Genomic DNA, 230,686 nt, shown 5'->3' on the forward strand with positions numbered 1-230,686 from the left:
TCGTAAAGATCAATGAGATCCAGGCGTTCCGGCAGTGGGTGGAGGCGCGTCTTGCGAACAAGGGCGCACTTCAATCGGAAGACTTCGCCAGAGTGCAGGAGATCGCTTCTGACTATGTGAGCCGGAATATAAGGTACTTCGTTTTCGATGTCGTGGAGGTCACGCCGGAGACGCGCTTCGTGGAACCTATAGTCTACAGATTCAAAAGCAAAGAGCTCTTCTACCCGCTCAAGACGACCAATACGTTCGGTGGCGAAGGCCAGATAGACCTCGTGGTCGTGGCGCCCGGCACGTTGTGCGACCCGCTCTTCCAAGAACCCCTCTACACAGAAGATAGATTCTCTCCGTGCTGCGGCATATGCGGCATATGGCCCGACGGAACGTGGTGCTCGCCGTTCGCAAGCACATCCGAGCAGGTCGCGAAGGGCGAGCTGAAGTCGGTGTACAGTGGCGCTGAGGAGTTCTTCAAGGCCCACGAGGCCGTGTTCATGCAGCTCGTCCGGTACAAGGGGCCGTTCAAGTTCAATGACGATGTCAGGATAGACATCTCGCGGGCACCGCGGCGGGCGTATCAGGTGTCGACCGACGAATGGTTTCCCGATGACATCTTGAGGGACTCAGATTAGCCTACCTTTCCGAGATAAAATAAATAATGGAACCCGGTGAGGGTAGGCGACGTGGTGACGCGGATGCCGTGGGCAACTTTCGCCGTGGAGGTCGCCAATGCCATGACCGCGCTTTCTTGATGGAGGCGTTTTTGCGAGGCGTGGGGTGCAACTGGTTCGTGGCGCTCCCTGTGTGGATGGCCTTCAGCGCCGAGGACGTTACGGGGAAAATGCTGGCCATCTGGTAGCCGATCATGGCCTTCGTGGCCATCGGTTTCGAGCACTCCGTGGCCAATATGTTTTTCGTGCCCCTCGGCATCTTCGCGGGCACCGACCCAGCATACATTGCGTTCGCTCGGACAGCCCAGGCCCTTGCGACGCGGGTTCCGGTCTTGCATGCAACCTGGAAACATTCTTCGTGCGTAACATCGTCCGTTCGTTTTCCTGATTCGCGATCTCCGTTCAGGAAGCATCTTGTTCATTGGCAGGTTGGCTAATCCCGCGCAGAATCCCGCAAAGTAGGTGCATTGTGAGAGGGTGTCAGTATGATAAATGTGCCGGGTAGTGAAACAACGCATAGCACGAACGTTTTGTCTAAACAGGCAAGAGAGGAAGAGGAATCGATATGTCTACACGACAAAGTCGTTTAGGGATTCGTGGGGGAGAATTCATGAGGATGTTCCTTGTTCTTGCCATGGTTTTAGGTGTTTCGTCTTTTGCCCCAATATCCTATGCCGGGTACTCCAGTGGCCCGAGCCAAACGGAAGAAGAGGTCTTACAAGAACTCCTGATGGGTCCGACAAAATTTATAATTAGAGTATCCAGTAACGGCTGTACGGATAAGAATTCCTTCAAAATCGACGTGAAAAAGGAAGTAGGGTTATCCCCGAAAGCACCGCATTATCTTCTGACAATCATCCGGATCCGACCTGATGAATGTAAGGCGATAGTAGATGGTGGAGTTTTACTTCTATTTGACTTAGAAACGGATCTGGGATTAACAGGCGATTTTACCTATTCCATCACAAACCGGGTATATTCATTGTCTCGAACTCAACCTTCAGAGAACTCTTTATTCTCTATTATCGAAAAATACTTCACTTTAGAATTTCCCAAGCTCAAAGAAGTAAGACCGGAACCGTTTACTAAATTCATAATGGACCATGATTATTTTACCTGCTACCTCCCGGACCGTTGGAAGTTGGAGCGGGACCGGGAAGGCGATGAAAAGGCCGGTATTTTCGAGGTCCACCTGACGATGCCGGAGAAGGCCAAACCGGAAGACGGCGAGCGTTATTTCTTTCCCGACCCCCTTATTTACGTGGGATATTACAGTAAGAACAACCGGCAAAATGAGACTTATGAAAGTTTTATCAAGGATTATGAGGAACTGCTCCTGAAAAGGGAGGGTAGCAACCAATCCCGATATGAGAAGCCGAAGGAAATCAAATTCAACGGAAGAGAAGCTAAAGAAATAACCTATGAAGTCTACCAGGAGATACAGCGCGGGCCACTGGTTACGATCAAGTATTGGCTAAAGGCCAGGTTCATTGTGGTCAAGGGCGAGGAAGGTTTTTATGTGCTCGCCTATAAAAGCCCAAAAAAGTTTTACGATAAATATTTACGTATTTTCGAAGAGGTGGTAGGGACATTTAAAATTGGCGAAACGAATCCATGATCGACCCATCCAGGCGTTTGGCCATTACTTCTAGCCTATCAGGGAAGACATCGACTAGCATATAATAGTCAGCTACCCCACGGCTAAAGCCGGGGGATCGTGATGAGCAAGCCCGGAGCCGACCAGCCTCAGCCACTAGACACAAGCCTGAGGGGGCTACGTTATCCAGGTCATGACACCCTGGGGTGCGTTGCCAGCCCCAGGCCCTGTCGTTCGGCATTAAACAGGCATACGGGGTCGAAGCCAGTATGCCGAACATCATTGGCGAGGCAAACATTACCCCGAAAAGGGGGCTCTATATGAGCAAAGTCTTTGGCCTCTGGTTCTTCGCTATTTTGTGTGGGTAACCACCTAAAAAGTGATATGATAGTCCCAAGGTGGTTATCATGCGAGACACTTCTTCTCCCGGGCGCGCCTTATTATTGCATGAAGGATTGACCGGAGGGATTGAGGGTTTATGATCCTTGATATAGCTTCGTAAGGCGAATTTAGGTTGGATACCCTGAAACATCAAAAGCGAAGCTCAAACCTTTCTTGCCACGCATAAGGTGTGGGATAAGAAAGTATCCAATGTCAGCTTCATCCGCTCCACACGATGTCTGCCATCAGCATTGTCTATCGGGAACAGTGCTGGCCATTAGCACTGTTCGTTGGGAATAGTGCTGACCATTAGCATCATCCGCCAGTAACAGTGTTAGCCATTAGCATTGTCCGCCGAGAACGATGCTAGCCATTAGCATCGTCCATCGAGAACAGTGTTAGCTATTAGCATCATCCGCCGGGGACAGTGCTTGCCATCAGCATCGTCATCGTCCGTCGGGAATGATGCCTGCCACCAGCATCGTTGCCCATCCCAAGGGTTATGCGTGCTAAGAAAAAGCCTCCCCGGGTATAACAATGTACCCCAAGAGGGCTCATGGTAGTCCTTTTAGAAACCAGGAAATCGTCGGACTATCGGTTCAAAAGATCTCTCGAGGGCGATTAGCCTCTCTAACTATGCTCTACTCGATCCTATTTCCAGGCCCGGGCCAATTCAGATGTAGTCATGAACCCGGCCCCTTCTTCTTTGAGATCCCGGATCAGATTTCCGAGTTCCATGAGGGCCTTATCCCCGCAATTTCTCGTTATGAATTCATCGGGCATGACGCTACCTTCTCCATAATGGATAAGCCCCCCCGGCATCTCGACAAACTCCCAGGGGTGCATATAAAAGCAGAGAACCACAGGGAGCGATCTCTCTTTCAAATAACTGATATAGTTTCTAACGTGAATCATAAGTTTATCTGCTCCATCTGTTCTAAAGAGGGGCCACTGATCCCGATCACGGCCGAACTCATCACGGCTTTCCATGGACATATCGGCGAAATTGGGTATTTCAAGCAGCCTCATATCGCCTTCCTTGGTCCAATCGTTCCTACTCGGGTGGTACGGGATCAGCCTCTCCCTGTAATAATAAAGAGGGTAAGAGGCGTCCGCAAGAAACCCGAGATCCTCCAGGGCATTTACCACGGCCGTGCTACCCCAGAGTCGAGGGCATCTGAAAGACAAAACCTCCTTGCCGACAGCAGCCTCCACTAGCTCGGTCGCCCTTTTGACTCGCAGGGGAACCTCCTCAGGGAGAAGCGGCTTAACCCCGGGGATCGGAAAAAGCTCATCACCTATGGTTTCGTGATAAAGACTGTGGCATCCCACTTCATGTCCTCTGGAATCTATCTCCCGCACCAAGGCCGGGAACTTTGAAGCTGCCTCCCCAGTAAAAAAGAATGTCGCCTTTACATCTGCATCCCCGAGCAACTCCAAGAGCTTCGGTGTCCCTTTCTCAACCCCATCATAAAATGGAGTCCAGCTGCCGAGATCGGTTTCAACGTCAAAGCCAAAGACAACGGTAATTCCCTTTTCCACAGTACAGCCCCCTCTCCCCAGGAATCCCTTTCCTTACAAAACGCGGTTCCCAGGAATCTCGCCCATCGTAACCACAAGAACAACCCCCATTATAACTAAATGATCAAAATGATCAGAAGGCACAGGCCTGTCGACCGAGCACCCCAGCTTCCTGTAAGCGTTAATTCGATGCTGACAGATGGCTATGTACTTTCAAAATGCATGGGGTAGACACCAAGCCTGTGCCTATAATTATACCTACTTTTTCAAACTCTGCGCATCCACGATATCAGCCACAGTCATAACCCATGGCACCCAGTTCTTCCCCTGACTAAAATAAACCCCTTGCACTTCCTGGCCTTCAAGCAGTTGGACAGCAACCCTCACGGCATCCCGCCCTGTCTTCCGGGGGGCGAAATCCACTGTCGCATACATCCTCCCCTTCTTGACCGCCTCAATAGCCTCATCTTCTGCATCGCAACCTATGACAATTATCCCTTTACGCCCTGCCGCCTCGATCGCATTAATAGCGCCCAGGGCCATCTCGTCATTGTAGGCATAGACAGCATCGATATCCCTATGTGCCTGGAGTAGATTCTCCATGACCTCCATTGCCTTTTGCCTCGAGAAATCAGCAGGCTGCTGTGCTATTATCTTTATACCTGGGTAATTGCTAATGACGCTTGTGAATCCCTTACTGCGATCCCTGCTGGCCGAGGAGCCAGGGATACCCTCGAGCACTATAACCCTTCCCTTTCCATTGAGGGCTTTAACAAGGGCCTTGCCGCCAAAATATCCTCCCATTTCAGCCGAAGCGCCGACATGTAAGATATAGCCTTTCTCGTCAACGAACCTATCCAGCGTTATCCATGGTATCCCCGATTTGTTAAGCGCTCGTGCAGCTGGGATGAGGGCTTTGGCATCAGCGGGGTTAAGTATAATGAGATCAAACTTTTGAGTAATCATGTCTTCAACCTGCGCGAGCTGGGTTCCGGGACTGTTGTTGGCATCTGCGATATAAAGTTGGACTCCCTGCTTTGCGGCTTCCTCCTCCAGGCCCTTCTTCATTTCCACAAAGAACGGTACGTTCAGGGTACATAGCGCCACGCTGATGCGGTACTTGCCCTTCGCAGCATAGCTAATAGGGCTAAATAAGCTCATAGTAAGCACGAACAGAAGGATCAGGCTGATCGCCACGAGCTTTTGGTTTTTTAACATACATATCTCCTCCTTTTCACAAATTTGTTAAGGCATATCTTACATGAGATGACTTGCCGCTTTCCCCTCCTTTCTAGCAATCACCCCACCTGTAACTTGCCTCTTCCGAGCGTAACTGTCCATGAGCACCGCCCCGACTATTATCACCCCCTTAAAAATCTGCTGGTAGTATGAAGAGACGTTTAGAAGGTTAAACCCGTTGTTCAAAACCCCTATAATCAAGGCGCCGATTAACGTACCCAAAATAGTTCCTTCGCCACCAAACAGGCTCGTTCCCCCGATAATAACAGCAGCAATGGCATCAAGCTCGAAGCCCATACCGGCCGTCGGATCGGCTGAATTTAACCTCGACGTCAGCACAATCCCGGTAATGGCACAAAGGATACCCATTATGGTATATACTGTCATGCGCCGCTTATCTATATCGATACCAGAATACCTTGCTGCCTCCTCGTTCCCGCCGATTGCATAAACCTCACGTCCAAAAACCGTAGATGAGAGAAGGAAGTGACATATGAGGAGCACCACTGCGAGGATTATAACTGGCACCGGGATTGGACCAGCGTAGCCCGCCCCGATGAATCGAAAATCTTCATTCAGGTCGTAGATTGGCCTCCCACCGGTATAGATGAGGGTGAGCCCACGCGCGGCAGTCAACATCCCAACGCTGACGATGAAGGGCGGGATGCCCCCCTTTGAAATGATAAAGCCATTTGTGAAGCCGAGGAAAGCTCCCAAGAGCAAGCCAGCGAACACCGCAACCCAGGTGCCGTGAGGTTGCAGGCCGGCTACTATTGCGCCGGTTAACGCAACCTGAGAACCCACAGAAAGGTCAATACCAGCCGTTATAATTACCATCGTCATTCCCGCAGCCAGTATCCCATTCATGGATATCTGCCTGACTACATTTGTCAGATTTGATACAGTAAGAAATACGGGCGACATGAATGACAGAACGACGCAGATTCCTACAAGCACAATCACTATGCCGTACTTCTGGAGAAAGCTCTTCTTCATTCCCCATTACCTCCTGGGCAACTCCAACTCTACTAACCTCAACCCCCCAGCGCGCAGCGGAGGATTCCCTCCTGGGTGGCCTCATGGCGCAGGAATTCCCCCGTAATCCGGCCCCTGGCCATAACGATTATCCTATCGCTCATGCCTAGGACTTCCGGCAACTCCGAGGAAATCATTATGACTGCGCCTCCCGCCTGCGCAAACTCTCCCATGAGGCGGTGAATCTCGCGTTTTGCACCGACATCGATCCCTCGAGTTGGTTCATCAAGGATAAGTACCCTGGGACGCGTCAACATTCCCTTGGCAAAGACTACTTTTTGCTGATTACCGCCGCTAAGATTCTCCACCAGCTGTTCAATAGAAGGTGTTTTGACGTTCAATCTATCTACAGCGTCTTCAACATTGGCCCGTTCCTTGTTTCGGTTGATGAAAAACCCATGCATGCTCAGGGACGAAAGTACCGAAAGCGAGGTATTCTCGCGCACTGTCATCTTCCGGACGAGGCCTTGATTCTTTCTATCCTCGGGTAGAAGATAGATGCCATGCTTTATGGCATCCGTTGGTCGCGATATCTTGAGCCTCCGACCGTCCATATAGATGCTGCCTGACGTCGGAGGCTTTATGCCATAAATCGACCGGGCGAGCTCTGTACGGCCGGCCCCCATGAGACCCGCTATCCCCAGAATCTCGCCGGATCTAACTTCAAATGATATATTTTCGAATTCTCCCACCCTTGACAACCCTTCGACTCTGAGCACGGGTTCGCCGATCTCGACCTCAACCTTGGGGAAGAGATCTGTCAATTCTCTGCCTACCATCATACCAACTATTTGGTTGTAAGTGACCTCATCCAATTTCTTTGTACCAATAACACGACCATCCCTGAGCACGGTAATACTATCTGCTATTTGAAAAAGTTCCTCCAATCTATGGGAGACAAAGATAAATGTTACACCCTTTGCTTTTAGGCCTTTGACTATGTCGAAAAGCTGCCTTACCTCGCCTTGGGAGAGTGCAGAGGTAGGCTCATCCATTATTACAAGCCGCGCACCACAGGATAATGCCTTGACTATCTCTACAAGCTGACGCTCAGCTACGCCCAGCTCTCGCACGGGGATTTTGGGGTCAAGCTCAACTCCCAGTTGTCCAAGGAGTTTCTCGGTATTGCGTTCTAATTCATCCCAGTCCACCACTCCTAAACTACCATGATGCGGCAAGCGTCCAAGAAAGACATTCTCCCTCACGGAGAGAGCAGGGATCAGGTTTAATTCCTGGTGAACTGTGGCGATCCCTAGCTGCTGTGCATGTCTTGGACCCTGGATATCAACCTCTGTATCTCGAAAGGTAATGCTCCCCGAATCCTTTCGATGTATGCCGCTCAAGATCTTGATAAGCGTCGACTTACCAGCCCCATTCTCCCCAACCAACGCGTGGATTTCTCCTGGCCTAACCTTGAAGTCAACGTTATCAAGCGCAACAATACCCTGGAAGCGCTTGGATATACCTCTCATATCAAGCAGGTACCCGTCGGACATCTTCCCTTCACTCCACGTTCATGATTCACGTTAGTCCACGAGCCAAGGCCCTATTTTAATACCTCCAGAAATCCCCGAAGGCGTCCTACGCAACGGGGAATGCCATTGTTCCATAATATGCAAGGTTAGGCTGGCGAACATCGAGGCGACCGAACTGGACCACCACGGGGACGTCGCTACGTATTCGAAGAGCATACTGCCCAAACGGTATCCTATAACTATCCGGCCCGATGGGTTTATCCAGCCGTATGCAGAGGACCCTTTGTCCATCAACAGTATAAGGGATTCCTAAAACAGGATCTCGATCCGTAAAGTAAATGTCGATCAAGATGTGAGCATTTTCTCTATTGGTATTTAAAATTATGAGGGATTCGTGACCTTCGAGCTCACCATCCCCTCTTGGAGGAAGGTCCCCATCCGGGACCACCCATACCCTATGGCCTTCCCCTTTCACTTCGCCGATATTATTGGTCCACCCGCAGGTATCGGTGCTAGCGGTGCCGGCATTTGAAGCGTTCATTTTCTGTATTCCCTCGCTTTGTCACAATAGTCTCTCTCTGGCATGCATCTCATATATTCCATGTATTACACGATTACAGGATTGCCCCGCTTCGCTTGGATAGCTACCTTGATGAATCCTGATACACGCAAGCGAAGCGGAAGGCAATCTAGATGCAATAGGCTACCTCAGGCTACGCTCAAAGCCTGCTTGGCGCATTCATGATCAAGTCTTCCATGTAAGGGGAAAGGGGTTCCGCACCCTTTTCGGTTATGACATAACCAGTCTCCACCCTAACCCCATAAAGGGTTGGATGGCCAAAGAGGCTCACGTCAATACAAACAGTCATACCCGGCTGCAATACATCGCGGCTATTGGGCCCAAAAAACGGGGCCTCCGCCTCGAGCAGACCGATGGTATGTACATATGGAACAAGCATATACGGCGCATATCCTCGCCCCTTTAGGAAGTTGCGCGGAACTGCATCGATTTCCACTGCCGACCTGCCAGGGACGAGCTGCTCCCGGGTCAATGAGAAGGCTTCGACAGCATCTGCGAGGTAGCGCTTTTGCTCGGCACTAGCCTTGTTGCCGACGAAGAGGGAAAGCCCGGCGGCTGAACTGTAACCATTGTAGCGGGGGCTCACCCCGGCGAGGAGGGTGTCGCCTTCCTCGAGGATACGGTCGGATGCTGTTGGGACCACCCCATTGCTCCGTTCGCCGGCACCCATGATAGTCTTAAAGCCGAACCAGTTTGCCCCGAGTGTACGCATCTTCCCTTCAGCGAGGCCGGCAAGGTAGTACTCGGGCACGCCGGGTGCTATATTCTCGAGGATAACCTTAAACCCTTCATCTGCAATCTGGAATGATTTCTTTATTGACTCGATCTCCCATTCACTCTTTATAACCCTAAACTCCTCAAATTCTTCAGTTATATCGATGAACTCTATCCCATGTAAATCAGCCTGTAGGTGAGAATAGACTCTATAGGGCATCTTATTGAGTCCCACTATGCCGAGGCGGCTTACCTTTCTCCCAACTATCTCGTGGAATACGACATCGAAGGTAACAACCCTCGCCATAGGATACTCTTCCTCAGGGACCATGAAGACCTGGACGTTCCTGGTCTCTTTGATGGCGGATGATTCCCTGGCAAAAGGCTCCGATTCAGGACCTCCAAGTATACAAGCATCACCTTGCGCCGGAACCAATATTGCCCCGCTCTCGAATTGAGGGCACCATCCCGAGAGATACCACCCATTTGCTATATTCAATTCATCGTAATAAATCAGGGCGGCATCGAGCCCTTTTTCGGCAAGGAGTGTTTGGGTGCGCTTGATTCTCGCTGTGGATTCTTCCTTGGGTATCCCCATTTTTCTCCCTCGCTTTCGATGTTTGATCTCATCCTGATTTCATCCTGACCTCATTCTGACTCTGGCCTTTGCCTCGCCAAACTCATGCTCTCCCATTCCCCGGTGCCATTATCGATATAGCCTGGGGATAACCTGCGGATGCAGGTTTGGCGACTCGTTTTGGTATCGATACCGGTATCGGTGCTTAATTATTCGCCCTAAGACTCCGGAATCCTCCTAAGCTACCAGAATGTTTTGGGACTATATTCTAGGTGAAATTCGAACTCTATTCTACCTTAACTCCGTTGGCTGTATCAAAAAAAGGGTAATCGGTCAGGTAGACTCCCATCTTTGGGAGCAAACTGCCGTTGACTCTCTCACTATAAGCTTTACCGGGAGGATGCTTGTAGAGAAGCAATGGCCGTCCCTACCCTCTTCGAACAACTCCATGAGCTTCTTGACCGCCAGGCGCCCCATCGATTTCCTTGGCACCTGGATAGTTGTCAGAGAAGGTTGAGTATGCATCAATAATTCTATACCATCGAACCCAGCAACGGATATATCTCCTGGCACCTTAAGCCCTCTCTCGTTTATAGCCCTAATGGCCCCAATAGCCATCTCGTCATTGGCGAATACTGCTGTAGGCCAGTCTGACTTCGGAAGTTGTAAGAGACTAGACATGGCTACATAACCGCTTTCAGGGTGGTAGTCGCCCTCTTTGATGAGTGACTCATCTATCTCGAGCCCGTATTCCGCAAGGCCCTCACGGTAGCCTTTACTTATATCCAGAGAGAAAAAATGCTCCCTGGGGCCTCTAATCAACGCTATCCTTTTATGCCCAAGCCCTACAAGGTGGGAAACCATCATCCTGGCTCCTCTTACATTATCACAGATTATACTATCGATCCCATCCACATTGGCCGGCGCATCAACCAGGACCACGGGGACCTCCTCTTTAACAAACATATCAAGGGTGACCCGGGGAGCCTGACCCACGATAACTGCGGCCTGGATTATCCTATCATGGACCATCTGCAGGGTTTTGCCTCCGTTACCAAGCGGACCGCTGCTAAGAGTTGAAAATATCACATGATACTGGCGATCTGCAAGCTCCCTTTCAATTGTTTCGAGAATATCTGAATAGTAGGTATGGGTTTGTGTAACATCCTCTCCAAGGACGACCCCTATACACCGGGACCTGGAAGCATCTAGCGTATCTCCTCTGCTCAGGGAGCGAGCCGCTAAATTCGGATAGTAGTCTAACTCCCGCATAGCCCGGAGAACCTTTTCCCGCGTCTCCTCACGTATATTCCTGGCATTGTTGATTACCCGTGAAACAGTCGTTGTACCAACACCAGCGAGTCTTGCAACATCTGCTATAGTCACTTTCATGAAATCCTACCCTCACCTTGCTCCTTCGTCTGTTGTAGAGTCTACCTCGAAAATAAATATTACCCCAGCTAAAGCCATTTTCATTCTCTGGTGGTGCCGCCTGGGCGGCATGCGGGTCTGTCTACTCCGAAATAATCCAATCACTTCCAGAGGTATTTCCATTCTCCATAGCGCTATGCCGACGCACAGAGATCTACTCAAAATAGCTCTATAAAGGTCATCTGCATCCTCTATCGGTGCCACCGCAGGCAGCATGAAAGCCTATTCTACCTTAAAGGTCTATTCTACTTTAATTGTATCGCTACTAGGTATCGATTCCATATGTTCATAATTAATTATTCTATAGCTTACCGAGAAATCCTTCCTTGGTACCGCAAAAACAAAAACATCTGACCATCTCACCCGATATCTCTGACTTCCTCATAATACTACTTTGTTAGGTATGGACAAAAGGCCAGCTAAATGGCATATAGGATAAAGATGGGGTACTTATGGGGGATAAACATTAAAACCACACCCTATCCTATATACGGGATATACAAGGCCATTGAACGGTACTTTGGCCTGTGCAGGCGAGAGGAAAGCATCTGGTCGCTTTGTCGATAGGTCGTCGGATTATTGGCTGATGTTGCGCCTAAAACCTGTCAAGGGATTGCTGATGCGGTTCCTCAACTTATGATATAGATTTCCATATTGCTGCCAGGATTTGAGTACACCCCATCCCCCATCTTTTATCCCTCATCCCTTACCATGCTGCAGCTTGCAGCATATTTTCTGAAAACATGCTGCAAAGAGTAGCACATCTTTTAAAAACATGCTGCAGTCTACAGCATGTTATCTTAAAGATATGCTGTAATGAGTAGCATCGCTATCCCCGATGCTGCAGATTGCAGCACATCCCGCCAGAACATGCTGCGTAGTGCAGCATGTTTTTCAAAGATATGCTGCATGGGGCGGCACGTCCAACCTCTGGTAACAATATGGAAGTTTGTATCATAAGTTAAGTATTACGTAATGAAGACGTTGGGTATCACCAAATCGCCTTTGTAAGACTTTAACAGCGTTTAAAAATGCTATCCGCCGATGCATCGAAAGATTTAGACCAATGAACTTTATGACCCTTAGGATTGGTTATGATATCCTACTTATGATCCACGTTTTTTGCCAATCCTGCTTATCGATTTCCACCTCTCGGAGATCTAAGTATTGAGATACCCCCGCCTTTGGGCTCTCGGTTCCCTGCATTTGGAAAGAACTAGTCGGCATGGAATCAATGTTTTCGGCGGTAACCATGATGAGCCGACAAGTTTAGCACCTGCCGCCAGAATGCATGCGTGCTGGACAGCAACTTCCCCGACAAGTTGCGGATTTTGCGCCTCGACGGCAATTAAACGTGTATTTGTTTCAAGCGCCCTTTCAATCCGGTCGGAAAGATCGAAGCCTGCTATGTAATAATGGTGATGCATCCCTCGAGAAGCTTCGAGCAAAAGTTCAAGAGCCACCCCATCGTAACCAAAGAGGCAGTCTGCATCAGGCACTTCTTCAATCAGTCTCCTCAACTCATCTGCTGATGCGATGTCGGAAAGTGATAGCCGGCAGAGACAACTGGCAGGGCCTACTTTCCGCAAGCCGTCAAGGAAGCCTTGTAGTCGCAATTCTGATTCCGGAGAGACGGGATTTACTAATGCTAAGACTCGAATCCCCTCTTTTCGAGGGTTGATTTTGACAGCCACATATTTCCCCAATTCCAGCCCACCCGAATACGAATCAGACCCCACAAACGGTATGTCCGGCAGGCCGAGAGGAAAGTCAACCAGTACCGTGGGGATCACCTTCACGGCAAAGGCGTGTTCCAGAACCCTTCGGTCACCTGTGACAACTATTAGCGCATCACAGTCGGATGCATCGGTAACCTGGGCAATCTGTGTTTCCCTTGAGCCGTCAGCATCTGATACGGTCAAACAGAGTCCCGCCCTGTCTGCCGCCGCCCGGGCACCAACAATGAGTTCCTGAAAGAATATGAAGTTGGTCGTTAGTAAACTGAAGTGCACTCTTAACACCGGTCGGTGGCCCCCCGGCTCTAAACAATAACCTTTCTCAACTGGTCAAGAATCAATTGCACCATCCGTTGACCCAATTCCTGAGAAGCATGGCGAGCCATCTGCACAAACCAGGGTTGCCCCTCCTTAAGTTGATTCATCGCCGCCCCTTCCGGGCATGTAGCTATCATGAGCGACGTCTCATATTGACCCGCGTGGTCGTAACCTGTGGCCTGTTGCACCTCCGGAGCCATTAGCGGGATTACCTTAATCCAGTTCCAGGGGTTATCCGCCTTGTCTAAAGTTTCATAAAACCTGGCGTTTTCCGGTCGGCCCCACCAGCCACGGCCGTGTTTCTCCTCCAAAAACCGGAAGATAAGCTGACGTGCCGACTTGATGAAGCAAAGGGCTTCCGGTAACTCGATCCCATTCTCATATTGATGGTGAATGACCACATAGATATTGCGGAAACCGGTCAGAAGCATCCCCCAGAGAACATCCCGAACATAATGTTCAAAATTATCGACGTCAACATGAATTGTTCCTTGCTCCGGCCCCGCCACGGCGTAGGAAGACGGCCCGTAATATATGGGCGGAGCAAGAATCATATCCTTTTCTTTCTCCAAGAGTTCGAGAATCCGTGTTACCACCAGCGTATCTGTTCCGAAGCCCAGATGTTCACCGTGGTATTCTATTGTTCCGGCCGGAATCACTAACGGCCACCGTTTTTCGATGGCCTCTCTAAGTTGGAACGGGAAAAGAGTCTCAAGTCTCATCTTATTCTAGCCCCCATTTCCTTAAAAACTCATCGAAACAATCATCCACCAGATTTCTGTTCCTCCGCTACTACTACGAGCATTTAGTTATGACTGCATCGCTTCTAATCACCTTAGCCGCCGATGTTCAGAAGTGTTCAGCCAAACAGCTCCCAGAACCACGATACCGCGAGCCACCATTTGAGCATAGGGAGAGACGTTCAGGAGAATCATTCCGTTCACCAACATTCCGATAAAAATCGCCCCCATTATGGTTCCAATAAGTGTTCCCTCTCCCCCGAATAGACTTGTTCCCCCCAGGATCACTGCGGCAATGACCTCTAATTCCAACCCTTCTCCGACAGCCGGCGAGCCAGTACCTAAGCGTGAGGCCATCAGGATACCACCAATTGCCGTGAGAACCCCACCGATGATGAATACCTTATAAAGTATCTTGTCGACTTCGATACCGGAGAGGCGGGCAACCTCACTATTCTCGCCCACCACTTGAATGTACTTGCCGAGCCGAGTCTGAGTGAAAACAAATTCGCAAATGCACCATAGGACTATCATGATAACTATAGGAGTGGGGATGCCCAAAAGGTCTCCGCGGGCAAGTTCACGGAATCCTTTGGACTCTATGTAAATTGGATAACCTTTGGTCATGAAAAAACCAATTCCGCGGATGATTCCCATTGTCCCAAGGGTCACAATGAAAGCGGGGATCTTTTGCTTGGCTACAAAGAACCCGTGCAAGAGGCCCATTCCAACTCCCACGCCGATTATCACCCACGGCCAGATGTAGGCTGGTAGAGCAGTTCGGCTTACAAGAACGGCGGTAAGCAAACCGGTAAGTGCAACCCCGGAACCGACACTGAGGTCGATCTGACCGGCGGTGATTATGAACGTCATCCCAAAAGCAATGATGGAGGTGACGGCGATCTGCCTGCCCACGTTGAAGAGATTGTTGACGGTCAAAAAGTACCGGCTCAAGACTGAGAAAAGGGTGAATAAGATACCAAGCCCTATGAAAAGGCCGTATCCCCTCAGGAATTTCGTAACGGATGATGTCTGTACCTGTCTGATCCTGACTTGGTCCATAAGAGCTAAAAGTCACCTCCAGTTATCATGAGTCTAGCCACTTCATCTCGGGTTGTTTCAGTCGTTTTGCGCTCACCAACTACACTCCCCCGGCGAAGGACCAGGATGCGGTCAGCGACACGAAAGACGTCCTCGAGGTTATGACTTATGAGAATAACGGCGATTCCTTGATTCTTAACCTGTTCTATTGTTTGACATACCTTTTCACTTTCTCTTACGCCAAGAGCAGCGGTAGGCTCATCCATAATAATCAACTTGGCGTCCCAATAAATCCCCCTGGCAATGGCAGTAGCCTGCCTCTGGCCACCGGACAGCTTACCTACCGGGCTCCTCACCGAACCAATATTCACTTTCAGCCTCTCAAATATGGGGGCAGACTCCTCGTCCATGCGCTTCTTGTCCAACACTTTTACGAAACCAAGGAAGTTACGAGTGAACTCCCTTCCCAGGAATATATTTTCTGCAATACTCCGTTTGTTTGCCAACGCCAGATCCTGATATATAGTCTCAATACCTAAGTCCCTGGCATGTTGAGGAGTGAAAATCGTCACCTCTTGGCCGTTGAACCACACCCGCCCGCTATCGGGTGCGTGGGCCCCCGAAATAACCTTAATCAGGGTCGACTTCCCCGCCCCATTGTCACCCACCAAAGCTAAGATCTCCCCTCGCCAGAGGGAGAAACTAACATTAATTAGGGCTTGAACAGCCCCAAATGCTTTCGAGACTCCTTCTACCTTCAATAAAGGCTCCTGTTCTATGTTCGGCATGGGTGCAGCCCCCCTCAACGAAGACAACTGAGAAACGCCTTCTGTGCCTTCTGTGCTAACTCATTAAGCCATGTTCTTACTCAACAAACAAGTCGGTATATTCTCTGGCCCAGAAACCCCCGCCCCGGGGTTGGTGAGGCGGGGGACCTATCCCTACAGGTCTAATATTTTTGGCCTAATATTTCTGGATTTCTAGCTGAGCCTCCGCCTGTTTAAGATTTTCCTTAGAAACCAAAAGCGTTGGGATTACAATCCTGTTGGGTACAAAGTCAGACCCGATGAGCTTCTTACCGGCGGCTTTGATTATGGCCGCTTGCATGGAAGCTTCCCCGAGGAGAAGCGGTTGCTGAGCCACAGTTGCGAGCAGTTTTCCTTCCTTAATAGCCCGCATAATTTCTGTATCAATGTCGACACCGACTACTTTGATGTCCCGCCTGTTGGCCATTTCCAAAGCCGCCACGGCAGCCATGCAGGTTACTTGGTTGGTACCCATAATCATGTTGATATCAGGATGAGCTGTGATGATATTCTCAGTGGAGGCCATGGCAATATCTCGCATTTTCCCTTGCTGGACAGTAACGATTCTCACCCCAGGAAGTTCGGTTACTTTTTCCTTAAACCCTTGCAGCCGCTGCTGCTGGGCTACCGATTCCAACCAGGAAACAACCCCAATTTTCGCCTTGCCGCCCATGTTCTTGGCAATATAATTTTTGGTATACTCCCCCAGTTTCCGCCCAATCTCCAGATTATCCGAACCGATGAAGGTAACGACTTTATCTGTATACAGTTGCATATCAGCTGTTATCACCGGGATCCCCCGTTTAGTCGCTTCCTCAACAACCGGTACGACACCGGAGGGATCCACCCCATAAACTATCAGGGCATCTACACGCCGTCCGATGTAAGTTTCAAGGGCCTGAACCTGATTAGCGAGTTCACCCTTGGGGTCATTGAGCAACATCTCCACTCCTGCCCTCTCAGCGACCCGTTTCATGCCCTTGACTACGTCAATATAGAATGGATGCTCGTAGGTGATAATAGAAGTACCAATCACCAGCTTTTCCCCTTCGGCAAATACCATTCCGGTCAAGCCCAGTAACAGGCCGAAGACCAGGAGATACGGTAGTAACCCTTTAAATCTTGCCATCGATTATGTGCCACAGGGATCTATTTATCCCTGTAGCTCGACCCTCCCTTCTTGAATGTTAGACAAATACAAAGGTAGTCGTTACTACATGATACATCTCACTTTGTGCGGCTAACTTGCGGCTAACTTGTATTTTCTGGATATTTCACCTCCCCTCATCCTTTTGCACCTACACTAACGACAGCTACACTTCGATGATCGGACCTTTAACTCTTGAAAACCACTCTACTCCATTAACAGTCACCCTCACTCCATCCTCTTGAGTCACATCCTAGACCTCTATGATTTCACGCCGGTAATTTGATAGCTCCTCCACCCCGTCCTTTGTGACCCTGACCCCGTCTTCGATTCTCAGCCCCATGGTATCGCTTCTCAAGAATATATCCACGCTAAAGACCATGTTCTCCTGGAGCGGCCAATCCGAGTTAGATTCTATCCACGGGTGCTCGCATTCCATCAGACCTGTCCCATGGCAGGGCCCGTAGAGAATCCAATCCCCATAGCCAAGCCCTCTCACCGTTTCCTTGAAAACCTTATCTACTTCCTTCGCTACCACTCCCGCCTTCATAGCTTTGATAGCAGCGAGCTCAGCTTCAAGACCGGCTTTAATGAACCGCTTGATATCATCCGAAGCCTTGCCCAGCACAAGCGGCCGGCCGATACTTGACGAGTAACCACCTACACGGGCCCCAACCTGGACCTGGACTAACTCCCCTTCCTGGATTTTGCGGTGTGTAGGCCTACTAATAGCTTGATTGGTATTGGAGCCTGCAATACACCACATAGGGAAACCCTCTGTTTCCGCACCAGCTTGAAGCATGGCATTCAAGGCAATACCTTTGACCTGAATCTCTGTCATGCCAGGCCTGATGTTTTCAAGCACGGCTTCAAAGCCGATCTTTGAGAGCCGGTAAGCCTCCCGGTGAAGGGCGAGTTCGTTCTCGCTCTTGATCATCCTCATCTTTATGAGGATATCATCCGCCCGTACAACCTCCCCGTCCCCCATTGCCTTCCGAATGCCATCATAGATAGGCACGGGCATGATGCTATATCCAACAATCCCAAGCCGTCTTATTCCGCGACCACCGGATGCCTCATCAAAGAGCTCCTCAAAGCTTGTAAGCTTCTCACCGGGGTACTCTGGTTCAGATGATTCCCTATAAACTAGAACCCTCCTAATCTTTTCTATTTTCGATCTAGATTTTGCATATGTATAGCTTTCAGGTCCTATTATGAGGATGGGCTCCCCTTCCACAGGCACGATGACCCCCGCAGTTTCAAAAGCCGGCCAGTAGTCTGCAAGATACCTTACATTCTGCGGCTCAGCCTCATCTGCATGAGTAATTAGGGCATCAAGCCCTCTCTGCGCCAACTCTTTCTGGATTCTCCGTATTCTCTCCTCAAACTCACTCTTTGGTATCTCCAACATCATATCTATGATTCCTCCTGCTCTAATGTTTTCAAAGTAGCTGTCACGTCGCTAATCGTGATACGCATTCGCGCCACACGATCCTCTTATCAACAATTCAGCCTCCATTATTACCTGCCTGGGTTTCATGGACCTTTTTGCATGGAGCCTCCTCAGCAGAAGATCGCACGCTGCATCTCCAAGTCGACCTGCCGGTTGCACCATCGCAGTCAAAGGTGGATCCAGCAAAGTCGTGAATTCCGACATGTCATCGAATGCCACAAGCGCCATGTCCCGAGGTATATGTAATCCCCTCTCCCTTATAGCTCTCATGGCTCCCAAGGCCATGAAGTTATTGGCAGCGAGAATGGCAGTAGGCTTATCGGCCTTATCTAGCAACTCTCCTGCCAACTCGTAGCCACTCTGCATTAGGAAATCCCCTTCTCTAATCCACCCCTTCACCTCCGGAATCCCATGATCGTGCAAAGCGCTGAGATATCCAGCAAGACGATCTTTACCTGTCGTTTGGTTAAGAGGCCCTGTGATCATGGCGATCTTTCGATGCCCCAAAGAGAGAAGATGCTCCACCAGCCTCCGGGTAGCTTGCACATTATCGATAATCACAGAGTCGACTTCTGCCCCTTCAACCAGGTTGTCAACTAGCACCACCGGTAGGATTCTTACGTCCGGAATCTCTAGCTTCAAGAGTTGATCGCTGATAGGGCTTAATATTACCCCATCCACTCGCCTCTCGGCGAGCATCTGAAGCCCCTTTAGCTCCCGGTCAGGATCGGAGTGAGTATCGTATATGATCAAATCGTAGCCATTACGCCGCGCCCGTTCTTCAATGCCCCTCGCAATTGTGGCAAAGAATGGGTTAGATATATCCGGCATCACGAATCCGATGATGTTAGACCTCTTGGTCTTAAAATTTCGGGCGAGGCTATTTGGATGATATCCTAATTCCTTGACTGCTCTATGCACCGCCTGTTGGGTTTCGGCACTCACATACCGCTCGCCACGCAATACACGAGATACGGTGGCAAAGGAGACTCCTGCTTTTTGGGCTACATCCTTTATAGTGACGCTCACTTGCTAACCCCCAATAAATCTATTGGTTATGACAACGTTGTATGCCAATGTTATCTGACAACGTTGTTATATATTCGATATATAAAGTGATTTTCCTGCTGGTTAGATAAAATTCTTTTTATTTCCGGACCGGTGTACTCAATTTTTTCATGTAACCCACATTCCCAAAGAGCCCGAGGCCTCCCCAGGGCAGGCCGAATATGATGCCAGCCATCCCTTTCACCTCAGTCCCCGGGTGCGCCCGGTGTCTCTGTTACTGGTAGGATGCTCGTATCGCATCCCTCCAGTAGCAGGCTGACTCCTTGAGATCGCTGACTACCTTGAGATCATCAGGGAACCGCTCCCTGTGGGCTATCTCAAAGGCCAGCATGACTTCGTCAACACCTGCAGCATGGATGAGCTCGAGGACCCTCTCCGCCCTTATAATGCCCTTCTCGTTGTATTCCTTTGTAAAGGGCCAATGCCGGCTGTGCCCGGACTCTGTCTGCTGGAGATGTACCACAGGTGAGACCCTGGCGAACCTCTCGAGCCACACATAGGGGTCTCTCTCATCGGGATGCGGGGCGTGGCCGATATCAAGGCACAGCTTCATCGGGATAGCAGATCCCCGGTTGACCCGGGCTAGAAGGTCATCAGTATCGGCCATGGTCCAGCCGAGCTCGCGCGGGACCGACATGGGCTCAAAGATAAGAAACTCCATGCCTAGCGTCTTGCAGTGTTCAGCTATCGCCTGCCAGCTCTGCACAGCCTCCTCCAGGAGCGCATTCCTGCGGGCCTCATTCTCATAGTCGCTCACTGAGAATATCCCAAAATGAGCTCCAGTGCCCTTCGCACCCAGCTCAGCTGATATATCAGCCCACTTCTTGAACCAACCCAGCCACACCTTCCTCGTCGCCGCATCGGGGTGAAGCAGGTGGTTTACCCTGGTGAACGTGCTCGTGAAGGTCGTGTCAATCGTAAGCTCATACCGTTTTATACATGCCTTCAGGCGGTCGAGCTGGTCGCGAACCACATCTTGCGGCAGGAAGGGGTTGAGGAGGTCGGCGGTAAACTGGACGTAGGATAGGTCGAGCTCCTCGCGCACGATTCTCGTCCATACCTCGGGCTCGGGGAACCTGTTGATTGCAAAGCCGGTATTTATTCCAAGCTTGATTCTGGTCAAGGGTAGAGCCTCCCTACTTTCTTTCCTAGCTTTCTTAGAACTTCCTGCGACTATAGAACTATAAAGTTCCTGTACAGAGCTCCTGCGACTACAAACGACGGGCCTGGACGGGACCCGATACAGACCACGTTTTTGGGATATACCCATACCTGGATCAATCACATTCCAGGATTAGGGCTCCACAATAACCTTCATGCCTTCCTTGCGCTCGGCCATTTGAAAGGCATCCGCTATCTTCTCCAGAGGGAACCGGTGGGTGATCAGCGAACCCACATCAACCCTGCCCGACCTGATGAGCTCGAGGGCGAGCCTGTGCTGCCTCGGCACGCTCCCGTGGCTCCCCGTAACGAAACACTCGCGATAATGAATCTGGTTGCTTGACACCTCGAGCGGCGGCGAGCTGGCGGGCAGCCCCCCGAAGAAATTCACCATGCCCCTCGGCCTGACGATATCCAGGGCCTGCCTCTGAGCCTCCAGGGATGCACATGCCACCATCACAAGATGCGCCCCGAGGCCGCCTGTCTCGGCCATGACCCGCTCGTGGAGGTCCTCCTCGGCCGTGGAGATATACACATCCGCATCAAAGCGCCGGGCCTGCTCCAGCCTTGCCTTTGAACGCTGGGCAAGGATGATCTTACTCGCCCCCTGGTGGCGCGCCAGCTGCACCAGCATGCACCCTACAGGGCCCGCCCCTATTATCACTACCGTATCCCCCAAGTGCACCGGCGTCAGCTCGAGGCCGTTTATGCAGCAGGCCAGCGGCTCCGCCAGGGCGGCGGCTTCGTATGGCACCCCATCCGGTATCTCATGGACAGGGCCATACTGCACCGTGATCTGGTTAAGGGGGATGTATTCCGCAAACCCGCCCGGGAACTGGTACCCGATAGCGTAATTGATCCTGCACTCGTTTCCGTACCCGTCGCGGCAGAAATCGCACTCCCCGCACGGGACGTCGGCCCCTATGGCAACGCGGTCCCCGGCTTTGAACCGGCCGACCCGCCTCCCGGCCTCAACAACCTCCCCCGCTATCTCATGCCCTATAACCTGCGGCTCCTTTACACGACTGTTACCGTGGTGAAGGATTCTTATATCGGACCCGCACACCGCGCATGCTTTTACCTTTACCAGCATGCCGTAATCCGGGTCGATCTCCGGGACCGGGATATCGCGGAGAGCCAGGCGATCTATCCCTTCAAACAGCGCAGCCTTCATAAATCAAACCTCGCAATCAATGATTTAGTTTTGCAACAATCCCTGTTTTGGAACAATCCCTCATTTGGTGATTTGATCCTATAGTCTAGGTCTAGACCCCTTAAGTCTGAGCCTAGACCCCTGCGGTCTAGACCCCTATACGCTGGCGCAGCGCCACAGGGAATGGAAATGTTCTTAGAAATGGCTGATTGGAAGTGACTGGTTCAGGCCACGATAACCTCGGGCCCTAGGCGCTCCACTCGCAGCCTGGCTTCATCGGGAACCTTGGTATCCGTTACAACCTTGTGCACATCTCGAATATCGGCAAAAGGGCACAAGGCAACCAGGCCAAATTTATGACTATCCGCAACCACAATGATCTCGTCGGCGACCCCCATCATCCGCTTCTTGACAGGCACCTCGTGCATATTGGGATTCGTCAGTATACCCCTGTCAGGGGAGATTCCACCCGTGGCCAGGAATAGCTTGTTTACGTGAACTGACTCAAAGAATTCTTCCGCGGGCGGGCCAACCAGGGACAGGGTCAGGCCTCGAACCATGCCGCCGGAGAGGATTACAACTATACCTGGGTTGTTGGAGAGCTCTGTTGCAACTGCAACCGAATTCGTCAGCACGGTTAGATCCTTCCGCGACCTGGACTTTATATGCCTCGCAACTGAAAGACACGTCGTCCCGGCGTCAATGATGATGGTATCACCGTTGCTGACAAGGGATGAGGCCATGGCGCCGATAGAATCCTTTTCGTCTTTATACTCCACCTGGCGCTCCTCGAACGGAAGATCGTAGCCTCCGGGGTCGTTCAGCACCGCCCCTCCATGGATGCGCTTGACTATCCCCGCCTTCTCCAGCTTCTCGAGATCGCGCCTTATAGTATTGGCCGATACCCCGAATTTCTCCGCGAGCCTCGAAACCGACACTCCGACGCTGCTCTTGATCTCGGTTACGATCGCAAGTTGCCTTTCAGTCTCTAACATCCCGGACGGTCTCCCCATACACGCAATATACACGGTATACATGAATACAGCATATCATGGCATGGCATAGCATGACATGACCCGCACATACGGCATTGTGTAACCCTAGTGGCTGTTCTTGTAACTATATTTCGCTATTGTCTCTCAGATTCCTGCTCATCTGGGAGTATCGTTAACAAAAACTACATCAACATCAACCTGGTATGAAGAACACCCTATTGAAAACCTGCCTCTTGTGATACATCATGTCGAACGCCTCGGCCACATCTTCGAGTGAAAAGCGGTGACTTATCAACGGAAGCACCTTTATGAGCCCCCTCGCCATGAAATTCAAGGTCAATTCCCATTCATTCACGGGATGAGGCCGGAACTCCGAATTCCAGGTCCCATAAAGGGCCAGCTGCTTCCGCAGAATGCCGCTTATCAGTTTAGCCGGCAGAACCACATCCTCCTGTGGATTGCCGAGCAACAAGACCCGGCCTCCCTTGCCCGCCATCTCCAGTGCGCCCTTTAACGTCGCAGGCACCCCGGCCGCCTCCACCACAAGGGAGACTCCCCTGCCGCCTGTCCTATCCTTGATGGCCTGGATTGGATCGGCCTTGCCCGCATCGATGCAGTTTTCAGGGGCGAAATCCAGCCGCATCGCCAGATCCAGCTTCTCCACGACGGTATCGACCAGGTATACCTCCTTCGCACCGAGCGCCCTGGCCCATTGTGCCACCAGAATGCCTATGGGGCCTGCGCCGAGCACCGCCACGCTATCCCCGGGCTTTATGCCGCGAGCCCGGCGCAGCCCGTGCAGGGCAACGGCCGCGGGCTCTGTCGCCGCAGCGGTTTCATAATCTACCCCGGCCGGTATATGGATGAGGTTTCGAATCGGGGCCTTTACGTATTCGGCGAACCCCCCATCGGTCCTCGAGCCTAGGTAGTTATAGTCATCGCACAGGGCATAATCTCCAACCTGGCAGAAGTCGCACCGGCCGCAGGGTATGAGGGGTATGACGACCACCCTGTCGCCCGGCCTCACCCCTACATCCCCAATCTCTCCGGCGACCTCGACCACCTCGCCCGCAAATTCATGCCCCGGTATGGTCGGGAAGTGATATGTGCCCGTTACCATGACCCGGCGGATGTCCGAGCCACAAACCCCCGCCGCCTTTACCTTCACCAGGGCCTCGCCATCGCTCAACCGGGGTATGGGAACCTCCTCGCATTTTATAAGGCCGGGGGCGTGCAAAACAGCCGCCTTCATTTTCCTCTCCCTGTTGGCCGCCACAGCGCCTTTCTCCTTCCTTCTCTTGCTTCCCTTTATTCTGGTTATTCCGATTCTCTACTTGCACCGCTATCTTTCGTCGCCCGCTCTCTCAGCTGCTGCCCGCATCTCCCGGACAGCCTGCGATAGCTCCACATCCTTCCGGTAGAGGCCGGAGGAGCCGCCCACGAAGACATTCGCCCCCGCCCTCGCAAGGAGTGGGATCGTCCTGGCGTTTATATTCCCATCCACCTCAATCGAAATATCGAGCCCGGACGCGGCTATCATCCTCGATACGTCCTCAACCTTTGATACCATTTCGGGCAGGAACTCGCCCCCGGCAAAACCGGGACTTACGGTCATGACAGTGACGATGTCCACATAAGGAAGGATATATCTAAGCGGCTCAGGGCTCGTAGGTGGCGACAGGGCCACCCCCGCCCGGGCTCCCGCCCTCCGGATTCCCTTCAGGACCGGGTAGATGTTCCGGCATGCTTCCAGGTGGATGACTATTATATCCGCCCCGGTATCTATGAAGGTCTTCACATGCCTCTCAGGGTCTTCGATCATGAGGTGAGCCTCGAACAGGATATTGATATCAGCCACACCCTTCAGGGCTTTGATCATCCAGGGCGAAAACCCGAAGTTCGGGACGAACCTCCCATCCATCACATCGAAATGCAATAGATCAACCCCTGCCGCCGCGGCCGCCCGAATACCTGCAGACAGGTTGCCGGCGTCGGCACACATCATTGACGCTGCTATTCGGCTTTGCACTCTACTATCCCCCCGATACACAAACACCGATACACCCTGGCTCTCGGTTTGCTGAAGTTTGCTATATAGGCGCATGGAACATTACATACCAATGCCTATAACATTTCCACCATATCACGTAAGTTAATGGTTATTGATATATCTATTCTCCCTGGAAGCTTGATTTCCTTCATAACGGCATGGGATTTTTCTACAGATATCAAGTTGCCGCAATAGATGGCGCAGCGCAGACTTTAGCGGGGTCTTTTCACCTGGGGATCCTGTGGACCTGTGAAGAATGGACGGCTGTTCACCTCATTAGTTGAGCGACGTTTATGAGTACTTCTCGCATTCTTTCTTACCCCCTGGAGTTCTCGCCCAATCTCATAGAGCTGGAAGGCGCGGAGCAGCTTCGCCTCAGCGGTCTCCTGCCGTAATTCCTCAATACGCTGGGCTGTCAGCGCTGCCGCAACCCTGGAAGGACGGCGGCGGTGGTTGTCAAATACCGAGTCGACCACGGTTCTTCTCTCCTCGATTCACAGAGACCTGGCGCAAAGGTTATGACCAAATTTATTGTACCCTATTCCATGTATTCTTGGCAACGGGTGGTGGCGAGATTCAAAGGCTCCAATGGCAATTGGGTACGGCAATGTTTTACCAGGCTCGCTTGTGAAAGGTAAGAGGTTACGCCGTGGAGATCCCGGAGCTCCCTGGCTGTATCTCTCAGGGGGATACGGTCGATGAGGCTCTAGCAATGATTAATGATGCCAAGAAAGGCTGGCTGGAGATAGCTCTCGAAGATGGGAGAGCAATCCCGCAGCCAGATGAAATTGGGGAATAAGGAAAGACGCCGGGGGTTAACCCCCCAGCGTCTTCTGGATTAAGATAAGCCTTTCTGTCATCTCGGAATTCTTGCGTGCAAGCTCTTCATTCTCACGCCGCAGAGCCTCGTTCTCTCGTTCCAGAGCTAGAGTCCTGGCGTTAGACTGTTCAAATTCGCCCCGCAGCTTGATTAGCTCGGCTAGCGACCGCCCAACCCTGGTGAAAAACTCCATGAGCGTTTCCTCGTTTAGCATCGCCTGCCCTGCCATTGTATCTTTCATCAGGATACCTTCATCCCCCGCCAGAACCCCTCTGCCTTCCAGACCCTCCAGGGGACCAGGACCGGCTCCGACTTCCAGGGACCGGACCAGTGCTAGAGCGGGACTGTCTACCTTCTCTCCCGGGCTTCGCCCCTTACCCTCAACAACCAAATCGCCTGCCTGGCTGTGTGCATCGCAGGGAGCGGTAGTGATTTCGACATCGACCTGGGCGCTATCGTTCTCGTCATTTTGCGACCTTTCTTTCCTGGCCTTATAGTAAAATGACAAGAGCGTGGAAGGCCTTCGATCTATGCCGAACCTGCTCCTGAGCCTGTCGCAAGCAGAAAGGCAGGCCTCGCGCACCGAACTACCCCTGGCTATCGACGTCTCCATCTCGTCCAGTGCTACCGCCTTCCAGTCAACTGCCTCCTCCATAGTAACACCTCCAATTCCACGGATTCTCTAAACCTACAATTCTCTTCCTTTAATATAATGTTTATTTTAATTATGAACCCGTTGATGAGTGTTTATTCCTATATGGGGAGCTTTTTCCACTGGAAGCATCTATTATTTTTGATCTAAATTGGCGTGCATACACATAGAATTCGTCCCGTTTCCCTTTGGGAGGTCATATATTAGCCTAATATTGGCTCACTGGATGTTGATCTTGTAACCCTTGCTCCTCGCATTCTCGGCCTTGGGCAGGACTATCTCGAGAACTCCATTCTTGAAGCTCGCCTTTGCCTCCTCGCGTTTCACAGGGCTCGTCAGCGGGAGCATTCTGCTAAACGCCCCGTACATCCTTTCACGGCGGTGGAAAGCCTTATCATCGATGGCTTTCTCCTGCTTCATCTCGCCCCTTATTGTTACGGCGTCATCGGTGAGGGTTATATCCACGTCCTTCTGATCCATGCCCGGTAGATTAGCTTTGATGATGATATCGTTTTCAGTCTCATACATATCCACGGAGGGTTGCCACGCCCGGCCGCCGAGGAAGCCCGGCACCCCTCTCCGCGCAAAGGTATCATCAAACATCCTGTTTATGGTCTCCCGCAGGGAAACCAGGTCATCAAATGGATCCCACCTGATCAGGCTCATAACTCCCAACCTCCATGCTCTTTGTTCTTTTGTAGTCCTTCTCTTATGGTTCTTTCATATAGATTCGCTCGAATATTAGCTAGGTATATTGCTATTGGTGTTAGCGGCCAATTCACCTTTAGTATCTCCAGGCATCCTAAGGCTAATTCGAGCCATTGAACCGGCAAAACCACTGTTATAAATTCAATCAGCAAATCAGTCAATAGAAATACAATAGGCGGCCGCATAAAGATCAGGACTTACGGTGTTGCGCGCCGTCCCCGGAGTGGAACACCGTAAGTCCTGGAAAAGTGGCGGTAATATTCAAACTTACACTCAGGTGGGTCGCTGGGAGGAATGGTTAGTACTCCTTCGGCATCTCCCCAAGCTGGGCATAGGTGAATACCGGCCCATCTTTGCACACATATTTCGAACCGATATTGCAGCGCCCGCACTTGCCTATGCCGCACTTCATCCTCATCTCGAGGGTCGTGACGATCTGCTCCGGTGCAAAACCGAGTTCGAGCAGGTTTTGGATTACAAACTTGATCATGATGGGCGGGCCGCACGTGACCGCCACAGCGCCCCCGGGCGCCGGCGCTACCTCCTTGAGGACGGCGGGCACAAAGCCGACCCTCCCCGTCCAGGCATCGTCGCCCCTGTCGACCGTGACCACGAGGTTCACGTCATCGCGCTGCCGCCATTTCTCGAGCTCCCATTTGAAGACCAGGTCGCCCGGGCTCCTGGCGCCGTAAATAATGTCGATCTTGCCGAAATCAGCCCTGTATTTCGCCGAGAGCATGTAGTTTATAAGAGACCTCAGTGGGGCGAGGCCTATCCCTCCACCGATGAATATTATGTCACGCCCCTTCATGTCCTCGATGGGGAATGTATTCCCGTAGGGACCGCGCACCCCGATAACCGCGCCCTCCTCCAGGTGGTGCAGGGCAGTCGTCACAGCGCCCATCCGCTTCACGCTGAACTCAAGGTAGCCCTCCTGGGTCGGGGATGAGGTGATCGAGATCGGGGCCTCGCCAACCCCAAATATCGAAACCTCCGCGAACTGGCCCGGGGCGTATTTAAAACCCTGCCAGGCGTCTTCGTTCAAGAATATGACCTCAAATGTCTTAACATCGCTCGAATCCGTCTCCTGTGTTATCCTCCTGATCCTCGAGACATGAGGCAGGTAAACATCCTGTACCACACCCGGAGTCACATCTGGAATCTCCCCGGCATACTGCAAAGCTCTCACCCCTCAACGACGCTTAAATGCGGTATCCAGACCAGAACGCGGCATTCAGATGACGCAGCATTCAAACGCAGCAGCTGGATGGACCTAGACGGCGCCCGCAGATACAGCGGGCGAAGCAGATGAATCAGGTGAAATGGATATAGCATCAAGAGATGCCAGAACGCTACGAATATCCATATTCACCGGACAGTTCTCTATGCAGCGCCCGCAGCCGACGCAAGCGATGTCGCCATTGTTCTCAACGAAATAGCTGAATTTGTGCATGACCCTCTGCCGGAAGCGCTCCTTCCGGCCCGGCCGCGGGTTATGGCCCGAGGCATGAAGCGTAAACATGGGAAACATGCACGCGTCCCAGCATCGCACCCTCCGGCCTTTGCTATCGATGGCCTCATCAGCTATATCAAAGCAGTGGCACGTCGGGCAGAGATAGGCGCACGCAGCGCACCCCAGGCATTTACGGTAAAGCTCGCCCCAGCACTCATGCTCAAATATCACCTTGAGCTTTTCGTGGATGCCTCGCGCGGGGACGAGCGCCGGGATCCTGGCCTCGGCCCGCTTCCTTGCGTCCCTCCCGGCTGCCAGGAGCTGCTCCAGCCGCTCATCATCCTCCGCCTCCAGTCGCCCACCGCCCTCTATCCCATCCTCCGCTGGCCTCGAGAGGCGCCAGAATCCCGGCACCGCGCCCTCGAGCCCCGCGATCAGCTCTGCCCCCCGATCGGTGACGGCCTTTACGAGGTAAACCTCCCCCAGGTCCTCGAGGATAACGTCGGATCCCGCTTCGTCAAACGGGCCTCCACCCGTGGAGGTACAAAAGCACGTCTCAGCGGGCTCGTTGCAGGCGACAGAGATTATCGCCGTTCCTCTCCGCCTGGCGACGTAATGGCCGTCCTTGTAATCGGCGGAATCAAAAACCTTATCGAGCAGCAAGAGGCTTCTCGCATCGCAGGGTCGCGTTCCGAAGATGACCCGGGGTCTATCGCTGTCATCATCGCTGGTGCCAACGCCGACGTCAATGCCAGTGCCAACGCCAACGCCGGGCCCGACCGGCTCGACCTTGACCGAGCTCACCATGCCTCCTGCGGTCCCGACCTCGAACTCTAGAAGCGTCTCGCTGGGGGGCAGGAATATCTCCTTGAGCGGCCGCGATGTGACGGTGGCGGGCATCGTCACCTCACCTGCGGACGACACCGGGGCGAATCTCGTCGTCTCCGCCTCCTGCACCGGGGCAAATACCCGGTACCTGGCAATAAGTCCGCCAAGGAAGCCGGCGAGTTCGCCCTTATCCAAAACGCCAACGCCCGTGCCTTGGACTCCAGGGCCACCCGTACGATCTAGACCGGCGCTACCACGCATCTAAAAAGCACCTCGCACAAGACAAATATAGCATGTAACGTAAACCACCCCAGGGACGGGAGCGGTTTCATAAATGGTTAATGGTTACAGGTCATAGAACGAAATCGTCAGGATCCTCCTTGCTGAACGCGGCAAAAACAGCCGGCGCGCCTGCGGCCGCGGCCTTGCCAGCCTCGTAGTCAAAAAGCACCCTGGCGTCCTTCTCCATCTTCCTCGTGAGCTTCCGCAGATCGATGCCCATGGGGCAAGCGCGCACGCACGCCCCGCAATCGATGCACCTCCCCGCCAGGTGAATGGCGCGCCCCAGGTGAAACACCATCTTGTCCGAGAGCGCCCGATCCTTGCCCATCCACTTGGGGGTCGCCCTGTCCGCGAAGCATTCCGGGCAATAACAGAGCGGGCATGCCTGCCGGCATGCATAGCACAGGATGCAACGATCGAATTCCTGAGAGAAATAATTCCAGCGCTCCTCGCTCGACCTGGCCTCAAATTCCCTTATCTCTCCAAATGGGTCGCGGCTTTCCTCGCTCTTATCATCCTTATCACATGCGCCGCCCGCGCCCATAGCCTCGGCTCCGGCGCTTTTGGCCTCCCCTGCCAGAAAATCGTAAACCGGGGCCGTGCGTTCCTCGCATACCTGGCACGATGGGTGCAACAGCTCGGCCCCATCGCCTTCGCCCCTCCCGGCCCTCCTCCGATCGATCACGCCCGTGCACGCGACGGCCACAATCTTAACACGGTCGCGCTCGACCTGCTTCTCAGCCAGGAGGCGAGCTAAAGCCCGCCCATCGCAGCCCTTTACAACCACGCCAGCCCGGCCCTCGATCCCCGGCAGGTAAACGGCCAGATCATTCTCGCAGCGCGCATCCCAGATGAGGGCGTCAGCGTCCTCGGGCCGGGTTACAAATACAGGCGTGACCCTCGAAGGCAGGGTCCCCTGCCCATAGCCGATGAAAACATCTACCGCCCCGTCGCTGAGGAGTTTGCGGGCTATGCGCCTGATATCCTCCTGTGCCGCCTTGTCCACGGCCTCATTCGCGGCAGCATTCGCGACAGCATCGCCTACGCCGCTATTTCCCCTTCTCTCTCTGCCATCCTCTGAACCGCTCATACATATTACATCACTCATAAAACTGCGCCCGCCCCTCCTTGCATTTCCCTCACCTTGACCAGCTTACGGGCCGGGCCCAGCTCCCTGACGCGCCTCGTCACGGTTTTGATGACGTCCGCGAACTTCTCGCCCTCAGCGGCGGAGACCCATGAAAACTGAACCCTTCCCTCCTCCACACCGAAATACTCAATAAGCCTCTTGAGCATGGCGAATTTGCGTCTAGCGAGGTAATTGCCGGCTATATAGTGACAGTCGCCAGGGTGGCACCCCGACACGAGCACGCCGTCGGCGCCGCGCTGCAGGCATTTTAGGATGAGGAGCGGGTCGACCCGTCCCGAGCACGGCACCCGGATGACCCGGATATTGGGCGGGTACTGTATTCGACTGGTCCCTGCGAGGTCCGCGCCGGCATATGAGCACCAGTTGCAGAGGAATGCGACGATCTTCGGCTCCCATTCGCTGTCCTGGTTCGTATTCGTATCCATATTCACATCCGTATCTGTATTCATATTCATACCCGCGTTCACACCGCATTCACCTCCGCCAGTATCTCCTCATCCGTGAACCCCTTCAGGGTTACCGCCCCGCACCGGCAGGTCGCAGCGCACGCGCCGCAGCCCTTGCACAGGGCCGCATTGATCCTGGCAACGCGCTCCTTCGAATCAAGCTCGATCGCCTTGTACTGGCAAACCTCGACGCACATCCCGCACCCGCTGCACCGCGCCTTGTTGATCTCGGACTTTATCCCCTCGCTCCTGATCTCCTCCAGGCTCAGGACGGTGCATGCCCGCGCGGCCGCCGCATGAGCCTGCGCCACCGTCTCATCTATCGACTTCGGCGCATGGGCGAGGCCCGCCAGGAATACCCCCTCCGTGGCGAAATCCACGGGTCGCAGCTTCATGTGGGCCTCCAGGAAGAAGCCGTTATCATCGAGGGGAACCTTCAGCATCTGCGCCAGCTGGTGATTTGAATCGTTGGGCACGATGGCGGCGGCAAGCACCACCATGTCAGCTGGTATCGCAATCCTGCTCCCGAGAAGCGTATCGCGCACCACCACGCGGAGCCTCGCGGAGGGTTCTCCACCCCCATCGCCCCCTTGCCCGGCCATGGGCTCAGCCGCCACAGGCCCCACCGCACTAGGCCCGGCCACTTCCTCGACTACCGGGGGCTCATCCTCGGGATAACGTATGAATACAACGCCAGCCTCGCGGGCCCGCTGGAAGTATGCCTCCCTCTCCCCATAGGTCCTGATATCCCGGTAGAGGACATATACGTCGGCCTCGGGGTCCTCAGCCTTCAACCTGAGGGCGTTCTTCACCGCTTCGCTGCAGCACATCCTACTGCAGTAATCCCGCCCGGCCTCGCGCGAGCCCACGCACTGTATCATCACGAAGGTGCGACCGGTGCCGGTGCTCGCGGCGCGACCATCGGGCGCGCCCGGCTCATCCTGCTCATCTCGTGCGCCAGGTCGAATCCTTCCCGCGGCAAGTAGCTCCTCGAACTCGGACTGGGTGACGACCCTGGGATTCTCCCCGTAGAGGTACCTATCAGGCTTGAACTCGCCGGCCCCGGTGGCCACTATAACGACACCATGCTCGACCTCGGCCTCGATGCCGCCGCCAACCGGCGCGATCCTGCTCTTGAAATTGCCCACGTATCCTGCTATCTCGCTTACAACGCACCCAAGGTAAACGTGGATGAGCGGCTCGCCGTCGACCCTGCGAATCAAATCCTCGAGATGCGCCTGCACATCCTTGCCCTCGAGCGTAAAATATATCCTGCGAAGGTGGCCGCCCAGCTCGAGCTCCCTCTCGACCAAGTGAACCTCAAAGCCCTGGCGCGCCAGGTCCAGCGCCGCCGTCATGCCTGCGAGGCCGCCACCTATGATGAGCGCCGAATGCTTCACTGAGATAGGTAGCCGCTCGAGGGGCTCCAGGAGCGCCGCCCTCGCGACGGCCATCCGCACAAGGTCCTTGGCCTTTTCCGTGGCGAGCCCCGGCTCGTGCATGTGTACCCATGAACACTGGTCGCGAATGTTCGCCATGGCAAAGAGGTAATGATTCAGCCCGGCCTCGCGGATGGTCTCCTGGAAGAGGGGCTCGTGCGTCCGCGGGGTGCACGATGCGACAACGACCCTGGTGAGGCCGTGCTCCTGTATCTTCTCCTGGATGCGCTTCTGCGTATCCTGGGAGCAGGTATAGAGATTTCGCTCGGCGTAAACCACATGAGGCAGCGTCTTAGCGTATTCGACAACGGCCGGGACATCCACCACGCCGCCGATGTTGATGCCGCAGTGACATACAAAGACCCCTATCCGGGGGCCCTTGCCCCTGAGATCCTTCTCCGGCGGGTAGGTCTTCTCACGGACCAGGCTCCCGCGAGCGCTCGCCAGGAGCGCCGCCGCCGCTCCGGCCGCCCCGCTCGCCTGCGTCACCGTCTCCGGTATGTCCTTGGGCCCCTGCATCGCGCCGCACACGAAAACCCCCGGGCGCGAGGTCTCCACAGGGTCGAAGGCCCCGGTCCTGGCAAAGCCGTACTCATCGAGCTCTATGCCCAGGGCCCGCGCCAGGTCGACTGCGCCCTTCGGGGGCTCCAGGCCCACGCTCAGCACGACCAGGTCGAATTCTTCCTTTACAACCCTTCCACCCTCGTCCTCATACGAAACGATGAGGTTATTCGTCTCGGGAGCCTCCGAGATATCGGCCACGCGCGTCCTTATATACCTGACGCCGTATTCAGACTTGGCCCTTTCGATGTAGCTGTCGAAGCCCTTCCCGTAGGATCGCATATCCATATAGAATATGGTGGGCTCGACACCGGGGGCATGCTCCTTTGCAATCACGGCCTCCTTGCTCGCATACATGCAGCATACGGATGAACAGTATTCATTGCCGCAGGACCTGTCCCTCGAGCCAACGCACTGGATGAACGCGATCTTCCGGGGTATGTCGCCGTCGGAGGGCCGGAGGACCCTGCCCTCGAACGGCCCCGAGGCGCTCAGAATGCGCTCGAACTCCACGCTGGTCACCACGTTTGGATAGCGCCCGTAGCCGTACTCGGCCATCCGCCCGGGGTCATACGGCTCAAAGCCTGGCGCCAGGATAACGGCGCCGACGTTGAGCTCCCGGGTGTTTGCGGCATCATCGTATTTCACGGCCCCGGCCATGCAGATATTCTCGCACAGCCCGCAGCCTATGCACGTTTCCCTGTCAATGGCATAGGCGAGAGGCACGGCCTGCGGGTAATCTATGTAGACTGACGGCCGGCGGGAGAGCCCCGCATTAAAGGCGTCCCGCGCCGCGCTGACAGGGCAGTGCTCGGCGCACAGCCCGCACCCCGTGCACTTCTCGACATCAATATACCTCGCCCTCGTCTTCACCATCGCCGTGAAGTTCCCCGGGCTGCCTTCGAGGCCCGTCACCTCGCTGTTGGGGATCACCTCTATATTCAGGTGCCTGCCGCACTCAACGAGCTTGGGCGACATTATGCACATGGAGCAATCATTCGTCGGGAAGGTCTTGTCGAGCTGCGCCATGACCCCGCCGATGGCCGGCTTTGCCTCCACGATATACACCTTGAAGCCGGAATTTGCGAGATCAAGGGCCGCCTGCATCCCCCCGATCCCGCCACCCACGACCAGAACAGCTCCAACATTCTTATCCAAGGTCATCTACCCCTATGCCCGTAGTTGTTGACTGGTATCTGGGCGATTGTTGCTGGACATCGTAAATATCGAGGACCCCGCGTTTCTTTAGGTACGCAACCTGCTTCAAGACATCCATGGCGGCCAGCCCGAGCATTGATGCTATATCCTTAACCGATAACGGTTCACGCGCCGCAAGGATTCGCACCCCCGCCCGCACGTATTCCTCGGCTATCACATCTTGCACCAGCCGCTCGAGCCTGGCCTCATCAATCCTCTCGCCATATACGCTACCCTCTTCCCTGAGCTCGCGCAGCCTCCCCACGAGCCACCTGAACCTCTCGCCTTCTACGATCTCCACAGCTATCGCCAGGGCCAGAGCAAGCCCATCGCAGGATGAAGAAGAAGATGCTGCTGATGCCGCTGCTGCTGGTGGTGATGATGATAATGATGACGGTGATGATCGAGGCAAAGGCGAAAATGAAGACGAAGCCTTCAGCGGCCCCATGTGCCTTATCCTATTGCAGAATTCCTCGACGATCTCGGCAAACCTGGCGCCCTCGGCCGCCGAAACCCAGTCAAGATGCAGCCTCCCAGGGTCTATGCCGACCTGGCGGAGCACCTCCCATACAATCCTCACGCGCTGGTCAGTCTGGTAGTTGCCCGTGAGGTAGTGGCAATCCCCGAAATGGCACCCAAGCACGAGGACCCCGTCGGCGCCGTTCATAAAGGGCCTGATCATCATCGCGGGGTCGATCCTTCCCGAGCACATCACCCGGATGGCGCGCACGTTGGCCGGATAGCCGAGCCTCGACGTGCCCGCGAGGTCGGCGCCGGCGTATGAGCACCAGTTGCACAGGAAGGCCACGATCTCCGGCTCAAACCCCGGCTCAACTCCTGACTCGAACCCTGACTCAACTTTCGTCTCAGCCACCACCGCCTAGCTCACCTCCAGCAGCGCCGCCGTCTGGGCGTAGATCTGGTCATCCGAGTAGTGGCGCATCTTGATGGCCCTCGCCGAACACGCGGCGCCGCACACGCCGCACCCCTTGCACGCCACCTCGATGACCCTCGCCTTGAATCCCTTATCGGTCTTCTCAACCTTGATGCCGCCATAGGGGCAAAGCTTCTCGCAGAGCCGGCACCCGATGCACAACTCCTCATCGACAACAGGATTCAGCGGGTCCATCTCTATCCTGTCGCTCGCCAGGACGCCCGCGGCCGCGGCCGCCGCGCACCCCGCCTGGGCGACGCTATCCGGGATATCCTTGGGGAATTGAGCACACCCGGCCAGGTAAATTCCTTCAATGGAGGTTTCGGCCGGCCGCAACTTCGGATGGCCCTCGAGCAGGAACCCGTCGGCGCTCCTTGAGACGTTCAGCTTCTGCGCCAGCTCCACGAGGCCCCCGGGCGGCCGCAGCCCTATAGCCAACACGGCCATATCAAACGTGAGATCCAGGATACACCCGCTATCTGCATCCTCCGCGACGATCCGGAGGCTGTGGTCCTCAGGGCTCTCCACTATCTCACCGGGCTTCCCCCTCACGAAGACAATGCCCTCGCTTCGCCCGCGTTGATAAAACTCCTCGAAGCCCTTGCCGGCCGTGCGCATATCGGTATAGTAGACGTAAACCTCGGCATCCGGGTATTTCTCCTTGATCATGAAAGCCTGCTTCGCCGTTATCATGCAGCACACACGCGAGCAATACTTCCCCGCCCCATCCATTTCATGCTCATCGCGCGACCCGACGCACTGGATAAAGGCTATGCGACGCGGAGCCTCCCAATCGGACGGCCTCTTCAGCTTCCCATGGGTGGGGCCATCGGCGCAGATGATCCGCTCGAAATCAAGGCTTGTGATGACATTCGGGAAACGCCCGTAGCCATACTGTGTCTTCCTGGAGGCGTCATAAGGCTCAAAGCCTGTGGCCATCACTATGGCCCCGACCTCCAGCGTCACGATCTCCTCCCTCTGGGAGAAATCCACCGCCCCGCGCTCGCAGATCTTCTCGCAGACCCGGCACTTCCCGCCGCGCGTGAAGTACCTGCAATAATCCGGATCGATTACGTAGCTTGCGGGGATCGCCTGGGGGAATGGAATATATATGGCCTTCCGCTCCGAATAGCCGCGATTGAATTCATCCGGGGCCTTTGATGGGCATTTCTCAGCGCAGAGGCCGCACGCCACGCATTTGGATTCATCTATATATCGCGGCTTCCGCAGGACCTCAACCCTGAAGCTCCCCACCTGACCCTCGACCTTTCGAACTTCTGTATAACTCAAGAGCTCGATGTTGCTGTTCTCCCGCACCTCTACCATCTTCGGGGACAGGATGCACAGGCTGCAATCGAGGGTTGGGAACGTCTTGTCGAGCATCGCCATGTGCCCGCCAATGCTCGGCTCCCGCTCCACGAGATAGGTCTTTACGCCCATATTTGCAAGATACAGGGCCGCCGAGATCCCCGCAACCCCTCCCCCGATCACCATGGCTGACTTCGTCACGGAGCCCACATTGCGCTCGAGGGGCTCCAAAAGCGCAGCCCGCGCGATGGCAGCTCTTGTGAGCGCCGCAGCCTTCCTGGTCGCAGCCTCGCGATCATGCCCGTGCACCCAGGAGCACTGCTCCCGGATGTTGGCCATCTCCAGGAGGAACGGGTTCAACCCCGACCTGGTCATGAGCTGGCGAAAGGTACGCTCATGAAGGCGGGGTGAGCATGATGCTATAACAACCCTGTCGAGGTTGAGGTCCTTGATGTCATCAGCGATGGTCTTTTGCCCGACCTCGCTACATGTATACTTGTTATCGCGCGCAACGACAACCCCCGGCAGGCCGGCCACAACATCGCGCACGCGCGCCACATCCACCGTTGCCGCTATATTCAGCCCGCAGTGACATACGTACACACCAATCCGGGGGGTGGGGCCAGCTTTGACCCCGCCGTGTGCCATACCCATAACTATCCGGTCACCACCTCTCAGCCGAGCTTCGCCAGAAGCGCCTTGGGCTTTATGGGGTTCATGTTGAGCGCGAGCTCCTCCGGCTCCATCCCCATCGCAAGCCCGAGAACCTGCGGATAATAGAGGACGGGCAGGTCGTATTTGACGCCATACTTGGACTGTATCTTCCTCTGGTTTGCCCCATACATGATATTACAGAACGGGCAGACGAGGTTTATGGCGTCGGCGCCGCGCTTCGAGATATCGTCCAGCTTCTGTTTGGTCATGCTGAGGGATATGTTTTCATCGACCCCGAGAATCGCACCGCCGCAGCACTCCTTCTTTGTAACATAGTCGACCGGCACCGCCCCCGCGGCCTCCACCAGCGCGTCGAGGCTGGCCGGCACCTCGGGGTCGTCGAAACGGTCGTAAATCTCGGACGGCTTCAGGTAATGGCATCCGTAATGCGAGGCGATCCGCAGGGAGCTGATATCGCGTTTCACGCTCTCCCTCACCCTATCAAGCCCGACATCCTCATAAAGAACGCGCGCGAAGTGCCTGACCCTGGTCCGGCCCGAATACTTCCTCCCCAGCCTCTTCAGCTGCTCATTGACCTTGCCGAGAAGCTCCCCGTCCTCGCCGAGCCTCCTGGCCGCCTCGGTCAGGACGGAGGTGCAGGCGCTGCAAAGGGTGGTGATATCGAGGCCGTGCTCCTCCGCAAGGCTCAGATTCCGCGCAGCCATGAGAAGCGTCGTATCCTGGTGAACCGACTTCACAGGATAGCCGCAGCAGCTGAATTCGGGTATATCAATAAGCTCAATACCGAAGCCGCCTGCAACCTTGCGGGCCGAGACCTCGTAGCTCATGGCCCTCACGGGCACCGTGCAACCCAAAAATATAGCATACTTCACTGCGATGGCCACCTCCCCACGTCTCTCACGTCAACATCAACGTCACGCGCTCGCCGTGCTGACCGGCTCCTGGGATTCCGCGCTCAGCAAGTCAGCGAGCCCCGTGACCTTGAAGATCTCGGCGACCTCGGCGATGTCCCCGGAGAGCCGGGCGAGCCCGAGCTCCTCCCGCTTTTCCTCTGTGAATTCATCGACCTCATACAGCCTGCCATGCGAGCCGATTAGTTCCGCCTGAGCCCTGAAGGCAGGGTGGATGTACCCCTCACGAACGGCCATGTTCTTCAAGGCGTTCATGACCTCGGTGATCCTGACATCCTGCGGGCAGCGCTCGTAGCAGGTGTAGCACGTGGAGCAGAGCCATATGAAATCGCTCCTCAGGACCTGTTCCCTCATCCCCAGTATGACCATGCGGATGATGCGCCTGGGGTTATACTTGCTATCTATCTCGCTGACGGGGCAACCCGATGTACAGGTGCCGCACTGGAAGCAATACTTTATATGCTCGCCGCCCTCCTCCTTCGCGACCTCATGCTTAAACCTGGGGTTGAGATCTGTGATCACAACATCCATAAGCCATCCTCCCCGCGTTCCTTCTCGACGCGCTCACAATCACACGATCACAATATCACGGTCACGATCACTTGCGCAATCGCCTTCAGCATCATTTCTTCACGTGCTTGGCTATTTCCTCCTCGAGCCACTCAGCGGCCTTCCCCGCCTGGAGCAGGTTCTCCAGCTCTGCAGGATTATCGAATTTGATTTTGGCGACCCAGCCGTACCCATAGGGGTCGCTATTCAATACAGTTGGATCGTCCTCGAGGGCCTCGTTGACCTCCACGATCTCGCCGCTCACAGGGGCATAGACCCGCCCAACCCACTTACCCGACTCGACAGAGGCGAGAGGCTTTCCCTGCTGCACCTTCTTGCCCTCCGGGGGCAGGTCAACCGAAACGAACTCCCCCGCCAGCTTCTGCGCGAAATCATTGATCCCGACGACCATGATATCGCCCTCGACCCGGCCCCAGCTATGGTTCGTGTCGTAATAGAGCTCATCCGGCAGCGAATATCCCTGAACATCCATAACCACACAACCTCCTGCGCTTTCTTTATGAATATGGCCCTACATATCGTCCTGGTCATACACCGGCCTCGGCAAGAGGCCCGCCCGCTCGACGATAACAGGCGCAATACTCTCCCACATTATCGGCATGAGATGGATGCCGCTCACGCCCTCGATCTCCCGCAGCTGCAGGATCGTCTCCACGCATATCCTGATGCCTTCCTCCTTGGGATCGGAGGCCTGCTCCATGCGCCTCACCAGCTCATCCGGCACGCTCATGCCAGGAACATCGTTCTTCATGTACCTCATGGCGCCCGCCGACTTTACAGGTATCACCCCCGCCAGGATATACACCCTCTCGTGGAGGCCGTGATCCCACACCATCTCCATCCACCTTCTGAACCTCGGGACATCGAAGACCGCCTGCGTCTGGATGAAGTCGGCGCCGGCAGCGACCTTCTTCGCAAGCCGCACAACCCGGTATTCGAACGGGTCGGCGAAGGGGTTCGCCGCCGCCCCTATAAACATCCGCGGCTCGGACTTCATCTCCTCGCCATTCAAGAATCTCTTGTCGTCCCGCATGCCCTTGACCATGCCGATCAGTTGAATCGAGTCGATATCGTAAACGTTCTTCGATGTTGGGTGATTCCCAAAGCTTTGATGGTCACCCGTCAGACACAATATATTCTTGATGCCGAGAGCAGATGCGCCGAGGATATCGCTTTGCATGGCGATCCTGTTCCTGTCGCGGCAGGTCATCTGCATCACAGGATCCAGGCCGAGCCCGGCGGCGATCGCGCACGCGGCGATGCTCGACATCCTCACGATGGCCGTCTGGTTGTCCGTTATGTTTACCGCATCGACATAGCCCTTGTAGGCCTTCGCCTTCTTGACCACGACCTCCCTGTCATTGCTCTGCGGGGGGCCGAGCTCGCCCGTGACGGCGAAATCACCGTGCGCCAGGACCTTTTCAAGGTTGCTCCCTGATCTCATAGCAACATATCCTCCCTGACAACCTTCCTCGGCCCGCCATCGCGGTTTTTGAACCAGTCCTTGGGTGGGAGCACCGTCCCGAGCGCCTCCAACCTCCCCAGTGACTTCATCCTGTCGAATATCAACTGCCAGGCGCAATCGATATCCTTGCTGACCTCACACTTGCCGTTCTGCGACCCCCCGCACGGGCCGTTCAAGAGGCTCTTGGAGCACCGGGCTATGGGGCAAATCCCTCCCGTCCGATCGAGCACGCAGTCGCCGCACCCCGCGCAAAGCTCTGTCCAGAGTCCCTGCCTCTCGGGCATCCCTATGAATTTGGTGTTGAGGGCGGGGAGCACCACCTTGCCCTCAAACATCCTGGCCATCGCCTGGACACCGGCGCCGCACCCCATGCTCAGCACGGCATCGGACGCCGCGACCTTCTCCGCGATGTCCCCGAGAAACTCCCACTCGCACTGGCGCTCAACCGTGGCCTCGCTGACATCAATCAGGGGGCTCAACCTGCCCTCACGGGCCCACGCCATCCTGATCAGGGATGCCAGGATACCGGCCTCCTTTTCGCCGCCGGCCATGCAGACCGTGACGCACGTTCCACAGCCCACCACAAGGATCCTGCGATAACCATCTATCATCCTGAGAATCTCGGCTACCGGCTTCTGCTCCGCAACTATCATATCCGCACCCTTCACCTCGCTCGCGCTGCCTGAGCCTGCTCCCCTGTCGCAAGCCCCTGCTCTCTCGCCCCTGTCCCTATCCCTGTAACTGTAATCCCCGTGGCGGGACCGGGACCCATGTTTTCGACCTGCCTCGAAAACTCCTCAATGATCCTGGAGAAACGCGCATCCATATCCGGGGCGAGGTGAAAGAATTGAATCCTATCCTCCTCGATCCCAATGTCCCGGATAAGCCTGCGAACATACCCCACGCGCTTCTTCGCCCGCACGTTCCCTGTGAGATAGTGGCACGCCTCCTCAAAGCAACCAAGCACGATGACGCCGTCCGCCCCACCCTCGAGGGCCTTGAGGATATCGATGACCTCCACCCTACCGGTGCAGGGGACTTTCACGATTTCAACCCCACCCACCCGACCCACCTGGAACCCTGGGTTTTCGCCGGGCACTGTTGCCTCCATAGGCATGGTTTCCCCTGTTTTCTGCCCGAGCGCTGCGGCTGCGGCCGCGGCCTCATATGCAGAATGCTCGCAAGCGAAAGCGACGATCTTAGGCATGAATAGCCCTCCCTCGGCTATGAGACTTCCAGGTCGTCCAGATCATCCAGACCATCCCGGCCATCGAAATACTCTTCACGTCCCCAATGACCTTCTAGATGATCTTCTGGATGAACCTCCAGATGCTTCAGGGTTATCGCCCTGGCCGGGCACTCGCTCACGCAAACACCGCACCCCTGGCAAGCTATGGGGGTCACCCTCGCAGCCCGGTTCTCGTGATCCACCTCGATGGCCGCGTGCGGACACGACCTCAAACACGTAAGGCAGAGCGCGCATTTTCCAGGGTCCACGCTGGCCGTCGCCCAGTCAACAGGACTGTGGCTCCTGGAGATCAGGCGATATGCCCGCAGCGCCGCCACCCTCGCATCTGAGACAACCTCATCCTCATCCTGGGGCCCGCGACACGTCCCGGCGAAATATATCCCGCGCCTGCTGGAATCGGCCGGCAGCAGGTGGACATTGTCCTCCTGGAAGAACCCCAGCGGTCCCGGGTGAACATTCAATATGGAGGCAAGCTCGGGGGCATCAATATCGGGCACCATCTCCTCGGCGATCACAAAGCAATCGCACTCGACCCTCAAATATCCAGCGACATCGCCGGGCCCGGCGAGCGAGCTATCACGGACGGTGATGATCAACTTTCCGCCCTCACCATCCACTCCATCCGCTCTCTGCACGCCAGGAATATGTGAGCCACATTTGATGAAAACCGCCCCCCTGTCGCGAGCCTCGCGGTATAGCACGCTCATGCCGCCCCCCGCCACCTTGACGTCCTCACACAGGACTATAACCTCTCCCCCACGATCCAGGGTCCTGACAGCCGTCCTCAGGGTCAGCCTGAATGCCGGACCATTGTTGCCAGCCATTACAGGGACCCAGAAAACGACCCTCCGGCCGGCCGGCTCCTTGAATATATTGCCCTTCCGGAACTCCGAGAGGGTAACGACGCCGCCACCATCCGGAAGTCCCGCTCCGGCCGCAGGCGCAGGGAGCTCGAGCCTGTGGCCGGTGGACACGATAATGGCGCCGGCGCGGATTATACCCGGAAGGTCGCCGCCAGGATGAGATGATGATAATATGACCTCAAAATTGCCCGCCTGACCGCGCAGGCGCCCAATGCGGGAGGACGTCTTGACGCTGATCAGCTCATCCTCCATTATCCTCTCGACGAGAGCCGATACGTCCGGCCTCTCCGAAAGGTGAACCCGGCCGCCAAGGCTCACGTCACGCTCCACGATCGTGACAGCCACGCCCAGGTCGGCCAGGGTCTTCGCCGCAACCATCCCCGCAAGGCCGCCGCCGACTACGACGACATGGTCGCCCTGGCTCCCGTCGCCCTGGCCACGATCGGGGCGGTCCTGGACCTTTGTAGGTGAACTCGAGAGCTCCCACATGTTTCCCCGCGCCAGGGCATTCAAAATCTCAGTTGCCACTCCCTCGCCGTCCCTCATCGCCTCCGCAATATCCATCGGCCCGCGGCACGAGCCTGCAACAAAGATGCCAGGCACCCCCGTCGGGGAATCAAAGAAACCATCGTGGCCGGCGCCCACCCCAAATACCTCGCCGAACCTGCCTGTATCGCTGCCAGGGGCGCTGCCCACCGCCAGCACGACGAGATCAAACCCCGCCCTGCGCACATCCCCTGTATCTGGATCCTCATACCTGACCTCGAGGCAGTGGGGGCGCTCACCCGCACCCTCCCCGCTCTCCAGCCCATCGAGCACCCTCACCTCTCCAGGCATGCTCCTGATCATGCGAACGTTCCCGGCCGTCTCACAATACTCCTTGAAAGCCTGAGGGGCTTTGCCACCTCCCTGGAAATCCATATAGAATACGGCTATCTCAATAGCCGGGAGTTGCTCACGTATCACCTTGGCGAGCCGGAGGGAGTACATGCAGCACACCCGGGAACAATAATCATGCTCGCCGCGGACGTCGCGCGACCCTACGCACTGGATAAAGGCTACCGAACGGGGCGCGACACCACCCAGGTATTCGGCCAGCATTCGCCCTCCCCGTAGCGCCCTCTCGAGCTCGAACGCCGAAACCACCCTCGCGTGGCGCCCGTAGCCGAGGTGCGGGCGCAGCCGTGCGTCAAACACATCAAAGCCCGTCGCGATGACGACAGCCCCGACCTCCAGAACCTCGCCGTTAGACAGGCGTAGCCTGTAATCTCCAAACTCCCCTGAGGACCTCTCGACGCTGCACCCGGTAAGCACCTTTATATTCCGGCAGGAAGCCACCTCGCGTATCTTATCCGCTACTGCGCATACATTGCACTTATTGCACCTATCCGTCGCCTTGCAACCGTAATATGCAGCCTTCCCGCCCAGCCTAGGCTCCTTCTCCACGAGATAAACATTCAACCCGCTATTCGCCAGAACCACAGCCGCCGACATCCCGGCCGGCCCGCCGCCTATAACGGCGATTCCCGCACCCTGCATCGGGGTTTCCCTCCTCGAAAGACGCCTCAATCTCTATCTATTCGCATTAGGTGCAAAAACTCCTGCTTTTTCGAAATGGTTTATCTCAAGTAAAGGGGCACACGCCACACAGGCGCTGTGGCCTGGACTGAAGCCGGGGCACACCGGTATAATCACCAGTATAATATAAAATACATTGGCATAAGAAAATACACCCCGGGGCATAAAAAATATGGCCCAGCGAGATCGAAGGAATCGATCCCGCCGGGCTATATCCGTCCCACCTTGCTCACACAAGGTCTCCTGCTTACTCACAGCCCCGGGGGCTCCCAGGGTGAGCCAGGAGAATCGAGATGCAGCAATCCCTCTCTACTTGAAGCCTCTACTTGAAGAGGGTTTTCACCTCGTTCCAGAGCTCTATGGGCACGGTCTTGGTCTTGCCAACGGCCACATCAAGGTCAACAGTGACGATCTTGTTCCCCACGACGGCCGGCATCTTTCCGAACTCGCCCTTCATGACCAGGTCAACAGCGGCCATGCCTAGCCTGGTCGGGTAGTACCGGTCCGAAACTGTCGGGGGTCCTCCCCTCTGGATGTGCCCTACGGCGGCGGCCCGCGTCTGGACTCCCGTTCTCTTCTCGATCTCGTCGGCGATCGCTTGGCCAACACCTCGCAGCCCGAGCCTGATATGGCCAAACGCGTCCACCTCGCCGCCAGCATCCTCACCGACGCTTGGCAGCTTCACTCCCTCGGACACGACCACTAGGCCGTAAGACCTGCCACGCGCGCGGACATCCTTGAGATGCTTGCACATCTCATCGAGATCGACCGGGACCTCGGGGATGAGGATCCAGTCTGCGCCGCCAGCCATGCCAGTCATAAGTGCCACCCAGCCCGCATCCCGCCCCATGACCTCCAACACCATTATGCGGTGATGGGAGCGCGCAGTATCCCGCAGGCGCTCCAGGGCGTCCACGGCAACGCTCACCGCTGTATCAAAACCGATGCAGTATTCCGTCCCTGAGACGTCGTTGTCCATGGTCTTGGGAACTCCCACCGCAGGCGCGCCGAGCTTGCTCAGCTTGTTGGCGACTCCGAGGGTATCATCACCGCCGATCCCGACGATGGCGTCGAGGTTGAATTTCTTTATATTATCGAAGACCTTCTGAACATCCTCCTCCTTTTTGAAGGGGTTGGTCCGGGAGCTCCCAAGCATCGTCCCGCCGACCGATATGATAGTGTCGACATCGGCGAGCCCGATCGGGGCCATATCGCCCTTCACAAGGCCGGCCCAGCCATCGCGTACCCCCATGACCTCCAGGTTGTAGTCGAGCGCCCGCATCACAACCCCCCTAATTGCAGGATTGAGACCCGGGCAATCCCCGCCTCCTGTAAGCACCCCTATTCGCTTGATCTCCGGCATGAATCCTCACTCCTTACACCCGTTATTTACCTTATTTTGCCTCATTTCTATTCCTTCTTGAGGTCGCTTGCCGAAAGCTCCTGGCGGCCGCCATAACCGGCTCCCTTTGCAGCAAAGTTGCTGGCCTTGCCTGACGCGCCAAACAAACGCATCTTGGCCTTGATGACCTTCTTGATCTCCTCGCGGCCTACCCCAGCAATCTTGCGCGGGTCGACCACGCTCGGATCCTTCGCCATGGCCTCCTTCATACCGCGGGTGAATGCCTTATTCAGCTCGGTCGCGATATTTATCTTGCAAATCCCGGCCTTGATCCCCTCACGGTAGCCCTCGTCGGTTACCCCCGAGGCGCCATGCAGGACGAGAGGAATACCTGTGATCTCCCGGATTTTGGCTATCCGCTCGATATCGAGCTTCGCCTCCTGAACCTTCATCTGGTGGACGCTGCCAACCGCAACGGCAAGGGAATCGCACTGGGTCTCCTCCACAAAACGCAGGGCCTCCTCGGGCTTGGTCATGAGAGCCCTAACCTCTTCGAGCGTGACCCCGATCTGCGGCACCTTGCCCAGCTCAGCCTCCACAGGGATCCCACATGCATGAGCTATCTCGGTGACCTTCTTCGTTATTGCCGCGTTCTCCTCGAACGGGAGCGAGGAACCGTCAAACATCAGCGATGTGAAGCCAGCCCTGAGGCACCTCACATTCTGCAGGAAATCCGTGCCGTGATCCAGGTGCAAAACCACGGGCACGCTAGCAGCCCCCGCCGCGACCTTCACCATGGCCACAACCTGGTCGAGTCCTGCGTATTTGATTGCCCCCTGGCTCGCCTGGAGGATGACAGGGGCCTGCTCTTCCTCGGCTGCCTCGACGATAGCCTGGACATACTCCAGGTTATTCGCATTAAAGGCTCCGACAGCGTACCCATTTTTCTGGGCATCGAGCAACATCTCTTTACTGGTTACTAGCGGCATAGTCTATACCCTCCTTAAGTTATATCTGGATCCAGACTTCACCCGGGCACTGGCACCCGGACTCTTGCCTGGACCATAGTTCAGCATCTGCTTGCAGCATTTATCTGCACCTAGCATTTGCCTCTTTCGCGGTTCTATTCTGCAGCAATCACTAGATTCCTGCTTTTTGATTCTCAAAACTTTGCGAGCGCATAAAATTAGTCAGGAAGGGAGACGCGAGTCATGGCCATGAATGTAATCCTCCCGACTATCGTCGGATTTGCGTCGGGCGCCATCGGGACTGGCCTCGGTGGCTCGGTCGCAGTCCTCCACAAGAACCCTTCTCAGAGAGCGCTTGCATTCCTGCTTGGCTTTGCAGGGGGAATAATGCTGGCTGTCGTGGCCTTTGATCTCATCCCCACATCATTCAAGGTAGGCGGGGTTCTGGCAGGCATCCTGGGGTTCGCGGCGGGCATGTGGAGCCTCGCACTGGTATCCAGCATCCTGCCTGGCACCACGGAGTATCAAGGCGCCAGGGCCCATTACCTGAAAACCGGCATCCTCGTGGCTCTGGGCATAGCCACCCATGACCTAGCAGAGGGCCTGGCCATAGGATCAGGGTACGTCGCCGCGGAAATGCTCGGTTTCCGCGTTGCCCTGATAATGATGATCCATAATATACCCGAGGGAATGGCTATCGCTGCTCCGTTTCATATTGCGAAAGTCAGGAGGCGAAAAATCCTGCTCGCCACCTTGATCGCCAGCGCCCCCACCGGCGCGGGGGCCCTGGCCGGCTCGCTCCTCGGGGAGATTTCCCCCCTCATGCTCTCGGCGTGCTTGAGCATGGCAGGCGGGGCCATGACAAGCGTGGTCGCGAGGCAGCTGATCCCGGATGCATGGGATCTAAAGGCGAAGCCCTTCGCCAGCGCCGGCGTTGCAGCAGGGGTCCTTGCCGGGTTATGTCTTATCCTCTCGCTCTAACCATTTCTCTTCGTTATGACCTTGTTCTGACATGACCTCGTTCTGACTTTCCCCTCCCTGATCTCTTCCCTTTCCCTTTCCCTTTCGGCCCCTTGCTCCCCCGCTAGGAAAGAATCCCTGCAATGCGGTGATATTCGAGATTGATGCTCTTCGTCTGCTCGAGGGCGTAGTCGATATCGAAATCCCTTATCTCGTCGCCGACGATGCCCACCATCCGTCCTGCCTTGCCTTCGAGAAGGAGCTCAACAGCCCTTGCACCAAACCGAGACCCGAGAATCCTGTCGAGCGCAGTAGGCGCTCCGCCCCTCTGTATGTACCCGAGCACCGTAACTCTGGTCTCGAGCCTGGTCTTCTCCCGGACAAGCTCGCCGATCCTGAATCCCACGCTCTCGCCCGCGGGACGCTCGGGACCCTGATATCCCCACACGCCCTCTGCCACTACGATGATGTTGTGCGTCTTGCCGCGCCTGTATCCCTCGATTATCTTCTCACAGATCTCGTCGAGATCAAATGGCACCTCGGGTATGAGTATGTGCTCGGCGCCGCCCGCAAACCCCGCAGCAAGGGCCAGGAAACCCGCCCTCCGCCCCATTACCTCGATAACGTTGACTCTGCCGTGAGAGCTCGCCGTATCACGTATCTTCGTGATGGCATCCAGGGCCGTGTTGACCGCGGTATCGAAGCCAATAGTAAAGTCGGTGCAGGGTATATCATTATCTATGCTCCCGGGTATCCCTATGTCTTTTACGCCCCACTTTGAAAGGCTTCGCGCCCCCCGGAAAGAGCCATCGCCACCGATTACAATGAGTCCCTCGATGCCCCTCGCCTCGAGCTGACCAACAGCCTTCTTCTGGCCCTCCTCCGTCTTGAACTCCTCAGAGCGGGCTGATCTCAGTATCGTCCCGGCCCTCTGGATGATATCGCCCACAGACCTCTGGTCCATAAGGACCATATCCCCGGCCATCAAGCCTGTGTAGCCGCGTGACACACCGAAAACCTCGAGCCCGTTATGTAGACCCGTCCTCACAACCGCACGTATGGCGGCATTCATCCCTGGAGCGTCCCCCCCGCTCGTCAAAACAGCGATCCTCTTCATCCGGCATCCTACCTCCTGCCAAGGTATGCGACTACAACTGCAATAACCACAATCAAGCATAATCAAGCAAGCAACCAGGCGTCTCACAAGTATCTCGCCACGTTCAGCTACTTACAGGAACATAGTATCTCCCATCTCCCTCGCTCGCACCAGCCTGCTGGTCCACGATGAACTCGCCTATCTTCCTGAACTTTCTGTACCTTTGCTCGATGAGGTGCTTCTTGGGCACGCCCGCCAGGTTATCGAGGTTCCTCAGGATTGCCTCCTTTATAACGCCGGCCATAGCCTCGCGATCCTTGTGGGCCGCGCCCCCGGGTTCCGCGAGGATCTCATCGATGACCCCTAGACGCATGAGGTCCCGGGCAGTCAGCTTGAGGGCTTCCGCCGCCTCCCTCGCCTTGGATGCATCCTTCCACAGGATTGCAGCGCAGGCCTCAGGCGAAATGACCGAGAAATACGCGTTTTCGAGCATGATTATCCTGTCCCCGACGCCGATGCCAAGAGCGCCGCCGCTCCCGCCCTCACCAGTTATAATCACTATTATGGGCACCTCGAGCCTCGCCATCTCGCATATATTATTCGCTATTATGGTGGCCTGGCCCCTCTCCTCGGCCTCGATTCCGGGGTAGGCACCCACCACATCGACAAAGCAAATCACGGGGCGCCTGAACTTCTCGGCCTGCTTCATGAGCCTGAGCGCCTTCCTGTAGCCCTCGGGGTGGGGCATCCCAAAGTTGCGCGCAAGGTTCTCTTTTGTATCCCGCCCCTTCTGCGTTCCCACGACGGTTACCGGGCGTCCATCCAGTGACGCGATCCCGCCCACGATAGCGGCATCATCCCTGAAACACCGGTCCCCGTGAAGCTCAATGAAATCATCGAATATGAGGCTGATATAGTCAAGGGTTGTAGGCCGGTGGGGGTGCCGCGCGATCATGATCCTCTGCCAGGACGTAAGATTCCCATATATCTCGCGCCGCAAGTCATCGGCTCTCCGCTCAAGGGTTGCAATCTCACCCGACAGGTCGATTCCCTTCTCGCTGCTGAAAACCTTCAACTCCTCGATCCTCTTCTCGAGCTCGGCAAGGGGCTTCTCGAACTCCAGGATGCCGTTACTCACACAGCGCCACCTCACTCACTCTGCTACCATGGAGCGAAAGCAGGAGACCGAGCGTCTTTCTCATATTCTTCCTCTCTACGATCTTATCGATCATGCCGTGAGCAAGCACAAACTCAGACGTCTGGAACCCCGGGGGGAGCTTCTGGCGCATGGTTTCCTCGATCACCCGCGGGCCTGCGAATCCGATCTGGGCCTCGGGCTCGGCAAGCACGATATCGGCAAGCGAGGCAAAACTGGCCAGCACCCCGCCTGTAGTCGGGTTTGTCAGGACTGAGATATATAACAAGCCGGCCTCATTGAACCTGGCCACGGCCGCGCTCGTTTTGACCATCTGCATCAGGGAGACGATGCCCTCCTGCATCCTGGCCCCACCTGATGTGCAGAACATCACCACCGGTAGCTTGTGCTTTACCGCAAACTCGAACGACCTTGTCACCCTCTCTCCGACAACCGACCCCATACTCGCCCCCATGAACCCGAAATCCATGGCCCCGATAACCACGGGGAAATCGCATATCTTCGCCTGCCCTGTGAGAATCGCCTCACTAAGACTGGTCGCATTCTTGCCATTTTTGATTTTCTCCTCATAGCCTGGAAAGCCCAGGGGGTTGATGCTCAAAAGCTCCGAGTCAAACTCGGTAAAGCTGTCGGCATCCACCGTCAGGGCTATGCGTTCGAGGGCGGATAGCTTAAAGTGGTAACCACACTTATGACACACCTTGAGGTTGCTTGCCAGCTCCTTGCTGTAGATTATCTGTCCGCACTTGTTACACTTCGACCACATGCCATCAGGGATCTCCCTCTTGACGCTCGCAGGCTTGACCGTCACGTATTTTTGTTTCGAACGAAACAGGTCCTTAAACATCCCCCATCGCCACCCCGCCCTTACCTCTACCTGTCATCTGCCATAGGTACTGGTCAGGATATCCTGAGCATCCTCGGCCTCGGACTCCGGCACGAGTATCTCAACGTTTCCAGACGCCCCTAGGTGAGGAACCCCCACAGGGCGCAGCATGACAAGATGTCCCTCCTTCTCGAGGAGTTCCTTCATCGATTCAGCAATAGCTCGGTTAGGAGCTATATACACCACGGTCCACATTACGAGCCTGACGCCTCCTCTGTGGCATTTCTAATTGCGTCTCCCACACCCCATCTCACACCCCATCTTACGATTCCACCGATGTCCTTTCCCTTGATCAACTCGGCCGTGCGCTTCTCGAGGTCTCCATCAGGATTGACCCAAAACTCCGGCGAGGTGGAGACCAGGACGCTACCATCCGGCAGGCCGACTTCGATAAAGACAGGGGCATTTCCCTTGCTGGACCCCAATAACCTCTTCAGTTTGCCAAGCGACCCGGAGTCGGATTTTGTCGCGTCAATAGTAATATGAACTTCGCCAGATGTCAAGGGAATAATCTCATTTGCGATTACTTTCGTGCCTTCCTCCTTGACATCGGCCCGGCCCTGAACGACAATGATCTCCTCCTCGCGAATAAAGCCGCCGTATTTTTCGTAAGTCTTCGGAAATACAATAACCTCGCAGGATCCTGTGAGGTCCTCCAGCGTCAAGAAACCCATCGGCTGGCCATTCTTAGTAACTGTCTTCTTGAACCCCGTTATGATCCCCGCCAGGCTAACACCCACCCCGTCGCGCAACTCGCCCAGGAGGACCGATGCCACAGTCGCCTTCTTTCTTAGCTCGGAGGCCACAGGGTCCAGGGGGTGGCCCGAAATGTATAGCCCGAGGAGTTCCTTCTCCATGGCGAGCCTCTCCTTCTCCAGGAACTCGGGGACGTCGGGCAGCTCGATATCATTAGCGCAAAACGCAGCCTTCTCCGCGAACAAATCCAGGAACGAAACCTGGCCGCGTTTCCTCTCCCTATTCCCCGCCTGCGCCGCCTCGTAGGCCTCATCAAGCACTGCGATCAGCTGTGACCGCCTCGCCCCGAGCGAGTCGAAAGCTCCACACCGGATGAGGCTCTCCGTGGTCTTCTTATTCACAACCCCAGTATCCACATGTTCACAGAAGTCCACCAGCGATTTAAATCTCTCGTGCTTCTTCCTCGCCCTGATTATCGCATCGACGGCGCCCCTCCCGACGTTCTTGACGGCCGCGAGCCCGAAGCGAATCGCTCTGCCCCCTTTGATCACAGTAAAGTCCGCGAGGCTCTCATTGATATCGGGTGGAAGTATTTCTATGCCCTTTTGCCGGCATTCATTCACATAAAATGCAACCTTATCGGTATTGCCGGTGACGCTCGTGAGCAGTGCAGCCATAAACTCGGCCGGATAATGGGCCTTCAGGTAGGCCGTCTGGTAGGATATGAACGCATAGGCCGCCGAATGTGACTTATTAAACCCATATCCCGAGAAATACTCCATGAGGTCGAATATCTCTCCGGCGGTCTCCCTATCCACGCCATTCTTCTCCGCCCCGCTCAAGAAGCGGTCACGGAGGCTGGCCAGGACCTCGGGCTTCTTCTTGCCCATTGCGCGCCGCATGAGGTCGGCCTCGCCCATGGTGAATCCGGCAAGATCGCTCGCCACCCGCATGACCTGCTCCTGGTAGAGCATGATGCCGTAAGTTTCCTTTAATATCGGCTCGAGCTTCGGATGGGCGTAGATTATCGGCGCCAGCCCGTGCTTCTGCCTGGCGAAGTCCTGGATTCTATTCATAGGGCCGGGCCGCCCAAGCGCAAGGATGGCAATGATATCCTCGAAGGTCGTCGGCTTGACCTCCTTGAGCAGGCTCTGAAAGAGGCTGCTCTCAAGCTGGAAGACGCCGAGCGAATCCCCGCTCCTCAGCATCTCGTAGACCCTGGCGTCGTCCAGCGGGATCGTCATTATGTCTATCTTCTCCCCCCGGGTGGCCGCAATGATATCCAGGGTCTTCCCGATCACCGTGAGCGTGCGGAGGCCGAGGAAATCCATCTTGAGGATGCCAAGGGGCTCCAGGTCCTCCATGGGGAACTGGGTGGTTATTGCACCATCTCCTGTCTTATATAACGGCACATAATCGGCCAGGGGATCCTTGGAGATCACAACGCCTGCCGCATGCACGGAGGCATGCCTAGGCATGCCCTCGACCGCCCTCGCCGTATCGATGAGCCTCTTGACCTGCTCATTACCATCATAAACCCCCTTGAGCTCGGGCGAGCTCTCTAGCGCGCGGTCGATGGTGGTATTTAATTCCGTTGGGACGAGCTTTGCGATCCTGTCGACCTCCGCATACGGGAAGTTGAGCGCCCTGCCCACATCGCGGATCGCCGCCTTTGCCGCCATCGTCCCGAAGGTTATGATTTGGGCGACACGATCCTCGCCATATTTGCGCGTCACGTAGTCAATGACCTCGCCCCTGCGCTCAAAGCAAAAATCCACGTCTATGTCGGGCATGCTCACCCTCTCAGGATTGAGGAATCGCTCGAAAATGAGATCATACTTCAGCGGGTCAATGCTCGTGATGCCCAGGGAATATGCGACTATGCTGCCGGGGCATGATCCCCTTCCCGGCCCCACATAGATGCCGGCCTGCCGCGCGAAGTGGATGAAGTCCCATACGATGAGGAAATAACCGCAGTAGCCCATCTTCCGGATGACATCAAGCTCGTAGTTCAGCCTGGCTTCCAGCTCCGGCGTGACCTTTTCGTACCTCTCCCTGAGGCCCTTCTCGCATAGCGCGCGCAGGAAGCTTTCCTCAGTGTGGCCTTCAGGCACCTCGTACGCAGGGACGAGCGAGCGCCCGAATTCAAATTCAAAGTTGCACCGCTCGGCGATCTCGAGGGTATTCGAAAGAGCCTCGGGTATCTCCCTGAAGGACCGCTCCATCTCCTCGTGGGACTTGAGAAAGAATTCATCAGTCGGGAACCTGAGGCGGGACTCGTCATCAACTGTCTTCCCAGTCTGAATGCAGAGGAGGACGTCATGGACCCCCGAGTCCTCTCGCTTCACATAGTGGACATCGTTGGTCGCGACCAGCGGGATGCCAAGCTCTCGCGAAAGCTCAAACAAGGCGCGGTTTACCTTGTCCTGCTCGGAGATGCCGTTCGACTGGACCTCCAGGAAGAAATTCTCCGGCCCGAATATATCGCGATAAAGGAGGGCCTTCTTCTTCGCCTCGGGGAGCTTGTCCCGCAGAATGAGCTGGGGTATCTCACCAGCAAGGCAGCTAGACAAGGCCACAAGCCCCTCTGAGTGCCTTGCAAGCACCTCGTCATCAACGCGGGGTTTGTAATAAAAACCCTCCACAAAGCCGATGCTGGTCAATTTGACCAGATTCCTGTACCCTGCCTCGTCCCGGGCAAGCAACACGAGGTGGTATGGATCCTTGTCAATTCTGGGCTCCTTGTCCAACCGGGACCTGCTTGCGACGTAGACTTCGCACCCTATTATCGGCTTGATACCATGTCTCTTCGCCGCCTTGAAAAACTCTATGGCTCCAAATAGCACCCCATGATCCGTTATGGCAAGGGCCCTATCGCCGTGGGACGCACTCGCCTGCATGAGCTCATCGAGTTTGCATGCCCCGTCAAGCTAAAGAAGGGAGTATTGTGTGTGCAAGTGCAGATGCACAAAGTCTCCCATCATGGACCACCCCCTCGAGGCACCAGGACGTAAATCTGCAACAGGTGACATATTCCACACCCGGATGCCAATTCCTGCTGACATCCGGGCCTTAACACTTTACGCTTTATTCACGCCTTATTCACGCCTTATGAAGCGCTCCCCGGCTACAGCTATTTCTCACTCCTCTAGCTCGCAGAAGAGAACTCTAAAAAAGAGATTTACGAGGTTCGACCGCCGCCTCGTCCTGACACCGCATGAGACAAGGATAATGGGGTGGGCATGGTTTTCGACCTCGCGCACCGTAACATCGACCATCGCCATGGTGCTGTTGGCATTCATGTGCTCTTTAACGATGACGGCCTCGCCCTTTATCTCCACAGCGATATCGCCCTCATCCAGGATTGAAATCGCCACCCACTGGTTGCTCCTGAGGTTGGCAAGGGTGCGCCCATCGCGCTCCAGGGCGAGGCGCAGCATCCTATCATCGCGGGCGACAATGAGATTTACGGGGGCAACATGAGGACGCCCATCGCTTGCCGTAGTTGCCACCACGCACGTCGTGAGCCTTTTCTGAAGGAGGTCGACAACGTTGCCCGGAAGCCGATCGCAAACATGCCCCGACATACCAAAGCCCCCTTTGGCGGCCGAGCGACTCGTATGTCTCCACCCGCATGTCCGGTCCTGTTTCTTTCTAATCTATTCATATTGGAGACAGCAGAAAACTATTACTCGTCCCTCCCAGTCTCATCGGCCTCCTCCTCGGGCCCGGCCCATAGCTTCGCAGCGGGTTCTCCGAGCACGTCTGCTGCTTCCTCCTCGTTAACCTCGGCCATGAGCATATCCAGAAAGTCCTTATCGTCCAGGTCAACCGTCCTCCGCAGGCTGCTTCCACTTGACCTCGCCGTTTTGGCCTTTTTAGCCGGAAACGATCGCTGTGCCACGGAAATCACCGCCTTTCAGATTTTTCCACCCAGGTTTATGTGATTCCCTCCAGCTAGATTGATGTCAAGATTGACGCGTAGAAGTCTTCGTCCATTTCAATGCCATGCCCGTCTCGGGCTGCGCCCGTGTACCTATCCTACGCATGTACGCCATTTTTTATTATCTCGACCCCATCGACGATGAGAGATGGCTTCAATATTATTCCGTCCAGGTGACTTGGCACCTTGACCCTGCCCCCAAATCCGCTATTATCGCCGATGGCGACGTGGACGGTGCCAAAGACCTTTTCATCCTCGAGGACATTACCTGTGATCACGGCACGCTCGTTCGTCCCTATGCCGAGCTCAGCTACATTTCGCGCCTCCCCCGGAAGCCCTTCGAGGAGGGCTTGCAGCCGCCTAGCCCCCTCACCTCCCTCGATTGATGAAACATACCCACTCTTTACGCGCATTATGATGGGCTCATCAACCATTCCAACGCCGGCCATCGCCCCGTCTATTACAATTATACCACTAGTTGCGCCTTCTTGCGGAGCAATATATGCCTCACCCGCGGGAAGGTTCCCGAAGTCCCCGGGCAGGTGATATATCCCCGTGTCGGGGCTGGCGACGCGCCCCTCGAGCGAGAATGTCACATCACAACCTGCAGGGCTTATAAGCCTAGCTGTCCTGCCCTCGCTCAGGATCCTGGTTATGCGGGTGCTCCTTTCCGCTATGGCATCATAGTCCGCCGCAAGGGTTCTCATCATGCAATCCACTGTTATCCCGGGCAGCGTGGCAATCCTCGCCCCCGCCTTGCTGGCCCGCCGGCGGGCCTCTGTGTGGGAAAGGGATTTGCTTGTCGGGATGAGAACCACGTTGAAATACCCCATAAGCTCCGCGATCGCCGGTGGAGGCTCCTCCCCATTCACCCGCCTCGGGATGATCTCGGTGATCACGGCCTCCGCTCCGGCAGCTCTGGCCTCCTCCCACAGTGCATACCCGATTTCCCTTTCGGGCTCGTCTGTCAGGATCAGCACCGCCTCCCGGGGTTTCACTGCCATGCACTGCGATATAACGACCCTCGCAGCATTCCTCAAATCACTCATAGCACTCATGGTTGCTCCGACCATGCCATATGACCCCCTCTCGTCTTTACAACCGCCAATTATACCAATTGCGCCAACATATTATACCAACATATTACCATGACCCCTGGCAAGATTGCAAAGGCAGTTGGAGAATAATTCCTACCGTGGTTAAGCTAGCCCTAGATACAACAATTTGGAGCTTCCGCCCGAATCAAAACCTGATAAATTCACACATAAAGTGCCCAAAACTCAAGATACTAATCACTGATATAGCTTGGAGCTCACATTTAATTACACAGCACACTACCAAAGGGAGGAGTATCTATGCCGAGAAGGATAATGGGAGATTATTTTATCGATGGTCGCGTCGCTATAGACCCCGTTCCGCTAGCCGAGGGCAAAAAGGCCACCATCATGTATAAGGGGCTTCTTGCAAAGTCCGGCGCTGACTCGGTCTTCCTGCACTGCGGGTATGGGTATGATAACTGGATGAATGTAAAGACGCTGCCCATGACCAAGCAAGCCGAGGATACCTGGGTTGCAGAGGTTCCGGTCGAAGGCGGCACGAAATTCAACTTCTGTTTCAAGGATGGCGCTGAACACTGGGATACCAATAGCGGTCTGAATTGGGGCTGCGAGATTGTCTGATAGCCAGTAGGCCCCGGTTAAGCCCTGGCTCTCCTTTACGCTCAGGAGCGTGCTCGAGGACCAAAGCCTAAAGGCTAAAAACCAGAGATGCTTCAAGAGAGGCTGCCCGTCCCGGTCAGCAATCCTGCGCCGGCCGTGATGATGATCGAGTGTTCCGCACCGGGACCGCATGAATTAGCCGCAGGGGTTGGACGCGCGGCCTCTCTTGATTTGTCTTTGTACCCCTCGCCCTGCTCTGCGGTTATGCCGCTCACCCTGCATTCCACGCCTTGCATCATCCCACCCCTATGCTTGCCTACCCATCCCCATAAGGTCCCCTGTAATTCCCCTATAGTTCTCTATAATTACCTCGTAATAATATTCCCTCTATATTCCCCATTGACTTCGCTCCCTCACCGTGCTAATATGAAGGCGATTTAATGGCGCCACCTTTTCTATAGCTCTACAGCAACCCTTACTGGCGTCTACTTATGAATTTAGCCGCTGAATTTAGCCGCCAGCCCGTGTCGTGTCAAGGGTTCACCTGGCAAATAGCGGATGGTTTCTATCTAGAGGCGGGCTCTAAATCTTAGAAAGGGGGGCTTGCAAGCCTGCAAAGAAAGTGGAGCAGGACCTTTGCAGGGAACAGGGAATAATGGAAAATATTAGATAGATCATAATACCCCCAATGGAATGTGGATAAGACTACTGGTTAGTAATTTCAAGAAATCTTCCGGACGAGGAGATGCGATCAAAACTTGATAGTAGGGTTAACTTATAACCTCAAGGGAGATTATGGGGGTAAAAACGGGCCCGAGGATTCGGACGCGGAGTTCGACTCGGAGGAAACCGTAGAAAACCTGATATTTGCCCTCAAGCGATGCGGTTACAACGTTATCCGCCTCCCTTACGGACCGGACCTTCTTGACAGGCTCAGGTGCGAGGAGCTAGATTTAATCTTCAACATCGCTGAAGGCCTGGAAGGGAGAAACCGCGAGTCGATAGTGCCAGCTATCCTTGAATTTCTCGGGATACCTTACATCGGTTCTGACCCGCTTACCCTTGGGCTGGCCCTGGATAAGGCAACGGCGAAGGCCGTCGTGGCGGCCCACGGGATTCCCACCCCGAGATTCCTCAAAGCAGAATCCCCCGGTGAACTATCTTTTGACGGGCAAAGCATCTACGATCATGCACAGAGCCCCCAGAGACTCAACTTCCCAGTCTTCGTGAAGCCCAACTGTGAGGGATCCAGCAAAGGCATCCGGAACTCCTCAAAGGTGGATGACTTCCCCAGCCTATTTAACATGGTGAAGCTAATAACCCGGGTCTACCGGCAACCTGCACTGGTCGAGGAATTCCTCGATGGCAGGGAGTTCTCGATCGGGATAATCGGGAATGAGGAATTAACAGTGTTCCCTATGCTGGAGGTTGAGCCGGATTACCAAGTCAATCCAGGGGAATTTGTGTATTCCTACGAGACGAAGAGCCAGAACCTCGAGAGATTCACATGCCCCGCTAATATACCACAGGAGTTGGAGGACAGAATTCGAGCTATAGCCTGTGAAGCACATCGCATCCTGAGTTGCAGGGACTTCAGCAGGATAGATGTCAGACTGGATTCCAGGGGAGACCCATACTTCCTGGAGATCAACCCCCTACCCGGGCTCTCGCAAGTAAGCCTCTTCCCGCTTGTTGCGTCTGCCGCGGGGGTGTCCTTTGTTGAGCTCATCGATAGAATCGTCTCAATAGCCATCGAGAGGTTGAAGACTGGGTTGAAGACTGAGCGGGAGGCGTTTGAAGGTGGACCGGAGGTCTACGGACTGGAAATGGCAGATGTCCCACAGGGTTACCGACATAAGCGGGCTTAAGCAATATGTGGATCTTGGAGATGATGAGATAGATGAGATCGAGAGGGCCTCAGGGGAATTCCGGTGGGCGATAACCCCATACTACGCGAGCCTCATGGATAGGAAGGACAGGAACTGCCCAATACGGAAGCAGGCCATACCCTCGGCGCGTGAGCTCGAGGATGTCCTCGGCGAGGAAGACCCCCTCCACGAGGAGAAGCATTCCCCGACGAAAGGCCTGATACACCTCTACCCTGACAGGGTCGCTTTCTGCGTTACCAATCGGTGCGCCATGTTTTGCAGGCATTGCGTCAGGAAGAGGATTGTGGGGAAGAGGGATTACAACCTGTCCCAGGGGGATATTGCAAAGGGTATAAAGTATATAAGGGAACATGAAGAGGTGCGGGACGTACTGATCACGGGCGGGGACCCGTTGGTGGCGCAGGATGCCTGGATCGAGAGCCTCCTGCGGGAGATCCGGGCTATCGAGCATGTAGAAATTATCAGGATCGGGACGCGCACGCTATGCACGATGCCACAGAGGATAACAGATGAGCTGTGCGATATCCTTTCCAGGTACCACCCCATCTGGATAAATGCGCAGTTCAACCACCCCAAAGAAGTAACGGAGGAAGCCGCCGCTGCCTGTGACAAGCTCCTGAGGGCGGGCGTGCCGCTGGGCAACCAGTCTGTGCTCCTTCGGGGTGTGAATGACGACCCTGATACCATGCGGGGGCTTGTCCACGCTTTGGTGAAGATAAGGGTGCGCCCCTATTACCTTTACCAGTGCGAGGTTGTCCGCGGAACAGCGCATTTCAGAACCCCTGTAGAGCGCGGCCTCGAGATAATCCAGAGCTTGCAAGGCTTCACAACAGGGTTCGCGGTGCCGCGTTTTGTGGTGGATACGCCCATAGGGAAGGTGCCGGTCGGGCCCCAAAATATTGTGGCGAGGGATGAAAACTCAGTTACGCTGCGAAACTACGAGGGGAAGACGTGGCAACTCCCGAATTCCGTAAGCTGGCGGTAGAGCGCCTTCAGGTTATCAGTATCAGGTTAGCGTATGGTTCTCTGCGCATTCGGGCGTTTCGGACGGTTAGGGCGGTGCGCTTCACTTCACCCGGCGCTTCTACTCCACCCGGCGGACGCGGCTGTAGGACTCGGAAGAATTAGGATGCGGAATAGAAGATAGGGGCGCACCGCCCCTATAAAAAACCCTTGGTAGGTACATAGCTAGCATAGCTAGGCACTTAAAGTACATAAAAATGGTAGCCCCGACGGAATTCGAATCCGTGTCGCCGCCTTGAGAGGGCGGTGTCCTAGGCCACTAGACGACGGGGCCACACATCTAATTACAGCAAATTCAATTTGAGGCAAAGACCCGGCCCCGCATTCCACGGAAGAGGCAGGTCCGTTCGCCCGCGTTCCTTTTATAATTATATACTCAATTGCCCTGTTGTCAAGGGGGGACCCGGATTCCCGCGGATTTTTCAGATGGCAACTGGATAGCCATGGTTTTCAGGCTAATACCGGGGCTACTTGGGGAAACATAATATCAGAAGGACTCTTTTCAACTGATGCCATTTATGATGTAATTTACAGGGGGGACCTTGGTGTCCGCTCATGGGTTTCAACCGGGCTCAACCAACTATTGCGAGGGAGTGGTGTGCATGCCAGAAAGACCGCCGAGCTTAAAGGAATGGCAAGAGCTTTACGATGCCGCGATAAAGTTTAAAGACCTTGCCCCCTGGGAGTGGATGTACGACTCCGATATATTTGGGGTCAAAAATCCCTATAGCGATGATGAAATTGGCTACTGTTGTGTATTGGGAAGGGCCGGCGAGGTACTTGGGCTTGTAGTATACCTGGGATCCGAGGGGCTTCAAACATATATCGAGACCCAGTTAGGTCGCGCCCAGAAGAACCCATTTGCGACCTTCATTGAAACGACAGGCCTGGTTTGCTTCTTCGGCTCAAGAGATGAGCTCCACAAGCGAGACCTCGAGGTCATTAAGGGCCTTGGACTCAGGTTCAGGGGGCACAATGCCTGGCCGATGTTCAGAAGCTACCGCCCAGGTTATTACCCCTGGTTCCTGACATCAGGCGAGTCAAGGTATCTTGCTATCGCGCTGGAACAGTCCCTCAATGTAGCTACCAGGTTTCGCGAGGATCCTGAGATGCTCAAGCCGCCCAAACCCGGGCAATACTTGGTGCGAGTCCCGCTGAAACAAGATGGGAAGATACTCTGGACTGACTCCTGGATCGAGCCTAAACCCGTCGCTAAAGTCGAAGTCCCTAGAGCGGTTTACCTGGACAGTATAAGGATAAGAAGGGCCCTTAAAGGTGCAAAAAAGGTAAGCCTCCACGTTGAGGCCGATCTATTTAACCTTCCAAACCCCATAATGGATGAAGGAGACGAGAGGCCCTACTTCCCGAGAATGGTCCTCTGGGTGGATAAAGGCTCCGGCCTGGTGCTGAAATTCGACCTTTTTGATTTAGAGGAGCAGGATCCGTTTGGCGAGAGTTTCCTGAGGTTTATTGAGACTACGGGGATGATACCTTCCGATGTACACCTGGCCGACAGGGATCGCGAAGCCGAACTTACACCGGTTGCAGACGCCATAGGAACAAGGCTTGTGAGAGAGAAACGGCTCAGGGCGCTTGAGCAGGCGCGGGAGGGCCTCCTGGCGACCATGGGCGCGGGCTGGTAGCGCTTTGCGTTTGGTCCCTCCAGGTTGCTAGGCACGCTATTTTTTATTTTCACCCCGCTAGGACATGCTCCGTACGCCTTATTATATCCTCCTGCGTAGCCGGATCCAGGGTAGTGAACAAGGCGCTGTAGCCTGCCACCCGTACAATAAGATCACGGTATCTTTCAGGATGTTTCTGTGCGTCCCGCAAAGTTTCCGTTGATACTACGTTGAACTGCACGTGCCAGCCCTTGAGATCACAGAATCCCCGCAGGAGATGCACAAGGGCCGAAAGTCCCTTTTCGCCTTCAAGGGTTGCGGGGGAAAACCGCAAGTTCAAAAGCTGGGCTATCATCTTTGCCGTTTGGAGCTTTGTAACAGAAGCCATGACGGCTGTAGGACCACGAAGATCAGTTCCCTGCACCGGTGATACGCCCTCGGCTATGGGCTCCCCCTTCCTGCGGCCGTCAGGCGTCGCCCCGACAACCGCGCCCATTGGGACGTTCGCCGATATATTGGATGTCGAACCACAATAGATACACCCGATGGGGCCCCTGCCGAATCGTGTTGTCCTGACATCCCGGATTAGATCGAGGTAATCCTGCATAACTCCGCGGGCCACAAGATCAACCTCGTCGATATCATTTCCATACTTGGGCGCGTCATTCAGGAGCAACTGGCGCACCCGCTCCCCATCCGCTCCGGCGAAATCAGTCTCCAGAGCATATTTTAACTCCTCTTGAGTGAGGGCGTGTTCTTCAAATATGAGCTTCTTCATGGCCACCAGCGCGTTAGCCACGTTCGCTACGCCGGATTGTAACCCGCTTATGATATCATAGACCGACCCGCCCTCTTTGATGTTCTTCCCCCGCTCTATACAGTCATGAACGAGGCTCGAGCAAAAGGCATCGGGCACGAGTTCTTCAAGGGCGAGATCCGCGGCGGCGTCAAAGGCCACGTGGCAGCGTATATAGAAATCAAGTTGCCTCTTGAAAGAGTCGTAAAGGTCATCGTAAGACTTAAAATTGGGAAGCCCCTGGGCCTGAGCCGCGGGGCAAAGCCGAACGCCGCTCTCGGGATCGGACCCGCCGTTTAGCGCCAGTTCCAGAACCTTGGTCAGGTTCAAAAAAGTCATCCCTGTGTTGCGGTACCCCCACTTCCCGGGCACCGCAGCCTCGACGCAGCCTACGATCGCATAATCATATGCGTCTTCGAGCTCGACCCCTTTCTCCAGCAATGCAGGTATTATTATCTCGTCGTTCTTCATCGCTGGCATGCCGAACCCCAGCCGGATTATCCTTGCACACTCCATTAAAAAACGCTCTGGCGTGCCCTTATGAAACCGGGCAGAGACGTTCGGCTGGGTTAGACGTATCCTGCCGATTGCTTCAAGAACGAGATAGGACAATTCATTTGTTGCATCGCGTCATTCTCGTGTCTGCCCGCCAACGGTGACATTCTGGTAAGTCGGGTAACCTATACCGAAGCGGGGGTGAGCCCAGGGCCTGATCTTATTGATCGCGAAGAGTTTGAGCCATAGACATTCCAATAGTTCCAGTGCCTTTTCCGGTTCCGGAGTGAGCCTCCCATGTTCAATATCCCTTTTATACGAGGGGGTATAGATACTGATCTAGCCTGCCGAGGGAAAACGAATGCCCGTTGCTCTCTATCTGGTTTATTACCTGTATGAACCAGATGGCCGGAATGTCCTCATAGAAGGTCTCGCTGGGATAGGCGGGCACCTTTCTGCATATCCTCGCTATCTCCAGGAGTTCCTCTTTCCTGGAAGGGTTATCCTCCATTCGCGCCAATCGTTCTGTTTCGTTGGCATAGCGCTCCGCAAAGGCGATAGCGGCCTCGAGCACAACCTTAACCGCGTCAAGGAATATGCGCTCTTTGATGGCAGTATGGCTGGAGAGGTCCAGATTTGCGATCCGCTCATTCACCCTATCGATTATGGATTTCAAACCCTTGTTGATCACCAGGGGGAAATCAACAATTATGTGCCCATCGCCGGAGGTGATGTTCCCTAAGCCAGAAATTACACTTATTTCTTGAACCTTTTTCGCCATTTCAGGCATTATCGCAAGTGCCCTATCATAAACCGTCTTCCCTTCCCAATACAGGAGTATCTCCTCAAGTAGCTCCTCTCTATCTTCATCATCAACCAGGAATACATCGGCCTTACGCCGGGGGAAATCATCTATTTCCTCTCTTATCCAATCAATTGAATACTCCGGGAAGATTGGGGCGCTGCGGGGTTTAGATGCCTGGTTTCCTACGATCAATTCCCCATCAAGCATATAAATAGACATATTCATAAGGACATTGCGTAAGGCGTTTGCGCGCCTTAAAATCGCGGGTTTATCCTCGTGCTTTCTGTAAGAGTCCGTTACCAAACGAGCACGTTCTATACAAATCTGAGGAGTGGTGGTAAGTAGAGTATCGCATATCCTCCCAATCTTGACCCCCGATCCTTCCACTCGTTAACGAAAGTTTTATAATTCTTCTATTGCATTTTTCCGTGTGTAGGTATATAAAAGGATAATAGGTCGAAGGACAAAATTTAGCCATAAGGGACATAATATGTCCCATTAGATTGCAGAACTTATTAAGCCCATAAAACGTTGCAGCGGTCTCTGAGGAGCGCTGCGACAGCAGAGGAGGTTTCGGCTTCCACAGAGGGAATGAACGCCTCTATCCAGGAGATGTCCGCTTCTGCCGAATCCCTTGCGGAGATGGCGCAGCATATCCAGAATCTCGTTGCGCGATTTAAGATTTAAAGCCGTTTAGAGTTGAAGAGGTCACCTACTACACATATATAGAAGCAGGAATCCATTTCAATATTAGGTAAGGTAAAAATACCGCGTATGTTAGAAATACTGATCTCAAGGTTAACTAATCTACAATCTAGGAAGGCACTAAAACTCTCCACATTCCTCATTTTAGGGGTCTTGGCCGTAATTAGTTACTGGACACGTGGACCCTACTTAAACATTGCGATAGACTTCCTCTTCTTTATACCGATCATGCTTGCAAGCGTTATCTCGCAGCTCTTTGGACTTGGAGTAGCGGGCATAATTACCTTATTAAGGTTTATAGCCAGCCCAATACTGGTCCACACCTTTGACATGCCATCGGATATGATAACTTTTAGGCATGTTATAGTTATATTGCTTGCATATGGCTCTTACTCCTTTGCGGTGCTTGTGATAAACCGACTTATACAACTGTACAGGATAGCGAGCCAACAAGAAGAGAAACTTGAGGATACTTTTTTGGCGGTGGTCATGGCCCTGAGCAAGGCCCTTGATGCCCGCGACCACTATACCGCAGAGCACTCGAGAAAGGTAGCTGAATATGCAAGGGCCATTGCGGAGACAATGAGGCTTTCCCCCTCTCAGCAAAAGGCCATCTACCTCGCAGGGCTCCTCCATGACGTGGGGAAGATCGGGATTCCTGGATCTTACCTCAACAAACCAGGCAAACTTTCAAGCCAGGAGTGGGTGGAAATACAAAGGCATCCTCTCTTGGGTTATGAGATCATCCAGGACATTCCGGGGCTTCAGAGTATTGCCCGCATGGTTCTGCACCATCACGAGCGGTTTGACGGCCAGGGTTATCCTCACAAAATCACTGATGGGGACATACCGCTTGGGGCGAGGATCCTGTGCGTAGCCGACAGCTTTGACGCCATGACCTCGGAACGGATATACAAGCCAACTATGCCGAAGGAGGTGGCCATTATGGAACTTGAAAAATGCGCGGGCACTCAATTTGATCCTGAGGTTGTGGAGGCATTCTGCCGTTGCCTGAAAGAGCAGGCCCCAAAGGTCACCCCTCGGTCAACCAAGGTCTCTGAACCTATAGCGATGGGTTCCCTTGGGAGATAGGCAGTAGTAAATGATTTACAAAGAAGTGGCTTTCGATGTTTATGCTTACGAAAATGGAAAACCAAGCTTCCGCCACTGGACATCTGGCGCGCCTTACACGCGCTATGATCTGGCTTGTATGCCTTTGCCTTTATGTCATTCCTGTATGGAAGGAGCTTGTAGAGGTCGGCAAAGAGAACTTTGAAAATGCGGTCTGGTATGCCTACTTCCTACCCGCGATTCTCCTAGCCTATTACTATGGGTTTAAGGGCAGCGTACTCAACGCCATTATCAGCGCGGCTGTTGCCTTCCTTGCAGAGAATGAAAAGAGAAGACTCTCGATAAGTCTTGGAAGGGTTGGGGTTGAAGATACCTTCTTGATGATCGGGTTTACGATTTTAGCCTCGCTTTGCGTTGGGTTTATGGCAGAGAAATTAAGAAGGCGGGAACGGGAGCTGCGGATAACCTATGAGGGCGCTATAAAGGACAGCTTAACCGGTCTTTACAACCATGGATACTTCAAAGAACGACTACAATTCGAACTTGAGAGGGCAAAAGCGGGCTCCCGATATCTCTCACTGCTTTTCATAGATGCGGATGACTTCAAGAATATAAATGACACCTATGGCCATTCAGAGGGGGATCGGGTATTGCTTCTCCTAGTAGAGGCCATGAGGGCTAACCTGAGGGAGGAAGATCTCTTGGCCCGATACGGTGGGGATGAATTCGTGGTGATACTTCCCGATATGGATAAGGAAAGGGCGTGTGCTGTTGGTGAGAGGCTGAGATCCGCCGTGGCATCGACTCCATTTCCGTACGAGAGGCTCAGCATATCGATTGGAGTGGCAACGTTTCCTGAAGATGCCGACAGCCCTTCCGGCCTGATACAAATGGCCGATGACGCGCTCAGGAGGGCAAAGCAGCAAGGTAAGGACAGGGTAGGGGTAGCCTCACGATAAAGGAGCTGCCCTTGCCAGGTTCGCTCTTCACCTCTATGTCTCTATGTGCCCGCCATGAAGTTCATTCAGATCGTACCATGCCTTCTTCCTCGAGCCTCCGCAAGTTGCGATAGACCATACCCGGGTCCTGATTCTCACCGTCGAAACCGAGTTCTTTCAGCCTCTCCATGAGATCATATCCATGAGCGGGTTTCTCCAGCAAAAGAAGTAGAAGACACGGCGCCATGAATCGTTCGATTCTTGAACCCGAGCAACTGCATTTGTGAGGTGGCCGGCCATGGCAGGAGCTGTCGTGTACCTGTCCGCACATTTGGCAATGACACTCCATTCATCTATATGTTTTAAGCATATATAAACCTTATGACTTTATAGTAATTGCTCCTGCACGAACTGTCAATACCTCTTTGCTTGAATTTCAAAAAACCTTCCCTCGGTTCGGGGCGCATCCAAGGCGGATATATTGAAAAATTGGGCTGTAGTGGCTAAAAAGTAAAGACTACTAGCACCTGGAATTCTTTGGTACATTTAAATAGTTAAGAAATAGTTAAGAAGAAGAGGCCCGCCAATGGGCGGGCACATAGTTTTAGTATGTTGGTCCGAAGAGAATCTCACCTCGTCAAATAGATTGGCTACCTCCACGTTTTTCCTTCGTAAGAATCCGCCTGATAGATCTCACTTTGGAGTATCTATGGTGTAGGCCCCATTAAAGCAATTATAAGCATCCTAAATGTCCACCATACGGGGACGGCCAACTGCTGTAATTATCACGTGGCCTTCGAGAAAAAGCGGGGTTCCCTTTCCATTGCCGACCGTCCCCGTCTTATCTGCCAGGTCAACCTTGTATTCTATATCGCAGGCGCCGGCGCGCTGCATTTCCTCATTAGCTATAGCTATGCCCGCGCTCCTGGCATAAGAGTACGCCTCCTCCAGATGCCTGAACGACCTCTTCTCCCTGGGCGTATGTAAGGTATAGCACTCTATACCTGACGTAGTATAAACCGGCGAGATGAGAATCTCTACTGTCTTGAGCATGCACCCTGTAACCGCCCCCACCGCGTTTGCCACCCCGGCGTGATTTGGGATCACAAGCTGCGTATTCAACCGCTTAGCCACATCAGGCATGAAATTAGATACGGGTGCCCCGATCGCGACTATCGGAATCTCAGCTTTAAGACTGCAGGAGAGCACCCCATCTCCTGTATCCCCGCCCCTCCCTTCACCATGGCGGCTACCAGAAAGAGCCTTGCTGATGAAAAACGAGCACACCCTATCATAGGAGGGTTCCTCAATGCCGGATTCATCGGAGACCAGCTTTGTAACGATCTCCTTAGATATATCGAAGGCAATACGATCGTGAACCATTCGAACAAGCTCCTCCACGGTCACCCCGAGCTCCCTTGCGAAAATCCGGGCGCCCAGGAGCGAGGCCCGGCGGTTCCATGCTGTGTATTCACCCGATACATGCAAGATATCCGTAGGCGTCAACCCTATACGGGTTATAACCCCCGCTGCCTCCAGGTTCTTTACCGGGACAAGGCAGGGATGCGATACGCCCAGCCTGCTGCTTAACTCAAATAGGGAGTGCGGCCGGGCTTTGAGGCAGCTAATCACCTCTTGTTCTCCCTGGCTCAAGGGCATATTAGAAGGCATCCTGGTGAATGTCAGAAAATCCGTGACGTTTACGAGATCAGATGTCTCGCCAGAACTCAGGATCCGCTCCAGTTCCCTTTCGACTTCAGGAAACTCGCTCGCAGCCACGCATAAAGGGATCACCCTCTGGGGACCGACCTTTACGGTGCCTTCCCTCGTCCTGCTTATATGGCTGTCACCGCCTATGCCCGACGTCCTTATGTCCGCCGCGGTTACGCTTGTAGACCACCCGCCGACCCGCGCCCCCGATGCGACAACCCTTGGGATTCCACCCTTGAGAACAGCTATATCCGTGGTGGTGCCGCCCATATCTACGACTATTGCATCGTCAATCTTCGAGAGGTTATGCGCGCCGACCGCACTTGCGGCAGGACCTGAAAGGATTGTCTCGATAGGCCGCTCAAATGCAAGGTCGCATGATATGAGGGAGCCATCGCCTTTGACTATCATAAGGGGCGCAGATATATTCCTCTTTTGTAGGACCCCCTTAAGTGATGCGATCAGCTCCCGGATTATTGGGATCAGCCTGGCATTTAACATCGCTGTTGCGGCGCGCTTTAAGGAATTTAGCTCCCCTGTAAGCTCATGACCGCACACAACCGGGAGATCGCTATGCTGTTTAATAATATCCCGAGCAAGAATCTCATACTCGGGATTGCGGACACCGAGGTACTCCGAGACAGCGAAGGCATCAACCCCATCAGCCTCCGCTTTTCGCACAACCTTTATAAGCTTCTTGGAATCAAGCTCTTCGACGATTTCCCCCTGTAAACCATGCCGGCCCCGTATGAGTTCGTAGCCCCTCGTGGGCAGGCCGACCTCCGGCCCATATTCAGCAAGGATGACAGGATCATAACCTATCAATATAAGACATACGCTTCCGCCCTTGCCCTCAACGAGGGCGTTTGTAGAAAGCGTTGTGGATACTGAGACCAGCTTGATCTGGGATGCATCCAAATATCCCGATATTAGTCTATCTATGGAATTCTCAATGCCTATAGCCAAATTCGAACGAGTGGTCAAAGCCTTGGCGCTTGCCACTATTTCGCTGGTTTCCAGATCAAGTATGACCGCATCTGTGTAAGTTCCGCCGGTATCTATTCCGAGTCCAAGCTGCATATGTGTACTTTGCCACCTTCCCTTACGCGGCGCTATCCGCCCTCCGCAATGGCCAGGCCTTACCCGCTAGAAGCCATGTTCGAGGATGACTCTTGACATACTCAAGCGACTTGGCAGCACACCTTGTTCACCGGTAGTCCTTTAATATGGATAGCGGTGGAAACATTATAGCCCCAGCAGGGCACTGGGGGGCGCACCCGCTACAACCCACAATACACTTAAACGGGTTTTTTACAACGGGCCTCTGGTTCTCCTCATCCCACCCGTACGTGCCGTGTGAACAGAATTCATAGCAGGTACGGCAACCCGTACACTTCTCAGGATCGATTGTGGGATACCAGGGTATCTGTTCTCGGGGCACTCTATAGCTCACTATTAACTCCTCCTCTCGCATGCCTTGCTGCAAAACGTCGTGAGGGACCCCTACCCCTTGCCCTTGCCCTTGGGGCAGGGGTCCTCTACTCACGGCTCAGAGGCCGTCTATTTCGAAAACCACTCTCGAATCTGCGCTTCTGTAGGTATCTTCCCCTCGGCCTTCTTTTCACCGTCCACAAACACGGCCGGAGTCATCATAACCCCTCTGTCGACAATCTCGCCTATATCTGTTACATGCACTATTTCCGCCTGAATCCCGAGCTTCTGTATAGTCGCCGCGATCATCTCCTCGGTTTTCCGGCATTTCGGGCAACCTACACCAAGTATCTCAACCTTCATCTCTTGAATCTATACCTCCTTCGTTTATCCTGCCTTTACCAGCGTGATAATCCCGTCCTGGAAGAGTCAACGATCCATCAACCCCGACTGGTCAGGCCCGGTCTGGTCTAGCCCGGCCTGACCTAGCCCACTATAGCTCCAAAGATCATGCCACTGATTGTTGCCATGATAACTACCAGTGAAATATAGACAAATGTCTTTTTAAACCCCAGCATGCTATTTATAACAAGCATGCTTGGAAGGCTAAGCGCAGGTCCCGCAAGAAGGAGCGCCAGCGCCGGGCCCTGGCCCATTCCCGAGCCTAGCAGGCCCTGGATGATAGGTATCTCAGTAAGGGTCGCGAAGTACATGAACGCGCCAACAATGGAGGCAATGAAATTCGCGAGAAGCGAGTTTCCCCCCACTATCGAAGCAACGTAGCGCGAGGGTATAAGTCCTCCATCGATCCCTGGGCGCCCCATCAACAGGCCCGCGACCATTACCCCTCCAAATAGAAGGGGTAGTATCTTCTTCGCAAAGTCCCACGTGGAATCCTTCCAGGCAACAAGCTCCCCTGGCTTAAACCAGGCCCTGAGCATGTAAGCAAGGTAGCCGAGAAGCACCGCTACAAGATACCATTTTATCCCGAAGACGAAATTCCAGAGACCCACGGGCTGGGATGGCTTACCCCACGCAGCGAACACCAGGATAAGTACCAGGGTCGCAAAATACATGGTCGTCTGCCCCAGGCTGCGGCCATCCTCCTCAATCGCCTGTGATGCGGCGGCGAACCCCTTCTGCCTCTCCGTCTCCTCCTCCCTGAAGATGAAGGCCATCAGAATTCCAATAACGACTGAGAATAGCACGGCCCCAACGGCCCTTGCAAGCCCGATCCGCCACCCCAGGACCCGTGCTGTCAATATGATCGCTAAGACGTTAATGGCTGGCCCTGAGTATAGAAACGCCGTTGCCGGGCCGAGGCCCGCCCCCCTCTTATATATGCCCATGAAGAGCGGCAACACCGTGCATGAGCAGACAGCAAGTATCGCGCCAGATACCGAAGCTACAGCGTATGCCAGCCATTGTTTTGCGCCCCGGCCCAGATACCTCATGACCGACTGCTGCGAGATGAAGTTCTGCATGGCCCCTGCTATAAAGAAGGCAGGAACAAGGCAGAACAGCACATGCTCCCTTGCGTACCCCTGCAACATGCGAAACGCCTCGAGTATCGCCGTCTGGACTCGCGGGTTGCTCAAGGGAGCAAAGTACGCGGCAAGAAAGACCCCCACTATCAGTATGAATGTTCTTAGTTCCTTCATAATCGCTCACTCCTACTATTCACTATGTTCAATCCCTTGTTCAATGGCCGGGCAGACGAGTACGCACTCTCTATCTTCATTAAGTTGATCTACACATCTCATGAACTGATAAACACAAGGCGTTCTGAGCCTATAAATCACATTAAGCCCTTCTTTTCTTGAAACGACCACACCTGCCGTCTTAAGTAGGCTTAGGTGTTTCGAAATCGTGGATTGATCGAATCCCACGCGGCTAACAAGGTCGCAGACACATTTTTCGCCCTCTTCAGCGAGGATTTCAACCAACCTGAGTCGAGTTTCATGAGCCAGGGCCTTGAAGACGGCTACCTGTCTTGAGATTGTATCCTCATGTTTCATTCGAATCACCACCATGGCTATATTACCATATAGCCAAATATGATGCAAGAGGTTTTTACACCATAAACACTTAAACCCCCATATAAAACAGGTAGATTCCCGCAATAGCCACCAAAACCCCTAAGGCGAGCCTTACCGTCTGGCCTATCCTTTCCGTCGTTTCAGATTTTGCAAGTCTATCTACAAAAGCTACTGAGGTCCCGGCAACAAGCGCTAACGCAGAATGTCCAACCGCATATGCACCTAACAATGACACCCCAAAGACCAAATTACCTTTCCCGGCAACAATGTTGATTATCCCCATTAACCACAGGCCAAGGAGGATTGTAAAGGAACCCAAAACCAGATACCATCCCTTCCCGATGCCACCCATGATCCTTCCGAGGATTGCTGCCAGTTGAAGGTTCCATGCCTATGACGGGTATTCTTTGAGTAATTCCTCAACTCGCTTTCTTATCTCATCCCTTACCCGGCGAAACTGAGCCATGATTTCTTCATCTGTGCCCTTTGCCTTGGCGGGGTCCGGTAGGGGCCAGTGGATGCGTCTCACCTTGGGAGGTGTCATAGGGCACCTCTCCTCTGCGTCACCACAAAGGGTCACAACCAGGTCCATCTTTTTGAGAAGCTCAGGTTCGATGGGGTCCGAGGTCTGCATTGAGATGTCAATCCCTACCTCACGCATAACCTCAATAGCCCTGCGATTGAGGCCGGCAGGCTCGATCCCTGCGCTATAAATCTCCCAGTTATCCCCGGACAGTGCCCTGGCAAACCCCTCAGCCATCTGGCTTCGACAAGAGTTACCTGTGCACAAAAACATCACCTTTTTCTTCTCCACATCTCATTCCCCCAAATGTACCGGTTTCTGCTTTCAGTTTGGACGCATAAACTAAGTGAGGGCAGTCCCTGCCGCATTGTTAGCCACCACTCGACAGGGACCCCTGGATGCACACGTTAAAGCAGCCCGCTGCCTCATGTACCCCAAAGGAGCACAGGAGAAAACAGGACATCGTGTTCAATGTTTATAAGACCTTCCTGAACATTTTCCCTCACTTCTTACCATCTTAGAATTGGTCTTCCATATCAGTGGGTCGGTGCAACGAAAACAGCAAGGACCTTTTGAGAACCCCGATGGTTACCTGACCTCTTCCGGGGTTGTGCGGGGTGCAGGGAACCAGTGCCGTGTCCTGTTTGCGATAGTAACAAGACTTAGCATTATCGGGACCTCTTCTAACACCCCAACTACAGTGGCCAGTGCTGCTCCCGAATTCAGGCCGAACAGGGATATGGCTACGGCTACAGCAAGCTCGAAGAAGTTGCTCGCCCCGATCATGGCCGCCGGAGCTGCAACGGTCCTGTCTACCCTCCACCATCGACACCACAGGTACCCTATGGCGAAGATCAGGTATGTTTGAATGGTAAGTGGAATCGCAATTAGAAGAATGTGGATGGGGTTACGTAATATTATCTCCCCCTGGAAGGAAAAGAGGATTATGAGTGTAAGCAGAAGACCTATGATCGTGAATGGTTTGATAACCCAATTGACCACCAACGTAACTATAAGCCCTTTGGGCTTTTTCCCCACCCTGACGATACTTCCGAAATCTATCTGGACCATCATTGGGTAGATCATGAACCAGATCAATATCGCGACTGGAACGGAGACGTGAGCGTATTCCCACTTGCTGAGGATGGTAGGTATACCTGGGAAGACCGATCCCACCAGGATCCCGAGCACGATACAGATAGCTACCCAGACAGTTAAGTACTTCTCAAAGACCCCTAGGAATATGCTCGAAAACCCTATCTAAGGGGCTACATCCCACAATATATTGGGACAATTCCTAAGGATGGCTACAACATATGAAGGCTGTGAGGGTTTTCGAGCAATCTCCTAGCCCCTGTTGCTTTTGGACTCCTTGCATAGTGATATTGGCCCCCTTAATTAGCTCGTTTACAGAGAGTCCGCGGGTTTCTTTCAACCTCTCTGACCTTCTCCACGATTTCGCTCATTCCCGGCAGATCTTGAATGGGCGCACTTAGGAATTGGTCTAGCATATGCCAGGATTCCTCGAGGCCCTCTTTATCTGCTTTATAGAATACCCATTGGCCTTCCCTGGAACTCTCCACCAGACCTGCGTCCTTTAGAATGCCCAGGTGATGAGATATAGCAGGCTGGCTGATTCCAAAAATTTCTTCGAGTTCGCATACGCAAAAACTGTTGATGGATAGCACCTTAAGTATCTTGAGCCTGGTATCCTGTCCCAGAGCCTGTAGAACCCTAATGACTTGTTCAAGCGGGTCTATAACTCTCACCCCTTTGATAAAGATATATACATCTTTTTATTTACCCTTATTCTATAAGACTATACAAGGATAGTAAAGGGTTTGTACCAAATTCTTTCTTGCGGTGTAAAGCAGTACCCAGTCTGAAGCATTAGAGGCCCACCTTTGGCCTGGAACGAACTGCCGAAAGTCTCTTGATCGAAGATGTCATGGAATCGTAATTCAACGGCCACTCGTTCGACGGCTTTCCGGTTCGCCTCAATACACTTCAATATCCACAGATAAAAGCTCCCCCCGGCTCAACAACCCATTATTATCGGGGAAAAGCACAAACCCGCTACCGTCTCTCACTAGACTTGTGGCATAACGGAACTTATACCTACCAAAGCATTCTGCAGCTACCACATGGCCAGCTTGGTGCTGGGATAAGCGTTCCAAAGCTTTGGGAGATGAGGTCAGTTTTCGCCTTGAATTTAAGGTCAACTTATGTAGCGCCCACCTGCAATGCGCTGCACTAATCTCCTTCCCGCCCGTCATAGCAGCCCGGATAGCTGCTTCATTCAACAGATTAGCAAGATCGGCCCCACTGAAACCCGCCGTCATCTCCGCGAGTTTCTTAAAATTTACATCACTAGCAAATGGCCTTCCCTGAGCATGGGCTTCCAAAATTGCCTCTCTTTCCGCCGGTCCAGGTAGTTCCAGGAATATCTTACGATCAAACCGTCCTGGACGGGTTAAGGCGGGATCTAATATATCCGGCCGGTTGATGGCGGCTACCACTATGATATTACCTCTCGCTTCCATACCATCAAGTTCGACCAATAGTTGATTTAGGGTCTGTTCGTATTCCTCATGGCCCGGGTCAGCCAGGCCACTACGTATTCTACCGACCGCATCAATCTCATCAATGAACACCATACAGGGTGCCAACACTTTCGCTCGGTGAAAGAGTTTACGTACCCTTGCCGCACCTAGGCCACCGTAAGTTTCCACAAATTCAGGTCCACTCGTAGCCAAAAATGGTAAACGGGTTTCACCAGCTAAAGCTCTGGCGATCAGGGTCTTGCCGACCCCGGGCGGCCCTATAAGCAGAATGCCCTTAGGAATTCTTGCCCCCACCTCGCGATAACGATAGGGGGATTTGAGAAAATCTACTATCTCCGCCAGTTCTTCTTTAGCTGAGCCTAAGCCTGCCACGTCGGCAAGGGTTATAAGAGGCACTCTATCGTTATGAGTGACTACCCGTACCTCGTCACTGTCTTCTATTTTCATGATTAGATCACGATTGCTTCGCCTCATGTGGGTCTGGACACCCCAAATAGTTAGTGCCAAGGCAAAATACAATAATTTTGACATTACGAGTCCGGGCCACGAGGTTACTAAATTGGCCGTTTCAATCTCTGGATTTGTCGTCCTAGCAAGTTGCGGATTATATTCAGTTTTCGCTTGCAGAGAAGCTGCATAATAGCTTCCCTCCAAAACGCGACTTTCGTGAGGAAAGCGATGCGAGCTCCCTTGTGAACGCATGAAAAGATAATCAGTGAATATCGATACTGCAAAAATAATAATCGCCCATAGGATTACTTTCCGTCTACCCCATTCTTTATGCCCCATTGCCCAGTCTCCCTCCCAACAGGAAAGACTTCAAGACAAGACGATCTTTTATCCCTTTTATCTATCTAGGGTTTATCTAGTTATCTAGGGTCTCGATCGAACTATCTTTGTAGGCTGTTGTTTTACTATTTCCACCACTTGCGTACCCTTGTAATCATTTTAAATAAAAGCCATCTGTTTAGGATTCGGCAGTAGTTAAATAAACAGTTAAGAATTTATTTATATCCTAATTCATATTATGTTCCTTCGTTATAGGTCTGTCAAGATATTGCCAATGGCTTCCTAGGGTTTCAATATAAGTTTATAAATATTGCCAACTGCCAACCCATAACGAGCCGCTTTATTGGGCTCTCCCCCCCCATAATGCTATCCACAAAAGTACTGCATAGAATGCATAACCGCAGTGCCGCAGTGACAGAACATTATTCTGGATAGCTATAGCGCACAGCTGAAGGTCAAGCCCCAATTTTGTGTGTAAATTCGCCACTGGACGTGTTGCGTGCTGCTATCCCCCCTCTACTTTGCCATTATGTTCATGGCGTCTTTTTCCCTCAGTGTGCGTATGGGAATAGGAGGAATAGGATACGGGCAGACGGCGAGCCTATCTTTTACGGCTAAAAGCGACAACTTCGAACTCGCTATTGCGGTGGCTGTCGGCGTGTTTGACATCAGCTCGGGTCAGACTTTTGCCGCGGTTATCGGGCCGCTGATCGAGGTTCCTGTTATGATCGGCCTGGTGAAGGTCGCCCTGGCGCTTGGGCGTAAGTATTACCCCGGTAGAGTGGGATAGGTAGTGGGATAGGTATTGACATAGATCCTGACGAGGAGTAATATTCTTGTAGAATATATAAATAAATTATTATATGTTTATGAATAGCTGGCAAGAAGGAGGTCTGGAGCTTGGCGAAAACATGGTACCCGGTAATAGACCGGGACAAGTGTACTGAATGCTTGGAATGCGTTAATTTCTGCCCACATGGAGTATACGCGGTTATCGATGGGAAGCCGGTAGTGGTAAATCCGGACAACTGCGTGGAATTCTGCAAGGGTTGCTCGAAAATATGCCCGTCGGAGGCGATTCATTATGAAGGCAGCTCCGCCGGTGCCAAAGAGCGGCCAGGATCCTCAGGCGCGGCTGGCAAGAGCGCTGCAAGCTGATGAGATGAATGAACGACACATGAGGATGGTTTGGGAGCCCATCTTAGCTGTCTAAGATGCGAAGGCTCCTGATATCACGAAAGGAGGATTTCCCATGGAAGAAAAGAAGGGACTCTTACTCTGTAATTGTCAGGGGACATGCCCGTCGTTTGGGAAGATGGACATATTTGAGATCATGAATAGGCTCAGGCGGGAGAAAGTCGTAGATTTCGTCGCCATACACCCCCAGCTTTGTTCAGATGACGGAGAGGTATTCCTGGAGACTCTCTTGAACGGGGAGGACGTCGGGAAGCTCTACGTAGCGGCCTGCGATCCCGCGATGCAGAAGAAGATGTTCAGAGACGCTTTTGATGATTCGGGCTTTCCGAGGGAGGCACACAAGGGCGTAGACATCAGGAATATGACAACGGACGATGCCGTCTCGACAATAAAGAAGATGGTCTCTGAGGACAAAGATTGAATTTGGGAGGGCTCTGGGTCTCAAACCCGTGCCGCAAGCCCGGATCCGGTCGGGCGAGAGACCCGTCCTATTCTGCAATTTGAGGCGATGATAAGAATGCCGCCATAATATAGTCCATCTGGTTCAACCGCAGCACATGCGCCCGATGGTATACTTGGTCTAAGGGTAATTACATTCACCACCTTCCATCAAAAACCAAAAACATACTAAAAAACAGATAAGATCTTGGTGGAAAAACTAGTTCACCAAGATCTTAAAAAGTCCAGTGACTTCTCCATATAGCACCTTATGGAACATGATGGAGAAAATATTCCACCAATCACCTAATTTCTAGGGGGTATACCTGTCCTATGAAGTCCTCAAACCCTTGAAAATACTTGGCTGGGGAGGAAGGATTCGAACCCTCGCACTCAGAAATCCAAAGTTATTTCCTGTAATTCCATAGACGTCCATCTTGTTGTGCCACAAGCATTTCAGCGTCCATCAATTCCATCCAATACACCTGTTTTTACCCCGATTGCTGTCAGTTTTGCTGTCAAAATCCGCATGAGACATAGCTTCTGATTGCCTGGAGGTTGACAGCGTGTCTCGTCTCTCGGACGGTCCCTGCCGGGCCAGGACGGCAAGGAAAGCTTCTACCACCTGTGGGTCCAGTTGACTCCCCCGACACCGGCGCAAGATTTCTACCGCTTCAAATGCCGAAAGCCCACGGCGATACGGCCTTTCGCTGACGAGGGCATCGTAGGTATCCGCCACAGCCAGAATGCGAGATTCCAAGGGTGTATCTTCCCCTATCAACCTGTCAGGGTAGCCGTTTCCGTCATAATGTTCGTGGTGGTGCCGGATGATAAGAGCATGTTCCATCAATGTATCCGTAACACCGATGATTTGAGCGCCGATGATTGGGTGCTTTTTAATCTGCTCTAATTCCTGGGGACTGAGCTTGTCTGGCTTATTGAGGATATGCTCGGGAATTCCGATCTTACCTATGTCGTGAAATAGAGCTGCTTCCTCCAGCAGTTTCAGCCTATCTTCTGATAGGCCTAGTTCCTCGCCTATCTGTAAGGCAAAATCGGCTACCCGGATAGAATGGTCCGCTGTATAGTTATCTTTAGCATTGAGGGCTGCTAAGAGCGCCTTTATCGTGCCCAGGTAGATGTCTTGTTTTTCATTGTAAATTGCATCCAGGCGTATTTGTAGAACTTTCATGGATGCACTCTGTTGCTCGATCACCTGTGAGGCCGACTTGAAAAATCGATATAGTGAAACGTATACGAGGATGAAGCCACCGAAGAGGGTAAGCCCTACCATGTAATAGGCCCCGGAGATAGAACGGTATACCAATGGGGCATCCAAATAGAGTTCATAAGCCCCTAAGACCAGGTCCTGAGAGTTTTTCATGGGAACATAGACCTTCACTGCTCTATCACCTCTGGGGCCCTTGGTGCCCGTTCCCCCTTTCTGCAGAGTGATCGCCTCGGTGATGAGCTGACCGTTCAATGCCTTTTTCAGCTTTTCGGTCAACGGAAACTGCCGTCCGATAATGCTTTCGTTATCGGAGAAGATAATCTTGCCAGAAGTATCCCAGACCCTGATTTCTAATATCTTCATTCCCATTATCTTTTCACCAAGGACCCCCTGTTTGAATAGCCAGGCCATTTCAGCATAGTGTTCTTCCGGGGTGGTCTCTACCCGTACCTGGCTATGCAGTAAGGCTTGCACGTGCTCGCCAGTAATCCGAGCCACGACGTCCAATATCCGGGCTTTTATGAAACCGGACATCACCAGCGAGAGGGCCATCGCAAGCAGAACGAACGTTATAAAACTGATGATCGAAAACCTATGAAGCAGTGAGCCTTTCATATTTCTTCACTTTCAGTGGCATCTTTTGCCAGACTTATCATAGGACTCATCATGGGCGTCCTTATCCTGCTCATAAGATTCTTGTGGCTTACGCCGGTAATGTTGGACGTGGCCGCCGCAACATCCGCCATGTCGGAACATCATGTAGAAGAGCAGGCCGATCGCCAACAGCCCGATGATTGTGGAAGCATCGATTTTCATCTGCCACACCCCTTTACCAGATTTATAGGTTATTTAAGTACTAACCGTGACCTTCCGGGAAAGGCCTCGAATCCCCTTATTCCTATCTTTAATCCTATATTTACCATCCAGCACGGTCGAAAGAACTCTTATGTTTCCTGATGCCAGAATATAGGCTGCCGCCCTAGCAAAGGCTGCCCAGGTGAACCCCCATGAGATATCTATAGCTACTCCACCCATCAATCCCATCATGAGAAGATGTCCCAAGGGACATATCAGAAGTAAAAGCCAACTAGCCAGGCCCCTATAACCTACTAATGTAAGGGCTGCCAAACCTAAGATCGGGATGAGACAGCACAGAATCATAATTGCCGAGTGGAGGAGGTGCCTTTGACCTCCTGGCTTATGCGCAGGAGGATTACCTTCACCCTCATTCTGAGGAGGTTGTTTTTCCTCTGTTACACTGTGAACTGTATGGTCTGGACACAGGATTCCAAGTTCCCTCATGTGTTATTCATCCCAACTTGTAATAGGTATATAAGTATACTAATCAATTTAGTCAGGTTATTGGTCAATGATCACCTGTAATTAATTATCCAGACTGCTCTCACTTATTCATAACTACTCCCCTAAACATACAAACGCGTTTATATCTTTAGAAGTTCCGGCTAAGATAGGAGCATCAGGTATACCCTTGCGTTGCCTCATAACCTTACTGAGGGTAAATAGAACCTCCCTTACTAAGCTAGACGATGAGCTTCGGTAAAAACGCGGGTGTCCTCTTCGCATACTCTATATATGAACTCCCAAACCTCTCCAGGGCTTCCCTCTCTTCCCGCCTTGCAAGGCGCAGGTAAGCGACGATTAAAACGGGCCACATTACTAGGGTCGGAAGGGTTGGCCACTGAACCAGCATGCCGAAGGTTAAGAGGAAAAGCCCAAAGTACTGCGGGTGTCGCATATAAGCATAGAGACCGTTCGTGACAAGCTTCCCCTTTGCCCTGTGAATCTGCCACCAACCTATCCCCATTAGTATAAAACCTGCGAGCATTAGGGCACTGCCAGTCTGACAGATAAGGCCTGTAAATCTCTGGCCGAAGACTGCAGATGCCCACAGATGACCGCTTTCATGGGAGAACGGATTCGCGACTGGTAGCCTTATCCCAAGGATTGAGGTAAGCACATAGATTGTCAACGGAAACCCGTACATTTCTGTAAAGAGGGCCACCACAAAGGCTGAGACCAGGCCGAGTGACCTCCATTCCCTCTTTTTGATCGGCGCGAAGAACGCAAAGATAAAACTCAGGATAAAGGCCACGTTGATGGCCACCAGGGGCCAGAATCCGTAGGCGTATGTTATCGAATTGAACCCCATAGTCTTCCCCCTCGTTCCCTTTCTAAGTAAAGGATGGAAAGCACTCGTAGCCAGGCATCATCTTACTTCACAAATTTCATAAGGATATCCACGAGCTCGTCTATAGCTTCATCGCCCCGTTCTTCTTTGATTGCATCGGTTACACATCCCCTCGTGTGGCTTTCCAGGAGTGACATCCCGACCTTGCCGAGGGCCGCCCGAGCGGCAGCTATCTGGTGTAGGATATCAACGCAGTACTTGTCCTCCTCTATCATCCGATATATGCCGCGGACCTGGCCTTCGATGCGCCTGAGCCTCTTCAAGAGGTCTTCCTTATCTCGCCTCACCTACTTCATACCTCCTTCATGGGATCACTTTCAGAGGGTGGATTGCTTGCTGTGCTATAGGGAGAATGAGCATAATCCCCAGGCCCGGTTGATAATAATGGGCGCTTCCCGGGTAGATTGCAGCAATCCAGCCCCTTCCCCTCGCCGAATTGCTCCTTATTTGCTTCCTCAAGCCTCCTTAAAAAATTCTTCCACCATGTCAGGAGTCCCATACCTTACACCCCCTATTACTTTATACATTACCATGGTATCCTATCACTCTTAATATATAGCTTGTTATTAAAAATGTCAATAGCCTTTTAAAATTAAATCGCTCATGCAAGGCATTTAGGGGGTCACCTGAGTCCATATTTTCTTCAAAGAGCCCCTTGACACGATGCTGATAAAGGGATATAGTTCTAGTAGATACTATAGGCTGGTAGGGTATATCCCGGACAGGGAGATATTGTCCCAACTTATGAAAGCAGTTGAAAGGGGGTGAGCAGAGTGGCGGGGACAGGGCGTGCGAGATGGAGGTTAGCGAAGGAATCTGTTCAGTCTACCGTGGTGAGATTTATTGTTTTTGCTCTTCTGCATGTAAGGCAGAATTCGCCAGGAACCCGGAGGCCTATGTCGCCGAGGATTCCAGGCAGGAAAGCTCCTCGGAATCAGGCGGTTCTGAGAAGGACCATGGACACTCCTGTTAATCTGTAGTAAACAGGAGATAGGGTACAAAGGTATCCTAAATGCTCCTGTGCCCAAGACTTTTTCAGGGAGGCCTCGACTTTAAGGAGGCCTCAAACCGGCAAGGAGGGATATTGAAATGTCTCGATACCAGTTAAAACCTAAAGCAAGATTCGTTTCTATACTGATTTTAGCCATAGCGTTATTCCTCGTCACAACAGTTGTAGTGATACTTATCACCAACCAACGTGTGCCTGCAAACCCCAACGAACGCGCTACCTTTTCACGTTCTGTCATTCAAGATGGAGTTACGATCCAGGTCATCTTCGAGAACCCAATAAGGGGCATTCCACTTAATAAGGGGGTTTCGTTCAATATTTCCGTAACGACACATAGCGGAGACCTTTCTGACTTGAATCCAGCGAATGGCGCCATCCTCCGGACGAGCAAAGGCCTTACTATCTCCGAGGGATTTCAATGGAAATGGTCGAGCCGGTCCCCTCACCATCCCGCGGGGACTTTAACTCTTCTTCCAGAAGGGGAGTCTAGCGGCAAGGGGGTCGATCTTGCTACGGTTGCAACAGCGGAGTGGATCGAGCTGGAGATTAAAAGCATAACGGGAAAAGAGCCTATGAGGTTTCGCTGGAGCCTCAAGAGTCTGGATTAAATTAAGGAGGAGGAAGAAAAATGCAAGGGGAAAAGGGTTCTGCCATGGTTAAAGATCCTGTTTGCGGGATGACTATCGCGAAGAAGGATGCGTCGGCTATCTCTATATACAAAGGAGAGACCTATTATTTCTGCAACCATTCCTGCAAGGAAAAGTTTGATGAGGATCCAGACCGGTATCTCACTGGAGGGACCAAACCCGTCAAGGCTACGCAAATGGCCAAGGATCCTGTTTGTGGGATGGTAGTGGACAAGGAAAGAGCATTAAAGCTGGAAGTGGGCGGAAGGACGTACTATTTCTGCAGTGCCAGTTGTCTTAAGGCCTTTGAAGACCCTGAGAAGGAACTGAGAGACATGAGAAGGCGCGTATCAATTGCCCTTACGGGTGTGGTAGCTTTGGCCGTCTTCCGGGTGGCTGTGCTTTTGGGCCTAGCCGCAGGTGCGACAATCCTTACCTGGGTTCCCATACCGTGGCTCCCATGGTTCACTTGGGGGGTATGGCTCTTCATAATCACCACTCCCGTGATGATATTCGGCGGCAAGGGCTTCTTTATCGGAGCTTGGAACGCCATAAAAAAGCGTGTCGCTAACATGGACCTCTTGATTGCCCTCGGTACGTCTACGGCATATATCTACAGTGCCTTTGTAGTCTTTTTCCCGAAGGTCTTGCCGGTTAAGGAGAAGAATGTGTACTTCGAGGTGGCAGCCATTATCATAGCCTTTGTCCTGCTGGGGAAGTACATGGAAGAGATAATCAAGAAACGAAGTTCTGCAGCAATCCGGAGACTTATGGATCTGAAACCTCAGATCGCAAGGGTGCTCAGAGGTGGTTCGGAAGTAGAGATCCCTGCCGAAGCCCTTATGGTCGGCGACGTTATTATAGTGAAACCAGGGGAAAAGATCCCTACGGACGGGGTCATCATAGAGGGCCATTCTTCGGTGGATGAGAAAATGATAACCGGGGAAAGTGTGCCTGTAGAGAAAAACCCAGGCGACGAAGTAATCGGTGGAACCATTAATAAAGTGGGGTCTTTTAAGTTCAGGGCTACCAAAGTAGGCGCGGATACCGCCCTGATGCAGATAATAAAAATGGTGGAGGAAGCCCAGGCATCTTCTGCGCCGATCCAGAGGATGGCAGACAAGGTGGCCTCCTATTTTGTCCCCATTGTGATCGCCGCGTCGTTGGTCGCCTTTGCCGGGTGGTGGATAAGTGGTGACTTCACCACAGGCCTCCTCAGCTTTATAGCCGTATTGATCATTGCCTGCCCCTGTGCCTTAGGTATTGCCACTCCCGCTGCACTAATGGTGGGAGTCGGGAAGGGGGCAGAGATGGGGATCCTCATCAGAGGGGCAGAATACCTGGAGAGAGCTGAAAGGCTCAAGGCAGTGATATTCGATAAAACCGGCACACTCACCAGGGGAGAGCCGGAGGTCAATGAGATAATCGCTTTTGAGGGTAGCGAAACCGATGTCCTACTTGCGGCTTCCATTGCCGAAAAGAGGTCAGAACACCCACTCGGGGAAGCCATACTGAGAAAGGCCCAGCAACTGGGCATTTCCATCCCAGATGCCGAGGCTTTTGAGGCCGTTCCCGGCCATGGGGTTAAGGTTGAGGTTGATGGAAGGAAAATACTCGTAGGGAACCGCAGATTAATGAGGGAAAACGACATCGATATTGAAGGGAAAGAAAGCGTTATCTCTAACCTAGAGGAGAAGGGGAATACAGGCATACTTGTGGCCAGCGAGGGCAAGCTCCTTGGCGTCATAGGAGTGGCAGATACCTTAAAAGAACATGTAAAGGATGTGATTCGGAGACTTCAGGATAACGGTATAGAAGTGGCTATGCTCACAGGCGATAATGAAAAGACGGCCAGGGCTATCGCAGCCGAAATTGGAATCACGAGAGTCCTCGCCAATGTTCTCCCAGGGGAAAAGGCATCAGCGGTAAGAAGGTTCCAGGAAGAGGGTAAGATCACGGCTATGGTAGGAGATGGCATCAATGATGCCCCTGCGCTTGCCCAGGCGGATATAGGGATAGCTATTGGAAGTGGCTCAGATGTGGCGAAGGAGACAGGAGGGATTATCCTCGTGCGGGATGACTTAAGAGACGTAATAAGATCAATACATCTCTCCCGAGCTACCATGCGGAAGATCAAGCAGAACCTCTTCTGGGCCTTTTTCTACAACAGCGTTGCCATCCCGGTCGCGGCCTTTGGGTTGCTCAACCCCATTATAGCAGCGGCAGCCATGGCTCTAAGCTCTCTTTCTGTGGTAATTAACTCGGCCATGTTGAAAAGGTTCAAATACGCTGGCCAAAAGGGGGTTGAATGTCTGTGAACCTATCATGCAGGGCCGGCCTCATCAGGGCCGATAGGACCAGGGTGGTCGCCCGTTCAACAGTTTGGGGTGTCGCCGGGGCCGCCCTGCTCCTTTCCTTCTATTTCGGAATCCTCATATGGGCTCAAGGAATCGGCCATACCCTGGAACAATTTAGCCAGGATCGATTGTATATCCTCCCAATTGTGGTTGGGTTTGGTTTACAGGTAGCACTCTATGCTTACTTGAGGGCTTTGCTTCGTCGTAATAGCCGTATGGGCGGCTCGGGCAGTTCGACTGCCCTTGTAGCAACGAGCACGGGGACCTCAACAGTCTCAATGATCGCCTGTTGTATACACCATCTTGGTGATATTTTGCCTCTGATGGGGCTCTCTGCCGCTGGCCTGTTTTTGGCCGAATACCGGATTCCCTCTTTGATTGTGGCGATGGCCAGTAATCTGATCGGTATCGTTGCCATGTCGAGGGCGATTGGCAAGGTTCGTATGAGCACGGGGCAAGCATGATGGGGCGAAAGATCGGCACTACCGGGGCGCCCCTCGCCCCGGTAACGATTCTTTGTTACATCTGCTCGAGTAATCGTAGCCTGTGCTCTGGCCGAGGCCCGGGTGCTGAAAGGTGGCCGATTGGTAAATTGGAACACTAATAGCCCCGGTATGGAGGTCACATCGGACGCCAGTTTGCACCAACCTAGGAGATTGCTCGAAAACCCTCACAGCCTTCATATGTTGTAGCCATCCTTAGGAATTATCCCAATATATTGTGGGATGTAGCCCCTTCGATAGGGTTTTCGAGCATATTCCTAGTAGCTATATGCATGTTTCACTACCCCAATCGTATTCGTTGAGAGTTTTCCAGACTATTTTCGTTAACCCGATACCCTGTTCCGGCCGTATAGTCGGCTGGAGAGGAGCTCGACCTCGGCGACCAGACTCATACGTTCGCCCCCTTTGGGAACACCATAATAGATCTCGGTCAATACCGTCACGATTCTCAAAAGGCTTAGGTCGAAAAGCAGTAGAGGCTAAATCCTTTTGAGAACAGCTTCTCTCAAATCTATCCGGTTTGGCGGAGCGGGCGTCTGGTCCGGAAAACCAACATCAATGTAGGTTACGATCTTTGTCTCTTCCGGGAGCTCAAACCGTTTGTAAAGCCTCTCCAGCATCTGATCAGAAAAAGTCAGCCAGACTCCACCAAGTCCTAGAGCATGAGCAGTTAGCACCATATTCTGAACCGCAGCGCCACAGTCAAGGAGGCGGTTCCGCACAGGATTATGCGGGTTGGCACGATAGACCCGCTCATCCTGAACCACTGCGATATGGACAGGGCCTCCCGGAATATCACTTCCCTGGAATAGGCCGGGTTCGTTTTTCTCCCTCACCACTATAAATCTGATTGATTGGAGATTGCACGAATGGGCCGCCCAAAGGCCAGATTCCATAATTCTGTCAAGCATCCAGTCGGGCACCTCTTCATCCGTCCAGTGCCTGACTGACCGCCGTTCAACCAGAATACGCTGGAATATCGCCAGATCTTCCCGGGTAATCTCATGAGGGGCAAACTCAGAAAGATCCACTTTTTGTCCTGATCGCAAGGTTTCGGCGAAACCCAGGATCCTTTGTCCCCAAAGGAAATCCGGCAAGTCAATGGGGAGGCCTTTTTCTACCCATATCTCCATCAGTCTCTTTACCGTTTCTGTCTGTTTCTCTGATAAACTTTTCCCCTCATGAATTGCCGTATATGTTTGTATCTCCAGGGTGTGGTGGACCCTCTCCCTGAACCGCGCCCGAAACTCTACCGGATCCATAGCCAAATAGTCTTCTCTGGTCAACATGGCCATCATCAAGACCTCCAATCCGTCTTTTTACAATATGTATTCCAAGTCCTCCTCACTCCGGACACCATAAATCAACCGGTAAATCTTGTCTTGAATCGCCAGAAGCTCCGGATCACCCCGGCTTCGTGGCCTTTTGACCGGCACGGCAAAGATTTTTTGGATCTGACCGGGCCGGGGTGTTAGAAGTACGACCCGATCCCCGAGAAAAACGGCCTCCGTGACATCGTGAGTTATAAATACTATTGTTTTCTTCTCTTTTCCCCATATCTCCAGCAGATCGTCCTGAAGTTGCAGACGAGTTAAATGGTCTACTGCCGCGAAGGGTTCATCCATCAACAGCACCCTCGGGTTGTTTGCGAGACTCCTCGCAAGTCCAACCCGCTGGCGCATCCCTCCGGAGAGCTGATGAGGATACCTCTTTTCGAAACCCTTGAGTTTCACCATGTCGATATATTTTTCAACGACTTCGCGCCGGGATCGCCGGGGTATTCCCCTTATTTCCGGACCTAGCTCGATGTTTTCAATTACGCTCCGCCATGGATAAAGCGAGGAATCCTGAAACACAACACCGATGTCTGGGCTAGGTTCGTCAACAGATTTCCCATCCACCAGGACCTCTCCGCTCGACGCGAGTTGAAGGCCGGCAATTATCTCCAACAACGTACTTTTCCCACACCCACTTGGGCCCAGAATACTCAAGAATTCCCCGTCCTTTACGGTCAGGTTTATATCCGCTAATGCCACAACCTCCTGCACTCCAGGGAAAACCTTGCTGATGTTGGAGAGTACTATCTCGGGCATATCCATCCCCCCATTTGAAAGCCGCCTTATTCAAAATAACGCTCATCGTGGAATGAATCTCAAGTCCAAGATCTTGCCGACGTCAAAGCGCCTATCCTGGAACCCGAGGTCGATCTGTATCTTCTGGGTATCCTCCAACGCGTTGAGATCCACATCAGGGTTGTTTTCCCAGATCACCCTTTCTCGATCCAGCGCGGCCTTCAAGACTCCACGGTCAACTCTCAAATACCTGGTCCCGAAGTCTAAGAGCTCGTCGGGATGGCTCTTGGCATAGATGTTCGACTTGAAATAGGTTGCGATCAGCTTCCGGACCAAGTCAGGATGCTTCTTGATAAACGCGTCGCTCGCCACCAAGACGCCAGTATGAAACGTCGGCAAATAATCCCATCCCCTGGCCAGAAGCCTCCCGGTTCCTTTCCTTTCAGCGAGTGACACGAAAGGCTCATGGATGATGGTAGCAGCGACCTGACCCGCCTCCAGACTGGCCATTGCCTGCTGATAAACCCCATTATTGATCAAAATCACGTCTCTTTCAGGGTCAAGTCCATGTTTTTTCAATATCACCCTAGTATAAACATCCATACCACTGCCGATCGCGCCAACGCCTACCTTCTTACCCCTGAGATCCTCCACGCGCTTGATTTCCGGTCGAGCCAGGAGGTAGAACGGCCCTTTGGTCCGGAACATTGAAGCAACGATTTTAAGGGGAGCCCCGCGCCCAGCACCTATAATCGCGTTGGTGGTGGCCAAATCGGCGAAATCGATCTCGCCCGCAGCAAAGGCTGAGACTTTGTCTCCGACCTCTACCATCTCAAGATTGAGCCCCGCTTCCTCAAAGAAGCCTTTCTCTTTGCCTAACCAAAACCCCAGTCCCGTCATGCCTATAAAGGCCGCATACCGAATCTTCACCGGTTTCTGCTCCGAGGCTTTTTTTGCTGCAGTCACCGGCACAGCTGCAACGGACAGCCAGATTATCAAGAGGCCTGTTATGAGGAGAGTGACGGCCCTACCTAAACCATTCATTATTTGGAATCCTTTCATCGCTTTCGCCTCCATATTTCTATCTTCGCCATCGATATCTAGAGATCGATTGACTCAGTAGTATTTCCAACGCAGAAATACGCTTTTTTCAAGCAAATCCAGGACTTGGATAATCAAAACAGATAGTACAGTTACAACCGAAATAACCGCGAATAACTGTCCTGTGTTGTAGAGTTGGGAGGCCTTTGTGAGGAGGTTACCCAACCCTTCTTTAGAAGCCAGCATTTCACCAAAGAGAGCCCCGACAAGCCCGGACGCCGCAGCAACCCTAAATCCTGCAAAAATCGTAGGCATAGCCGACGGCAGAATGACCTTCGTGATCACCTGAAGACGCGTGGCGCCGAAGACGCGGGCAACTTTGAGATAGTTATCAGGAGTCTGTTTGACTCCGGAAATCGTGTTGTAGAGTATGGGAAAGAAGCTGAACATGAATACAAGGATAGCCTTGCTGAAAAAGCCGATACCTAGCCAGATAGTCAAAAGGGGGATTATGGCGACCTTGGGTATCGCCATCAAACCGGACAGATACGGCTTAGTGAATTTCTCTACCACCGCGACCCGGGCGACGAGCAACCCGAGGCTTACCCCGAGAGCGGCCGAGCTTGCGAACCCCAGGAGAAATTCAAATAGCGTCACCTCCAAATGCCTGAAGAGATGAGATCTATTCAAAAGGCCGATGAATCCGGCAGCAACCTGGGACGGCGCTGCAAGATAGAGATCGCCGACGATGTTATTATCGACCACGTATTCTGTGACTATAAGGATAAGAGATAGGAGCATGAGCTGACCGATCAAGATGGGCCACGACTCGATAAGCCTAGTCCGTCTCATTTCGCGTTTCTCCTCACTACTGAATTCCTGTTTATCTTAGGGCTTCCCCTGAGAATGCGCTTGCTGGCCCGAGCATGAGCCAGGGGCGGGAAAGTATTCACGCTCACAAGTTTCGTCTCCACGAAGGACGTTTCGCGTAATGCGCTGGGAAGTGTTGCCCGTAAAAGTCTCTGTGACTTGGGGGTCGTTCACATTACAGTAGAGCTCAGCAATCTCTCTAAACCATGGGTTTTCCTCAAACCGGGGAAGCCAGGCAGTCGCGTATGGGCAACACATCCGGCCAAGGGACTTATCCCAACCTCGAAACGGGATATCCGTAATCTTAGCCCATGTTTCCAAAGTCAAGGGGAGGTTTTGCTCTATGGCTCGCTTGCGAAGCCTTTCACCCCTTTCGACTGCCCGGTTTCTGACTGCCTTTTCGATCAATGCTCTACCTTTTTCGTAACCCAGCTCATCAATCAGAACTCTGGAAAAATGGAAATATAAATCTGCAAAATGAAAGCACGCCTGTCTTATCTCTGAAACTACATCTTTTTTCGCAGAGACTACTTGTCTCTCATCATCAGACATATTTCATTCCTCCAACATAAGCCTGCGCTCACGACCCTATATATCCTACAAATATAGACGGCATCCAACCTGTCAAAGACAAAGCCCATGAGTTCTTACCACTTCTGAGGCCCACGCCGGGTGGTAACACGCCGGGTAGGTCGCCAGAAATCTATACCAATTTAGGAACCTAATAGCGAATTCATGTATCGAATGTATTCAGCCTTGGTGAGTTTCGGGTGAAAACTTTCCCTGATTTGCCTTGCCTGCGCTGCCCTATTCCGCAAAAGTGAATAAACCGTTAAAGCCATGATTTTAGCCGGGAGTATGTAGGCTACCTCGGGATCGGTAACCATGAAATCCGCAGCATGGGCCCTCCCTGAGATACCGCCAGTGGAAAAGGATAGCACCGGTAAGAGGTGGCTCACATCCCCAGTGTCGGTTGAAAAGGCCTGATGTTCATCTGGATCTGTTACGCGAACTTGATGCGAATCAACTAATTGGCGGGCCACATCCGCAACTGGCGAATGGGGAGCCTCAGGGATTCGTGGCAGATACCCCGGTAGATCTATGATTTCTACCTCAGCACCGATAGCGGAGGCCCCCGCCGCGAAAGCGCGTGTGGCCTTAGCGTTGGCATCCAGAATTGCCTCTAACGTGCGGGCCCTTACCAGTACCTCGATTTTGACCTCGCCTGGAACCACATTCACTAGGTCGCCTCCTTTCGTAATGATCGAGTTGATTCGAACCGTATCGCTGTCTTTGAAGGTTTCCCGTTGAGCATTGAGGGCAGAAAATCCGATTACTGCGGCATTCAACGCATTTATCCCTTCGTAAGGAGCCCCAGCAGCATGGGCCTCCTTTCCAGAGTAACGGATCAATTTAGAAATAAAGCCGTTTGTCGATCCTGAGCCGACAACCACCTTATGTTTTTCATCACTGAAATGGACATGATGACTCAGAACAAGGTCAATCTCATCGAATTCCCCTAGTCGGATGAGTTCGGGCTTCCCACCCAGAAACTGAATGATCCCCTTTTCGCGCAGCGAGTTTTTAAACTCTATCTCACCGTATTCTTCCGCGGGTACCGCAAAAAAGATCACGTTCCCCTCGAGAACACTTGATACTTCAGGATCACTGAGAGCCATAGCCGCCCCGAAAAGGGCCGCCAGTTGGGCATGATGACCGCAGGTGTGCGCAGCCTTTGTCGTAGGATCGGCCTTTGGGTGAAGAGGCGATCTGACCGCGTCAAGCTCACCGAGTATGGCTACCGTGGTCTCACCATCGTACTCAGGGCTACGAGTACCTCTCAGGTAGCCTTTCACACCCGTTACAGCTAAACCTCGCCTGACTAGTAGGCCGAGCCTTTCCAGGCTTTGTGCCAACCTTTCTGCCGTTCGTTCTTCCTTAAAGCCAAGTTCGGGGTGGGCAAAGATATCCTCGGCGAAAACTATAATCTCCTGGCGTCTCTCACTTATTATCCTTTGTATGCGGTTCTCCAGGCTATCCACTGCCATGAGTTCTTCCTCCTCATATAGAGCACCATTAAAGTACCGCAATTCCTATCGGAATGCTCGGGTATTTTGGTGCTATTTTACACCACATATTTAGCCATGTCAATACTACTCAATCCAAAATCTCCATTTTTATCACTGATAGTAACAGTCTGCCTTGAATTCTCTTCGATCTATAGAGTGCTCAATTCAAAAGATCGGACTCTGCTCCATCGATGAGGAGCCGCGTTCCATGGCTACACCTTTTCGCCTCGTCCAATCGATAGAATTATTGACTGAAGAAGATGTATATACGGAGTCTAACATATAAAAACTAGACCAATGAGCAAAATGATCAATAGCGCGCACGGCCATGAGGAATGTCTGTTATCCGTGTTGGACGCATCCAACAGGTGCTTCACACGGGCTACCCCCGGGTTGCCACCGGGCAAAAGTGAGGGAGCAAGAGATGCCAACGCGGTGCGATTTCCATGCCGCATGAACTTTACAATAGCTGAAGCGAGTTCGACGCCAAGCCTGGTTTGAGATGCTGCCAGGGCGTCGCAGATTTCCTCTTCATTATTACGGAGGGCAGCGTATGACCACAGGCTCGCGGGCGAAAAGAGAGTCAGGTCACGGCAAAGCATAAAAAACCAGTTGAGGATATGTCCCATACGCCGTATGTGAACCAGTTCGTGAGCTAGAGCAGCCCGTAGCTCGTCATCTTCCAGTAATTCCAGTGTTCCGGTAGAGAGCACAAGCGCTCGGCGCCCGATCCCACCGATGAACATTAGAGGCTGGGGATAGTCCAGTACCTTCAGCACAGGTGGCTTCATGCCTACCTGTCTGCAGAGTTCATCTAAGATGGCTTTTGGCCGCATGCTGCCCTCCGAAGTTGACGGCAAGCATTTGAGCAACCAGTGGGTGCGGTACAAAGCAATACCATATATAGCTACCGACACGGCCAGCCATGTCAATGATGCGGGTGCGATCCAAGGGATGATTCGGTAATTGATCCGGCAAAAGAAGTGATATGATGGAAAACCCCTTAGGGCACCGATATAGCTATGACTAAACCCGCACGTCTTGCCGATGATGATGTAGTTAATGACATACGAGAGCACCGGCACCACGAGGGGAACCATATACACCCACGTCCGATGCACACCTCTTGGGGACGCCAGCCGCAGCACTATTGCAGTAAGTACCGCCAGGGTTGATGACAGAACGAAGGTATATATGATAAAGGGATGCTGCAAGAGCGAATACATGCCGTCATCTACTCCGTTTCTTGTGTTCCGCGATAGCATTTTCCAGCTCTACGAGGATTTCAGGATCCACTCGACCGACCTCGTGTACCAACTGGGAAATAGCTTCTTTACCAAAGCCATCGAGGAGTCCGGTGATGACCTCAGATGCAATCCTCCGTCTGAACTCATCCTTTGAGACAGACGGGCGGTATACGAAGGCTGCCCCATCTCTGTCTTTGGTGAGCAATCCCTTGTTGGCAAGCCGTGACATGATGGTCATGACAGTAGTATAGGCGATCTGTTTCTTAAGGCGCAACCCTTCATAGACGTCGCGTACCGTACAGGTACCCCTACCCCAGATCTCTTCCATGACCTCGACCTCCAGGTCGCCCAGCACCTTGCCGAGCCCTTTTCTGCCCGGCTTAAAATCAAACCAACGAAACAAAGTCACCACTCCTGATGTTGCATGGTTTCCCCGAGTGGGGAATGCTAGTGAATTGCATTCCCGCCATTCCTATCTAATTATCTCCACCCCCTGCCCGACAAGGTATGGGGCGTTATTCTGAGTACGTACCTCACCCTGCACACGAACTCGGATACCCGGCTTAAGTTTGACGGTGAAATCATAGAACTGCACGAACAATTGATTTGCACCATCGGTTACCGTGATCCAGCAACCCGATGCCTGGCATACCTGTCCCGCCTGGCCGTCCACGATCACCTTCTTTCCGGTATAGGCCTGCGTATTGGCAAACAGGGAAGCTAGTTCGACGATTTGAGCTTTAGTGGTATCGATTGGCGCTCCATACTTTGATGAGCCTTCTATTCCATGAAAGGCAAAGGAAGTAACCAATCCAAGTATAACAATCGCAGCACCGCTAAGCAATAGAATTATCCTTCTTGACATCTGCAATCACCCTTCCGTCCCGAATGGAAACTATTCGCGGTAACGACGCCGCCAACTCCGAATTGTGGGTGACCACAACGATGGTGGTACCAGATCGGTTAATCTCGTGTAGCAGGTTAAATATATCTTCAGCAGCACGACTATCCAGATTGCCGGTCGGTTCATCAGCCAGGAGGATGGAGGGGCTTTTGGCGAGAGCTCTGGCCACTGCCACCCGCTGAATCTCGCCACCGCTCATCTGCGACGGCAGGTGTAGCAGGCGGTTGCCCAGCCCAACGCGAGATAATAGCTCGGTAGCCCTTTGACGTGCGGCAGAGACACCGGCAAAGTACATGGGCAGCATGACGTTTTGTAACGCCGTCATAGTAGGAATCAATAGAAATTGTTGAAAGATAAAACCAATGGTGTTCCGGCGGAGGGTCTCCATCTCCTTCGCGCCGAGCTTCCCGATAGGCCGGCCTGCAATGGAGATATGGCCGCTTGTCGGCTGATCCAATAACCCAACAATATTCATCAGAGTTGATTTCCCCGAGCCGGAAGGGCCGACCACTGCCAGAAACTCGCCTGCCTCGACCTGCAGTGAGACGTCAGCCAGTGCGTGGACTTCCTCTTGGCCTCGACGATATGTCTTATTGAGATTCTCGATATATATCATTAGTTAGATGCCTCCTCACTCGTTTCTCAAAGCTTCAATAGGGTTGAGTCGAGCCGCATGAAGGGCGGGATATAGGGTTGAGAGGATACCTACACCCACTGGGAACAGCACCGAAATAGCTGCAGCATACCAGGAGAACTGACCGACCGACTGGGTAGGCATTATAGAAACAAATTGTTTCAAAATAACATTCCCCATTAGAGTGGTTATGGAGCCAGCACCTGCCCCCAATAGTCCGCCCAAAAGGCACATAGATAGGCCTTCGAAGAGGAATAGCCTAAAAATCTGCCATCGCGAGGCACCGATGGCTTTCATGAGTCCGATCTCGCGAGTACGCTCGAATACCGCCATTAGCATGGTATTCATAGTGCCGAGGCCACCGATGACGAGCGCCACCAACATCACGAGAAACAGCATGTTTTGCCCAGCTCGGACGAGATTTTGGATGGTACCAAGCACTTGAGCGGCGGTAACGGCCTGGACATCAGGAACCTTTTCTATATTCTCGATAGCGGTCGGCACGCCGGAAATATCCTTAACACGGATGTTGATTGCCACGACACGGCCCTGTAAGTTCAACAGCTTCTGGGCAGTCTCAAGGGTAGTATATGTGGAGTAGTCGTCCTTGGAGCCGGTAGTCTCCAGAATACCAACAACCTTAAGGGGTACTGGCTTACCACTAACTGTCACGGTGATGGAATCACCAACCTTCTTATATTCGCCACTTTTGTCGGCGAATACTTTGGCCTCGACACTTCCGAGAACAACCTCGCCGTAATGCTGTGGGAATCGCCCCTGTATCTTCCACCAGGACTTGAGTTTGAGTTCCTCGGAGGTGATGCCGATCAACGGGTGCGAGAGCCCCAGATATTTATAGGCACCGTAGACGTTGGGAGATGCGCTCGCCACGTTAGGGAGATTGTGGATCTGCTCCACGACATTTTCCGGCAAAGTGGCTGGCACTTGACCGCCGATCATGATGACGGCGAGAGCTTCGTACGGGCACCCCTTGGCCACGGCTACGATTTGTGCGCCCATATTTTCAAGCTCTGCTCGCATGCCTCGCTCATAACCCTGCTTCAAGGAGATCAGGCTGAATAAGGCTGTAGCGGCGATGGTGATACCGAGGATGGAAAGCAGAGACCGAATCTTGCGTCGCCTGATGCCGTCCCAGACGATGGTAAACATATTCATTTCGACGTTTCCTCCCTTCAGGAATGGGTACTATTACGGGGCCGCTATCACTAACTCTACTCGTAGAACTGGCCTTGGCCGAAATAGGCAAATGACTTGATGACTTTTCCGCCTTTGATAATATACACTTCCATGTGACAGCCATAGCTTACGACTTCTGCGGTCAGCCCTGGATCGTTGTCCTTATACTTCGAACGGTAATGTGAGAGGACTTCCTGCTTAATGCTATCATATGGGGCTTTAGTGTTTTGTTGGGCTGAGACTCCGGGACTTGCGTTGACTTTAGAGCTTTCTCTCGCGGACCGGGTGGGACTTTGGAGGTCAAAGTACAGCGCTCCTCCGGCTACTACGACTATAAAGGCAAGTATGTAAACCCGTCTTGGGCGAAGCCATTGAAGCAGCCCGGAATCATTTCTGGTGCTCATTTTGCAGCCTCCGTTTCATTTACAAAGGTACCGACGGATTAGATAGTAGCTTGGCAAAATCAATTCTACTACCGACAATAATACTATGTCAAGTAGTATTAGGCAATATAGTACACTGAGTTTCACTACCTTACCCCAAAAAACTATTGGCCCAAATCAAGTAAAACCTTCTTGCCGCGCATAAGGTGCAGGATGGAGAGATGAATAGGGTAGATATACTCCAACATTTGTGGAGTAGACCCCCATGCCGCGCTGCGGCGCCACAGGTAATGAAAATGTCCCTGGGAATAACTGGGCAATTTTCAGGATAGGAACGGAGCGCTGCTCCGCCCCATGGCGGCCAGTTTCTCCGTTCCCCTCCCCAAACCGAACGTGCCAGTTGCTTGGCATTCGGCTCTCCATTGGGCCTCTCAGTCGGCTAACTGAGTCGTGAAGGTGATTCCCCTGTTATGTTCCAGTAATCCTGCCGAACACGAAACCCAACTGGCGGCCCTTCGCCATGTGGACGGCTTTCCCGTCCTCAGACTACTACGGCCCCTCCGCCCCCATCTCGCCACTTCAGACGCAGGTTGTCCCAGCCGCCCACGCGGCTGGCGCGATGGGTTCCCTGGTTCACTGCTGCCACGACAATGGATAAGGATGTCAACCTATCACCCTTCCGACCTCTTTGGCCGGCCGGCATAGAAGGGAGCAGTTGAATGGACGTACTCCCTTGGTATCGATTATTCATCAAGCGGTACCGGGAAGCCACACCATGAAGTATGTTTCTTACTATGCGAGACGCACCAGTACACCTGCGTCTCCGAAATGGTTATCGCTGGGTAGGTAATAGGAGGATGGGAATTGATATATAGAGGCCCGGTATGTGCCGGACCTCTTTTCATGTTTTGCTGTCATTTTGCTGTCAAACTGCGTTTTGTGATAGCCTCTTGAACCCTCAACCCCTTGAAAATACTTGGCTGGGGAGGAAGGATTCGAACCCTCGCACTCAGATCCAGAGTCTGATGTCCTACCACTAGACGACTCCCCAGCGTTGACTGACCAAGCAATATTTAATTTTATCATCTAATATGATACTTTGCGCACCTAGAAATGTCAATAGACATACCCAGAAAACTGACTGCCTTTATTTAACTGGTTAATCTATCCAAATTTCTTTCCAAAATCAGTAAACGTGCGGAATTTTTCCGCACGTGCCTTCCGCTATCTCTTTTGGCAATCAAATTCCGCATAAGACTGATTGTCAATAGGAAACCCCCATTACCTTTGCCTTTATTCTTCCGCAAGCTGTTTTCGATTGCTGGCCCTTCCCTAAGATTTAACATCTCTTCAAATGCATCTGCTGCTTCCCTGTTCATTTCAGTAAAAACATGGGAATAGACATCCCCGGTGACCATAATTGAAGAATGTCCCAATCTCGCGGAAACCGCCTTGATGGCGTAATCCGTATGGAGAAGCTTGAGGGTATCAGGAATAGACGCAAGAGAGACCGCAAGGACCGGGGGCGAAGTCTGCATTCTTGGAGCTTCCACAGGCTCCAGAAGTTCATAGCCTACAAGGCACAGCTGGCTGGGATAAAGGTAGAATGGGTTGTTCCCTCAAATACCAGCCGCACCTGTCCGGTCTGCGGTACTATTGACAAGGATTCCCGTAATGGCATCAGGTTTAAGTGTAAGTCCTGCGGTTATAAAGGCCATGCGGATGTCATTGGAGCGCTGAATATCAGCAGAGCAATTAGCGGTCTGGCCAGGGCGGCGTAAGCCGTCGTCCGAGGGCCGCCGCCCGGTGCAGCAACCGATAGGGAACGCAGCCGGGGTGGGCCACTGACTTGGCCCTTATGGTGCTGCGATGAGGCCGAAGCAGAAATGCATGGGGCTGAGTAAGCACTAACCAGCCTGAAGCTATACTTCAGGAATCCCCGGAATTTATTCCGGGGAGGATGTCAAGGAGAAGATCCAAAATCATTTCTAGAATGGCTTCCCGTTTCCCTTCTGCTTTGCCTTGCTGGATTCCCTTTTCTATGATCCTCTGATATCCAACTGATTTTGTGAGGTCAAGCATATTCTCTGCCTCCCCGATCTGCCAATATTTCGGCCTGGGGAAGCGCCCTCCTTTTGGGTATTCATGCCCGGGCCTCGTAGTGAAGAAATGGTAAGACCGGCACACTTATCTGCCTCACTGGCCTGATATTGGACTCCAGCAGGATGTCGATATCCTTAGAGGTCTCTGCAGAAATCAGTTCTTCCCCGCAATTCCTGCAGACTTGTGCAGGCACTCCTTCAATTACGACCAGGTGGCCTTTGTATCGGAAATCGAGCTGGATCGTTTTCTCTTCTAGGGTTCCTCCGCATACCGGACAGGTATTTGCATCATTCATCTTATTTTCCCCCTTCTTTTCTTCGCCTCGTGCGGTAGCTTATCCATCGCTTTTCATCAGGAAAGTAAAGGGTTATAATATGGCTTATCGGTGCCAGGCTGCAGACTATGTGAAGCGGCAGACCATCAGGTGTATGACCGAATATGAGACAGCTCGGGAAAGTCTTGTCGTCAGGATATTCCTCAATGATTTTGCCGTTAATAATGGCGGTTTCCATGTCTTTCGTGGTGATTCCTCGCTCCTTGCACCGGACTGTAGCGTGAGCGGTAAGGCGGTAACTGCCCCCTTTTATCCTTGCCCGGATTTCGTCAATGTCCAAGAGCCTCACTCCCTGATTTGATTTTACCCCATCTTCTAGATTCTTGCAACTTCCAGGCCGTTTGACTTAAATATCATTGATTGAGGCTTCAACGCCCTCTCCCTTCCTGAGCTTCCGATCAAGCTCCAGGCACATGGGCTCAAACACTGTGTAGAACATGCGCGGTTGAACTTCAGCATTGCTGAAGTGAGGCAGGTATAGTCCGTTCTGCCCCTCGAGCGGGAAACCAACGAGGGTGAACATGCCCTCCTCTACGTGCACCACCCGTCTTTCCGTTCTTTGTTACGTTAACCCTGAAGCTGGACATCTTGCGTTCCTCCTCCGCCCGGCCCGGCCTATAGCCCGGGACTTATGGGCAAATGAAATAGAGCCTTTTAACGTCGTGCTCAGGACGAGATACCACATCGTCAGCCACTTGGCAGGCTTACCGCCGTTACGGGTTATGTGGCCGGGCCTCCTATGCTGTCCTGGAAACGCGCCCTGCCATGAGCGCCATCCTGGCCTTCTCAAGCCGGCACTTCTGGCAGGAGCTTGCGCACAGCCCCTTAGCTGCGCGTCGCTCACATGCTTTAGCGATTTTGGCTGCTGCAGCGAGGGCTTGTCCCGCTTTTAAGTAACCTAATGCCTTGTCTACCCACATTGCCTCTTCCCTCCTTTCTACACATGTCGCAATGACGAAATGGCTGTCACCAGGCCCAGGAAAATCAAGAGCCCCGTCAGGTTCGACGGGGCTACATCGTTGATTGCCGAGATCTTGAGCGAGAATAGCGCTCCGATCCCGCATGTTAGACAGATTAAATTGTCAAGATATCGCATATCGAATCTCCTTCTCCTGTGCCTGCCAAATGGTCAGGGCTTATGAGGCGACCAACTTGTCCACACCCGGTGGGGGCATGGAACGAGATTGATCGGATCATTTAAGTTGGGATAGTCCCCTCGCAAAATCTCTCCTTTTCCTTTTTTACAACTTTCCATTATATCCCAAATTCTATTGATCTCCTACAGGAAACCGAGGGCGAAAGCCCCGGAATAAATTCCGGGGAGGATGTCAATAAAGTCAATTCTGCAAATATCAAGTCAGTAAAAAGGAGGAGGTTGGACGGAGTAGAATAATTAAAGATAGCTCCATTCGAAGGGAGGATGAAACGATTAAGTATGGAACCAAGAGAGTCCTTTCGGCGATCCATGGTAAGCGAGGTGCGTCTTGCGCGCATTTTGTTATGCATCGCCTTCACTCCTGCATATATAGTCCTGGCGCCTCCAATGCCTTATGCCCTTCTACCCCTGTTGTTTATTGCGGGGTTTATAGCTTCTCAATTTCTTGATCTGAAGCGCCTTTACCATCCATGGCTCAGCTATCTCTCACCGTTTTTCGGTTTCCTTCTGAATGCCTCCGTGATATTCACCACGGGATTTCAGAGGAGCCCCTTTCTTTTCTTCGTGCTGGTACCTATCGTAACGTATGGAATCGAGCGGCCCCCCGTTTGGGTCTTTCGCTCGGCAATGATGAACACATCAATCCTGGCATTTCTCAGCCTGCGCGCGCTGATTCAAACGGACTGGTTTGGTTTGGCCTATACGCTGGGAATAACGATGACAAGCCACACTGCGTGCCGTCTTATGAGAAGAACTCAAGGGTTATCGAGCTCCTATATTCTCACCATGGAAGATGCTGCCGGCAAGGATCCGCTTACTGGCCTTTACAACCGCAGGGCGTTTGCAGAATATGTTGCAGAGCTTTCATCCAGAGAAACCCCTTTTGCTCTCACGATGTGTGACCTTGATGGTTTTAAGCGTTACAATGATAGATTTGGCCACCCGGCAGGTGACGAGGTGCTGAAGAAGGTTGGGGCGCTTCTTAGTGAATCCCTAAGATCCACGGATGCCGTGTTCAGGTATGGAGGCGATGAATTCGTGATAATTATGCCAGACGTTAATGAATTCACTGTCAACGGTGTGTGTAATAGAATAAAGAAGCTGGTTTCGAAGGAGATAGGGGGAGTCGGGATATCATTCGGAAGCGCATTCTTCCCTGAGGATGGAGCCACCGTTCAAAAAGTGATAGAAATCGCCGATAAGAGATTGTATGAAGCAAAGCGAATGTCCCAGCCGGGACGTACTACATTTTAGGAGGAAGTTGAGTGCAAGAAAGAAAGTTAGATTGGTGGGAAAAGATTCCCGTAGGGATAATGCAGTTGGGGACAAATCTTAATATCGTATTGGTCAATGAGCAAGCAAGAAGGCTGTTATCGCTTTTTCAAGTTCCTCCGTTGGGGGAATCCCGGATGAACTCCATTCGCAATTGGAGATGGCCCTAAACGAAGGAGTAATCAGAGAAGGAAGTGTATACTCATTACGATGAATGGTATGTGCGTTTCCTTGTCCAAAAGCTGGAGGATGATGCCTTAATCTTAACCGCAGAAGATGTGACTTTGAATGGGCAAAATCCGAGGAACGTACTATGCGCGAGGAGATCGACAGGGCCTTTACCTTCTCCCTTTTAGAGCCCTCAGTTGCTAGGAAGCTATCCTGCACACCGGAATACCAGGATGAACCAGCAACCCCTGGGCTAATCAAGATAGTCGGCGGGGGCTTAGCAGGAAAACACGATAATATTTTCAAATTTGGTATACCCTAGAAGGAAGAATAGGGTTTACTATCGAATTACATTTTTTAGGTATAATGTGGGGAAGTTTACCCTCAGTAGTATAAGCCCGGGAACCTATGACCCTGCAATTCAGAAAAGCGGGTGGCCGTCTGTTAAAATTTATACATGGGGAGCCTTATATCCGCCTCTGAGGCGAGCACCTTTACTGTTCAATAATCAAAGAGCCAACCCCTTGCGTGATTCGTAGATCGATCAATGGGTATGAGGTTGTAGCGGGCAGCGGGTAAATATCGCCACGATGGAGAGCACTTCGTTCCTCTTATGTGCCAGGGTATATCACCTAGACGCACACATACATTGATAAATCGTCGCGTTGCTGTATTGACCTGCGGTCCCATGAAGGGTATTTCGCCGAAAAACCGCCACGGGGAACATCAAAAGCGAAGCTGGAAAGGAGGCTTCTTCATGAACCTCAAAGGTTCGAAGACGGAGAAGAATTTGTTGGTTGCTTTTGCCGGTGAGTCACAGGCACGTAATAAATATACCTATTTTGCTTCCATAGCCAAGAAAGAGGGATATGAGCAAATTGCTGGCATCTTCCTGGAGACGGCCGAGAATGAGAAGGAGCATGCCAAGGTGTGGGCTAAACTTCTGGACCTGATAGGCGACACGAAACAAAATTTGGAAGAGGCTGCTAAGGGTGAAAACTATGAGTGGACATCTATGTATAAAGAGTTTGCTGCGACTGCGCGGGCAGAGGGTTTTGACGAGATAGCTAAGACTATGGACAAGATAGCCGAAGTAGAAGCTGCCCATGAAGCTCGCTACCGTCAACTCCTGGCACGCTTAGAGGAAGGCACCGTTTTCAAGCGCAGTGAGCCGATCAAATGGCGCTGCCGCAACTGCGGTTACATTTACAAGGGAATGGAACCACCCGGGGTATGTCCGGCATGCTCCCATCCGAGGTCTTTCTATGAGCCGGCTGCGGATAACTACTAAAGTTAATGCACAAAAGTTTACCGAACTTTTTTATGCAGCAATTGGTAACTTGAAATTCACCCCGGACCCATGACTGAAGTATTCTTCAAGGCCAGTTAAGCTGTTTTTGGGCGTCCGGCTGGTAATCTATGGGCCGGGCGGTGTTTTTTATTGCGAGTCGGATGCCAGTTTGGAGGTTTTTTAAGATCGACTGATGCCCCATCTCCCACTCGTGCTTCAGCACTGCTATCGGGTCTATCGTTTGAGTCTATCGTTACTATCGTTCTATCGCTCCAGCTTATCTCGCGTGGCAGCAAGTCGCTTTAGGACTGTCTCCTTCCCGAGCACCTCCATTACCTCGAAGAGGCCAGGGCTCACAGCCCGGCCCGTAAGTGCAACCCTGGTCGGGTGAATCACATCCCCGGCCTTAAGGCCAAGCTCCGCCGCAAGCCCTCGCATGACAGCTTCAATGCCCTCTTGGGTAAAGGGCTCGAGACGTCCCAGCCTCTCAATCAGCTCACCGAAGATACCAGCAAGCCTTGGCCTGGCAAGAAACTTCTTCACCGCAGCCTCGTCGTAGCGTATGTTATCAGTAAAGAAGTAGTCCGCCAGCTCCACGATATCCTTTACAGTCTTCATCCTATCTTTAAAGAGCTGAATCACCCTGGAAACCCCGGAATCGACCTCTTCCTCATCCTTGGCGCCCCCGGCACTAGCTTTGCTGGCCTTCTCTGGCAACAACCCCCCAGACTGCAGAAAGGGAATGGCCAAGCGCATTATCCTGTCAGGATCGGCCATCCGGATATACTGCCCGTTCATCCACTCGAGCTTTTTAGGGTCGAATATAGCAGCATTTTTAGATACACCTTCCAGCGAGAACTTCTCTATGAGCTCCTCGGTGGAGAATATCTCATGCTCTGCATCGTATGCCCAGCCAAGTAGCGCCAGATAATTTACAAGCGCCTCCGGCAGGTAGCCCATGTCCCTGTACTGGGTCACCGAGGTCGCCCCGTGCCGCTTGCTCAATTTGCTGCGATCAGGCCCGAGGATCATGGGAACGTGGGCAAATTCCGGCAAGGGGTACCCGAGCGCCCGGTAGATCATCACCTGCTTGGGCGTGTTCGGGAGGTGCTCCTCAGCGCGAATAATATGCGTCATCCCCATCAGGCTGTCATCGACTACCGCCGCGAAGTTATAGGTAGGGAAACCATCTGATTTCATAATCACGAAGTCATCAACGCTCGAGTTTGAGAACTTGACCTCGCCCCTTATCAGGTCATGTATGAGAGTCTCTCCCTCCGGGACCATGAAACGTACGGAAACCCTGCGTCCCTCATCTTGAAACCTCCGGATCTGAGATGGGCTCAGGTCGCGGCAGCGCCCATCATAACGGGGGACTTCCCCCCTGGCGACAGCCTCCTTGCGCCGCTCCTCGAGCTCCTCAGGGGTGCAGTAGCAGTAATAGGCGTTCCCGTTCTCGATAAGCCTATCCATATGCTCTCTATAGACCTGCAGGCGCTCCGACTGGAAGTAGGGGCCATAGTCGCCGCCGACCACGGGGCCTTCATCCCAGTCGAGCCCGAGCCACCTCATGCTTTCAATGATCGCCCCTGTCGAGGCCTCGGTGGAACGAGCAACGTCAGTATCTTCTATCCGAAGAATAAACCTACCACCATGGTGGCGCGCAAAAAGCCAGTTGAATAGGGCCGTTCTCGCCCCACCCACGTGAAGGTAACCGGTCGGACTCGGAGCGAACCTCACTCTAACGGGTTTCACTCTAACGGGTTTCATCCAAATAAGCCTCCTACCTGTTAAAGGTGCCTGTTGAAAAATCCCATTAAAATGCCATCACGACTCTATGGTTGGAAGAATTAAGTTGGAAGAATCAATACCAAAACAAGTATATATCGCGGGAGCCCTTACTTCAAGTCCCTACTGGCCTTGCTGGGCTCTACCACCCCCTACTGGCCCTTACCCGGCCCTTATCCCTACTGGTGCTCTACTTGTGCTCTGGACTGGTCCTCTAGTCCTTGCTGGCGACTGGGGGCTCGAGGTATAAACAAAACAAAATAAGTGACATAAATAAAATACATGAGGATATGGGAGGATGTGGGAAAGGCGGGCTGCGAGGCTCAGGGAATCCTGTGGCCGCGCCCGCCGGGCGTAACAGGGGCGCGCTGCCCAGCCAGCCAGTCAGCAATCAGCAGTTCTGGTCAGCCGGCACGTAGGCGCAGACCGGCTTGTGGCGCTGCCTGGGGGAGCGGAGCCTCGCCTGCATCTTGCATATATTATAATGCCTATACGTTCTCCCCGTTATGGATTTCATAGCTCCAGTTTACTCCATTATTGTTATCCCAGTTATTAGCGCTGTCACGGAAGCAGAAATTTAGCCGTGATGATTCCTCAATTCCGATTGGAACAATGGCCGTCCACATATCATCTATCGTCCTGGTCATCGGGACATCTCTTACATTGGCCCAGCTATCCGCAGGGCCGAAACCAGCGTGAAGATAGACAGCATCCGCCCCCGACCGGGCAAGAAGGCCGTTATATTTGACCGTCACATCTGTTCCCGAGGTTATGGGCGTTGGGCTTACATAGACGCCATCATCCCCCCTGAACTCAGCGCGTTTCTCCATTACACGACGGCCATAGCCCATACCGCCGCGGCCAGCGTGCGCTCCCCGCATCGGGCCGCAGCAACCGGAACCGGGCGCGAATTCGGTTGCAGCCTCGACATTAACATCAACCTTTTTTGGGTCATCTTTACGCTCATCTCTACGCCTGCCGAACCCAAGAAACATAGGAATGACCTCCTTCACCTGGGTAGTCTGGGTTTATCATCATATCGTCAACTATCACCAACACTCATAGTCTCCCCAATTCATCATGGGGGATATGAGATCGAACTATTGCCGCGGTTGCCTGCTATCTTTCTGGTCTTCATTATCATGATCGCGGTGTTCTTTGGAGTCACTTTTGCCACGCATTCCTAACATATTCGCAAACTCAAAGTTTCTCAACCGCTCCAGCCGGTTCCTCAGACCCCTCAGGTTTCCCTCATTTACCAGTAAAAACACAAAACCCACAGCCACAACGGTCCCGATGATCCAGGCAATCGACGAAAAAGCACCCCTCGACTCCCGCCCAGCCCTCACCCGCTGCTCCCGCACGGTGCCAGGCGTCCGCCCCACGGGCGGCGCCGTGATGCCATACAGCAAGGCCGGCAGGGCATCGATGAATGTCGCCATCGAACGTTCCGCAGCATACCTGCTATTCTCCTGGCTTCCCACCTCGAAGAGAAGGGCCCGCGGGGAAAGATCCTGGTTATAGCCGCCTTTCCCGTAAAATATGCCCCGGACAAGCCCTGGAAAATTCCTGTCGGCATAATCCTTTATGGCGTACGCAAAGCCCTCGTTTGCGCGCATGTTGGGGTTCTCTCTGCCTACCACGATCATAACTCGAGCGCCCGGCCGCCCGTTGACGGTCGTGACATACTGCTCGAGGGGCGCTGCATCCCTATGAACATCGAAGATAGCGTCAGGTCCCTGGCGTATGAGGGCCATGGCGGTGCGCCGGGAGCGCTCATACGCCGCGCCATCGTGCGGGAGGTGGGATGCGTAGGAGTGGTTTACATCCACGCCAAAACGCTCAAGCGAGGTCGTCATCGTCGCCCCGACTTTGTATATCCCGCCTCTCGGGGCTATGGACGCGGCGCCGTCGGTCGGCACGTATGATTCATCACTGTGGGTATGGTAGGTGGCGATCAACCTCCGCCTCCCTGCCTCGCCTGCCTGTGCCTGTAGCTCCGCCTGCCTGGCAGCAATGAACCCCTGCGCCTTCGCCGCTAGATCAACCTTCTCTCTCGCCCTCACCCTCGCCTGGTTGCCCTTTATGCTCACCACCTCATAGAGCGTATTATCAGCATCCAGGAAGCGATCCCCAACGTAGACCACGTGGCCCGTTTGCATGATCACCTTCCCCGTTTTCACATCAATAAGGGAAAAGTAACCGTCTCTGACCTCTTCCTCAGCAAAAGCAACGGCGGATAGGCCCAAGACCGGCACCAGGAGCGGGACCAGGACCATAGCCAGGACCGGGAAGATAAGGAGCGAACCCATAAGGATTCCCCTGTGCGTCGTGCTTATAGCGCTTGTGACATTTGATTTTAGCACATTCCCCACCTCACATAACGTCGTCCTTTACATTGTCCCCGCGATTTTAGTATGCGGAGAAAAGCTTATAAATATATTGCATGTGGACCTCATGAGGCTTATAAAAAAAACCCGCCGCAACCAAGCCGGCGGGGATTTGCGGGGATTTCTCGCGGAATCTGGGGACCCTATTTCCCCAGGAGTCGCTCGACGCATTGCTGGACCATATAGGTTGTCTCCTCGGCATCAATGGTGGTGAACTTGCCGTTATCCATGAGGATCTTGCCGTCGACAATCACTGTGGCAACATCGCCTGCATGAGCGGCATATACCAGGTGAGAAATCACGTCGTGCTTTGGATAGAAATGCGGCTTGCCGAAGTCGACCAGGATAATATCCGCCCGCTTGCCAGCCTCAAGCGAACCTATCTCAGCAGAAAGCCCCAGCGCCTGTGCACCGCCCTTTGTGGCCATCTCGAGCGCCTGGCGAGCAGGCACAACAGTCGGATCCATGGTCTTGACCTTGTGAACCAGGGCTGCCAGCCTCATCTCCTCAAACATGTCAAGGTCGTTGTTACTTGCGGCGCCATCGGTGCCGATGGCAACGGTGATCCCCGCCTCGATCATTTCAGGGACAGGAGCTATCCCCGAGGCGAGTTTCATGTTGCTAGTGGGGTTATGCGCGACAGACACGCCCCTCTCCCGTAGGAGAGCGATATCCTCCCTGGTGATATGCACGCAGTGCGCCGCCAGCACAGGAACCTCAAAGAGGCCTACCTCCTCAAGAAGCTGGACGGGGGACTTGCCAAAATCCCTTATGCAGTCTTCGACCTCGCCCCTGGTCTCCGCAACGTGGATATGAATGCCGACCCCCAGCGCACTGGCGCTATTGGCGACCCTCCTGAGAAAAGATGGCGGGCATGTGTAAGGAGCGTGCGGGCCCAGCATGGTCAGTATCCTACCCTTCGCTGCGCCATTCCAGCGGGAACAGAATTGCTCACCCTCGGATAGGGCTTTCTCCCCGCCTGGCAACGTAGCCACCAGCCCCCTGGCCAGGACCCCGCGCAAGCCAGCCTCCTCTACAGCCTTGGCGACCTCATTCATGAAAAAATACATGTCCGCAAAGGTTGTAGTCCCCGACCTGAGCATTTCAAGGCAGCTCAGCATGGTGCCCCAGTAAACGTCCTCAGCTGAGAGCCTGGCCTCCACAGGCCATATTTTCTCCTCAAGCCATTGCTTCAACGGGAGGTCATCGGCGTAGCCCCGGAACAACGTCATGGCTGCATGACAGTGAGCATTCACAAACCCGGGCATTGCTATCTTGCCGGCCGCATCGACCACCCGGACGGCAGGATTTGAACTGGGGTCATCGGAGATGACTTCGCGTTCGATGTGAGGACCCACATAGATAATCCTACCGTCGGATACCTCTATATCCCCGTTGTGAATGATGCTGCCCTCATCATCCATGGTTACAATCGTCGCGCCCTTGATCACAAGATCGGGCATCTCACGTCCCCCCTAACACTTTGAACCGGCTACGCGGCTACGATCTTCAGGTTGACCCCGTAAGGCTCTCGCACCAGGCCCCGTTCCGTGATGATGGCCGTAACGAATTCATGGGGCGTGACATCAAAAGCGGGATTCAGCACATCCACACCCTCAGGGGCGATCCGCTGGCACCCTATGGTCGTAACCTCATCGGCGCTCCTGAATTCTATCGGGATCTGGCTCCCGTCGGGCAATGAGAGATCTATCGTCGATATCGGGGCCGCCACATAAAAGGGCACCTTGTTCTCCCTGGCCAGGACGGCAAGGGTATATGTCCCGATTTTATTCGCGACATCCCCGTTTGCAGCTACCCGGTCAGCGCCGACGATAACCAGGTCCACCAGGCCCTCTTTCATCACGTAACCTGCCATGTTATCAGTTATCAGGGTAACCGGTATGTTATCCCTCGTAAGCTCCCAGCTTGTGAGCCGCGCCCCCTGGAGAAGTGGCCGGGTCTCGCACGCATACACGCGGACGTTTCTCCCTGCAGCCTGGGCGCATCTGATGACACCGAGCGCGGTGCCGTAATCCACCGTGGCAAGGGCTCCAGCGTTGCAGTAGGTCATTATCCTGGCGCCAGGCGGGATCAGGTCACGGCCTACCTCCCCGATTGACCTGTTTACCGCGATATCCTCGGAGGAGATGCTGTTGGCTTCCTCCAGTAGTCTATGCTTTATATTCTCAATAATAGACCTGTCAACGCCCCCGCATCTACGCACGCCGCCATCTCCCTCGTGCGCACGCCGGATCTCATCGTCTGCACGCCTCATCATCCTGTCAACGGCCCAGCGCAAGTTCACAGCTGTGGGCCTCGCGACGCGTAGTGCACCGGCCGCCGCCTCGAGGTGCGCTCGAAAGCTTTCAAGGTTTTCTTGACCTTCCTTGTCGCCACCGAATTCCAGGGCCGCCAGGACCACCCCGTAGGCTGCAGCCGCGCCGATCGCAGGGGCGCCGCGCACTATCATGCCCTTTATCCCCTGGATAACATCAGAGTGGGTCCTGCACTCCACATAGCGTTCCTCGGCCGGCAGCCTGGTCTGGTCGAGCAGGACCAGGCATCCCTTCCCCACCTCCCAGCGGAGCGACCTTGTAGCTGAGTTCATCTTCAATCCTCCACCGCCCCAATTGCGCTCCTATTTCCCTCTTGCATTCCCACACGAGCAATCTCGCTCCCGGGGCATGATATCGATCGCCCGCATGATGTAATCCCTGAGCCTCCTGGAGCTCTCATTCATGGCATCCACAACCTCGGTATGGGTCAGGGGCGTCTTCGAGATGCCAGCCGCAAAATTCGTCACAATTCCTATAGCCCCGTAGCAGAGGCCCGCTTCCCGCGCCAGGACCACCTCGGGCACGCCGGTCATCCCCACGACGTCACCGCCCAGCATCTTGAACATGCGGATCTCAGCCGGTGTCTCAAACCTGGGCCCCTCAGTCGCGACGTAGCAGCCGCTCTCGTGGGGCGCGAAGCCTAGCTCGCATCCTGCCCTGATCAGGCACTCTCTCATCGAGGAGCAATAAGGCTGGGTGAAATCGGTGTGAACAACCCTCCCATCCTGGCCATCGAAGAATGTCGATTCCCTCCCCTTCGTGAAGTCCAGGAACTGGTCGAGGATGACGAAGTCTCCCGGCCTCATGGACGGATTCAGCGAACCCACGGCCGATGTTGCTATTACCTGATCAACTCCGATATCCTTGAGCGCGCGGATATGCGCCCGGTAGTTCACCTTATGAGGGGGGACGGAGTGGGTCCAACCGTGCCTCGCGATAAAGACTACGTCCGCGCCCCTGCAATGCCCGGCCCTGACCTCTACCTCGCCATAAGCTGTGGCCACCCTCACTGTCTGGATGTCCTCCAAAATGCCGGGATCATATACCCCGGTGCCGCCTATTATCCCTACCTTCATCACCTTCACAGTATGACCCGCCCCATACAACACGATATAACCTGCCGCATATAGCCCGTCTCCACCTTATCGCCCACCCCGCTCCTCCACTCATCCAGTTTATTTTATTTAGGGCTCAAACTTAGGGCTCAAAATCTCCTTTGCTTTTGCTTTATTTTATCTACGGCCTTCATCTAAGGCTCAAAATCTCCCTGCGGGCGTTCGGGGCCTTTAAAAACTCCACCGCCGCCGCAATGTACCAGCCCTTCTCTTTGTAAGCGAGGGCTAGCAGGAGATGTGTATATTCATTCCGGGGGTCCAGGTCGAGCGCCTTCTGCAGGGTTGAAATCGCATCATCAAGCCGGCCCACCCGGGCATAAGCCACAGCCAGATAATGTTTGACCCACACGTTCCTGCTATCAACATCCGCCAGGCTCTGGAAACATGAGAGCGCTTCCGCATACCTGTCAAAGGCATAGTAGGTGAAGGCCAGGTAGTTGAGGGCGAAAATATCCCTGGGATTGCGCCTGAGCGAATCCTCGCCTTCGAGGGTTATCTGCCTGCAAAAGGTCTCGTAATCCGCCCTGGCGAGCAACTTGAATTCATTGTTGGCGTCGACTATCCTTCCCGTATTCGCATAAGCGATGGCGAGATTGAGATGCGCCCTGAGGTCAGTGTCGCTTGCGCACCTGTTGGCATCTATGATGCTCTGCCAGTTTACGGCGCTCGCAAGGCACGCAGACCCGGGGCTGGTTGCCATCGCCGTGGAAATTAGAGTCAACAGGGCTATAACGAGCCCTGTCACGCGAACCAACGTCAGGAACCCGGCGTTCCACCTGGTGGACCGGGCCTCCAGCATGATCCACCCACCCCTTACAACTTACTCACTCAGCCATGACTCGCCCGAGAGCAGCCTCGATCCGGTCCAGCCCGGCTTCAATCCGCTCCCTTGACGTAGCGTATGAAAAACGGACAAAATCATTCGCCCCGAAGGCCGATCCCGGGACCACGGCCACCCTGGCTTCCGCAAGGAGCGCCTCGGCGAACGTCTCGGAATCCTTGACCACCGTCCCGCCCAGTTTCTTGCCATAGAGGCCGGATATGTCAGGGAAGGCGTAGAACGCGCCCCTCGGAAGGACACACCTCACCCCCGGGAGCTTATTCAGCCTCTCGACCATATAATCCCTTCGCTGTTTGAATTCCCTGACCATGTTGCGCCTCGGCTCACCGGGCCCGAGCAGGGCTGCGATCGCCGCTTTCTGGGATATGGAGGGAGGGTTTGATGTCTGGTGGCTCTGCAAGTTGCTCATGGCCTTGATTATAGCCTTGTCGCCGCACGCGTAGCCGATTCGCCAGCCCGTCATCGCATGGGCCTTTGACACGCCATTCACCACGATCGTGAGCGACTTGATATCCTCGCCGAAGGATGCGATGCTCACATGCCGGGCATCATCATACACGAAATCCTCATATATCTCATCCGAAAGCACATAGATGCCGTGCTTGATCGCGATCCGGGAGATCTCCTTCAACGTCCCGGAATCCAGGACCGATCCTGTAGGGTTGCACGGGCTGTTCAGGATTATAAGCTTTGTCCGCGAGGTTATTGCCCCTTCAAGAGCCCCAGCCTTTAGGACAAAACCGTCATCCGGGGAGGTCTCTATGAAAACAGGCACCGCCCCGACCATCCTGACCATCTCGGGATAGCTAACCCAGTAAGGGCTCGGTATAATAACCTCGTCGCCCTCGTCGCAGAGGGCCTGAATCACGTTATAGACAGAGTGTTTTGCACCGCAGGAGACTATCACCTGAGACGGCTCGTAAACCAAACCGTTCTCCTTCCGGAGCTTCTCGCAAATGGCCTCCTTCAGGTCAGCCGCCCCTGATGCCGGGGTATATTTAGTATAGCCGTGGTTTATTGCGGCTATAGCCGCCGCCTTTATGTGATCAGGTGTGTCGAAATCAGGCTCGCCGGCCCCAAAGCCTATGACATTCACACCGGCCTTTCGCAGCTCAGCGACGCGCGCGTCTACGCCGAGGGTCTTAGATGGGGCAATGCTCGATGCACGCTTTGCTAGCTTCATTGTCAACTGCTCATCCCTTCCTCAAGATACTTCCTTAAAGATACCTCAAGATACCCCCTAAAATACCTGGCCATAGAATCCCTGGCCATAGTTATGTTATCCCCAACCTTATCCCTAACCGCGCAGCTATTCTTAACCCTTTCGGGGTAGCCGCCCTATTTCCCCAGGACCTTGACCAGCACCTTTCGAAGCCTCGGCCCATCGAATTCGCAGAGGTATATCCCTTGCCAGGTTCCGAGGACGAGTCTCCCGTTCTCTATCAGGATCGTTTCCGATGCGCCCACGATGCTGGATTTTATATGGGCCGCCGAATTCCCCTCCATGTGGCTATACCCGGCATCGAATGGCACCACCCTCGCGAATTGAGCCAGGATATCCTTTTGAACGTCAGGGTCAGCCCTCTCGTTAATAGTTACCCCTGCGGTCGTATGCGGGACGAACACGACGCATATGCCATCCTTGATGCCGGACTTTACCACAATATCGCTTACGAGAGATGTTATATCTCGAAGCTCTGTGCGCGCTCTCGTTTCGATAGTAAGCTCGCGCATGGCCAGCCACCTGCCTTCGCCTCCGGGCCTCCGGATAGTCCCAAACCTGGTATTCTTGTATTATTCTACATACCCTGGCTAACTCCTTTATGATACATGATACATGTATCACAATCACCTCATAATCATCATAATCATCTGTCCCATAAACAATAATCCCCTAAAATAATAGTCCTGTCCTCCAAATAATAGTCCTTATGAATAACTGCAATGAATAATAACACCGGAAACCCACCGGCAGGTATATCGTGAAATCATGCAGGAGTATCTAGCCGCCCGTCGAATAGAATGTCGGATAGAGTTTGGAACGAGCCCTGTTGCACTACCCGCTCAGCCATAGTTGCATTATATAATATATAGTTGCATTATATTCAGCTACAACTGCATTATATAATGTCATAGTACTGATGTTATGCATAGATATGGCAAAAATATGGCGGATGGCCAGATTTGGAGGGATTTAGTGATGAAGATATTTCTCGACACAGCAAATGTAACCGAAATCCGCACAGCATACAGCTGGGGCGCGATCGACGGCGTGACCACAAACCCAACACTTGTGTCACGCGAGGGCCGGAAATTTGAAGACGCCATCAAGGAGATATGCAGCATCGTCCCAGGCCCTGTGAGCGCTGAGGCTACGAGCCTGGATGCCGAGGGAATGATCAAGGAGGGGGTCCAGCTCTCCGGCTGGGCGCCGAATGTTGTTGTAAAGATCCCCATAACTGCTGAGGGGCTCAAGGCCGTGAGAGAGCTCTCGGCGCGCGGCATCAAGACGAATGTAACCCTCGTCTTCTCGCCCACCCAGGCACTACTCGCCGCAAAGGCGGGGGCGACCTATGTGAGCCCATTCCTGGGCCGCATTGATGACATAGCCCAGACCGGCATGGATCTCGTCAGGGACATCGTTACTATATTCAAGAATTATGGCTTCACCACCCAGGTTATCGCCGCGAGCATCAGGTCGCCCCTCCACGTGGCCGATGCTGCAAAAGCCGGGGCGCATGTGGCCACGGTCCCATTTAAGGTGCTGGAACAGATGATAAAGCATCCTCTAACTGATATTGGTATCAAGCGCTTCCTTGATGATTGGAACAAGGTGCCGAAATGAGCTACCAAGTCGCGCCCTCACGCGTATCACGTAATAGGGCATCCCGTGGGGGAGGGTGAGCGAGCAGACTACTTGCTCACCCTCCCCATAGGACACTCTGCTACGTGATACGTGTGGGGCGGAAGCCGCGAAGCCGGAGGCTGTTTGTAACAACAGATACTGAGCTCAACGCCATCGCCGCAGCAGCGATCATTGGATTCAACAGCAGACCGGTGAACGGGTAGAAGACGCCTGCGGCGATGGGTATCCCCAGGGTATTATAGATAAACGCCCAGAAGAGGTTCTGCCTTATCGTTGCCATCGTCCTCCTGCTCAGCTGGATCGCCATGACCACCCCGCGCAAGTCGCCGCTCATCAGGGTAACATCCGCGGCCTCCATTGCAATATCGGTGCCGGTGCCTATAGCTATCCCAACATCCGCCTGCGCCAGGGCCGGCGCATCGTTTATGCCATCCCCCACCATGGCGACCACCCTGCCTTCACGCTGGAGACTTTTTACCTCCTCCGCCTTATCCTGCGGCAGCACCTCGGCCAGGACCCTCTCAATCCCGGCCTCCCTGGCGATGGCTTCAGCTGTGCGCCTGTTATCACCGGTTATCATCACAACCTCGATACCCATCCTGCGAAGGGCTGCAACGGCTTCCCTGGAGCCAGGCTTAAGCGTGTCGGCAATGGCTATGACGGCGGCCAATTTCCCGTCAACAGCCACGAGGGTTGGAGTCTTGCCCCTGGACGATAAGGCATCCGCGGCGGGGCTCAGGCCTGAAAGATCAAGCTCCCGGGCGTCTATGCCGTTTTCCTGCAGGAATTTGATATTTCCAATGAGAACATCATGGCCCTCCACCTTCGCGCGAATGCCGCGCCCGGGCACGGCTTCAAAGTCATGAGGTTCCGCAAGTTTCAGGCCCTGCGCCCCAGCCTTCGCCACGATGGCCTGGCCAAGCGGGTGCTCGGAGGCCTTCTCGGCAGATGCTGCGAGCCTGAGGACCTCCCTGGCGTCCGGCTCCGGTTGGCCGCTTGAACCATCTGGATGCTCCCCCGGTCCGCTCCCCGGGCCGCCCCCTCGAGTATTTTCCAGGTCTTTCCCCAGGTCGACCGCTGGCGCCATGGCCGGCGCACCCGCGACTACGATATCCGTGACCTCCGGCTCGCCCCTGGTCAGGGTCCCAGTCTTATCAAAAATTACCGTCTGGGCCCTGTGGACCCGCTCGAGGTGCTCGCCCCCTTTAAACAACACGCCGTTTTCGGCGCCCTTTCCCGTCCCGACCATTATGGCCGTCGGGGTCGCGAGCCCAAGCGCGCAGGGACAGGCGATGATGAGGACGGATACGAAATTCAACAGGGCAAGGGTCAGGGGCGGCTCGGGCCCAAACAGCAACCACGCGAGGAAGGTAATTACTGCTACCGCAATGACAGCGGGAACAAAGACGGCAGCCACCCTGTCAGCCAGTCGCTGTATGGGCGCCTTGGAGCCCTGGGCCTCCTCGACGAGCCTTATGATCTGCCCAAGAACAGTATCCCTTCCGACCTTCGTCGCCTTGAACTTGAAGGTCCCTGTCTTATTGATCGTGGCGCCTACGACCTCATCCCCTGCATCCTTCTCCACTGGCAGGCTCTCGCCGGTCAGCATGGATTCATCAACGCTGGAGCGGCCCTCTATGACGACACCATCGACGGGTATTTTCTCTCCGGGCCTCACGATGATGATATCCCCGACCCCAACCTCCTCAACGGGTATGTCCATTTCCTGGCCGTTTCGCAGGACGCGGGCGGTTTTCGCCGCGAGGCCCATGAGCCTCTTTATAGCCTCAGAGGTGTGGCTCCGCGCAACAGCCTCAAGGTAGCGCCCCAGGAGGATCAGGGTTATTATTACTGCAGAGGTGTCGAAATAGACGCTCGGAGCCAGGCCGTGGCGGGTGAAAAGGCCGGGCAGGAACGTAATGACAGCGCTATAGAAATAAGCTGCCGAGGTCCCGACGGCCACCAGGACATTCATATCGGCCGACCCGTGCGACAGGGCGGCGATGGCGCCGCGATAAAAACGCATCCCCGACCAGAACTGCACTGGCGTGGCTAGAGCCAGAAGGACGAACCGGTCGGCGAGGAGCTTGGGAATCCACGGTGCCCATTCACGCATGGCCCCGGCCATGATCAGGGCGGCAAGGACGCCGCTCACGAGGAGCTTCCCCTTTATATCCTCTAGCTCCCGCTCGCGTGCAAGCCGCTCGGCGTCCGCGCCGGCTCCCGGCTCAGCCAGTATATCGACCTCGAGCGGTTCGTAGCCTGCATCCCGGACAGCCTGGGATATCTCGGCCACCGAAACCTCCCGGGGGCGATACTCCACGGTGGCCCTCTGGGTGGCGAAGTTCACCTGGGCTTTCGCGACGCCGGGGAGGTCTGAGAGGGCTCTCTCGATTCGCGTTGCACAAGAGGCGCAGCTCATGCCGGAGATGGGCAGGTCGATACGCGCCCGCGCCTCACTGGCGGCGCTACCGGCGCCCGCGCCGGAATTTATCTTGCGATCACGCGGCATAGGTCAATCCCCCAATCCAGAAACTAAAGATGAGTGATAACCAAGGATAAGCGCAGTAAAGAAAAAATTCCAGTAAGAATGGTGATTTAAGGATGCTGATTTTTCAGAGAATCCAATTCTAGATTCAACCATAGCATATCCGAGTTATAAGATCAACTATATCTGGATATTAATGGAATATAGCCCGGCTTGATCTGGACATTCTTGATCTGGACATTAGTGAAATATGGCCTGGCTTGCGAAGGATAATCGCGCTGAAAGGCGAATACTAAAAGTCAAGCAGGGCTGGCAACCGTCCCGAGATCGCCAGGATCACCGGGATTACCAGGATTACGATGTTACATGTTAGCCCTGTATGCCTGTGAGGTGATAGCCTTGTTCCGGATTCAGATTAAAGCTCTAACGCGCGCCGCCACAATTGCAGGCCTGTATGTTGTGCTTTGTTACGCGCTGGCGCCGATAAGCTTCGGGCCGGTCCAGCTCAGGGTGGCTGAAGCCCTGACAGTCCTCCCCATACTCTATGTCGAGGCCGTGCCCGCGCTTTTCATCGGATGTCTGCTCGCCAATATCATCGGCGGGCTCGGGCCATGGGATATCTTTGGCGGGAGCCTTGTTACGCTCATCGCCGCGGCGGTCACATATAGATTCCGCCATAGCGTTATTGCTTACCTGTCGCCCATAGTCTTGAATGGCCTGCTCGTCAGCGCATATCTGAGCGCAATATTCAAGGTCCCCTACGTAATCACCGCACTCAGCATAAGCGCCAGCGAGGCCATTGTCGTGCTCCTGATAGGCGTTCCCCTTATCAGGTACCTTCGCCGCAGGGGGACTCCTTATAAACAAAACCCGTAAGCAAAATAGAGATCCCGGGAGCGAAATTAAGATACAAACAGAATTAGGAACAGAATTGGGAAAGACAGCAAGATATAAGGGTAAAGGAGGAATTCATAATGCCTATAGTTCAAATCGAATTGTTTGAGGGGAGAACCACCGATCAGAAGCGCAGACTGGTAGAGAGGGTCACAAACGCGATAGTAGAGTCCGTCAATTGCCCGCCAGAGGCCGTCACGATAATCTTACGTGAAATGAAGCCGGAGAACTATGCGAGCGCGGGGAGGCTCTGGACCGATCGCTCATGAGCGAGGCATAAAATATCCAATCACGCATGACGCCCAACCACGCATGCCTCGCCCGGGACCTCACGGCCCCGGTTTTTTCTACTACTACTTCTTCTCTCCCCCGATTCCCTTGCCACTCCTCCCCTCTTCCCGAAACTCCCCGAGTCCCTGTCCATCCATTCCTACACCCCATGCCTGCATTACCAATATCCATATTAATATCCATTGATGCTCAATATTCAATGAAAGCCGGCGTACTGATAGTTTACGCGCAGATAGGTTATTGTAACTGCCCGCAGGTAAAAATAATTACATGCCGTGGTTATAATCCAGCTTTGCTTTTGGTGTAATAGTATATAATAATAAATATCAAGAGATAATAATTATTATAAACTTCCTAGCAGTCATACGGGGGAGATGTTAGGTGGACACCTCAATGATTCTCCGGGAGCACGGCTTGCGGGTGACGCCGCAACGCATAGCCATATACGAAGCCCTGGCGGGGACCAAAGAACACCCCAGCGTTGAGGCCCTTTACGACAGGCTTCGCCCGCATCACCCGGGTCTAAGTCTAAATACGATATATAAGACCCTGCAGGCGCTCGTATCCGCCGGCCTCGTGCGCAAGCTCGCCACCCACGAGGATATGCACCGCTACGACGCGAATCCGAAGCCCCACACCCATATGGTATGTCTCCAGTGCGAGCGCATCGATGATCTGGATGGCGATGCTGATGAAAAGATTGCCGGCATCAAGGACCTGATCTCAGAGGATACCGACTACGCCATCGTCGACCAGGACCTGTATTTCTATGGCTACTGCCCATCTTGCCGGGGGAAGCATCGCAAATGAATATAATACGATCTTAGCGTTGACCCGAAACCCGGGCCATCAAAATACAGCCCGACTTGCACTTGAATCAAATGAAGCCGGGCAAATCACAAATCAAGGGGAGGAAAGAACCATGTTGGAGCTCGTGAATGAAAACAAGGTAGGAGTGTGCAAGGGAACGAGCCTGGAGGAAGCCGTAGAGATGAATTTCAGGGGAGAGACCGGCGAGGTCGGCATCTATCTTGCCATGGCCAGGCAAGCGGAGCGCGAGGGCTACCCCGAGGCGGCAGTCGTGCTCGAGAAGATCGCCTGGGAGGAGGCCCAGCACGCAGCCCACTTTGCCGAGCTGAACGGCAAGATATCCACGAGCACAAAGGAGAATATCGAGAGGATGCTCAAGGGCGAGCAGGGAGCAAACAAGGCAAAGAGGGAGAGCGCGGTAAAGGCCAAGGAGGATGGGATCGACCCGGCTCACGACTTCTTCGATGAGTCCTCTCGCGACGAGGGGCGCCACGCCCGCGCCCTGCAGGGCCTGCTTGACCGATACTTTAAATAGGCAGTAAAACAGAATGGTACTGATGGTACTTACAGACTGGCACTGGGATAGATGATATAGAATAATGGAGGGGCGGCCGGGTGCTCAGGGCGAGGGCTCACCTGCCACCCGCCCGGCTCACCGGCTCAGCCCCCGCTTCCCATCTCCATCCCCGTCTCCATTTCCATCCTCGAAACCCTCGGACCTATCCACGAATCTGCCCATTGCCATAGACTTTATATTTTATGGACGTAAGCTCCGGGAGCCCCATCGGTCCGCGCGCGTGCAGCTTCTGCGTGCTTATCCCTATCTCCGCACCAAAGCCGAATTCCCCGCCGTCCGTAAATCTGGTTGAGGCGTTGACGTATACCGCAGCGGCGTCAACCCTGTCAAGGAACTCCCTAGCATTTCCCTCGTCCCGGGTGACGATGGCCTCTGAGTGCCGCGTCCCATACCTTTGAATATGCTCGATGGCCTCGTCAAGAGACGACACCACCTTAACGGCGAGGACCAGGTCGAGGAACTCCGTGCCCCAGTCCTCCTCGGTTGCCGCCTTTGCGCCGGGCAGGTAGCTCATCGCCCGAGGACACGCCCGGAGCTCGACGCCTCGCGTGCTGAGGGCTTTGCCGGCCTCCGGCAGGAAGCTGGCGGCGATATCCTTGTGCACAAGCAGGGTCTCTGCGGCATTACACACCGCGGGCCTCTGCGTCTTCGCATTTACGATTATATCCCTCGCCATGTCTATATCAGCGCTTTCATCCACATACACGTGACAGTTCCCCGTGCCCGTCTCGATAACCGGGATGGTGGAATTCTCAACCACCATGTTTATGAGGCCCGCTCCGCCGCGCGGTATTACAACGTCGATATACTCACGCAGCTTAAGGAGCCTGTGGACCGAGTCCCTCTCCGTCGACTCAATGAAGTTTATCGCCCCCGCAGGTATGCCGCTCTCCCGGGCAGCCCTATCGAGGACCTCGACTATAGCTGCATTGGAGTTTATAGCGCTGCTGCCCCCCTTGAGGATGACGCTATTGCCGGACTTCAGGGTCAGCCCAACCGCATCCGATGTGACATTGGGCCTGGCCTCGTAGATGATGGCAACCACGCCCAGCGGCACCCTGACCTTTTCTATCCTCAGCCCATTGGGCCTTGTCCAGCTGGCTACCACCTCGCCCACGGGGTCCGGCAGCTTCACGACATCCCGCAAGCCCTCTGCCATGCCCCTGATGCGCTTTTCATTGAGGGAGAGGCGATCGATGAAGGCAGGGTTTGCCCCCCCCGAGCGAGCGGCCTCGACATCCCGCCGGTTCGCATTCAGGATTTCGCCGGATGCATCGAGAAGCGCCTCGGCCATCGATTCCAGGGCTCTGTTTTTCGTTCCGGTGTCAATAAGCCCTAATTCATATGATGCAGCCCTGGCGAGCCTCGCCTTCTCGACTAGTTCACTACATTCAGCCACATGACTCGATTCAGGCACGACAACCCCTCCTCTGACTTGCATTATCCAGCTGCCGGGGGAGGAACAGCGTCCCCACCTCCGCACCATCAACTATCCTCTCGAGGATTTCCTCCTGTTCACTGCTGGCAACCACGACGTAGACTCCCCGGCCTGTAGCGATCCTCGCAGCCTCGATCTTTGTGGCCATACCCCCGACCGCAAGGTTGGAGCCGGTCCCTCCAGCGCAATGGCATATATTATCATCAATGTCGGAAACCAGGGGTATAAGTCTGGCATCCCTATCCTTCCTCGGGTCACCCGAATAAAGCCCATCCACATCCGACAGCAGGATGAGGAGCTGGGCCCCGGTGATGGTCGCGACCAGTGCGGAGAGGGTATCATTATCGCCGAATTTTATCTCGTCGACTGCGACCGTATCGTTCTCATTCACGATCGGCACAACGCCATAACGCAGGAGGGCCTCAAACGTGTTATGAACATTATGGTACCGCGCGGGGGAAGCAATATCCTCACGCGTTAAGAGGACCTGAGCCACAGGATGGCTATATTCCGAGAATAGTTTTTCGTACATATGCATGAGGATGCCCTGGCCTATGGCCGCAAGCGCCTGGGTCTCGGCGAGGTCGCTGGGCCGCTTCGCGAGGCCCATCCTCCCGACCCCGGCGGCAATGGCGCCGGATGTAACCAGGATCGCCTCGAGGCCCCGGTTTCTCAGATCGGCAACCTGGCGGACTATCCTCTCCATACGCCGCACGTTCAAATTGCCGTTGGGGTAGGCCAAAGAACTTGTCCCGACCTTGACGACAAGCCGCTCTATGCCCTGCATGATCACCTGACGCTCATTAGCTGTCAATCCAATACACTCCTTAGAATCTAGAGAGCCCCGCCAGGCCGCGCGCCTGGCCGGGCTCTCGTTCCGATGCTGGGCTCCATTTCCGCTACTCGACTCTAACTCGACTCTACTTGACTTACTTGAATCTACTTGACTCCACAGGCAGCCTCTCGAAATAGAACCCTTCAATGAGACCTTTCGAATAGAACCCTGCCTTCAAACCTCCCGGATGGCCTCCGTCGGGCAGCTCTCAACCGCCTCTTTCACGGTGTCCTCAAGCTCCTCCGGCACCTCGCCGGCCTTGGCCTGGGCCTTTTCATCATCGTTCCAGTCAAAGACCTCCGGGCACAAGTCAATGCATGTCCCGCAGCTAATACAAGCATCCTGATCCACTTCAACCTTCACAAGCTTCACCCCTCTGAGAAGATATGTTTCAGCGATTAACAGGCACCCCGGCCCCATGGATGGATGTGATGCCGTCAACTATTGTATTGTATCATAACCTATTATATCCACCGTTATCTTAATATTCACCATCACCCGACGCCATCCATCGCCTATCGCTTACTATCATACTATCATCGGGCGATATAATCAACTTCATTTTCCAAATCTCCAAATTTCCTGCCCGGCGACCTCAACCTCCCGCCGGCTTCCGCCGGGGCCACCGGGCGTAGGGAAGGGTGCGTCAGCCCGGAGCCCGAGTAACAGAGCCCGAGTAACAGAGTTCAAACAACTAGCGTTTAAGCAACTAAAGTTCAAGCAATATCCGGTCGTCGGCCAGGCGCTCGCCGCGGACACGTGCAAATTGATCAAGGAGGTCCTCAACCGACATCCTGGCCCTGGCGGGGTTCGCCACATCCAGGATTATCTCGCCCTCATGCATCATAATGGTCCGCGTCCCCATAGTGAGCGAATACCTCAGGTTATGGGTGACCATCAAGGCCGTGAGGGTGTAATGGCGCACGATTCTGTCCGTGAGCGCCAATATCTGCTCGGCGGTCCTGGGGTCGAGCGATGCTGTGTGTTCATCGAGCAAGAGGAGCTTCGGCTTGGCCACTGTAGCCATCAACAGCGTGAGCGCCTGGCGCTCGCCGCCCGAGAGCAACCGTACAGGGTCTCCAAGCCTTGACTCGAGCCCCAGGCCCAGCACTTCGAGGTAGCTCTTGAAGGACTTCCTCTGAGCTGCTGTAACGCCGCGCCCGAGCCCACGGCTCATCCCCCTCTTGAACGCCATCGCAAGGTTCTCCTCTATCGTCATGCTGGCGGCCGTCCCCTGCAGGGGGTCCTGGAAGACCCGGCCCACCAGCGAGGCGCGCATGTATTCAGGCAGCCTCGTGACATCGCGCCCGTCGATCTCTATGCTCCCCATATCCACTGAAAACGTCCCGGCGATCGCATTCAAAAGCGTCGATTTGCCCGCGCCATTGCTCCCTATAATTGTAACAAACTCCCCCGGGCGCAGGCTCAGGTTTATATTATTCAGGGCCACCCTATCACTCTTGGTGCCCGGGTTGAACACCTTGTGCAATCCCTTAATCTCCAGCATTGACATTTCCTGATCCACCTCCATTCAGGAGCGACCGGATGGCGACACGTGTATTTGCGCGTGACCGTAACGCAGGCGCCGCCAGGGCCACCACCACGAGGGCGGAGGTCACGATCTTCAGATCAGTCGGGGCGAAACCGGCTCGCAGCGCGAAGAAGACCGCGAACCTGTATATGATCGACCCCAGGACCGCCCCCAGGGTAGCAGCGCCTATGTTCCGGGGCAAGAGAACAACCGTTCCTATTATAACGGAGGCAAGGCCCGTGACGATCATGCCCACGCCCATACCCACGTCGGCGAAGCCCTGATACTGTGCCACAAGCGCGCCGGATAGAGCCACAAGGCCGTTGGAGAGGGACAGGCCCAGCAACTTCATGGCGTCCGTATCCACGCCAAGGCTCCTTATCATGGCCTCATTGTCGCCCGTCGCCCTGAGGGCGAGCCCTATCTCCGTCATTAGAAACCAGTCGAGAAGAAGCTTTAGTATAATAGTCAATGCCAAAAATGTGATCAATGCTACAAACGCCTCCGGGAGACCGGCGTCTTTCAGCATTGTTATCAATGTCTCGCGGCGAAGGAGCGGGATATTGGAGCGCCCCATGATCCGGAGATTTACAGAGTATAAGGCCGTCATCGTCAGTATGCCGGCGAGAAGCCCGGATATCTTTAATTTAGTATTTAGAAGGCCGGTTACACCCCCCGCAATAAGGCCAGCGAGGAGCGCCACGAGCGTGGCCAGGATGGGGTTATAACCGCCAACGATCATGGTGGCTGCAATGGCCCCCCCGAGTGGGAAGCTCCCGTCGACAGTCAGGTCTGGAAAATCCAGAATTCGAAAAGTGAGATACACACCCAGTGCCATTATGCCGAATGCAAGTCCCTGCTCGAGCGAGCCGGCCAGCGCAAACAATGACATCAAGTCAACCCCTTTACACCCAAACAGGCCAGAGAGCACACACGTAGCGTGAACCGTGGTGCCCTCCAACCCCTTTCGAATTGGCTCTTCTTTATGTAGTCCAGTCCTCGATAATATGATACTTATAATGTAATCCTCATAAGTATCATAATACGTCCCCAGCGTCCGCCAGCCAGCAATCCTTAGCCAATAACCCCCCAGCCAGACTGCATACAACAGCAGGCTGACGCGCAACAGATACGCAGCAAACACGCAACAGCCTCGAGCCTTCGCTGCTACGAGTCCTTGCTCTTACTTGATAACCTCATCGGCCTCCTTGAGCAGGCTCTCCGGCACTTTCACGCCCATAGCCTTGGCGGCCTTGAGATTTATCATGAGCTCCGCCTTGCCGAGCAGGTATTCTATGGGCATGTCCGCGGGATTCGCGCCCTTTATCACCTTCAACGCGATCCTGCCCGTCTGCTTGCCAAGCTCATAATAGTTGATGCCTACCGTAGCGAGCCCGCCCCTCTTGACCGAGTCACCCTCTCCCACTATCAGGGGGAGCTTGGCGCTCTCCGCAACTTTGACAACGGATTCGAGGGCCGACACCACCGTATTGTCGGTGGGGACATAGATGGCATCAACCCGCCCCACAAGGGACTGGGCAGCCTCATATACGCCGCTTGAATTGCTACATGAGGCTTTAACCAGGCTAAGCTTGAGCGCCTTTGTCGCCTTCTCCGCAAGGTCCACCTGGACCAGGGAGTTAGTCTCGCCAGCATTATAGACTATCCCCACCCTCTTCGCCTTTGGGGCGAATTTGAGGACCAGCTCTATCTGCTGGGCTACAGGGTTCAAGTCTGACGTGCCGGTGACGTTTGTCCCGGACTTTTCGATGCTCTTTACAAGCCCAGCAGCCTTGGGATCCGTGACCGCCGTAATCAGAATCGGGATCTTATCCGTCGCCTGGGCCGCGGCCTGCGCCGTCGGTGTCGCTATCGCCAGGATCATGTCAACCCTATCGTTCACAAACTTTTGCGCAATCGACTGGGCTACAGACATATCCCCCTGGGCATTCTGGAAGTCGTAAATCACATTCTTGCCCTCAAGATACCCGGCCTCTGCCAGGCTGTCAACAAAGCCCTTTCTCGCGGCATCAAGCGCCGGATGCTCGACAATCTGCATTACGCCGATCTTAATCTTCTTAGCCGCCTCTTTGGCCTGCACAGCCAGGGCAAGCGCCGCCACCAGCATTACAAGGGCAAGGGCGAGGGCGCACATCTTAGCGGCCACCCGCACATCTCCTGGCTTCCCCATTCTCAAAGCTCTCATAAAGCAATCTCTCCTCCCCACTCATCATGGTGCCTGTCATAGTGCCTGTCATAAACACCCGCGGTGAATATCCCGACTCAAATACCCTGATCTCCCCATACCTACCCACGCTATGCTCAGAATCTATCCTCTACTCGCTCTACGCACTTTGCCCTATCCCCTCGCCCCCCTCTCATCCTCGCTCCTGGCGCACCTGTTCTGGCCCCCTCACCCATCTGTCACTCCTATTCTGGCGCCTTCACCCATCTGTCATTCTGTCACATCACTCGCCTCACTCGCCACGCCTGCGGCCTGCAACTCACCTTGCGGAGCGTGCCAGCCATCCCACGAGTAGCTGTGCTTGGGAACCTTCAATACGAGCGAGGTCTCAGAACCCGCTATCCCGGGTATCTTCCGGAGTTTCTCCGTCAAGAAGCCGAAGAGGTCCTCGTTTGTCCTGGCTACGACCTCGATAATCAGGTCGTAAGTGCCCGTACATACAGTTATCTCCCTGACCTCTGGCATTCCTGACAGCGTTTCGATAATCCGGCCCAGATCGCTGGTGCTGACATGGACACCGACTATTGCCATGAAATTCATCCCGAGCTTGGACGGGTCAGTCACCGCGACGATCTTCATTATGCCCTCTTCGACCAGGCGATTGACGCGTTTCCTGATCGTCCCCTCGGCAACACCGAGAACCCCGGCGATGGCGGTATACGTCTCGCGCCCATCCTTCTGGAGTATTTTCATGATAGCCCTGTCAAGCTCGTCTAGGATAAATGCAGCGCGTTCCGGAGGCATTTATCTTCCTCCTGTCCATCGACCTACATCCATCTATCTACATCCATCTATCCCTGGATCATAGGATCATAACCCGGCCGCTCGCGTTTTCATGACAGCTGATTATATTGTAGTTCACTTTCCGTCATATAGCAAGCCATAGAGAACGAATTCTGTATCTAATATGCGCAGTAAATGCGAACTTTCACCGAAAACGGACTATGCAAAACAGCTACCACCGATGAACTCTCTCAGGAGCGAGTTCGCAGGCACGTCCCCGGGGTCCACCTCGAGGAAGTAGTCCAGGAACTTGAGGAGCCGCTTGGCCTCGGAATACTCCGGCACCGACCTGTCGATCGCCTCGAGGAGCGGCTCCGCGTATTTCTTCAAGACCGCAAGCTCATAGGCAAGCGCCGAGTTAAACATGATGTCGGCCTCCTCCTGGAACGGGAAGATGTTCCTCTCCTCCCCCCTGCGGACGTTTGGCCAGAGCCGGATCGTTTCAAGGGCGCTATGCGACCTGAACTGGCTATCCCTGACTATACGCCTCAAGAGACGGACGTCCGTGGTTGGAATCCTATTATGATTGTCTATATTCAATTGCGTGAGGGCACTCACATATATCTTGAACTTACGGCTCTTGGGTATGGAGAGGGTGAGGCGGTCGTTCAGGCCGTGAATGCCCTCGATGATGACCGGCTGGTCTGGCCTTATCCTGAGCCTCCGCCCTGTAAATTCCCTCTTTCCTTTAAGGAAATTGAATGTTGGGAGCTCCACCTCCTCGCCCTGGATAAGCCTGGTCAGATGCTCGTTGAAAAGCTTGAGATCTATGGCTTCGAGGGCTTCGAAATCGTAACCCCCGGCACCATCCCGGGGGGTGTGCTCCCTGTCCACGAAATAATCGTCCAATGAGATCGACACAGGTCTGAGGCCGTTCACCCTCAACTGGACGGCCAGCCGCTGGGCAAATGTGGTCTTTCCCGAGGATGAAGGCCCGGCTATGAGAACAAGCCTCAGCCTGTCCCTGTTTTCTGTAATCAGGTCCGCTATCTTCGCTATCTTCTTCTCGTGAAACGCCTCGGCCACCCTGATGATATCCCCGATATTGCCCTGTGACACGATATCATTCAGGGAGGCAACATCCGAGACATTGAGGACCTGGCCCCACCTCTCAGCCTCGAAGAAGACGCTTGCAAGCTTCCCCTGTTCCGCATACTCCGGTATTCTGGTGGGGTCGCTTCTCGATGGAAACTCGAGGATGAATCCCGGCAGGTAGAACCTGAGGCGAAAGAGCTTCAGATAGCCCGTGCTCGGCACCATGTACCCGTAAGAATAGTCGCTAAACCAATCGCAGGTGTATATATTGATCGTCGGGGATTTGCGATACTCGAGAAGCCTCACCTTGTCGTGCTGGCCGTCCTTCTCGAAGAGGGCAATAGCCTCCTCCTTCGAGATGGTGTTCTTAGCAAAGGGCACATCCCTTCCGACTATCTCTCTCATCCTGGCCTCGATATTTTCGATATCCCTCTCGGTAATCGGTCTCTCCCAGTATATTTCGCCATAGAGGCCGCCTCCGAGCGAGTGCTCCACACTCACCCTGCAGCCTGCAAGGATCTCCCTGGCGGCCATAACCAGGAGGGACACGAGGCTGCGCTGGTATATCCTCATGCCATCCTCCGTCTGGAGGTCGAGGAACTCGATGGATGCATCCTCGTCAAGCGAATATGTCAACTCGCGAAGTTCATTATTGACCCTGGCGGCCACGATGGGCGATGGCCCCGGGGCCCCGTGGTCCCTGGCGATGTCTATGAGCGTTGCCCCTTTCGGGACCCTCTTCTTCTCTTCACCCTTCTCCCCCTCTATGCCCTGGATCTTCTCTCTCCGGGGGGAGATTATGCTCAGCGTTATGAAGGAATCACGAGACACTTCGAGTCCCCGCCTTTCTACCTCAAATAAATATCACCCCAGCTAAAGCCGTTTTCATCCTCTGTTGGTGCCGCCGAAGGCGGCATGGGCGTCTCCCCTGAAAATGTGTGTATTGTGTATTGTGCATTGTGTATATTGTGTATTATACCTAGCTTATTCTACCTGCTTTTGACTCCCCAGGCAAGATGGCCCCTGCCCTGGTCCCCGATTGGTGAACCCTGAGCGCTCTGAGCCGGCCGGCCCCGTCCTGCATCCCGAGCCAGCCGATGGAGTTTGATGTGGCGACGCGAGATGTTGACGCGGGCTATTTTATTTTATTTTAATAGCTGCCTTAAGTTTTGATAAAGGATAATTTTCATGGCAAACTTGAGGAAGAATTAAATAATAAGTAAAGGGTAGAGTCGGGAACAAAATTAGACCAACAGGTTGAGGGTATCAGGCGAAAAAAGCTAAGGACTAAGATAACAGACGAGGAAGATAACGGGCGAGGAAAACGCGAGGGAGAAAGCAGGGCGTTTATCATGAAACAGAGCCATGCGGACGTAACCTTGAATTTGAACTCGATTTCGAACCGTTTGAAAGGGCCTATAACTGGCCTGATCTCATTCTTCACAAGCCTGGCTACATTCTTCAGGGTCGTGACCGGGGTTTTCCCCGTCGTGTCCGCGGAATTATCAAGGTGGGAGCTCAAACTCGAAACGTGCCCGGACCTGGAGCTGAGAGCTCAGGCGCTCGCCAGCATCCGCCTCAAGCGTTTCCACGCCCAGGGTGGGAGCATATATGCCCTTCTCCACCCGGTGCCCCCGGGTATGCGGCGACAGGTTATAAACCTGATAGTGGCATTTCAAACGATAAGCGATTACCTGGACAATCTCTGCGATTGCGTGGGGTGCCTTGATGAACAGGCATTCAGGTCCCTCCATATGGCCATGATCGACGCACTCAACCCTGGTTCTGGCCATGGCTGGGGGCATGGCCCGCACCATGGCCCTGATGCCGCCCTGGGTGCATGCACATACTATGAAACTTTTCCGCACCGAGACGATGGGGGCTACCTTGAAGCCCTGGTGAGCGAGTGCTGGAAAAACGCGAGGGATTTGCCGGCCTTTGATACAATCCGGGCCGAGGCGAGCCGCCTCACAGGCCTTTATTGCGACCTCCAGGTCTATAAGCATCTTGACCCGGCAATCAGGGAGACCCGGCTCATAAGATGGTTCCAGGCCTACGAGTCCCAGTTCCCGGGGATTTACTGGTGGGAATTCGCGGCCGCTGCCGGCTCTACCCTGTGCGTTTTCGCCCTCTTCAGTTCCGCAGCCCGGGGACGGGAGCACGGCCGCCTCTCGGAGAGAGAGGTCCAGGCTATAGTCAAGGCATACTTCCCCTGGATTTGCGGCCTTCACATACTATTGGACTACATCATCGATCAGAAGGAGGACGAGGGCAACGGCGCCCTAAACTTCGTCAGATGTTACCCCAGCGATGAAATCAGGGATACGCGGCTCAAATTCTTTGTGGCCCAATCCCTCGCGAAGGCATCCTTCCTCCACAACCCCGGATTCCACAGGACCGTGGTTAAAGGCCTTTTGGCCCTCTACCTGTCAGATCCCAAAGTTGAGGCGCAGGGCATGCGCTGCCTCGCTGACGAGCTCCTTGCGATAGCCGGCCTGGACGCAAAGGTCGCCCGCTGGCTCTGCACCCAGCTTCGACGCATAAGAATAATCTAACTAACTAACTAACTAACTACTTACTTACCTACCTACCTACCTGCCTGCCTGCCTGCCTGCCTGCCTAGCTACCCGACTATCTACCTAATGCCTCTCTGCTTCCTGTCTACCTGTCGCGGATCAAGACCTGGTCCGCGACAGCCTCCAGATAGGTCTTTGAGAACCCGTCAGGCATCTCGGCCAGGCAGGCCTTGGCCTCCTCTACATGATGCCCGGCCCTCTGGTAGGCGTAATCAAGCGCGCCGCTCGCGCGCGCCCACTCACATACGGTTTTAATATCATCGCGGGAGGGCTGGCGCCCCGCCAGGATCCTCTTTACCTCCGGCGAAAACCTCACATCCCGCAGCATATAGAGAACGGGGAGAGTCAAAACACCAGATAGAAGATCGAGCCCGGCTGGCTTGCCCGTAGCCCCCTCCTCGCCAGTGAAGTCAAGCAGATCATCGGTTATCTGGAACGCACAGCCCAGCTCAAGCCCGTATCTCATCATCGCCCTTGCCTGTCTCTCGGGGGCCCGCCCGATGATGGCGCCGGCGTAACAAGAAACCCCCATGAGGTGAGCCGTCTTCTTGCGGATCTGGTCCATATAATCTGCCTCGGTGAGGTCGCAGTTGAATGTCTGGCACGTCTGCTCGATCTCGCCCTCGCACATAACCGCAATCGCCTCAGACATGAGCCTTACAAGGCCGAGCCGCCCGTCATGGTCCAGCCGGCCCAGGGTAGTCAATGCGCGGGCAAACAGAAAATCACCAGCCAGGACCGACACGTGATTCCCCCACAGGGCGTTTACTGTTTCCCTGCCCCTCCTGGTACGCGCCCCGTCTATAATATCGTCGTGGATGAGGGAGGCCATGTGGATTAACTCGGTGGTGGCGGCCACCTCTATAGCCCCCTCGGGGTCATGCGGGAAGAAACGGGCAGACAGGATTACAAGCAAAGGCCTGATCCGTTTGCCGCCCCCGGCAATAAGATACCTACACAAGTCGCCGATGAAACGAGATTGCGCCGATGCTAACTCCCGGAGCCGTTCCTCAACCTTCTCCATATCGGCGACGATCTCCGGCATGGTAAGGTTCCCGGCCTGCGGGGTCTTGAGTCTCTCAGCCACCTGGATGCCCACTGTCAGAAATCCTCCTAATGATCACAAGATTTGGCTGCAGGTTCTACGAATCTTGCAGTAACCCCTGGCAGTCCATACCGGCTCTGCCCTGGTAATCTGCGCTGGCAAGGGTTACAGGACCTGCAGTCTCTACATTAGTGTGACCACTTTTTGCCGCGGGCAACCAGGGAATAGGGAATATGGTCGCATGAATATGGTCGCATGCATAATACGGCTGGCGCCCCGCCTGAGTGGCGGGGCGCCATAAACCCGGAATTCTAAGGTTTAAAGCTCCTTTATCCGTTCGCATGCCTTTTTAAGGGCGGGGTGTAACTCCGTATCGACCTTTGGCATCAGGACCTCGAGGAGCTTGTCGCAGGCCTCAGCCTTATCCTTGAACACCTTGTCGGCTACAGAAGCGTCAACAGCCTGCTTGAATGCGTATTCGATGCTCTGGCCCATCTTTTTTGCGGTCAGGAAGATATCCTCGTACTTCTTTGTGCCCTTCTTGCCCCCGAAGAGCCCGGACAGAAATCCCGCCATGCTTCATAAACCCCCTCATCATGTTTGTATAGCACTTAGCCTATCCCTTCCATAGGCACCCCTCATGTACCCTACGCGCCCTGCTCAATTTGTTTCTATTTATTTCTATACATCATATCTTGCTTTGCCGCAATTCTTCTTCGACGTATGTGTAAATAATCCTTCCATGGAATCCGAGGAGGCCCGAGAAAAAGTGCTAAGATTTGCTTGATGCCGGGATGCATCGCGTCCTGTATAATATTTTAGGAGTAGCGGAGCGGCCGCAGGGGTTTACCCAGGTGGGCCCGGACTGGATAGCGGCGCACCGCTCCGTCACATGAGCGCGGACTTTTGGGAGAGGGGAGAATTGAACCATGCCTTACAGAATATTTAGGATAATAGCGGCGATCCTCCTGGGCGCCGTGATAATAGCCTTCTCGCTCCAGGCCCTCGGGCGGGGGACGACAGGCAACGGGCGAGGCGGGTGGCCCTTTGATTCAGGCTCGACACCACGGGAGGCGAGCCCACAGGCGAAGGAGGGTAACGATGAGACCATGAACACCGGAGACAATTCCTGGCCCGGATCCACGGATCATGGCGGGCGCGAGAGCCTATCCAGCTCGCCTGACTATGAGCCGCTGAGGGAACAGCTCACTGACTACATCGCAGCGACTGGGGCGACCTACGGGATCTATTTCAAGGACCTTAAATCCGGCACGACTATGGAGATCAATGCCAGCGAGCCCATAACGGCGGCAAGCACAGTTAAGATCCCTGTTGTATTGTACCTGAACGAGCTTATAGCCCAGGGCAAGCTGGACTGGGATGACAGGGTCACGTATTACAAGGAGAGCGACTACCAGGATGGGGCCGGCATACTGCAATTTACGGCGCGTGACGGCGACCGATACTCCCTGAGGGTGCTCGCAAACCTGGCGATCACCATAAGCGATAACGTCGCCAACAGGATGCTCATGCGGTATTTGGGGAAGGAGAATATAAAGCTGTATATGGAGGGGATCGGCGGGAAGACGGTATTCCCGGACGGGGCGAATATTACCACGGCTGCCGATATGGGCGCCTACATGCAGGCTGTCCTCGACTTCAACGAGCGGCACCCGGAGCTTGGGGCGCGCCTCCTGGATGACATGTCACACCCCATATATCATGTGGGTCTTCCGGGAAAGCTGCCGGAGAATTTGACAGTCGCCCATAAGGAGGGCGATGTGTGGGGTGTAGCCAACGACGCTGGCATAGTATTCGCACCACGGCCTTACATCCTCGTTGTGCTTTCAAGGGGGATTTACGATCTGGACCAGGGTTTCGGGAACATAGCCCAGATATCACGGATGGTATATGATTACCAGATGAACATTTCGAACTAAAGCCGTTCTGACCACGGAATCTGTGATCCCGAATCCCAGATTCTGTGATATAATATATTCATAGAGAATTATAGATAAGTTGGAGGAGCTAATGTCTTAACGACTGCCCGCCTCTGAGAGAAGCGGCTTGAGTAGGGGGTGGGCTTCCTGGTGGGGTATCTGCCATGATAAGCAAGGAAAAGAAAATCGAAGCACTCGGCAACTTCACAGCGATGGTAGCAAATAACCCGGCCCTGACATACCTGATGGGGTACCTGACGGGACAGGTGGATCGCGTTCATTTCGTCAGGGACCTTGGCTCAGCCAAGATCGCAGTCAGGATATCCCAGGGCAGGGTTACCGTCTGGCCCGCTGAACCGTTTCGCGCTACTGTATCCGGGTTGATCATCCTCAACCCGATCTCTTTTGCAGCTGCAGTGGCCAATATGGAGGACCCTATATGTGTGTCATTGAGTTTCGAAGACCTTGAGAACACGCCCTGGTACCAGGAGGTCCTGCTCCCCGATGTCTCATATGTAAAGAATGCGGAGGAAGCCGCGGAAGATAAGGTGAAAGAGCTCAGGTCCGAAATGGACATGACCCTGGACATGTACAGGGAGTGCAAGAGATTATTGGAAAAAGACACGGGTGACAGGCGCAAAGAGCTTGATTATTACCTGACCGTTGCCCAAAACCAGCTGAGGGAGCTGAATCGCCAGCTCGAGCAGGTCATTCTGCAGATAAACCGCTTCGCAAGGAGATGAAAAACCCGTACACCTGCTGTGCCCTATACTGCCCCCCGCTCGCGCAGCCTGTCAAGCGCCACGCCCTACCAAGTTCGACAGGACCCCCCGAATCCCTCCGGCAGCCGGAAACAATCCTGGGCCGTCCCCGGCCACCATACCAGGCCGTCGCCTAAATGATCATGAGCGCTGATTTAGCGAGTCATGCACCGCCCACATCGCTCGTATATATTCATAAGGCGCCTATTCATAAAGCGCCACGACTATACGGGAGCTACGGCGATCACGATCCGATCATACATACGTGAATGGAGCCAGGAGGGTAACCTGTGAAGCGCACGAAAGCCCCCGCCAGATTATTTACCAGACCACCTGCATCCATTCTGGCGATACTGGCTGCTCTGGTCGTGGCTGGTCTAGTCTTGAGTCTTGCGCCCCCTGCTGCGCGGCGTGTTGCAGCTAAGGGCTCTGCAACGTTCAAGGCCTGCCCCCTGCAGTGTGAGATCGACAGGGAGCTCTACCTCGAGGACCCGCCACTGAGGGGCCACGATGTGATTGAACTCCAGCTGCGCCTCAGACAGCTCGGCCTCTACAAGGGGAAGGTCGATGGGGTTTTCGGCAGGTCCACGGCCCAATCCGTCAGGAGGTTTCAGTTACGGGCTGGCCTCAGGCCGGACGGGGTCGTGCGGAGCGAGACATGGGATAAACTGGGGGAAGGCATCCGCGCCCCGGTGATTCAGGCCGCCACCCCCCGCCCGCCGGGCAAGGTCAAGCTCGTCGTGAACGTTGATGAACTTACCCTGACGGTTTATTCGGGTGAAAAGGTATACAAGACCTACCCCATCGCGATCGGAGAGTGGACAACGCCCACCCAGCTTGGCGAGTTTACGATAATAGACAAGGGCTACAATCCGGGCGGGCCGTTCGGCACGAGATGGCTCGGCCTCAACGTGCCCTGGGGGAGCTACGGTATCCACGGGACGAATCGACCCTGGAGCATCGGAACGGCCGCAAGCCAGGGGTGCATCAGAATGTTCAACGAGCACGTGGAGGAGGTATTCGACCTGGTATCAATAGGCACAAAAGTCATCATAACAGGGCAGTATCTCGAGGAGGACCTGGTCACCGGGGTTGAACGCGAGTTGAGGCCGGGCGATACAGGCAAGGACATCAGGTATGTGCAATACCGCCTGCGCCAGGCGGGTTTCGATCCCGGTCCCATTGACGGGTGGTTTGGCCCGGGAATGCAGAATGCAGTCAGGCGATTACAGGATTTTTATTGTTTGCCCGAAACCGGCGTGGTTGGCGTAAATGAGCTCTATGTCCTGGGCCTGCGCTGAGGGGAACCGCTCTGGGACTGGGAAACCGTCCCATTATTATAGTCCTATATTATACCCTATAACCCGGCCATGCCGCGACCCGGCCCAGATGGGTCCGGATGGGTGGCGCGCGGGGGGATGAGGGTGGAAATGTGGAAATGAGGATGGGGGTGGGCGTTGGGATGAGAATTACAAGAATAATGAGGATCATAAAATGGGTTGTGATAACCCTTTTGACGCTAGGGGCCTGCGCGGCCGTCGGGATCCCGCTCGCCCACCCCGAGGTCCTGCCACCGCACCGCTACCACCCCCGCGCCGTCTACTACAGGCTCCGGGGCATTACAGTACATCCCCTTGTGCCGGTAGATCCTGACAAGAAGCAGGATCTCGAGGTATGGGAGACCGATTGGCCCGTGGAGGCCACCGGCAAGGTCCCGTACCGGGAGTTCTTGAAGAGATTGATCGCCGAGTTCAGGGGGCGCTACCCCAATGTCTCAATCGAATGCACCTTCCTACCATTCGGCGACTCAGATGAGAGGCTCAGGTCCGCCCTGGACATGGCGAGCCCTCCCGATATATATATTGGACCTTTCAATCCCCTCGTCGCGACAAGCGGCCTCGGCGTGCCGCTGACGGTCTTCCTCCCGGAGGAGCAACGGGCAACCCTCGAGCCTGCGGCCCTGGACCTTGTAACCTGCCGGGGAAACATTTGGGCCTGGCCAAGGTGGATTGAGCTATGGGGATGGGCGGGCAATGCATCGCTCCTTCGAAGGGTGGGCGTTGACCCCGAGGCCATAATCTCAGACGGCTGGACCTGGGAGGAATTCCTCGAGATAGGGCGGAAGCTGGTCCAGGGAAACGTCTCTGCGGGCCCCGGGCAGAAGGTCTATGGCCTCGCGCTGGACACGACACGCACCGATGCGTTTGAACACCTCTTGTTAAATGACGGCGTCCCTCCGCTGGGATGGACCAGGACCCAGCTAGCGGAGACAGCTGTCTTCCTTGAAAACCTCCGCAGGGAGGGGATAACGCCGCCGGAGCCTGGCGAGGCCTCCAGGGAGCTGTTGAAGCTGTTCTGGGAGGGGCGCGCGGCAGTGATAGGGCCTGCCGGCCCTGCGCTTACGCGTCACCTGTGGGAGAGGCAGGCGCGCATGAGGCTGCGCCAGGCCAGCTCAGGTGCGGTCACGGGCGTGGGCGCGGCGAATCCCATAGACTCGAGTCTTGCGCGGGTTGAGCCCGTCCTCCTTCCCATTCCGTCAAGGACTCAGGAGCTCAGGGCAACGCCCGCCGCGACGGTGGCTCTCCATATCTTCCGGCGCCCCGGGCGCGGTGCGGCGGCCGACGAGAGGGCCCGCGTCGCTGTGGAGCTAGCCCGGCACCTGGCCTCAGGACGCGGGGCCTGGCTGGCGGCGAGATTGAAGGCCGTCCCGGCCTCCAGGGCGGACCAGGCCTGGTGGGCTGATGATTTCCAGTTCGGCCCCCTCGGCGGCCTCTTCATTCGAGAGGGTTTGAAGCACGCCCGGTCAGTAACGCCTGACCTGCCAGGTGATGTCGAGAAGCTCGACACGCTAAGGAAGCATGTGCTCGGGCCAGCCCTCGCGCAATTCTGGCACGGCAGGATCAATGCATCCCAGCTGGCAGAGGAGGTCGATGCGGGCGCTGCGCCAGGATCTCCAGGGCCTCCCGGTCGTCCGGGGCAACGATAACGGGCCTCTCGAGCAGTTGTTCGAGCTTCCTGGTGCCCTCTCCGCCGGTGTAATCGCGCCGCCCTGCCCAGCTGGCGTTTATGACGACCACGACCTTGCCGGCATCCGCGGCTTGTATGGCCACATCCAGGTTCCTGAGGTTGCCGTTGCCAAATGGGATATTCGCCAGCACAATCACGTCTGACTCCCGCACGACTTCGAGATTCCGCTGGTGCTCCTCCTCGCCGATATAGGAAAACGGAGGGGCCTCGACGACATCAACACCCAGGGCTCTCGCCGCCTCCCAGTCACTGTCGCCTATATTCAACACGCCCGCCGTCACCCGGAAGCCCATATTCACCAGCCCCTCGAGGAGAGCTGCGCCCATTCCTCCCCCTCCGATCACATGAACGCGGGTCGTTCCCCGCCCCGCAGGGTCCACCGGGCCCGCGCCAGGTTCCGCGCCCGGGCCTGAGAGCAGCACAACCTGGGGCCGCCCGGAGAGGATGTGGCGGGTGATGAAGACCTCACTCCCGTAAGTAGCCCGTATATTATCCCTGGTGATCACCTCGGCAGGAGACCCGAGGGCGAATATCTTACCTTCCTTAATAAGAATAAGCCTGTCAAAATAAAGCGCGGCGAGATTCAGGTCGTGGAGGGCCGCTATCACGGTAAGCCCCTTCCCTTTATTGAGCCCCTTCACCATATCAAGAATTTCTATCTGATGCCCGATGTCCAGGTGGGAGGTTGGCTCATCCAGGAGGAGCACCTCCGGTTCCTGGGCGATGGCCCTCGCGATCATCACTCGCTGCAGCTCCCCGCCGGAGAGCTCCGTGACCGGGCGGTGGGCCAGACTCGAGGTCCCCGTCATCTCCATGGCCTGCCTGACCTTTTCGAAGTCCCCGGCCCTCTCACGCTCGAACCGCGAGAGGTGTGGGTACCGACCCATCAACACCATATCCTCCACGGTGAAGTCGAAATCGACGGGGTTTTCCTGGGCGACGGCAGCCATGCGCCGGGCCACGTCCACCTGCTTAAACAGGGACAGGTTCTTCCCGTCCAGGAGTATCTCACCGAGACGCGGGCGGAGAACCCGGCTGATTGCCTTCAGGAGGGTTGACTTGCCCGAGCCATTTGGACCGATCAGGCCGACAAGATCACCGCGCTCCACCTGAAACGTTATGCCATCGAGGGCTATGCTGGAGCCATATGAGCAGGTAAGATCGCATATGACGAGGTGCACTGATGCCAAGGGTAGTACATGCCTCCTTGTCCTTGAGTCGCCGCCGCACACTATGTTACCGTGCGAACCATGTTGTTGCGCCCACCATGTTGTTGCGCGCACCATGCTGCCGCATGTATTATACCACATGAGGCCTCCGGGCGCCACCAGCCCGGGTCCTCGGGTCCTCGGGTTCTCATGCCCCATACCCCACTACCCCACCCGTGCCATTGACATCACCCCGGTGCGGTGGTATCATGAGACTTAATTCTTGAATCTTGAGGAGAGGAGCTATTCTTGAGATGCAATGGGTCTACATAAATGGCAGCTTCTATCCCAAACCCGAGGCTAAAGTCTCGGTTTTTGATCACGGTTATCTCTATGGCGACGGGGTTTTCGAGGGTATAAGGGCGTATAACGGGCGCGTGTTCAAGTGCAAGGAGCATATCGACAGGCTCTTTGACTCGGCCAGGGCGATAGCCCTCGAGATTCCCATGTCGAAGGAAGACCTTACCGAGGCCATGCTCGAGACCATTCGCAGGAACGGGCTCAGGGATTGCTATATAAGGCTTGTGGTCTCGCGCGGCACGGGCGACCTGGGGCTGAGCCCAACGAAGTGTCCCGAGCCGACCATCGTCATCATCGCGGACTCCATCTCCCTGTATCCTGACGAGATGTATGAGAACGGGATGTCCATAATAACATCGTCGGTGCGGCGAAATAGCCCCGCAAGCATCGACCCTCAGATAAAATCCCTGAACTACCTCAATAATATCCTGGCCAAGATACAGGCCAACAATGCCGGCGTGCCCGAAGCCCTGCTCCTGAACGAGAATGGCCTCGTCTGCGAGTGCACGGGGGACAATATATTCATAGTCAAGGATGGTGCGGTCATAACCCCGCCGATCTATGTGGGGGCGCTGGACGGCATCACGCGGCGGGCCGTTATGGACATTTGCACCAGGCTGGGCATACCGTTCCAGGAGAAGGAGATCACCCTGTTCAATGTGTACGGCGCTGATGAGTGCTTCCTGACCGGCACCGCGGCCGAGCTGATCGCGGTCACCAGGGTTGATGATCGCGTAATCGGGAGCGGCAAGTGTGGGCCCGTCACGGCAAGGCTGCTCGAGGAGTTCCGGAAGCTCACGCGGTCTGAAGGCCGGGAGATATACTGAGCCAGCGCACACCGGGCGTCTAGGCGTGGTCCTTGCAGCGTCAGCGGGACCCTACAGAAGGCAATGCAGAAGGCAATGCGAAGGGGGAAATAGGGGGACCCCGTCAGGGGGTGCCCCTGAGGGGGCACCCCGCTTCTGATTGCTGGGTTGCATCTTTCGAGTGATTGCTGCGGTGATTACATGGCTTACATTTTTAAACAGCAACTTTGGACCCTATATTCAATATATTTTAATGAGATTTTTCATCTATAGTGTCGACACAGCAGGTGCTGCCCCTTGTATTATCAGCAAGGTAAAAGCTATGGGGCTCAGCAGCCCTTACCTGTGGGGCGGTTGCCTTCGTAATTACAATCGCCTCGCCCTCGATGGCAAAGAGGATGTCATCCCATGCCTGGATGCCAAGTTTCTCCCTCATATGGAGGGGTATTTCGATCGACCCGTCAGTGAACATCTTTATCCGTTCCCTTGATACATCTCTTCCTGCGCTTTCTTCTTCCTGCTCCCCTGGTATGCATGGACTAGTATCCAACGGGGTCCTCTCCTTTCATATATTATTATGGTTGGTATTGGCGGGTCTTTACTTCTTCCATTATATAGAATATATGGGGTAAATCAAGGGGTTTCGGGAATATTCGAGACAAAAAATTACTTTTTTGTAAAATAATTATTATAGGATATACCGCCGCCTTACGAATGTATACTACAAGTGCAGTGGGTGGACGCATGAGCGCGTGGCGCCGGGTGGTATCCCTTATTTGGTGAGCCTCACCCGCCTGACAAAGGCTGCATACGCCCTATTCCCCTCTACGTAATTAACGTGGAAGAGCCTGTTGTCGGGCGTTACAAACTCGTCTCCGGGGTAGACGCGGAAATCGACCACCATGAGAAACTCCAGGGTATCCTGGTCATATATCTCATAATATGGGTATTCACGTTGCTGGTTATCAGAATGCCGGAGATCCTGGGGCAAATTGGGCAAATTGATCTCCGGTATTTCCCCCCCGAAATCCGCAATATCGAGCCCCGGCGAGGCTACAATAATTAATAGCATCATAACCAGGAACAACAGGCAGGCTGATGCGCGGGAAGAAAATTTAAATGGAAATCTATGACCATTCAAGCTGGTCACCACCGCTTAGTCTAGATAGTATTGATATTTAGCATGCCCATATTTCGCTTGAGGTTTTCGCCAACTGCTATGCCATATGCCACTAGAATCAAGGATTAGTAATGATTGACCTGCACGAGAATGCCAGAAGGAGAAGGTCACAGATCTAGCGAATTTGTCAGGTGTGCCAGGTAGGATGCCAGTAGGATGGGGATGGGTGGTGCCGGGTGGCATGATCAGGTGGCATCATGATGAGATGATCCGGGTAGATGCCACGCGAATTCGGACTCTGGATCTCAGCGCTGCAAGGGAAGCGGGGGAGGGCCTTGGTTTTGTATTCAGGTTTCGAAACGAGTATTGGGCGCATGCTGGTGGCCTCGTCACAGGAGGGGGTCGTCAGGCTCCTCCTGCCGACTGAGCCTGAGGCCGAGTTCTTTGCCTGGCTGCGCAGGGTATTTGCTGGGGAGGGCCTCGGCCAGGACGAGGAGGACGGTGAAGGGGCGGGCGGCATCAACGCTCTCGCGATCGCCGAGATCAATGCCTACCTTTCGGGCAGGCTCAGTACCTTTTCCGCGCCGGTCGATATGCGCGGCAGCGATTTCAGGCGGGCTGTGTGGCGCAAGATAGCCGGAATTCCTTACGGCAGGACGGCCACCTATGGTGAGATCGCAGCGGCCATCGGAAGGCCCGGGGGTGCAAGGGCGGTGGGCGCGGCAAGTGGGGCCAACCCTGTCCCGATTATCATACCATGTCACCGCGTAATCGGGGCCGGGGGAAGCCTCGTCGGCTATGGGGGCGGACTCGAGTTGAAGAGGCACCTTCTGGACCTGGAGGCTCGTTGCATGACTTCAAGGTAGTAGGGGTAGTGCCCAACCGGACCCCCATGCAGACTACTTTTGGGGGAGGCCAGGACTTGATGGATAATATGAGTAATAGTATGAGTAATCAGGGAGCAATTGAGCGGGAGACAGCACAGGGGGCCCAGGGGGCAATAAAGGTAACAGCAACAGAGGTAATAGAGGAGGTGATATCGCTCCCGGGCTCGGATGCAAGCCTGAGCTTCTTCATGGAGGATTGCCTGGAGGGGATGACAAAACGGCTCTCGCCCGGGTCGGTTGACGTTGTAGTGACATCCCCTCCATATAATCTCGGGGTGAAATACGGCAGGTATGATGACACGATAGACCGGGATAGGTACCTGTCATGGACGCGGAGCTGGGCCTCAGCCGTGAAACGTGTGCTCGCGGACGGGGGTTCGTTTTTCTTGAATATAGGCTCCAAGCCAACAGACCCCTGGGTGCCCTTCGAGGTGCTCGGCGCCCTGCGGGATATCTTCTGTCTCCAGAATGTAATCCACTGGATTAAGTCGATAGCTATAGCCCGGGAGGATATGGGGAATTACCCCGGCACCGGGTGCGACATATCCGTCGGGCATTATAAACCCATCAACAGCGACCGGTTTTTGAACGATTGTCATGAATATATCTTTCACCTGACAAAATCAGGCGACGTCGAGCTGGACAGGCTCTCGATAGGCGTCCCATACCAGGACAAGTCCAATGTCGCCCGCTGGAGCCGCGATGGCAGCGCGAGGGACCTCAGGTGCCGCGGCAATACATGGTTCATCCCATATGAGACCATACGGAGCCGCGATGATGAGCGGCCACACCCCGCTACATTCCCGCCCAGGCTTCCGGAGATGTGCATCAAGCTACACGGCCTCGATCGCTGTAACCTCGTGATGGACCCGTTCCTGGGGATCGGGAATACCGCCATCTCCTGCGCGCGGCTGGGGAAGTCGTTTATCGGTTTCGAGATAGACCCCGACTATTTTGCGGAGGCGATTGCCCGAACGCGGCGATTGCATTCTTGAACCCCTCCACAACCGCGCGGACGCTGGCCAGCGCGTCAGGTCCGGTGCCCATGCTCATGGTCGCCTCGTGGATGGCCTTGACTACCGCGCTCCCGATTATCACTGCATCGGCGTAGCGGGCCACCCGGCGGGCGTGCTCGGGCCTCGAGATTCCGAAGCCCACCGCGAGCGGCTTATCCGTCAGGCTTCTTACGCGGCCTATGAAGCCCTCCAGCTCTGCGGATAGAGAATCTCTCGTGCCCGTAACCCCCGTCAGGGATACGCAATATATAAAGCCCTGAGCGATGGCTGCCGCCGCCCGGATTCGCTCCTCGGTGCTGGTCGGCGCGACCAGGGGGATGAGATCCACAGAAGGGCGGAGTCCCGCCATGGCGTTGATGAGCGCGGTGCTTTCCTCTTCGCCCGCTGGGAGGTCGGGGACTATGAGGCCGTCAACGCCGGCGGCTGCGGCATCCCTGACGAATTCAGCGAGGCCGTAACGGTAGATCGGGTTAAGGTAGGTCATCAGGACCAGGGGAATCTCGGGAAGGTCCTCCTCATATCTCAAGGAATCCACAAGGGACAATATCTTCCCTACGTTTGTGCCGGAGGCCAGGGCGCGCGTGGAGGCCGCCTGGATCACAGGGCCGTCGGCGAGCGGGTCTGAGAAGGGTATGCCAAGCTCGATGACATCGGCTCCCGCCCTTGATATCTCCTTCACAAGGTTGAATGTTGTGTGGATGTCTGGGTCCCCGGCGCAGATGTATATGATCAGACCCTTTTTGTTCTGAGCACGTAGCTCCCTGAATCTCCTCTGAAGCCTCGAGTCCGTGGCGGTATTCTCACTCATAACGCCCTCACTCCTTGTCCTTGCATCATCGAATACATCCTTGCATGGCCTGCATGGCTTTTTCCACTGTCTCGACATCCTTGTCGCCGCGCCCGGAGAGGCAAACGACGACTATATCACCGGGCGTTGTCTGCGGCAGGAGTTTATCTAGGTACGCTATGGCGTGCGAGCTCTCGAGCGCAGGTATGATCCCCTCGATCTTTGAGAGCATCAGGAACGCATCCACGGCCTCCTCATCGGTGGCTGAAACGTAGGTCGCCCGCCCGGTTTTCTTGAAATATGCATGCTCGGGCCCAACCCCTGGGTAATCGAGGCCGGCTGATATGGAATATGCGGGCAAGACCTGACCATCGTCGTCCTGGAGGAGGAAGCTTTTGGCCCCGTGCAGCACCCCGGGGCTCCCGGCTGTGAGCGTTGCTGCGTGCTTGCCCGTCTCGATGCCCAGCCCTGCGGCCTCAACGCCTATAAACCTGACGTTTGAGTCATTCACGAATGGGTGAAAGAAACCCATGGCGTTGCTGCCCCCGCCCACGCAGGCGACCAAATAGGATGGCAACCTTCCCTCGATTGCGAGGACCTGTTCCCTGGTTTCCCTGCCGATAACTGACTGGAAGTCCCGGACCATTGTTGGGTAGGGGTGAGGCCCGACCACCGAGCCTATTACATAATGGGTCGTGGCCACGTTTGTCACCCAGTCGCGTATCGCTTCGTTGATCGCATCCTTCAGCGTGCGGCTTCCCTGGGATACAGGGATTACTTCCGCGCCCAGCAGCCGCATCCTGAAGACATTCAGCCTCTGGCGCTCGATATCCTCCTCGCCCATGTACACGGCGCAGGGGATGGAGAATTTCGCACAGGCTGTTGCCGTGGCCACGCCGTGTTGCCCGGCACCTGTCTCCGCTATGATCCTCGTCTTGCCCATGCGCCTTGCGAGCAGCACCTGGCCCAGGGCGTTGTTGATCTTATGGGCGCCGGTGTGGGCCAGGTCCTCCCGCTTGAGATAGATCCTGGCCCTCCCGTAGCGTCGCGTCAGGCCCTCGGCGAAGTAAAGGGGCGTCGGTCGTCCCGCATAGCACCGCAGGTAATATTCGAATTCCTGCTGGAATGGCCCATCGGACCTGGCCGCCAGGTAGGCCTCCTCGAGCTGGCTGAGCGCAGGCATGAGGGTCTCCGGCACATATTGCCCTCCAAACGGACCGAATCTGGCCGGGAGGGCGTTGCTATCTCTCATTGCTCTCATCACGCTGGCGATCATGTTGCTGGTTCTCCTTCCTGTGAATTCGCCTTGAGCTGCTCAAGGTCAACGCAAGCTTCAGGCGGTGCGCCTTCAGCCTCCTCGATGAACCGCCGTATCTTCTCATGGTCCTTCCTGCCGCAGGTCTCAACCCCGCTCGATACATCCACGCCAAATGGCCGGACAACCTTTATGGCGTGCGCAACATTCTCAGGGGCGAGGCCTCCTGCCAGGATGACCGGACGGCGCGCCTGGCCCACGACCGAGGCGGCAACTATCCAGTCAAAGATCCTCCCCGTCCCGCCCGGATTGCCAGGAACATAGGCATCGAGGAGGAAACGGGCCACATTAGGCAGGGCAGCATATTGATCCATGGCCCCGAGAAGCTCCCTCGCCGGCTCGAGCCCGGGCCTTGGCTCCCGCTCCGGCTCCGGCCCACCGCGGGCACTACTCTCAACCCTGAATGCCTTTATAATGGGGAGGCTGAGCGCCTTGCAGTATTCGGGGCTTTCCCCGCCGTGCAGCTGGACGAGGTCGAGCCCGCAAAACCTGGCGATTTCCGCAACCCGGGCGGGGGACTCGTCGACGAAGACGCCTACCTTCTCGATATTACGCGGAAGGCCGCATGAGATTTGCCGGGCGAGCCCGGGCGGGATGTACCTACGGCTCCTTCCCACGAATACGAAGCCGATAGCGCCAGCCCCGCATCCTGCCGCAATCCGGGCCGTTTCAATATCCGATACCCCGCATATCTTGATCCATACCCGGCCCCCGCGAGAGCCCAGTTCCGGCCTGCCTCCGCACGCGTTCATGTTCATGGGACTCCCCCGGCCCCCTTCAGCGGAGGCTGCTGCAGCCTCCTGCTGGCGGCGGGCAGGCCCTTCAGGCTTCTCAGCTTCTCGCCCACATCGGGCGCTCGCATCAGGGATTCGCCCACAAGGATGGCGCTTACGCCTGACCTCGCCACCATCTCGACGTGCTCGCTCGTCCAGATGCCGCTCTCGCTCACCACAACCCTATCCCCGGGCACAAGGGGCGCCAGCTCGAAGGTTACTGCCAGGTCCACCGAAAACGTCTCGAGGTCCCGGTTGTTTATGCCTATTACCCGGGCCGGCGTGTCGAGGGCGGCCAGGAGCTCATCCCTCGAGTGGACCTCCACCAGGCACTCGAGGCCGATCTCGTGCGCAAGCGTGACAAACGCCTCGAGGTCCCGCCCGACGAGCCTCGCGATTAGCAGGATCGCATCCGCCCCCAGCAGCTTTGATTCGAAGACCTGGTAGGGGTCGACTATGAAGTCCTTCCTAAGGACAGGCAGGCCAACGGCCTCCCTGACCCTCGCGATGTAACCCGGGTCACCCAGGAAGTACCGGGTCTCCGTCAGTACCGAGACGGCGGATGCCCCATGCGCCTGATACAACCTGGCTATCTCGACGGGGTCCAGGTCGGGACGTATCATCCCCTTTGACGGCGAGGCTCGCTTTATTTCAGCTATGATATGGACGCGCCCGTCATCCGGGGGCGCCGAGAGGGCCTTCGTGAAGCGCCTCGCCCCACGGAAAGGGCCATCGCCGACCCTGGAGAGGAGGGCATCAAGGGGAAGCCGCAACCTCGACAGGGCCACTTCCTCCCGCTTATACCTTGCGATTTCGTCCAGGAACATGATATGATCACCCCCCTGACCCCTATGCTCTCTGCGCCTGCAAGGCGCATCGTAGCCTCGTGAACCCCTTCACTTCCTCGACCTTCTCCATTGCGCGGCCGGAATCGATTGATTCCCTGGCAAGACCGATCCCATCCCTGATATCACCCGCCGCCCCGGCTGCGACAAACGCTGCGGCTGAATTCAAGAGCACGATGTCGCGGCGGGGACCCCTAGCTCCGCGAAGGATATCAATTATGATCGCGGCATTCTCGGAGGGCGTCCCGCCCCGCACATCATCCAGGGAGGCCCGGGGCAGGTCGAAGTCCTCTGGCCTTATATGATAGGTGCGGATGTCCCCGTCCGCCAGGTGCGCGACCTTGGTTTCAGCCGAGATGGATATCTCGTCGAGGCCATCGCGGCCGTGGACGACGAGAGCGCGACGGACCCCAAGGTTCGACAGGACCCGGGCTATGGTTTCGACGAGATCCCCGCTGAACACCCCGACCACCTGGCACTGCGCCGAGGCCGGGTTTGTGAGCGGGCCGAGGATATTGAATATAGTGGGGATCCCCAGCTCCCTTCTGGGGCCTATCGCATGCTTCATTGCGGTATGAAGGTGAGGGGCGAAGAGAAACCCGAAGCCGGTCTCGTCCATGCACAGCCCCACCTCCTCGGGGGAGAGATTGATATTGATGCCCAGGGCCTCCAGGACGTCAGCGCTACCGCTCATGCTCGAAACGGATCTGTTGCCATGTTTGGCGACGGGCACGCCACCGCCCGCCACGACAAAGGCAGCGGCCGTAGATATATTAAAGGTCCGCGCCCCATCCCCACCGGTGCCGCACGTATCTATGACCACCGGGTGCCTCGTCCTGACCCTCACGGCCTTCGACCTCATGGCCCGGGCTGAGCCCGTTATCTCGTCGCAGGTTTCGCCCTTCACCTTGAGGGCGGTGAGATATCCTGCTATCTGGGCAGGCGTGGCAAGCCCGCCCATTATCTCATTCATGGCGGCCTCCGCCTCATCAACTGAGAGGCCCTGCCTGGATACAGCCTTGGCGATGAATTCCTTGATCATGCCGATCCCTCCAAATTCCAAATTCTATACCAACTTTTATAAAGTCCGCCTATGAAGTCCGCCGACTCTTCCCGGCGGCGATGGCGGCGATATCAGTAGTCACTACACCCTGCGCCCGGCACAGCCGGTCTATATAGCAGCCGGGCTGCAGTCGTCGCACTGGGATATGAAGTTTCGGAGGATTGTCTTGCCGGCCGGCGTGAGGACCGATTCGGGGTGAAACTGCACCCCCTCGACAGGATATACCCTGTGACGCACCCCCATGATGGTCCCGTCCTCCGACCTGGCCGTCACCTTCAAGCAGGACGGAAGGGAATCTTCGTCGATCACCAGGGAGTGGTACCGCCCACCGACCAGGGGGTTGCTTATCCCCCTGTAAATGCCGAGCCCATCGTGGGTTATGACGGACGTCTTGCCGTGCATCAACGCCGGGGCCCTCTTGATCCTGGCCGAATAGGCCCTTCCGATAGCCTGGTGGCCGAGGCACACCCCGAGGATGGGCACGGAGCCGGCAAACTCGCGAACGAGTTCAACGGATATGCCCGCCTCATCGGGTGTGCCGGGGCCCGGGGAGATGATGATGGCCTCAGGCCCGAGCTCCTTCACCCCGGATAGTGAGATCGCATCGTTTCGGAATACCGTCACCTGCCTGCCCATCTCTGCAAGGTACTGGACGAGGTTATATGTAAATGAATCGTAGTTATCGATCACGAGGATCATGACGCTCCCTCCCTTCATGCAGATTCCTGCGCAGCCTGTGCAGACTCCTGTGCAGCCTGTATGGCAACAATCAACGCCCGCGCCTTATTCAGGCTTTCCTCGTATTCCCTGGCTGGATCGGAATCCGCCACGATGCCGGCCCCCGCCTGGACATAGGCCACCTCCCCATCAACAACGATCGTGCGTATCCCTATGCACAGGTCCATATTCCCAGAGAGGCCGATGTGACCGACTGCGCCGCCATACGGGCCGCGCCGCGTCGGCTCGAGGTCATCGATAATCTCCATCGCCCGGACCTTCGGGGCGCCTGTGAGGGTTCCAGCCGGAAAGCAGGCCTCAAAGGCGTCGAGAACGGTCTTGCCGGCGTCGAGGGCCCCCCGTACAGTCGAGACCAGGTGCATAACATGGGAATAACGCTCGACCCTCATGAAGTCCGCTACCTGAACTGTGCCAGGGCGGGCCACCTTCCCGATATCATTCCTGCCCAGGTCGACGAGCATCACGTGTTCAGCCCGCTCCTTTTCATCGGCCAGGAGCTCCCGTTCGAGCTGGGCATCCTCCCCGGGGGTGCGGCCACGCGGCCGCGTCCCGGCGATCGGGTTGGTTTCAACGATGCCGTCCTCCACCCTGACCAGGAGCTCAGGCGACGACCCCACGAGCTTGACCCGGCCGAAATCGAGGAAATAGAGGTAGGGCGAGGGATTCAGCCTCCGGAGTGTCCTGTAGATGTTGAACGGGTCCACGGCCAGCCTGGTCTTGAGCCTTTGAGATAGAACCACCTGGAAGATGTCACCGCACGCGATGTGCTCCTTCGCCTTCTTCACTGCCGAGATGAATTCGTCCCGGCCGATATTGGACTCGATCCCGTCGCCCGATGTACCGGCTGGGGACTTGCCGGTCGACGTACTGGCCGGAGGCTGGCCTGCCAGTTGCGCGGCCGCCACCCTGGCCCTGGCTTGTGCTTGCGACCTGTGGAATCCGCTATCTGCGCCGTCTCGGCCCTGGAGTATGCCGAGCACCTGGTGAATCCGGCTGCAGGCCAGTTCATAGGCAGCGCGGGCTTTAACCTCGCGCAGGACCGTTTCGCCAAGCGCCCGCCCTTCAGCAGGGCCTTCGAGGCGGTCGCCTGCGGCGGGCATAGCCAGCACGATTACCTTTGCCGTAGATGTAACGTGATCCAGCGCGATGACCATGTCGCTCAGCATCAGGAGCATGTCGGGGAGGTCTGCGTCACCCTCCGGCCCCCCCGGCAGGTTTTCGATGAACCTGACGATATCGTAGCCGAGGTAGCCAACCAGGCCCCCGTGGAAGCGGGGCAGGCCCTGGATCGGGGCCGCCGGGTAATTCGACAAGAGCCCGCGGAGGAACTGGAGGGGATGATTTATGTCACCCGGGGCGGTTGTGGACCCGATTGCTGCGGGTCCAGTTTCCGGTCCGGCTGCCTCAATGGTTATTGCATTCCCCCTGGATGCGATCACCGCCCTGGGTGCGACGCCGATAAAGGAATAGCGTGCGAGCCACTCGCCCCCTTCAACGCTTTCGAGCAGGAATGACGGCGACGGCCGCCCGCCTGCACCTTGGGAGAGCGGGGAGTTCCTGAGCTTGAGATATAGCGAGATGGGCGTCTCCATATCCGCCGGTATGTCGCACCAGACCGGGACAACACGGTAGGTCTGGGCGAGTTTGATGAATTCACCCTCATCCGGGTGGATGGTATTACAAGCATTGTTATAGTAAGGCATATTTGAAAACCCCCTCGGCAAAATGAAAAAGCCTTTCGCCCTGAATAAGGGCGAAAGGCTAAACTTCCGCGGTGCCACCTTAATTGAACGAATCCCGCATGCCACTACACCGCCACCATTCCACCATCCGCTGGCCGGCTGGAACGGCTAGCGCCACAGGATAACCTGCAGTGCACGCATGAATCGTCCATCTCTACAGGTACGGGACCCAATGGTCCGATACCGTCCCCCTTTTAACGGTGGGGGCTCCGTGAAGGCCTACTGCGCCTATCTAGCGTTTCGGTTTCAAGCTCACGGGGCCATTCAGTTGCCGCCGAGCGGGCCGGTATCTCACCCTACTCTACCGGCTCTCTGAACCGTGGACTGGCACTTACTCGTCCCGTTCATAGCATTTGCTATCTGAAATTACTCACACAAACCCTCAATTACCTGACCCTATATCCTGGATCAACAACAATCCGTATCGACCTATTTAACCGTAGTATAGCATGGGATTCCGCCGCGGTCAATATGCAATTTTATGCTGGTTACCGCCGAAAACCCTTGACCACCACGATTTTCGAAGACTCATCCTCTCTCGCGCCATTCGAACGAGCTCCCTGTCATGCCTTTCCACCGCCCGCCGGAGTTCCTGGATCTCCTGCCTGCGCTCCTGGTCCGAGGCCTCGGTCTCGGTCACGACCTGTTCAACCTTTTGCTCCAATCCAGCAAGCCTCACGCTCTGGTCGGCCACGTTTTCAAGGGCCACAGCCACCTGTCCCCAGGCCTCGGTAAGCTTAGCGACGAGCTCCATGCTCGAGGCGGCATTCGCGATTCGCTCGCGTTCGCGCTCGCTGTTATCTGCGATCTCAACGGTCATAGTGAATTCATTGTTCAGGGCATCTGCGATCTCTTGCGTTTGATACCCCTTTTCGCGATAGGTTGCGATGCGGCGAAATACCTCGAGAGCCAGGTTGCCATATTTTCGCGTCTTGCCGGAGCCACGCGCCGGTACGAATTCTGCAAACTGGTCCCTCCATGTCCGCAGCGTTGATTCCGGGACATGGAGCATGTCCGCGATCTCTCTGAGTGAATACACCCTCTCATCCACCATCCATGCACCCCTCTTTTCGCGTTCGTATCGTGTATGGCACATATGAAAATTTCTATTCTATACTGAACCTTCGGAATCCTTCCGGGATCATTCACGGACCCGAAAAAATCAGCCGCGAAAAACCGGGTGAAAAACTGAAAAGCTGAGAAGCAGAGGAGTCGCTCTTAACCCCAGCGGGGTGACTAAAACAGCTCTTGCGACTTACTTACGCCCGATGCCGCCTGCGAATGTGGCTCCACATCCCCGACCCACTGGGTCGGCGCACCGGGCCAAACCCTGGCACGGCGGCATGGGCGTCTCGGCGTGACTCGACATGGCCCTCTCGACATAGCTTTGACGTAACCCTGCGTGTATTATGTTATGGGCACTACAGAATTCAGGCGTGATACCGTGATATCATATGATGAACATTATATGATGAACAGTCGATAATCGGATAGAGGGAGGTAGACATTTGACGTTGGATGGAGGAATTCACTCGCATATGAAGAAAATATCGAAGATGTGCCGGGCGTGTACCGCTACAAGGGAGACATTGGGCATCAAGAATCTCGAAAGTAAGAGGTGGGTTGTAATTGGCGAGCAATGTATACTTTTCGGATATGCGCACTCGGAGCGGCAGGAACATCCTGGACAAGGTGAGCGCTTTATATGATCGCGCGGGGTTCGGGGAACTTATTGAAAAGGGGGACTTCGTCGCCATAAAGCTGCATGTCGGCGAGCCCGGCAATTTGGCCTATATCCAGCCTCCTGTCGTTCGCGTGATCGTTGAGAAGGTTAAGGCGGGGGGCGGGAAACCATTCCTCACGGATGCGAACACTCTTTACGTCGGGTGCCGTTCAAACGCCGTCGACCATGCTATATCCGCCATTCAGAACGGCTTCAGCTTCGCCACGGTGGGGGCGCCGTTTGTGGCGGCGGACGGGCTGCACGGGCACAGCACGGTCAAGGTCCCTATAAACGGGCCGAGGGTGAAGGAGGCGCGCATCGGGGCTGCGATCGCTGAGGCAGATGCCATGATAGCCCTGAGCCATTTCAAGGGCCATGAGGCGTCGGGATTCGGCGGGGCGATAAAGAATGTGGGGATGGGCTCTGCGTCCCGCGCCGGCAAGCAGGAGCAACATTCAAGCGTGAAGCCGGAGGTCGATGTGGCGAAGTGCCGGATGTGCGGGCGCTGCGTCAGGTGGTGCCCCGTAGGGGCGATCTCGTTTGAGCCCGGGCATCCTGCGAGGATCGACCACTCGAAGTGCATAGGATGCGCGGAGTGCACCATCAGCTGCCTCGATGAAGCGATAGCGGTGAACTGGACTGATGCCGAGATCAACGGGTTCCAGGAGCGCATGGCCGAATATGCCTACGCGGTGGTGAGCACGAAGAAGGGGAAATGCGGGTTCATGAATTTCGTCATGAACGTCTCGCCTGACTGCGATTGCGCCCCGTGGAACGACGCGCCCATAGTCCCCAACCAGGGCATCCTGGCATCGACCGACCCCGTCGCTATCGACCAGGCGAGCGTTGACCTGGTCAACGCGGCGCCGGGCATGCCAAACACCAGGCTGGGGGAGTCGCTCAACAGCGACGATAAGTTCGGCGCGATCCACCATGGTGTCGACTGGCACATTCAACTGGTTCACGGTGAGAAGCTAGGCCTTGGCACGAGGCAATACAAGCTCCTTGAGGTGAAATGAGACCTAGGGCTAAAGAATGAAGGAAAAGGAATTATCTGCCATAGCGGATGTAAAAAGAACCCCCGCGCCTGAGTCGAAATAATCGACGCAATCGACACCTACATTAACCATAACGAAAGGCGCGGGGAAACATGAATCGAATGAAGCAGTTAGTTAGGTGGCGCATGCCTCCAGAAGCTTCAGAAAACGCTCATAGGCATCGTCCCAGGCCCCTCGCTCCGCCGCCACCGGCTCGTAGGCGCGGAGAGGGAAGGACCTGCGCACCATCTCCCTCGCCTCGGCGATCGACCTTATATACCCGAGCGCCATTGCCTGCATGATCGAGTTGCCGATCGCCGTCGCCTCGACGGGCCCAGCTATCACCGGCCGGCCGGTGGCATTGGCGGCAAGCTGGCACAGGAGCGTATTCTTCGTCCCGCCCCCGACTATGTGAATAACCGGCAGCTTCCGCCCGAGGATGTCCTCGAGCCTCTCCACCACCCAGCGGTACTTCAAGGCAAGGCTGTCCAGCGCGCACCTTACGATCTCGCCCCTTGTCTGTGGCACGGGTTGCCCCGTTTCCTCGCAGCAGCGCTGGATCTCGGAGGGCATATCTTCGGGGCTGAGGAAACGCCCGCAATCCGGGTCTATTATCGATGCCAGCGGCCTGGCCCGGCGCGCCATCTCGGTGATCTGATCATAGGTCAGGGCCTCGCCGGCCCGCTCCCAGGCGCGGCGGCACTGCTGGACCAGCCATAATCCCGTGACATTCTTGAGGAGGCGGAACGTCCCGGCGACACCGCCCTCGTTGGTGAAATTCAAGGTCATGGTGAGCTCGTTGATTACGGGCCTGGTCACCTCCACCCCCACCAGGGACCATGTGCCCGAGCTGATGTATACGTAATCAGCCTGCCGCGCCGGCACCGCCGCCACAGCGCACGCCGTATCATGCCCGGCGGGGGCGATCACGGGGATTTCGCCGCCTGCCCCGATCTCCCGGGCCACCCACGGCCCCAGGGGCCCTATAACCGTGCCAGGCTGCACTATATGCGTAAATATGTGCCCTGGCAGCCCTAGTGCGTCAAGGATGGCCCGCGACCAGTCGCCCTCAGTCGGGTCATAAAGCTCCGATGTGGTCGCGATCGTGAATTCGCTGGCTTTCTTTCCCGTGAAGAGGAAATTGAAGAGATCGGGCAGCATCAGGAGGGTCTCGGCCATCTCCAGGATAGGCGAGCCTGATCTCTTCATGGCCCAGAGCTGGAAAATGGTATTTATCTGCATAAACTGGATCCCTGTCCTCCGGAATATCTCATCCTGAGGCAGGATCTTGAATACCTCACCCGCCGCCCCATCCGTCCGGTGGTCCCGGTAATGATGGGGATTGCCCAGCAGAACGTCGCCGCGGCCCAGCAGGCCGAAATCCACACCCCAGGTATCGACTCCTAGGCCTGCAAGGTCCTTTCCATGTTTCTGCATTGCAAGCCCGAGGCCCCGTTTCATCTCATGAAATAACCTCAGCACATCCCAGTGGAGCCCGTCGGGGATTCGAACGGGCTCATTGGGGAACCGGTGAACCTCCTCCAGGGAAAGGCCTTCCCCATCGAATTTCCCGAGAACGGCGCGGCCGCTTTCGGCTCCAAGGTCGAGGGCCAAAACCTTAAGAATCGATGACATAATACCGCAACACCCCTTCGTGAAATTCATCTTTAACCAGCGCTAATCTATCCTTACAAATCTTGCGACAGCCTCGGCTGCCACGGTGCCGTCAGGCAGAGTGAGGCGAGCCTCAGCACGGATCAGGCGCTCCTTTACTTCACGAACCAATCCCTCAACGGTGGTGCTACTGCCGATAGGCACCGGTGCCTTGAACCGGACCTCCATCGATGCAGTCACGGCGCCGATACCCTGCGATATGATGGCATGGGCCATTGCCTCGTCCAGCACGGTACTTATGATACCACCGTGGGTTATGCCCGCATAGCCCTGATAATCCGCCCGGGGCGTGAAACAACACGCGACCCTGCCTGATCCTGCCTTTTTGAACTCCAATCTCAAGCCGATGGGATTGTATGAGCCACACGCGAAGCATCTTCCATTATCCTGGAGCTGCATATTCTGAAGCTGCAAGAAATATTCCCCCTGGGAGGATGAAGGATAAGATGTTAGACAAATTATACCATATTTTGCATGGAAAAGCAACAGGAAACCCGCCTTATCTCAATGCCTCTTGTTTCATTCCTGGCAACGATGATATAATATGGCTATGCTCAGTGAGGATGAGCAATGAGCCGTGATCCTTTTAGGGAGTGATTTGACTCTTGAAACTCGGGACTTTCCTTTATAATGGATATAATGGACGCAACAATGGACGTAGTTTCATTGGAGCCCTGGCCGGCTCCGAGAGCGAGGCCGGCTCAAAGGTCATCCACCTGAATGCGGCCTATCGCGCGCGCCTTGCCGCCGAGGGCGAACCGTGTGCGGGGCGGCTGGCGGATGCCCTGCTGCCTGACGATATGGTAGCCTTCCTCGAGGGTGGCAGTCGAAGCTTGGAGGCTGCGGCGCAGGCAGTGGAGTTCGCGATGGCTGTGGCTGGCGCGGCCGGCGCGGTGACCGGCGCGGGGCTCGCTGGAGGGTTTGTCTATTCCACGGACGAGGTCAGGACCCTAGCGCCCATTGCGCGCCCGGGGAAGATAATATGCATTGGGCTCAATTACCGGGATCACGCAGCGGAGGTCGGGTCGGACCTGCCGGCCGAGCCGGTGCTGTTTTCCAAGTTCGCTAACGCCGTGGCAGGCCCGGGCGATCCCATAATCATCCCTCCTGTTACCTCGCAGGTGGATTACGAGGCTGAGCTCGCGGTGGTCATCGGGAGGCGGGGCCGGGACATTCCCTCCGACCGCGCCATGGAATATGTCGCAGGCTACACGGCCTTCAACGATGTGAGCGCGCGCGACCTCCAATTCAGGGACGGCCAGTGGATCAAGGGCAAGACGCTCGATGCCTTCGCCCCCATGGGGCCGCACCTCATAACGAGGGATGAGGTGCCCGACCCCGAAAACCTCACGATCAGGCTCCTCCTAAATGGCGGCGTCATGCAGGACTCCAACACCGCGCAGTTGATCTTCGGGGTCAGGGAGCTGATCGCCTACATTTCGAGCCTGATGACCCTCGAGCCCGGGGATATCATAGCCACGGGGACCCCCTCGGGCGTCGGGTTCAAGCGAAAGCCGCCGGTCTTCCTGAAGGATGGGGACGTCGTGACCGTCGAGATCGAAATGGTCGGGAGGCTCACCAATCCCGTCCGTCGTTTGAACGGCGCGGCCGGTTATTGACAGGGATACGACAGGGATAGCCGATACTCAGGATACCTCAAAATACCACCTCATCCTTACGTATGGCGGCGACGCCGATGCAGGTGTCGGCGGCGCCGTAGTATACGAAATAGGCATCATCAGCCTCGGCTGCGCCGCAGCTGAACACCACATTGGGGACGAGCCCGTTGATCTCCCAATCGAGCTCGGGCTCGAGGATTGGCTCGGGGTGCCGCGCCAGCACCCTTGTCGGGTCTTTCAGGTCCAGAAGGGCGGCGCCAAGGCGGTAGATGCGTTTCTCGTTGACGCCGTGGTATATGAGAAGCCATCCCCCGGGCGTCCTGATGGGGGGCCCGGCCGCCCCTATCTTGTATGAGTCCCAGCTGCCGGGAATCACGTCCATGATCTTTTGATGGTCGGCCCAGGTTTTGAGGTCATCCGAAAAGGCGATCCATATTCCCGGCGGCCGCCTGTGGAGCATGGCGTAGCGTCCCCGGATCCTCTCCGGGAAGAGCGCGGCGTCTTTATTTGGTTCGTCGAGGATGACCCCGTGCCTGGTCCACGCCCATGGGAAGGCGCCGGCGCCGGAGTTCTCGGGTCCGAGCCTCTTTGTGGATGCCATGGAGACGCGCACATCATCGAGGCTGCGGCCGCCGAAGGCCGTGTAGAGCATGTAATAGGTGCCCTCGAGCTTCGTGATCCTCGGGTCCTCGACGCCCCAGTCTTCCTGCGGCCCAAGGCCGGTGTAGATCGGCCTTTCAAACCTGGTGAAGTGAATTCCGTCCTCGCTTACAGCGTAACCGATGCTGGATATGAATCTCACGGTGAAGTCCCCGAAGGGACGATCGGTTGCACGATAGAAGAGGTGAAACAGGCCGCCTTCGTAAATGGCGGCGCAATTGAAGACCGCCGCCATCTCCCAGTCATGATCGGCGATGGGGGACAGGATGGGTTTAGCAGAAAGCCTCTCGAGCCTCACGGTTTATCTATGATTCTCCTCTCCTGTAATCCTTTCTGTAGTCCTTTCAATCACGTAGCCCTTTCAACCACAAGGATAGCAAAACCTCTCCCCGTGTCAATCGTTTATAAATAGCCAGAACCCGCAGCAACCTGGGCCGCGTGCCATATATTAGATCAGGCGGATAAATAAGTGCTGGCCTCAATTCAATAATAACCTTCAACTGTTGATATACCGTTTAAGTATCGATTAAATCCGCCTGCAATGGTGGCTGCCCCTAAAGGGATTGCCACCGCCAGATAGAAATCGAGGTGCATGCCGATGGTGATACGGGTTTGGGGTTATTACGGCGCGGAATCAATGCCATCTCTGCAGCGATTTTACCGTCATATGACGGGTATATCGGGCTGGTGGTTTCGCTTCACCACGGGGGGCGATGTCCTCGGCACCCCGGATATGGAGGCATATGAATTTGCGCGGTCCAGGGGGCTCAGGGTCATGGGGACCTTTCACAATTTCCTCGAGGGGAGGTTCATCCGGGAGATAGCACATGCCATACTCACGGACCCCGCAGCGAAGAGGAGGGCCATCGATAGTGCGATAGCAGCAGCCCGGCAGTTCAAATTAGACGGGATTCACATAGACCTCGAAAACGTCGATCCCAATGATCGCCAGGCGCTGACCAGTTTTATGCGGGAACTCTACATGACATCAGGTCCATACAGGATACTGGTCACCCAGGCCGTCCCTGGGAAGACTGAAGAGGATCCCAGGCACCCCTGGTCCGGCGGATTCGACTACGCGGTCCTCTCGCGTTATACGGACTGGCTTGTGATCCTGGCATATGAGGAGCACTCGTTCACAGGGCCTCCTGGCCCATTAGCATCCTACAACTGGTACAGGACGGTAATGAATTTCGCGCTTTCGCAGGTGCCGCTCAGGAAGCTGTTCATGGCTATAGGGGTCTATGGCTACGACTGGCCGCTTGCCCCCATCGAGCCAGCAGCGACTGTGACGTTCGAGGATGTCATGAGGATATCGGAAACCTACAACGCCCCGCTGGTAGTCGATCCCGTCTCGCGCGAGTGCACGCTGGTCTACCTCGCCCCCGGTGCCGACTCGGGGAGGTGGCACGTGGTCTGGTACCAATGCTTCGAATCCGTCGAGTGGAAGCTCGCGCTGGTGCGCGAGCATAGTATCCCGGGCGTCGCCATCTGGGAGCTCGGCCAGGAGGACCCGCGGATCTGGACGCTCATCCCACCCCGGGGGGCTTAACCTGGAGGGCCCAGCCCACCTGGAGGGCTTAGTCCGCGAAGAGGCTGAGCTGCGTCCCTGACGCGCCACCGTCCCTATTCCCCCTGTTCTTCCTGTTCCCCCTGGGCCCCACCAGGCGAACCTCCCGCTGGATGTAGTCCGGGGGGATCTCACTGAGGAAGCGGGAAGGGGGGGCCTGCCCGCTCGTCCCAGGCCGGGCCCGCTTTCGTGCCGACAGGAGGATGAGCTCGTCCACGGCGCGCGTCATCCCGACATAGAATAGCCGTCTTTCCTCCGAGACGTCTTCCAAGACGTCCAGGTCGCCTGGTGCATCATCGCCCGGTGCATCGCGCCGGCCCGTGCCAGGGCCGTTCTTTACATTGGTCTCGTCAGTATAGGAGGCCGAAGCCTCGGCGGAGCCCCTGAAGGGCAGTATCCCCTCCTCGACTCCGGCGATGAACACCACCGGGAATTCGAGCCCCTTGGCCGCGTGAAGAGTCATCAAGGTCACGGCCTCGGGCACGGTCATCATATTCACAATATTCACGTTGCCCCCGGGCCTTTCATGATCAGCCTCTCGGGCGAGGTTGATCCCGGATATGAAAGACTCCAGGCTCTCGAAGCGGGAAGCGACTCTCATGAGTCGTTTCAAGGCTTCGCTCACCCGGGCTCCGGCTCCATCTTGGACGCCTTCCTCTCGTCCTTCTTCCTCCGCAATCCACCGCTCCAGCACCTGACCAGGCGGCTCGGACATGCTGAGGCTTCTATACGCCTCGAGCCGCTCCTGAAGCCGGGCCCTGAGTTCCCCTGGGTCTCCCCCGCCTTTCATACCCGTCTTCCTACCTGAGGCGAGGGCTGCAAGACAGCGTGAGAGGTGGAATTCGTCCCCGGGGTTCACAATGCATTTCAGAAAGGCCAGGGCTGCGCGAACGCCTCTATCCTCGAGGAAGCTCTCGCGCCCCACGATGCGATATGGGATGCCCTCCTTCAGGAAGCATTCCTCCAGGACCTCGCCCTGGCGCCCCGTGCGGAAGAGGACGGCGATATCCGAGAAACTCCTGCTCACATCGCCCGCGCCCGCACCTGGTCCCGCATTGCCCGAATCTGGAAGCCCGGCAGCCAGCCTCTCTGGCCCGGCTTCGTCCCGGAATTCGCCCCGGGCTTCGCCCTGCCGGCCACCGCCCTGGCCGTGGGCCTGGAGCATGGTCGCGCCCCCGACCATACGCCCTATCTCCCTTACAATTGCAATCCCCTCGGCGATCTCCCCCGGGACTTCGATGTGGCGTATCCTGGGACCGTCGCCTCTGGCGGATTCGAGCTCGAACCCTGCGCAATCCCGGTTATGGGCTATGACCGCCGAGGCGGCCCGGAGGATCTGGGATGTCGAACGGTAGTTCACTCTGAGCCTGTAAACGCTGGAACCGGGGAAATCCTCCTTGAGCCTGTCGAAAAACCTGTGATCTGACCCTCGGAACCCGTAGATCGCCTGGTCCGGGTCTCCGATTACGAAGAGCCGGGTGCCGTCGCCCGCCCAGAGCTTCACGAGTTCATATTGAATGGGGTTTACATCCTGGAATTCGTCGACCAGGAGGTGTGTGAAGCGGTCGAGCCACCCCTCCGGCAGGCTGGCTCCCGCCAGGCCGGTCTCCCGCCCGCCTTGCCGCAGCAGGCGCACGGCCTCGAGGAGTATGTCGTCATAATCGAGGGCCATGTATCGGGCCAGCCTTTCCTGGTAAGCCTGATAGACTTGGGATATCTCCCCGCCCGGGGCGAGGGCCGCAGCATCGGATGGCCCGATGCCCCGGCCCTTCAGGAGCGAGATATATCTCTGAGCCTCCCTCGCGTTGATGCGCCTCCCGGTCCCGTACTCCCTCAGGGTCTCCTCGATGACTGCCCGGGAATCGAATTCATCGAGGATAACCAGGGGTCCGGTGCGGCCCGTTGAAGCCTTGAGCATGTCCAGGCAGATACTGTGAAATGTCCCTATGGTAATAGCTTCCAGACCGTCCATGCTATTGCCCGGGCCGACGCCATCAATTCTGTGGCCGTTATTAATATTAATACTGTTGACGATGTCCCTGACACGCGTCCGCATCTCGCCGGCGGCCTTATTGGTGAATGTGACGGCCGTGATCTGCCCGGGGTCCACGCCGCGTTCCTTGATCAGATAGACAATGCGGTGGGCAAGGGTGCGGGTCTTGCCGGTGCCTGGGCCGGCGATCACAATGATGGGGCCGGATCCTGCCGTGACTACCTCGCGCTGGTCACGGTTGAGCCCGGCAGCCGCACCCACCAAGGCTTCGTGGGAAGGGGCGGGTGCCGTGGTCGGGGCTGGTGCATGAGCCGCAATCCTGGCTGAAGCATCCAGGGTTGCGGCTGCATCGACTGCATCGGTTGCACCGGCCGTGGCGGGCGCATCGGCTATAGCACTTGCCCTGGTTGCAGCGATTGCAGGGGCCGCTGAAGCGGTAGTGGCGGCAGGCTCGGCAAGGAAGCCCGATTCAGCTAAAAACGAACCAGAAGGCGAGCTCGATGGCAGGAAACCGAACAGGCTGCCCTGCCCCTGCAGGCGCCGCCTATCCTCCTCGCGCATTATCACGATGCTGCCGTACTCGCCGTCGAACCCGGGCTTGATCTCGACCTCGCCCGCCCTGACCCTCCGGATCGCCTCGGCTACGGCCGGGCCGGCTATGGACCTTACATCCTCGATAGAGGACTCCCTCAGGACCGTAAGCTCGGGGCCGAGGGCTCGTATGAGCGCCAGGTATTGCTCGCGCACCTGCTTCGAGGACTCGCCGACGCCGATGGCCGAGGCGATAACCTGCCCGAGGGGCACCAGGCTCTCGAAGTGCCGCGCAGCCGGGGGGGGCGCCCCCTCGGGCCTGTCGGCGAGCTCCTCGACCCTGTGAAGGACCCCAACCGTGACCCCCCGGCCGCACGCGGGGCAGATCCCACCCGCCGCCCGGGTCTGGGATGGCTTCCACCGGACCCCGCACCCCCTGTGCCCATCATAGTGGTATTTCCCCTCCTCGGGGAAGAATTCCAGGGTCCCGATGAACCGCGCGGGATCGCGATCTCGGAGGGCCTCGCGTATGGCGTCGAAGGATAACCCGGTATCGAAGATATTCGCCTCGCGGGCGAGGTTGGCCGGGGAATGGGCATCAGAATTGGAAACCAGCGCGAAGCGGTCGAGCGCCGAGAAACGCCAGTTCATCGGCGGGTCCGATGAAAGGCCGGTCTCCACGGCATAGATGTGTCCGGTGAGGTCGTCGAAGCACTCCTCGATCGCGTCGAATCCCGAGTTCGCGCCGAAGAGCGAGAAATGGGGGGTCCAGATGTGAGCCGGTATGAATAGAGCCTCTGGGCACGCCTCCAGGGTCATCTCCAGGAGGATGCGGCTATCGAGCCCCAGGATCGGCCGCCCGTCTGAGTGTATATTGCCCACCTGTTCTAGGCGGCTGCTCAGCGCGTCTGCCGCCTCGAAACTTGGGAGGAGGATGAGGTGGTGAATCTTGCGGGTTCTCCCGGCCTTCTTATAGATGGTGCTGATCTCGCCGGCGAGGACGAATCTGACCTGGGCCCCGCCCAGCCAGGGGATGCCATCGGCGGCCCGGCGGCCGGCAGCATCCAAGAATTCATCCTTCAGCTTGTAAGTCCCGTAGCCATCCGGAGCGGGCTCCAATTTTTGACGCAGCTCCTCCCGCCACCCGGGGTGGGTGAAATCCCCCGTGCCTACTAGCGTGAGCCCTTTGTATGCCGCCCAGCGGTGGAGTTCCTCAGGGGTGCAGTCCCCGCTCGTAGCCCTTGAATAACGCGAGTGGATGTGTAAATCAGCAATAAACCTCATGAATTGCTTGATCCCTCCCTGGCCTCGCCCCTCCAGGCCGCAAGCCGCCTGAGCGCTTTCAACTTATCTGTCTGGCCCAGCCTGGCCCTGCGCAGGGCGTCCTCGAGGACCTGGATGGACCTGTCGTAGCTGGCCCGGTTAACGGGGAATGGGTGGCCGTCCTTGCCGCCATGTGCGAAGGAATACCTGACAGGGTCCCTGCGGCTCGCCCTGGCGCCATAGGTCACCTCGGCGACCATGGCCAGCGCCCTGATAGTGGCCGGGCCGACGCCGGGGGTGGAGAGGAGCGTCTCGAAGTCCTCGGGCTGGCGTTCATACGCCGCCCGTAAGGCCTTCGCGAGCCTGGCTGTCCCGGGGATGGCGTGTGCGGAGGGGAGGCTCAACACCTTTCCCGCCTCTTCGAGGATCACGCCCGTTTCCACCCTGGCCAAAAGGGTTGAAGCTTCGCGGGCCTTATCGCTCTCGGCGGCCACCATATTGAGGACCTCGCCGGCGTGGATGCGATCGGACGAGATGCCCGCGTGCGGCTCGCAGACGAAGCTGAAATCCCCCAAGGTCTGACCGATCCAGTGATAGCGCCTGGCCCAGCCCGTCCTATCGTTCATGCCCTGCTGGACCACGGCCCAGCTGCCGTCCGCCGTAAAAACAAACAGGTGATGGTATATATCATACCCATCCTGGAGCGCTGCGGAGTCCACCTTGGCGGCCATCCTGCTCGCATACTGCAGATTGACGAGCGCTGAGGGGAGGCCATGCCTCTCGCACGCATCTGCGATCTCCAGGGGCGTCTTCCGGGAGGTTGCGCCCTTGCCGCCTGCGAAAAAGATGCCGAGATCGCCCTCGCGGGCGCGCAATCCCTCCTTGAGCGCCCCGCAGACAGTGGTCGTGATGCCGGATGAGTGCCAGTCGAAGCCAAGGACGCACCCGAGCGCCTGGAACCACACAGGGTCGGAGAGGCGCTGCAAGACCTCCCGGGGACCGAATTCCTCCACGATAATCTCGATTATCGCGGCCCCCAGCAGCTTCATCCGGGAAAAGAGCCATGCAGGGCACTTGCCGGAGTGGAGGGGCAGGTTTGCCGTACCGCTTCTCATGTCGGGTCGCTCCCCCTTTCATCAACGAGCATACCACAAGATGGCATGATGGACAATGATCAGCCTACTCATACCGCAGGGCCTGGATAGGGTCCAGATTCGCGGCCTTGTAAGCGGGATAAACCCCGAATATGAGGCCAACAAGCGAGCTCGAGGCAAAGGCTATAGCCACTGCCAGGGGTGACACGCTGGCGGGGATCGGAGAGACGGCAGCAATCAGATGAGCCCCGAGGGCTCCAAGTATTATTCCGATAACGCCCCCTGTGAGGCACAACATTATCGCCTCAATGACAAACTGGCGCAGGACGTCCCCCTTCCTGGCCCCGACCGCCTTCCTTATCCCGATCTCCCGGGTGCGCTCGGTCACGGTGACCAACATGATATTCATCACGCCTATCCCGCCCACAAGCAGGGAGATGCCCCCTATCCCGCCGAGGATGGCCGTGAAGATCGCCAGGATCACCCCGGCGGATTCGAGAAAGGACTCGGAGCTCTGGGTGAGAAACTTGTTGTTCTCGCCATAGCGCCGTCGCAAAAAGGCGTTGACCTCGTCCACCGCCAGCCTCACCGACTCAACGCCGGTCGCCTGCGCCAGGACGAAAGATATCCTGTCCGACCCCGTGAGCCTCCGCGCGATGCTCGCCGGGAGGTAAACGTAGGAATCTTCCGTGTCCATGCCACCAAATAGGCCGCTCTGTCCCCTCCGCTTCATAACGCCGATTACGGTGCAGCTGAAGTCATTGATCCTGATAGTTTCGCCAATAGGGTCCCTGGACCCGAAGAGCTTATCAGCTATATCCCAGCCGAGGACCGCAACCGTGCGCCTCCCACGGACGTCGGACTCGGAGAAGAATCTCCCTGCATCCATGCTGAAGCCCTGCATCCAGGCGAATTCATCGTTTACGCAGACCATGGTCGTCGCTTCATCCTCACTCCCATATTTCACGGTCCCTCTTGCGTTGATATGAGGGCTCACGTAGCGAAGGTGGGGGCATGAGGTCTTCAAGAGATCGACGTCTTCAAATGATAGATACGGGATATCTCCCATCCTCACGTCTTCATTGTAGTAGTTCGGCTGGACGAACACCATATTGGAGCCCATCCCCTCGAGCTCCCCGGTTACCTCGAGGCGCGCGCCCTCGCCGATCGAGACCATGGTTATGACAGACGCGACGCCGATGACGATGCCGAGCAGGGTGAGCGCCGAACGGAGCTTATTTGCCATGATGCTGGCGAGAGCCAGGCTGACGTATTCCCTAAATCCCATATCAATCCGTTATCCTCCAAGCGTTCGTCGAAGATGGTCTCAGGAGCGTTTCTCCCCTCCACGCGTTCCAGCCACCGCGCCTGCTGTCTCTACCTTTACGGCATCCCCATCCTTCAGGGTCTTCAGGGCCTGATAGCTCCCGGTGACCACCTCATCACCGGGCTTGATGCCGCTCAGTATCTCCGTGTCCGTAGCGGTCTCCATCCCCGTCCCGACCTCGACCTCCCGGGCCTTCCCGTCTCTCACCACAAACACGACCTTGCGGGCCTTTTGAGCGCCTGCCGCCTGGCTCCGGCTCTCTGGTGACCCTGGCCCTGGTGACCGCCCACCCGACTCCCGGCCTGTCACCTCACGCTCGACAACGGCCTGGCTCGGGACGGATACCACCTTCTCCCTATCATACACGACTATCTGGGCATCAGCGGTCATACCCGGGCGCAGGGTCTCATCCCCATTATCCACGGATACCTCCACGGTAAACTTCGGGACGGACCCATCCAGCGTAGCCTGCGGGGCGATCCTCTCGACCCTCCCCGCGAACTCGCGCGACGGGGCTGCATCGCAGGTGACCCTGACGGTCTGACCCACCTTCACCTTGCCGATGTCCACCTCATCCACCTTCGCCTTCAAGATGATGCGGTCAAGGTCGAGGATGGTCATGAGTAGGGTGCCTTCCTGCATAGCCCCTCCCTCTTTCGCGGCGATTCCAGCCACGACCCCTGAAATGCCGGCCTTCACGTCCTTTGCTGCAAGCTGCCTCTCCGCCCTTGCACAGGCGGCCTCAGCCTGCTGTATCCTCAGCTCGAGAGCCCTCCTGCGCTGCGACTGCGACCTGGCAGCATTAATCGCGAGCTCCAGGCCGATCTCGGCATCCTTGACCTCCGAGCGGGCCACGACGAGTTGGGATTCGGTTGGGCCTTCGATAATATCATCATATTGCCTCCTGGCAGACTCATAGCGCGCCCGCGCGATCTTCTCCTGGGTGGCTGCCTCATTGAATGCGTTCCTGGAGACGGCGCCCGCCTCAAACAGGGATCGCATCTTTGAAAGATTCGCCTCGGCATCGCGCAGCGTTACGCCGGCCTCATCAAGGGCCGCCTTAGCCTGGGCGACCTTCGCATCCTCGGGCCCGGCCTCGAGCTCCGCCAGGCGCGCCCTCGCCGCCTCGAGCCTCGCCCGGGCCTGGGCAACCTTTGGGTCGCCGGCAGGATCGCCGTGACCGCCGCGCCCCGCGGCACCGCTCCCGGCGCCCCCAGCGCTTCCAGCTGAGGCATCGAGCTCGGCAAGGTCAGCCCTTGCCGCCGCCAGAGCCGCCCTGGCTTCATCAAACTGCAGTTTGAGGTCGGATGACTTAAACGCCAAAAGGACCTGGCCCTGTTCCACCCTGTCCCCGTCCTTGACGTAGAGCCGCTCGACCAGCCCTGAAATCGGGCTCCTGACCTCATATGAGCGGGAGGACTCTATAACGCCCGAGCCAGGCACCGTGGCCGTAAACCTTCCCTCCCGCGCAACGGCCGTCTCCACGGATTTCCCGGGCGGGCTGAATAACCCCTTTTTCTTCGCAACGACGCCGATCCCCAGGCTCACCGCGACAATAACCAGGATCGCAACAAGCCCGAACAGCGCTTTCCTCCAGGATACTCTGCGGGACAATCTACGTCACCTCGCCTTAGCTGGTGCCTTATATGGCCAAACCCGTAATAGGAATATGATTAGTTGCCTGCAGCGGAATTGTTGCTCCAAAAGCCTAAAATTCTTCTTCCTATCCTGTATATCCTTCCGGGGCCTATCATAATTTTACGATAGGAGCCAGGCAATTCATGAAGGAAAATAGCTGGTACGCCCGAAGTATTAAGGAAAGAGGCCTAAAAACTGGCTGCTCCCTGAATAGAGATTGACCTGAATCCGAGATTGGCAAAAGATCGACTTGTATATGGAAGGAGCATGATTTCTTATGGTTTCTGAAATAAATCCGGGGACGGGGGGAAATGGCGAGGGGGATAAGCGCCGACCCGGTCCTGTCGAGCGGTTTCTCACCATCATGATCGACCCTGCAGGGACATTCAAGGATATAGTCGAGCGCCCGGACTTCGCGATCCCTGTTGTCCTGGCGGTCCTCACGGCGCTTCTGGGAATTCCCGTCGCGATGCATTCGGTCAAGAACCTGCCCCCGCAGCCCGGCGTGCCGCCAGCTCTGATGAGCCCCGCCGTTGCCGGGGGCATCGCGGCCGTATCAGCCCTCGTGATGCTCCTCATCTGGTGGCCGGTGCGGGCGCTCATATTCATGGGCCTCGGCGCCGCGCTCGGTTCGCGCGTTGATTTCAAGAAGAGCCTCGCGGTGGCGGGCTATCTCAATTACTCCGCGTTTATCTCGTCGCTGATCTCGGCCATAACCATGCTCGCCCTGGGATCCCCCGTGATGCCCGGCCTCGGAATGGGGCTATCGCCGGAGCAGCTTGCGACGCCCAGGGGGGTATTGCTCTCCAATCTGAATATAGGCTCTCTTATCTACATCTATCTGAGCATATTCGGCCTCTCCGAGCTGTGGAGGACGTCCCGTGCACGGGCCCTGGCGGCCACCGTGATAATGTGGGCGCTTGTCCTCGCGGCGAGCGCCGGCCTGGCAAAGCTGGGGGAGAGCTTCCGCGGGTTGGTCCCGAGGCAATGAAAATGAAGGTGGAAAGGTAAAGGTGAAGCGTAAAGCGGTTATATAATCTCGATCTTACCATACTCACCATCGAAGCCGGGGGTGATATTGACCTCGCCCGCCCTCACCCGCCGGACGGCCTCGGCTATCTCCGGGCCGGCGACGCGCGCCAGGTCATCGATGGCGATGTCGCGCAGGATCGAAAGCTCTGGACCGAGCTCCCTGAGCATGGCGTAGTAGCGTGCCTGGACCTTTTTAGTCGATTCGCCGACCCCCAAGGCGGAGGCGATGACCTCAGATAGGGGTATGAGGCTCTCGAAGTGCCGCGCAGCCGGGGGCGTCGCCCCCTCGGGCCTGTCGGCGAGCTCCTCGACCCGGTGGAGGACCCCGACCGTGACCCTCCGGCCGCACACGGGGCATATCCCGCCCGCCGCCCGGGTCTGGGATGGCTTCCACCGGACCCCGCACCCCCTGTGCCCATCATAGTGGTATTTTCCCTCCTCGGGGAAGAATTCCAGGGTCCCGATGAACCCATCCGGATCGCGTCTCCGGAGCGCCTCCCTTATAGCGGTATAGGATAGCTCCGTATCAAAGATGTTGGCCTCGCGGGCCAACTTGCGCGGTGAGTGAGCATCGGAATTCGATGTGAGGGTAAACCGGTCGAGCGCTGAAAGCCGCCAGTTCATCGGCGGGTCCGATGAAAGGCCGGTCTCAACCGTGCAGATGTATTCGACCAGGTCCCCGTAACACTCGTCGATCCTGTCAAATCCAGAGTGGGCGCCAAACACCGAGAAATGGGGCGTCCAGATGTGAGCCGGTATGAATAAAGCCTCCGGGCATATATCAAGGGTCATTTGAAGGAGTTCGCGGCTATCGAGCCCCAGGATCGGCCGGCCGTCGGAGCGGAGGTTCCCGATCCCGTCCAGGCGCCGGCTCAATTCATCTGCGGCATCGAAGCTAGGCAGGAGTATGAGGTTGTGAATCTTGCGGGTCCTCCCGGCCTTCTTGTATATGGTGCTGATCTCGCCCGAGAGCATGAATCTGACCTGTACCCCACCCAGCCAGGGGATCCCCTCGGCAGAGGCTTCATCCACGACTGCCCTGCGAAATTCATCCTTGAGCAGGTAGGTTCCATCGCCGTCCTCGGCGGATTCCAGCTTCTGCCTGAGCTCTTCCCGCCACGCAGGATGGGTGAAATCCCCCGTACCAACGAGGGCGACCCCCTTGTAAGCCGCCCAGCGGTAGAGCCCCTCAGGCACGCAATCCTTGCTTGTAGCCCGTGAGTAGTGTGAATGAATGTGTAGATCGGCGATGAACCTCATGCGAACAGCGCGACCTCCATGACGGCGATTATAGTTACAGGTAGTAGTCTGCCCATATGCATCTATTTCATTACGCGACGCGTGACTCCTATGTGGCGTGGCGTGCAGGGATGGTAGGGTATCATGCAGGGGCGGCGCGCCCTATGGCCGCGTCCGCCGGGCGGAACAGAGGCGCGACGCCCGAGGCAAACCCCACAAGCGGCAAGTGTCTATAAGCACTTATCCAGCGCCGCCACAATCTCGTCCCTCACCCGCGCATCACCCTCTCTCCGATAACGCTCCTCGAGAGACCTCCTGCCCCTGGCCCCGCCAATGACCCCCAGCGACCAGGCAGCATGCCCCCGGATTACAGGCCTCGGATCATCCAGGCAGGCCTCCAAAACCGGGATCGCCAGGTCCACGGCGTGATCGTCCATCAAGTTCCCCAGGGCGATTACGGCGTTGCGCTGCAGGATCGTCCTCCCTCTCCAGCCTGCTGCCGTAAGGCCATATGCCTCCTTGAATCTGGAGTTAGACACGGCTAAAACATCCAGGAGATCAGGGGCCACATCATCCCAACTCCGGGGCCGGAAGGCTGCAAGCCCGGCGGGGGCAACCCTCTTATTCCTCGGACAGACCTCCTGGCACGTATCGCACCCGTAAAGGCGGAACCCCATCTTCGGACGCATATCACGCGGTACAAAACCCCGCATCTGCGTGATATATGAAAGACATATGTTTGCATTGGTAACATAGGGACTGCGCGGGTCCAGGGCGCCCGTGGGACATGCCCTGAGACATATGTCGCACTCGCCACACCCATAACCGCCGTGCTCGTCGCGCCCACCTGTCGCTGGCACGGGAGAGCCGGGCCCGGTCGAGGGGGTATCAGGCTCGAGCTCCAGGTCCGTCAGGATCTCGCCAAGGAAAACCCAGGAACCGTACCTTTGCGTGAATATGCTGCAGTTCTTTCCATACCAGCCCGTTCCCGCCCGCTGGGCTATAGCCCTATCTACCAGGGGGCCTGTATCAACAAAACTTGCGAGCCGCACGGCCCGTGGAGCATTCTGGGCGAGGAAATCGCCGAGCCGCCGGAGGATATCCCTCACAACAACGTGATAATCTTTGCCCCACGCAGACATAGATATCCGCCCCTTCAGCTTCCCGCGCAGCTCCTCCCCGCCGCGACCAGGCTCCTTCTTACCCGGATCAGGCTCCTGCTCCTGCTTAGATGGGATCGCACCCAGAGGCGTGGCATATGGCACGGCAACGGCGATAATCGATCGCGTCCCGGGCATGACCCTACCTGGATCGCACCTCAGCTCTATATCCTGTTCCTCGAATGGGGATCGATGGCCATCCCTCTCCCGTTCTCTCAATACCCTCTCCAGGTGCATGAAGGGCGAAGCGTCGGCAACCCCCACGATCTCAACGCCTATCGATCTCGCGAATTCCTTCAGCTTGTCCTTTAAAGGTATATAATTGAGGGCCAACTTCACGATTACCCTTCCCTCTCTTTCCCGTTCCCAGTTCCAATGCCGGCATCAAACCGCCGGACCGGGTCGAGCTTATTACTTCGCGATCATGCCATTTCAACGAGCGAGAGCGCCATCTCAAATGGTAACCCTCTTATCCAGGGGCGTCAACCCAGAAGGCGTCAACATGTAATAATTAGCCTTAGAAGGAATCGGGGGCCTGGATGTAGAAGAAATTTATGGCCGCATATTTAACAGGCTCTGCGAATTTCTATTATGTGCAGCTCTACATTGATAACCTTAAATTGTTTGAAGGTCCTCTGCGGAATTGGTCGTTCTAGTTGGCGCCCGGGTTACATATTTTTAGGACATGGCCAAGTTTTAGAAAGGGGGAGGAACCGTGCTGGAGTTGATTGGTCTCGTGGTCGTTGTATGGTTTATCATCCACCTGCTCGAGAAGAATATAAAATAAGGCGCAAACCGCAACCAGTCCGGACCGGAGAGGGACCGGACATTTGCTCACGAGGGAGGCATTAAGCCTCCCTTTTTCGCCTTGCCGTTGCTCCCTCGCAGCGTGACCGGGGACGGCGCCGCCCTGGCGCGGCGCAAAGTAAACTGCAGCTGGAGGGATTTTCGGGGACAATCAAGAGGATTTCCATAGATGGATAGCGAATGATTTAGCGTAACATAGCCTGCATAGGAAACACTCGGGAGTAGTCCGCAGAGTATCCATAGGGAGTAACCCGGGGAAGCGATAGAAGAGATAAAGGGAATCGTAGATAAAAAAAGAAACCATAGATTAGGTATAGAATAGGATAGATAGATCATGAATGGCCTGGGCGACCTGTCCTTGAATACACCTCAAAGGTCAGAGGATGAGGGGGAGCGATGAGTGAAACCGATTCGCATAGTGACCGATAGCACCGCCTATCTACCCAAGGGCTGGCTGGAAGACCATGGAGTGGCGGTTGTTCCCTTGCTGGTAAATATGAATTCCTCAACATACAGGGAGGGCTTCGATATCTCGAATAGCGAGTTTTACGCCAGGCTCAGGCAAGCCAAGGAGCCTCCCACGACATCCCAGCCGTCCGCCGGCGAATTCCTGGAGACATATAAGCATCTCATCGACGCCGGCGCGCAGACGATCATCTCGATCCACATATCCGGCGGTATCAGCGGCACCGTCAATTCAGCCCAGGGTGCCGCTGGGATGCTCAGGGATGCCGATATCACCGTGATCGACTCGAGATCCACCGGCCCCGCCCTCGGCTTCATTGTCCAGGAAGCCGTGGCGCTCGTCGAGGCTGGCGCAGGCAAGGATGCCATCATGAAGCGGCTGGATTACCTCATCGACCATATGCGCACGCTTTTCGTCGTAACGGACCTGATGTATCTCCACAAGGGCGGGCGCCTATCCGGCGCGCAGGCCATAATAGGGTCGATCCTGCAGATCAAACCCGTCCTCCACTTCACCGGCGGGCGCATCGAGGTCCTGGAAAAGGTCAGGACCGAACGCCGCGCGCTCGAAAGGATAACAGATTTGATGCAGGCCGAGGGCGCCGGGGGCAGGCTCCCGACGCGACTTACTATCGCATACGCAGATAACCGGGATAAGGCAGATGGGGTCAGAAGAAGCCTTTTGGAACGGTTCCCCGGCCTCCAGGTCGAGAACGTTGAAATCGGCCCGGTCATTGCAACCCATGTGGGCCCGGGGCTCATTGGATTCCAGTTTTACTACGGCTAAGCTAAGTGTAAACTCGAAGATTACCGCCACTTTTCCAGGAGTTACGGTGCTTGCGCGACGGGGCCTTTGAAATTTGGCAAGGCCCTCGCGCCAAATTTCAACGGAGGCGCGCCGCAAGCGCGCCGTCCCCGGAGCGCAACACCGTAAGTCCTGGGACGTGCTGGTAAAACTGGCATAAATTAAGGAACCTGCACTTAGAATAGGATCTTCTGCCTCCTCATATAGACATTCAAAACGATGCCGATTGCAATGAGATCGGCGAGCATGGCGCTACCCCCATAGCTCAAAAAGGGAAGCGGTATCCCCGTCACCGGCATGACGCTCATCGTCATGCCGATGTTTATCAACACGTGGAACAGCAACATCGAAGCCACCCCGGCGGCGAGCAGGGAGCCATACTTGTCCTTTGCTTGCCAGGAGGCCTGTAAGCAGCGCCAGATGATGAAGAGGTAAACCAGGAGAACGATGACTGCCCCGATGAATCCCAGTTCCTCGCCGACGACCGAAAAAATAAAGTCCGTATGGTGGGCGGGAAGAAAATTGAGCTTGGCCTGCGTGCCCCCGAAGAGCCCCTTGCCGAAGAGCCGGCCTGAGCCAATCGCGATGGTCGACTGGATGACATTATATCCATCCCCCATCGGGTCCCGGTATGGGTTGAGGAAGATCAATAGCCTGGCCCGCTGGTAGGGTTTTAAGAGGAAGAAGTATATAAAAGGTGAGAGAGCGCCTGTCCCTGCGGCTATCACAGCCAGGTCCCGCGTCCTGGCGCCGGCTATGTAGACCATGCCCAGGACGATGGCCGCAAACACCAGGACGGTCCCGAGATCGTTCTGCAATAGGATCAATGCCATGGGGATGCCCGCGTGGATGAAGGGGGGAATCAACCCTAGAAACGTATCGATATCATCCCTTTTCGCCAGGTGATCCGCCAGGGTTATTATCACGGCCACCTTGGCAAGCTCCGATGGTTGCAGAGCCAACGGCCCCAGCCTGAACCAGCTCTGGGCGCCCGAGACCCTTTGCCCTGCAATGAGGACGGCAGCCAGCAGCGCAATATTCCCGAGGTAGATTGGATTCCTTATGCGCTCGAGAAGCCGGTAATCGGTGCTGAGCATAAAGAGGACAGCCAGCACCCCCAGCACTGCCGCGAGCGCCTGCCTCTTCACAAAATAGAAGGGGTCTCCGAGGTTTTCGCCCCTGTTAGCACAGGTCGCGCTGTATATTATGATGATGCCGAAAACCACCAACGCGAGCGTGGCACATAATAGCCCATAATCGATGTTCTTTGCAAGACGCCTGTCAATTAGCATACCTTCGCGCCCCTGCAGCCTTTCGCCCGGGGGCGGCCTCCCGGATTAATAATTACCAGCCAGTCGCCTGGTAGCGTTCACCGCTCCCCGGCCGTCCTTTTCACGCAGATGACCGGGATGCTTGCAACCAAAGCCACCGAATCCCTGGACGAGTCCAGCTGGACGCTCGTTCCGGCCTCATCGATATCCATATATTTCGAGATCACCTCTATGAGGTCCGACTTTAGGCTCTCGAAAACCTGGGGCGAGACGTCAGCCCTATCGTGGATCAACACAAGCCGGAGCCTTTCCCTTGCAAGATCCTTACTGTGTATTTCCTCCTCTTTGGTGAAAAGACGACGCAGCAACTCAAACACCGAGAACACCGAGACTCCTCCTTCCGGGACTTGTAGCGCCCCCGTAACCACCTGTAGCCATCTCATCCCGGGGTTGCCTGATTACCTGGCCAGGCCTATAAGGCGTTTTATACGAGAAATGAAGCCGTTGCTGGGCTCGAGCGGCATGAAGGGAACCTCCTCGCCTTCCAGCCGCCTTGTTATATTGCGGAAAGCCTGGCCCGCCCTCGACGCGTCATCCAGGACGGCTGGCTCACCCCTATTGGTTGACACAACAATGCTTTCATCCTCCGGCACGATCCCCAAGAGCTCTATAGACAGGATATCCAGTACATCCCTGATGTCCAGCATATCACCCCGCCTGACCATATCTATCTTTACCTTATTCACAATGAGCCTGGGGTCAGGCAGGCCTGACGCTTCGAGCAGGCCCACTATCCTATCCGCATCGCGAACCGCTGATACATCCGGAGTCGTGACTATAATAGCCTTGTCAGCACCGGCGATCGCATTCTTGAAACCCCGTTCAATCCCTGCCGGGCAGTCGATCAATATATAATCAAAGTCCTTCTTCAACTCACTTAAGAGGGCCTTCATCTGGTCAGGGGTGACTGCATCCTTATCGCGGGATTGCGCCGCTGGCAGAAGAAAAAGATTATCAAATCGTTTATCGCGTATGAGCGCCTGCCTGGCCTTACATTTACCCTCCGTCACGTTGACTATATCATAGACAATCCTGTTTTCCAGCCCCATCACTATATCGAGGTTTCGCAGGCCTATATCCGCGTCGACCATGACCACCTGTTTGTCCAGCCTCGCCAGCCCCATCCCGAGATTCGCGACGGTCGTGGTCTTACCCACACCACCTTTACCTGAAGTGATGACAAGTGCTTGCCCTTCCATCCCATTACCTCCTCGCAACCTGCAGCTCCCGACCTGCAGCCCGGACTAGAATTCCACCCTGCCGCCCGGCGTGAGATATGACTCTATGACGATCATACCATCGCGAATTCGCGCAACCTCGGGTACATTGGGGCCCTTGGCCCTTTCATCGGGGGCCCGGGCAATTACATTCGCAACCCGGAGCTGGGTGGGGAGAAGCCTCAAAGCTACAACTATGGCGTCCTCGTTGCCCATCACCCCTGCATGAGCCACACCCCTCAGAGTCCCCATCACGATAATGTCACCGCCGGCGATAACCTCGGCGCCGGGGTTTACGTCCCCGAGCACTACAACATTACCGGAGTGGTTTATCCCCTGGCCCGAACGCAGGGTCCTCTTGACGAGCAAGGTGTTCCCCGTAGCGATGTCAGAAGGGTCCTCAGCCCCATATGGCTGAGACTGCGACGGGGGCTGCGGCGGCATAGTGACATCTGCACCGCCAACGAGCCTGACCCCAAATGGCCCCACGATCTTGAGCACAGTGAGCCCGCGCCCCTCAATAATATCTATGAGCTCGGAGATCATCTTCTCGCTTGCCCAGCGATCGCCCAGGTCAATAATGACGCGACCCCCAGCAAAAAAACGGCCTCTCCCGGCAAGCTTCTCGTTCAGGCGCCGCTTTATTTCTTCAAACTCGCGCTCTTTGGGAATGACGATAAGCATTCCATCCCTGGTTCCCCTGAAAACTACATCGCCAACCCTCATAGTATATACCTCAGCTTCACGTACCCCAGCTCTACATATGGTCAAATATGTATATTGAACTTCATGTTGAACTTCGTGAACTTCAAAAGTGGCCAAAAGCCATAGGAAGGCACTACGATAGAGATTAATTCACCACGCCCTGTCCGAATCCTTCATTCGTCCCAATTTTTTCGTCAATATTCGCCTTCTGGTTGCTTTTTTCTTCATCCCCGGCCCTGGACTTGAAATAGGCATCAAGCACCTTTCGTGCCACAGGGGCGGCTGCCAGAGACCCTGAAGTCCCGTGTTCGACAAAGACGAGAACCACGATCTCCGGCTTGTCAACCGGTGCGAAGGCGGCAAACCAACCATGGCTGTCATGGGGCGGGTTTTCAGCAGTGCCCGTCTTGCCTGCCACCGGGATCGGAAAACCTCGAAAGGAGCCGGCGGCGGTTCCCTTCTCCACCACCGCTGTCAGCCCTTCCTTCATCACCGCAAGGGTCGAGTCCGATATATTTACATGGCCGGTAACCTCCGGCCCGAATGACTTTAATACCCTCCCCTCGGGCGATAGAATTTCCCGTACAACAAAGGGCTTGTAGAAGGTCCCCCCATTCGCAATGGCCACGTACACCTCCCCAAGCTGCAAGGGTGTCACGCTCAGCGCCCCCTGCCCGATGGCGACGTCAAGCGTTTCAATTGGGTACCATTTCCGATTAGACCCCTTGAAGTTTCGCCTCTTCCATTCCCGGTCCGGCACAAGGCCCACCCTCTCCCCCGGGGGCAATTGGATGCCTGTAGGGGCCCCGAGGCCAAAGCGCCTGGCCCAGGTCGACAGCGAATCAATCCCCACACGCCTCCCGAGTTCATAGAATACTATGTTGCATGAGTTCTGAATCCCCCCGACAAGGTTCAACCGCCCGTGCCCGCGATGCCTGCTCGACCAGATCCAGCATGCCTTCTTTGATATGGGGTCGCGCCCTGTGCATAAAAATTCGTCGTCGGGGGTGACCTTCTTATCCTCAAGGGCGGCAATGGCCGTGATGACTTTGAAGGTCGAGCCAGGGGGGTAGGTGGCGCTGATCACCCTGTTAGTCAGGGGGTTAAGCGGGTTATTTAGTTCCTTCCAGCGTTCGGGGGTAATACCGCCAACAAAGTAGTTGGGGTCATAGCCTGGCTTGCTCACCATGGCCAGGATTTCGCCGTTTCGCGGGTCAATCGCGATTACAGCCCCTGCACGCGCGTTCTTCGTCTTCTGGGATTTCGAGAGCAGCTCCAATTCCTCGCTCAGGGCGCGCTCCGCGGCCGCCTGAACCGTCCCGTCGATTGTCAGGACTATATCATCGCCTGGCACCGGGTCCTTTGATCCCAGTACCCTTATGGGCCTTCCAAGGCTGTTGACCTCAACCTGTTCGCCACCATCCTCGCCATGCAGGAATTCTTCATACATCTTTTCAAGCCCGGTCTTGCCCACAATATCGCCAGGGCGGTACCCCCTGTCCTGGCGCCTCTTCAGCTCATCGAGGTCGATTTCGCCTATATACCCAAACAGGTGAGCGGCAAATTCCCCATTGATGTAGTTGCGGACGGGGATCTCCTCTATCATGACCCCGGGCAGGTCCAGGCGGTGCTCCTCGATCTCGATGACGGTGCGGGGGTCCACGTTGGTCTGTATCCTGACGGGCTCGAAAGGGCGGCGGCCTGGGGCCTTGATCTTATCGAGAATCACCTTCTCGTCGATGCCAAGTATTTTGGCCAGCTTCCCTGCAACACTCCCGATCTCCGGCGTTACCTGGGGGATGATTGACACACTAAAGGCCATCCGGCTCCCAACGAGCAGGACCCCATTCCGGTCCAGGAACCTGCCGCGTGGCGCCATGACCCGTATCAGGCGCACCCTGTTCCCCTCGGCCAGTGTAGCATATGAGTCCCCCTTGATGATCTGGAGCTGCCACAGCCTCACCGCAAGCAAGATAAATATAACTGCGATAACCACGCTAAAGGCCCTATATCTACTTTCAAGCTCCTTGGGGGCCAACGTTGAAGCCACCTCCGGGAAAGGCAATGGGAACGCCCTGGAAGCTACCCAAATGCTACGTCAAATGCTACGGTATTTGGGAAGCCTCTCCTGCCCCAAATACTGGTTCAGCCTGCACGCCAGTCTATACAGGACACCGGCAATTATCACGTCGACGACCGCCCGGGGAATGATTATATGTCTCAGGCTTGCCATGAAGTCACCCAACAGGCCGAATGAACTGCCAACTCCAAAATATATGACCCCATCCACCAGGGCTCCGACAAAGACGAAAACCAGGGGCACAATAGGATTCCCCTTAAACACCTTCTCCTCTATGGATCCAATTATATAGCCTACAATCATTTTTGAGAGGCCGGAAAGCCCCAGAGCGCGCCCCGTCACCGCATCCTCTAGGAGGCCACCCGCCAGACCAACGAGAGCCCCCCATGTACGGCCGCGAAAAAACCCAGCCAGGGCGGCGGCTATCAGGGTAAGGCTGGGAGCCGCGCCAGAAAAGGGCAGGTACGGAAAAAATGCGGCCTCTAGCACCACGCACGCCGCAAGGATCAGGAAGATAAGCAAGGCCTTCATTTGCCTGTAATCACCAGAACCTCCTCGAGCTTGGCGAAATCAACAACAGGCTCAGCTATAGCCCTCTTGGATACCCGGTACTTCCCCTCGGAGATCGACCTAATTCTGCCGATCATTATCCCCTTGGGGAAGATGCCTCCATACCCGGAGGAAATGATGCTGTCCCCTGCCTTCATATCAACTTCGGACGTGAGCGCCTTCACGGACAGAAATCCCGGATCTATCGCCTGGCCTTCGACGAGCACCAGATCCCTCGATCTCGCAAGCACTCCCCCCACAGCGCTCTTGGGGTCCGTTATCAAGAGAACCGTCGCCGTGCTGTTGGTCGCCGAGATTATCCGGCCCACAAGGCCCTCAAAGGTGACCACGGGCATATTCCGCCTTATGCCATGCTTCCTCCCCTTGTTGATTATGAGGACCGAGAGCCAGTTCGCCGGATCACGGCCTATCACCCGGGCGGCCATCATCTTGTAAGGAGTCTGGGCCTCAAAATCGAGAAGCTTCCGCAGCCTTTCGTTCTCCCTCTGGTACTCCTCGAGTTGGAGGATCTGAGCCTGCAGCTGAGCTACCTCCAGGCGGAGATGCTCGTTCTCGGCCCGGAGAGATCCAGAATGGAGCAACGCCCCTATAGCATCCCTGCACCCCCGGGTGGACTCCGCGACAAACGAGATCATGGGTGCCAGCGCATCCCTCAGGACATACTCCACACCCGTCAGCCTGGCGCGATCACGCGATGTTACAAAGATCAAGGAAATGAGAGCAAGGATAACAAAGATGCCCCCCAGGACCTTCCTATTCGTAAAGACCTCGCGCCTCACCGAACTCAGCTCTCTTTGGGTGTCATTAAGACTCTCCTGTAGGTATCCAGGCTTTCAAGCGCTACACCTGTTCCCAGCGCCACGCAGGTCAATGGATCCTCCGTCCGCTGCACCGGCATGCTCGTCTCCTCCGCGAGGAGCCGGTCAAGCCCCCTCAAGAGCGAGCCCCCGCCGGCCATAACGATGCCCTTATCCATTATATCCGCAGCGAGCTCGGGCGGGGTCTTCTCCAGGGTCAACCTCACAGCCTCGACGATCGCCGCCACGGGCTCGGCCAGGGCCTGCTGTATCTCATTGGCCGAGACCTTCACCGTCTTCGGGAGGCCCGTCACCATATCGCGCCCCTTGATCTCCATGCTCTCGTCGGCATTGTCCAGGGGGTAGGCCGACCCGATCCGCTTCTTGACCTCTTCAGCCGTCCTCTCGCCTATCATGAGGTTATAGCTTCGCTTCACATGCTGCGCCACAGCCTCATCCATTTCATCCCCGGCGATGCGGATCGACTTGCTGGCAACAATCCCGCCCAGGGAGATTACGGCGATCTCAGTGGTCCCCCCGCCGACATCAACAACCATATTGCCCGTCGGTTCATGCACCGGGAGCCCCGCGCCTATGGCTGCAGCCATGGGCTCCTCGATCAAATAGGCCTCCCTCGCACCTGCCTGGAGCGCCGCGTCGATCACAGCTCGTTTCTCGACCTCCGTTACACCAGACGGCACCCCAATAACAACGCGCGGCCTGAAGAAGCCCCTTCCCCTGTGGGCCCTTGAAATGAAATGGCGTATCATGGTCTCTGTAACATCAAAATCTGCGATAACTCCATCCTTCATCGGCCTGACGACCACAATATTACCGGGGGTCCTGCCCACCATCCGGTTGGCCTCGTTGCCCACAGCCAGGACCTCGTCCGTGTCGCGCCGGATCGCGACAACCGAGGGTTCCTGCAATACTATGCCTTTACCCCTGACGTAAACCAGGGTATTGGCTGTCCCCAAGTCAATTCCCATATCCTTCGAAAAAAGGCCCAATATAGGGTCGAGTATCATGAAGTTGCGCTCCCTTCCAGCAAACCCTTCTCTCTCATACTGAGGAACTTGTTATCGCCAAGTATGATATGATCCAGCACATCTATACCAAGGATCTTCCCGGCCTCCATCAGGCGCCCGGTTATTTTTACATCGTCCACGCTCGGCGTCGGGTCGCCGCTCGGGTGATTGTGAACCAGTATAATCCCGGCACTGCTTCGCCTGATAGCCTCCTTGAAAACCTCCCGGGGATGGCCGAGGGCCGTATCAAGGCTGCCGACTGAAACCGTAATTATATTAAGGATTTGATTCCGTGTGTTGAGAAGCACCACCTTGAAGTGCTCGCGGTCCAAGTGGCGAACCTCTGGCATCAGAAACCTGGCCACATCCGCCGCGCCTGATACGGTGAAGCGCTCCAGCGGGTTCATCACTGCGACCCGCCGCCCCAACTCGAGAGCGGCCTTCAGCTGGACAGCCTTTGCGAGCCCTATTCCCTTGACCCGGGCAAGCTCCTCCGGCGCGGACTCCGCTAGCCCCCTCAACCCGCCGCAGGTCTTCATAAGCTCGTGCGCCACATCCACGACATTCCCATCCCGCGAGCCTGTCCGCAGCACTATGGCAACAAGCTCGGCGGTCAAGAGAGCGACTGCGCCATGCTTGAGGAGTCTCTCCCTCGGGCGATCCTCCTGAGGGATCTCCTTGATGCGGATATGTGTCCTGCGTTTAGACCTTGCGATATCACATCCCCCCGCGCTCTTCCCGTACTGCCGTCACATGGGTTGGAAGAGCTCGACGCCAAAATTCATCAACATGTCGCTCAGCTTCCTTATGGGGAGGCCGACGACATTGAAATAACACCCATCTATCCCATCGATGATCAGCGCGCCCCGGCCCTGTATGGCATATGCACCCGCCTTGCCGAGGGGCTCCCCCGTCCGTATATACCTTTCGATGATGTCATGTGATATGTCGCGCACCCTAACCGTGGTGATATCATGGTCAACCTGGCATCGCCCGCTCCCAGCTTCCACAAGAGCGACCCCCGATACAACCTCGTGAGCCCTCCCTGCGAGCCTCATGAGCATCCTCCTGGCATCCTCCAGGTCCCTGGGCTTGCCGATGATCTCCCCGTCCTGCACGACAACAGTATCAGAACCTATCACAAGGGCGCCATCCTCCGGGCCATCCCCTGACCCGGTCCCAACCCTTGCGGCCACGTCTCGCGCCTTCTCGAGGGATAACCTCGAAACGAGCTCAACCGGGTCGGTGATATTGAATCCCTCCTCGTCCACGCAGCTCAGCATCACATCGAAGTCCAAGCCAAGTTGCTCCAGGACCCACTTCCTGCCTCGCGAGGCGGAAGCCAGTATCAACCTCCTCTTTTTTGCGCCCCGCATCCCTGGATCATCCTGCATAGGTTGTCCTCCATCCGCCCCATTCCACCCCGAAACCATTCCCTTCTATCCCGAAAACCACCCCGAAGGCTGCTACCCCCGGGTGCTTCCCTCGGGCCGTCTCCACCCCGGAGTGGGCATACTATCGCATCTGCTAATCAGAGTCCAACCCAAGCTCGTCCGGGCTGGGGATTGCAGGCAGCGACCTCTTATGCTCGCTGCGGCGCGCCAGCTCCTGGACGCGCGCCGCCACCTCGTCTGAGGCCTGGCCGTTGAGGATATAGCTGTCAAGGTCCTCATAGGACATCCCCATCTCGCCCTCATCCGTCTGACCCTCCCAGAGACCGGCTGTCGGGGGCTTGGTCCGTATACGTTCCGGTATCCCAAGGAACGTTGCCAGCTCCCTGACCTGGGTTTTTACGAGGCTCCCGATCGGCAGGAGGTCAACGCCGCCGTCACCGTGCTTGGTGAAATAGCCTATCGTAAGCTCGCTCCTGTTCCCAGTGCCCAGCACGAGGTAATTCAACTTCGAGGCAAAATAATATAGGGTGATCATGCGGAGCCGCGGCTTGATGTTGGCAGCCGCAAGGTCGGTGGGACCGCACTCTACGCTCCCCCCTGCCCCCCATGGCTCGCCCCGGCCCCCCGCCAGAATAGACAAGAGGGCTTCATATGCCGGGCTCAGGTCCACCGTCCGCGTTGGAATGCCTAAGACACCGGCAATCTCGGCAGCGTCTCTCATATCCTCAGGGTTGCTGTGGCATGGCATTATAAGACCCAGGACTCCGCCGGGAAACGCTCGCGCTGCGAGGGCTGCCACAACAGCCGAATCTATGCCGCCGCTCAAACCCACGACCGCGCCCCTTGCCCCCGCCCCCCTGACCTTCGCCTCGAGCCACTTGACGATCTTTGCTGAAACCTTCTCAGGATTCACCAACCTTCACCCCGGATAGACTCATTCTCACTTTACAACCTCACTTTGCAACACAGCACCCTCCCGGGCCCTCAGTCCCCGTCGAGAGGCCTTTCCCTGCGCCCACCCCACCCGTCACGACGGTATGCAAATCCCTTTGACTTGTCATGACTATGCACCTGGTCGGGCACTTCTCAACGCACTTCCCGCAGTTATCGCACTTATCAGGGATAATCCTGGCGAGATTATCCTCGAGCACGATAGCAGAATTCGGACAGGTCTTGACGCAAATCCCGCAGCCTATACACCCGACCTTGCACACCTTCCTGACCTCGGCCCCCCGCGCGTGCGACCTGCAGAGGACCTGGGTCCTCGCGGACACCGGCACAAGGGCTATGATGCCCCGCGGGCAGGCTTCGATGCACTTACCGCAACCCGTGCACTTCGCCTCGTCAATGACCGGGAGGCCGTCCGCCCCCATCTCCATGGCCCCAAATGGGCATGCCTTCACGCACGTCCCAAACCCGAGGCAGCCGAACGTGCACGCTTTCGGCCCCCCGCTCACAAGCCCGGCAGCCCCGCAATCCCTTATGCCTATATATGCAAATCTGCTCGTCGCCTTATCTTCGCCGCCCCCACACATGACCTTCGCCACCTGGCGTTCCCTGGCAGGGGCAGGCTGGACGCCCATGATCTCGGATACCCTATCAGCCACAACCTGGCCCCCGACCGGGCATGCATCAACAGGGGCCGAACCCGTTACAATGGCCGACGCCAGGCCGCTACACCCCGGATAACCACACCCGCCGCAATTCGCACCCGGCAGGACCCCGGTGATCTTCTCGACCCGGGGATCAGACTCCACCGCGAACTTCCTCGCCGCAAGGCCAAGCATGATCCCAAATACCGCCCCCAGGCCCGCAAGACTCAGAATAGCCTTGAGATACACCATTTCAGTTGCCACGCTCCTCTCCCCACGTCTCTGAGCCTACCCATCCTTCTGCGATTACCTATGCCCTGGAACTACCCATGATCTAATCTGGGAACTACCCATGACACCGCGCCCCGCCATCACAGGCCGAACAGCGCCGCCAGTTTGAAGCCTGTGAATCCCAGGAAGGCAATAGACATGAGGCCCGCCGTTATCAAAGCCAGCGGGAATCCCTTCAGGGCTTCAGGGATCGGCGCGAAATCAAGCCTTTCGCGTATTCCGGCGAACAACACTATGGCGAGCGTGAAGCCGGCCGCGCCTGCTATGCCGTTGACGGCAGTCTGGATGATATCATAGTTCTCGCGTATGTTTATGATAGCCACGCCGAGCACTGCGCAATTCGTGGTGATGAGCGGAAGGTAAATGCCGAGCGCCTGGTACAACGTCGGGCTTACCTTCAGGATCACCATCTCGACGAGCTGGACGAGGGCGGCTATCACCAGGATGAAGGCGATGGTCTGCAGGTAACCCAGGTGGAGCGGGACCAGGATATAATACTGGACCGCCCAGGTGATCACCGAGGCCACGGCCATCACGAAGATGACCGCCATCCCCATGCCCGTCGCAGTCTCTATCCGCTTCGATACCCCTATGAACGGGCAGATGCCCAGAAATCTCGACAGGATAAAATTATTAAGAAGAACCCCCGCAAAGAATATCACGAGGAGGTCCCGCATTGTCCTCACTCTCCTCTGATCATAGCTGAAACAGGCCCGAAATGCAACTACACCCAGGTATTACTTCTATCCAACCAAGCCACTATTTAACTAGATCTTTACTACTATGCCATCCGCCTATGTGGGCCATACTCCCCACTCGCCCGCCCGCCCGTTACACCATGCCAAGGACCATTGCGCCTTACCGAGTCACTATACTCCCGCTATACCATACCCTGCCCCCACCCCGGCCCCGGCCATTGCATCGTCCCCGGCTCCCCCGGATATTGCCATGGCTCTCTCGGCTCTTACGCCTTGCGCCTCGTCAGGGTGTTTATCAACCCGATGAGCAGGCCAAGGGTTATGAACGCGCCCGGCGGGAGCAGCATCATGACTGGAGCGAGGTCTTTATTAAAGATATGGATCCCTGCGAAGCCGAAATCGGGCGCCGCGAGGATCGTCCCCGTCCCTACCAGCTCCCTGATCGCGCTCAGGAGCGTGAGCGCCAGCGTGAACCCGAGCCCCATGCCGAGCCCGTCAGCCAGCGAGTTCACGACAGGGTTCTTGGAGGCAAAGGCCTCCGCCCTCGCCAGGATGATGCAGTTGACGACGATCAACGGGATGAATATTCCAAGCACCTTGTGGAGCCCCGGGGTGAACGCCGCCATCACGAGATCGACGATGGTTACGAACGAGGCTATGACAACCACGAAGCAAGGTATCCTGATCTTTGGGGGGATGAACGACCTGAGCAGCGAGACGATGACATTCGATCCCACCAGGACGAAGGTTGCCGCTATCCCCATACCTATCCCGTTCGTAATGGCCAGGCTCGTTGCGAGAACAGGACACATGCCAATCAAGAGGCGAAAGGTCGGGTTCTCATTGCCTATCCCATTCTTGAAATCAGAGAAAACGCTCATTTCCCCACAACCCCCTTGGAAAGCATCAACTGAAACGCACGAAGCGCCGCTTCAACTCCCTTTGTAACGGCCCGGGATGAAATCGTCGCCCCTGTAAGGGCCTGTATGTCTCCGCCATCCTTTGTCAGCTTAACGGGGGAGCCCGCGACCTTGCCCTTGAACCTCCCCTCGAAATCCTGGCTCGCGACGTTGGCCCCGAGCCCCGGGGTCTCCTGCTGGTTGATGACCGTCACACCCTGGACGACACCATCCAGCGATATCCCGACGATGCTCTCAATCGGCCCACCATACCCGGCGGGGGCAACGCGGACCGCCACCCCGACGGGCCTTCCATCGGCATAACCCACATAGAGGCCCTGGACGATCGACAGGTCGGCCCCCGTTAGGTCCGTCTTCACCTTTTCCGTCTCATCCCTGAATTCCCTCGCCGATGCGAGGACGCTCTCCAGCGCATGCTCCTCCTCGAGGGCCTTCTGGGCGGCTATGCGGTCCTCGGTCACATTATTTACATAAGCAAGAACAGCGGCGGCAACGCCGCATATTAACATCAATATGACACCAAGCCTTATAACATCACGCACCCCGCCGCACCTCCCCAAATTTTCTCGGCCTCGTGAATTTGTCGAGCACGGCCGTAGTTGCGTCCATTATGAGAATCGCGTAACATACCCCTTCCGGGTACCCGCCGAAGAGCCTGATCATCACGGTTAGGACGCCGCATCCAATGCCAAAGAGGGCCTGACCCCTTGGCGTCACAGGCGTGCTCACGTAGTCGGTGGCCATGAAGAAGGCGCCGATCATAAGCCCGCCGGCCAGGATATGAAACAGCGGGTCCTGCCCGAAGAGGGCCGACAGCACCGCAACCGTTCCGATGAAATAGCCTGGTATCCTGAAGGTTATGTGGCCGCGCCATATGAGGTAGAGCGCGCCCAGGAGTATGGCGGGGACCGATGTCTCACCGATGCTCCCTGCCACGTTCCCGAAGAAGAGGGCCGCGTACGGGGTCTTGATCCCCGATAGCTTCAGGAGCGCGAGCGGCGTTGCCGTCGTGAGGGCATCGAACCCCTGCATCCAAGGCGCCTGGCTCACGGGCCACACCCACCGGGTCATCAGCACCGGCCACGATGCAAGGAGCACGGCCCGCCCTATGAGAGCCGGGTTAAAGGGATTCTGCCCGAGCCCGCCGAAGACATGCTTTGCAACCCCGATCGCCACGATCGAACCGATGGCCGGGATCCAGAGCGGGACCGTCGGCGGCAAGACTAGGGCGAGCAAGAGGCCTGCAACGGCCGCACTGTAGTCATTTATAGTGACCGGTTTGTGCAGGGCCTTCTGTATCACAGCCTCTGTAATGATAGCAAAGGCGACGCCCACAAGGATTACAAGGAGGGCCTGCAATTTGAAGAATAGGATTCCCATTGCGCTCGCCGGGATCAGGGCGATGATGACGTCTCGCATGATCTGTGGCGTCGCGATGGGCGACCTCAGGTGCGGGGACGACGAGACAATCAACCTCTTCTCAGCCATGGTATCAATGTTATCAGCCATACGCTACCCCTCCCTCTACTGTTTCTTCCGCCGCCTGGCCATTATCTCGGATTTCGCGAGCCTTATAGCCTGCACAAGGGGCCGGCGCGAGGGACAGATATAGCCGCATGAGCCGCACTCTATGCAGTCCAGGGCATTATACTCCTCAGCCTCGTCGAAACGCCCGGCCTCGGCCCGCTGGCTTATGAAGAGGGGCAGGAGCCGCATGGGACAAGCCCCAACGCACTTGCCGCAACGGACGCAGGGCATGGATGTATCCTCGACCTCGACCTCGTCTTTCGAGAGGGCCAGCACCCCGGAGGTCCCCTTGGTGACCGGGACGTCGGTGGAGAACTGCGCAACCCCCATCATCGGCCCGCCGATGATCACCTTGGCAGGCTCCTTCACAAACCCGCCACACTCCTCTATCAGATCGCCTATTGCAGTTCCGATCTTGACTTTTAGATTCTGAGGCTCCCGTATGCATGAGCCTGCGACGGTTACAACGCGCTCAACCAGCGGCATGCCCTTCTCCAGCGCCTCAGCGACAGCGACCGCGGTGCCGACGTTATTGACGACAACGCCCACGTCCACAGGCAGGCCGCCAGAAGGGATCTCCCTGCCGAGAATCGCCTTCACCAGCTGCTTTTCTGCGCCCTGGGGATACTTCGTGGCAAGCACCACCACCTCGATCCCGGGCACGCCCGATGCAGCCCGCCTCATAGCTTCAATTGCGTCGGGCTTGTTATCCTCGATCCCGAGAAAGGCCCGATCCACCCCGGCCGCCTTCATAAGGGCCCTTATGCCGTATGTGACATCATTGGGCCGCTCGAGCATGATGCGGTGGTCTGCAGTCAAATATGGCTCGCACTCGCTCCCGTTCACTACCAGGGTATCAAACCTCTTCCCCGGAGGTGGCACGAGCTTGAAGTAGGTTGGAAAGGCAGCGCCCCCGAGCCCCACGATGCCCGCATCCCGGATGATGCCCACTATATCCCCGGGAGAAAGGTTCTCAATCGTCCCACGGGGCTTGACATCGGGCGAGAGCTGCTGTTCACCATCGGATTCGATGACGACGGAGTTCACAAGGCGCCCCCCGCTCTGCAGGTAATAGCCTATCGCAGCGACCTTGCCGGACACGCTGGCATGGACGGGCGCCGTCAACTTAGCCGGGCTATCCCCGATCTTCTGACCCACCAGGACGTGATCCCCGGCCTTGACAAGGGGTTCGCACGGAGCCCCCGTATGCTGGTGGAGAGGGATGGTAACCCTGGCGGGCAGCCTCGCCTGCCTGACTGGTTTCGATGCAGTGGATTCCTTAGAGTAAGGAACATGGGTGCCCCCCAGAAAACTACGCAAATTCATAAATGCATATCGCCACCCCACGAAAAGATTATTTAGGAAAATAAATCCGGCCCGGCCGCATCGTGGCCGGCAGGGGATTAACTGGAATTACGGCCAACAAGGAAATGAGGGGTGTTACCCCTCTCAGTAGCACTCCGACTCCGGTATCCCCTTAGCCTTATTATCGCGCCGGATTCCCAAAAAATTATTATTCTACAGCCGCACAAGAATTCCTCTTACAGTTATATGGCTTAGATATAGCCCAAATATAGTAACTCAGATATAGCCCGAACACCGCCAACTTAGATGGCGCGAACTTAGATAGTTAGATAGCGCGCCCCCCCTTTAGCTTTCTATAGTCCCCTTTTGACCTTCTACAGGCCTTGTCATCCTCCCGCTCAATCCCGGCCTCAGGTAGGCAAACCAATAGGCGACCCCGACGAACAGGGCCCCTCCGATCACATTCCCGATCGTTACGGGGAGGAGGTTCTTGAATATGAAAGCGGTCCATGTGAGCCCCATGGCACCCGTCCCGGCCCCGGCGATGCCAGGGGCAGCCTTTAAAAACAATCCCATAGGAATATAATACATATTTGCGATGCTATGTTCAAACCCGCTGGCCACGAAACTGGTAATAATGAAAAAAATGGCAGCAATCTTGCCTATCACATCGTCCGCGGCGTAGGCCGCCCACACCGCGAGGCAGACCAGCCAGTTACATAGAATCCCCCTGGTGAAGGCCTCCCCGAAAGTCAGATTGACCTTCGCCGTAGCGATATTCACAGCCGACGAGCCCAGCCCGAGGTTATTCAGCTTCCAGAGGCCCGACGCATAGACCAGGCCCGCGAGGATCAGTGATCCCGCAAAATTCGCTAGATATACCCAGAGCCAGTTCCTGAGAAGCCCCCCCGGCCTTATCTTACCGTCCAGGAGGCTCACGAGCATGAGGCTGTTCCCGGTGAAAAGCTCTGCCCCGCAAATGATGACCATCATCAGCCCAACAGAAAAGATGGCTCCGCTCAGAAACTTCGACACCCCAACGCCGGCAAAAGTGCTCAAATCTTGCGTCACCGTCATCGACACCTGAGCGCCGAACCCGATGAACACCCCGGCCATCAGGCCAAGCACTACGAGAACGCTGGTCGCCATCGAGGCCTTCTTCTCCCCGGCGTTCGAGACGACCTGGGCGATCTCGGCAGGAGAACGTACCGCCATGCTACCCACCTCACTCATATCATATAAGGTTGACCCCTGTCGCCTGAATTCCCACCCTCGTCTCCAGCTCTCCGAGCCCCCGTGGCCCCGTAACCCATAACCGGTGAATTGGTCTAGACCTATAAGAAGAAACACTAAACTGGTCTAGACCTGTAAGAGATCTCTGTCGCCGGGGAAGAAGAGTCCTGCTTCGCGAATATAGCTCTCGACCGAATCGGAACCGTGGATGACATTGCGAGGCAACTCCCCGCCGAAATCCCCGCGTATTGTCCCAGCGGCGGCATCAACCGGGTTTGTTGCGCCGATGAGGTTTCGCGCGATCTTGATGGCATTTTCCCTTTCCAGCACCGCCACGACCGCCGGCCCCTCTGTTATCGCCTCGAGGAGCCCATCAAAGAAGGGCTTCCCCGCCAGGTGCGCATAGTGTCGCTCTGCGAGGGCCCGCTCTATCTGCCTCATCTCGAGCCTCAGGATCTTAAAGCTCCTCCGCTCAAATCTCTCAAGGACCGTCCCTACGAGCCCCCGTGCAACCCCGTCGGGTTTGACTATGATAAGTGTACGTTCCATAATATCGACTCCTGTCTTGCGAGGTGATATCAATTCCCGGTGCCCAATTCCTGGCGCCGGGGTCTCCACAAAAACCAGGGGCCCCGGCGCCAGGCATCCATTTCTAAAAAAGCCCCTCTATCCTGCCGGATTCATCTATATCCACTACCTCGGCCGCCGGGTGCTTGGGCAGGCCAGGCATGGTCATCATCGTGCCGCACAGCGGGACGAGGAAGCCCGCACCAGCAGAGGCGCGCACCTCGCGCACAGTCAGCTTCCATCCCCTTGGCGCGCCCCTCAGGCCAGGGTCGTCCGAGAGTGAGAGCTGGGTCTTGGCCATGCAGACCGGCAGCGTCCCGAGCCCCTGCTCGGTGAGGACCTTGATCTGGCGCTCCGCATCCCCGGCATAGACAACCCCGTCAGCGCCGTATATCTGCGTCGCCAGGGCCTCGATCTTTTCCTTGATGGGTGCGTCGAGGTCGTAGAGGAAGCGGAAGGCCGGCCTCTCCTTCTCCAGCGCATCGAGGACAGCCTCAGCGAGCTCCCTCCCGCCATCTCCACCCTTCGCAACCACTTCGGAAATCGCCGCGCGCACGCCGAGCTCCTCGCAGTGGTGTTTCAGGAAATCAAGCTCTACGTCCTCATCCGTCGGGAACCTGTTTATGGCCACAACCACCGGGAGCCCGAATCTCCTGGTCAGGTTCTCGATATGCTTATCGAGGTTCGCGCACCCCTTCGCGAGGATGTCGAGGTTGGTCTCGGTCAGCTTATCCTTCGCGGCGCCACCGTGGTGATTGAGCGCCCTCACGGATGCCACCAGCACGACGACATCGGGGCGCACATCAGTTATCCGGCACACGATGTCAAAGAATTTCTCCGCGCCCAGGTCCGCGGCGAAGCCACCCTCCGTGACCACGTAATCCGCGAGCTTCAGCGCCAGCTCGGTTGCGATTATGGTGTTGTTGCCATAGGCGATATTGGCAAACGGGCCGCCGTGTACAAAAGCCGGCTGCCCCTCAAGCGTCTGGACGAGATTTGGCTTGAGGGCATCCTTGAGGATGACCGCCATCGCGCCCACGGCCTTGAGATCACGGGCGTATACCGGTTTCCCATCGCGCGTGTAGGCCACCAGGATGCGCCCAAGGCGTTCCTTGAGATCATCCATGCTCCTGGACAGGCCGAGGATCGCCATGACCTCCGAGGCCACCGTTATATCAAAACCTGTCTCGCGCGGGAAGCCATTCCCCTTGCCGCCGAGCCCGACGATGACGTTTCGTAGCTGCCTGTCGCTTATGTCCATCACGCGCCGCCACACGACCCTCAAGGGGTCTATCCCGAGCTCGTTGCCGTGAACTATATGATTGTCGACCATGGCCGCGAGGAGATTGTGCGCGGCGCCGACGGCGTGAATATCCCCAGTGAAGTGGAGATTTATATCCTCCATCGGCACAACCTGCGAGTAGCCACCACCGGCCGCCCCACCCTTGATGCCGAAGGTCGGGCCGAGCGATGGCTCGCGCAGCGCCACCATGACTTTCTTCCCCAACTTCCCCAGGGCCTGCGTGAGGCCTACAGCCGTGCAGGTCTTCCCCTCACCGGCGGGGGTAGCTGTGATCGCGGTAGTGTAGATCAGTTTGCCGTTTGGCCTGCCTTTGAGGCGCCTGTAGACATCCAGGCTGATCTTGGCCTTGTACTTGCCATACGGCTCGATATCATCATCCAAAAGGCCTATTGACCTCGCTATCTCCGAAATCGGTCGCAACTTAGCAGACTGGGCTATCTCAATATCAGGCAGCACCAATATTTCGCCCCTTTCGGTCTTTTAAGCTTTTTGGTTATTGTCGCGAGATCTCTACATTCTACATTCTACAGTCAACATGTTACAGTCACGCGAGATTCTACAATGATTATCCGGGCCTGCTCCGGCCGCCCCGGCCTTGCTCTGGCCTGTCCAATCTCCTCTTGCATACCCCTATTTACCCCTGCCTATCACCTCCCGGACTGGATATAGTCATGGATGCCCTTCGCAGCGAGCTTCCCTGCTCCCATTGCAGCGATAACGGTTGCAGACCCCGTCACAATATCGCCGCCTGCAAATACCCCTGGAATGCTCGTCTCGCCCGTCTTCTCATTTATGATGATATTCCCATGCCTCCCAAGCGCGAGGCCGGGGGTCCTCTTTGTGAGGAGGGGATTCGGCTCCGTCCCGATGGCTGAGATCATGGTATCGGCCTCGAGCGTAAACTCAGAGCCCTTAATGGGCACTGGCCGTCGCCTCCCGCTCTCGTCCGGCTCGCCGAGCTCCATCCTTACGCACTCCATGCCCGTGACCCACCCTTTCTCGTTTCCGATAACGCGCACGGGATTGGTCAGGAGCATGAGCTCCACGCCCTCCTCCTCTGCGTTTTCGATCTCTTCAGCCCGCGCAGGCATTTCCGCACGAGACCTGCGGTAGACTATCATAACCTTCTCCGCGCCCAGCCTCAGCGCGGTCCGGGCCGCATCCATCGCCACATTGCCGGCCCCGACCACAGCAACCCGCTTCCCCGTCTTGATGGGGGTATCATACTCGGGGAAGAGGTAGGCCTTCATCAGGTTCGACCGGGTCAGGTACTCGTTCGCCGAATACACGCCATTGAGGTTTTCCCCTGGGATCCCCAGGAAGTGCGGCAGGCCCGCGCCCGTCCCCACGAAAACGGCCTTGAACCCGTCATTGAAGAGGTCTTCGATGGTGAAGGTCTGGCCTATGAGCATATTGGTGCGGATCTCTACTCCAAGGCTCTTCACATACTGGATCTCTTCCTCGAGAATGGCCTTGGGCAACCTAAATTCGGGGATGCCATACCGCAATACCCCGCCCACCTCGTGAAGTGCTTCAAATAGCACGACCCTGTAGCCAAATCTGGCCAGCTCCGCTGCGCAGGTGAGGCCCGCCGGCCCTGACCCGACGACGGCAACCTTTACAATCCCGGTCCCATCGCCAGCCGTAGAAGCGTTGCCAGCCGCACTTGCGCTACCGGCCCCGGCTGCAAGCTCCTCTGCAAGCTCACGGCGCTCCCAGTCCGCCACGAACCGCTCCAGAGCGCCTATCGCCACCGGCTTCTGATTCTTGGCCTTGCCCAACGTGCACAGGACCTCGCACTGGGTCTCCTGCGGGCAAACCCTGCCGCAAATTGCAGGCAGGCTGTTCTTCTCCTTTATCTTTTTCGCCGCCTCCCCAAATCTTCCCTCCTTGACGAGCGCGATGAAGTCAGGTATGTCAACACCAACAGGACATCCGCTCACGCAGGGTCGTTTAGGGCACTGGATACACCTTTGCGCCTCGCTTACCGCGGCCTCAGGAGAGTATCCCAGCGCAACCTCATTGAAATTTCTTATCCTCTCCCGCGGATCCTGCTTTGGCATCTGGTGGCGCTGAGCTATCTCTCTTGGCATTTACATCCCTCTCCTTGTGCACGAAACCTCTCCATGGCAATCCTCTCCTCCTCGAGGAATCGATTTTGGCGGGCCATCAATTCCTCGAAATCGACCTTATGACCATCAAAAGCAGGGCCATCAACGCACGCAAACTTGACCTCTCCGCCCACCGTGACCCGGCATCCCCCGCACATGCCTGTGCCATCCACCATGATCGGATTCAGGCTCACGATCGTTTTAACGCCGAAATCCCGGGTTACTCTCACTGCCGCGCGCATCATAGGGAGGGGACCTATAGCAACCACCTCATCGACCTTCTCCCCGCTCTCGAGGAACTCCCTCAAGAGATCGGTTACAAAGCCGTGGTGCCCGAAGCTCCCATCATCAGTGCTGTACCCCACATGATGGCTCACCTTCTCCATTCTCTCTTTAAAAATTATCATCTCTTTCGTCTGGGCCCCGATAAAGGATATCACCCGGCTTCCAAGCTCGTAAAACCGCCGCGCCTTGGGGTACATCGGCGCAACTCCGAGCCCTCCCGAGACGCAAACCACGCAACCAACCTTCTCAATGTGCATCGGGGTACCAAGGGGCCCGACAACGTCCGCCAGAAAATCGCCAACGTCAAGGGTTGCAAGATGACAGGTCGTTTTCCCGACTTCCTGGGAAACCATAGTTATAGTGCCCTTTACAGCGTCGTAATCGGCTATCGTGAGCGGGATCCTCTCGCCCTTTTCGTGGACGCGGAGAACCACGAAGTGCCCGGGCTGCGCCTTGGCCGCTATCTCGGGGGCGTAAACCTCGAACTCCGTGATCCTGGGCGCCAAGACCTCTTTTCTGAGAATCTTGTTCATGAACCAACCATTCCCTCCTATTCTTTCCTGCAAGGGAACATATAAGATCATTTTCAGGGCCCATCTCAGGGACTGGATCACTGGATAAAGCATGGCAAGGTGGAACACGGCGAAGCTGGAGAGGTCCTTGAGAATAATCACCCTCTATAGTGGTACATTCGAGCTCCAATGTCAAGAGCCCGGAGAGCTATCCTCGCCTCCCTCGCCTCTCGCTAGGCCTCACCCAATGCCCGTCCCATGCCCGCCTCATCATGGCCCCACTACATGGCCACGCTCCTCCCCGGCCCCGATCCTATCCCGGCGCCACCTGCCCGGTGCCCGGCTCCACCCGCTATGGCTCGCGCGCGCCTTCCCAGGGGGCCCCGGGGGCTTTGCACAGGTAATAAGCCAGATGCATGAGCTCCAGGCTGAGATCCGAATTGTGAAGGCGGACGTGGGGCGGGACTGTGAGCTTCGCCGGAGCGAAATTAAGGATCCCATCTATCCCGGCACCCACGCATGCATCGACGACCTCCTGGGCGCTCGAGGCCGGCACGGCCACCACGGCCATTCGCACCCCGAGCTCCGAGACCTTCTCTTTCAATTGCCGCATGGGCGAGACCTCTATTCCGTCTATTCCCAGTCCAATCTTCGCCGGGTTCTTGTCAAATACCGCCACGATGTCGAGGTGGTAATCCGCCTCGGCCTGGCGACGCCCTATGAGATACCTGGCCAGGGCAATCCCGAGGCTGCCGGCCCCGATAATCGCCACCTTGATCACACAATCCAGGTTGAGCACCCTGCGCAGCTCCTGCCTCAAGACATCGATCTCGTATCCAACCCCCTGTTTGCCGAACTCCCCAAACAGGCTGAGGTCCTTCCGGACCTGGTCAGATGTGACACCAGCGGCGTCGCCGAGCTCATATGAGGAAATCGACGGCCCATGCTTATCTACATCAATAGTCTCCAGGACCCGCAAATAAAGGGGCAATCTCCTGATAACCACGTCAGGAGCTTTCCGGGCTCTCATTTAGATTCACCTCCGGAGTCCAGGGTAATAGCTAACGTCAGGTGGCTCCCCGCAGGCCCCACGGTTTTGAAAGTCACTTCGTTGACGCCGGATTGCAAATAAGCTGAAACGTCAAAGGACATACCCGCCACCGGCGGATTCTCAAAGGCATAGAACACCTTGCTGCCCCTATTGAAGGTCACGGCCACCCCCTGCGCGTCCGCATCCCATATGACAAGCCTGCCAACCCCGCGGGGCGCGATGAATCTCTGGCGCACCTCGCCCTGGCATTCCTGGCGAGCTCCACTGCTGCCTGTATCCCTATCCCCGTGATCGTCCCCATGACCATCTCCTGTTACAGAGAGCCTCACCGGGATCGTGCTGAGCGACGCGCCTGTGTAATAGTGCCGGATAATGTCGTAGAAGGAATACCCCTGGCGCGCCATGCCCTCAGCCCCCCACTGGGACATGCCTGCGCCATGCCCATACCCCGCTCCTGTGGCCTTCACGCTCACGATCCCCCCGGAGGCATCCCTCTCAAAGTCGAAGACCACGAGGGAGCTCTTCAACATGCCCCCCGAAACCGGCCTGAGCAGCGTCCTGATATTCAACTCTCCATTCACAACCCAGGTGCCGTTTGTCCCAACGACCCCTAACGCTACTATCCTGCCGGACGCCCCCCGGCGGATGGGTATCAGGTTCACCAGCCTCCCGATGCCCTTCGAAGGGCCCGGTCCTGACCCTTCCGACCCTGATCCCGACCCGAACCCCGATCCTGACCCAGGTCCGAACCCAGAGTCAAACCCGGGCCCCGACCCGGAGCTGGATGCCGGCCCTGGACCGGATTCGCCCCTGGAGGCAAGGGTCACGTAACTCCTCCGGGAAAACCTGGCTATGCCATCATTTATGGTCTTCTCGAGCTCCTGCCCTGGCCAGGTCACTTGCCACCGGAAGTTCGGCGATATAGCATCAAACCTCCCTATGCGGCCTGATAGAAACCTCCGCACCCCCTCCTCGGTGCGCAGGTCCGGCACTCCCGGTTCATCCGGAACGGCCTGCAGGTATGGTATGGCGGGATTGTCCAGCCAGACATTCTCGCTCGCCTCCGTATGGCCTCCGGCCGTCGAGCAGTAGACCGCATCTATAACCTCTTGCCCGAAGGTCGCTACAACACCGCGCGTATCCGCTATGGCAGCATCCGAGCGAGGATCCTCGCTCCCTATGCCGTAGTAAACCTGGCAATGGGGAGAGTCGCACAAATATACGTCCTGGCCGTCCTGGCCCGGGCCGTGCGAATGCGAGGCAGAAACATCCCCCCCCATCCCTGGGACAGCCCTTTGCAGGTTAAAGATGGCGTAGGAGCGGGCTGCTATAGCCTGGGCCCTTAGAGCCTCATCGCTGAACGATCTCGGCATCTCGTTGGGCACGACCCCGCGCAGGTAATCCCCAAGGCGCAGCTCGTTTATGATGCGCAGCTTCGCAGGCGCCGGAGACGGCGATATCTCGAGGCTTCCGCGATATAGCGGGTATGGGGAAACCTTTGGGCGCTGGAGATTTGTAACCCCCAGCGGCCGCGCCGGATCCCTGGGGCTCACACGGACGGGCCCCGTAAACACGCCCAGGGCCATCCTCGTCCCGATTGCGGCCGCGACCAGCTCAGCGCTGATCCCACCGGGGGCCCGCCGGAAAGTTAACGCGTCCCCGGGCGCGACAAGAAACTCGGGCCCCCCCGGCCCGGCCTTCACCGCCATCCCGCCCTTGGAAACCACGGTTACGGCGTCATGATCCAGGTCAGAGGAGGGCCCGAGCGTCCGATTCAGCGCGACGCGGATAATCGAGTCGTCATCCAACATGGGGGAGGGCGCCTGTGCCCCGGCATCGCGTCCGGGACCACCCACCGCCATCAACCCTATCCACGCTGCGGTGAAACATACAACAACATAGACTATGAACCGTTGACACCGGAGCAAAACCATAGACTATACAGCATCCTCATCAATACTTGCCCCGACCGATATAATGAGTGTGCAATAGATGATGCGACCGCTCGCCGAGAGGCTTCTCGAGAAACTCGGCGTAGATCTGCTTGATCGCCGGGTTCTCATGGGACTTCCGGTAAGGCATGTCCTTATCTGCTAGATAGAGAGCCTGGCCACGCTTCCCCTTTATCTCCATAGTGCTCGGTATGGGCTGCCCGCCGCCGCCAACACACCCTCCCGGGCAGCACATTATCTCGATGAAGTGGTAATTCGCCTCCCCGGCGCGGAGCATCTCGAGTATCTTCTTTGCATTGCCCAGACCGTGGGCCACGGCCACCCTCACCGTCAGGCCATTGAGGTTGACCTCGGCTTCCTTTATCCCATCGAGGCCGCGAACTCCTTCGAAGTCCAGGTTGCCGAGCTCTGTCCCGGTCGCGACCTCATATACCGTCCGGAGCGCTGCCTCCATTACCCCGCCGGTGGCCCCGAAGATCGCCGCGGCACCGGTGGAGATGCCCATCGGGTCATCGTGCTCCTCCTCGGGAAGGTCCTCGAACCTGATACCAGCCTCCCTCAACATCCTGCCGAGCTCACGGCTGGTGAGCACGGCATCGACATCCTGGTACCCGCTCGACCTCATCTCCGGCCTCTCCGCCTCAAATTTCTTAGCCGTGCACGGCATGAGCGAGACGCTGAAAATATTGGCCGGATCGATGCCAGCCTTCTGGGCGTAATAGGTCTTCACCAGCGCACCGAACATCTGCTGGGGAGACTTACATGTCGATATATGAGGCAAGAGGTCGGGATAGTAGTGCTCCCCGAATTTGATCCACCCCGGGCTGCAGGATGTGATCATCGGGAGAACCCCACCTTCTTTTATTCGCTTTAAAAGCTCATTTCCCTCCTCTATTATGGTGAGGTCGGCAGTGAAATCCGTATCCATTACCTTATCAAACCCGAGCCTCCTGAGAGCCGCCACGAGCTTCCCCGTGACGAGCGTCCCGGGCTCCATGCCCATCTCCTCACCGATAGTCGCCCTGATAGCGGGCGCGGTTTGCACAACAACGTGCTTCGCCGGGTCGGCGAGCGCCTCCCACACCCGCTCGGTATCGTCGCGTTCACTTATAGCCCCGACGGGGCACGCCAGGATGCATTGCCCGCACAGGGCGCACGCAACATCCCCCAGGTCATCCCCGAAGACGGGCGTTACCACTGTATCAGCACCCCTATTAGCAGGGAACAGCACACCGACGCCCTGAACATTCTGGCACGTTTCCACGCACCTCCGGCAGAGAATGCATTTATCAGGCTCCCTGACTATAGAGGGCGTCGAATGATCCTCAGGCAGGCCGCGCAGCCTCCTTTCAAAGCGGACCTCCCGTATACCGAGCCTCTCCGCGAGCGTCTGCAGCTCGCAGTTCTGATTTCTTATACACTGCAAGCAATCCTGGGGGTGCCTGGCGAGGAGAAGCTCCACCGCCATTCTCCGGGCCTGGCGGACTGCCTGCGTATTCGTCCGGACGACCATACCATCGCTCGCAGGATATGCGCATGCGGGCTGCAGCAGCTTTTGCCCCTCTATCTCAACCACGCAAACGCGGCATACAGCCCTCGCCTCAAGGTCAGGGTGGTAACAGAGCGTGGGAATATCTATGCCTATCCTCTTTGCAGCGTCGAGGATGGTGATTCCCTTCTCAACCTGCACTCTGCGGCCATCTATTGTCAACGTGACCATCGCGATATATTCCCTCCTCGTAAATCCACACTCGTGAATCCGCAGATACTAAGGCCTGCAGATACTAAAGCCTGCCAGCAAGACCTCCTGAAAGGCCTGCTAAGGTCCGCCGGGACCCGCTGAGGCCTGCATGCCTAGAGCCCGCATGTCCCCGTGGGGCAGGTCCTGTCAGCGATGTGGGCATCAAACTCATCACGGAAGTACTTCAGCATCGTGAGGACCGGCACAGGAGCCGCCTGGCCGAGGCCGCAAAGGCTCGCCCTCTGCATCACCTGGGCGAGCTCCGCCATGAGCTCTATATCCTGCGCACGCCCCTTGCCGGAGCTCGCCATGTCCATAATCTCATAAAGGCGATCGGTCCCCTCGCGACACGGGGTGCACTTCCCGCATGATTCATGCCGGAAAAACCTCATGAAGCACCTGGCAATATCCACGATGCAATGCGAGTCGTCCATAATGAGGAGAGCCCCTGAACCCAGGGCCGAGCCTGCCTCGGCCAGCGAGAAGTAGTCCATCGGGACATCGAGGAGCTCCCTTGGGAGGCAGCCTCCCGACGTGCCGCCCGTCTGGGCCATCTTGAACTCCCTGCCGCCGGGGATGCCGCCGCCGATTTCATATATTACCTGCCTCAGCGTGATCCCCATCGGGACCTCTATCAGTCCCTTGTTGTTGATATCGCCTGTAAGGGTGAATACCTTGGTCCCCGGGCATCTCTCGGTTCCGAACCCCCTGAACCACTCGGGCCCGTTCAGGATGATCGGCGAGATGTTGGCAAGGGTCTCGACGTTATTGACAACTGTGGGTTTGCCCCAGAGGCCATGGGTTCCGGGATATGGGGGCTTTATCCTTGGCTCGCCCCTGTTCCCCTCGATCGATTCGATCAGGGCGGTCTCCTCGCCGCACACATATGCGCCCGCTCCCTTGCGGATTTCAATATCGAAGCTGAAGCCCGATCCGAAGATATTCTCCCCGAGAAGGCCCAGACGCCTGGCCTGGTCTATGGCCTTCTGCATCCTCTCAATCGAGATAGCATACTCACCGCGTATATAAATAAAACCTTTATCCGCACCCACTGCGTAACCGGCAATAGCCATTCCCTCAATGATGCTGTGGGGGTCCCCCTCGAGGATCAGCCTGTCCTTGAACGTGCCGGGCTCCCCCTCATCGGCGTTACATAAAATGTATTTTTGGTCGGCGTCTGCCTTGGCCGTGAACTCCCACTTGAGGCCCGTGGGGAACGCAGCCCCTCCCCGCCCGACAAGCCCGGATCTCTTGATCTCGTCTATCACCTCGCCGGGCTTCATCTGGCTCACACACCTGCCCAGGGCGGCATAGCCATCCCGACCGATATACTCCTCCACAGACTCAGGGTCCATAACTCCGCAATTCCGGAGGACGATTCTCTTCTGGGGGCCGAGGTAAGTCGGAGCCTCGTACTTCACAACCTCCTTCTCTACCGGACGCTCCCTTGCGACAAGCCGGTCAACGATCCTGCCCTTCAAGAGGTGCTCCTCGACGATCAGGGGCACATCCTCGACCTTCACAGGACCGTAGAATGTCCCCTCCGGGTATACGACGATAACTGGTCCGAGGTCGCAGGGGCCCAGGCAACCAGTCTCGACAACCTTGATCTCCCGCGAGAGGCCCTGGCGATGGATTTCATTAATGAGCGCATCCCTGACAGCCTTGCAGCCGCCGAGGACGCAGGGGGTGCCCCCGCAAACCAGCACGTGCGAACGATAAAACTCCACACTTCAACCCTCCCTTGTTAGCATAGCGTTCAACAGTTCAGCGTCCGTCCAGCGATACTCGCACAGCGATGCTCGTGTTCTATGAGATTCATACCACGTACCCGGTTCAGCGATACTCGCTCAAGATGTGGGGTATCTTATCTGGCGTCAGGTTCCCATAGACGACGTCGTTGATCATGATCGCAGGTGCGACGCCGCAGACCCCTATGCAGCTCGTATACTCGAGGGTGAATTTCTCATCCCCGGTCGTCTCCCCCATTTTTATGCCGAGCTCCTTCTCGAGAGCGCTGATGATGGCAGGCGCCCCCAGGACATGGCATGGAGCACTCTCGCATATGCGAATGATATTCCGCCCCCTGGGCTTTACCGAAAACATGGAATAAAAAGTGGCCACGCCATAGACCTTGCTCGCAGGCAGATCCAGGGCATCAGCCACCTTGATTATTGAATCATTTGTTAGGAACCCTTGGGCATCCTGTACCTCATGCAGTATGTCGATGAGCGCGTCGGATCTGCGTCCGTATTTGGCCAGGATGTCATCAATGGTTATAATACCAGCCACCTCTGTCACCTCCAACCATTTTCTCCAGCCATTTTATCGCTCCTGGCTTGTCATCCCACAGCTTTGACACTCAGTTACCTTTGATCGAACCAGCGGGAATTATTTGAAAAAGCCGGCGCCACCTGGGCGGAGGCGGGACACGCCGCCCTTAACCTGTCGCTATAACCCACTCCCCGACCACCCGGTCGTTTACCACATGGCTTGCTATGATCTGCCTGGCCCTTTCGCCGGTTACGCGGCCATAGGTCACCTTCGGCTTGCCAGGCTTCATGATGTCCACGATCGGCTCCTGCTCACAGAGGCCAACGCAGCCCGTCTGGGTAATGATGACATCCTGAAGATTGCGCTTTGCCAGCTCGTCCATGATCGCGGCCAGCGTCTCACGCGCACCCGCAGCTATGCCGCATGTGCCCATGCCGACTACTATCTTAGTGCTCTCCCTGTCCTCCCTCAATTTCGTCATTGCCTGAGCCTCTTTTTTGATCCGCTCCAGCTCCTCCAGCGATTTCATCTACAACACCTCCTGGAATTTAAACCTTCTCCCGCCCCTCACTTCTACGATCGCTCACTCTTCAATCTGCCTAACCTGCCCTTTGCCACTCGGGTAAAGTTTGCTACTCGAGTAAGGCTCGTAGGGTTTGCTGCCACCACCCTCCCCTGACCTGAAATAGGGATAGTGCTCACTTTCACAAACAAAAACACCCCATACATGCGCCGGACATTTAGTTAATTATATCATTGATTCTCAAGCTGGATCAACCGTGATATTTGGGGTGTTCGAGCAATCTTGTAATCTTTGCCCTGAATTTACCTGGATTGGCCTTCTTGTCATAAAAATACACAACCGCATAAGAAAGAACCAGAAAGACTATACCCGTCGCTGCCGTAACGGCCTGGGAAGCCCACGCCAGACCCAGCCACCGTGAGACTACCGGGCCGAGCAGAAAGCCAACGAGCATGAACGCCAGGGGCACCATATACACTACAAAGGCGGCCGCCATTACGTTTCTCGTGTCTATCTCAACTGAGACCAGGTCCCCCACCTCCGCATCGACAAGGTTATCTGCGTCGATACGGGCCGTCCCAGAACCGAGATTACACATCTTACACTTGCTGCACATGGCGCTCCTTGCTATCTCGACAGTAGCCGCGTCACCCTTGACAACGACGACCTTCCCAACTTCCTCCATGCTCCAAGCCCTCCTGGTTGCCCTCGGCTACCACGAGCGTGCGGAGTACGCGGTGCCGCGGGCGATGAGACGCTACGTATACTCTATGTAGCCTAAGCTGCATAGCCTTTAGCCTTATTATAGCGCATAATCAACGTAGCGCATAATAACGCGCAAAATAGAATTCCCACTGTACGTCTAACCTCGCTAGGACTATGCCCGGGGAGTCATCCTCGAAGGCCCCATCTCATAGGGCGCCTCTACAGGCATATAGGCATGCACAAGCATACAGGCATCTTCATCGCACCTGAGATCTACCTGCCTCTGAGACCATCTTCACCTTTCGCCACATATTTTTTTACGAAGTCGGCGACCAGGGGGTTCGAGAGGGGTATATCTTCGAGCCTCCGCCTCGTATCGCGCGTATCAAAGCAAAACGAAGCCCCGTCGATGCAGTGCTCATATCTGATTTCAACCGAGGGATTACAGGCGACAAGCGCCGCTATTGTAGAGGCTATATCGCCGAGTGGTGCCCTGTCCCAGTGGCTACGGCGGAACCGGGCGGCCACCCTCGTGCCCTTCCCCTCCTCTGAATCAACCGTCACATCGCCGTCGCAGGCCCTGGCAGCCTGGCACAGGAGCGGCAGGCCGAGCCCGACCTTTCGCGTGGTCCTGGTCGTGAAAAAAGGATCGAGAACAGCACCAAGAAAGTCCTCCGGCATCCCTCTACCATTATCTTCAATTTCTATAGTGAAACTATCCTCTTCAGTATTCTCCCTTACAACGATGCGGATCTCCGTTGCACCCGCGGCAAGGGAGTTCTGAGCTATGTCGAGAATGTGCAAAGATAACTCCCGCATTTCCCTTCAGCACCTGCAAATAGCCCTTCTACTTCTATAAGATTAGTGGATTAATAAACAGATCAATCGCCAGATAACTGACTCGTGTAACAGACTTATGACATGTCCACCAGACCAAATACATCCACACCAGTAGGTCTACCCGGGCTGGGTATATCAACTCACTATGTCAACAAAACGCCCCCCGCGCCCCGCGAGGCAGAGGGCAACCTCATCAAAGAGGGCCGCCGGTGCTTCGCCTCTAGCCCCGGGATCACCTCCGCCACTGGCCGGCCCGGGAATTTCACCACCCAGGTCAGCCCGGATGTAGGCGACCGTTCGTCCCTGCATCTCGTGAAGCCTGTGGGCATCGGAGGATGCTATCAATGGGAAATCCCGGACCCATGGAAACCTCCTGCAGGCTTCCTCCCTGGAGATATGGGGCGAAAGCTCGAGCGCGGCTACAGGGAGACCCGGCGGGACGAATCCGAGGTTTCTGATGAGGCTGTATGAGGGCCTGTCGATGTGCGCAGGAATCGGCAAGCCACCCAGCTCCCGCACCTTCCTCACGACCTCGGCCAGGGATAAGTCCGTCGAGGTCAGGAGGAGCCTGGAACACTTCCCGGTGACCTCGCCCTCCTCGCCGAGAATCAGCTGCTCACCGAGAAACTCCTCCCTATTCAGCTCAGCTGGGAGGTGCGCGTAAACCTCCTCCTGCCAGGTAATGAGCCCTTCGATGCTGCCAAAAAAGGTCAATACATGAATCTCCTCCAGCGTCTGGACCTCCATCCCCGGCAGGACGCAAACACCATGCCTGGCCCCGGCCCGGAGGCAGGCGATGGCGTTTTCAGCTGAATTGTGATCTGCTATCCCAACCAGCTTGATGCCTTTCCTGCAGGCCTCCTCCATAATGGCTGCCGGCGTCATCTCAGATTCAGCACAGGGCGAGAGCGCGGTGTGGATATGCAGGTCCGCCCGCAGGCACTCCAGGCCCGAGTCCAAACCCCCTAGACCCCTTAGGTCCCCTGGCATGATCTGACCCCGCCGCGAAGCCCCATTGTATAAAGGCTCCCGACCACTTCAAACGCCGGGAGGTCGGACACAAAAATAGGAACGCCCTCGTCCTGTGCCTTTTTCAAGGTATCATCTCCGGGCTTGATCCCACCGGCAACGATGACGCCCGCCAGCCCTGTTAGCACTGATACGGCGACGATATTCTGATGGGCCTGCGTGGTGACCCAGATGGCGCCGTCACATGCATGAGCCATAACGTCGCTCAAGAGATCCGAGACATATCCCCCCGAAACCTCGCGATCGAGGCCGCCCTCTCCAGCATCAACCCCCGCAACGGCCCTGAGGCCCAGCTTCCCAGCAACATCTCGAAGCGTCATAAACCCTTCACTACCCTCCATTATTGCCCCTGTCCGGTTTTGTCCGGTTTGCTCATAGCCGATGGGTCCTTCTGGGCAAGATAGAACAGCTCCTCAGCTAGCTTTTTCACCTGTTCGCGCAGCTTGAATACACAGTCCGTCTCCACTGCCAGCCCTTGCACGATATCCTCGGCCAGCGCCCGGCAATGCGGCGACCCGCATGACCCGCAATCCAGGCCGGGGAGGTCCTCCAGCACCTTTTCGAGCTGTCCCATCTTGGCAATAGCCTTCGACATATCCTCATCTAATTTGAAAGCTGCAACAGGCTGGAGATCTTCTCTTGTCTCGAAGAATCCCGCCCGGTAGAGCCCCATGATATGGCTCTCCTCCTGCTCGTTAAAGGGGCTCGCCTCGCGCATCCCAACGGCGAGCCTCCGGATATTGACGCGCCCCACAAAGGGATTCTTGACCATAAGAGGCCCACCGACGCAGCCGCCCGTACAAGCCTGGGCCTCAATGAAATTAACCGATGCGAGCCGGCCCATCTCAATCTCCTCGAATACGGCAATTACATTGTGGATACCATCGACAACGAGGTAGTTCTCCAGGCCCACGGCACGGTTCTCCCCGCCTGATGCTCCCCATCCGACCCCTAGGCCCGAGGCCGTATCAGATAGAGAGGAGGGCCCGGACTCGCCCGCGCCCATGTTTTTCAGCAGGTCTCCATATATCCCCGCCACTGAGATAGCCCCGTCCACATACGTCTCGCCGCCGGGGTTTATGTGCTCCCTGACCCACCTCATCTTTGCTGCGCAGGGCGTTATAAAAAAAGCCCCTATATCGCGAGTGTCGATGCCGGATCTCGACGCGTAAATCCTCTTCGCAAGCTTCCCGGCGATCTGGATAGGCGGGTCGACAGGAAGGAGGTGACTGATGAGGGATGGGAATCTAACCTGCACAAGCCGCACCACCGCCGGGCATGCCGAAGAAATGCATGGTTTTTCGGTGGCCCCGCTCTCTATATGGGTACGGGTGATGAAGCTTGCGATGTCAGCGGCGTATGCCACATCATATACCGCGTCGAAGCCCAGGGCCAGCAGGGCACCCATGACATCCCTGTAAATGCGCCTCACATCGCCCGCGACCCGCTGGTCAAACTGGCCATAGAGCGAGGGGGCAGGCAAAGCTATAGTGGCCCTGAAATCCCTGAGCCGCTCAATGGAATCCGTCACTGCAACCTTGGCGTGGTTGTCGCACGTCCTGATGCACTCGCCGCAGTCTATGCAGCGTTCAGCATTTATTCGGGCCTTACCCTCCCTGACCCTGATAGCCTCGGTCGGACAGCGCTTTATGCAATTCGTGCAGCCGCGGCATTTATCCTCTAGGAGGGAGACGGAGTGAAAACGCTCCGGCGCCATATCTTGCCAGACCTCGCTTCCATAATACTGACATCCTCCCACGGCTAAAGCCATGGGCTTTCCCGCACGGGGTTTGTAAAGCTATTATTAGATTAGAGATATAGTGAATCGCTATCAGCCCTCTCTTCTCATCAGTCCACACTCCAACCTGCAGGCGGAATCGTGGGGGGAATAGCACTGGGCGATGATACGACCGCCCTTACCTTCGTACCCCTGCCGACCTCAGAGGTTATATGAAACTCATCGGAGAACCTCTTCATATTAGGGAGTCCCATACCAGCCCCGAAACCCATCTCGCGAATCCTCTCCGGTGCAGTCGAATATCCCTCCTGCATTGCCAGCTCAATATCGGGGATCCCGGGCCCCTCATCCTCGGCCAGGATCTCTATGCCCTCAGGCGACACCCGGGCCTGGAGGGTTCCCCGGTAGGCGTGAATGATGATATTCATCTCGGCCTCGTAGGCTATGATGGCCGCTCTCCGGGTGGTCTGCGTATCGACGCCGATCTGCTTCAAGGCCCTCTTGATTTTCGTGGCCGCCTCGCCCGCGGCTGCAAAGTCCCCGCCATTGATATCATAAGACATTTCCAGAGTCATCAGGAAACATGCCCTTTCAAGCCCGCCTGGTAGAGGCGCCCACAGGCCTCATAAAGCGGGTACCTTGTCCAAAAAAGGGGTATGCCGCGTTCCCGGGCCATCTCGATTATCTCCCCGCAGGGTCTCTTGCCCCTTACAAAGACAACGGCGCTGAGATCATTCATCTCCGCTGTGCGGATAACCTGGGCATTAGTCAACCCCGTAAGAAGAAGCGACCGTTCCATCGTGAAGGCGAGAACATCGCTCATAAGGTCGCAGCCGCAAGCACGCGGGATCTCCTCATCAAGCTTGTCCTCGCCCACGAGCACTTCTGCTTCTAGTATCTCTCTTACCTCACGCAATTTCACAGGATACACTCCTCCACCCTGGATGCACCAACCAATGCTACTCAGCAATGCTCGGCGAATAACCCTTGCTTCTCAATTCCTCGACGAGCCTGTCGGCGTTCTCTTTCTGCTGGAACGCTCCAACCTGCACCGTATACGGCGGGCTCGCGTTAACGTAAGTAGGGTAACCCTCTGCCCCGAGCCTTGCGGCCAGCTCCTCGGCATCAGCCTTATTATCAAAGGAACCCACCCTCACCCGGTAGAACACCGGTGTCTCCCCCGAGCTCCCGGTCGTGGCCGGAAGCGAGGTTTCACCAGAGGCGCCGGCTCCCCCGGCGGCACCGGTTCCCACGGTGGATGATAGGTCATGGGAACTGGTCCGGCTGGAATTGGAATTCACAGAAGAAACCGAATCGCCGCTCGATTGAGCTTGTGAAGGCTGTGAAGGCGATGATGCGACGTTCCCCGACGAGATCTGGGTCACACCCGGCTCCTTTTTATTGCCCGAGAGCATCTTGATCGCGTAGTTCCCCATCAGGTACCCCAGTGCGATCGCGATCAGCCCGATGACAACCAGGCTCGCAATCAATGATATACCTTCACCTGCTCGTCCCCTGTGTTCCGCCATTGAAACTCCCTCCCGGTCCCTGGTTTTTGGTTTCGATGCGGATGTGCGGCATGTAATACTCTAATACTCAATAATAAAATACGCCTCGCAGCACCATAATCCTCTTTTAAAAACCCGACGCGGGATAGGTTTTCTCTAGGGGGACATCCCCGGGCCACAGGGGTCTCACATCCCCGACCAGGTAGAGGGATCCACAGACTACTATGAGGTCGCCGGGGCCGGACACGGCGAGCGCACGGCGCACGGCTTTGATGGAATCTACCTCCACCCCGGCGGGCCTACCCAGGAGGCGTGCCGCCTGAGCGATCACCTCGGGCTCGGCGCCTCCAAGTCGGCTTGACATGGCCCTAGTTGGTATGAATTCGTCCGCCACAGTAGCGAGCTTCCCCACCATCTCGGACACGGGCTTGTCCCGAGATATGCCGATAACGACCCTAATCCGTCCCGGCGCAAGTCCCTTTGCCCTAAACTCTCGCAGGCTCTCGACGAGTCCTGTGATTCCATCGAGATTATGGGCGCCGTCGAGGATTACAATGGGGCTGCGCTGGACGACCTCCATGCGTCCCGGCCACCGCGTGGCTGCAACCCCCAATCTTATGGCCTTCTCCGATACAGAGATGCCGCGATCGACCAGGGCTTCAATTACACCGAGGGCCGTAGCGCAATTCACAACCTGGTGCCTGCCGAGTAGGGGGATAAACAGGTCTGGCAGGGTATATATTCCACCCTTTATATTGCAAAACTGCCCGTCAAGGGCTGATAATTCCGAAACAGGAAAGCGACCGGCGTGCGATTCCCCGCGGGGATCCCCGGGGGTGCCAGAGGAGAAGACCACATCCCGGCCCACAAACCTGGTGACAGAACCCTTCATCTTGCATGCTGCCTCTATAACCTCATAGGCCTCGGGGTGTTGAGGTGCAACAACCACGGGCACCCCCTCTTTGATGATCCCTGCCTTCTCTGAGGCAATGTCTCTCAAGGTGGTCCCGAGCCTATCAGTATGATCGTAGTCTATATGGGTTATGACCGAAACAAGAGGAGCTATGACATTTGTGGCATCAAAACGCCCCCCCAGGCCCACCTCGATAACCGCCATGTCAACCTTTCTTTCCTCAAAAAAGACGAAGGCGAGGGCCGTCCCAACCTCAAATTCCGTTGGATGGCCGAACTCCGGGTCGCTTGCGATGTCCTCTATAAGGGGCCTCATGCGCGTGACGATCCGTGCCACATCGGACTCTGGTATGGCTTCACCATCTACCCTTATGCGCTCAGTATACGATACCAGGTGGGGAGAGGTATAGAGGCCGACCCTATAGCCCGTGGCTCTCAGGATCGAGTCTATCATCGCCGCGGTAGAGCCCTTCCCATTGGTGCCAGCTATGTGGACCGCCCTCAACCCCTCGTGAGGGTTCCCGAGCATCTCAAGGAGCCGCTCGATGCGGCCGAGCCCGAGATTTACCCCGAATTTACCCAGCGCATGTATAAATCTCAATGATTCATCATAGTTCATAAGCCGACCTCATTTAACCGCCAACCGCTCCGTCCAACCATTATCCCTATCCCCCGCGGCTCCCCTGTAGTACCAGCATTCCCCGGCAAGCAGGCAGTCATCGCAGCGCGGGTTATGCGGCCTGCAACGGGTGCGCCCATGTGCTATCATGTTCACGTGCAATTCATAGACAATATCATCCGGGACCAGTTCGCCCAATACCTCGTGAGCCTCATCAGCCCCCACATCCTTCCCGATGAGCCCCAGGCGTCTCGCTATCCGGTGGATATGGGTATCCACCGGGAAGATGGGCCGCCCACACCCGAACAGCAGGACGCAGGCGGCGGTCTTGGGTCCGACGCCCTCAAATGAACGGAGATATCGAAGGGCATCCCCAGCATCCATGTCTTTCAAAAACTCCAGCCCCAGGCGCCCGTGCTCGCCCTGTATTCGTTCGAGGGCCTGCTTGATGCGCCCTGTCTTGACCTGGGCAAGGCCGCCGACCTTGATGGCGTCCCTTATCTCACCCACGTCTGCCCTGCGCGCATCGTCCCAGCTCGGGAAGCGTTCCTTCAAATTTGCAAACGCCCTGTGGGAGTTTATATCCGATGTATTCTGGGATAGGATCGTCATGATGAGTGCATCAAGGGGATCCTCATCCTCCCGACGCTTAGGACCATACATCGCTCTCAACAGCTCATTGATCCTGCGAAGGCGCTGGGCTATCCGAGCTATCTGACCGTATTGAGCCATTCTATCTAACTGAGCTCCTTCAATCGCTTCTCGAGCTTCTCTATACGCTCGCTATATTCGACCAGGCGCATCCTCTCGCGCTCAACCACTTCCGGGTGGGCCCTGGTCACAAAGTTATGATTTTGGAGCTTTCTCTCGGATGCGGTGCGCGCCTCACGCACCGCAGACAAGTCGCTCCTGAGCCTCTCGATTTCCCTGTCCACATCTATGAGGCCCTCGACAGGCACGAATACCTCCACGCCCTTTGCTATAGCCGAGACAGCCTTACCGTGCCAGCCGGACCGTTCCCCCGTGAGCCCAAGCTCGGAGAGCCCGGCCATATGCGCTACGTAACCGCTATTATCCCTCAAGACCTCGAGGGATTCTCCGTGGACGACCATTACAGCCTTGATCTTACGCTGGGGCACTATGTTCAGCTCGGCCCGCAGGTTCCGCGTAGCCCGTATAACCTCCATGACGAGCCCCATTCTCGCCTCGGCATCCTCGTCCCTCAGCCTTTCATCATAGCGTGGCCACGGCTTCACCATTATGCTGCCCTCCGTCCCGGGCAACGCCTGCCATATACCCTCCGTTATAAATGGCATGAAGGGATGTAGGAGCTTCAGGAGCTGCTGCAGCGTATACCACAGGACATACTGGGCAACCCTCCGCTGGCCCCGGCCCCAGCTTTCGCCAGTCCCGATCTCGTTGTCATACAGCCGTGGCTTCACCAGCTCGACGTACCAGTCGCAGAATTCGCTCCAGATGAAGTCGTAGAGGAGCCTGGCGGCCTCGCCGACCTCGTATTTCTCGAGGAACCTCGTAACCTCCCCGCTAACCTCGTTAACCCGGCTCAATATCCATCTATCCGGCAACGAAAGGTCGAGGCTCATCATGGCAGGACTCTCGACCTCACCAGAGTCAGCATCCCCCGCCCCCGCGGCCCCGGCATCCCCCCGGGCGCCCATCGCAGGGCTAAAATCGTGGAGGTTCATCATGACAAACCTCGAGGCATTCCATATCTTATTGGCGAAGTTGCGGCTTGCCTCAACCCTCTCATCCCGGAAACGCATATCGTTCCCCGGGGTGTTCCCTGTGACCAGGGTGAACCTCAGGGTATCCGCACCATACTGGTCTATGAAATCAAGGGGATCGACGCCGGTTCCCAGGGACTTGCTCATCTTCCGGCCCTCAGGGTTTCGCACGAGCCCATGAATGAACACCTCGCGGAACGGGACCTCCTTCATGAACTCGAGGCCCATGAATATCATTCGCGCGACCCAGAAGAAGATTATGTCGTAGGCCGTGACGAGCACGGATGTCGGGTAGAAGTGGCGGAGCTCAGGCGTATCGTCCGGCCACCCCAGGGTCGAGAACGGCCAGAGCGCGGAGCTGAACCATGTATCCAGCACATCGGGATCCTGCTCGGTGCTGCGGCTCCCGCACCTGTTGCAGCTATCGGGGTCATCCCTCGATACAATCACCTCGCCGCAATCCCGGCAATACCAAACAGGAATGCGGTGGCCCCACCACAGCTGGCGCGAAATGCACCAGTCGTGGACATTCTCCATCCAGTTGAGGTATATCTTCGTAAACCGCTCAGGGATGAACCTGATCCTTCCCTCCTCAACGGCGCGGATCGCGGGCTCAGCCAACGGCTTCATCCTCACGAACCACTGCCTGGACAGGAGGGGCTCCACGGCGGTGTGGCATCGCTGACAGTGCCCCACAGCGTGATCGTAGTCCTCGACCTTGACCAGCAACCCCTTCTCTTCGAGCTCGGCTACCACGGCCTCGCGGCACTTATACCGGTCGAGGCCTGCATACTTCCCCGCTGCAGCGGTCATGGCCCCATCCTCGCCTATAACCGTTATGCTCGGGAGCTTGTGCCGCATGCCCATCTCGAAGTCATTCGGGTCATGGGCAGGAGTAACCTTGACTGCGCCCGTGCCGAATTGCGGGTCTGCATATTCGTCGGCGATCACCGGGATCTCCCTCTCCATGATAGGGAGGATGACGGTCGTGCCGATATAGCCGGCGTAACGTTGGTCATGAGGGTTGACGGCGACCGCGACGTCGCCCAGCATGGTCTCCGGCCTGGTCGTGGCAACGGTGATAGCGCCCTCCCCGTCCTTGAACGGGTATTGAATGTAATACAGGGCGCCCCGCTCATCCTTGTGCTCCACCTCGAGATCGGAAAGCGACGTCTTGCAACGCGGGCACCAGTTTATGATATACTGACCCCGGTAAATCAAGCCCTTCTCGTAAAGGCGAACGAAGACCTCCCGGACGGCCCGGGAACACCCCTCGTCCATGGTAAACCTCTCGCGCTGCCAGTCGCATGAAGCTCCAAGCCTCTGGAGCTGGCCTATAATCCGGCCACCATACTTCCTCTTCCAGGCCCACACGCGCTCCAGGAATTTCTCCCTGCCCAGGTCATAACGGGTAAGGCCCTCCTTCACCAGGTCGGCCTCGACCTTCACCTGGGTTGCTATGCCGGCATGGTCGGTGCCCGGGACCCACAGGGTATTGTACCCCTGCATTCTCCGCCACCTTATGAGGATATCCTGGAGGGAGTTGTCCAGGGCATGTCCTATATGCAGCGAGCCCGTCACGTTCGGCGGCGGGATGACTATGCAGAAGGGGGTCTTATCCTTTTCGACCTCCGCGTGAAAGTAGTTACCCTGCAGCCAGAATTGATAAATATCCGCTTCCAGCTTGTGGGGATTGTATACACTCGGAATATCGGATTTGCCTATCGCTTCCAAAATAACTCACCAACCCTGTATTTACATGGAACAGAAACTCCCTTCGCCGCCGAAAAGGGCGAAGGGAGCAGGCCTCCCCGGCCTCCCTGCCTTGGGCCCGAGGCTACTTTTCCTTCTCTCTCTCTTTGGCCGCGGCCTCGATGATCTGCTGACTTATTTGGGCCGGGACCTCTTCATAATGGTCGAAATTCATGCTGTAATGTCCCCTGCCTCCTGTAATGGATCGCAGGTCAATGGCATACTTGAACATCTCGGCCATCGGGACTAGGGCCTTAATGACCTGGTTCTTGCCGCTCGGCTCCATCCCGAGGATCTTGCCGCGCCTCTTGTTCAGGTCGCCCATGATATCGCCCATATAGGCCTCAGGGATAACCACCTCGACATTCATTATGGGCTCGAGCAGCACAGGCTTGGCATCCATGGCCCCCTTCTTGAGAGCCATGGAGGCGGCTATCTTGAATGCCATCTCGGACGAGTCCACGGGGTGGTATGAACCATCATAGAGCGTGACCTTTATATCAACCAGCGGGTAGCCAGCCAGCACGCCCTCCACCAGGGCTTCCCGTACGCCCTTCTCGACGGCGGGGATATACTGGCGCGGAACAGCGCCGCCGAAGATCTTGTCAACGAACTCAAAACTGCCGCCCGGGGGCAGGGGCTCGAGCTCGAGCCACACATGACCGTACTGGCCGCGGCCCCCTGTCTGCTTCTTGTGCTTGCCCTCGACCTTGACAGTGCCCCGGATGGTCTCCCTGTAAGGCACCCTGGGGGTATCAAGAGTCACATCGACTCCGAACTTCCGCTTCAGCCTGTCGGCTATAACCTCCAGGTGCTGCTCGCCCATGCCTGATATGATCGTCTGCCCGGTCTCGACGTCCTTCTTGACTTTAAAGGTCGGGTCTTCCTCTGCTAACCTGGCAAGCCCCGCACCAATCTTGTCCTCATCCCCCTTGGATTTAGGCTCGACTGCCATCGAGAGCGCAGGTTCGGGGAAGGCGATGCCATTGAAGATAATTGGATGCTCTTTATCACAGAGCGTCTCCCCGGTTGATGTCTCCTGGAGCTTCGCCACGGCCGCTACATCGCCGGCTATGACCTCCTGCGTCGCCTCCTGCTGCTTCCCTCGCATGAAGAAAACCTGACCGACCCGTTCCTGTTTATCCTTATTGGCGTTATAAACCTGGGAATCTGAATGTAGCATACCCGAGTAAACCTTGAAGAATGTCAGCTTGCCCACGTATGGGTCGGCCATGGTCTTGAAAACAAAGGCCGAGAACGGTTGATCTGCCTTCAACTCCCGCGTCTCATTCTGCTTGGAAGCAGGGTTTACCCCTTCGGCGCCGCCCATTTCACCGGGGAACGGCAGATAGTTGACGAGCGCATCCATTAGAGGCTGAATCCCGATGTTCTTGAGGCTGGAGCCGCAGAAAATGGGAATGGCCTTGCCGGCCTTGACCCCTTCTGCTAGTCCGCGCCTGATCTCATCCTCAGTTAGCTCCTGGCCATCAAGGTATTTCTCGATTAGTTCATCATCATTTTCGGCCGCGACCTCCAGCATCATGTCCCGGTAGGTCTTCGCCCTCTCTTGTAGGTCCGCAGGGATGTCAGCCGTCCTGGTCTTCCGCCCTCCGGCATCCGGGAGGATGGCTTTCATGCTGACCAAGTCGACAACCCCTGCAAATGAATCCTGGGACCCGATGGGGACTTGAACAGGCACGACATGCTGGCCGAACTGGCCCCGGAGAGCGTCGACGACCTTGTAGAAATCCGCATTCTCCCGGTCCATCTTATTTATAAAGGCGATGCGCGGCAGGCCTCTCTCGTCCGCAAAGCCCCATACATTCTCCGAACCAACCTCGACGCCGGATACCGCGCAAAAAACCATGACAGCTGCGTCCGCCACCCTGAGTCCGCTCTTCACTTCCCCGACAAAATCCGCAAAACCGGGTGTATCAATTATATTGATCTTACTCCCGGCCCACTCGCACGGCGCAATTGCCGTATTAATCGATATCTTCCGTTTAATCTCTTCGGGGTCATAGTCCGTCGTAGCCGTGCCCTCATCAACCTTGCCCAGTCGATCGATGGCCCCTGCGTCATACAAAATCGCCTCAGCGAGGCTCGTCTTGCCCGCCCCGCCATGGGCAACCAAGGCTACGTTCCTCAGTTGCTCTGTCTTGTATTTCCCCAAGCAAATCTCCTCCTTGAACCGTTCTACAGGGATAATTCTCGCTTATATTATTTTACACTTGCCAATGCCTGAGTTCAAGGGCATTAGGGCATTTTGTCTGCCCTTGTTTGCCTTATACAATGCTAATGCCCGGGGAACGCGTTCAAGGATATCCCGGCCGGCTCAGTCGAACTCCTGCGTAAAAATTATTCCGAAGGTCGTAACCGTTTCGTCTTCGTCACCCGACGGGTCGTAAAGGTAGACCTTCCTCGAATGCCCGATCTCGACGGCGATCCTCCTGATATCGTCCAGGTCCTCCGAGAGCTTGATCTCAAGCATTCGCTTATCATAGTTCCCGTCCATTAAATCCTCATCCATATACCCCTTATACTGCGATCCAGCCTTAATGCTCAGGATGGGGACCCCGGTGCCCTGCCCCAATGGGAACTCCACCCTAGCAGAAAGAAGCCTGGTGCCCTTCCCGGACCCGGGCGAGGAAGGGAACACTACATGACCTATCTCGCCGATAACCTCAAATGCGACGTTATCCAGCCGTTTCCCGCTCACCTCAACCCTGGCGCTCCCAGAAAGGGAATCCTTATCTGCAGACAATACAAAGGCTTTATATGCCCTCTCGAGAACCCCTCTGATCGCGAGCCTGGCCGCGGGCCTGTATTCCCCTTCTATCGAAATCAGATTGCGAATATAGGTCTTATCAGGGGCATTGACATAGTTCTTGAATAGCCGTTCTATGGCTATCCCGCCACCAATGCGTCTCCTGTAGGGACTCCTAACGCTGAATGTGAGGAGCTCGGTGGCTGAATCATTCACCGGGTTTTCATGGAACCCCTTCTCCACCCGGGAGAAATCCCCCGCCAGCCTGAATATATTGGGGGGTCGGACATTCAAGCCGAAGGCTATCTCTCTCGTAGTATAATCCCTGTACGACTTGCTATCATACAGGCTGTCACCAGACTTGAGGGTCGTTTCGATGGAAAAACTCCTCGGGACCGGCTCCCATTTTATCTTAAGCCTCCGGGCGTTCTGGAGGTTTAGATAGCCGACCTCACCCTCATCTGCTTCAATGATGCTTTTCACCACATACCCGGCCTCCAGGGAGAATCGCTTTGCAGGCTTATACTTGAAATCAAGCTCCGCAGCCGTATCAGCCGAGAAACCATGCAGCTCCGGGGCTTTAACGCTCAAGGCGGCACCCGCATCCACTATCCTGTTCCCGCGGAGGTCCACCCCGACAGTGAACCCGGATTCGTCCTTTAGTTCCCCCGTATAGCCGCCGCACCCGCCCGTGAGTTTTCCGGACAGCCCCATGCTGAATCTCCCGTGCACGTCCAGCTGCAAGGCGTCCCCGCGGGGAGCCACAATCCTGCTGATATCGGCAGGTTCGCCGGCACCTTCCAGCGACATTGCGATTGCTGCCTGATGCCCGACGATCACGCTCGCTATTGTTAGAATCCACATCCATATAGGGATGAAGAAGCGAATCCGAAAAGTCCTTCGGTACCCCAGGATGAACCCCCCTCCCGGGCGCATTCATGGCCCGATAGTCCGCTGGCTCGATACGCCAGTGCTGCAATCCCAGGATACCATCATATTCCATAAATGTCAATAAAACTTTCGGGTGATTTCGATGAATCCCGATTTTGATCGCGATTGATTTCGACACGACTGTATGACGCTGCAAGTTAGCCTAAATCAGACAATGTTGTCACTTGACGAGCCCGAGCTCTCTGGCCTTTCTAAAGACCTCGCACTCCTCGCAGCGCCCGTCGCAATCCATGCAGTCCTCCTCCACCTCCCAGCAATTAAGCCCACGCGCGTGAATTTCGCAATTTAAATACAAGCTTGCGGGGCAGCCACGGATCGCGCGACAATCCTTGAAGCCCCCACCCGGGAGTTCCCGGCCCGACAAAGCCTCCTGCAACACAACCGCCTCCGCATCCTCGGGATTCTTATGACTTCGCATGACTTCTTGTGATTCTTCTTATGGCTCTATGCATCATTCTGTAGTTTTCTCGTTGCCGCGCTGCGCCTTCTTCGTCGACGTGGAGCCCAGGCTCCCGGCCCGCTCGGCCGCGGCGACCACAGCGTCCATCAAAGCCCCCCTCACCCCGCCCCTTTCCATGGCGTGGAGGCCTGCTATGGTGGTCCCTCCGGGCGAAGTCACCATGTCCCTCAGCTTCGCCGGATGCTCGCCTGTCTCGAGGACCATCTTCGCCGCGCCTAGGACCGTCTGGGCGGCAAGGATGAGGGCCTGGTCCTTGCGAAAGCCGATTCGCACCCCCCCATCGGCCAGGGCCTCGATAACCGTGTAGACGAATCCGGGCCCGCTGCCGCTCAAGGCCGTTACGCTGTTCATCAATGACTCATCAATCTCTACGACCACAGCCATCTTCCTGAGAAGCTCGAGGAGCCAGCCGGCATCCGCGGCATCTATGTGCTTCCCGAGGCAAAAGGCGATCGCCCCGGCGCCGAGCGAGCACGGCGTATTGGGCATGATGCGCATCACCTTTACCTCTTCGCCGAGCATGGTCTCCACATAATTCAACTCGATGCCCGCGGCCAACGTCACGATTATGCTCCCGGGCCTAATCATCCCGCGCAGCTCAAGGAGCACACCGGATATAACCTGCGGCTTGACCGCTAGGAATAAGGCATCAGCCTGCCGGGCAACCTCTATGTTGCTGGGGACGGCGGTTACGCCCAGGTCGTTACTGATGGATGCCAGCCTCTCGCAGCTCGCATCGCTCGCGACTATGTTGGACGGATCTACGTACGCGAAACCAATCAAGCCCTTCATCAAGGCCTCGGCTATCGTGCCTGCCCCAATAAAACCTATCGTATGTGACAATACTAGACTCACCTCTTCCCGGGTTTGCCTGAATCCTGCAGGCGAAATATGCTTTGCAATCTATATCTTCTATAGTTGGCAAGTATAGTTGGCAAGAATTAGTACGGCAGGGATTCCTGAATTTTATATTTCCTTCGCCACCCTGGTCAATAATCCTTCAGTTTCCTCTTAGCTCAGTATGAAAAATTCACCAATTTCCCCAGGTAGCAGTTAGGTAGCTGCCATACCCCATAGGCTTCATTTAGAGGCAATTCCGGCGGAGCCAACTCCAGTCCACGGGTATAACAAACGGGTATAACAAACAGATGGCAGGAAATCCACCCAGTGTCATTGAAATAAGCAATGGGGCCTCTCCTGTATAAATCACCGTCAAACCCCTAATATGTTAACCCTTGAACGATAGAGATGAACAGAAGCGCTAGAAAGGTGAGATGGCTTGAGAATCATTGTAGGCTTGAGCGGCGCGACCGGCGCAATTTACGGCATAACCCTCCTGAAGACCTTGAGGGATCTCGAGATCGAAACACACCTGGTGCTCACCCCGTGGGCCGAGGCCACCATAAAGGCGGAGACCGACTACTCCCCTGAGGAGGTAATGAGCCTTGGCACCCACACCCATGCCCATGACGACCTCGCCGCCCCGATTGCGAGCGGGACCTGCCCCACAGATGCCATGGTGATCGCCCCCTGCAGCATGAAGACCCTGGCGGCGATCGCAAGTGGCTATTCCGATAATCTCCTCACGCGGGCGGCCGACGTGATGATCAAGGAGCGCCGTCCCCTGGTGCTCGTAGCCCGGGAGACCCCCCTTTCCCCGATCCATCTCGAGAACATGCTCAAGCTCGCTCAGGCAGGCGCCGTCATCCTGCCCCCGGTCCCATCCTTCTACCAGCGGCCATCAACAGTAGAGGATATCGTCAAGGGGACGGTCGCGAAGATTCTCGACCAGCTCCGGATCAAGCATAACCTAGTGCCCCCATGGGGGCAGGAAACAAAAAAAGGAATTATGAGGAGATCGTAGGAGGAATATTCCTAAGGAGGGTATACTATATGGAATTTATGAAGAATTATTAAGTAAGGAATTATAATGGGCTCCCGGAGGAGCCCCAAAACTCGTCCCGCCCCACAAACGGAACATTATTCAAATCCAACGAGAGTATGGTGCATGGCACCTATGAAGGTATAGCGCCGATGAAAGGCCAGACACAAAGGCTGGACACCGCTAGACATCGGCGGCCTTCTTCGCCTCAGGCGCTGACCCTCTCCGGCACACCAGAGCCTGGAGGTAAGCCATTACGTAAGGCATTACATAGTAATCGAGCCCAAAAGCCCTGCCCGCCCCTCCCAGCATCGGTATCGAAGCTACAAGGAACCATATGTTTCCCGTGCCTGAAAGCATGAAATTGATATTCATGAATATGGAGCCGAGCCCCGCCAGAACCGTAAACAGGCCGAATATGAATGCGAGCCCGAGCACCAGCTCCCCAAGGGTGATCATCCTCTGGAAAAGCAATGCATGCGGAAATACCACATTCTCCATAAATGCCGCATACCAGGCTGGCGTGTTAGGTCCCATCGGCACCAGCGACGATCCTGAAACCAGCTTATCGCCGGATACCAGGAACCCGGCCTGCACCTTTTCAATCCCGGACGCCAGCCACTGGTAGCCAAGAAAGAGCCTGAGTATCACCAGCCAAAACATGCTAGCCTTCACGTTCAAATGCTTGTACAAACCCGATAAACCTCCCCTCTCATTGAGAAATTCCTCTTTCAGGTACCTTGATGTGAGCCACAGCTTCCCAACGCCAAAGAGATAATGCAGATTGACAAGATGCTTCATGGCCATGGCAGGAAAGCCCCAGAGCGGGACCCCGGCGATATCAGCCACAGCGTAATGGCTTCCGATCGATACCATGACCCCATGAAGCTTCGGTTTGAATTTCCCCTGCGGCTTGCCATGTATTGCAGATGCAATAGCCTCCGCTACGAAATCGGCACCCTGCAGCCCCGCCTCAACCAACGCAGGCAACTCGCCATCATCGTTGGCAAACAGGGCATTATCCCCTATCGCGTAGACATCCGGGCACCTCTCCGTCTGCATGCGCTCGTTTACCATGATGCGACCCCGGCGACCACATGGGAATCCCAAATCCCTCACATCCCCCCTGGTCTGGACACCGCCGGTCCATATCAGGGTGCGGGTTTTCAGGATTGTGCCGGATTTCAAGGCTATATGATCCTCACCAACTTCGGTTATAGGCGAATTCGTAAACACCATGATCCCCTTACGCTTCATGAACGCCATGGCTCTCTCCCTGAGGCTCGGCCTCAGGTTAGGAAGGATGGTTGGCAGCGCCTCGATCAAAATCACATGGACTTCGTGCGGGGATATCTCATGCTCGCGGCACAGATCGGGGACCCATTCAACCAGCTCACCGACCATCTCGACACCGGTAAACCCCCCGCCGCCCACCACGAAGGTGAGGATTTCCTGGCGCTTCACTGGATCAGACTCAGACCGGGCCTGCCTGAACATCTCACTCACCCGGCGCTTGATCCTGAGCGCGTCGTCAAGCGACCACAGCGTAAATGCATTTTCCTGCATACCGGGTATGCCGTAATACGCCGGCTCGCTCCCGCAGGCGAGGATCGCATAATCGTAGTGATATTCGGCGCTGGCGGACGAAAGAACGCGCTTCTCCGGGTCGATCTTGGTGATTTTGTCGTTCACTACCTTGACGCTCGTTCCTGAGAAAACGCGTTCAAGGGGTATCTCGACGGCTTCAGGCCTGATTCTATTGCCGGCTACCTCATGGAGGTCGGTCAAGAGTACGTGGTTCGGACCGTCATTTATAAGTATTATACTGGCATCCTTTCCTCCAACAAGCCTGTCAAGCTTCTGAGCAACGTGAACTCCCGCATAGCCACCTCCCACTATTACTATTTCCTTCTTAGGCTGCACATCCGGTTCCCTCCCCAATCAAAGAAACTGGTTCACAAAGAAATTGATCCACAAAAGACACTATACCACTTTGAATACATAATTGACAACACTATATTGCTCACCATTGCGTATTATGCAGGCCGTTAACCATCCCGGCGAGCTACAGGCGCGAAGCAAATAGGCAAATGAGCAGTACTAGATTCTGGCATAATCCCGGGATGCAATTTTGCCGGGACAAACCCCGGTCAAACCCTATTGCATTTATCGGGTTTATACTATAATATCTTTTTGGGTGGCCACCTAATTTCTACATAAACAACCCAAACTAAATCGCCAGGCTGCTAAATCAAGCAGGCAAGATTAAAAAAGGAGTTGACGTAGCAAGTGAAAACCAAAAGCCTTGCGCTGATTGCCTTGCTTTGCCTGACGGCGCTCATCGCCAGCGCCATACCTGCCCTGCCGGCGAGCCCTCGTTACCGCGATGGGTCGTTTGTTGGCGTCGTCAAGGATGCAAAACGCGGGGACACCGTCGTCGAAGTGGTCATTAAGGGCGGCAAGATAGCCGAGGTCGATGTCGTCATGCCCACTGAGGACGAGGTCAAGAAGGAAAACTATCCTCCAGCGCTTGAAGCGCTCAAGAGCATCCCAAAACAGATCGTTGCAAAGCAATCAACCGACGTCGATGTGGTAACAAAGGCGACAGGGAGCTCCAAAAAGTATATCGATGCGGTCAAGATGGCGCTCGCGAATGCAGAGCCCAGGACGGGCAAGCTCCCCGCGGGTGTAAAATGGCATGATGGCACCTACGCCGGCCTCGTCAGGGATCCCAAACATGGCGACTGCGTGGTCGAGGTTGTGATCAAGGGCGGGAAGATGACGGAAGTCAACGTGATCGCGCCAACGGCCGAATACATGAAGAATTATAACTATGAACCTGGCAAGGAGGCCTACAGGGAAATCCCGAAGAGGATCCTGACTGCCCAATCCCCCGATGTCGACGTCTATACCAAGGCGACGGGGAGCAGCAAGAAGTATATGGATGCCGTCCGGCATGCGCTCGAGCAGGCCGAATAGGATAGGGAGGAGTGACAGGGCCAAGTCCACACCACAGCAGTCCACAGCGTGGGACATATAGCGTGGGAAGGAGAGGAGATTTGCGGGAAGTCCCAGCCTCACACGAGGCGCCTGGGACTTCTCCGTGCTTATTCTAGTCCGCGTGGGTAATTCACGCGGCTGAATCCTGGACTGAATCCCGTTCTAATCCAAGTCGGATTTGATCGGATTTGGTCGTATTCTATTCTGGATTCGGAGGTCAGGCCGATTTGAAGGAAGGATTTGCCCGATTGAAGACGAAGGATAACGGGAGGAAGAGGCTTCATCTCAATACATCCGGCTTCTATGTAGTGGCCGCCTTATTCATCATCCTAGCTCTTGCAGTCTCCATCCGCCTGGGCCTTTGCCCGGGACTTGCCACGGGCTTTAGCCCGGCCCCGGCCGAGAACGGCGATGGAGATGGACCGGTAAGTGGGACCAGATTCATGATGGGAACTGTCGTTACGATGAAGGCCTACGGTCCCGGGGCAGCAGGGGCGGTGGAGCAGGGTTTCGCACGCGTCAGAGAAATCGAGAATAAGATAAGCGTCAATATACAGGCCAGCGAGGTATCAAAGGTGAACAGCGAGGCCGGCCTGCGCCCGGTGCGCGTTGGCAGGGACGCTTTCGATATAGCGCGGAGCGCTCTGGAATATGCTGCCCTGACATCAGGTAAATTCGACCCCGCTATCGGTCCCATTGTCAAACTCTGGGGGATCGGTACAGATCATGCCAGGGTCCCGGACCCAGATGTGCTTGCGGCGAAGCTCTCCCTTGTAGATTACAGAGATGTGATCCTGGATGGTAATCGACACTCAATCATGCTTAAACGAAAAGGGATGGCCCTCGATTTTGGGGGCATCGCCAAGGGGTATGCCGCCGACGAGGTCGTCCGCATCTTCAAGGAAAGGGGCGTAAAAAGCGCCTATGTGGACCTGGGCGGCAATGTATTCGTCGTCGGGTCGCGTCCCGATGGCAGGCCGTGGCGGATTGCCATCCAGGACCCCAGGAAGGAGCGGGGCTTCTATGTCGGAATCATCGAGGCCAAGGACAAGAGCATAGTCACATCCGGCGATTACGAGCGTTACTTCGAGGCGAATGGCAAGCGGTATCATCATATCTTCGACCCGGCCACGGGCCGGCCGGCGGATTCGGGCATCATGAGCGCCACCATCATATCAGACCGCTCAATCGACGGCGATGCGCTGTCTACGAGCGTATTCATCCTGGGGCCCGAAAAGGGCCTCGAGCTCGTCAACAGATTGCCGGGGATCGAGGCCGTTATAATCACGACGGACCGGAAGGTTCTTATCTCCAGGGGCCTCGCCGAAAGCGGTGCTTTCACTATAACGAGCAAGGAGTACAGGCTTACACGATGAAAAAGGGAGACGCGCTCCTCCTAATTGCCATATCGGTCACTGTGGCCCTGACCCTTGCCCTGGGTCACATCCTCACCCCCAGGATGGGGGGAAGTGCCGCGTCCAGGCTGGCCGTTACGATCAAGGTCGATGGCAGGATGTACCGGACCATGCCCCTGGAGCCCGTGGGACATAAGACCTTCAAAATCAGGACGAAGCGCGGTGGATACGCGCTCCTGGAGATGCGGGATGGAAAGATTCGCATAGCTGAGTCCAACTGCCCCGAACAGGTTTGCGTAAGGACAGGATGGATATCGAGGCCGGGGCAATCAATAATTTGCGTTCCCAACCGTGTTATGGTATATATAAATGATATGGATGAATCCGACCACGGCCAGGCGGGCCAGGGCAGCAGCGAGGATGGCGTGGACGTCATAGTCTACTAAATTGTAGATGATATTCATATAGGTCTGGAGGCTCTAAAATGTCCGGGACATCGAGGCTTGTGCGATGCGGCCTCCTGGTCGCATTCAGCCTGGTTCTATATGTTATCGAGGGACTCATACCCGTCCCCTTCATCGTCCCCGGCGCCAAGCTGGGGCTGGCCAATATCATCACCGTAGTGGCGATCGCTCTGCTGGGGCCAAGGGACGCCTTTATCATTGTTACGGTGCGTACCTTTCTCGCATCCCTTCTAACCGGCAACCTGACCAGCTTCTGGTTCAGCCTTTCAGGGGCTATCCTGAGCACCTCTGTCATGTCTCTGGCCTATACCCGTTTCGGGGAGGCATTCAGCATTGCCGGGATAAGCATCCTCGGAGGAATCTTCCATAATATCGGCCAGCTCTTCGTCGCAAGCCTTGTCGTTGGCACATATGGAATCTATTCCTATTTGCCGCTCCTGCTGGTTGCCGGCACCTGCACAGGCTACTTTGTCGGCCTCGCGGCCAGCTTCATCATCCGAACGATGCAGGTCAACCCGTTGTTCCGCCTTCATATGCAGGAGAGCTACCAGGCCGGCGGCCGGGGAGAAAACAGCGCCGCCCGCAACGCCGCCCACCAGGCCACGGCAGGGCAGGTCGCGAAGTGACTCAAACCAGGAAACCAGGGATGAAAAGGGATGAAATGATGCAAGGCAGGGAAAGGCTTGAAAGGTTCGCTCTCATCCAGGCTGAGATCGATAGGGTCGAGCGCATCCTGCAGGACCTCACCAGCGTCTCTCCCCGGCCGCTCTGGGCGGCCGTGCAGGATATGATCGAAGCCGGAGGCAAACGACTGAGGCCAGCCATGGTCATCACCTGCAGTTATTTTGGCCCCCGGAGGGACCAGCGACAGGATCAAGTCACGCAGGCGGCCGCAGCAATTGAGATAATTCACCTCGCCACGCTCATCCACGACGATATAATTGACAACTCCCCCTTGCGGCGCGGGGTTCCTGCGCTACATGAGCGCTTCGGTAAAGAGGTTGCCGTGTTTGCCGGGGACTACCTCCTGAGCCAGGCCCTCTCGATGCTCGTGACGGGCATGCCGCCGGGGCTTCTTGGCACGATCTCGGATTCCCTCAAAACGCTCTGCCTGGGCGAGATCAGACAATTCACGCACCGCTATGACCTCGAGGTCTCCCCTGACGAGCACCTGGATATAATCCAGCAAAAGACGGCATCCCTCTTCTCGCTGGCATGCTTCACCGGCGCCTCGATCTCCGAAGCGCCACCCACCATCGTCAGATCGCTCCAGACCTACGGGATGCACCTCGGGATGCTGTTCCAGATTGTAGATGATATCCTGGATCTCTATGGTTCTGAGGCTGAGACGGGCAAGCCACCGGGCAGGGACTTGGAGGATGGGATTTACACGCTCCCCATTATCTATACCCTGACCACCAGGGAATTCCGGGCGAGGCTGAAGCCTTATCTCCGGGGCGGAGCTGGGGCCCCGGTTTCAGATCGCGATATCGCCGGGATCGCCGCAATTGTCAGGGAGGCGGGGGGCCTCGACCACGCCAGGGCCGTCGCAGGGCACATGGCGGCGCTCGCTCGTGAAGCCCTTTCAAGCCTGCCGGATGTGCCACATAGATGCCTGCTGGCCGATTTTATAGATTTTGCTCAAAATAGGGGATACTGATTGATGGGGATTGATAGGGATTGATAGGGGATATATAAGGATGAACTACCGCGACCTTGGAGAATTTATCGCCTGTCTTGATTCAAAAGGTATGTTGAAACGGATAAAGGCCCCGGTCGACCCGGTGCTCGAGATAACGGAGATAACCGACAGGGTGTGCAAACAGGGCGGGCCCGCCCTCCTCTTCGAAAACGTCAAGGGGTCGAACTACCCGGTGCTGATAAATGCCTTCGGCTCTCACGAGCGGGTAAAGCTCGCCCTGGGCGTTGCAAGCTTGGACGCCATCGGCGAAGAAATCACCAGGCTTCTCGATATCCCGAGGATGGACGGTTTCCTGGGCAAGCTGAAGGCCCTCCCTGCGCTCAAGAGGATCGCCGACTTCTTCCCCAGGACGGTCAAATCTGCCCCGTGCCAGGAGGTCGTAGAGGACGAGCCTGACCTCGACAGCCTCCCGGTCCTGAAATGCTGGCCGGGGGATGGGGGCCGCTTCATTACCCTGCCGCTTGTTTTCACGAAAGACCCTGAAACCGGTCGCCAGAACGTCGGGATGTACAGGATGCAGGTCTACGATAAGCGCACTACCGGGATGCACTGGCATATTCACAAGGACGGGGCCCGGCACTTCGAGATATACAAATCCCAGGGCAGTAGGATGGAGGTTGCCGTGGCCATAGGGTGCGACCCGGCGACGATCTATGCCGCAACCGCCCCCCTCCCCTACGGCATCGATGAGATCCTGTTCAGCGGCTTTCTCAGGCAGGCGCCTGTGGAAATGGTCAGGTGTAAGACTGTAGATTTAGAGGTCCCGGCCCACTCGGAATTCATCCTGGAAGGATATGTCGACCCGTCTGAGATGCGGCTGGAAGGGCCGTTTGGCGACCATACAGGCTATTATTCCGAGCCCGGCCTCTACCCCGTTTTCCATGTCACCGCCATCACGAGGAAGCGCTCCCCGGTCTACAATGCCACTATAGTGGGAAGGCCTCCGATGGAGGACTGCTTCCTCGCAAAGGCGACCGAGAGGATATTCCTCCCGCTGATCAGGCTACAGCTCCCCGAGATAGTGGACATGAACCTCCCAATCGAAGGGGTTTTCCATAACTGCGCCATATTATCCATCAGGAAGAGCTATCCCGGCCAGGCCAAAAAGGTCATGCATGCCCTGTGGGGATTGGGCCAGATGATGTATACCAAGCTCATAATCGTCGTGGACCATGATGTAGATGTCCATGACCTGTCATGTGTGATGTGGAAGGTCTTCAATAACATCGATGCCAGGCGGGACGTTGTCATCGTCGACGGCCCCCTGGATATCCTGGATCACGCCTCCCCGCAGCCGAGGTATGGCTCGAAGATGGGGATAGATGCCACGAGGAAATGGCCGGAAGAGGGACATCCCAGGGAATGGCCGGGTGAGATACATATGGCGCCCGAGATCAAAAAGCTGGTTGATGAGAGATGGAGCGAATATGGAATCAATCAGGAGCAACACGAATAGCACGCCGGGCAACGAACCCAATAGGGGGGCCATGGGCGGGAGAATCAAGACTTATGCCGATCTTGTAATGTTCGGCCATTCCCTCTTTGGACTCCCCTTCGCCTACCTCGGGGCCCTCCTGGCTGCGCGGGGAATGCCGGCCTGGCGGGATATCCTGTGGATCACCCTGGCGATGCTTGGAGCGAGAAACGGGGCCAATGCCATTAATCGCCTGGTGGACCACGAGATCGACGCGCGAAATCCGCGGACCGCAAACAGGCACCTACCGCGCGGGGTCGTTTCGCGGCGCGAGGTGTTGGTGCTCTCGACCATGGCTTTCATCCTCTTCATAGTAAGCGCGTGGCAACTCAATGCCCTTTGCGTGAAGCTCCTCCCCGTTGCCCTCGCCGTCATAATCTCGTATTCATATACCAAGAGGTTCACGTGGGCCTCCCACTTCGTCCTCGGATTCGCTGTGGCCATGGCCCCTATGGGTGGTTGGATAGCGGTGCGCGGCGCCATCGAGCCTGCCACGATACTCCTGGGGCTGGCTGCGGGGGCGTGGGTGGCGGGCTTTGATATAATCTACGCGCTCCAGGATATCGACTTCGACAGGAAGGAGGGGCTGCACTCCGTGCCAGCGAGATTCGGCGCAAGTACGGCCCTGACGATATCGACCCTCCTCCACGTCCTTACCTTCATAACCCTCCTGGGGCTAGCCTTTGAACAACACCTGGGCCCGGTATACATCGCCGGGGTAGTCATCTCAGGGGCTCTCCTCTGGTATGAGCACCGCCTTGTCTCCGCGGCGGACCTGAATAGGATTGATGTTGCCTCCTACACCATAAACCAGATAATAGCCCCGGTGTTGTTCATGGCTGCTGTTATCGATCGCCTCATAAAGCTATAGAATATATCATGACAGATTAAGACGGGAGGCATCAGGATATGAGAATAAGACTGAGAGCGAGATTGGAAATGGGAATGAGGATAATATTGTATAGAGGTTTGCTGTTCCCTATTGCCCTGGCCCTGCTCGTATTGCTAATGGCAGCCGGGGCGCCGTTAGAAGCCTCCACCAAATCTCCCCAGTCTCCCGGTGCCAGCAACGCTTTGCGTATAGGAATACTTCCCGACGTGGATTCCTTCCCGTTTATCGTGGCGCAGGAGCTCGGGTTCTTCGAGGATACCGGCGTAAATGTAAAACTGATCCCATTTCAGAACCCGATAGAGAGGGATAGCGCCCTCCAGGCAAAGGCCATCGATGGCGAGGTCGCGGACACCCTCGCAGCGGTGTTTGCGCGCGTGAATGGCCTCGACGTCAAGATTACTTCTATAACAAACGGCCGCTATGCTATACTCACGTCACCCAAATCCGGCATCAAGTCCCTCCAGGACCTGAAGAACGTCCCGGTCGGCCTTTCCACAAATACCATCATAGAATATATAACCGACCAGCTCCTGACCGGCGCGGGGCTTCCGGCCAGCTCGATCGGGAAGATAGCCATACCCAAGATCCCGATCAGGCTTCAAATGCTGGAATCCGGCAAGATCAAGGCCGCGTGCCTGCCCGAGCCCCTGGCAACGGTGGCAAGGCTCAGGGGCGCCTCCCTCATCGCGGACAGCGATTCTATGGGCCTGGCCCCCGGCGTAATGATCTTTACGACCAGCGCGATAAGGGGAAAGGCTGAAGAGCTCCGCAAGCTCTACGAAGCCTATGATAAGGCAGTCATGAAAATAAACGAGGAACCGGGCTCGGTGAGGCATCTCCTTGTCGAGAAGGCTGGCTTTCCTGCGATTGTGAAGGATGCCCTCGTTTTCCCACATTACCACAGGCCGTCCGTCCCGGCACGGGGTGATGTGGAAAGGGTTGTCAACTGGATGGTCCAGAAGAATTTGATAGAGGAGAACCAGGCCCCCGCCTACCAGGATCTCGTGACAGACAGCCTTATCAGGAACATCGGGACCGGGGATTTTAAGTAGGCTGTATGATAACTGTAAGGGAATTAAGCTTCACATACCAGCAGGCGAATTCAAGATCAGGAATTGAGGCCCTCGCCGGCATATCAGTTGATATGCCCGGGAATTCCACAACCGCAATCCTCGGGCCGTCGGGCTGCGGCAAGACCACTCTGCTCTACATCCTAGCGGGCCTCCTCAAGCCGTCAAGCGGCGAGGTTCTCATCAAGGGCCAGCCTCCCCGGGCAGGACGGCCGGGGACCGCGCTTGTCCCGCAGGATTACGGTCTTCTCCCGTGGAAGACGGTGCGGGATAACGTGTCTCTCGGGCTCAAGCTGAGGAGGGTCCCCGCGCCCTTGGCGCTGCAAAGGGTGGAATACATCCTCGAACAGCTGGGCGTGGCGGAGACCATCAACCGCTACCCCGCCCAGCTGAGTGGCGGCCAAGCCCAGCGGGTGGCAGTAGCCCGCGCGCTGGTGCTCAACCCCGATGTCCTTCTCCTGGATGAACCATTCTCGTCGCTTGACGCGCTCACACGCGAGAAGCTCCAGGAGGTGCTCCTTGATGTATGGGCCAGGCTCAGGGTCTCCACCGTGCTCGTAACGCACTCCATAGAGGAGGCCGTCTTCCTCGGCCACAAGATCATAGTCCTATCGGGGCAACCAGGGCGGTTGGTGGCCGAGGTCGAAAACACGTGTTTCGGGCGACCGGACGCCCGCGACCTGCCAGAGTTCCACAATACATGCGCGGAGCTCAGGGGGCTTCTCGGCCGGCGTCACCGGCTCAACCCGGCTTAACCAGGCTCAGCCCGGCTCAACCAGGTCTGGTATGACCGGGGTCTTGCATGATCCGATCCGGCCCGAGTCGGATATATACGAGTCGGATATATATCAGGTAGGATAGGAACCGGAAGCAATGCCTATAAACTATGGTACAAACAGGTATAAAATAGGCAGGGAGCAATACAGGATGAACGTGCTGAAATGGCACAAAAAAGGCGCTGGAAATCTACCTGCGAAGAGCGCGGGATCAGCAATCGCGGTAATCCTGGGGACCATAGCTATATGGCAGGGTATATCCGCAGCCGCACGCATCCCGGCTCTCCCTGGACCATATGAGATCGCCCTGGCCTCCGGGCGCGTAGCCCCGGCCCTGGGCCTACACATGCTCGTAAGTATGTGGCGCGTCGTCGCCGGTTCGCTTATCGCCCTCTCGCTCGGCGTACCCCTCGGGTGCTTCGTCGGCCGGAACCGGACCATCGATACAGTCATCGCGCCCGTTATATACCTCGCCTACCCCGTGCCCAAGATAGCCTTTCTCCCTGTAATCCTGTTATTCCTCGGCCTGGGCGACACATCCAAGATATTCATAATAGTCCTCCTCGTATTTTTTCAGATTTTCGTCTCAACCAGGGACGCCGCCCGAAACCTCCCCCCGAGCCTCGTCTATTCCGTGAAAGCCCTCGGGGCAACGCCGCGGGATATATACAGGCATGCCATAATACCTGCGATCCTCCCCGAAATCTTCACTGCCACACGTATCGGCCTCGGCACGGGCCTGGCAACCCTTTTCTTTACCGAAACCTTTGCCACCTTCCATGGCCTCGGGTATTTCATTATGGATGCCTGGTCCAGGGCCGCATATGATGAAATGTTCGCCGGCATCATGGCGCTGAGCATCCTTGGATTCGTGCTGTTTGCCGCGCTCGATATCATCGAAAGGAGGACCTGCCGCTGGAAACACCTGAATTAATCGCCACAGGCATGGACGACCGGGGTGGGAGGAAGGGGCGCTCTCCCGGGAGGTTCCTCCCGCGGTCATACGCAAGAAAATTATGGCGCGCCATATGCGAGTTTGAGTTGATCGCGCCGAGCGACCGGATACTGGTAGGCTTCTCTGGCGGGAAGGATAGCTCATTCTTGGTGTATGCGCTCGCCGCAATACGAGAATACTCGCCAGCCCCATTTGAGGTCGGGGCGCTCATGGTGGACCTCGGTTTTACCGGCTTTACCGGGCTCAGGCCCGGGCAGCCCGGGCCTGCCAGATCTGACGGACCTAACGGGCCTGATGGACCTGTAACTGAGCGCCTGCGGGATTTCTGCGAGGCCCTCGGCGTGCCGTTTTACCTCAAGCAAACGGAGATAGCTGCAATGGTCCTGGCGCCCGCCGCCGGGCAAAACCCATGCGCAGTCTGCTCTCATCACAGGCGTGGCGCCATGAACAACTTCGCCCTCGAACACGGATATAACAAGATCGCGCTTGCTCACCACCACGATGACGCGATCGAGACCCTGCTGATGAGCATCCTTTATTCCGGCCAGATCAAAACCTTTCTACCCAGGACATACCTGGACCGCACAGGGCTCACTGTCATACGCCCCCTCGTCTACTTCAGAGAGCACGAGATCAGGTCCGCAACCCGCTTTACAGGTTTCGAGCCAGTCCCAAGCCCCTGTCCCATGAACGGCAGGAGCAAGCGCGCCGAGGTCAAGGAGCTCATACGCGATCTCACCAGGAAGGACCGCACCATCTACAGCAAACTCTCGGCGGCCCTACGAAGTGATGCCGTCATCGAGTTGTGGCCCCCGGTCCCATCCAAGGAGGAGCTCGACCGGAAACACCGTGAATTCTTCAGGAATAAAAAGGAATAAAAGAGCCAGGGCAGCGCGGCAGGATGATTGATCCGCTAACCGGATGTCCCCGGCCCGGAGGGATTCTTCCTGGTGGAATTCCTCCTTGCTCAGGCGATGTAGGGGATCTGATCCCCTCCAACGTGACCCTCGCCCGGTATCAAGGGGATGCCATCCATGTTCCCCTCTCCCGGCGCCTCCTCGGAGGCATCATCGGGCGGCCCTGCGGCGGAGGCCACCTCCTCCGGCAGCAGGGCCACATTAAGCACCTGGTCCATATGATCGACAAGGATGAATTCAAGCTTATCCTTGACATTTTGAGGAACCTCTTCAAGTTCCTTCTTGTTCTCCGACGGCAGGATGACTGTCCGGATGCCTGCCCTGTGCGCTGCGAGCACCTTTTCCCTTATACCGCCTACCGGGAGCACCCGCCCGCGCAGCGTGATCTCGCCAGTCATTGCCACATCGCCCTTGACAGCACGCCCTGTTAACGCCGACGCCAGAGCAGTGGCCATTGAGATGCCCGCAGAGGGCCCATCCTTTGGAATAGCCCCTTCCGGCACGTGGATGTGCACGTCCGAGTCCTGGTAGAAGGTTTCACTTATCCTGAGGTCGCTCGCACGGGAGCGGATATAGGTGAAGCCCGCCTGTGCCGATTCCCTCATGACCTCTCCCAGTTTCCCCGTGAGGGTGAGCTTCCCTGTGCCCTTCATAACGGAAACCTCGATGGCGAGGATATCCCCGCCGGCCTCTGTCACGGCCAGGCCCGTTGCGACCCCGACCCTATCCTCCATCTCGGCTACCCCATACCTGTACTGGGGAATCCCGAGGTATTTCTCAACCTGGTCCTCATCAATCGATATGGGGCCATCGCAGCCGCCGACAACCTCCCGCGCGACCTTCCGGCAGATGGCGGATAGCTCCCGCTCCAGGTTCCGGACCCCAGCCTCGCGCGTGTACTCCCGGATGATCTTGCGGATCGCGCCCTCGCTGATGGTCACGCCCCGGTCTTCAAGCCCATGCTCCTTCAGCTGCTTTGGGAAGAGGAACTTATCCGCGATCTGGACCTTCTCCTCCTCCGTATAGCCCGGGATAGATATGACCTCCATCCGGTCGAGAAGCGCACGCGGTATAGCATGCATGATATTCGCCGTGGTTATGAACATGACATCCGACAGGTCGAACGACGCTTCTATATAATGATCGCCAAAGGCGCAGTTTTGCTCGGGGTCCAAGACCTCGAGCAACGCCGCTGCGGGGTCCCCCCTGAAATCCGAGCTCATTTTATCGATCTCATCCAGCAGCAGCACAGGGTTTTTGGATCCCGCCTGTCGCATAGCCTGTATAACCTTGCCAGGCAGGGCGCCCACATACGTCCTCCTGTGCCCCCTTATCTCCGCCTCATCCCTCACGCCGCCCAGGGAAAACCGGACAAACTTCCTCCCGAGGGCGCGAGCTATGGATTTCCCGAGCGAGGTTTTGCCCACTCCCGGTGGCCCGACGAGGCACAAGATCGGCCCCTTCATCTTGTTGGACAGCTGGCGAACCGCCAGGAACTCGAGAATCCTCTCCTTCACCTTTTCGAGGCCGTAATGGTCCTCGTCGAGTATCCTGGCCGCGGCATCAACATCCAGCCTGTCCTTGGTCTTTTGAGTCCAGGGCAGCGCCAGGAGCCAGTCGAGGTATGTGCGAACCACAACAGCCTCCGCCGCCATCGGGGGCATCTTCTCGAGCCTCTCAACCTCACGCGTGGCGCGCTCGACAACATCCTTGGGCAACTTCGCCGCCGCTATCTTCTCCCTGTATTCATCAACCTCGGCCATGCGCTCGTCCTTTTCGCCGAGCTCCCTCTGGATGGCCTTTATCTGCTCCCTGAGATAATACTCCTTCTGGGTCTTCTCCATCTGCTTCCTGACCCGGACGTGTATCTTCCTCTCGATCTCAAGGATCTCCATTTCCCTGCTCAATATCTGGCAGAGCGCCTCCAGCCTGACCTTCGGTGACCCGGCCTCCAGTATCCCCTGCTTATCCTCCACCCGCAGGGGCAGGTGAGACACGATGTCATCAGCCAGGCGACCCGCATCGTCGATGTTTGCAACAGAGATCAAGATCTCCGGGGGTATCTTCTTGCTCAGCTTTACATACTGTTCAAACTCGCTGACGGTGCTCCTCATTAAAGCCTCGATTTCAGGCGTCTTCTCCTCGTGCTCTTCGAGCCTGGTAACCCGAACCTTGTAACAGGGTTCAGATTGGACATACTCTTCGATCCTGGCCCTTACAATCCCTTCCACTAAAATCCGTATAGTCCCGTCCGGGAGCTTAGCAAGTTGTTTGATCTCTGAGATTGTGCCGACCCTGTAAATCTCGTTTGGCGTGGGCTCGTTTATCCTGGCCTGCTTCTGCGCAGTCAACAGGATGAGCCGGTCATTCATCATTGCCTCCTCAAGCGCGCTAACGGACTTATCCCTCCCGACCTCAAGGGGTATTGTCATGTATGGAAAAACCAGAACACCGCGCAAGGGAAGCAACGGTAAGGTATCCTGGGCCTGAGCCTTAAACCCTGCCTCTCCCACATTCTCCGTAGCCATCCCTCTCCCACACCTCCTGACTAATGGGCCCACAGAGCTGATTATCAAGTAGCATAAAACATCTGGTAGTTCAGGTGACCCCTCGAGGGCGGATAGAGGATCCTGTTGTGTACCCCAGATAACCTATGCGACTAGTTCTCTACAATGAAATTATAGCCTTTTTGGTGGAAGCAGGCAAGATTGATATAAAAAAACCCCGTTTAGCTGCCTAAATAAACTTCAGGCAAAAACGGGATAATCTTGCAATAACGCGGTTATGAATGGAAGAGCCCCCGCCGCTTATGTGCTCGTCCGCCTATGTGTCTATGTGCTTAGGGTCGTAAGAGCTCCCACCGCGGTCATACGCCGGGCTGCCCCTCCGCTGTTCATCAGGGCCGCCCTCACTGCCTCCTCTATGCGCT

Annotated in this window: 215 protein-coding genes, 2 tRNA genes, 4 pseudogenes and 1 other annotated feature (1 of these 222 cut by a window edge); of the genes and pseudogenes, 52 read left to right on the top strand and 169 right to left on the bottom strand. The window is 55.8% G+C overall.

The annotated features are described in order from the left end of the window. From HPY71_06425 to HPY71_06435, 3 genes and pseudogenes are all read left to right on the top strand, one after another. A partial coding sequence (locus tag HPY71_06425; protein NPV53144.1) for a hypothetical protein occupies positions 1 to 626 on the top strand: 626 nt, incomplete at its 5' end. A gap of 119 nt (positions 627 to 745) precedes the next feature. Beyond that, positions 746 to 1,102: pseudogene (locus tag HPY71_06430) on the top strand (formate/nitrite transporter family protein). A gap of 173 nt (positions 1,103 to 1,275) precedes the next feature. Continuing rightward, positions 1,276 to 2,283, top strand: coding sequence for a hypothetical protein (locus HPY71_06435; protein ID NPV53145.1), 1,008 nt, complete (start codon positions 1,276 to 1,278; stop codon positions 2,281 to 2,283). A 1,011-nt stretch (positions 2,284 to 3,294) separates the two neighbouring features. On the opposite strand, the gene HPY71_06440 is transcribed toward HPY71_06435, so the two are convergent. The 20 genes from HPY71_06440 to HPY71_06535 all read right to left on the bottom strand — a co-directional run bounded on the left by HPY71_06440 (position 3,295) and on the right by HPY71_06535 (position 25,359). After that, the gene (locus HPY71_06440) at positions 3,295 to 4,185 is read right to left on the bottom strand and encodes a polysaccharide deacetylase family protein (GenBank protein NPV53146.1); all 891 of its coding nucleotides are present in this window, start codon (positions 4,183 to 4,185) and stop codon (positions 3,295 to 3,297) included. Between the two features lie 237 nt (positions 4,186 to 4,422). Then, positions 4,423 to 5,382: a substrate-binding domain-containing protein gene (locus HPY71_06445; GenBank protein NPV53147.1), complete on the bottom strand. Its 960-nt coding sequence runs from the start codon at positions 5,380 to 5,382 to the stop codon at positions 4,423 to 4,425. Positions 5,383 to 5,421: 39 nt separating this feature from the next. Then, positions 5,422 to 6,399: a ribose ABC transporter permease gene (locus HPY71_06450; protein ID NPV53148.1), complete on the bottom strand. Its 978-nt coding sequence runs from the start codon at positions 6,397 to 6,399 to the stop codon at positions 5,422 to 5,424. 38 nt (positions 6,400 to 6,437) lie between these two features. Continuing rightward, positions 6,438 to 7,934, bottom strand: a complete 1,497-nt coding sequence (locus tag HPY71_06455; protein NPV53149.1) for a sugar ABC transporter ATP-binding protein — start codon at positions 7,932 to 7,934, stop codon at positions 6,438 to 6,440. A gap of 85 nt (positions 7,935 to 8,019) precedes the next feature. Beyond that, the gene (locus tag HPY71_06460) at positions 8,020 to 8,454 is read right to left on the bottom strand and encodes a hypothetical protein (GenBank protein ID NPV53150.1); all 435 of its coding nucleotides are present in this window, start codon (positions 8,452 to 8,454) and stop codon (positions 8,020 to 8,022) included. A 178-nt stretch (positions 8,455 to 8,632) separates the two neighbouring features. After that, positions 8,633 to 9,805, bottom strand: coding sequence for an aminopeptidase P family protein (locus tag HPY71_06465; GenBank protein NPV53151.1), 1,173 nt, complete (start codon positions 9,803 to 9,805; stop codon positions 8,633 to 8,635). 312 nt (positions 9,806 to 10,117) lie between these two features. Continuing rightward, a complete protein-coding gene (locus HPY71_06470) occupies positions 10,118 to 11,176 on the bottom strand; it encodes a LacI family DNA-binding transcriptional regulator (protein NPV53152.1) in 1,059 nt (352 codons plus the stop codon). Positions 11,177 to 12,375: 1,199 nt separating this feature from the next. After that, positions 12,376 to 13,236, bottom strand: coding sequence for a substrate-binding domain-containing protein (locus HPY71_06475; GenBank protein ID NPV53153.1), 861 nt, complete (start codon positions 13,234 to 13,236; stop codon positions 12,376 to 12,378). Between the two features lie 20 nt (positions 13,237 to 13,256). Continuing rightward, positions 13,257 to 13,991, bottom strand: coding sequence for a creatininase family protein (locus HPY71_06480; protein NPV53154.1), 735 nt, complete (start codon positions 13,989 to 13,991; stop codon positions 13,257 to 13,259). A 108-nt stretch (positions 13,992 to 14,099) separates the two neighbouring features. After that, positions 14,100 to 15,071, bottom strand: a complete 972-nt coding sequence (locus tag HPY71_06485) for an ABC transporter permease (protein NPV53155.1) — start codon at positions 15,069 to 15,071, stop codon at positions 14,100 to 14,102. A gap of 5 nt (positions 15,072 to 15,076) precedes the next feature. After that, a complete protein-coding gene (locus HPY71_06490; protein ID NPV53156.1) occupies positions 15,077 to 15,838 on the bottom strand; it encodes a sugar ABC transporter ATP-binding protein in 762 nt (253 codons plus the stop codon). Positions 15,839 to 16,013: 175 nt separating this feature from the next. Beyond that, positions 16,014 to 16,985 (bottom strand): substrate-binding domain-containing protein, encoded by a 972-nt coding sequence (locus HPY71_06495; protein NPV53157.1) that lies wholly within the window; start codon positions 16,983 to 16,985, stop codon positions 16,014 to 16,016. A 271-nt stretch (positions 16,986 to 17,256) separates the two neighbouring features. Next, positions 17,257 to 18,417, bottom strand: coding sequence for an aminopeptidase P family protein (locus tag HPY71_06500; protein ID NPV53158.1), 1,161 nt, complete (start codon positions 18,415 to 18,417; stop codon positions 17,257 to 17,259). A gap of 48 nt (positions 18,418 to 18,465) precedes the next feature. Then, positions 18,466 to 19,485, bottom strand: a complete 1,020-nt coding sequence (locus tag HPY71_06505; protein NPV53159.1) for a LacI family DNA-binding transcriptional regulator — start codon at positions 19,483 to 19,485, stop codon at positions 18,466 to 18,468. A gap of 253 nt (positions 19,486 to 19,738) precedes the next feature. Further along, on the bottom strand, positions 19,739 to 20,794 hold the full coding sequence (locus HPY71_06510) for a sugar phosphate isomerase/epimerase (GenBank protein ID NPV53160.1): 1,056 nt from the start codon (positions 20,792 to 20,794) through the stop codon (positions 19,739 to 19,741). Between the two features lie 24 nt (positions 20,795 to 20,818). Further along, entirely contained in the window at positions 20,819 to 21,859 is a 1,041-nt protein-coding gene (locus HPY71_06515; GenBank protein NPV53161.1) for an alcohol dehydrogenase catalytic domain-containing protein, read from the bottom strand. 203 nt (positions 21,860 to 22,062) lie between these two features. Beyond that, entirely contained in the window at positions 22,063 to 22,833 is a 771-nt protein-coding gene (locus tag HPY71_06520; GenBank protein NPV53162.1) for a DeoR/GlpR transcriptional regulator, read from the bottom strand. Between the two features lie 193 nt (positions 22,834 to 23,026). Continuing rightward, positions 23,027 to 24,085, bottom strand: a complete 1,059-nt coding sequence (locus HPY71_06525) for a galactitol-1-phosphate 5-dehydrogenase (GenBank protein NPV53163.1) — start codon at positions 24,083 to 24,085, stop codon at positions 23,027 to 23,029. Positions 24,086 to 24,175: 90 nt separating this feature from the next. Beyond that, entirely contained in the window at positions 24,176 to 24,862 is a 687-nt protein-coding gene (rpe, locus tag HPY71_06530; protein NPV53164.1) for a ribulose-phosphate 3-epimerase, read from the bottom strand. Between the two features lie 233 nt (positions 24,863 to 25,095). Beyond that, complete coding sequence (locus tag HPY71_06535) at positions 25,096 to 25,359, bottom strand: hypothetical protein (GenBank protein ID NPV53165.1); 264 nt, start codon at positions 25,357 to 25,359, stop codon at positions 25,096 to 25,098. A 173-nt stretch (positions 25,360 to 25,532) separates the two neighbouring features. On the opposite strand from HPY71_06535, the gene HPY71_06540 reads away from it, so the two are divergent. Beyond that, on the top strand, positions 25,533 to 25,682 hold the full coding sequence (locus tag HPY71_06540; GenBank protein ID NPV53166.1) for a hypothetical protein: 150 nt from the start codon (positions 25,533 to 25,535) through the stop codon (positions 25,680 to 25,682). 16 nt (positions 25,683 to 25,698) lie between these two features. Here HPY71_06540 and HPY71_06545 read toward each other — a convergent pair whose 3' ends face one another. From HPY71_06545 to HPY71_06630, 18 genes are all read right to left on the bottom strand, one after another. Continuing rightward, entirely contained in the window at positions 25,699 to 26,358 is a 660-nt protein-coding gene (locus HPY71_06545; GenBank protein ID NPV53167.1) for a hypothetical protein, read from the bottom strand. A gap of 216 nt (positions 26,359 to 26,574) precedes the next feature. Next, entirely contained in the window at positions 26,575 to 27,021 is a 447-nt protein-coding gene (locus HPY71_06550; protein NPV53168.1) for an Hsp20/alpha crystallin family protein, read from the bottom strand. A 340-nt stretch (positions 27,022 to 27,361) separates the two neighbouring features. Continuing rightward, a complete protein-coding gene (locus HPY71_06555; protein NPV53169.1) occupies positions 27,362 to 28,204 on the bottom strand; it encodes an FAD/NAD(P)-binding protein in 843 nt (280 codons plus the stop codon). A 132-nt stretch (positions 28,205 to 28,336) separates the two neighbouring features. Next, on the bottom strand, positions 28,337 to 29,605 hold the full coding sequence (locus tag HPY71_06560) for a 4Fe-4S dicluster domain-containing protein (protein ID NPV53170.1): 1,269 nt from the start codon (positions 29,603 to 29,605) through the stop codon (positions 28,337 to 28,339). A gap of 91 nt (positions 29,606 to 29,696) precedes the next feature. Continuing rightward, entirely contained in the window at positions 29,697 to 30,734 is a 1,038-nt protein-coding gene (locus tag HPY71_06565; GenBank protein ID NPV53171.1) for a 4Fe-4S binding protein, read from the bottom strand. Next, a complete protein-coding gene (locus HPY71_06570) occupies positions 30,731 to 31,231 on the bottom strand; it encodes a hydrogenase iron-sulfur subunit (GenBank protein NPV53172.1) in 501 nt (166 codons plus the stop codon). The genes HPY71_06565 and HPY71_06570 overlap by 4 nt, the downstream gene beginning before the upstream one ends. Positions 31,232 to 31,239: 8 nt before the next feature. Continuing rightward, on the bottom strand, positions 31,240 to 34,386 hold the full coding sequence (locus HPY71_06575; GenBank protein ID NPV53173.1) for a CoB--CoM heterodisulfide reductase iron-sulfur subunit A family protein: 3,147 nt from the start codon (positions 34,384 to 34,386) through the stop codon (positions 31,240 to 31,242). Continuing rightward, complete coding sequence (locus HPY71_06580) at positions 34,373 to 35,293, bottom strand: hydrogenase iron-sulfur subunit (protein NPV53174.1); 921 nt, start codon at positions 35,291 to 35,293, stop codon at positions 34,373 to 34,375. Before HPY71_06580 ends, HPY71_06575 begins: the two co-directional genes overlap by 14 nt. A 6-nt stretch (positions 35,294 to 35,299) precedes the next feature. After that, positions 35,300 to 37,309: a CoB--CoM heterodisulfide reductase iron-sulfur subunit A family protein gene (locus HPY71_06585; protein ID NPV53175.1), complete on the bottom strand. Its 2,010-nt coding sequence runs from the start codon at positions 37,307 to 37,309 to the stop codon at positions 35,300 to 35,302. A gap of 26 nt (positions 37,310 to 37,335) precedes the next feature. Beyond that, the gene (locus HPY71_06590; protein ID NPV53176.1) at positions 37,336 to 38,208 is read right to left on the bottom strand and encodes a CoB--CoM heterodisulfide reductase iron-sulfur subunit B family protein; all 873 of its coding nucleotides are present in this window, start codon (positions 38,206 to 38,208) and stop codon (positions 37,336 to 37,338) included. 42 nt (positions 38,209 to 38,250) lie between these two features. Beyond that, positions 38,251 to 38,778, bottom strand: a complete 528-nt coding sequence (locus tag HPY71_06595; GenBank protein ID NPV53177.1) for a 4Fe-4S dicluster domain-containing protein — start codon at positions 38,776 to 38,778, stop codon at positions 38,251 to 38,253. 91 nt (positions 38,779 to 38,869) lie between these two features. Beyond that, a complete protein-coding gene (gcvH, locus tag HPY71_06600) occupies positions 38,870 to 39,289 on the bottom strand; it encodes a glycine cleavage system protein GcvH (GenBank protein ID NPV53178.1) in 420 nt (139 codons plus the stop codon). A 39-nt stretch (positions 39,290 to 39,328) separates the two neighbouring features. Continuing rightward, the gene (locus tag HPY71_06605; protein ID NPV53179.1) at positions 39,329 to 40,261 is read right to left on the bottom strand and encodes a methylenetetrahydrofolate reductase; all 933 of its coding nucleotides are present in this window, start codon (positions 40,259 to 40,261) and stop codon (positions 39,329 to 39,331) included. After that, positions 40,258 to 40,935 (bottom strand): hypothetical protein, encoded by a 678-nt coding sequence (locus HPY71_06610; protein NPV53180.1) that lies wholly within the window; start codon positions 40,933 to 40,935, stop codon positions 40,258 to 40,260. The genes HPY71_06605 and HPY71_06610 overlap by 4 nt, the downstream gene beginning before the upstream one ends. Positions 40,936 to 40,946: 11 nt before the next feature. Further along, positions 40,947 to 41,489 carry a hydrogenase iron-sulfur subunit gene (locus tag HPY71_06615; protein NPV53181.1) on the bottom strand — a complete coding sequence of 181 codons (543 nt, stop codon included), beginning with the start codon at positions 41,487 to 41,489 and terminating at the stop codon, positions 40,947 to 40,949. A 17-nt stretch (positions 41,490 to 41,506) separates the two neighbouring features. After that, positions 41,507 to 43,933 (bottom strand): CoB--CoM heterodisulfide reductase iron-sulfur subunit A family protein, encoded by a 2,427-nt coding sequence (locus HPY71_06620; GenBank protein ID NPV53182.1) that lies wholly within the window; start codon positions 43,931 to 43,933, stop codon positions 41,507 to 41,509. A 361-nt stretch (positions 43,934 to 44,294) separates the two neighbouring features. Next, positions 44,295 to 45,335, bottom strand: a complete 1,041-nt coding sequence (locus HPY71_06625) for a 6-phosphofructokinase (protein NPV53183.1) — start codon at positions 45,333 to 45,335, stop codon at positions 44,295 to 44,297. A gap of 47 nt (positions 45,336 to 45,382) precedes the next feature. Then, positions 45,383 to 46,303, bottom strand: a complete 921-nt coding sequence (locus HPY71_06630) for a ketose-bisphosphate aldolase (GenBank protein NPV53184.1) — start codon at positions 46,301 to 46,303, stop codon at positions 45,383 to 45,385. 222 nt (positions 46,304 to 46,525) lie between these two features. Between HPY71_06630 and HPY71_06635 the strand changes: the two genes are divergently transcribed. Continuing rightward, complete coding sequence (locus HPY71_06635) at positions 46,526 to 47,263, top strand: ZIP family metal transporter (GenBank protein NPV53185.1); 738 nt, start codon at positions 46,526 to 46,528, stop codon at positions 47,261 to 47,263. Between the two features lie 103 nt (positions 47,264 to 47,366). Here the strand turns inward: HPY71_06635 and pfkA are convergent, their stop codons facing one another. From pfkA to HPY71_06675, 8 genes and pseudogenes are all read right to left on the bottom strand, one after another. Continuing rightward, a complete protein-coding gene (pfkA, locus tag HPY71_06640; protein ID NPV53186.1) occupies positions 47,367 to 48,359 on the bottom strand; it encodes a 6-phosphofructokinase in 993 nt (330 codons plus the stop codon). A 103-nt stretch (positions 48,360 to 48,462) separates the two neighbouring features. Beyond that, positions 48,463 to 49,476: an acetyl-CoA carboxylase carboxyltransferase subunit alpha gene (locus tag HPY71_06645; GenBank protein ID NPV53187.1), complete on the bottom strand. Its 1,014-nt coding sequence runs from the start codon at positions 49,474 to 49,476 to the stop codon at positions 48,463 to 48,465. Next, positions 49,469 to 50,341 carry an acetyl-CoA carboxylase carboxyltransferase subunit beta gene (locus tag HPY71_06650; GenBank protein ID NPV53188.1) on the bottom strand — a complete coding sequence of 291 codons (873 nt, stop codon included), beginning with the start codon at positions 50,339 to 50,341 and terminating at the stop codon, positions 49,469 to 49,471. Before HPY71_06650 ends, HPY71_06645 begins: the two co-directional genes overlap by 8 nt. A 33-nt stretch (positions 50,342 to 50,374) precedes the next feature. Beyond that, a complete protein-coding gene (locus tag HPY71_06655) occupies positions 50,375 to 50,575 on the bottom strand; it encodes a glutamate decarboxylase (protein NPV53189.1) in 201 nt (66 codons plus the stop codon). Beyond that, positions 50,575 to 54,057 (bottom strand): annotated as a pseudogene (locus tag HPY71_06660) (DNA polymerase III subunit alpha). The gene HPY71_06655 and the pseudogene HPY71_06660 overlap by 1 nt, the downstream one beginning before the upstream one ends. A gap of 159 nt (positions 54,058 to 54,216) precedes the next feature. Beyond that, entirely contained in the window at positions 54,217 to 54,663 is a 447-nt protein-coding gene (locus HPY71_06665) for a pyridoxamine 5'-phosphate oxidase family protein (GenBank protein ID NPV53190.1), read from the bottom strand. Positions 54,664 to 54,764: 101 nt separating this feature from the next. Next, positions 54,765 to 54,980 (bottom strand): hypothetical protein, encoded by a 216-nt coding sequence (locus tag HPY71_06670; protein ID NPV53191.1) that lies wholly within the window; start codon positions 54,978 to 54,980, stop codon positions 54,765 to 54,767. Positions 54,981 to 55,117: 137 nt separating this feature from the next. Then, on the bottom strand, positions 55,118 to 56,068 hold the full coding sequence (locus tag HPY71_06675; protein ID NPV53192.1) for an aminopeptidase: 951 nt from the start codon (positions 56,066 to 56,068) through the stop codon (positions 55,118 to 55,120). 321 nt (positions 56,069 to 56,389) lie between these two features. Here HPY71_06675 and HPY71_06680 point away from each other — a divergent pair, with 321 nt between their 5' ends. After that, positions 56,390 to 56,698, top strand: coding sequence for a carbohydrate-binding protein (locus HPY71_06680; protein NPV53193.1), 309 nt, complete (start codon positions 56,390 to 56,392; stop codon positions 56,696 to 56,698). 92 nt (positions 56,699 to 56,790) lie between these two features. On the opposite strand, the gene HPY71_06685 is transcribed toward HPY71_06680, so the two are convergent. Beyond that, positions 56,791 to 56,964: a hypothetical protein gene (locus HPY71_06685; protein NPV53194.1), complete on the bottom strand. Its 174-nt coding sequence runs from the start codon at positions 56,962 to 56,964 to the stop codon at positions 56,791 to 56,793. Between the two features lie 471 nt (positions 56,965 to 57,435). Between HPY71_06685 and HPY71_06690 the strand changes: the two genes are divergently transcribed. After that, positions 57,436 to 58,545: an ATP-grasp domain-containing protein gene (locus HPY71_06690; protein ID NPV53195.1), complete on the top strand. Its 1,110-nt coding sequence runs from the start codon at positions 57,436 to 57,438 to the stop codon at positions 58,543 to 58,545. Then, positions 58,511 to 59,551, top strand: coding sequence for a KamA family radical SAM protein (locus HPY71_06695; GenBank protein NPV53196.1), 1,041 nt, complete (start codon positions 58,511 to 58,513; stop codon positions 59,549 to 59,551). Before HPY71_06690 ends, HPY71_06695 begins: the two co-directional genes overlap by 35 nt. 236 nt (positions 59,552 to 59,787) lie before the next feature. Here the strand turns inward: HPY71_06695 and HPY71_06700 are convergent. Beyond that, a tRNA-Glu gene (locus HPY71_06700) sits at positions 59,788 to 59,863 on the bottom strand. A gap of 328 nt (positions 59,864 to 60,191) precedes the next feature. Between HPY71_06700 and HPY71_06705 the strand changes: the two genes are divergently transcribed. Beyond that, positions 60,192 to 61,232, top strand: coding sequence for a hypothetical protein (locus HPY71_06705; protein NPV53197.1), 1,041 nt, complete (start codon positions 60,192 to 60,194; stop codon positions 61,230 to 61,232). Between the two features lie 49 nt (positions 61,233 to 61,281). Here the strand turns inward: HPY71_06705 and HPY71_06710 are convergent. Continuing rightward, positions 61,282 to 63,694 (bottom strand): annotated as a pseudogene (locus tag HPY71_06710) (glycyl radical protein). Between the two features lie 807 nt (positions 63,695 to 64,501). Here HPY71_06710 and HPY71_06715 point away from each other — a divergent pair. Continuing rightward, positions 64,502 to 65,104, top strand: a complete 603-nt coding sequence (locus HPY71_06715) for an HD-GYP domain-containing protein (protein ID NPV53198.1) — start codon at positions 64,502 to 64,504, stop codon at positions 65,102 to 65,104. 104 nt (positions 65,105 to 65,208) lie between these two features. Then, entirely contained in the window at positions 65,209 to 66,042 is an 834-nt protein-coding gene (locus HPY71_06720) for a diguanylate cyclase (GenBank protein NPV53199.1), read from the top strand. A 61-nt stretch (positions 66,043 to 66,103) separates the two neighbouring features. On the opposite strand, the gene HPY71_06725 is transcribed toward HPY71_06720, so the two are convergent. From HPY71_06725 to HPY71_06775, 11 genes are all read right to left on the bottom strand, one after another. Further along, complete coding sequence (locus tag HPY71_06725; GenBank protein ID NPV53200.1) at positions 66,104 to 66,352, bottom strand: PadR family transcriptional regulator; 249 nt, start codon at positions 66,350 to 66,352, stop codon at positions 66,104 to 66,106. Between the two features lie 413 nt (positions 66,353 to 66,765). Beyond that, positions 66,766 to 68,811, bottom strand: coding sequence for a hydantoinase/oxoprolinase family protein (locus HPY71_06730; GenBank protein NPV53201.1), 2,046 nt, complete (start codon positions 68,809 to 68,811; stop codon positions 66,766 to 66,768). Positions 68,812 to 68,938: 127 nt separating this feature from the next. Continuing rightward, positions 68,939 to 69,187: a ferredoxin family protein gene (locus HPY71_06735; GenBank protein ID NPV53202.1), complete on the bottom strand. Its 249-nt coding sequence runs from the start codon at positions 69,185 to 69,187 to the stop codon at positions 68,939 to 68,941. Positions 69,188 to 69,291: 104 nt separating this feature from the next. Then, positions 69,292 to 69,525: a thioredoxin family protein gene (locus tag HPY71_06740; GenBank protein NPV53203.1), complete on the bottom strand. Its 234-nt coding sequence runs from the start codon at positions 69,523 to 69,525 to the stop codon at positions 69,292 to 69,294. Positions 69,526 to 69,647: 122 nt separating this feature from the next. After that, positions 69,648 to 70,826, bottom strand: coding sequence for a permease (locus HPY71_06745; GenBank protein NPV53204.1), 1,179 nt, complete (start codon positions 70,824 to 70,826; stop codon positions 69,648 to 69,650). Between the two features lie 12 nt (positions 70,827 to 70,838). Next, the gene (locus HPY71_06750; protein ID NPV53205.1) at positions 70,839 to 71,180 is read right to left on the bottom strand and encodes a winged helix-turn-helix transcriptional regulator; all 342 of its coding nucleotides are present in this window, start codon (positions 71,178 to 71,180) and stop codon (positions 70,839 to 70,841) included. Positions 71,181 to 71,250: 70 nt separating this feature from the next. Further along, entirely contained in the window at positions 71,251 to 71,553 is a 303-nt protein-coding gene (locus tag HPY71_06755; protein NPV53206.1) for a hypothetical protein, read from the bottom strand. Positions 71,554 to 71,592: 39 nt separating this feature from the next. Further along, positions 71,593 to 71,997, bottom strand: a complete 405-nt coding sequence (gene arsC / locus HPY71_06760; GenBank protein ID NPV53207.1) for an arsenate reductase (thioredoxin) — start codon at positions 71,995 to 71,997, stop codon at positions 71,593 to 71,595. Between the two features lie 315 nt (positions 71,998 to 72,312). After that, positions 72,313 to 72,969 (bottom strand): hypothetical protein, encoded by a 657-nt coding sequence (locus tag HPY71_06765; GenBank protein NPV53208.1) that lies wholly within the window; start codon positions 72,967 to 72,969, stop codon positions 72,313 to 72,315. Positions 72,970 to 73,118: 149 nt separating this feature from the next. Further along, entirely contained in the window at positions 73,119 to 73,484 is a 366-nt protein-coding gene (locus HPY71_06770; GenBank protein NPV53209.1) for a winged helix-turn-helix transcriptional regulator, read from the bottom strand. Between the two features lie 237 nt (positions 73,485 to 73,721). Further along, positions 73,722 to 75,077 carry an AAA family ATPase gene (locus HPY71_06775; protein NPV53210.1) on the bottom strand — a complete coding sequence of 452 codons (1,356 nt, stop codon included), beginning with the start codon at positions 75,075 to 75,077 and terminating at the stop codon, positions 73,722 to 73,724. A 483-nt stretch (positions 75,078 to 75,560) separates the two neighbouring features. Between HPY71_06775 and HPY71_06780 the strand changes: the two are divergent. The 3 genes and pseudogenes from HPY71_06780 (at position 75,561) to HPY71_06790 (ending at position 76,695) form a co-directional block, all read left to right on the top strand. Then, positions 75,561 to 75,867 (top strand): annotated as a pseudogene (locus HPY71_06780) (arsenic resistance protein). A gap of 110 nt (positions 75,868 to 75,977) precedes the next feature. Continuing rightward, entirely contained in the window at positions 75,978 to 76,235 is a 258-nt protein-coding gene (locus tag HPY71_06785; protein ID NPV53211.1) for a ferredoxin family protein, read from the top strand. A 94-nt stretch (positions 76,236 to 76,329) separates the two neighbouring features. Beyond that, positions 76,330 to 76,695 carry a heterodisulfide reductase subunit A-like protein gene (locus HPY71_06790; GenBank protein ID NPV53212.1) on the top strand — a complete coding sequence of 122 codons (366 nt, stop codon included), beginning with the start codon at positions 76,330 to 76,332 and terminating at the stop codon, positions 76,693 to 76,695. A 483-nt stretch (positions 76,696 to 77,178) separates the two neighbouring features. Here HPY71_06790 and HPY71_06795 read toward each other — a convergent pair whose 3' ends face one another. The 4 genes from HPY71_06795 to HPY71_06810 all read right to left on the bottom strand — a co-directional run bounded on the left by HPY71_06795 (position 77,179) and on the right by HPY71_06810 (position 80,439). Further along, the gene (locus tag HPY71_06795; protein NPV53213.1) at positions 77,179 to 78,558 is read right to left on the bottom strand and encodes an HD domain-containing protein; all 1,380 of its coding nucleotides are present in this window, start codon (positions 78,556 to 78,558) and stop codon (positions 77,179 to 77,181) included. Positions 78,559 to 78,792: 234 nt separating this feature from the next. Further along, positions 78,793 to 79,245, bottom strand: coding sequence for a DUF2933 domain-containing protein (locus HPY71_06800; protein NPV53214.1), 453 nt, complete (start codon positions 79,243 to 79,245; stop codon positions 78,793 to 78,795). Positions 79,246 to 79,483: 238 nt separating this feature from the next. Beyond that, complete coding sequence (locus HPY71_06805; GenBank protein NPV53215.1) at positions 79,484 to 80,113, bottom strand: isoprenylcysteine carboxylmethyltransferase family protein; 630 nt, start codon at positions 80,111 to 80,113, stop codon at positions 79,484 to 79,486. A 62-nt stretch (positions 80,114 to 80,175) separates the two neighbouring features. After that, positions 80,176 to 80,439: a metal-sensitive transcriptional regulator gene (locus HPY71_06810; protein NPV53216.1), complete on the bottom strand. Its 264-nt coding sequence runs from the start codon at positions 80,437 to 80,439 to the stop codon at positions 80,176 to 80,178. Positions 80,440 to 80,948: 509 nt separating this feature from the next. On the opposite strand from HPY71_06810, the gene HPY71_06815 reads away from it, so the two are divergent. The 4 genes from HPY71_06815 (at position 80,949) to HPY71_06830 (ending at position 84,608) form a co-directional block, all read left to right on the top strand. Continuing rightward, entirely contained in the window at positions 80,949 to 81,125 is a 177-nt protein-coding gene (locus HPY71_06815) for a YHS domain-containing protein (GenBank protein NPV53217.1), read from the top strand. Positions 81,126 to 81,241: 116 nt separating this feature from the next. Then, a complete protein-coding gene (locus HPY71_06820; GenBank protein ID NPV53218.1) occupies positions 81,242 to 81,769 on the top strand; it encodes a hypothetical protein in 528 nt (175 codons plus the stop codon). Between the two features lie 44 nt (positions 81,770 to 81,813). After that, positions 81,814 to 84,105, top strand: coding sequence for a heavy metal translocating P-type ATPase (locus tag HPY71_06825; protein NPV53219.1), 2,292 nt, complete (start codon positions 81,814 to 81,816; stop codon positions 84,103 to 84,105). Then, a complete protein-coding gene (locus HPY71_06830; GenBank protein NPV53220.1) occupies positions 84,102 to 84,608 on the top strand; it encodes a hypothetical protein in 507 nt (168 codons plus the stop codon). Before HPY71_06825 ends, HPY71_06830 begins: the two co-directional genes overlap by 4 nt. Before the next feature lie 518 nt (positions 84,609 to 85,126). Here HPY71_06830 and HPY71_06835 read toward each other — a convergent pair. The 13 genes from HPY71_06835 to HPY71_06895 all read right to left on the bottom strand — a co-directional run bounded on the left by HPY71_06835 (position 85,127) and on the right by HPY71_06895 (position 96,115). After that, on the bottom strand, positions 85,127 to 85,957 hold the full coding sequence (locus HPY71_06835) for a hypothetical protein (GenBank protein ID NPV53221.1): 831 nt from the start codon (positions 85,955 to 85,957) through the stop codon (positions 85,127 to 85,129). A 9-nt stretch (positions 85,958 to 85,966) separates the two neighbouring features. Further along, complete coding sequence (locus tag HPY71_06840) at positions 85,967 to 86,740, bottom strand: ABC transporter ATP-binding protein (protein NPV53222.1); 774 nt, start codon at positions 86,738 to 86,740, stop codon at positions 85,967 to 85,969. Positions 86,741 to 86,782: 42 nt separating this feature from the next. Further along, on the bottom strand, positions 86,783 to 87,796 hold the full coding sequence (locus HPY71_06845) for an ABC transporter substrate-binding protein (GenBank protein ID NPV53223.1): 1,014 nt from the start codon (positions 87,794 to 87,796) through the stop codon (positions 86,783 to 86,785). A 39-nt stretch (positions 87,797 to 87,835) separates the two neighbouring features. After that, positions 87,836 to 88,612, bottom strand: coding sequence for an ABC transporter permease (locus tag HPY71_06850; GenBank protein NPV53224.1), 777 nt, complete (start codon positions 88,610 to 88,612; stop codon positions 87,836 to 87,838). A 36-nt stretch (positions 88,613 to 88,648) separates the two neighbouring features. Further along, a complete protein-coding gene (locus tag HPY71_06855; GenBank protein NPV53225.1) occupies positions 88,649 to 89,182 on the bottom strand; it encodes a hypothetical protein in 534 nt (177 codons plus the stop codon). Positions 89,183 to 89,343: 161 nt separating this feature from the next. Beyond that, positions 89,344 to 90,678 carry an amidohydrolase gene (locus tag HPY71_06860; protein NPV53226.1) on the bottom strand — a complete coding sequence of 445 codons (1,335 nt, stop codon included), beginning with the start codon at positions 90,676 to 90,678 and terminating at the stop codon, positions 89,344 to 89,346. A 296-nt stretch (positions 90,679 to 90,974) separates the two neighbouring features. Next, positions 90,975 to 91,925, bottom strand: a complete 951-nt coding sequence (locus HPY71_06865; GenBank protein ID NPV53227.1) for a M48 family metalloprotease — start codon at positions 91,923 to 91,925, stop codon at positions 90,975 to 90,977. A gap of 4 nt (positions 91,926 to 91,929) precedes the next feature. Further along, entirely contained in the window at positions 91,930 to 92,274 is a 345-nt protein-coding gene (locus HPY71_06870) for a BlaI/MecI/CopY family transcriptional regulator (protein ID NPV53228.1), read from the bottom strand. A gap of 144 nt (positions 92,275 to 92,418) precedes the next feature. Continuing rightward, positions 92,419 to 92,811, bottom strand: a complete 393-nt coding sequence (locus tag HPY71_06875; protein NPV53229.1) for a hypothetical protein — start codon at positions 92,809 to 92,811, stop codon at positions 92,419 to 92,421. Further along, complete coding sequence (locus tag HPY71_06880; protein ID NPV53230.1) at positions 92,783 to 93,466, bottom strand: ABC transporter ATP-binding protein; 684 nt, start codon at positions 93,464 to 93,466, stop codon at positions 92,783 to 92,785. Before HPY71_06880 ends, HPY71_06875 begins: the two co-directional genes overlap by 29 nt. Before the next feature lie 15 nt (positions 93,467 to 93,481). Next, the gene (locus tag HPY71_06885) at positions 93,482 to 94,660 is read right to left on the bottom strand and encodes an ABC transporter permease (protein ID NPV53231.1); all 1,179 of its coding nucleotides are present in this window, start codon (positions 94,658 to 94,660) and stop codon (positions 93,482 to 93,484) included. 56 nt (positions 94,661 to 94,716) lie between these two features. Continuing rightward, entirely contained in the window at positions 94,717 to 95,085 is a 369-nt protein-coding gene (locus HPY71_06890) for a hypothetical protein (GenBank protein ID NPV53232.1), read from the bottom strand. 956 nt (positions 95,086 to 96,041) lie between these two features. Further along, positions 96,042 to 96,115 (bottom strand) — tRNA-Gln (locus HPY71_06895). Between the two features lie 418 nt (positions 96,116 to 96,533). On the opposite strand from HPY71_06895, the gene tnpB reads away from it, so the two are divergent. Then, positions 96,534 to 96,845, top strand: coding sequence for an IS200/IS605 family element transposase accessory protein TnpB (gene tnpB, locus HPY71_06900; protein ID NPV53233.1), 312 nt, complete (start codon positions 96,534 to 96,536; stop codon positions 96,843 to 96,845). Between the two features lie 148 nt (positions 96,846 to 96,993). On the opposite strand, the gene HPY71_06905 is transcribed toward tnpB, so the two are convergent. From HPY71_06905 to HPY71_06930, 6 genes are all read right to left on the bottom strand, one after another. Then, complete coding sequence (locus tag HPY71_06905) at positions 96,994 to 97,146, bottom strand: hypothetical protein (protein NPV53234.1); 153 nt, start codon at positions 97,144 to 97,146, stop codon at positions 96,994 to 96,996. Positions 97,147 to 97,207: 61 nt separating this feature from the next. Continuing rightward, complete coding sequence (locus HPY71_06910; GenBank protein ID NPV53235.1) at positions 97,208 to 97,462, bottom strand: type II toxin-antitoxin system MqsA family antitoxin; 255 nt, start codon at positions 97,460 to 97,462, stop codon at positions 97,208 to 97,210. Between the two features lies 1 nt (position 97,463). Continuing rightward, positions 97,464 to 97,781 (bottom strand): DUF4258 domain-containing protein, encoded by a 318-nt coding sequence (locus HPY71_06915; GenBank protein NPV53236.1) that lies wholly within the window; start codon positions 97,779 to 97,781, stop codon positions 97,464 to 97,466. 66 nt (positions 97,782 to 97,847) lie between these two features. Further along, positions 97,848 to 98,045, bottom strand: coding sequence for a hypothetical protein (locus HPY71_06920; protein NPV53237.1), 198 nt, complete (start codon positions 98,043 to 98,045; stop codon positions 97,848 to 97,850). A gap of 193 nt (positions 98,046 to 98,238) precedes the next feature. Continuing rightward, positions 98,239 to 98,421, bottom strand: a complete 183-nt coding sequence (locus tag HPY71_06925) for a hypothetical protein (protein ID NPV53238.1) — start codon at positions 98,419 to 98,421, stop codon at positions 98,239 to 98,241. A 17-nt stretch (positions 98,422 to 98,438) separates the two neighbouring features. Then, entirely contained in the window at positions 98,439 to 98,597 is a 159-nt protein-coding gene (locus tag HPY71_06930; protein NPV53239.1) for a hypothetical protein, read from the bottom strand. A gap of 339 nt (positions 98,598 to 98,936) precedes the next feature. Between HPY71_06930 and HPY71_06935 the strand changes: the two genes are divergently transcribed. From HPY71_06935 to HPY71_06945, 3 genes are all read left to right on the top strand, one after another. Continuing rightward, a complete protein-coding gene (locus HPY71_06935; GenBank protein ID NPV53240.1) occupies positions 98,937 to 99,911 on the top strand; it encodes a GGDEF domain-containing protein in 975 nt (324 codons plus the stop codon). A gap of 331 nt (positions 99,912 to 100,242) precedes the next feature. Next, the gene (locus tag HPY71_06940) at positions 100,243 to 100,419 is read left to right on the top strand and encodes a hypothetical protein (protein NPV53241.1); all 177 of its coding nucleotides are present in this window, start codon (positions 100,243 to 100,245) and stop codon (positions 100,417 to 100,419) included. Between the two features lie 435 nt (positions 100,420 to 100,854). After that, entirely contained in the window at positions 100,855 to 101,388 is a 534-nt protein-coding gene (locus HPY71_06945; GenBank protein ID NPV53242.1) for a rubrerythrin family protein, read from the top strand. Between the two features lie 264 nt (positions 101,389 to 101,652). Here the strand turns inward: HPY71_06945 and HPY71_06950 are convergent, their stop codons facing one another. The 9 genes from HPY71_06950 to HPY71_06990 all read right to left on the bottom strand — a co-directional run bounded on the left by HPY71_06950 (position 101,653) and on the right by HPY71_06990 (position 111,592). Next, entirely contained in the window at positions 101,653 to 103,158 is a 1,506-nt protein-coding gene (locus HPY71_06950; GenBank protein NPV53243.1) for a glutamate--tRNA ligase, read from the bottom strand. Positions 103,159 to 103,664: 506 nt separating this feature from the next. Next, the gene (locus tag HPY71_06955; protein NPV53244.1) at positions 103,665 to 104,027 is read right to left on the bottom strand and encodes a carbohydrate-binding protein; all 363 of its coding nucleotides are present in this window, start codon (positions 104,025 to 104,027) and stop codon (positions 103,665 to 103,667) included. Positions 104,028 to 104,276: 249 nt separating this feature from the next. Next, positions 104,277 to 105,542 (bottom strand): stage II sporulation protein P, encoded by a 1,266-nt coding sequence (locus HPY71_06960; GenBank protein NPV53245.1) that lies wholly within the window; start codon positions 105,540 to 105,542, stop codon positions 104,277 to 104,279. A gap of 167 nt (positions 105,543 to 105,709) precedes the next feature. After that, positions 105,710 to 107,029 (bottom strand): amidohydrolase, encoded by a 1,320-nt coding sequence (locus HPY71_06965; protein ID NPV53246.1) that lies wholly within the window; start codon positions 107,027 to 107,029, stop codon positions 105,710 to 105,712. Between the two features lie 29 nt (positions 107,030 to 107,058). Further along, positions 107,059 to 108,174, bottom strand: a complete 1,116-nt coding sequence (gene mtnA / locus HPY71_06970; GenBank protein ID NPV53247.1) for an S-methyl-5-thioribose-1-phosphate isomerase — start codon at positions 108,172 to 108,174, stop codon at positions 107,059 to 107,061. Between the two features lie 30 nt (positions 108,175 to 108,204). Continuing rightward, on the bottom strand, positions 108,205 to 108,978 hold the full coding sequence (gene mtnP, locus HPY71_06975) for an S-methyl-5'-thioadenosine phosphorylase (GenBank protein ID NPV53248.1): 774 nt from the start codon (positions 108,976 to 108,978) through the stop codon (positions 108,205 to 108,207). 169 nt (positions 108,979 to 109,147) lie between these two features. Continuing rightward, the gene (locus HPY71_06980; protein NPV53249.1) at positions 109,148 to 109,816 is read right to left on the bottom strand and encodes a tetratricopeptide repeat protein; all 669 of its coding nucleotides are present in this window, start codon (positions 109,814 to 109,816) and stop codon (positions 109,148 to 109,150) included. A 25-nt stretch (positions 109,817 to 109,841) separates the two neighbouring features. After that, the gene (locus HPY71_06985; protein NPV53250.1) at positions 109,842 to 111,041 is read right to left on the bottom strand and encodes a pyridoxal phosphate-dependent aminotransferase; all 1,200 of its coding nucleotides are present in this window, start codon (positions 111,039 to 111,041) and stop codon (positions 109,842 to 109,844) included. 155 nt (positions 111,042 to 111,196) lie between these two features. After that, entirely contained in the window at positions 111,197 to 111,592 is a 396-nt protein-coding gene (locus tag HPY71_06990) for a YjbQ family protein (protein ID NPV53251.1), read from the bottom strand. A gap of 466 nt (positions 111,593 to 112,058) precedes the next feature. On the opposite strand from HPY71_06990, the gene fsa reads away from it, so the two are divergent. Next, positions 112,059 to 112,703 carry a fructose-6-phosphate aldolase gene (fsa, locus tag HPY71_06995; protein ID NPV53252.1) on the top strand — a complete coding sequence of 215 codons (645 nt, stop codon included), beginning with the start codon at positions 112,059 to 112,061 and terminating at the stop codon, positions 112,701 to 112,703. A gap of 100 nt (positions 112,704 to 112,803) precedes the next feature. On the opposite strand, the gene HPY71_07000 is transcribed toward fsa, so the two are convergent. Then, a complete protein-coding gene (locus tag HPY71_07000) occupies positions 112,804 to 115,236 on the bottom strand; it encodes a copper-translocating P-type ATPase (GenBank protein ID NPV53253.1) in 2,433 nt (810 codons plus the stop codon). Between the two features lie 342 nt (positions 115,237 to 115,578). Here HPY71_07000 and HPY71_07005 point away from each other — a divergent pair, with 342 nt between their 5' ends. From HPY71_07005 to HPY71_07020, 4 genes are all read left to right on the top strand, one after another. After that, positions 115,579 to 116,088: a QueT transporter family protein gene (locus HPY71_07005; protein ID NPV53254.1), complete on the top strand. Its 510-nt coding sequence runs from the start codon at positions 115,579 to 115,581 to the stop codon at positions 116,086 to 116,088. 98 nt (positions 116,089 to 116,186) lie between these two features. Further along, the gene (locus HPY71_07010) at positions 116,187 to 116,375 is read left to right on the top strand and encodes a 4-oxalocrotonate tautomerase (GenBank protein ID NPV53255.1); all 189 of its coding nucleotides are present in this window, start codon (positions 116,187 to 116,189) and stop codon (positions 116,373 to 116,375) included. 415 nt (positions 116,376 to 116,790) lie between these two features. Then, positions 116,791 to 117,207: a transcriptional repressor gene (locus tag HPY71_07015; protein NPV53256.1), complete on the top strand. Its 417-nt coding sequence runs from the start codon at positions 116,791 to 116,793 to the stop codon at positions 117,205 to 117,207. A gap of 112 nt (positions 117,208 to 117,319) precedes the next feature. Next, a complete protein-coding gene (locus HPY71_07020) occupies positions 117,320 to 117,742 on the top strand; it encodes a rubrerythrin family protein (protein ID NPV53257.1) in 423 nt (140 codons plus the stop codon). Positions 117,743 to 117,926: 184 nt separating this feature from the next. Here the strand turns inward: HPY71_07020 and HPY71_07025 are convergent, their stop codons facing one another. The 8 genes from HPY71_07025 to HPY71_07060 all read right to left on the bottom strand — a co-directional run bounded on the left by HPY71_07025 (position 117,927) and on the right by HPY71_07060 (position 126,428). Then, positions 117,927 to 119,225: a glutamate-5-semialdehyde dehydrogenase gene (locus HPY71_07025; GenBank protein ID NPV53258.1), complete on the bottom strand. Its 1,299-nt coding sequence runs from the start codon at positions 119,223 to 119,225 to the stop codon at positions 117,927 to 117,929. Further along, entirely contained in the window at positions 119,194 to 120,009 is an 816-nt protein-coding gene (proB, locus tag HPY71_07030) for a glutamate 5-kinase (GenBank protein NPV53259.1), read from the bottom strand. The genes HPY71_07025 and proB overlap by 32 nt, the downstream gene beginning before the upstream one ends. Before the next feature lie 222 nt (positions 120,010 to 120,231). Then, complete coding sequence (locus HPY71_07035) at positions 120,232 to 120,420, bottom strand: ferredoxin (protein NPV53260.1); 189 nt, start codon at positions 120,418 to 120,420, stop codon at positions 120,232 to 120,234. 346 nt (positions 120,421 to 120,766) lie between these two features. Further along, complete coding sequence (locus HPY71_07040) at positions 120,767 to 121,564, bottom strand: ATP-binding cassette domain-containing protein (GenBank protein NPV53261.1); 798 nt, start codon at positions 121,562 to 121,564, stop codon at positions 120,767 to 120,769. Further along, positions 121,551 to 122,480 (bottom strand): ABC transporter permease, encoded by a 930-nt coding sequence (locus HPY71_07045; GenBank protein ID NPV53262.1) that lies wholly within the window; start codon positions 122,478 to 122,480, stop codon positions 121,551 to 121,553. The genes HPY71_07040 and HPY71_07045 overlap by 14 nt, the downstream gene beginning before the upstream one ends. A 291-nt stretch (positions 122,481 to 122,771) precedes the next feature. Further along, positions 122,772 to 123,743, bottom strand: coding sequence for an ABC transporter substrate-binding protein (locus tag HPY71_07050; GenBank protein NPV53263.1), 972 nt, complete (start codon positions 123,741 to 123,743; stop codon positions 122,772 to 122,774). A gap of 300 nt (positions 123,744 to 124,043) precedes the next feature. Further along, positions 124,044 to 124,577: an Lrp/AsnC family transcriptional regulator gene (locus tag HPY71_07055; protein ID NPV53264.1), complete on the bottom strand. Its 534-nt coding sequence runs from the start codon at positions 124,575 to 124,577 to the stop codon at positions 124,044 to 124,046. Positions 124,578 to 124,775: 198 nt separating this feature from the next. After that, entirely contained in the window at positions 124,776 to 126,428 is a 1,653-nt protein-coding gene (locus tag HPY71_07060; GenBank protein NPV53265.1) for a nucleoside kinase, read from the bottom strand. A 575-nt stretch (positions 126,429 to 127,003) separates the two neighbouring features. On the opposite strand from HPY71_07060, the gene HPY71_07065 reads away from it, so the two are divergent. Next, a complete protein-coding gene (locus tag HPY71_07065; protein ID NPV53266.1) occupies positions 127,004 to 128,206 on the top strand; it encodes a tetraprenyl-beta-curcumene synthase family protein in 1,203 nt (400 codons plus the stop codon). 106 nt (positions 128,207 to 128,312) lie between these two features. Here HPY71_07065 and HPY71_07070 read toward each other — a convergent pair whose 3' ends face one another. Next, positions 128,313 to 129,326, bottom strand: coding sequence for a polyprenyl synthetase family protein (locus tag HPY71_07070; GenBank protein NPV53267.1), 1,014 nt, complete (start codon positions 129,324 to 129,326; stop codon positions 128,313 to 128,315). A 264-nt stretch (positions 129,327 to 129,590) separates the two neighbouring features. After that, positions 129,591 to 129,848 carry a hypothetical protein gene (locus tag HPY71_07075; protein NPV53268.1) on the bottom strand — a complete coding sequence of 86 codons (258 nt, stop codon included), beginning with the start codon at positions 129,846 to 129,848 and terminating at the stop codon, positions 129,591 to 129,593. A gap of 533 nt (positions 129,849 to 130,381) precedes the next feature. Between HPY71_07075 and HPY71_07080 the strand changes: the two genes are divergently transcribed. The 4 genes from HPY71_07080 to HPY71_07095 all read left to right on the top strand — a co-directional run bounded on the left by HPY71_07080 (position 130,382) and on the right by HPY71_07095 (position 134,959). After that, positions 130,382 to 131,212 carry a serine hydrolase gene (locus HPY71_07080; protein NPV53269.1) on the top strand — a complete coding sequence of 277 codons (831 nt, stop codon included), beginning with the start codon at positions 130,382 to 130,384 and terminating at the stop codon, positions 131,210 to 131,212. A gap of 164 nt (positions 131,213 to 131,376) precedes the next feature. Then, positions 131,377 to 131,955 carry a hypothetical protein gene (locus HPY71_07085; protein ID NPV53270.1) on the top strand — a complete coding sequence of 193 codons (579 nt, stop codon included), beginning with the start codon at positions 131,377 to 131,379 and terminating at the stop codon, positions 131,953 to 131,955. Between the two features lie 308 nt (positions 131,956 to 132,263). Then, positions 132,264 to 133,274: a L,D-transpeptidase family protein gene (locus HPY71_07090; protein NPV53271.1), complete on the top strand. Its 1,011-nt coding sequence runs from the start codon at positions 132,264 to 132,266 to the stop codon at positions 133,272 to 133,274. Positions 133,275 to 133,435: 161 nt separating this feature from the next. Next, positions 133,436 to 134,959 carry an extracellular solute-binding protein gene (locus tag HPY71_07095; protein ID NPV53272.1) on the top strand — a complete coding sequence of 508 codons (1,524 nt, stop codon included), beginning with the start codon at positions 133,436 to 133,438 and terminating at the stop codon, positions 134,957 to 134,959. Here the strand turns inward: HPY71_07095 and HPY71_07100 are convergent. Further along, positions 134,874 to 136,190 carry an ABC transporter ATP-binding protein gene (locus HPY71_07100; protein NPV53273.1) on the bottom strand — a complete coding sequence of 439 codons (1,317 nt, stop codon included), beginning with the start codon at positions 136,188 to 136,190 and terminating at the stop codon, positions 134,874 to 134,876. The genes HPY71_07095 and HPY71_07100 overlap by 86 nt on opposite strands. A 272-nt stretch (positions 136,191 to 136,462) precedes the next feature. Here HPY71_07100 and ilvE point away from each other — a divergent pair, with 272 nt between their 5' ends. Beyond that, complete coding sequence (ilvE, locus tag HPY71_07105) at positions 136,463 to 137,335, top strand: branched-chain-amino-acid transaminase (GenBank protein ID NPV53274.1); 873 nt, start codon at positions 136,463 to 136,465, stop codon at positions 137,333 to 137,335. A 229-nt stretch (positions 137,336 to 137,564) separates the two neighbouring features. On the opposite strand, the gene HPY71_07110 is transcribed toward ilvE, so the two are convergent. Continuing rightward, entirely contained in the window at positions 137,565 to 137,864 is a 300-nt protein-coding gene (locus HPY71_07110) for an AbrB/MazE/SpoVT family DNA-binding domain-containing protein (protein ID NPV53275.1), read from the bottom strand. A gap of 222 nt (positions 137,865 to 138,086) precedes the next feature. Then, positions 138,087 to 138,389 (bottom strand): hypothetical protein, encoded by a 303-nt coding sequence (locus HPY71_07115; GenBank protein NPV53276.1) that lies wholly within the window; start codon positions 138,387 to 138,389, stop codon positions 138,087 to 138,089. A 419-nt stretch (positions 138,390 to 138,808) separates the two neighbouring features. On the opposite strand from HPY71_07115, the gene HPY71_07120 reads away from it, so the two are divergent. Continuing rightward, positions 138,809 to 139,300, top strand: coding sequence for a methylated-DNA--[protein]-cysteine S-methyltransferase (locus HPY71_07120; GenBank protein ID NPV53277.1), 492 nt, complete (start codon positions 138,809 to 138,811; stop codon positions 139,298 to 139,300). 209 nt (positions 139,301 to 139,509) lie between these two features. Beyond that, entirely contained in the window at positions 139,510 to 140,316 is an 807-nt protein-coding gene (locus tag HPY71_07125) for a site-specific DNA-methyltransferase (protein ID NPV53278.1), read from the top strand. Here the strand turns inward: HPY71_07125 and HPY71_07130 are convergent. The 8 genes from HPY71_07130 to HPY71_07165 form a co-directional block, all read right to left on the bottom strand. Next, positions 140,246 to 141,145: a tryptophan synthase subunit alpha gene (locus tag HPY71_07130; protein NPV53279.1), complete on the bottom strand. Its 900-nt coding sequence runs from the start codon at positions 141,143 to 141,145 to the stop codon at positions 140,246 to 140,248. The two genes, HPY71_07125 and HPY71_07130, sit on opposite strands and share 71 nt — an antisense overlap. 25 nt (positions 141,146 to 141,170) lie before the next feature. After that, positions 141,171 to 142,376, bottom strand: coding sequence for a tryptophan synthase subunit beta (gene trpB / locus HPY71_07135; GenBank protein ID NPV53280.1), 1,206 nt, complete (start codon positions 142,374 to 142,376; stop codon positions 141,171 to 141,173). Between the two features lie 20 nt (positions 142,377 to 142,396). Beyond that, on the bottom strand, positions 142,397 to 143,191 hold the full coding sequence (locus HPY71_07140; protein NPV53281.1) for a phosphoribosylanthranilate isomerase: 795 nt from the start codon (positions 143,189 to 143,191) through the stop codon (positions 142,397 to 142,399). Between the two features lie 2 nt (positions 143,192 to 143,193). Continuing rightward, positions 143,194 to 144,039: an indole-3-glycerol phosphate synthase TrpC gene (gene trpC / locus HPY71_07145; GenBank protein ID NPV53282.1), complete on the bottom strand. Its 846-nt coding sequence runs from the start codon at positions 144,037 to 144,039 to the stop codon at positions 143,194 to 143,196. A 22-nt stretch (positions 144,040 to 144,061) separates the two neighbouring features. Further along, entirely contained in the window at positions 144,062 to 145,099 is a 1,038-nt protein-coding gene (gene trpD, locus HPY71_07150; protein NPV53283.1) for an anthranilate phosphoribosyltransferase, read from the bottom strand. A gap of 129 nt (positions 145,100 to 145,228) precedes the next feature. Beyond that, positions 145,229 to 145,819 (bottom strand): aminodeoxychorismate/anthranilate synthase component II, encoded by a 591-nt coding sequence (locus HPY71_07155; protein NPV53284.1) that lies wholly within the window; start codon positions 145,817 to 145,819, stop codon positions 145,229 to 145,231. Between the two features lie 14 nt (positions 145,820 to 145,833). Further along, the gene (locus HPY71_07160; GenBank protein NPV53285.1) at positions 145,834 to 147,450 is read right to left on the bottom strand and encodes an anthranilate synthase component I; all 1,617 of its coding nucleotides are present in this window, start codon (positions 147,448 to 147,450) and stop codon (positions 145,834 to 145,836) included. 154 nt (positions 147,451 to 147,604) lie between these two features. Then, positions 147,605 to 147,957: a binding site (T-box leader), on the bottom strand. Between the two features lie 109 nt (positions 147,958 to 148,066). Next, positions 148,067 to 148,654, bottom strand: a complete 588-nt coding sequence (locus tag HPY71_07165; protein NPV53286.1) for a MerR family transcriptional regulator — start codon at positions 148,652 to 148,654, stop codon at positions 148,067 to 148,069. Between the two features lie 575 nt (positions 148,655 to 149,229). On the opposite strand from HPY71_07165, the gene HPY71_07170 reads away from it, so the two are divergent. Then, the gene (locus HPY71_07170; protein ID NPV53287.1) at positions 149,230 to 150,342 is read left to right on the top strand and encodes a DUF362 domain-containing protein; all 1,113 of its coding nucleotides are present in this window, start codon (positions 149,230 to 149,232) and stop codon (positions 150,340 to 150,342) included. A gap of 153 nt (positions 150,343 to 150,495) precedes the next feature. Here HPY71_07170 and HPY71_07175 read toward each other — a convergent pair whose 3' ends face one another. Both HPY71_07175 and HPY71_07180 read right to left on the bottom strand, forming a co-directional pair. Beyond that, entirely contained in the window at positions 150,496 to 151,995 is a 1,500-nt protein-coding gene (locus HPY71_07175) for a rhamnulokinase (GenBank protein ID NPV53288.1), read from the bottom strand. A 42-nt stretch (positions 151,996 to 152,037) separates the two neighbouring features. Then, on the bottom strand, positions 152,038 to 152,433 hold the full coding sequence (locus tag HPY71_07180) for a PaaI family thioesterase (protein NPV53289.1): 396 nt from the start codon (positions 152,431 to 152,433) through the stop codon (positions 152,038 to 152,040). 266 nt (positions 152,434 to 152,699) lie between these two features. On the opposite strand from HPY71_07180, the gene HPY71_07185 reads away from it, so the two are divergent. Beyond that, the gene (locus tag HPY71_07185) at positions 152,700 to 153,653 is read left to right on the top strand and encodes a fumarylacetoacetate hydrolase family protein (protein ID NPV53290.1); all 954 of its coding nucleotides are present in this window, start codon (positions 152,700 to 152,702) and stop codon (positions 153,651 to 153,653) included. 37 nt (positions 153,654 to 153,690) lie between these two features. Here HPY71_07185 and HPY71_07190 read toward each other — a convergent pair whose 3' ends face one another. Beyond that, entirely contained in the window at positions 153,691 to 154,611 is a 921-nt protein-coding gene (locus HPY71_07190; protein ID NPV53291.1) for a glycosidase, read from the bottom strand. 369 nt (positions 154,612 to 154,980) lie between these two features. On the opposite strand from HPY71_07190, the gene HPY71_07195 reads away from it, so the two are divergent. Beyond that, a complete protein-coding gene (locus tag HPY71_07195; GenBank protein NPV53292.1) occupies positions 154,981 to 155,865 on the top strand; it encodes a hypothetical protein in 885 nt (294 codons plus the stop codon). Positions 155,866 to 155,893: 28 nt separating this feature from the next. Here HPY71_07195 and HPY71_07200 read toward each other — a convergent pair whose 3' ends face one another. The 4 genes from HPY71_07200 to HPY71_07215 all read right to left on the bottom strand — a co-directional run bounded on the left by HPY71_07200 (position 155,894) and on the right by HPY71_07215 (position 163,705). Next, complete coding sequence (locus HPY71_07200; protein NPV53293.1) at positions 155,894 to 159,691, bottom strand: UvrD-helicase domain-containing protein; 3,798 nt, start codon at positions 159,689 to 159,691, stop codon at positions 155,894 to 155,896. Next, positions 159,688 to 160,785, bottom strand: a complete 1,098-nt coding sequence (locus HPY71_07205) for a DUF763 domain-containing protein (GenBank protein NPV53294.1) — start codon at positions 160,783 to 160,785, stop codon at positions 159,688 to 159,690. The genes HPY71_07200 and HPY71_07205 overlap by 4 nt, the downstream gene beginning before the upstream one ends. Before the next feature lie 64 nt (positions 160,786 to 160,849). Further along, positions 160,850 to 162,052, bottom strand: a complete 1,203-nt coding sequence (locus HPY71_07210) for an FtsX-like permease family protein (GenBank protein NPV53295.1) — start codon at positions 162,050 to 162,052, stop codon at positions 160,850 to 160,852. 39 nt (positions 162,053 to 162,091) lie between these two features. Beyond that, a complete protein-coding gene (locus tag HPY71_07215; protein ID NPV53296.1) occupies positions 162,092 to 163,705 on the bottom strand; it encodes an efflux RND transporter periplasmic adaptor subunit in 1,614 nt (537 codons plus the stop codon). Positions 163,706 to 164,006: 301 nt separating this feature from the next. Here HPY71_07215 and HPY71_07220 point away from each other — a divergent pair, with 301 nt between their 5' ends. Beyond that, positions 164,007 to 164,720: a YIP1 family protein gene (locus HPY71_07220; GenBank protein NPV53297.1), complete on the top strand. Its 714-nt coding sequence runs from the start codon at positions 164,007 to 164,009 to the stop codon at positions 164,718 to 164,720. A 38-nt stretch (positions 164,721 to 164,758) separates the two neighbouring features. Here the strand turns inward: HPY71_07220 and HPY71_07225 are convergent, their stop codons facing one another. Both HPY71_07225 and HPY71_07230 read right to left on the bottom strand, forming a co-directional pair. After that, entirely contained in the window at positions 164,759 to 166,021 is a 1,263-nt protein-coding gene (locus HPY71_07225; protein NPV53298.1) for a DNA helicase UvrD, read from the bottom strand. A gap of 209 nt (positions 166,022 to 166,230) precedes the next feature. Beyond that, positions 166,231 to 167,499 carry a DUF1730 domain-containing protein gene (locus HPY71_07230; GenBank protein NPV53299.1) on the bottom strand — a complete coding sequence of 423 codons (1,269 nt, stop codon included), beginning with the start codon at positions 167,497 to 167,499 and terminating at the stop codon, positions 166,231 to 166,233. A gap of 868 nt (positions 167,500 to 168,367) precedes the next feature. Between HPY71_07230 and HPY71_07235 the strand changes: the two genes are divergently transcribed. Then, positions 168,368 to 169,219: a DegV family protein gene (locus tag HPY71_07235; protein ID NPV53300.1), complete on the top strand. Its 852-nt coding sequence runs from the start codon at positions 168,368 to 168,370 to the stop codon at positions 169,217 to 169,219. 194 nt (positions 169,220 to 169,413) lie between these two features. Here HPY71_07235 and rodA read toward each other — a convergent pair whose 3' ends face one another. From rodA to proC, 43 genes are all read right to left on the bottom strand, one after another. Then, positions 169,414 to 170,529: a rod shape-determining protein RodA gene (gene rodA, locus HPY71_07240; GenBank protein ID NPV53301.1), complete on the bottom strand. Its 1,116-nt coding sequence runs from the start codon at positions 170,527 to 170,529 to the stop codon at positions 169,414 to 169,416. A 77-nt stretch (positions 170,530 to 170,606) separates the two neighbouring features. Then, the gene (gene minE / locus HPY71_07245; GenBank protein ID NPV53302.1) at positions 170,607 to 170,885 is read right to left on the bottom strand and encodes a cell division topological specificity factor MinE; all 279 of its coding nucleotides are present in this window, start codon (positions 170,883 to 170,885) and stop codon (positions 170,607 to 170,609) included. 81 nt (positions 170,886 to 170,966) lie between these two features. Further along, complete coding sequence (gene minD, locus HPY71_07250; protein NPV53303.1) at positions 170,967 to 171,767, bottom strand: septum site-determining protein MinD; 801 nt, start codon at positions 171,765 to 171,767, stop codon at positions 170,967 to 170,969. 45 nt (positions 171,768 to 171,812) lie between these two features. Next, positions 171,813 to 172,511: a septum site-determining protein MinC gene (gene minC, locus HPY71_07255; protein ID NPV53304.1), complete on the bottom strand. Its 699-nt coding sequence runs from the start codon at positions 172,509 to 172,511 to the stop codon at positions 171,813 to 171,815. A gap of 124 nt (positions 172,512 to 172,635) precedes the next feature. Then, positions 172,636 to 174,540: a penicillin-binding protein 2 gene (gene mrdA / locus HPY71_07260; GenBank protein ID NPV53305.1), complete on the bottom strand. Its 1,905-nt coding sequence runs from the start codon at positions 174,538 to 174,540 to the stop codon at positions 172,636 to 172,638. Between the two features lie 48 nt (positions 174,541 to 174,588). After that, positions 174,589 to 175,101, bottom strand: coding sequence for a rod shape-determining protein MreD (gene mreD, locus HPY71_07265; GenBank protein ID NPV53306.1), 513 nt, complete (start codon positions 175,099 to 175,101; stop codon positions 174,589 to 174,591). Further along, positions 175,098 to 175,919: a rod shape-determining protein MreC gene (gene mreC / locus HPY71_07270; protein ID NPV53307.1), complete on the bottom strand. Its 822-nt coding sequence runs from the start codon at positions 175,917 to 175,919 to the stop codon at positions 175,098 to 175,100. The genes mreD and mreC overlap by 4 nt, the downstream gene beginning before the upstream one ends. A 5-nt stretch (positions 175,920 to 175,924) precedes the next feature. Further along, complete coding sequence (locus tag HPY71_07275; GenBank protein NPV53308.1) at positions 175,925 to 176,965, bottom strand: rod shape-determining protein; 1,041 nt, start codon at positions 176,963 to 176,965, stop codon at positions 175,925 to 175,927. Then, positions 176,962 to 177,681: a DNA repair protein RadC gene (gene radC / locus HPY71_07280; protein ID NPV53309.1), complete on the bottom strand. Its 720-nt coding sequence runs from the start codon at positions 177,679 to 177,681 to the stop codon at positions 176,962 to 176,964. The genes HPY71_07275 and radC overlap by 4 nt, the downstream gene beginning before the upstream one ends. A 33-nt stretch (positions 177,682 to 177,714) precedes the next feature. Further along, positions 177,715 to 178,341, bottom strand: coding sequence for a septum formation protein Maf (gene maf, locus HPY71_07285; GenBank protein ID NPV53310.1), 627 nt, complete (start codon positions 178,339 to 178,341; stop codon positions 177,715 to 177,717). Between the two features lie 151 nt (positions 178,342 to 178,492). After that, positions 178,493 to 179,275, bottom strand: coding sequence for an NAD(+) synthase (gene nadE, locus HPY71_07290; GenBank protein NPV53311.1), 783 nt, complete (start codon positions 179,273 to 179,275; stop codon positions 178,493 to 178,495). 37 nt (positions 179,276 to 179,312) lie between these two features. Then, the gene (locus HPY71_07295; protein ID NPV53312.1) at positions 179,313 to 180,203 is read right to left on the bottom strand and encodes an RnfABCDGE type electron transport complex subunit B; all 891 of its coding nucleotides are present in this window, start codon (positions 180,201 to 180,203) and stop codon (positions 179,313 to 179,315) included. A 119-nt stretch (positions 180,204 to 180,322) separates the two neighbouring features. Further along, complete coding sequence (gene rsxA, locus HPY71_07300) at positions 180,323 to 180,919, bottom strand: electron transport complex subunit RsxA (protein ID NPV53313.1); 597 nt, start codon at positions 180,917 to 180,919, stop codon at positions 180,323 to 180,325. Between the two features lie 287 nt (positions 180,920 to 181,206). Next, on the bottom strand, positions 181,207 to 181,821 hold the full coding sequence (locus HPY71_07305) for an electron transport complex subunit E (protein ID NPV53314.1): 615 nt from the start codon (positions 181,819 to 181,821) through the stop codon (positions 181,207 to 181,209). Continuing rightward, the gene (locus HPY71_07310; GenBank protein NPV53315.1) at positions 181,818 to 182,402 is read right to left on the bottom strand and encodes an RnfABCDGE type electron transport complex subunit G; all 585 of its coding nucleotides are present in this window, start codon (positions 182,400 to 182,402) and stop codon (positions 181,818 to 181,820) included. Before HPY71_07310 ends, HPY71_07305 begins: the two co-directional genes overlap by 4 nt. Further along, positions 182,395 to 183,348, bottom strand: a complete 954-nt coding sequence (locus HPY71_07315; protein ID NPV53316.1) for an RnfABCDGE type electron transport complex subunit D — start codon at positions 183,346 to 183,348, stop codon at positions 182,395 to 182,397. Before HPY71_07315 ends, HPY71_07310 begins: the two co-directional genes overlap by 8 nt. Positions 183,349 to 183,384: 36 nt before the next feature. Further along, positions 183,385 to 184,713, bottom strand: coding sequence for an electron transport complex subunit RsxC (gene rsxC / locus HPY71_07320; protein NPV53317.1), 1,329 nt, complete (start codon positions 184,711 to 184,713; stop codon positions 183,385 to 183,387). Positions 184,714 to 185,037: 324 nt separating this feature from the next. Then, the gene (locus HPY71_07325; protein ID NPV53318.1) at positions 185,038 to 185,907 is read right to left on the bottom strand and encodes a formate/nitrite transporter family protein; all 870 of its coding nucleotides are present in this window, start codon (positions 185,905 to 185,907) and stop codon (positions 185,038 to 185,040) included. A gap of 144 nt (positions 185,908 to 186,051) precedes the next feature. Continuing rightward, positions 186,052 to 186,474, bottom strand: a complete 423-nt coding sequence (gene ndk / locus HPY71_07330; protein NPV53319.1) for a nucleoside-diphosphate kinase — start codon at positions 186,472 to 186,474, stop codon at positions 186,052 to 186,054. A 103-nt stretch (positions 186,475 to 186,577) separates the two neighbouring features. Beyond that, on the bottom strand, positions 186,578 to 188,251 hold the full coding sequence (locus HPY71_07335) for a formate--tetrahydrofolate ligase (GenBank protein ID NPV53320.1): 1,674 nt from the start codon (positions 188,249 to 188,251) through the stop codon (positions 186,578 to 186,580). A gap of 191 nt (positions 188,252 to 188,442) precedes the next feature. Beyond that, positions 188,443 to 189,888, bottom strand: a complete 1,446-nt coding sequence (gltA, locus tag HPY71_07340) for an NADPH-dependent glutamate synthase (GenBank protein ID NPV53321.1) — start codon at positions 189,886 to 189,888, stop codon at positions 188,443 to 188,445. Continuing rightward, complete coding sequence (locus HPY71_07345; GenBank protein ID NPV53322.1) at positions 189,873 to 190,724, bottom strand: sulfide/dihydroorotate dehydrogenase-like FAD/NAD-binding protein; 852 nt, start codon at positions 190,722 to 190,724, stop codon at positions 189,873 to 189,875. Before HPY71_07345 ends, gltA begins: the two co-directional genes overlap by 16 nt. Before the next feature lie 331 nt (positions 190,725 to 191,055). Continuing rightward, positions 191,056 to 191,733: a redox-sensing transcriptional repressor Rex gene (locus HPY71_07350; protein NPV53323.1), complete on the bottom strand. Its 678-nt coding sequence runs from the start codon at positions 191,731 to 191,733 to the stop codon at positions 191,056 to 191,058. Next, positions 191,730 to 193,688: a SpoIID/LytB domain-containing protein gene (locus tag HPY71_07355; GenBank protein ID NPV53324.1), complete on the bottom strand. Its 1,959-nt coding sequence runs from the start codon at positions 193,686 to 193,688 to the stop codon at positions 191,730 to 191,732. Before HPY71_07355 ends, HPY71_07350 begins: the two co-directional genes overlap by 4 nt. A 19-nt stretch (positions 193,689 to 193,707) precedes the next feature. Continuing rightward, positions 193,708 to 195,432, bottom strand: a complete 1,725-nt coding sequence (locus HPY71_07360) for a 2Fe-2S iron-sulfur cluster binding domain-containing protein (protein NPV53325.1) — start codon at positions 195,430 to 195,432, stop codon at positions 193,708 to 193,710. A gap of 128 nt (positions 195,433 to 195,560) precedes the next feature. Next, positions 195,561 to 197,177, bottom strand: a complete 1,617-nt coding sequence (gene nuoF / locus HPY71_07365; protein NPV53326.1) for an NADH-quinone oxidoreductase subunit NuoF — start codon at positions 197,175 to 197,177, stop codon at positions 195,561 to 195,563. Between the two features lie 106 nt (positions 197,178 to 197,283). Continuing rightward, complete coding sequence (nuoE, locus tag HPY71_07370) at positions 197,284 to 197,730, bottom strand: NADH-quinone oxidoreductase subunit NuoE (protein NPV53327.1); 447 nt, start codon at positions 197,728 to 197,730, stop codon at positions 197,284 to 197,286. Positions 197,731 to 197,887: 157 nt separating this feature from the next. Further along, the gene (locus tag HPY71_07375) at positions 197,888 to 198,250 is read right to left on the bottom strand and encodes a (2Fe-2S) ferredoxin domain-containing protein (protein NPV53328.1); all 363 of its coding nucleotides are present in this window, start codon (positions 198,248 to 198,250) and stop codon (positions 197,888 to 197,890) included. A 244-nt stretch (positions 198,251 to 198,494) separates the two neighbouring features. Continuing rightward, the gene (locus tag HPY71_07380) at positions 198,495 to 198,929 is read right to left on the bottom strand and encodes a SoxR reducing system RseC family protein (protein ID NPV53329.1); all 435 of its coding nucleotides are present in this window, start codon (positions 198,927 to 198,929) and stop codon (positions 198,495 to 198,497) included. Between the two features lie 293 nt (positions 198,930 to 199,222). After that, a complete protein-coding gene (locus HPY71_07385) occupies positions 199,223 to 199,768 on the bottom strand; it encodes an ATP-binding protein (GenBank protein ID NPV53330.1) in 546 nt (181 codons plus the stop codon). A gap of 156 nt (positions 199,769 to 199,924) precedes the next feature. Continuing rightward, positions 199,925 to 200,779 carry a PHP domain-containing protein gene (locus tag HPY71_07390; GenBank protein ID NPV53331.1) on the bottom strand — a complete coding sequence of 285 codons (855 nt, stop codon included), beginning with the start codon at positions 200,777 to 200,779 and terminating at the stop codon, positions 199,925 to 199,927. Continuing rightward, entirely contained in the window at positions 200,764 to 201,138 is a 375-nt protein-coding gene (locus tag HPY71_07395; protein NPV53332.1) for a serine kinase, read from the bottom strand. Before HPY71_07395 ends, HPY71_07390 begins: the two co-directional genes overlap by 16 nt. Positions 201,139 to 201,158: 20 nt before the next feature. Continuing rightward, on the bottom strand, positions 201,159 to 202,535 hold the full coding sequence (locus HPY71_07400) for a 4Fe-4S dicluster domain-containing protein (protein NPV53333.1): 1,377 nt from the start codon (positions 202,533 to 202,535) through the stop codon (positions 201,159 to 201,161). A gap of 131 nt (positions 202,536 to 202,666) precedes the next feature. Next, complete coding sequence (locus tag HPY71_07405; GenBank protein NPV53334.1) at positions 202,667 to 203,131, bottom strand: anti-sigma regulatory factor; 465 nt, start codon at positions 203,129 to 203,131, stop codon at positions 202,667 to 202,669. Further along, positions 203,131 to 203,478: a hypothetical protein gene (locus HPY71_07410; GenBank protein ID NPV53335.1), complete on the bottom strand. Its 348-nt coding sequence runs from the start codon at positions 203,476 to 203,478 to the stop codon at positions 203,131 to 203,133. The genes HPY71_07405 and HPY71_07410 overlap by 1 nt, the downstream gene beginning before the upstream one ends. Positions 203,479 to 203,515: 37 nt before the next feature. Further along, positions 203,516 to 204,085 (bottom strand): SPOR domain-containing protein, encoded by a 570-nt coding sequence (locus HPY71_07415; GenBank protein ID NPV53336.1) that lies wholly within the window; start codon positions 204,083 to 204,085, stop codon positions 203,516 to 203,518. A 106-nt stretch (positions 204,086 to 204,191) separates the two neighbouring features. Next, on the bottom strand, positions 204,192 to 205,595 hold the full coding sequence (locus tag HPY71_07420) for a bifunctional folylpolyglutamate synthase/dihydrofolate synthase (GenBank protein ID NPV53337.1): 1,404 nt from the start codon (positions 205,593 to 205,595) through the stop codon (positions 204,192 to 204,194). A 9-nt stretch (positions 205,596 to 205,604) separates the two neighbouring features. Beyond that, positions 205,605 to 206,327, bottom strand: a complete 723-nt coding sequence (locus HPY71_07425; protein ID NPV53338.1) for an endonuclease III — start codon at positions 206,325 to 206,327, stop codon at positions 205,605 to 205,607. 5 nt (positions 206,328 to 206,332) lie between these two features. After that, positions 206,333 to 209,065 (bottom strand): valine--tRNA ligase, encoded by a 2,733-nt coding sequence (locus HPY71_07430; GenBank protein NPV53339.1) that lies wholly within the window; start codon positions 209,063 to 209,065, stop codon positions 206,333 to 206,335. Positions 209,066 to 209,177: 112 nt separating this feature from the next. Continuing rightward, positions 209,178 to 211,265 carry an elongation factor G gene (gene fusA / locus HPY71_07435; protein NPV53340.1) on the bottom strand — a complete coding sequence of 696 codons (2,088 nt, stop codon included), beginning with the start codon at positions 211,263 to 211,265 and terminating at the stop codon, positions 209,178 to 209,180. Between the two features lie 162 nt (positions 211,266 to 211,427). Next, positions 211,428 to 212,723: a hypothetical protein gene (locus tag HPY71_07440; GenBank protein ID NPV53341.1), complete on the bottom strand. Its 1,296-nt coding sequence runs from the start codon at positions 212,721 to 212,723 to the stop codon at positions 211,428 to 211,430. 247 nt (positions 212,724 to 212,970) lie between these two features. Then, on the bottom strand, positions 212,971 to 213,228 hold the full coding sequence (locus HPY71_07445) for a hypothetical protein (protein NPV53342.1): 258 nt from the start codon (positions 213,226 to 213,228) through the stop codon (positions 212,971 to 212,973). 33 nt (positions 213,229 to 213,261) lie between these two features. After that, entirely contained in the window at positions 213,262 to 214,062 is an 801-nt protein-coding gene (gene proC, locus HPY71_07450; GenBank protein NPV53343.1) for a pyrroline-5-carboxylate reductase, read from the bottom strand. Between the two features lie 487 nt (positions 214,063 to 214,549). Between proC and HPY71_07455 the strand changes: the two genes are divergently transcribed. Next, positions 214,550 to 215,134, top strand: coding sequence for a UbiX family flavin prenyltransferase (locus HPY71_07455; protein ID NPV53344.1), 585 nt, complete (start codon positions 214,550 to 214,552; stop codon positions 215,132 to 215,134). 201 nt (positions 215,135 to 215,335) lie between these two features. On the opposite strand, the gene HPY71_07460 is transcribed toward HPY71_07455, so the two are convergent. Further along, positions 215,336 to 217,075, bottom strand: coding sequence for an FAD-dependent oxidoreductase (locus HPY71_07460; GenBank protein ID NPV53345.1), 1,740 nt, complete (start codon positions 217,073 to 217,075; stop codon positions 215,336 to 215,338). Positions 217,076 to 217,441: 366 nt separating this feature from the next. Between HPY71_07460 and HPY71_07465 the strand changes: the two genes are divergently transcribed. The 11 genes from HPY71_07465 to HPY71_07515 all read left to right on the top strand — a co-directional run bounded on the left by HPY71_07465 (position 217,442) and on the right by HPY71_07515 (position 227,718). Next, complete coding sequence (locus HPY71_07465) at positions 217,442 to 218,131, top strand: FMN-binding protein (GenBank protein ID NPV53346.1); 690 nt, start codon at positions 217,442 to 217,444, stop codon at positions 218,129 to 218,131. A 248-nt stretch (positions 218,132 to 218,379) separates the two neighbouring features. Beyond that, a complete protein-coding gene (locus HPY71_07470; GenBank protein ID NPV53347.1) occupies positions 218,380 to 219,528 on the top strand; it encodes an FAD:protein FMN transferase in 1,149 nt (382 codons plus the stop codon). Beyond that, positions 219,525 to 219,953 (top strand): NusG domain II-containing protein, encoded by a 429-nt coding sequence (locus HPY71_07475; GenBank protein ID NPV53348.1) that lies wholly within the window; start codon positions 219,525 to 219,527, stop codon positions 219,951 to 219,953. Before HPY71_07470 ends, HPY71_07475 begins: the two co-directional genes overlap by 4 nt. Positions 219,954 to 219,991: 38 nt before the next feature. Continuing rightward, the gene (locus HPY71_07480; protein ID NPV53349.1) at positions 219,992 to 220,597 is read left to right on the top strand and encodes a Gx transporter family protein; all 606 of its coding nucleotides are present in this window, start codon (positions 219,992 to 219,994) and stop codon (positions 220,595 to 220,597) included. 20 nt (positions 220,598 to 220,617) lie between these two features. Continuing rightward, positions 220,618 to 221,631: a polyprenyl synthetase family protein gene (locus tag HPY71_07485; protein NPV53350.1), complete on the top strand. Its 1,014-nt coding sequence runs from the start codon at positions 220,618 to 220,620 to the stop codon at positions 221,629 to 221,631. 40 nt (positions 221,632 to 221,671) lie between these two features. Continuing rightward, positions 221,672 to 223,129, top strand: a complete 1,458-nt coding sequence (locus HPY71_07490; GenBank protein ID NPV53351.1) for a menaquinone biosynthesis decarboxylase — start codon at positions 221,672 to 221,674, stop codon at positions 223,127 to 223,129. Positions 223,130 to 223,160: 31 nt separating this feature from the next. Continuing rightward, positions 223,161 to 224,018, top strand: coding sequence for a UbiA family prenyltransferase (locus HPY71_07495; GenBank protein ID NPV53352.1), 858 nt, complete (start codon positions 223,161 to 223,163; stop codon positions 224,016 to 224,018). 38 nt (positions 224,019 to 224,056) lie between these two features. Continuing rightward, the gene (locus HPY71_07500) at positions 224,057 to 225,091 is read left to right on the top strand and encodes an ABC transporter substrate-binding protein (protein ID NPV53353.1); all 1,035 of its coding nucleotides are present in this window, start codon (positions 224,057 to 224,059) and stop codon (positions 225,089 to 225,091) included. 5 nt (positions 225,092 to 225,096) lie between these two features. Further along, on the top strand, positions 225,097 to 225,864 hold the full coding sequence (locus tag HPY71_07505; protein NPV53354.1) for an ABC transporter ATP-binding protein: 768 nt from the start codon (positions 225,097 to 225,099) through the stop codon (positions 225,862 to 225,864). Between the two features lie 172 nt (positions 225,865 to 226,036). Further along, positions 226,037 to 226,819, top strand: a complete 783-nt coding sequence (locus HPY71_07510) for an ABC transporter permease (GenBank protein NPV53355.1) — start codon at positions 226,037 to 226,039, stop codon at positions 226,817 to 226,819. Between the two features lie 11 nt (positions 226,820 to 226,830). Continuing rightward, complete coding sequence (locus tag HPY71_07515; GenBank protein ID NPV53356.1) at positions 226,831 to 227,718, top strand: tRNA 2-thiocytidine biosynthesis protein TtcA; 888 nt, start codon at positions 226,831 to 226,833, stop codon at positions 227,716 to 227,718. A gap of 89 nt (positions 227,719 to 227,807) precedes the next feature. Here HPY71_07515 and lon read toward each other — a convergent pair whose 3' ends face one another. Next, entirely contained in the window at positions 227,808 to 230,285 is a 2,478-nt protein-coding gene (lon, locus tag HPY71_07520; protein ID NPV53357.1) for an endopeptidase La, read from the bottom strand. A 303-nt stretch (positions 230,286 to 230,588) separates the two neighbouring features. Beyond that, positions 230,589 to 230,686, bottom strand: partial view of an ATP-dependent protease LonB gene (gene lonB / locus HPY71_07525; GenBank protein ID NPV53358.1) — the 3' portion only. It continues 1,582 nt past the right edge of the window; the window shows 98 of its 1,680 coding nt (coding positions 1,583-1,680); its start codon lies off the right edge, out of view; the stop codon is at positions 230,589 to 230,591.

The sequence above is a fragment of the Bacillota bacterium genome, from assembly GCA_013178125.1.
Taxonomy (GTDB): Bacteria; Bacillota; SHA-98; order Ch115; family JABLXJ01; genus JABLXL01.

Excerpts from the sequence above, each read along its gene's own strand:
- HPY71_06585 (NPV53175.1), bottom strand. The coding sequence starts at position 37,309 with ATGGCACACGGCGGGGTCAAAGCTGGCCCCACCCCCCGGATTGGTGTG.
- HPY71_07395 (NPV53332.1), bottom strand. The coding sequence starts at position 201,138 with ATGACGCTTCGAGATGTTGCTGGGAAGCTGGGCCTCAGGGCCGTTGCG.
- HPY71_07055 (NPV53264.1), bottom strand. The coding sequence starts at position 124,577 with ATGCCTCCGGAACGCGCTGCATTTATCCTAGACGAGCTTGACAGGGCT.
- HPY71_06885 (NPV53231.1), bottom strand. The coding sequence starts at position 94,660 with ATGAATATGTTTACCATCGTCTGGGACGGCATCAGGCGACGCAAGATT.
- mtnP (NPV53248.1), bottom strand. The coding sequence starts at position 108,978 with ATGAAGGTAGGGATAATAGGCGGCACCGGGGTATATGATCCCGGCATT.
- HPY71_07065 (NPV53266.1), top strand. The coding sequence starts at position 127,004 with ATGAAACAGAGCCATGCGGACGTAACCTTGAATTTGAACTCGATTTCG.
- HPY71_06820 (NPV53218.1), top strand. The coding sequence starts at position 81,242 with ATGTCTCGATACCAGTTAAAACCTAAAGCAAGATTCGTTTCTATACTG.
- HPY71_06990 (NPV53251.1), bottom strand. The coding sequence starts at position 111,592 with ATGCGCGAGCTTACTATCGAAACGAGAGCGCGCACAGAGCTTCGAGAT.
- pfkA (NPV53186.1), bottom strand. The coding sequence starts at position 48,359 with ATGAAGAGGATCGCTGTTTTGACGAGCGGGGGGGACGCTCCAGGGATG.
- HPY71_07040 (NPV53261.1), bottom strand. The coding sequence starts at position 121,564 with ATGCTGGAGATTAAGGGATTGCACAAGGTGTTCAACCCGGGCACCAAG.
- HPY71_06955 (NPV53244.1), bottom strand. The coding sequence starts at position 104,027 with ATGGGCTATGGCCGTCGTGTAATGGAGAAACGCGCTGAGTTCAGGGGG.
- HPY71_07120 (NPV53277.1), top strand. The coding sequence starts at position 138,809 with ATGCTGGTGGCCTCGTCACAGGAGGGGGTCGTCAGGCTCCTCCTGCCG.
- HPY71_06515 (NPV53161.1), bottom strand. The coding sequence starts at position 21,859 with ATGAAGGCTGCGCTGTTTGAAGGGATAGATCGCCTGGCTCTCCGCGAT.
- HPY71_06635 (NPV53185.1), top strand. The coding sequence starts at position 46,526 with ATGGCCATGAATGTAATCCTCCCGACTATCGTCGGATTTGCGTCGGGC.
- HPY71_06850 (NPV53224.1), bottom strand. The coding sequence starts at position 88,612 with ATGAGACGGACTAGGCTTATCGAGTCGTGGCCCATCTTGATCGGTCAG.
- HPY71_07415 (NPV53336.1), bottom strand. The coding sequence starts at position 204,085 with ATGGCGGAACACAGGGGACGAGCAGGTGAAGGTATATCATTGATTGCG.
- HPY71_06930 (NPV53239.1), bottom strand. The coding sequence starts at position 98,597 with ATGCGATATCTTGACAATTTAATCTGTCTAACATGCGGGATCGGAGCG.
- HPY71_06665 (NPV53190.1), bottom strand. The coding sequence starts at position 54,663 with ATGTCGGGGCATGTTTGCGATCGGCTTCCGGGCAACGTTGTCGACCTC.
- HPY71_06605 (NPV53179.1), bottom strand. The coding sequence starts at position 40,261 with ATGAGATCAGGGAGCAACCTTGAAAAGGTCCTGGCGCACGGTGATTTC.
- HPY71_07045 (NPV53262.1), bottom strand. The coding sequence starts at position 122,480 with ATGTCATTGTTTGCGCTGGCCGGCTCGCTCGAGCAGGGACTTGCATTC.
- HPY71_07050 (NPV53263.1), bottom strand. The coding sequence starts at position 123,743 with ATGTGCGCCCTCGCCCTTGCCCTTGTAATGCTGGTGGCGGCGCTTGCC.
- HPY71_06650 (NPV53188.1), bottom strand. The coding sequence starts at position 50,341 with ATGTTTAAGGACCTGTTTCGTTCGAAACAAAAATACGTGACGGTCAAG.
- HPY71_07210 (NPV53295.1), bottom strand. The coding sequence starts at position 162,052 with ATGGGATTTAGGGAATACGTCAGCCTGGCTCTCGCCAGCATCATGGCA.
- HPY71_06450 (NPV53148.1), bottom strand. The coding sequence starts at position 6,399 with ATGAAGAAGAGCTTTCTCCAGAAGTACGGCATAGTGATTGTGCTTGTA.
- HPY71_06470 (NPV53152.1), bottom strand. The coding sequence starts at position 11,176 with ATGAAAGTGACTATAGCAGATGTTGCAAGACTCGCTGGTGTTGGTACA.
- HPY71_07195 (NPV53292.1), top strand. The coding sequence starts at position 154,981 with ATGACGGGTATATCGGGCTGGTGGTTTCGCTTCACCACGGGGGGCGAT.
- HPY71_06545 (NPV53167.1), bottom strand. The coding sequence starts at position 26,358 with ATGGAGGAGGCAGTTGACTGGAAGGCGGTAGCACTGGACGAGATGGAG.
- HPY71_06870 (NPV53228.1), bottom strand. The coding sequence starts at position 92,274 with ATGGAAGAGATCTGGGGTAGGGGTACCTGTACGGTACGCGACGTCTAT.
- HPY71_07155 (NPV53284.1), bottom strand. The coding sequence starts at position 145,819 with ATGATCCTCGTGATCGATAACTACGATTCATTTACATATAACCTCGTC.
- HPY71_07400 (NPV53333.1), bottom strand. The coding sequence starts at position 202,535 with ATGGCGCCGGAGCGTTTTCACTCCGTCTCCCTCCTAGAGGATAAATGC.
- HPY71_06880 (NPV53230.1), bottom strand. The coding sequence starts at position 93,466 with ATGATATATATCGAGAATCTCAATAAGACATATCGTCGAGGCCAAGAG.
- minC (NPV53304.1), bottom strand. The coding sequence starts at position 172,511 with ATGAGGGTTGGCGATGTAGTTTTCAGGGGAACCAGGGATGGAATGCTT.
- HPY71_07000 (NPV53253.1), bottom strand. The coding sequence starts at position 115,236 with ATGCCGCGTGATCGCAAGATAAATTCCGGCGCGGGCGCCGGTAGCGCC.
- HPY71_07490 (NPV53351.1), top strand. The coding sequence starts at position 221,672 with ATGAACTACCGCGACCTTGGAGAATTTATCGCCTGTCTTGATTCAAAA.
- mtnA (NPV53247.1), bottom strand. The coding sequence starts at position 108,174 with ATGAACTCAGCTACAAGGTCGCTCCGCTGGGAGGTGGGGAAGGGATGC.
- HPY71_06485 (NPV53155.1), bottom strand. The coding sequence starts at position 15,071 with ATGGACCAAGTCAGGATCAGACAGGTACAGACATCATCCGTTACGAAA.
- HPY71_06510 (NPV53160.1), bottom strand. The coding sequence starts at position 20,794 with ATGGGTATATCCCAAAAACGTGGTCTGTATCGGGTCCCGTCCAGGCCC.
- HPY71_07165 (NPV53286.1), bottom strand. The coding sequence starts at position 148,654 with ATGGTGGATGAGAGGGTGTATTCACTCAGAGAGATCGCGGACATGCTC.
- HPY71_06465 (NPV53151.1), bottom strand. The coding sequence starts at position 9,805 with ATGGGGATACCCAAGGAAGAATCCACAGCGAGAATCAAGCGCACCCAA.
- HPY71_06725 (NPV53200.1), bottom strand. The coding sequence starts at position 66,352 with ATGTGCGGACAGGTACACGACAGCTCCTGCCATGGCCGGCCACCTCAC.
- HPY71_07475 (NPV53348.1), top strand. The coding sequence starts at position 219,525 with ATGAAAAAGGGAGACGCGCTCCTCCTAATTGCCATATCGGTCACTGTG.
- HPY71_06875 (NPV53229.1), bottom strand. The coding sequence starts at position 92,811 with ATGTCAAGAAGGATAATTCTATTGCTTAGCGGTGCTGCGATTGTTATA.
- HPY71_06950 (NPV53243.1), bottom strand. The coding sequence starts at position 103,158 with ATGAAACCCGTTAGAGTGAAACCCGTTAGAGTGAGGTTCGCTCCGAGT.
- HPY71_06775 (NPV53210.1), bottom strand. The coding sequence starts at position 75,077 with ATGGGGCATAAAGAATGGGGTAGACGGAAAGTAATCCTATGGGCGATT.
- HPY71_06925 (NPV53238.1), bottom strand. The coding sequence starts at position 98,421 with ATGTGGGTAGACAAGGCATTAGGTTACTTAAAAGCGGGACAAGCCCTC.
- HPY71_07125 (NPV53278.1), top strand. The coding sequence starts at position 139,510 with ATGGAGGATTGCCTGGAGGGGATGACAAAACGGCTCTCGCCCGGGTCG.
- proB (NPV53259.1), bottom strand. The coding sequence starts at position 120,009 with ATGCAGGGCATAGAGCGGCTTGTCGTCAAGGTCGGGACAAGTTCTTTG.
- HPY71_06715 (NPV53198.1), top strand. The coding sequence starts at position 64,502 with ATGGCCCTGAGCAAGGCCCTTGATGCCCGCGACCACTATACCGCAGAG.
- HPY71_07510 (NPV53355.1), top strand. The coding sequence starts at position 226,037 with ATGAACGTGCTGAAATGGCACAAAAAAGGCGCTGGAAATCTACCTGCG.
- HPY71_07005 (NPV53254.1), top strand. The coding sequence starts at position 115,579 with ATGTTAGCCCTGTATGCCTGTGAGGTGATAGCCTTGTTCCGGATTCAG.
- HPY71_06985 (NPV53250.1), bottom strand. The coding sequence starts at position 111,041 with ATGAAGCTAGCAAAGCGTGCATCGAGCATTGCCCCATCTAAGACCCTC.
- HPY71_06620 (NPV53182.1), bottom strand. The coding sequence starts at position 43,933 with ATGCAGGGTGCGGGAATCGCCGTTATAGGCGGCGGGCCGGCCGGGATG.
- HPY71_07205 (NPV53294.1), bottom strand. The coding sequence starts at position 160,785 with ATGAGAAGCGGTACGGCAAACCTGCCCCTCCACTCCGGCAAGTGCCCT.
- HPY71_07015 (NPV53256.1), top strand. The coding sequence starts at position 116,791 with ATGATTCTCCGGGAGCACGGCTTGCGGGTGACGCCGCAACGCATAGCC.
- HPY71_06610 (NPV53180.1), bottom strand. The coding sequence starts at position 40,935 with ATGATAGTTGCGGAGCAGAAGCCGGTAGCCGAGATTCTCAGGATGATA.
- HPY71_06795 (NPV53213.1), bottom strand. The coding sequence starts at position 78,558 with ATGAAAGGCTCACTGCTTCATAGGTTTTCGATCATCAGTTTTATAACG.
- minD (NPV53303.1), bottom strand. The coding sequence starts at position 171,767 with ATGGAAGGGCAAGCACTTGTCATCACTTCAGGTAAAGGTGGTGTGGGT.
- HPY71_06825 (NPV53219.1), top strand. The coding sequence starts at position 81,814 with ATGGTTAAAGATCCTGTTTGCGGGATGACTATCGCGAAGAAGGATGCG.
- HPY71_07345 (NPV53322.1), bottom strand. The coding sequence starts at position 190,724 with ATGAACAAGATTCTCAGAAAAGAGGTCTTGGCGCCCAGGATCACGGAG.
- trpD (NPV53283.1), bottom strand. The coding sequence starts at position 145,099 with ATGATCAAGGAATTCATCGCCAAGGCTGTATCCAGGCAGGGCCTCTCA.
- HPY71_06520 (NPV53162.1), bottom strand. The coding sequence starts at position 22,833 with ATGTTAGAGACTGAAAGGCAACTTGCGATCGTAACCGAGATCAAGAGC.
- HPY71_06865 (NPV53227.1), bottom strand. The coding sequence starts at position 91,925 with ATGTATTCGCTCTTGCAGCATCCCTTTATCATATATACCTTCGTTCTG.
- HPY71_06980 (NPV53249.1), bottom strand. The coding sequence starts at position 109,816 with ATGCTGGAGGCCCGGTCCACCAGGTGGAACGCCGGGTTCCTGACGTTG.
- HPY71_06680 (NPV53193.1), top strand. The coding sequence starts at position 56,390 with ATGGGAGATTATTTTATCGATGGTCGCGTCGCTATAGACCCCGTTCCG.
- HPY71_07305 (NPV53314.1), bottom strand. The coding sequence starts at position 181,821 with ATGAGCGTTTTCTCTGATTTCAAGAATGGGATAGGCAATGAGAACCCG.
- HPY71_06845 (NPV53223.1), bottom strand. The coding sequence starts at position 87,796 with ATGGAGGCGAAAGCGATGAAAGGATTCCAAATAATGAATGGTTTAGGT.
- HPY71_07200 (NPV53293.1), bottom strand. The coding sequence starts at position 159,691 with ATGAGGTTTATTGCTGATTTACACATCCACTCGCGTTATTCAAGGGCT.
- HPY71_06560 (NPV53170.1), bottom strand. The coding sequence starts at position 29,605 with ATGCGTGGTAGCGCCGGTCTAGATCGTACGGGTGGCCCTGGAGTCCAA.
- HPY71_07020 (NPV53257.1), top strand. The coding sequence starts at position 117,320 with ATGTTGGAGCTCGTGAATGAAAACAAGGTAGGAGTGTGCAAGGGAACG.
- HPY71_06800 (NPV53214.1), bottom strand. The coding sequence starts at position 79,245 with ATGAGGGAACTTGGAATCCTGTGTCCAGACCATACAGTTCACAGTGTA.
- HPY71_06730 (NPV53201.1), bottom strand. The coding sequence starts at position 68,811 with ATGCAGCTTGGACTCGGAATAGATACCGGCGGAACTTACACAGATGCG.
- HPY71_06855 (NPV53225.1), bottom strand. The coding sequence starts at position 89,182 with ATGTCTGATGATGAGAGACAAGTAGTCTCTGCGAAAAAAGATGTAGTT.
- gcvH (NPV53178.1), bottom strand. The coding sequence starts at position 39,289 with ATGGATGTTCAGGGATATTCGCTGCCGGATGAGCTCTATTACGACACG.
- HPY71_07505 (NPV53354.1), top strand. The coding sequence starts at position 225,097 with ATGATAACTGTAAGGGAATTAAGCTTCACATACCAGCAGGCGAATTCA.
- HPY71_06460 (NPV53150.1), bottom strand. The coding sequence starts at position 8,454 with ATGAACGCTTCAAATGCCGGCACCGCTAGCACCGATACCTGCGGGTGG.
- HPY71_07445 (NPV53342.1), bottom strand. The coding sequence starts at position 213,228 with ATGCGAAGTCATAAGAATCCCGAGGATGCGGAGGCGGTTGTGTTGCAG.
- HPY71_07295 (NPV53312.1), bottom strand. The coding sequence starts at position 180,203 with ATGGTGTATCTCAAGGCTATTCTGAGTCTTGCGGGCCTGGGGGCGGTA.
- HPY71_06575 (NPV53173.1), bottom strand. The coding sequence starts at position 34,386 with ATGACCTTGGATAAGAATGTTGGAGCTGTTCTGGTCGTGGGTGGCGGG.
- ndk (NPV53319.1), bottom strand. The coding sequence starts at position 186,474 with ATGGAACGTACACTTATCATAGTCAAACCCGACGGGGTTGCACGGGGG.
- HPY71_06935 (NPV53240.1), top strand. The coding sequence starts at position 98,937 with ATGGAACCAAGAGAGTCCTTTCGGCGATCCATGGTAAGCGAGGTGCGT.
- HPY71_06615 (NPV53181.1), bottom strand. The coding sequence starts at position 41,489 with ATGCCTAAGATCGTCGCTTTCGCTTGCGAGCATTCTGCATATGAGGCC.
- HPY71_06570 (NPV53172.1), bottom strand. The coding sequence starts at position 31,231 with ATGAATATGAATACAGATACGGATGTGAATATGGATACGAATACGAAC.
- HPY71_06550 (NPV53168.1), bottom strand. The coding sequence starts at position 27,021 with ATGAGCCTGATCAGGTGGGATCCATTTGATGACCTGGTTTCCCTGCGG.
- HPY71_06695 (NPV53196.1), top strand. The coding sequence starts at position 58,511 with ATGTCCCACAGGGTTACCGACATAAGCGGGCTTAAGCAATATGTGGAT.
- HPY71_07390 (NPV53331.1), bottom strand. The coding sequence starts at position 200,779 with ATGCCAGGGGACCTAAGGGGTCTAGGGGGTTTGGACTCGGGCCTGGAG.
- HPY71_07080 (NPV53269.1), top strand. The coding sequence starts at position 130,382 with ATGAACACCGGAGACAATTCCTGGCCCGGATCCACGGATCATGGCGGG.
- ilvE (NPV53274.1), top strand. The coding sequence starts at position 136,463 with ATGCAATGGGTCTACATAAATGGCAGCTTCTATCCCAAACCCGAGGCT.
- HPY71_07480 (NPV53349.1), top strand. The coding sequence starts at position 219,992 with ATGTCCGGGACATCGAGGCTTGTGCGATGCGGCCTCCTGGTCGCATTC.
- HPY71_07225 (NPV53298.1), bottom strand. The coding sequence starts at position 166,021 with ATGAGGTTCATCGCCGATCTACACATTCATTCACACTACTCACGGGCT.
- mreD (NPV53306.1), bottom strand. The coding sequence starts at position 175,101 with ATGAAGGCCTTGCTTATCTTCCTGATCCTTGCGGCGTGCGTGGTGCTA.
- HPY71_07220 (NPV53297.1), top strand. The coding sequence starts at position 164,007 with ATGGTTTCTGAAATAAATCCGGGGACGGGGGGAAATGGCGAGGGGGAT.
- HPY71_07385 (NPV53330.1), bottom strand. The coding sequence starts at position 199,768 with ATGCGGGAGTTATCTTTGCACATTCTCGACATAGCTCAGAACTCCCTT.
- HPY71_06940 (NPV53241.1), top strand. The coding sequence starts at position 100,243 with ATGCGCGAGGAGATCGACAGGGCCTTTACCTTCTCCCTTTTAGAGCCC.
- HPY71_06625 (NPV53183.1), bottom strand. The coding sequence starts at position 45,335 with ATGCCGGAGATCAAGCGAATAGGGGTGCTTACAGGAGGCGGGGATTGC.
- proC (NPV53343.1), bottom strand. The coding sequence starts at position 214,062 with ATGAAGGGCTTGATTGGTTTCGCGTACGTAGATCCGTCCAACATAGTC.
- HPY71_06655 (NPV53189.1), bottom strand. The coding sequence starts at position 50,575 with ATGTGGACCGTGGTGTATATAGCTCCTAACCGAGCTATTGCTGAATCG.
- HPY71_06945 (NPV53242.1), top strand. The coding sequence starts at position 100,855 with ATGAACCTCAAAGGTTCGAAGACGGAGAAGAATTTGTTGGTTGCTTTT.
- HPY71_07175 (NPV53288.1), bottom strand. The coding sequence starts at position 151,995 with ATGTCATCGATTCTTAAGGTTTTGGCCCTCGACCTTGGAGCCGAAAGC.
- HPY71_07420 (NPV53337.1), bottom strand. The coding sequence starts at position 205,595 with ATGAACTATGATGAATCATTGAGATTTATACATGCGCTGGGTAAATTC.
- HPY71_06750 (NPV53205.1), bottom strand. The coding sequence starts at position 71,180 with ATGAAACATGAGGATACAATCTCAAGACAGGTAGCCGTCTTCAAGGCC.
- gltA (NPV53321.1), bottom strand. The coding sequence starts at position 189,888 with ATGCCAAGAGAGATAGCTCAGCGCCACCAGATGCCAAAGCAGGATCCG.
- HPY71_07010 (NPV53255.1), top strand. The coding sequence starts at position 116,187 with ATGCCTATAGTTCAAATCGAATTGTTTGAGGGGAGAACCACCGATCAG.
- HPY71_06630 (NPV53184.1), bottom strand. The coding sequence starts at position 46,303 with ATGCCGCTAGTAACCAGTAAAGAGATGTTGCTCGATGCCCAGAAAAAT.
- trpB (NPV53280.1), bottom strand. The coding sequence starts at position 142,376 with ATGAGAGATAGCAACGCCCTCCCGGCCAGATTCGGTCCGTTTGGAGGG.
- HPY71_06905 (NPV53234.1), bottom strand. The coding sequence starts at position 97,146 with ATGCTTGACCTCACAAAATCAGTTGGATATCAGAGGATCATAGAAAAG.
- HPY71_07075 (NPV53268.1), bottom strand. The coding sequence starts at position 129,848 with ATGGCGGGATTTCTGTCCGGGCTCTTCGGGGGCAAGAAGGGCACAAAG.
- HPY71_07515 (NPV53356.1), top strand. The coding sequence starts at position 226,831 with ATGGACGACCGGGGTGGGAGGAAGGGGCGCTCTCCCGGGAGGTTCCTC.
- HPY71_06720 (NPV53199.1), top strand. The coding sequence starts at position 65,209 with ATGATCTGGCTTGTATGCCTTTGCCTTTATGTCATTCCTGTATGGAAG.
- rodA (NPV53301.1), bottom strand. The coding sequence starts at position 170,529 with ATGCTAATTGACAGGCGTCTTGCAAAGAACATCGATTATGGGCTATTA.
- HPY71_07115 (NPV53276.1), bottom strand. The coding sequence starts at position 138,389 with ATGATGCTATTAATTATTGTAGCCTCGCCGGGGCTCGATATTGCGGAT.
- HPY71_07315 (NPV53316.1), bottom strand. The coding sequence starts at position 183,348 with ATGGCTGAGAAGAGGTTGATTGTCTCGTCGTCCCCGCACCTGAGGTCG.
- HPY71_07160 (NPV53285.1), bottom strand. The coding sequence starts at position 147,450 with ATGGAGACGCCCATCTCGCTATATCTCAAGCTCAGGAACTCCCCGCTC.
- HPY71_07485 (NPV53350.1), top strand. The coding sequence starts at position 220,618 with ATGAAAAGGGATGAAATGATGCAAGGCAGGGAAAGGCTTGAAAGGTTC.
- HPY71_07425 (NPV53338.1), bottom strand. The coding sequence starts at position 206,327 with ATGGCTCAATACGGTCAGATAGCTCGGATAGCCCAGCGCCTTCGCAGG.
- HPY71_06490 (NPV53156.1), bottom strand. The coding sequence starts at position 15,838 with ATGCCGAACATAGAACAGGAGCCTTTATTGAAGGTAGAAGGAGTCTCG.
- HPY71_07500 (NPV53353.1), top strand. The coding sequence starts at position 224,057 with ATGAGAATAAGACTGAGAGCGAGATTGGAAATGGGAATGAGGATAATA.
- HPY71_06565 (NPV53171.1), bottom strand. The coding sequence starts at position 30,734 with ATGAGTGATGTAATATGTATGAGCGGTTCAGAGGATGGCAGAGAGAGA.
- HPY71_06445 (NPV53147.1), bottom strand. The coding sequence starts at position 5,382 with ATGTTAAAAAACCAAAAGCTCGTGGCGATCAGCCTGATCCTTCTGTTC.
- tnpB (NPV53233.1), top strand. The coding sequence starts at position 96,534 with ATGGAGAAGCTTGAGGGTATCAGGAATAGACGCAAGAGAGACCGCAAG.
- HPY71_07275 (NPV53308.1), bottom strand. The coding sequence starts at position 176,965 with ATGATACTCGACCCTATATTGGGCCTTTTTTCGAAGGATATGGGAATT.
- HPY71_07440 (NPV53341.1), bottom strand. The coding sequence starts at position 212,723 with ATGTGGATTCTAACAATAGCGAGCGTGATCGTCGGGCATCAGGCAGCA.
- HPY71_06890 (NPV53232.1), bottom strand. The coding sequence starts at position 95,085 with ATGAGCACCAGAAATGATTCCGGGCTGCTTCAATGGCTTCGCCCAAGA.
- HPY71_06965 (NPV53246.1), bottom strand. The coding sequence starts at position 107,029 with ATGCCCGATCTTGTGATCAAGGGCGCGACGATTGTAACCATGGATGAT.
- HPY71_07325 (NPV53318.1), bottom strand. The coding sequence starts at position 185,907 with ATGGCGGTACGTTCTCCTGCCGAGATCGCCCAGGTCGTCTCGAACGCC.
- HPY71_07180 (NPV53289.1), bottom strand. The coding sequence starts at position 152,433 with ATGCAGCTCCAGGATAATGGAAGATGCTTCGCGTGTGGCTCATACAAT.
- HPY71_06500 (NPV53158.1), bottom strand. The coding sequence starts at position 18,417 with ATGATGTTGGAGATACCAAAGAGTGAGTTTGAGGAGAGAATACGGAGA.
- HPY71_06435 (NPV53145.1), top strand. The coding sequence starts at position 1,276 with ATGAGGATGTTCCTTGTTCTTGCCATGGTTTTAGGTGTTTCGTCTTTT.
- HPY71_07495 (NPV53352.1), top strand. The coding sequence starts at position 223,161 with ATGGGCGGGAGAATCAAGACTTATGCCGATCTTGTAATGTTCGGCCAT.
- HPY71_06740 (NPV53203.1), bottom strand. The coding sequence starts at position 69,525 with ATGAAGGTTGAGATACTTGGTGTAGGTTGCCCGAAATGCCGGAAAACC.
- HPY71_06755 (NPV53206.1), bottom strand. The coding sequence starts at position 71,553 with ATGGGTGGCATCGGGAAGGGATGGTATCTGGTTTTGGGTTCCTTTACA.
- arsC (NPV53207.1), bottom strand. The coding sequence starts at position 71,997 with ATGTTTTTGTGCACAGGTAACTCTTGTCGAAGCCAGATGGCTGAGGGG.
- lon (NPV53357.1), bottom strand. The coding sequence starts at position 230,285 with ATGGCTACGGAGAATGTGGGAGAGGCAGGGTTTAAGGCTCAGGCCCAG.
- HPY71_06675 (NPV53192.1), bottom strand. The coding sequence starts at position 56,068 with ATGAGTGATTTGAGGAATGCTGCGAGGGTCGTTATATCGCAGTGCATG.
- HPY71_06525 (NPV53163.1), bottom strand. The coding sequence starts at position 24,085 with ATGAAGGCGGCTGTTTTGCACGCCCCCGGCCTTATAAAATGCGAGGAG.
- HPY71_06455 (NPV53149.1), bottom strand. The coding sequence starts at position 7,934 with ATGTCCGACGGGTACCTGCTTGATATGAGAGGTATATCCAAGCGCTTC.
- HPY71_06705 (NPV53197.1), top strand. The coding sequence starts at position 60,192 with ATGCCAGAAAGACCGCCGAGCTTAAAGGAATGGCAAGAGCTTTACGAT.
- HPY71_07025 (NPV53258.1), bottom strand. The coding sequence starts at position 119,225 with ATGCAAGTCAGAGGAGGGGTTGTCGTGCCTGAATCGAGTCATGTGGCT.
- HPY71_06495 (NPV53157.1), bottom strand. The coding sequence starts at position 16,985 with ATGGCAAGATTTAAAGGGTTACTACCGTATCTCCTGGTCTTCGGCCTG.
- HPY71_07130 (NPV53279.1), bottom strand. The coding sequence starts at position 141,145 with ATGAGTGAGAATACCGCCACGGACTCGAGGCTTCAGAGGAGATTCAGG.
- HPY71_06790 (NPV53212.1), top strand. The coding sequence starts at position 76,330 with ATGGAAGAAAAGAAGGGACTCTTACTCTGTAATTGTCAGGGGACATGC.
- HPY71_06805 (NPV53215.1), bottom strand. The coding sequence starts at position 80,113 with ATGGGGTTCAATTCGATAACATACGCCTACGGATTCTGGCCCCTGGTG.
- fsa (NPV53252.1), top strand. The coding sequence starts at position 112,059 with ATGAAGATATTTCTCGACACAGCAAATGTAACCGAAATCCGCACAGCA.
- rsxA (NPV53313.1), bottom strand. The coding sequence starts at position 180,919 with ATGCGGGACCTCCTCGTGATATTCTTTGCGGGGGTTCTTCTTAATAAT.
- HPY71_06815 (NPV53217.1), top strand. The coding sequence starts at position 80,949 with ATGGAGGTTAGCGAAGGAATCTGTTCAGTCTACCGTGGTGAGATTTAT.
- HPY71_06480 (NPV53154.1), bottom strand. The coding sequence starts at position 13,991 with ATGAGACTTGAGACTCTTTTCCCGTTCCAACTTAGAGAGGCCATCGAA.
- HPY71_06910 (NPV53235.1), bottom strand. The coding sequence starts at position 97,462 with ATGAATGATGCAAATACCTGTCCGGTATGCGGAGGAACCCTAGAAGAG.
- HPY71_07350 (NPV53323.1), bottom strand. The coding sequence starts at position 191,733 with ATGAGAGCCCGGAAAGCTCCTGACGTGGTTATCAGGAGATTGCCCCTT.
- HPY71_06595 (NPV53177.1), bottom strand. The coding sequence starts at position 38,778 with ATGGATGTTGTGATCACAGATCTCAACCCCAGGTTTAAGCATGAGGTC.
- HPY71_07375 (NPV53328.1), bottom strand. The coding sequence starts at position 198,250 with ATGAAATCGCTGGAGGAGCTGGAGCGGATCAAAAAAGAGGCTCAGGCA.
- rsxC (NPV53317.1), bottom strand. The coding sequence starts at position 184,713 with ATGAATTTGCGTAGTTTTCTGGGGGGCACCCATGTTCCTTACTCTAAG.
- maf (NPV53310.1), bottom strand. The coding sequence starts at position 178,341 with ATGCGGGGCGCAAAAAAGAGGAGGTTGATACTGGCTTCCGCCTCGCGA.
- HPY71_07355 (NPV53324.1), bottom strand. The coding sequence starts at position 193,688 with ATGGTTTTGCTCCGGTGTCAACGGTTCATAGTCTATGTTGTTGTATGT.
- HPY71_07085 (NPV53270.1), top strand. The coding sequence starts at position 131,377 with ATGATAAGCAAGGAAAAGAAAATCGAAGCACTCGGCAACTTCACAGCG.
- trpC (NPV53282.1), bottom strand. The coding sequence starts at position 144,039 with ATGTTCCTGGACGAAATCGCAAGGTATAAGCGGGAGGAAGTGGCCCTG.
- HPY71_06840 (NPV53222.1), bottom strand. The coding sequence starts at position 86,740 with ATGCCCGAGATAGTACTCTCCAACATCAGCAAGGTTTTCCCTGGAGTG.
- HPY71_07380 (NPV53329.1), bottom strand. The coding sequence starts at position 198,929 with ATGGAGGAAGTTGGGAAGGTCGTCGTTGTCAAGGGTGACGCGGCTACT.
- HPY71_07405 (NPV53334.1), bottom strand. The coding sequence starts at position 203,131 with ATGACTCTGGAAATGTCTTATGATATCAATGGCGGGGACTTTGCAGCC.
- HPY71_07095 (NPV53272.1), top strand. The coding sequence starts at position 133,436 with ATGAGAATTACAAGAATAATGAGGATCATAAAATGGGTTGTGATAACC.
- HPY71_06860 (NPV53226.1), bottom strand. The coding sequence starts at position 90,678 with ATGGCAGTGGATAGCCTGGAGAACCGCATACAAAGGATAATAAGTGAG.
- HPY71_07140 (NPV53281.1), bottom strand. The coding sequence starts at position 143,191 with ATGAACGCGTGCGGAGGCAGGCCGGAACTGGGCTCTCGCGGGGGCCGG.